The 230,686-nt window shown below is 46.1% G+C and carries 239 protein-coding genes and 1 riboswitch (1 of these 240 cut by a window edge); of the genes, 207 read left to right on the forward strand and 32 right to left on the reverse strand.

The window, feature by feature from the left end; translation table 11 throughout:
• Positions 1 to 149: 149 nt before the first annotated feature.
• The 3 genes from C3B52_RS09575 to C3B52_RS09585 form a co-directional block, all read right to left on the reverse strand.
• Positions 150 to 674, reverse strand: coding sequence for an isoprenylcysteine carboxyl methyltransferase family protein (locus tag C3B52_RS09575; RefSeq protein WP_103105865.1), 525 nt, complete (start codon positions 672 to 674; stop codon positions 150 to 152).
• A 6-nt stretch (positions 675 to 680) separates the two neighbouring features.
• On the reverse strand, positions 681 to 1,751 hold the full coding sequence (locus C3B52_RS09580; protein WP_103105866.1) for a type III polyketide synthase: 1,071 nt from the start codon (positions 1,749 to 1,751) through the stop codon (positions 681 to 683).
• 130 nt (positions 1,752 to 1,881) lie between these two features.
• Complete coding sequence (locus C3B52_RS09585; RefSeq protein WP_103105867.1) at positions 1,882 to 3,147, reverse strand: MDR family MFS transporter; 1,266 nt, start codon at positions 3,145 to 3,147, stop codon at positions 1,882 to 1,884.
• 268 nt (positions 3,148 to 3,415) lie between these two features.
• On the opposite strand from C3B52_RS09585, the gene C3B52_RS09595 reads away from it, so the two are divergent.
• The 3 genes from C3B52_RS09595 (at position 3,416) to C3B52_RS09605 (ending at position 5,913) form a co-directional block, all read left to right on the forward strand.
• Positions 3,416 to 4,081: a GGDEF domain-containing protein gene (locus C3B52_RS09595; protein ID WP_235615655.1), complete on the forward strand. Its 666-nt coding sequence runs from the start codon at positions 3,416 to 3,418 to the stop codon at positions 4,079 to 4,081.
• A gap of 202 nt (positions 4,082 to 4,283) precedes the next feature.
• Positions 4,284 to 4,901, forward strand: coding sequence for a DUF47 domain-containing protein (locus C3B52_RS09600; protein ID WP_103105870.1), 618 nt, complete (start codon positions 4,284 to 4,286; stop codon positions 4,899 to 4,901).
• The gene (locus C3B52_RS09605) at positions 4,894 to 5,913 is read left to right on the forward strand and encodes an inorganic phosphate transporter (RefSeq protein ID WP_103105871.1); all 1,020 of its coding nucleotides are present in this window, start codon (positions 4,894 to 4,896) and stop codon (positions 5,911 to 5,913) included. The genes C3B52_RS09600 and C3B52_RS09605 overlap by 8 nt, the downstream gene beginning before the upstream one ends.
• 95 nt (positions 5,914 to 6,008) lie before the next feature.
• Here C3B52_RS09605 and C3B52_RS09610 read toward each other — a convergent pair whose 3' ends face one another.
• The 3 genes from C3B52_RS09610 to ligD all read right to left on the reverse strand — a co-directional run bounded on the left by C3B52_RS09610 (position 6,009) and on the right by ligD (position 8,150).
• Positions 6,009 to 6,248, reverse strand: coding sequence for a hypothetical protein (locus C3B52_RS09610; RefSeq protein ID WP_103105872.1), 240 nt, complete (start codon positions 6,246 to 6,248; stop codon positions 6,009 to 6,011).
• Positions 6,249 to 6,375: 127 nt separating this feature from the next.
• The gene (lgt, locus tag C3B52_RS09615) at positions 6,376 to 7,173 is read right to left on the reverse strand and encodes a prolipoprotein diacylglyceryl transferase (RefSeq protein ID WP_103105873.1); all 798 of its coding nucleotides are present in this window, start codon (positions 7,171 to 7,173) and stop codon (positions 6,376 to 6,378) included.
• A gap of 74 nt (positions 7,174 to 7,247) precedes the next feature.
• Entirely contained in the window at positions 7,248 to 8,150 is a 903-nt protein-coding gene (ligD, locus tag C3B52_RS09620) for a non-homologous end-joining DNA ligase (RefSeq protein ID WP_103105874.1), read from the reverse strand.
• A 135-nt stretch (positions 8,151 to 8,285) separates the two neighbouring features.
• Between ligD and C3B52_RS09625 the strand changes: the two genes are divergently transcribed.
• From C3B52_RS09625 to C3B52_RS09640, 4 genes are read left to right on the forward strand one after another with little or no spacing between them, the layout of a single operon-like run.
• Positions 8,286 to 9,890, forward strand: a complete 1,605-nt coding sequence (locus C3B52_RS09625; protein WP_103105875.1) for a spore germination protein — start codon at positions 8,286 to 8,288, stop codon at positions 9,888 to 9,890.
• Positions 9,890 to 11,044, forward strand: a complete 1,155-nt coding sequence (locus C3B52_RS09630; RefSeq protein ID WP_103105876.1) for a Ger(x)C family spore germination protein — start codon at positions 9,890 to 9,892, stop codon at positions 11,042 to 11,044. Before C3B52_RS09625 ends, C3B52_RS09630 begins: the two co-directional genes overlap by 1 nt.
• A complete protein-coding gene (locus tag C3B52_RS09635) occupies positions 11,041 to 11,274 on the forward strand; it encodes a hypothetical protein (protein WP_103105877.1) in 234 nt (77 codons plus the stop codon). Before C3B52_RS09630 ends, C3B52_RS09635 begins: the two co-directional genes overlap by 4 nt.
• A 13-nt stretch (positions 11,275 to 11,287) precedes the next feature.
• Positions 11,288 to 12,646 (forward strand): GerAB/ArcD/ProY family transporter, encoded by a 1,359-nt coding sequence (locus C3B52_RS09640; RefSeq protein ID WP_103105878.1) that lies wholly within the window; start codon positions 11,288 to 11,290, stop codon positions 12,644 to 12,646.
• A gap of 17 nt (positions 12,647 to 12,663) precedes the next feature.
• On the opposite strand, the gene C3B52_RS09645 is transcribed toward C3B52_RS09640, so the two are convergent.
• The gene (locus C3B52_RS09645; RefSeq protein WP_103105879.1) at positions 12,664 to 12,936 is read right to left on the reverse strand and encodes a hypothetical protein; all 273 of its coding nucleotides are present in this window, start codon (positions 12,934 to 12,936) and stop codon (positions 12,664 to 12,666) included.
• Positions 12,937 to 12,965: 29 nt separating this feature from the next.
• Positions 12,966 to 13,277: a hypothetical protein gene (locus C3B52_RS09650; RefSeq protein WP_164684736.1), complete on the reverse strand. Its 312-nt coding sequence runs from the start codon at positions 13,275 to 13,277 to the stop codon at positions 12,966 to 12,968.
• Between the two features lie 291 nt (positions 13,278 to 13,568).
• Between C3B52_RS09650 and C3B52_RS09655 the strand changes: the two genes are divergently transcribed.
• The 8 genes from C3B52_RS09655 (at position 13,569) to C3B52_RS09690 (ending at position 23,875) form a co-directional block, all read left to right on the forward strand.
• Positions 13,569 to 14,234: a TetR/AcrR family transcriptional regulator gene (locus tag C3B52_RS09655; protein WP_103105881.1), complete on the forward strand. Its 666-nt coding sequence runs from the start codon at positions 13,569 to 13,571 to the stop codon at positions 14,232 to 14,234.
• A gap of 243 nt (positions 14,235 to 14,477) precedes the next feature.
• Positions 14,478 to 16,034, forward strand: coding sequence for a BCCT family transporter (locus tag C3B52_RS09660; RefSeq protein ID WP_103105882.1), 1,557 nt, complete (start codon positions 14,478 to 14,480; stop codon positions 16,032 to 16,034).
• Positions 16,035 to 16,126: 92 nt separating this feature from the next.
• Positions 16,127 to 17,260, forward strand: a complete 1,134-nt coding sequence (locus C3B52_RS09665; protein ID WP_103105883.1) for an amidohydrolase family protein — start codon at positions 16,127 to 16,129, stop codon at positions 17,258 to 17,260.
• A gap of 18 nt (positions 17,261 to 17,278) precedes the next feature.
• Positions 17,279 to 17,701 carry a Rieske (2Fe-2S) protein gene (locus C3B52_RS09670; RefSeq protein ID WP_103105884.1) on the forward strand — a complete coding sequence of 141 codons (423 nt, stop codon included), beginning with the start codon at positions 17,279 to 17,281 and terminating at the stop codon, positions 17,699 to 17,701.
• A gap of 314 nt (positions 17,702 to 18,015) precedes the next feature.
• A complete protein-coding gene (locus C3B52_RS09675; RefSeq protein WP_103105885.1) occupies positions 18,016 to 19,644 on the forward strand; it encodes a peptide ABC transporter substrate-binding protein in 1,629 nt (542 codons plus the stop codon).
• A gap of 43 nt (positions 19,645 to 19,687) precedes the next feature.
• Positions 19,688 to 22,045 carry a M14 family zinc carboxypeptidase gene (locus C3B52_RS09680; protein ID WP_103105886.1) on the forward strand — a complete coding sequence of 786 codons (2,358 nt, stop codon included), beginning with the start codon at positions 19,688 to 19,690 and terminating at the stop codon, positions 22,043 to 22,045.
• Positions 22,046 to 22,142: 97 nt separating this feature from the next.
• Positions 22,143 to 23,078: an ATP-dependent DNA ligase gene (locus tag C3B52_RS09685; RefSeq protein ID WP_103105887.1), complete on the forward strand. Its 936-nt coding sequence runs from the start codon at positions 22,143 to 22,145 to the stop codon at positions 23,076 to 23,078.
• Between the two features lie 458 nt (positions 23,079 to 23,536).
• The gene (locus C3B52_RS09690; RefSeq protein ID WP_103106183.1) at positions 23,537 to 23,875 is read left to right on the forward strand and encodes a DUF1904 family protein; all 339 of its coding nucleotides are present in this window, start codon (positions 23,537 to 23,539) and stop codon (positions 23,873 to 23,875) included.
• A 90-nt stretch (positions 23,876 to 23,965) separates the two neighbouring features.
• Here C3B52_RS09690 and C3B52_RS36365 read toward each other — a convergent pair whose 3' ends face one another.
• Positions 23,966 to 24,136: a hypothetical protein gene (locus tag C3B52_RS36365; protein ID WP_164684737.1), complete on the reverse strand. Its 171-nt coding sequence runs from the start codon at positions 24,134 to 24,136 to the stop codon at positions 23,966 to 23,968.
• A gap of 19 nt (positions 24,137 to 24,155) precedes the next feature.
• Positions 24,156 to 25,904: a phosphomethylpyrimidine synthase ThiC gene (gene thiC / locus C3B52_RS09695; RefSeq protein WP_103105888.1), complete on the reverse strand. Its 1,749-nt coding sequence runs from the start codon at positions 25,902 to 25,904 to the stop codon at positions 24,156 to 24,158.
• A gap of 155 nt (positions 25,905 to 26,059) precedes the next feature.
• Positions 26,060 to 26,172: riboswitch (TPP riboswitch) on the reverse strand.
• A 246-nt stretch (positions 26,173 to 26,418) separates the two neighbouring features.
• On the opposite strand from thiC, the gene C3B52_RS09700 reads away from it, so the two are divergent.
• Complete coding sequence (locus tag C3B52_RS09700; protein ID WP_103105889.1) at positions 26,419 to 27,300, forward strand: cation diffusion facilitator family transporter; 882 nt, start codon at positions 26,419 to 26,421, stop codon at positions 27,298 to 27,300.
• 53 nt (positions 27,301 to 27,353) lie between these two features.
• Here C3B52_RS09700 and ku read toward each other — a convergent pair whose 3' ends face one another.
• Positions 27,354 to 28,304: a non-homologous end joining protein Ku gene (gene ku, locus C3B52_RS09705; RefSeq protein WP_103105890.1), complete on the reverse strand. Its 951-nt coding sequence runs from the start codon at positions 28,302 to 28,304 to the stop codon at positions 27,354 to 27,356.
• A gap of 196 nt (positions 28,305 to 28,500) precedes the next feature.
• A complete protein-coding gene (locus C3B52_RS36370) occupies positions 28,501 to 28,644 on the reverse strand; it encodes a hypothetical protein (protein WP_164684738.1) in 144 nt (47 codons plus the stop codon).
• Between the two features lie 432 nt (positions 28,645 to 29,076).
• Here C3B52_RS36370 and rsmD point away from each other — a divergent pair, with 432 nt between their 5' ends.
• Both rsmD and coaD read left to right on the forward strand, forming a co-directional pair.
• Positions 29,077 to 29,667, forward strand: coding sequence for a 16S rRNA (guanine(966)-N(2))-methyltransferase RsmD (rsmD, locus tag C3B52_RS09715; protein ID WP_103105892.1), 591 nt, complete (start codon positions 29,077 to 29,079; stop codon positions 29,665 to 29,667).
• 39 nt (positions 29,668 to 29,706) lie between these two features.
• The gene (gene coaD, locus C3B52_RS09720) at positions 29,707 to 30,207 is read left to right on the forward strand and encodes a pantetheine-phosphate adenylyltransferase (protein ID WP_103105893.1); all 501 of its coding nucleotides are present in this window, start codon (positions 29,707 to 29,709) and stop codon (positions 30,205 to 30,207) included.
• On the opposite strand, the gene ylbJ is transcribed toward coaD, so the two are convergent.
• Positions 30,191 to 31,420, reverse strand: coding sequence for a sporulation integral membrane protein YlbJ (gene ylbJ, locus C3B52_RS09725; protein WP_103105894.1), 1,230 nt, complete (start codon positions 31,418 to 31,420; stop codon positions 30,191 to 30,193). The two genes, coaD and ylbJ, sit on opposite strands and share 17 nt — an antisense overlap.
• 139 nt (positions 31,421 to 31,559) lie before the next feature.
• On the opposite strand from ylbJ, the gene C3B52_RS09730 reads away from it, so the two are divergent.
• The 35 genes from C3B52_RS09730 to C3B52_RS09900 all read left to right on the forward strand — a co-directional run bounded on the left by C3B52_RS09730 (position 31,560) and on the right by C3B52_RS09900 (position 63,417).
• Positions 31,560 to 32,357, forward strand: coding sequence for a patatin-like phospholipase family protein (locus C3B52_RS09730; protein ID WP_103105895.1), 798 nt, complete (start codon positions 31,560 to 31,562; stop codon positions 32,355 to 32,357).
• Entirely contained in the window at positions 32,350 to 33,417 is a 1,068-nt protein-coding gene (locus C3B52_RS09735; protein WP_103105896.1) for a SepM family pheromone-processing serine protease, read from the forward strand. The genes C3B52_RS09730 and C3B52_RS09735 overlap by 8 nt, the downstream gene beginning before the upstream one ends.
• 85 nt (positions 33,418 to 33,502) lie before the next feature.
• On the forward strand, positions 33,503 to 34,021 hold the full coding sequence (locus tag C3B52_RS09740; protein ID WP_103105897.1) for a YceD family protein: 519 nt from the start codon (positions 33,503 to 33,505) through the stop codon (positions 34,019 to 34,021).
• Between the two features lie 138 nt (positions 34,022 to 34,159).
• Positions 34,160 to 34,330 carry a 50S ribosomal protein L32 gene (rpmF, locus tag C3B52_RS09745; protein ID WP_005834357.1) on the forward strand — a complete coding sequence of 57 codons (171 nt, stop codon included), beginning with the start codon at positions 34,160 to 34,162 and terminating at the stop codon, positions 34,328 to 34,330.
• Between the two features lie 151 nt (positions 34,331 to 34,481).
• Positions 34,482 to 35,252 (forward strand): DeoR/GlpR family DNA-binding transcription regulator, encoded by a 771-nt coding sequence (locus tag C3B52_RS09750; protein ID WP_103105898.1) that lies wholly within the window; start codon positions 34,482 to 34,484, stop codon positions 35,250 to 35,252.
• A gap of 194 nt (positions 35,253 to 35,446) precedes the next feature.
• Positions 35,447 to 36,226: an ABC transporter permease gene (locus C3B52_RS09755; protein WP_103106184.1), complete on the forward strand. Its 780-nt coding sequence runs from the start codon at positions 35,447 to 35,449 to the stop codon at positions 36,224 to 36,226.
• Positions 36,227 to 36,230: 4 nt separating this feature from the next.
• Positions 36,231 to 37,019 carry an ABC transporter permease gene (locus C3B52_RS09760; protein WP_103105899.1) on the forward strand — a complete coding sequence of 263 codons (789 nt, stop codon included), beginning with the start codon at positions 36,231 to 36,233 and terminating at the stop codon, positions 37,017 to 37,019.
• 12 nt (positions 37,020 to 37,031) lie between these two features.
• Entirely contained in the window at positions 37,032 to 38,006 is a 975-nt protein-coding gene (locus C3B52_RS09765) for an ABC transporter ATP-binding protein (protein WP_103105900.1), read from the forward strand.
• Positions 38,007 to 38,142: 136 nt separating this feature from the next.
• Positions 38,143 to 38,736, forward strand: a complete 594-nt coding sequence (gene fapR / locus C3B52_RS09770) for a transcription factor FapR (protein ID WP_103105901.1) — start codon at positions 38,143 to 38,145, stop codon at positions 38,734 to 38,736.
• 12 nt (positions 38,737 to 38,748) lie between these two features.
• The gene (gene plsX / locus C3B52_RS09775; RefSeq protein ID WP_103105902.1) at positions 38,749 to 39,753 is read left to right on the forward strand and encodes a phosphate acyltransferase PlsX; all 1,005 of its coding nucleotides are present in this window, start codon (positions 38,749 to 38,751) and stop codon (positions 39,751 to 39,753) included.
• A gap of 5 nt (positions 39,754 to 39,758) precedes the next feature.
• Positions 39,759 to 40,778 (forward strand): beta-ketoacyl-ACP synthase III, encoded by a 1,020-nt coding sequence (locus C3B52_RS09780; RefSeq protein ID WP_103106185.1) that lies wholly within the window; start codon positions 39,759 to 39,761, stop codon positions 40,776 to 40,778.
• Entirely contained in the window at positions 40,778 to 41,728 is a 951-nt protein-coding gene (gene fabD, locus C3B52_RS09785; RefSeq protein WP_103105903.1) for an ACP S-malonyltransferase, read from the forward strand. The genes C3B52_RS09780 and fabD overlap by 1 nt, the downstream gene beginning before the upstream one ends.
• Entirely contained in the window at positions 41,722 to 42,462 is a 741-nt protein-coding gene (gene fabG, locus C3B52_RS09790; protein WP_103105904.1) for a 3-oxoacyl-[acyl-carrier-protein] reductase, read from the forward strand. The genes fabD and fabG overlap by 7 nt, the downstream gene beginning before the upstream one ends.
• An 81-nt stretch (positions 42,463 to 42,543) precedes the next feature.
• Positions 42,544 to 42,777 carry an acyl carrier protein gene (gene acpP, locus C3B52_RS09795; RefSeq protein WP_049738730.1) on the forward strand — a complete coding sequence of 78 codons (234 nt, stop codon included), beginning with the start codon at positions 42,544 to 42,546 and terminating at the stop codon, positions 42,775 to 42,777.
• A 137-nt stretch (positions 42,778 to 42,914) separates the two neighbouring features.
• Positions 42,915 to 44,156, forward strand: coding sequence for a beta-ketoacyl-ACP synthase II (fabF, locus tag C3B52_RS09800; protein ID WP_103105905.1), 1,242 nt, complete (start codon positions 42,915 to 42,917; stop codon positions 44,154 to 44,156).
• A 54-nt stretch (positions 44,157 to 44,210) separates the two neighbouring features.
• Positions 44,211 to 44,900 carry a ribonuclease III gene (gene rnc, locus C3B52_RS09805; protein WP_235615656.1) on the forward strand — a complete coding sequence of 230 codons (690 nt, stop codon included), beginning with the start codon at positions 44,211 to 44,213 and terminating at the stop codon, positions 44,898 to 44,900.
• Between the two features lie 321 nt (positions 44,901 to 45,221).
• Positions 45,222 to 48,794 (forward strand): chromosome segregation protein SMC, encoded by a 3,573-nt coding sequence (gene smc, locus C3B52_RS09810; protein ID WP_103105907.1) that lies wholly within the window; start codon positions 45,222 to 45,224, stop codon positions 48,792 to 48,794.
• 45 nt (positions 48,795 to 48,839) lie between these two features.
• Positions 48,840 to 49,847, forward strand: coding sequence for a signal recognition particle-docking protein FtsY (gene ftsY, locus C3B52_RS09815; protein WP_103105908.1), 1,008 nt, complete (start codon positions 48,840 to 48,842; stop codon positions 49,845 to 49,847).
• Between the two features lie 143 nt (positions 49,848 to 49,990).
• Positions 49,991 to 50,329 carry a putative DNA-binding protein gene (locus C3B52_RS09820; protein WP_103105909.1) on the forward strand — a complete coding sequence of 113 codons (339 nt, stop codon included), beginning with the start codon at positions 49,991 to 49,993 and terminating at the stop codon, positions 50,327 to 50,329.
• Between the two features lie 10 nt (positions 50,330 to 50,339).
• The gene (gene ffh, locus C3B52_RS09825; RefSeq protein ID WP_103105910.1) at positions 50,340 to 51,755 is read left to right on the forward strand and encodes a signal recognition particle protein; all 1,416 of its coding nucleotides are present in this window, start codon (positions 50,340 to 50,342) and stop codon (positions 51,753 to 51,755) included.
• Between the two features lie 111 nt (positions 51,756 to 51,866).
• Positions 51,867 to 52,139 carry a 30S ribosomal protein S16 gene (rpsP, locus tag C3B52_RS09830; protein WP_047067992.1) on the forward strand — a complete coding sequence of 91 codons (273 nt, stop codon included), beginning with the start codon at positions 51,867 to 51,869 and terminating at the stop codon, positions 52,137 to 52,139.
• Positions 52,140 to 52,162: 23 nt separating this feature from the next.
• Complete coding sequence (locus C3B52_RS09835; protein ID WP_049738737.1) at positions 52,163 to 52,390, forward strand: KH domain-containing protein; 228 nt, start codon at positions 52,163 to 52,165, stop codon at positions 52,388 to 52,390.
• A gap of 196 nt (positions 52,391 to 52,586) precedes the next feature.
• Positions 52,587 to 52,997 carry a YlqD family protein gene (locus C3B52_RS09840; protein WP_103105911.1) on the forward strand — a complete coding sequence of 137 codons (411 nt, stop codon included), beginning with the start codon at positions 52,587 to 52,589 and terminating at the stop codon, positions 52,995 to 52,997.
• 37 nt (positions 52,998 to 53,034) lie between these two features.
• Positions 53,035 to 53,553 carry a ribosome maturation factor RimM gene (gene rimM, locus C3B52_RS09845; RefSeq protein ID WP_235615657.1) on the forward strand — a complete coding sequence of 173 codons (519 nt, stop codon included), beginning with the start codon at positions 53,035 to 53,037 and terminating at the stop codon, positions 53,551 to 53,553.
• Between the two features lie 15 nt (positions 53,554 to 53,568).
• The gene (trmD, locus tag C3B52_RS09850; RefSeq protein ID WP_103105913.1) at positions 53,569 to 54,315 is read left to right on the forward strand and encodes a tRNA (guanosine(37)-N1)-methyltransferase TrmD; all 747 of its coding nucleotides are present in this window, start codon (positions 53,569 to 53,571) and stop codon (positions 54,313 to 54,315) included.
• A 154-nt stretch (positions 54,316 to 54,469) separates the two neighbouring features.
• Positions 54,470 to 54,817 carry a 50S ribosomal protein L19 gene (rplS, locus tag C3B52_RS09855; protein ID WP_049738740.1) on the forward strand — a complete coding sequence of 116 codons (348 nt, stop codon included), beginning with the start codon at positions 54,470 to 54,472 and terminating at the stop codon, positions 54,815 to 54,817.
• Positions 54,818 to 54,957: 140 nt separating this feature from the next.
• Positions 54,958 to 55,521, forward strand: coding sequence for a signal peptidase I (lepB, locus tag C3B52_RS09860; RefSeq protein ID WP_103105914.1), 564 nt, complete (start codon positions 54,958 to 54,960; stop codon positions 55,519 to 55,521).
• Between the two features lie 35 nt (positions 55,522 to 55,556).
• Positions 55,557 to 56,450, forward strand: coding sequence for a ribosome biogenesis GTPase YlqF (ylqF, locus tag C3B52_RS09865; protein WP_103105915.1), 894 nt, complete (start codon positions 55,557 to 55,559; stop codon positions 56,448 to 56,450).
• Between the two features lie 80 nt (positions 56,451 to 56,530).
• The gene (locus C3B52_RS09870) at positions 56,531 to 57,307 is read left to right on the forward strand and encodes a ribonuclease HII (RefSeq protein WP_103105916.1); all 777 of its coding nucleotides are present in this window, start codon (positions 56,531 to 56,533) and stop codon (positions 57,305 to 57,307) included.
• 41 nt (positions 57,308 to 57,348) lie between these two features.
• Positions 57,349 to 59,235, forward strand: a complete 1,887-nt coding sequence (locus C3B52_RS09875; RefSeq protein ID WP_103105917.1) for a hypothetical protein — start codon at positions 57,349 to 57,351, stop codon at positions 59,233 to 59,235.
• A complete protein-coding gene (locus C3B52_RS09880; RefSeq protein WP_103105918.1) occupies positions 59,232 to 59,522 on the forward strand; it encodes an EscU/YscU/HrcU family type III secretion system export apparatus switch protein in 291 nt (96 codons plus the stop codon). Before C3B52_RS09875 ends, C3B52_RS09880 begins: the two co-directional genes overlap by 4 nt.
• Positions 59,519 to 59,890: a YraN family protein gene (locus C3B52_RS09885; protein ID WP_103105919.1), complete on the forward strand. Its 372-nt coding sequence runs from the start codon at positions 59,519 to 59,521 to the stop codon at positions 59,888 to 59,890. The genes C3B52_RS09880 and C3B52_RS09885 overlap by 4 nt, the downstream gene beginning before the upstream one ends.
• Before the next feature lie 425 nt (positions 59,891 to 60,315).
• A complete protein-coding gene (locus C3B52_RS09890) occupies positions 60,316 to 62,169 on the forward strand; it encodes an Ig-like domain-containing protein (RefSeq protein WP_103105920.1) in 1,854 nt (617 codons plus the stop codon).
• 162 nt (positions 62,170 to 62,331) lie between these two features.
• Entirely contained in the window at positions 62,332 to 62,787 is a 456-nt protein-coding gene (gene lspA / locus C3B52_RS09895) for a signal peptidase II (protein ID WP_103105921.1), read from the forward strand.
• A gap of 60 nt (positions 62,788 to 62,847) precedes the next feature.
• Complete coding sequence (locus C3B52_RS09900) at positions 62,848 to 63,417, forward strand: GNAT family N-acetyltransferase (protein WP_103105922.1); 570 nt, start codon at positions 62,848 to 62,850, stop codon at positions 63,415 to 63,417.
• Between the two features lie 186 nt (positions 63,418 to 63,603).
• Here the strand turns inward: C3B52_RS09900 and C3B52_RS09905 are convergent, their stop codons facing one another.
• Positions 63,604 to 64,173 (reverse strand): chromate transporter, encoded by a 570-nt coding sequence (locus tag C3B52_RS09905; RefSeq protein WP_103105923.1) that lies wholly within the window; start codon positions 64,171 to 64,173, stop codon positions 63,604 to 63,606.
• The gene (locus C3B52_RS09910; RefSeq protein WP_103105924.1) at positions 64,166 to 64,735 is read right to left on the reverse strand and encodes a chromate transporter; all 570 of its coding nucleotides are present in this window, start codon (positions 64,733 to 64,735) and stop codon (positions 64,166 to 64,168) included. Before C3B52_RS09910 ends, C3B52_RS09905 begins: the two co-directional genes overlap by 8 nt.
• Before the next feature lie 107 nt (positions 64,736 to 64,842).
• On the opposite strand from C3B52_RS09910, the gene C3B52_RS09915 reads away from it, so the two are divergent.
• On the forward strand, positions 64,843 to 65,709 hold the full coding sequence (locus C3B52_RS09915; protein WP_201264865.1) for a LysR family transcriptional regulator: 867 nt from the start codon (positions 64,843 to 64,845) through the stop codon (positions 65,707 to 65,709).
• Between the two features lie 319 nt (positions 65,710 to 66,028).
• On the opposite strand, the gene C3B52_RS09920 is transcribed toward C3B52_RS09915, so the two are convergent.
• On the reverse strand, positions 66,029 to 66,268 hold the full coding sequence (locus C3B52_RS09920) for a DUF7660 family protein (protein WP_103105925.1): 240 nt from the start codon (positions 66,266 to 66,268) through the stop codon (positions 66,029 to 66,031).
• A gap of 155 nt (positions 66,269 to 66,423) precedes the next feature.
• Here C3B52_RS09920 and C3B52_RS09925 point away from each other — a divergent pair, with 155 nt between their 5' ends.
• On the forward strand, positions 66,424 to 67,965 hold the full coding sequence (locus tag C3B52_RS09925) for a YifB family Mg chelatase-like AAA ATPase (protein ID WP_103105926.1): 1,542 nt from the start codon (positions 66,424 to 66,426) through the stop codon (positions 67,963 to 67,965).
• A gap of 25 nt (positions 67,966 to 67,990) precedes the next feature.
• On the opposite strand, the gene C3B52_RS09930 is transcribed toward C3B52_RS09925, so the two are convergent.
• Positions 67,991 to 68,299 carry a protease inhibitor I42 family protein gene (locus tag C3B52_RS09930; RefSeq protein ID WP_103105927.1) on the reverse strand — a complete coding sequence of 103 codons (309 nt, stop codon included), beginning with the start codon at positions 68,297 to 68,299 and terminating at the stop codon, positions 67,991 to 67,993.
• Positions 68,300 to 68,769: 470 nt separating this feature from the next.
• Between C3B52_RS09930 and C3B52_RS09935 the strand changes: the two genes are divergently transcribed.
• From C3B52_RS09935 to C3B52_RS10350, 84 genes are all read left to right on the forward strand, one after another.
• Complete coding sequence (locus tag C3B52_RS09935; RefSeq protein WP_103105928.1) at positions 68,770 to 69,492, forward strand: EAL domain-containing protein; 723 nt, start codon at positions 68,770 to 68,772, stop codon at positions 69,490 to 69,492.
• Between the two features lie 30 nt (positions 69,493 to 69,522).
• Positions 69,523 to 69,879 (forward strand): hypothetical protein, encoded by a 357-nt coding sequence (locus C3B52_RS09940; protein WP_049738752.1) that lies wholly within the window; start codon positions 69,523 to 69,525, stop codon positions 69,877 to 69,879.
• On the forward strand, positions 69,876 to 70,688 hold the full coding sequence (locus tag C3B52_RS09945) for a diguanylate cyclase domain-containing protein (protein ID WP_103105929.1): 813 nt from the start codon (positions 69,876 to 69,878) through the stop codon (positions 70,686 to 70,688). Before C3B52_RS09940 ends, C3B52_RS09945 begins: the two co-directional genes overlap by 4 nt.
• Before the next feature lie 156 nt (positions 70,689 to 70,844).
• Positions 70,845 to 71,159: a YbjQ family protein gene (locus tag C3B52_RS09950; protein ID WP_103105930.1), complete on the forward strand. Its 315-nt coding sequence runs from the start codon at positions 70,845 to 70,847 to the stop codon at positions 71,157 to 71,159.
• A 242-nt stretch (positions 71,160 to 71,401) separates the two neighbouring features.
• Complete coding sequence (locus C3B52_RS09955) at positions 71,402 to 71,728, forward strand: SCP2 sterol-binding domain-containing protein (protein ID WP_103106187.1); 327 nt, start codon at positions 71,402 to 71,404, stop codon at positions 71,726 to 71,728.
• Between the two features lie 174 nt (positions 71,729 to 71,902).
• Positions 71,903 to 72,796, forward strand: coding sequence for an AlbA family DNA-binding domain-containing protein (locus C3B52_RS09960; protein ID WP_103105931.1), 894 nt, complete (start codon positions 71,903 to 71,905; stop codon positions 72,794 to 72,796).
• A 41-nt stretch (positions 72,797 to 72,837) separates the two neighbouring features.
• Complete coding sequence (locus C3B52_RS09965) at positions 72,838 to 73,896, forward strand: hypothetical protein (RefSeq protein WP_103105932.1); 1,059 nt, start codon at positions 72,838 to 72,840, stop codon at positions 73,894 to 73,896.
• Between the two features lie 188 nt (positions 73,897 to 74,084).
• On the forward strand, positions 74,085 to 75,245 hold the full coding sequence (gene sucC / locus C3B52_RS09970) for an ADP-forming succinate--CoA ligase subunit beta (protein ID WP_016743310.1): 1,161 nt from the start codon (positions 74,085 to 74,087) through the stop codon (positions 75,243 to 75,245).
• Between the two features lie 44 nt (positions 75,246 to 75,289).
• Entirely contained in the window at positions 75,290 to 76,192 is a 903-nt protein-coding gene (gene sucD, locus C3B52_RS09975) for a succinate--CoA ligase subunit alpha (RefSeq protein WP_103105933.1), read from the forward strand.
• A gap of 135 nt (positions 76,193 to 76,327) precedes the next feature.
• Positions 76,328 to 77,437, forward strand: a complete 1,110-nt coding sequence (dprA, locus tag C3B52_RS09980; RefSeq protein WP_103105934.1) for a DNA-processing protein DprA — start codon at positions 76,328 to 76,330, stop codon at positions 77,435 to 77,437.
• A gap of 110 nt (positions 77,438 to 77,547) precedes the next feature.
• A complete protein-coding gene (topA, locus tag C3B52_RS09985; RefSeq protein WP_103105935.1) occupies positions 77,548 to 79,626 on the forward strand; it encodes a type I DNA topoisomerase in 2,079 nt (692 codons plus the stop codon).
• 41 nt (positions 79,627 to 79,667) lie between these two features.
• Positions 79,668 to 80,969, forward strand: coding sequence for an FADH(2)-oxidizing methylenetetrahydrofolate--tRNA-(uracil(54)-C(5))-methyltransferase TrmFO (trmFO, locus tag C3B52_RS09990; RefSeq protein ID WP_103105936.1), 1,302 nt, complete (start codon positions 79,668 to 79,670; stop codon positions 80,967 to 80,969).
• Positions 80,970 to 81,042: 73 nt separating this feature from the next.
• Positions 81,043 to 81,984 (forward strand): tyrosine recombinase XerC, encoded by a 942-nt coding sequence (gene xerC / locus C3B52_RS09995; protein ID WP_103105937.1) that lies wholly within the window; start codon positions 81,043 to 81,045, stop codon positions 81,982 to 81,984.
• Positions 81,985 to 82,000: 16 nt separating this feature from the next.
• Positions 82,001 to 82,543, forward strand: coding sequence for an ATP-dependent protease subunit HslV (gene hslV / locus C3B52_RS10000; protein WP_049738763.1), 543 nt, complete (start codon positions 82,001 to 82,003; stop codon positions 82,541 to 82,543).
• A gap of 19 nt (positions 82,544 to 82,562) precedes the next feature.
• Positions 82,563 to 83,960 (forward strand): ATP-dependent protease ATPase subunit HslU, encoded by a 1,398-nt coding sequence (gene hslU / locus C3B52_RS10005; RefSeq protein ID WP_103105938.1) that lies wholly within the window; start codon positions 82,563 to 82,565, stop codon positions 83,958 to 83,960.
• A gap of 45 nt (positions 83,961 to 84,005) precedes the next feature.
• Positions 84,006 to 84,785, forward strand: a complete 780-nt coding sequence (gene codY / locus C3B52_RS10010) for a GTP-sensing pleiotropic transcriptional regulator CodY (protein WP_103105939.1) — start codon at positions 84,006 to 84,008, stop codon at positions 84,783 to 84,785.
• A gap of 373 nt (positions 84,786 to 85,158) precedes the next feature.
• Positions 85,159 to 85,572: a flagellar basal body rod protein FlgB gene (gene flgB, locus C3B52_RS10015; RefSeq protein WP_103105940.1), complete on the forward strand. Its 414-nt coding sequence runs from the start codon at positions 85,159 to 85,161 to the stop codon at positions 85,570 to 85,572.
• Between the two features lie 2 nt (positions 85,573 to 85,574).
• Complete coding sequence (flgC, locus tag C3B52_RS10020; protein ID WP_103105941.1) at positions 85,575 to 86,036, forward strand: flagellar basal body rod protein FlgC; 462 nt, start codon at positions 85,575 to 85,577, stop codon at positions 86,034 to 86,036.
• A 19-nt stretch (positions 86,037 to 86,055) separates the two neighbouring features.
• The gene (gene fliE, locus C3B52_RS10025; protein WP_103105942.1) at positions 86,056 to 86,355 is read left to right on the forward strand and encodes a flagellar hook-basal body complex protein FliE; all 300 of its coding nucleotides are present in this window, start codon (positions 86,056 to 86,058) and stop codon (positions 86,353 to 86,355) included.
• Between the two features lie 31 nt (positions 86,356 to 86,386).
• Positions 86,387 to 87,976, forward strand: a complete 1,590-nt coding sequence (gene fliF, locus C3B52_RS10030; RefSeq protein ID WP_103105943.1) for a flagellar basal-body MS-ring/collar protein FliF — start codon at positions 86,387 to 86,389, stop codon at positions 87,974 to 87,976.
• A 12-nt stretch (positions 87,977 to 87,988) separates the two neighbouring features.
• Positions 87,989 to 89,002, forward strand: a complete 1,014-nt coding sequence (fliG, locus tag C3B52_RS10035; RefSeq protein ID WP_103105944.1) for a flagellar motor switch protein FliG — start codon at positions 87,989 to 87,991, stop codon at positions 89,000 to 89,002.
• Positions 88,986 to 89,804, forward strand: a complete 819-nt coding sequence (gene fliH, locus C3B52_RS10040) for a flagellar assembly protein FliH (RefSeq protein WP_103105945.1) — start codon at positions 88,986 to 88,988, stop codon at positions 89,802 to 89,804. The genes fliG and fliH overlap by 17 nt, the downstream gene beginning before the upstream one ends.
• Positions 89,801 to 91,120, forward strand: a complete 1,320-nt coding sequence (gene fliI / locus C3B52_RS10045; protein WP_103105946.1) for a flagellar protein export ATPase FliI — start codon at positions 89,801 to 89,803, stop codon at positions 91,118 to 91,120. The genes fliH and fliI overlap by 4 nt, the downstream gene beginning before the upstream one ends.
• A 1-nt stretch (position 91,121) precedes the next feature.
• Complete coding sequence (fliJ, locus tag C3B52_RS10050; RefSeq protein ID WP_103105947.1) at positions 91,122 to 91,568, forward strand: flagellar export protein FliJ; 447 nt, start codon at positions 91,122 to 91,124, stop codon at positions 91,566 to 91,568.
• Positions 91,569 to 91,580: 12 nt separating this feature from the next.
• Positions 91,581 to 92,498, forward strand: coding sequence for a MotE family protein (locus C3B52_RS10055; protein WP_103105948.1), 918 nt, complete (start codon positions 91,581 to 91,583; stop codon positions 92,496 to 92,498).
• A 66-nt stretch (positions 92,499 to 92,564) separates the two neighbouring features.
• Positions 92,565 to 93,785, forward strand: coding sequence for a flagellar hook-length control protein FliK (locus tag C3B52_RS10060; protein WP_103105949.1), 1,221 nt, complete (start codon positions 92,565 to 92,567; stop codon positions 93,783 to 93,785).
• Between the two features lie 24 nt (positions 93,786 to 93,809).
• On the forward strand, positions 93,810 to 94,205 hold the full coding sequence (locus C3B52_RS10065; RefSeq protein ID WP_103105950.1) for a TIGR02530 family flagellar biosynthesis protein: 396 nt from the start codon (positions 93,810 to 93,812) through the stop codon (positions 94,203 to 94,205).
• Positions 94,206 to 94,305: 100 nt separating this feature from the next.
• Positions 94,306 to 95,121, forward strand: coding sequence for a flagellar basal body rod protein FlgG (flgG, locus tag C3B52_RS10070; RefSeq protein WP_103105951.1), 816 nt, complete (start codon positions 94,306 to 94,308; stop codon positions 95,119 to 95,121).
• 69 nt (positions 95,122 to 95,190) lie between these two features.
• Positions 95,191 to 95,412, forward strand: a complete 222-nt coding sequence (locus C3B52_RS10075; RefSeq protein WP_049738778.1) for a flagellar FlbD family protein — start codon at positions 95,191 to 95,193, stop codon at positions 95,410 to 95,412.
• 14 nt (positions 95,413 to 95,426) lie between these two features.
• The gene (locus tag C3B52_RS10080; protein WP_103105952.1) at positions 95,427 to 95,882 is read left to right on the forward strand and encodes a flagellar basal body-associated FliL family protein; all 456 of its coding nucleotides are present in this window, start codon (positions 95,427 to 95,429) and stop codon (positions 95,880 to 95,882) included.
• Between the two features lie 40 nt (positions 95,883 to 95,922).
• Positions 95,923 to 96,918, forward strand: coding sequence for a flagellar motor switch protein FliM (fliM, locus tag C3B52_RS10085; RefSeq protein WP_103105953.1), 996 nt, complete (start codon positions 95,923 to 95,925; stop codon positions 96,916 to 96,918).
• Positions 96,911 to 98,293, forward strand: coding sequence for a flagellar motor switch phosphatase FliY (fliY, locus tag C3B52_RS10090; protein WP_103105954.1), 1,383 nt, complete (start codon positions 96,911 to 96,913; stop codon positions 98,291 to 98,293). Before fliM ends, fliY begins: the two co-directional genes overlap by 8 nt.
• A 36-nt stretch (positions 98,294 to 98,329) precedes the next feature.
• Positions 98,330 to 98,692 carry a response regulator gene (locus C3B52_RS10095; RefSeq protein ID WP_103105955.1) on the forward strand — a complete coding sequence of 121 codons (363 nt, stop codon included), beginning with the start codon at positions 98,330 to 98,332 and terminating at the stop codon, positions 98,690 to 98,692.
• A 2-nt stretch (positions 98,693 to 98,694) separates the two neighbouring features.
• Entirely contained in the window at positions 98,695 to 99,366 is a 672-nt protein-coding gene (locus C3B52_RS10100) for a flagellar biosynthetic protein FliO (RefSeq protein ID WP_235615658.1), read from the forward strand.
• Complete coding sequence (fliP, locus tag C3B52_RS10105) at positions 99,363 to 100,124, forward strand: flagellar type III secretion system pore protein FliP (RefSeq protein ID WP_103105957.1); 762 nt, start codon at positions 99,363 to 99,365, stop codon at positions 100,122 to 100,124. Before C3B52_RS10100 ends, fliP begins: the two co-directional genes overlap by 4 nt.
• Positions 100,125 to 100,157: 33 nt before the next feature.
• Positions 100,158 to 100,427 carry a flagellar biosynthesis protein FliQ gene (gene fliQ, locus C3B52_RS10110; protein ID WP_103105958.1) on the forward strand — a complete coding sequence of 90 codons (270 nt, stop codon included), beginning with the start codon at positions 100,158 to 100,160 and terminating at the stop codon, positions 100,425 to 100,427.
• 3 nt (positions 100,428 to 100,430) lie between these two features.
• Entirely contained in the window at positions 100,431 to 101,213 is a 783-nt protein-coding gene (gene fliR / locus C3B52_RS10115; protein ID WP_103105959.1) for a flagellar biosynthetic protein FliR, read from the forward strand.
• Positions 101,210 to 102,307, forward strand: coding sequence for a flagellar biosynthesis protein FlhB (flhB, locus tag C3B52_RS10120; protein WP_103105960.1), 1,098 nt, complete (start codon positions 101,210 to 101,212; stop codon positions 102,305 to 102,307). The genes fliR and flhB overlap by 4 nt, the downstream gene beginning before the upstream one ends.
• 18 nt (positions 102,308 to 102,325) lie before the next feature.
• Positions 102,326 to 104,368 carry a flagellar biosynthesis protein FlhA gene (flhA, locus tag C3B52_RS10125; protein ID WP_103105961.1) on the forward strand — a complete coding sequence of 681 codons (2,043 nt, stop codon included), beginning with the start codon at positions 102,326 to 102,328 and terminating at the stop codon, positions 104,366 to 104,368.
• Positions 104,365 to 105,708 carry a flagellar biosynthesis protein FlhF gene (gene flhF / locus C3B52_RS10130; RefSeq protein WP_103105962.1) on the forward strand — a complete coding sequence of 448 codons (1,344 nt, stop codon included), beginning with the start codon at positions 104,365 to 104,367 and terminating at the stop codon, positions 105,706 to 105,708. The genes flhA and flhF overlap by 4 nt, the downstream gene beginning before the upstream one ends.
• 2 nt (positions 105,709 to 105,710) lie before the next feature.
• Positions 105,711 to 106,574, forward strand: a complete 864-nt coding sequence (locus C3B52_RS10135; protein WP_103105963.1) for a MinD/ParA family protein — start codon at positions 105,711 to 105,713, stop codon at positions 106,572 to 106,574.
• 32 nt (positions 106,575 to 106,606) lie between these two features.
• Positions 106,607 to 107,710, forward strand: coding sequence for a protein-glutamate methylesterase/protein-glutamine glutaminase (locus tag C3B52_RS10140; RefSeq protein ID WP_103105964.1), 1,104 nt, complete (start codon positions 106,607 to 106,609; stop codon positions 107,708 to 107,710).
• A 20-nt stretch (positions 107,711 to 107,730) separates the two neighbouring features.
• A complete protein-coding gene (locus C3B52_RS10145; RefSeq protein ID WP_103105965.1) occupies positions 107,731 to 109,764 on the forward strand; it encodes a chemotaxis protein CheA in 2,034 nt (677 codons plus the stop codon).
• A gap of 15 nt (positions 109,765 to 109,779) precedes the next feature.
• Positions 109,780 to 110,256, forward strand: coding sequence for a chemotaxis protein CheW (locus C3B52_RS10150; RefSeq protein WP_103105966.1), 477 nt, complete (start codon positions 109,780 to 109,782; stop codon positions 110,254 to 110,256).
• A 4-nt stretch (positions 110,257 to 110,260) separates the two neighbouring features.
• Positions 110,261 to 110,887 (forward strand): chemotaxis protein CheC, encoded by a 627-nt coding sequence (locus C3B52_RS10155; RefSeq protein ID WP_103105967.1) that lies wholly within the window; start codon positions 110,261 to 110,263, stop codon positions 110,885 to 110,887.
• Positions 110,874 to 111,359, forward strand: coding sequence for a chemotaxis protein CheD (locus C3B52_RS10160; protein WP_103105968.1), 486 nt, complete (start codon positions 110,874 to 110,876; stop codon positions 111,357 to 111,359). The genes C3B52_RS10155 and C3B52_RS10160 overlap by 14 nt, the downstream gene beginning before the upstream one ends.
• A 2-nt stretch (positions 111,360 to 111,361) precedes the next feature.
• Complete coding sequence (locus C3B52_RS10165; RefSeq protein WP_103105969.1) at positions 111,362 to 111,742, forward strand: hypothetical protein; 381 nt, start codon at positions 111,362 to 111,364, stop codon at positions 111,740 to 111,742.
• Between the two features lie 16 nt (positions 111,743 to 111,758).
• On the forward strand, positions 111,759 to 112,547 hold the full coding sequence (locus tag C3B52_RS10170; protein WP_103105970.1) for a FliA/WhiG family RNA polymerase sigma factor: 789 nt from the start codon (positions 111,759 to 111,761) through the stop codon (positions 112,545 to 112,547).
• Between the two features lie 32 nt (positions 112,548 to 112,579).
• On the forward strand, positions 112,580 to 113,998 hold the full coding sequence (locus C3B52_RS10175; RefSeq protein WP_103105971.1) for a DUF342 domain-containing protein: 1,419 nt from the start codon (positions 112,580 to 112,582) through the stop codon (positions 113,996 to 113,998).
• A 45-nt stretch (positions 113,999 to 114,043) separates the two neighbouring features.
• Positions 114,044 to 114,388, forward strand: coding sequence for a hypothetical protein (locus C3B52_RS10180; protein WP_103105972.1), 345 nt, complete (start codon positions 114,044 to 114,046; stop codon positions 114,386 to 114,388).
• A gap of 42 nt (positions 114,389 to 114,430) precedes the next feature.
• On the forward strand, positions 114,431 to 114,943 hold the full coding sequence (locus C3B52_RS10185; protein ID WP_103105973.1) for a DUF6115 domain-containing protein: 513 nt from the start codon (positions 114,431 to 114,433) through the stop codon (positions 114,941 to 114,943).
• Positions 114,936 to 115,604, forward strand: coding sequence for a DNA polymerase III subunit gamma/tau (locus C3B52_RS10190; protein WP_235615659.1), 669 nt, complete (start codon positions 114,936 to 114,938; stop codon positions 115,602 to 115,604). The genes C3B52_RS10185 and C3B52_RS10190 overlap by 8 nt, the downstream gene beginning before the upstream one ends.
• A 194-nt stretch (positions 115,605 to 115,798) precedes the next feature.
• Positions 115,799 to 116,515: a 30S ribosomal protein S2 gene (gene rpsB, locus C3B52_RS10195; RefSeq protein ID WP_103105975.1), complete on the forward strand. Its 717-nt coding sequence runs from the start codon at positions 115,799 to 115,801 to the stop codon at positions 116,513 to 116,515.
• Between the two features lie 260 nt (positions 116,516 to 116,775).
• Entirely contained in the window at positions 116,776 to 117,663 is an 888-nt protein-coding gene (tsf, locus tag C3B52_RS10200; protein ID WP_103105976.1) for a translation elongation factor Ts, read from the forward strand.
• Positions 117,664 to 117,821: 158 nt separating this feature from the next.
• Positions 117,822 to 118,544, forward strand: a complete 723-nt coding sequence (pyrH, locus tag C3B52_RS10205) for a UMP kinase (protein ID WP_103105977.1) — start codon at positions 117,822 to 117,824, stop codon at positions 118,542 to 118,544.
• 2 nt (positions 118,545 to 118,546) lie between these two features.
• Positions 118,547 to 119,104 (forward strand): ribosome recycling factor, encoded by a 558-nt coding sequence (gene frr, locus C3B52_RS10210; protein ID WP_103105978.1) that lies wholly within the window; start codon positions 118,547 to 118,549, stop codon positions 119,102 to 119,104.
• Positions 119,105 to 119,170: 66 nt separating this feature from the next.
• Complete coding sequence (locus C3B52_RS10215) at positions 119,171 to 119,941, forward strand: isoprenyl transferase (protein ID WP_103105979.1); 771 nt, start codon at positions 119,171 to 119,173, stop codon at positions 119,939 to 119,941.
• Between the two features lie 17 nt (positions 119,942 to 119,958).
• Positions 119,959 to 120,744 carry a phosphatidate cytidylyltransferase gene (locus C3B52_RS10220; protein ID WP_103105980.1) on the forward strand — a complete coding sequence of 262 codons (786 nt, stop codon included), beginning with the start codon at positions 119,959 to 119,961 and terminating at the stop codon, positions 120,742 to 120,744.
• Positions 120,745 to 120,786: 42 nt separating this feature from the next.
• The gene (locus C3B52_RS10225) at positions 120,787 to 121,935 is read left to right on the forward strand and encodes a 1-deoxy-D-xylulose-5-phosphate reductoisomerase (protein WP_103106188.1); all 1,149 of its coding nucleotides are present in this window, start codon (positions 120,787 to 120,789) and stop codon (positions 121,933 to 121,935) included.
• 47 nt (positions 121,936 to 121,982) lie between these two features.
• Positions 121,983 to 123,251: an RIP metalloprotease RseP gene (gene rseP / locus C3B52_RS10230; protein ID WP_103105981.1), complete on the forward strand. Its 1,269-nt coding sequence runs from the start codon at positions 121,983 to 121,985 to the stop codon at positions 123,249 to 123,251.
• Positions 123,252 to 123,302: 51 nt separating this feature from the next.
• Positions 123,303 to 124,385 carry a flavodoxin-dependent (E)-4-hydroxy-3-methylbut-2-enyl-diphosphate synthase gene (gene ispG, locus C3B52_RS10235; protein ID WP_103105982.1) on the forward strand — a complete coding sequence of 361 codons (1,083 nt, stop codon included), beginning with the start codon at positions 123,303 to 123,305 and terminating at the stop codon, positions 124,383 to 124,385.
• Positions 124,386 to 124,428: 43 nt separating this feature from the next.
• On the forward strand, positions 124,429 to 126,174 hold the full coding sequence (locus tag C3B52_RS10240; protein WP_164684753.1) for a proline--tRNA ligase: 1,746 nt from the start codon (positions 124,429 to 124,431) through the stop codon (positions 126,172 to 126,174).
• Between the two features lie 171 nt (positions 126,175 to 126,345).
• A complete protein-coding gene (locus C3B52_RS10245; RefSeq protein WP_103105984.1) occupies positions 126,346 to 130,653 on the forward strand; it encodes a PolC-type DNA polymerase III in 4,308 nt (1,435 codons plus the stop codon).
• A gap of 167 nt (positions 130,654 to 130,820) precedes the next feature.
• Positions 130,821 to 131,279 (forward strand): ribosome maturation factor RimP, encoded by a 459-nt coding sequence (rimP, locus tag C3B52_RS10250; protein WP_103105985.1) that lies wholly within the window; start codon positions 130,821 to 130,823, stop codon positions 131,277 to 131,279.
• A 150-nt stretch (positions 131,280 to 131,429) separates the two neighbouring features.
• Positions 131,430 to 132,521: a transcription termination factor NusA gene (gene nusA, locus C3B52_RS10255; RefSeq protein ID WP_103105986.1), complete on the forward strand. Its 1,092-nt coding sequence runs from the start codon at positions 131,430 to 131,432 to the stop codon at positions 132,519 to 132,521.
• 2 nt (positions 132,522 to 132,523) lie between these two features.
• Positions 132,524 to 132,814, forward strand: coding sequence for an RNase P modulator RnpM (gene rnpM / locus C3B52_RS10260; protein WP_103105987.1), 291 nt, complete (start codon positions 132,524 to 132,526; stop codon positions 132,812 to 132,814).
• Positions 132,811 to 133,110 carry a YlxQ family RNA-binding protein gene (locus tag C3B52_RS10265; protein WP_103105988.1) on the forward strand — a complete coding sequence of 100 codons (300 nt, stop codon included), beginning with the start codon at positions 132,811 to 132,813 and terminating at the stop codon, positions 133,108 to 133,110. Before rnpM ends, C3B52_RS10265 begins: the two co-directional genes overlap by 4 nt.
• Before the next feature lie 22 nt (positions 133,111 to 133,132).
• Positions 133,133 to 135,712, forward strand: a complete 2,580-nt coding sequence (gene infB / locus C3B52_RS10270) for a translation initiation factor IF-2 (RefSeq protein WP_103105989.1) — start codon at positions 133,133 to 133,135, stop codon at positions 135,710 to 135,712.
• Complete coding sequence (locus C3B52_RS10275; protein ID WP_103105990.1) at positions 135,712 to 135,993, forward strand: DUF503 domain-containing protein; 282 nt, start codon at positions 135,712 to 135,714, stop codon at positions 135,991 to 135,993. The genes infB and C3B52_RS10275 overlap by 1 nt, the downstream gene beginning before the upstream one ends.
• Before the next feature lie 24 nt (positions 135,994 to 136,017).
• Positions 136,018 to 136,383, forward strand: coding sequence for a 30S ribosome-binding factor RbfA (gene rbfA / locus C3B52_RS10280; RefSeq protein WP_049738817.1), 366 nt, complete (start codon positions 136,018 to 136,020; stop codon positions 136,381 to 136,383).
• Complete coding sequence (locus C3B52_RS10285) at positions 136,373 to 137,368, forward strand: DHH family phosphoesterase (RefSeq protein WP_103105991.1); 996 nt, start codon at positions 136,373 to 136,375, stop codon at positions 137,366 to 137,368. Before rbfA ends, C3B52_RS10285 begins: the two co-directional genes overlap by 11 nt.
• Positions 137,361 to 138,287, forward strand: coding sequence for a tRNA pseudouridine(55) synthase TruB (gene truB, locus C3B52_RS10290; RefSeq protein ID WP_103105992.1), 927 nt, complete (start codon positions 137,361 to 137,363; stop codon positions 138,285 to 138,287). The genes C3B52_RS10285 and truB overlap by 8 nt, the downstream gene beginning before the upstream one ends.
• Before the next feature lie 2 nt (positions 138,288 to 138,289).
• Complete coding sequence (locus tag C3B52_RS10295) at positions 138,290 to 139,222, forward strand: bifunctional riboflavin kinase/FAD synthetase (protein WP_103105993.1); 933 nt, start codon at positions 138,290 to 138,292, stop codon at positions 139,220 to 139,222.
• Positions 139,223 to 139,364: 142 nt separating this feature from the next.
• Positions 139,365 to 139,634 carry a 30S ribosomal protein S15 gene (gene rpsO, locus C3B52_RS10300; RefSeq protein WP_049738821.1) on the forward strand — a complete coding sequence of 90 codons (270 nt, stop codon included), beginning with the start codon at positions 139,365 to 139,367 and terminating at the stop codon, positions 139,632 to 139,634.
• Positions 139,635 to 139,898: 264 nt separating this feature from the next.
• A complete protein-coding gene (gene pnp / locus C3B52_RS10305) occupies positions 139,899 to 142,046 on the forward strand; it encodes a polyribonucleotide nucleotidyltransferase (protein ID WP_103105994.1) in 2,148 nt (715 codons plus the stop codon).
• A gap of 134 nt (positions 142,047 to 142,180) precedes the next feature.
• Positions 142,181 to 143,152, forward strand: a complete 972-nt coding sequence (locus tag C3B52_RS10310; RefSeq protein ID WP_103105995.1) for a polysaccharide deacetylase family protein — start codon at positions 142,181 to 142,183, stop codon at positions 143,150 to 143,152.
• Positions 143,153 to 143,267: 115 nt separating this feature from the next.
• Positions 143,268 to 144,521: a M16 family metallopeptidase gene (locus tag C3B52_RS10315; RefSeq protein ID WP_103105996.1), complete on the forward strand. Its 1,254-nt coding sequence runs from the start codon at positions 143,268 to 143,270 to the stop codon at positions 144,519 to 144,521.
• 88 nt (positions 144,522 to 144,609) lie between these two features.
• On the forward strand, positions 144,610 to 144,870 hold the full coding sequence (locus C3B52_RS10320; protein WP_103105997.1) for a YlmC/YmxH family sporulation protein: 261 nt from the start codon (positions 144,610 to 144,612) through the stop codon (positions 144,868 to 144,870).
• A gap of 137 nt (positions 144,871 to 145,007) precedes the next feature.
• Positions 145,008 to 145,907: a dipicolinate synthase subunit DpsA gene (dpsA, locus tag C3B52_RS10325; RefSeq protein WP_103105998.1), complete on the forward strand. Its 900-nt coding sequence runs from the start codon at positions 145,008 to 145,010 to the stop codon at positions 145,905 to 145,907.
• Complete coding sequence (locus C3B52_RS10330) at positions 145,904 to 146,500, forward strand: dipicolinate synthase subunit B (RefSeq protein WP_103105999.1); 597 nt, start codon at positions 145,904 to 145,906, stop codon at positions 146,498 to 146,500. Before dpsA ends, C3B52_RS10330 begins: the two co-directional genes overlap by 4 nt.
• Positions 146,501 to 146,557: 57 nt before the next feature.
• Positions 146,558 to 147,598 (forward strand): aspartate-semialdehyde dehydrogenase, encoded by a 1,041-nt coding sequence (locus C3B52_RS10335; RefSeq protein WP_103106000.1) that lies wholly within the window; start codon positions 146,558 to 146,560, stop codon positions 147,596 to 147,598.
• Positions 147,599 to 147,609: 11 nt separating this feature from the next.
• Positions 147,610 to 148,836, forward strand: a complete 1,227-nt coding sequence (dapG, locus tag C3B52_RS10340; protein WP_103106001.1) for an aspartate kinase — start codon at positions 147,610 to 147,612, stop codon at positions 148,834 to 148,836.
• A gap of 60 nt (positions 148,837 to 148,896) precedes the next feature.
• Positions 148,897 to 149,763, forward strand: coding sequence for a 4-hydroxy-tetrahydrodipicolinate synthase (gene dapA / locus C3B52_RS10345; protein WP_103106002.1), 867 nt, complete (start codon positions 148,897 to 148,899; stop codon positions 149,761 to 149,763).
• A 115-nt stretch (positions 149,764 to 149,878) separates the two neighbouring features.
• On the forward strand, positions 149,879 to 151,585 hold the full coding sequence (locus C3B52_RS10350; protein ID WP_235615661.1) for a ribonuclease J: 1,707 nt from the start codon (positions 149,879 to 149,881) through the stop codon (positions 151,583 to 151,585).
• A 110-nt stretch (positions 151,586 to 151,695) separates the two neighbouring features.
• Here the strand turns inward: C3B52_RS10350 and C3B52_RS10355 are convergent, their stop codons facing one another.
• Entirely contained in the window at positions 151,696 to 151,923 is a 228-nt protein-coding gene (locus tag C3B52_RS10355) for a DUF7660 family protein (protein ID WP_103106004.1), read from the reverse strand.
• A 316-nt stretch (positions 151,924 to 152,239) separates the two neighbouring features.
• On the opposite strand from C3B52_RS10355, the gene C3B52_RS10360 reads away from it, so the two are divergent.
• The 28 genes from C3B52_RS10360 to C3B52_RS10490 all read left to right on the forward strand — a co-directional run bounded on the left by C3B52_RS10360 (position 152,240) and on the right by C3B52_RS10490 (position 182,681).
• Complete coding sequence (locus C3B52_RS10360) at positions 152,240 to 153,073, forward strand: ClpP family protease (protein ID WP_103106005.1); 834 nt, start codon at positions 152,240 to 152,242, stop codon at positions 153,071 to 153,073.
• Complete coding sequence (locus tag C3B52_RS10365) at positions 153,070 to 153,300, forward strand: YlzJ-like family protein (RefSeq protein WP_103106006.1); 231 nt, start codon at positions 153,070 to 153,072, stop codon at positions 153,298 to 153,300. Before C3B52_RS10360 ends, C3B52_RS10365 begins: the two co-directional genes overlap by 4 nt.
• 122 nt (positions 153,301 to 153,422) lie before the next feature.
• On the forward strand, positions 153,423 to 155,804 hold the full coding sequence (locus C3B52_RS10370; protein WP_103106007.1) for an FtsK/SpoIIIE family DNA translocase: 2,382 nt from the start codon (positions 153,423 to 153,425) through the stop codon (positions 155,802 to 155,804).
• A gap of 223 nt (positions 155,805 to 156,027) precedes the next feature.
• Positions 156,028 to 156,753 carry a GntR family transcriptional regulator gene (locus C3B52_RS10375; protein WP_103106008.1) on the forward strand — a complete coding sequence of 242 codons (726 nt, stop codon included), beginning with the start codon at positions 156,028 to 156,030 and terminating at the stop codon, positions 156,751 to 156,753.
• A 58-nt stretch (positions 156,754 to 156,811) separates the two neighbouring features.
• Complete coding sequence (locus C3B52_RS10380) at positions 156,812 to 157,861, forward strand: BMP family lipoprotein (RefSeq protein ID WP_103106009.1); 1,050 nt, start codon at positions 156,812 to 156,814, stop codon at positions 157,859 to 157,861.
• Between the two features lie 121 nt (positions 157,862 to 157,982).
• Entirely contained in the window at positions 157,983 to 159,494 is a 1,512-nt protein-coding gene (locus C3B52_RS10385; protein WP_201264872.1) for an ABC transporter ATP-binding protein, read from the forward strand.
• Positions 159,491 to 160,564: an ABC transporter permease gene (locus C3B52_RS10390; protein ID WP_103106011.1), complete on the forward strand. Its 1,074-nt coding sequence runs from the start codon at positions 159,491 to 159,493 to the stop codon at positions 160,562 to 160,564. The genes C3B52_RS10385 and C3B52_RS10390 overlap by 4 nt, the downstream gene beginning before the upstream one ends.
• On the forward strand, positions 160,564 to 161,523 hold the full coding sequence (locus C3B52_RS10395) for an ABC transporter permease (protein ID WP_103106012.1): 960 nt from the start codon (positions 160,564 to 160,566) through the stop codon (positions 161,521 to 161,523). Before C3B52_RS10390 ends, C3B52_RS10395 begins: the two co-directional genes overlap by 1 nt.
• An 81-nt stretch (positions 161,524 to 161,604) precedes the next feature.
• Positions 161,605 to 162,798 carry a stalk domain-containing protein gene (locus C3B52_RS10400; protein WP_103106013.1) on the forward strand — a complete coding sequence of 398 codons (1,194 nt, stop codon included), beginning with the start codon at positions 161,605 to 161,607 and terminating at the stop codon, positions 162,796 to 162,798.
• A gap of 49 nt (positions 162,799 to 162,847) precedes the next feature.
• On the forward strand, positions 162,848 to 163,003 hold the full coding sequence (locus C3B52_RS36375; RefSeq protein ID WP_164684740.1) for a hypothetical protein: 156 nt from the start codon (positions 162,848 to 162,850) through the stop codon (positions 163,001 to 163,003).
• Positions 163,004 to 163,257: 254 nt separating this feature from the next.
• Positions 163,258 to 164,556 (forward strand): EF-P 5-aminopentanol modification-associated protein YfmF, encoded by a 1,299-nt coding sequence (gene yfmF, locus C3B52_RS10405; protein WP_103106189.1) that lies wholly within the window; start codon positions 163,258 to 163,260, stop codon positions 164,554 to 164,556.
• Positions 164,556 to 165,848 carry an EF-P 5-aminopentanol modification-associated protein YfmH gene (gene yfmH / locus C3B52_RS10410; protein WP_103106014.1) on the forward strand — a complete coding sequence of 431 codons (1,293 nt, stop codon included), beginning with the start codon at positions 164,556 to 164,558 and terminating at the stop codon, positions 165,846 to 165,848. The genes yfmF and yfmH overlap by 1 nt, the downstream gene beginning before the upstream one ends.
• Before the next feature lie 9 nt (positions 165,849 to 165,857).
• Positions 165,858 to 166,592, forward strand: coding sequence for an elongation factor P 5-aminopentanone reductase (gene ymfI, locus C3B52_RS10415; protein ID WP_201264866.1), 735 nt, complete (start codon positions 165,858 to 165,860; stop codon positions 166,590 to 166,592).
• A gap of 97 nt (positions 166,593 to 166,689) precedes the next feature.
• Positions 166,690 to 166,959 carry a DUF3243 domain-containing protein gene (locus C3B52_RS10420; protein WP_103106016.1) on the forward strand — a complete coding sequence of 90 codons (270 nt, stop codon included), beginning with the start codon at positions 166,690 to 166,692 and terminating at the stop codon, positions 166,957 to 166,959.
• Between the two features lie 108 nt (positions 166,960 to 167,067).
• Entirely contained in the window at positions 167,068 to 167,847 is a 780-nt protein-coding gene (locus C3B52_RS10425; protein WP_103106017.1) for a YmfK family protein, read from the forward strand.
• Between the two features lie 12 nt (positions 167,848 to 167,859).
• The gene (locus C3B52_RS10430; RefSeq protein ID WP_103106018.1) at positions 167,860 to 168,765 is read left to right on the forward strand and encodes a helix-turn-helix domain-containing protein; all 906 of its coding nucleotides are present in this window, start codon (positions 167,860 to 167,862) and stop codon (positions 168,763 to 168,765) included.
• Between the two features lie 112 nt (positions 168,766 to 168,877).
• Positions 168,878 to 170,224, forward strand: a complete 1,347-nt coding sequence (gene rimO / locus C3B52_RS10435; RefSeq protein ID WP_103106019.1) for a 30S ribosomal protein S12 methylthiotransferase RimO — start codon at positions 168,878 to 168,880, stop codon at positions 170,222 to 170,224.
• Positions 170,225 to 170,800 (forward strand): CDP-diacylglycerol--glycerol-3-phosphate 3-phosphatidyltransferase, encoded by a 576-nt coding sequence (gene pgsA, locus C3B52_RS10440; RefSeq protein ID WP_103106020.1) that lies wholly within the window; start codon positions 170,225 to 170,227, stop codon positions 170,798 to 170,800. It abuts the gene before it with no gap.
• Between the two features lie 108 nt (positions 170,801 to 170,908).
• A complete protein-coding gene (locus C3B52_RS10445) occupies positions 170,909 to 172,153 on the forward strand; it encodes a competence/damage-inducible protein A (RefSeq protein WP_103106021.1) in 1,245 nt (414 codons plus the stop codon).
• Positions 172,154 to 172,159: 6 nt separating this feature from the next.
• The gene (locus tag C3B52_RS10450; protein ID WP_103106022.1) at positions 172,160 to 173,749 is read left to right on the forward strand and encodes a DEAD/DEAH box helicase; all 1,590 of its coding nucleotides are present in this window, start codon (positions 172,160 to 172,162) and stop codon (positions 173,747 to 173,749) included.
• 175 nt (positions 173,750 to 173,924) lie between these two features.
• Positions 173,925 to 174,983, forward strand: a complete 1,059-nt coding sequence (gene recA / locus C3B52_RS10455; RefSeq protein WP_103106023.1) for a recombinase RecA — start codon at positions 173,925 to 173,927, stop codon at positions 174,981 to 174,983.
• A 90-nt stretch (positions 174,984 to 175,073) separates the two neighbouring features.
• Positions 175,074 to 175,721: a RecX family transcriptional regulator gene (locus C3B52_RS10460; RefSeq protein ID WP_103106024.1), complete on the forward strand. Its 648-nt coding sequence runs from the start codon at positions 175,074 to 175,076 to the stop codon at positions 175,719 to 175,721.
• Positions 175,722 to 176,002: 281 nt separating this feature from the next.
• The gene (gene rny / locus C3B52_RS10465) at positions 176,003 to 177,544 is read left to right on the forward strand and encodes a ribonuclease Y (protein WP_103106025.1); all 1,542 of its coding nucleotides are present in this window, start codon (positions 176,003 to 176,005) and stop codon (positions 177,542 to 177,544) included.
• 116 nt (positions 177,545 to 177,660) lie between these two features.
• The gene (locus tag C3B52_RS10470) at positions 177,661 to 178,455 is read left to right on the forward strand and encodes a TIGR00282 family metallophosphoesterase (RefSeq protein ID WP_103106026.1); all 795 of its coding nucleotides are present in this window, start codon (positions 177,661 to 177,663) and stop codon (positions 178,453 to 178,455) included.
• 111 nt (positions 178,456 to 178,566) lie between these two features.
• Entirely contained in the window at positions 178,567 to 178,827 is a 261-nt protein-coding gene (spoVS, locus tag C3B52_RS10475) for a stage V sporulation protein SpoVS (protein ID WP_003385776.1), read from the forward strand.
• 105 nt (positions 178,828 to 178,932) lie between these two features.
• Positions 178,933 to 179,871 (forward strand): dipeptidase, encoded by a 939-nt coding sequence (locus C3B52_RS10480; protein ID WP_103106027.1) that lies wholly within the window; start codon positions 178,933 to 178,935, stop codon positions 179,869 to 179,871.
• Between the two features lie 193 nt (positions 179,872 to 180,064).
• Positions 180,065 to 181,843, forward strand: a complete 1,779-nt coding sequence (locus tag C3B52_RS10485; RefSeq protein WP_103106028.1) for a 2-oxoacid:acceptor oxidoreductase subunit alpha — start codon at positions 180,065 to 180,067, stop codon at positions 181,841 to 181,843.
• Complete coding sequence (locus tag C3B52_RS10490) at positions 181,815 to 182,681, forward strand: 2-oxoacid:ferredoxin oxidoreductase subunit beta (protein WP_103106029.1); 867 nt, start codon at positions 181,815 to 181,817, stop codon at positions 182,679 to 182,681. Before C3B52_RS10485 ends, C3B52_RS10490 begins: the two co-directional genes overlap by 29 nt.
• A 60-nt stretch (positions 182,682 to 182,741) precedes the next feature.
• Here the strand turns inward: C3B52_RS10490 and C3B52_RS10495 are convergent, their stop codons facing one another.
• On the reverse strand, positions 182,742 to 183,779 hold the full coding sequence (locus C3B52_RS10495; protein WP_103106030.1) for a YkvI family membrane protein: 1,038 nt from the start codon (positions 183,777 to 183,779) through the stop codon (positions 182,742 to 182,744).
• Positions 183,780 to 183,832: 53 nt separating this feature from the next.
• On the opposite strand from C3B52_RS10495, the gene C3B52_RS10500 reads away from it, so the two are divergent.
• The 4 genes from C3B52_RS10500 to C3B52_RS10515 all read left to right on the forward strand — a co-directional run bounded on the left by C3B52_RS10500 (position 183,833) and on the right by C3B52_RS10515 (position 186,943).
• The gene (locus C3B52_RS10500; RefSeq protein WP_103106031.1) at positions 183,833 to 184,597 is read left to right on the forward strand and encodes an MBL fold metallo-hydrolase; all 765 of its coding nucleotides are present in this window, start codon (positions 183,833 to 183,835) and stop codon (positions 184,595 to 184,597) included.
• A gap of 17 nt (positions 184,598 to 184,614) precedes the next feature.
• Positions 184,615 to 185,175, forward strand: coding sequence for a tRNA (mnm(5)s(2)U34)-methyltransferase (locus C3B52_RS10505; protein WP_103106032.1), 561 nt, complete (start codon positions 184,615 to 184,617; stop codon positions 185,173 to 185,175).
• Positions 185,176 to 185,299: 124 nt separating this feature from the next.
• Complete coding sequence (locus C3B52_RS10510) at positions 185,300 to 186,382, forward strand: YheC/YheD family endospore coat-associated protein (protein WP_103106033.1); 1,083 nt, start codon at positions 185,300 to 185,302, stop codon at positions 186,380 to 186,382.
• Between the two features lie 201 nt (positions 186,383 to 186,583).
• Positions 186,584 to 186,943, forward strand: coding sequence for a DUF3139 domain-containing protein (locus C3B52_RS10515; RefSeq protein ID WP_103106190.1), 360 nt, complete (start codon positions 186,584 to 186,586; stop codon positions 186,941 to 186,943).
• A gap of 64 nt (positions 186,944 to 187,007) precedes the next feature.
• Here the strand turns inward: C3B52_RS10515 and cbpB are convergent, their stop codons facing one another.
• The 4 genes from cbpB to C3B52_RS10535 all read right to left on the reverse strand — a co-directional run bounded on the left by cbpB (position 187,008) and on the right by C3B52_RS10535 (position 191,197).
• Complete coding sequence (cbpB, locus tag C3B52_RS10520; RefSeq protein ID WP_103106034.1) at positions 187,008 to 187,472, reverse strand: cyclic-di-AMP-binding protein CbpB; 465 nt, start codon at positions 187,470 to 187,472, stop codon at positions 187,008 to 187,010.
• A 273-nt stretch (positions 187,473 to 187,745) separates the two neighbouring features.
• A complete protein-coding gene (locus C3B52_RS10525; protein ID WP_103106035.1) occupies positions 187,746 to 188,882 on the reverse strand; it encodes an acyltransferase in 1,137 nt (378 codons plus the stop codon).
• Between the two features lie 69 nt (positions 188,883 to 188,951).
• The gene (locus C3B52_RS10530) at positions 188,952 to 189,794 is read right to left on the reverse strand and encodes a lipoate--protein ligase family protein (protein ID WP_103106036.1); all 843 of its coding nucleotides are present in this window, start codon (positions 189,792 to 189,794) and stop codon (positions 188,952 to 188,954) included.
• 173 nt (positions 189,795 to 189,967) lie between these two features.
• Positions 189,968 to 191,197 carry an S-layer homology domain-containing protein gene (locus C3B52_RS10535; RefSeq protein WP_103106037.1) on the reverse strand — a complete coding sequence of 410 codons (1,230 nt, stop codon included), beginning with the start codon at positions 191,195 to 191,197 and terminating at the stop codon, positions 189,968 to 189,970.
• Positions 191,198 to 191,397: 200 nt separating this feature from the next.
• On the opposite strand from C3B52_RS10535, the gene C3B52_RS10540 reads away from it, so the two are divergent.
• The 7 genes from C3B52_RS10540 to mutL all read left to right on the forward strand — a co-directional run bounded on the left by C3B52_RS10540 (position 191,398) and on the right by mutL (position 201,281).
• Complete coding sequence (locus C3B52_RS10540; RefSeq protein ID WP_103106038.1) at positions 191,398 to 192,090, forward strand: HAD family hydrolase; 693 nt, start codon at positions 191,398 to 191,400, stop codon at positions 192,088 to 192,090.
• A gap of 286 nt (positions 192,091 to 192,376) precedes the next feature.
• Positions 192,377 to 193,888, forward strand: coding sequence for a tRNA (N6-isopentenyl adenosine(37)-C2)-methylthiotransferase MiaB (gene miaB, locus C3B52_RS10545; protein WP_103106039.1), 1,512 nt, complete (start codon positions 192,377 to 192,379; stop codon positions 193,886 to 193,888).
• Between the two features lie 6 nt (positions 193,889 to 193,894).
• Complete coding sequence (locus C3B52_RS10550) at positions 193,895 to 194,338, forward strand: RicAFT regulatory complex protein RicA family protein (protein ID WP_103106040.1); 444 nt, start codon at positions 193,895 to 193,897, stop codon at positions 194,336 to 194,338.
• Between the two features lie 145 nt (positions 194,339 to 194,483).
• Positions 194,484 to 195,044 (forward strand): outer spore coat protein CotE, encoded by a 561-nt coding sequence (gene cotE, locus C3B52_RS10555; RefSeq protein WP_103106041.1) that lies wholly within the window; start codon positions 194,484 to 194,486, stop codon positions 195,042 to 195,044.
• A gap of 141 nt (positions 195,045 to 195,185) precedes the next feature.
• Positions 195,186 to 196,475: a putative amidoligase domain-containing protein gene (locus C3B52_RS10560; protein WP_235615662.1), complete on the forward strand. Its 1,290-nt coding sequence runs from the start codon at positions 195,186 to 195,188 to the stop codon at positions 196,473 to 196,475.
• Positions 196,476 to 196,562: 87 nt separating this feature from the next.
• Complete coding sequence (mutS, locus tag C3B52_RS10565; RefSeq protein WP_103106042.1) at positions 196,563 to 199,139, forward strand: DNA mismatch repair protein MutS; 2,577 nt, start codon at positions 196,563 to 196,565, stop codon at positions 199,137 to 199,139.
• Positions 199,140 to 199,163: 24 nt separating this feature from the next.
• On the forward strand, positions 199,164 to 201,281 hold the full coding sequence (gene mutL / locus C3B52_RS10570; protein ID WP_103106043.1) for a DNA mismatch repair endonuclease MutL: 2,118 nt from the start codon (positions 199,164 to 199,166) through the stop codon (positions 201,279 to 201,281).
• 64 nt (positions 201,282 to 201,345) lie between these two features.
• Here the strand turns inward: mutL and C3B52_RS10575 are convergent, their stop codons facing one another.
• Positions 201,346 to 201,963, reverse strand: a complete 618-nt coding sequence (locus C3B52_RS10575) for a class I SAM-dependent methyltransferase (RefSeq protein ID WP_103106044.1) — start codon at positions 201,961 to 201,963, stop codon at positions 201,346 to 201,348.
• A 272-nt stretch (positions 201,964 to 202,235) separates the two neighbouring features.
• The gene (locus tag C3B52_RS10580) at positions 202,236 to 202,592 is read right to left on the reverse strand and encodes a group I truncated hemoglobin (protein WP_103106045.1); all 357 of its coding nucleotides are present in this window, start codon (positions 202,590 to 202,592) and stop codon (positions 202,236 to 202,238) included.
• Between the two features lie 435 nt (positions 202,593 to 203,027).
• Here C3B52_RS10580 and C3B52_RS10590 point away from each other — a divergent pair, with 435 nt between their 5' ends.
• The 6 genes from C3B52_RS10590 to hfq all read left to right on the forward strand — a co-directional run bounded on the left by C3B52_RS10590 (position 203,028) and on the right by hfq (position 207,098).
• Positions 203,028 to 203,633 (forward strand): TetR/AcrR family transcriptional regulator, encoded by a 606-nt coding sequence (locus C3B52_RS10590; RefSeq protein ID WP_103106047.1) that lies wholly within the window; start codon positions 203,028 to 203,030, stop codon positions 203,631 to 203,633.
• Between the two features lie 87 nt (positions 203,634 to 203,720).
• The gene (locus C3B52_RS10595; RefSeq protein WP_103106048.1) at positions 203,721 to 204,218 is read left to right on the forward strand and encodes an immunoglobulin-like domain-containing protein; all 498 of its coding nucleotides are present in this window, start codon (positions 203,721 to 203,723) and stop codon (positions 204,216 to 204,218) included.
• Between the two features lie 138 nt (positions 204,219 to 204,356).
• Positions 204,357 to 204,866 carry a GNAT family N-acetyltransferase gene (locus C3B52_RS10600; protein WP_103106049.1) on the forward strand — a complete coding sequence of 170 codons (510 nt, stop codon included), beginning with the start codon at positions 204,357 to 204,359 and terminating at the stop codon, positions 204,864 to 204,866.
• A 221-nt stretch (positions 204,867 to 205,087) separates the two neighbouring features.
• Positions 205,088 to 205,873 carry a class I SAM-dependent methyltransferase gene (locus tag C3B52_RS10605; RefSeq protein WP_103106050.1) on the forward strand — a complete coding sequence of 262 codons (786 nt, stop codon included), beginning with the start codon at positions 205,088 to 205,090 and terminating at the stop codon, positions 205,871 to 205,873.
• Positions 205,870 to 206,829 (forward strand): tRNA (adenosine(37)-N6)-dimethylallyltransferase MiaA, encoded by a 960-nt coding sequence (gene miaA, locus C3B52_RS10610; RefSeq protein WP_103106051.1) that lies wholly within the window; start codon positions 205,870 to 205,872, stop codon positions 206,827 to 206,829. The genes C3B52_RS10605 and miaA overlap by 4 nt, the downstream gene beginning before the upstream one ends.
• A gap of 29 nt (positions 206,830 to 206,858) precedes the next feature.
• Positions 206,859 to 207,098: an RNA chaperone Hfq gene (gene hfq / locus C3B52_RS10615; protein WP_007719110.1), complete on the forward strand. Its 240-nt coding sequence runs from the start codon at positions 206,859 to 206,861 to the stop codon at positions 207,096 to 207,098.
• Between the two features lie 119 nt (positions 207,099 to 207,217).
• Here hfq and C3B52_RS10620 read toward each other — a convergent pair whose 3' ends face one another.
• Together C3B52_RS10620 and C3B52_RS10625 are read right to left on the reverse strand one after the other, a co-directional pair.
• Entirely contained in the window at positions 207,218 to 208,384 is a 1,167-nt protein-coding gene (locus tag C3B52_RS10620; protein ID WP_373419717.1) for a multidrug effflux MFS transporter, read from the reverse strand.
• Between the two features lie 106 nt (positions 208,385 to 208,490).
• Positions 208,491 to 208,961: a MarR family winged helix-turn-helix transcriptional regulator gene (locus tag C3B52_RS10625; RefSeq protein ID WP_103106053.1), complete on the reverse strand. Its 471-nt coding sequence runs from the start codon at positions 208,959 to 208,961 to the stop codon at positions 208,491 to 208,493.
• A 179-nt stretch (positions 208,962 to 209,140) separates the two neighbouring features.
• Here C3B52_RS10625 and infC point away from each other — a divergent pair, with 179 nt between their 5' ends.
• Together infC and C3B52_RS10635 are read left to right on the forward strand one after the other, a co-directional pair.
• On the forward strand, positions 209,141 to 209,626 hold the full coding sequence (gene infC, locus C3B52_RS10630; RefSeq protein WP_103106054.1) for a translation initiation factor IF-3: 486 nt from the start codon (positions 209,141 to 209,143) through the stop codon (positions 209,624 to 209,626).
• A 45-nt stretch (positions 209,627 to 209,671) separates the two neighbouring features.
• The gene (locus tag C3B52_RS10635; RefSeq protein ID WP_103106055.1) at positions 209,672 to 210,433 is read left to right on the forward strand and encodes a DUF4184 family protein; all 762 of its coding nucleotides are present in this window, start codon (positions 209,672 to 209,674) and stop codon (positions 210,431 to 210,433) included.
• 32 nt (positions 210,434 to 210,465) lie between these two features.
• Here C3B52_RS10635 and C3B52_RS10640 read toward each other — a convergent pair whose 3' ends face one another.
• Positions 210,466 to 211,401, reverse strand: coding sequence for an AAA family ATPase (locus C3B52_RS10640; RefSeq protein ID WP_103106192.1), 936 nt, complete (start codon positions 211,399 to 211,401; stop codon positions 210,466 to 210,468).
• Positions 211,402 to 211,592: 191 nt separating this feature from the next.
• Between C3B52_RS10640 and C3B52_RS10645 the strand changes: the two genes are divergently transcribed.
• The 10 genes from C3B52_RS10645 (at position 211,593) to glnA (ending at position 219,474) form a co-directional block, all read left to right on the forward strand.
• Positions 211,593 to 212,273 (forward strand): hypothetical protein, encoded by a 681-nt coding sequence (locus C3B52_RS10645; protein WP_103106056.1) that lies wholly within the window; start codon positions 211,593 to 211,595, stop codon positions 212,271 to 212,273.
• A complete protein-coding gene (locus C3B52_RS10650) occupies positions 212,266 to 212,811 on the forward strand; it encodes an accessory gene regulator ArgB-like protein (protein ID WP_164684741.1) in 546 nt (181 codons plus the stop codon). Before C3B52_RS10645 ends, C3B52_RS10650 begins: the two co-directional genes overlap by 8 nt.
• Positions 212,795 to 212,935, forward strand: coding sequence for an AgrD family cyclic lactone autoinducer peptide (locus C3B52_RS36215; RefSeq protein WP_123058854.1), 141 nt, complete (start codon positions 212,795 to 212,797; stop codon positions 212,933 to 212,935). The genes C3B52_RS10650 and C3B52_RS36215 overlap by 17 nt, the downstream gene beginning before the upstream one ends.
• Positions 212,936 to 212,961: 26 nt before the next feature.
• Positions 212,962 to 213,312, forward strand: a complete 351-nt coding sequence (locus C3B52_RS10655; RefSeq protein ID WP_103106058.1) for a LytTR family transcriptional regulator DNA-binding domain-containing protein — start codon at positions 212,962 to 212,964, stop codon at positions 213,310 to 213,312.
• Between the two features lie 274 nt (positions 213,313 to 213,586).
• The gene (locus C3B52_RS10660) at positions 213,587 to 214,210 is read left to right on the forward strand and encodes a hypothetical protein (protein ID WP_164684742.1); all 624 of its coding nucleotides are present in this window, start codon (positions 213,587 to 213,589) and stop codon (positions 214,208 to 214,210) included.
• 168 nt (positions 214,211 to 214,378) lie between these two features.
• On the forward strand, positions 214,379 to 214,636 hold the full coding sequence (locus C3B52_RS10665; protein ID WP_103106060.1) for a hypothetical protein: 258 nt from the start codon (positions 214,379 to 214,381) through the stop codon (positions 214,634 to 214,636).
• Positions 214,637 to 214,878: 242 nt separating this feature from the next.
• A complete protein-coding gene (hflX, locus tag C3B52_RS10670; protein ID WP_103106061.1) occupies positions 214,879 to 216,171 on the forward strand; it encodes a GTPase HflX in 1,293 nt (430 codons plus the stop codon).
• Between the two features lie 8 nt (positions 216,172 to 216,179).
• A complete protein-coding gene (locus C3B52_RS10675; RefSeq protein WP_103106062.1) occupies positions 216,180 to 217,460 on the forward strand; it encodes a methionine gamma-lyase family protein in 1,281 nt (426 codons plus the stop codon).
• A gap of 234 nt (positions 217,461 to 217,694) precedes the next feature.
• Positions 217,695 to 218,105, forward strand: coding sequence for a MerR family transcriptional regulator (locus tag C3B52_RS10680; RefSeq protein WP_103106063.1), 411 nt, complete (start codon positions 217,695 to 217,697; stop codon positions 218,103 to 218,105).
• Positions 218,106 to 218,139: 34 nt separating this feature from the next.
• Entirely contained in the window at positions 218,140 to 219,474 is a 1,335-nt protein-coding gene (glnA, locus tag C3B52_RS10685) for a type I glutamate--ammonia ligase (RefSeq protein ID WP_103106064.1), read from the forward strand.
• A 159-nt stretch (positions 219,475 to 219,633) separates the two neighbouring features.
• Here glnA and C3B52_RS10690 read toward each other — a convergent pair whose 3' ends face one another.
• Entirely contained in the window at positions 219,634 to 221,058 is a 1,425-nt protein-coding gene (locus C3B52_RS10690; protein WP_103106065.1) for a PQQ-dependent sugar dehydrogenase, read from the reverse strand.
• Positions 221,059 to 221,444: 386 nt separating this feature from the next.
• On the opposite strand from C3B52_RS10690, the gene C3B52_RS10695 reads away from it, so the two are divergent.
• The 3 genes from C3B52_RS10695 (at position 221,445) to C3B52_RS36380 (ending at position 223,007) form a co-directional block, all read left to right on the forward strand.
• Positions 221,445 to 221,753, forward strand: a complete 309-nt coding sequence (locus tag C3B52_RS10695; RefSeq protein WP_103106066.1) for a hypothetical protein — start codon at positions 221,445 to 221,447, stop codon at positions 221,751 to 221,753.
• A gap of 295 nt (positions 221,754 to 222,048) precedes the next feature.
• Positions 222,049 to 222,336, forward strand: a complete 288-nt coding sequence (locus C3B52_RS10700; protein WP_103106067.1) for a hemoblobin-interacting domain-containing protein — start codon at positions 222,049 to 222,051, stop codon at positions 222,334 to 222,336.
• A 425-nt stretch (positions 222,337 to 222,761) separates the two neighbouring features.
• A complete protein-coding gene (locus C3B52_RS36380; protein WP_164684743.1) occupies positions 222,762 to 223,007 on the forward strand; it encodes a hypothetical protein in 246 nt (81 codons plus the stop codon).
• A 513-nt stretch (positions 223,008 to 223,520) separates the two neighbouring features.
• On the opposite strand, the gene C3B52_RS10705 is transcribed toward C3B52_RS36380, so the two are convergent.
• A complete protein-coding gene (locus C3B52_RS10705; protein WP_103106068.1) occupies positions 223,521 to 223,742 on the reverse strand; it encodes a hypothetical protein in 222 nt (73 codons plus the stop codon).
• Positions 223,743 to 223,965: 223 nt separating this feature from the next.
• Here C3B52_RS10705 and tatC point away from each other — a divergent pair, with 223 nt between their 5' ends.
• The 3 genes from tatC to C3B52_RS10725 all read left to right on the forward strand — a co-directional run bounded on the left by tatC (position 223,966) and on the right by C3B52_RS10725 (position 226,222).
• On the forward strand, positions 223,966 to 224,727 hold the full coding sequence (tatC, locus tag C3B52_RS10710) for a twin-arginine translocase subunit TatC (RefSeq protein WP_103106069.1): 762 nt from the start codon (positions 223,966 to 223,968) through the stop codon (positions 224,725 to 224,727).
• Positions 224,728 to 225,115: 388 nt separating this feature from the next.
• On the forward strand, positions 225,116 to 225,772 hold the full coding sequence (locus C3B52_RS10720) for a hypothetical protein (RefSeq protein ID WP_164684744.1): 657 nt from the start codon (positions 225,116 to 225,118) through the stop codon (positions 225,770 to 225,772).
• Positions 225,773 to 225,823: 51 nt separating this feature from the next.
• Positions 225,824 to 226,222 (forward strand): NUDIX hydrolase, encoded by a 399-nt coding sequence (locus tag C3B52_RS10725; protein WP_103106072.1) that lies wholly within the window; start codon positions 225,824 to 225,826, stop codon positions 226,220 to 226,222.
• Between the two features lie 48 nt (positions 226,223 to 226,270).
• On the opposite strand, the gene C3B52_RS10730 is transcribed toward C3B52_RS10725, so the two are convergent.
• Positions 226,271 to 226,846, reverse strand: a complete 576-nt coding sequence (locus C3B52_RS10730) for a DUF4269 domain-containing protein (RefSeq protein ID WP_103106073.1) — start codon at positions 226,844 to 226,846, stop codon at positions 226,271 to 226,273.
• Positions 226,847 to 226,987: 141 nt separating this feature from the next.
• On the opposite strand from C3B52_RS10730, the gene C3B52_RS10735 reads away from it, so the two are divergent.
• Complete coding sequence (locus C3B52_RS10735) at positions 226,988 to 227,473, forward strand: DUF456 domain-containing protein (RefSeq protein ID WP_103106074.1); 486 nt, start codon at positions 226,988 to 226,990, stop codon at positions 227,471 to 227,473.
• A gap of 84 nt (positions 227,474 to 227,557) precedes the next feature.
• Here the strand turns inward: C3B52_RS10735 and lexA are convergent, their stop codons facing one another.
• The gene (gene lexA / locus C3B52_RS10740; RefSeq protein WP_103106075.1) at positions 227,558 to 228,181 is read right to left on the reverse strand and encodes a transcriptional repressor LexA; all 624 of its coding nucleotides are present in this window, start codon (positions 228,179 to 228,181) and stop codon (positions 227,558 to 227,560) included.
• A 159-nt stretch (positions 228,182 to 228,340) separates the two neighbouring features.
• Between lexA and yneA the strand changes: the two genes are divergently transcribed.
• The 4 genes from yneA to C3B52_RS10760 all read left to right on the forward strand — a co-directional run.
• Positions 228,341 to 228,679 carry a cell division suppressor protein YneA gene (gene yneA / locus C3B52_RS10745; protein ID WP_103106076.1) on the forward strand — a complete coding sequence of 113 codons (339 nt, stop codon included), beginning with the start codon at positions 228,341 to 228,343 and terminating at the stop codon, positions 228,677 to 228,679.
• A 74-nt stretch (positions 228,680 to 228,753) separates the two neighbouring features.
• Positions 228,754 to 228,951 carry a DUF896 domain-containing protein gene (locus tag C3B52_RS10750; RefSeq protein ID WP_103106077.1) on the forward strand — a complete coding sequence of 66 codons (198 nt, stop codon included), beginning with the start codon at positions 228,754 to 228,756 and terminating at the stop codon, positions 228,949 to 228,951.
• A gap of 92 nt (positions 228,952 to 229,043) precedes the next feature.
• The gene (gene crcB / locus C3B52_RS10755; protein ID WP_103106078.1) at positions 229,044 to 229,409 is read left to right on the forward strand and encodes a fluoride efflux transporter CrcB; all 366 of its coding nucleotides are present in this window, start codon (positions 229,044 to 229,046) and stop codon (positions 229,407 to 229,409) included.
• A 42-nt stretch (positions 229,410 to 229,451) separates the two neighbouring features.
• Positions 229,452 to 230,686, forward strand: partial view of a HelD family protein gene (locus tag C3B52_RS10760; RefSeq protein ID WP_103106079.1) — the 5' portion only. The gene runs 1,009 nt beyond the window's last position; only the first 1,235 of its 2,244 coding nucleotides appear in the window; it begins with the start codon at positions 229,452 to 229,454; its stop codon lies beyond the right edge, outside the window.

A 230,686-nucleotide genomic window follows, 5' to 3' on the forward strand; every position in this document is an offset into this window, starting at 1 on the left:
CGAAGGTCTTAAGAGTCTTAAGGATAGGTATTTTCTTTTACGTCAAACTTAGATGAACCGCCGTATACCGAACGGTACGTACGGTGGTGTGAGAGGTCGGGGGTTAGTCACCCCCTCCTACTCGATTCAATTGCAGAGATTTCGTGGGGTTACTGCTGCTTGTTTGCTGCATACACGCTTTTCTCTTCCAATGGTATTCGTATGTGCAAAAGAAGCCATGCGTTGAGCAAGGTAAAAAGGATAGCGGTTACGTACGCGGAAAATGTCAGGGGCAGGCAGCAAAGCTCGATCGCCACGACCATATAATTTGGATGACGCAAAAAGCGATACGGCCCGCGAATGACTGGCTTTATGCCCGGGACAATCAAAATTCGCGTATTCCAATGCTTGCCGAGACTTCGTATGCACCAGTAACGAAGTAGCTGGGCAATAAGGAAAAAGCAAAACGGGTACATCCACCAGGAAGGCAGGGCGAATGGAGAGGCGTCGGTGCTCACCTCAAGCACCAGGCTGATAAAGAATAGGAAGTGAAGCCCTACGATGTATTTATAGTGCCCAGCTCCGATCTCATAGCCACCACGTGACCGGATGTATTTTGCGTTACGAGCTGCTAAATGGAGTTCAAAGACTCGTTGCAGGAGCACTACACCGATCACAATTGCAAAGAACATCATGCACTCCTACCTCGCCTCTAATAATAGTAGCTCTGAGCTAAAGCCCGGGCCAAGTGCAGCCAAAAGCCCGCGTTCCCCTGTCTCCCACGCTTGCTCCATACTTTTTTCAAGCACGAATAAGACGGTAGGCGACGACATGTTGCCAAAGTCATGCAGTACCTCTTCTGATAGACGAGTGGCATCGGAGGAGATACCGAGCGACTCCTGGTAGGCAGATAACACTTTTGTTCCACCAGGATGAAGAATAAAGTGACGGAGTCTCTCAACCGTAGTGTCAAAGGGTGACAAGAAGCTCTCTACATTGTCTTTCATCGCTTGATGGATGATGGTTGGAATATCTCGTGAAAAAATGACCTTCAATCCTGGCTCGGTCACTTCCCACCCCATCACATCGAGGGTGTCTGGCCATGTCGTCGTGCGTGCACCGCAAAACTGAAGTCTAGGTGCCCCGGAAGTGCGAAGAGCTTCTACCTGATCTCCTTCTACGAGGACAGCAGCTGCACCATCACCAAAGAGGCAGGTAGCAACCAGATTGCTTTTGGACATGTCTTGACGGATAAAAGTCAATCCGCATAACTCCACGCTGACCAGCAGTACACGCTTCGCAGGGTAGGCCGCCGTATACTCACACGCGCGTGACAGCCCCATAGCCCCTCCTGCACAGCCGAGGCCCCATAAAGGCAAGCGCGTAATATCTGAACGCAGACCGAGGCGGTTCACAAGCCGAGAGTCGAGGCTGGGTGTAGCAATTCCTGTACTGGAGACAAAAATCAGACAATCGACCGCCATAGCGGAAACCCCTGCTTTTTCCAGGCAGCGTAGTGCTGCTTCTGTGGCAAGCGTTTCAGCATGCTCGATATAAAGTCGATTCTTTTCGGTAAAAAGACGGTTGTCCGAAAACCAGTCCATTGGCATGCAAAAATGACGTTTCCTGATCTTACTGTGAGCAAAAACATGCAGGAGGCGATCGATATCAGGAAAAGCGTCCTGAAAAAAGTGGCGGGCGAGCCTAACGGAATCTTCTTGTGTAACTTGATGAGAAGGCACAGCAGTAGCAACAGCTTCAATCCGGGGCATACAAGCAATCACTCCCGTTTCGTAATAAGTATGGCTAGCTTTCCCTTTCCAGTTGATTCCAATTCAGAGGAATTCGCGCATAAAAAAACTGACCGTCGCGAAGCGAGCAGCCAGTTCATAGAGTAAGCATTTACGATTGAACAGCGTGAGATGGCTCTGATTGAGCTTCTGGAGGCAGCACAGTAGTTTGTTGAGAGCGCTGCATGGCACGTTTCACTAGCTGTGTTTGGAGGAGTCCTCCTACGAACAGGAGCAGACCTACGATCGAAAACCAGAGTGCCCCACCGATACCGCGGAATGCTACTGCACCGACTGAGGGTCCGATCGTACCGGTAATTCCCCAGTTAGCTCCAAAGATGGCGAAGTAACGACCGCGATACTCTTCGGGAGCCATGACGGAAATCGCTTTTTGAATTTGCGGTCCATAGAGCATCTCACCGATGGTAAACAAGATTTCTGCGAGAATTAATAAGAAGAAGCCCGGAGCCCATCCGTAGCCAAAGCCGACACAGGCGAGAAACAGATAGGCAAGCAAAATCACACGATGGGTGGCAAAGCGCTCTGCGAATTTTGCGATTGCAATTTGACAGCAGACTACGAGAATTCCATTAATCGTTAAGAGTGTGGCGAATACGGTCAGAAAATCATCGTATTGTGCTCGCAAATGTTGAGGCAGAATGATTTCTACTTGAGAGTACAAAAGCGACACAGGTACTGCTGCCAAAGTGATCCAGATCAAGGTAGTATGGTCGGTAAGCTTCATACGGGCGATGGCCTGCTTATCGGTTGTTTGTTTGGCTCGCTCACGCATTTCTACCGGCAAAGTTTCTGGTACCTTCCAAACGATGAGTAAACAGTAAACGAACAGCATACAAGAACAGATAGCAAAGGCGATTGCAGGATTAATTTTGTAAAGCGCAACGCCGATTAATGGACCTGCGGCAGCACCCAGATTCAATGCGGTATGCAGCAGGGCAAAAACCTCACTACGCTTTTCCTCAGGAACCACATCTGTTACCTGTGCGCTTGCAGCTGGCCAGAACAGAGAAGCGCCAATCCCGTTCAAGACAGTTAGGGCAGCAAAGGCCAAAAGAGATTCCGCCCAGATGTAGCCTGCCATGGATATGGCTTCAATGAAGAGAGCAGCTACCATCAAAGGCTTGCGTCCGTAGCGATCAGATAGACTTCCTGCAAAATACCCGGAGATGATACTTGTCAGTGGTTGAAGGCTCGTGACCATGGCAGCCACCAGCAGATTTCCATCCATTTTGTCGTACAGATAAAAAGCGAGGAAGGGTCGAAGCATAAAGCCAGCAAATGTTGTAAGAATGGTCCCGATGACACGAATCCAAATGGTACTGTCATAGCGGGAGATGATATTTTGCAACCAGGCCATGAAGGACAATTCCTCCCTATCGATAAAGAATATTTTGTAATTATATCTGAGAGTATCAAGATAAGAAAGAGGGTTGCCATTAGTCTGAAAATTTTAATAAATGATGTCGATTTGATGAAGAATAGATGGTTCAGCGAGTTATGTATCGTATTAGTTATTGATCTCGGGTCAAAAGATAGGTAAAATATTCCTAACATTACGATTAAAGTCCTATTTTTCTCATGTAAGTTAGGTCTTATGAATCATTTGAATTTGAGGTGCTACTAGCATGGACCGGAGGGAATTTGTTGTGGACTCGCGCTGGATTGGCATGGGGGCTTCCTGTCTAATGATTTTGATTTGGCTTGGGGTGTATGGATTCCCTAAGGATGGAACTATGGCAGCGCTGGTTTCCGCCATAGTCATGATCCAGACAGTCGCAGGATACATGCTCGGAACCTATGTAAATAAATTGCGGCGGATGGCTTATCACGATTCACTAACGGGCGTATTGGTCAACCGACGCTTTATCGACAAACTTGAGCAAGAAGTGCAGCTGGCAAAGCGCAATCAATATCCTGTCACCTTACTGTTTATTGATTTGGATAACTTCAAGGATTTTAATGACCGACATGGACATATCAGAGGAGACCAGCTTTTGTGCCAGTTTGCCGATTTGCTCCAGGTCAATGTCCGCAGACAGGATGCTGTAGGGCGTTGGGGCGGTGAAGAGTTTGTGGTGCTGCTGCCACAGACTGAAACGAGAGTAGGTCTTGGTGTAGGAGAACGCATCCAGAAGCAGGCCCGCAGCTTGCTTTCCGGTGTGACCGTCAGTATCGGCGTAGCGTCTTATCCACTCCATGCCGCGAGTGCCAAGGAGTTGACTGAAAAAGCAGATACCTTGATGTACGAAGCCAAGAAAAAGAAGGATTGTATGCTGGCAGCTACGAATTAAATATGGGATTGGCTGGTAGACTAACACTCATACCCTAGTGGGAATGAGTGTTTTTTTGTCGATTGTAAAGATGATTTACAAAAACTTAATAAATTATTAAAAAAAAATACACATACTTGACCTTGTTTTTAAATTTACGTCAACATTAATGTTCGATATAATCGTCTAGTGTGATTTTTCCTAAGGAGTGAAGAAGGAACGTATGTTGAAATCAAACAAGTATATCTTCTTTGATCTGTTCGAACAGCAAATTGCTACAGTGCACAAAGGGACTCATCTCTTTTATGAAATGATAGGGAACTATCACGATTTAGAGGCGAAAGTAAAAGCAATCAAAGCTGTTGAAAAAGAAGGGGATGAAATCGTTCGCCGCATTATGAACGAATTGAACTCTACCTTTATCACTCCACTTGAGCGTGAAGATATTCACCAACTCGCTCATACTATGGACTCGATGATTGACTACATCGACGGCGTAGCGGATCGTATGTATCTGTATCAAGTACGCCAGCCAGACCCGCGAGTTCTTGCTCAGGCCAACATTTTGGTTAAATGCTCGGCAAAGCTCATTGAGCTGATTCGCACACTTCGCAAGCTGGATCATAAGGTAGTTTCCAAGATTGCAAGAGAGATTAAAGATCTCGAACACGAATCCGATTCCAACTACCGCAAAATGGTATCAGACCTGCTTAACGCACCTGACGCCAATCCGATCGAAGCGATCAAGCTCAAAGAAATCTATGACAAGCTTGAGGACTGTGCTGACTTTGCGGAGGATGTTTCCAACCTGGTAGAAGGGATCGTGTTAAAGAATGCCTGATCTATCGCCAGAGGTGATTATTCTCGTACTCGTCGTCATCATGGCGCTTAGCTTTGACTTTATTAACGGCTTTCATGACACAGCAAACGCGATTGCCACATCGGTATCCACCCGGGCGCTAAGTCCACGTACTGCTATCGTAATTGCTTCTGTTTTTAACCTCGTTGGTGCGCTGACCTATACGGGTGTAGCAAAAACGATCGGTGGACAAATAACGGATCCGTTTAAGCTGCCTAATGGACTATTGGTTGTTCTTGCAGCTTTGACTGCAGCGATCTTGTGGAACCTCATCACATGGTGGTTCGGAATTCCGAGCTCTTCTTCACACGCAATCATCGGTGGTGTTGCTGGTGCAGCTGTGGGAGCAGCAGGTCTTGGAGCGATCAACATGGAAGGCTTTATTGAGATCGTAAAGGCGTTAATTATTTCGCCGATTGTGGCCTTTGTTATCGGTTTTATCGTCATTAAGATTGTATCCAAAATTGTAGCCAATAAAGCTTACCATAAGACCAATCGGACCTTCCGTGCTCTTCAAGTGTTGTCTGCGTCCTGGCAGTCATTTAGCCATGGAGCAAACGATGCACAGAAGACAATGGGTGTTATCACCCTCGCACTGATTTCAGGTGGATTTTTGGTACAAGAGCCAGGGGAATTCACGATTCCACTCTGGGTTAAGTTCTCTGCTGCGATTGCTATGGCACTTGGAACATCCTTTGGTGGCTGGCGAATTATCAAAACAATGGGCGGTAAGATCATGAAGATCAAGCCGATTAGCGGCTTTTCAGCTGATTTGTCTTCGGCCTTGATCATCACTATTTTTACAACATTGAAGCTTCCGGTAAGTACGACACACGTAATTACCTCCTCGATCCTAGGGGTAGGGGCATCTCAAAAGCTCAATGCAGTAAAATGGGGGTTAGCAGGACGAATTTTAATTACTTGGGTAATTACACTTCCTGTTTCTGCTTTGCTTGCCGCAGCCTGTTATGTCGTTTTCGATGTGTTTTTATAAAATCAGTTCAGAATTATTCTTTCTAAGGTAGTGAAAAAAGACACCTTCGTACCGGAAGATTGTATACCCGGAAAAGGTGTCTTTTTATCTTTTTATTATCCAGATCCTGTTAGTCGCTCCCATAGCCCAGCCTTTGGCCGAATCTGAATGAGTCTGACCGAGGCAAAGGGAATATAATCAAGTGACCCGTCACTCTCCTGCAGTAGGATACCGTTCAAGCTGTAATCGTACAGCTTGCCTTCGGTATAGGGAGATAATCCGGAACCGATCATAGCGGGAGCAAAATGCACGCGCACATTACGGTCTAGATAGTCTTCTAAAATACCATCCTCCATGCTTGTCACCCCATCACATATCGTTATCTACCAGTTATTCCCTCGTTTACGATTATTCAGACAGGACAAACAAAAAAGCCACCCGGTTCCGCTATGGAAGGGGTGGCTTGGAAGCTTTGAGTGACATTTACTCCATGGAGTTTTGCGAATGTCCTGACTGTTTGCTTTTTCGGGCAAACACGAGCATCAAAATGATTCCGATGGCAATGAGGCTTAAACTGACCAGCTGCGCAACTCGGAGCGTGTCCGCGATGAGTAGGCTGTCCGTACGCATTCCTTCAATGAAGAAGCGTCCGATTGAATAAAGAATCATGTAGCTGAACAGTATTTGTCCATCGAACTTTTTGAAGCGATACAGCATGAAGATAAGTATGGCAAAGACTACGAGATTCCACATCGACTCATAGAGGAATGTGGGGTGGTAGTATTGGCCCCCAATGTACATCTGATCACGGATAAAGGCGGGGAATTTCTCCATGAATTCGGCTGAGGCCACGTCCCCATGTGCTTCCTGGTTGATGAAATTGCCCCAACGGCCAATTGCTTGCCCGAGAATCACGCTGGGCATAAAGATGTCGGCCAAACGAAGGAAAGGCAGCTTGTGCTTGCGGATATACCACGTTCCCGCTAACACCCCGCCGATAAGTCCTCCGTGAATCGCGAGCCCTCCATTCCACACTTTAATGATGTCGATCGGGTTGTCTTTGTACTGACCCCATTCAAACACCACGTAGTACAAACGAGCGCAGATAATCGCTGCCGGAATGATCAGTACAACCATATTCAGGACGTGATCAGGATCAATGCCAGAACGTTTGGAATTGTACCGGGCTAAATAGGTCCCAAGAAAAAAAGCGAGCCCCATAATGATGCCGTACCAGTGAATCTTTAAAGGTCCGATTGCAATTGCAATTGGATCGATCATGAAAAATGCCTCCTTGCCAGAAAACGTCTGTGCACAGTATAGCACAAACAGGTAGGGGGATTCCAATTACACACTTAGCGTGACTGTAAAAAGGAAAGAACGGAATCAAGGGAAGCTCTGCTATTTGGAGAGGAGACTGGGGAAAAGAGGTCACCCAGCGTCTGCAAACGTTCGGGTACAGTATGAATCGTAAAGGCAGTAGGGTGAATATGCGGCACCTCTTCCCAGTTTAGGGGTGTTGAGACAGTCGCTTTCTCTTTTGCACGTGGGGAGTAGGGAGCAGGCAGTGTTTTGCCGCGCCAATGCTGTAAATAATCGATATAGAGCTTACTCCCTCTGTTTTTAACCATTCTTTCGATAGTGAGCAACTCGGGATGCTTGCTCACTAAATAAGAAGCCAAAAAATAGCCTACCTGACGGGTTTGCTCAAATGTATAACGAAGCTCGATTGGTACATAAATTTGCAAGCCACTTGAGCCTGATGTTTTGACGTGCGAGGGGAGATGGAGCTCATCTAACAATTCTTTTACAAGCATAGCGCTTTGGATCACTACCGAAAAGTCATCCGTAGATGGGTCCAAATCAAAAACCAGCTCGGTCGGTATCTCATTTTTCGCTAGATGAAACGAAACATGCCACTCCAGTGCAGCCTGATTTGCCATCCAGATGAGGGTCGCCTCATTATTGCATAAAGCATAGCGAACATTTTCCCAGGTATGGGTTTGAATCCAGGCTGGGGCATAATCGGGCGTGTTTTTTTGGTAAAAATGCTTGTCGGTTATCCCATGAGGATAACGGATAACGGTCAAAAGGCGATCTTTTGCATAAGCGAGCATTGGCTTAGCCACGATTAACAAGTAGCGGATATAGTCCAGTTTTGTTACTTCTGCATCTGGCCATAACGGTTTATATGGATTTGTAATCGACAAGGTGTGCCCGTCTATAGTTAGCTCGTACTCTTTTGTTGGTGCTACCAAACAAGCCCCTTCTTTCTAATTGACTTGTCCCTACTTTGTCCAGACAAGCGAAGATTATGTGAGCTTGAGCTTTCTTGCATAGCTCTTACCTTAATCATCCATAATACGTATAGCTTTCCAGTGGCAGGTGAAGACATGGATTTTAAGCGTAAAGACACAACAAAAGAGCTGATCGAGTCTATAAATGCCTGTAGCTTAATGGATCTGGAGGGCATTCCGGTTTTTTCTAAACTCGCAGATAACATCGCCCTTTTGAAAAAACTGTTTGCGGATTGCTCGGATTTTGTCATACGGGAATTCAAACAAAAAAACAGTGTGATCGCGATCGCTGTATTTGTTGATGGGTTGATCGATACCCATGAGGTAAATCAAGCATTAAAGACTCTAATGGTGCTCGAGGATGGCGATGAGCATGTTCGAGTTATTGAAGAAGTGCTTTTGCCAGTCTCCCAAATTACGAGAGTCAATGATTATAAACAACTTCTGCAGGCTGTACTCTCTGGTGATACTGCGCTCATCGTTGAGGGAAATCAAGAGGCGCTCACTCTCGGGATACGCGGAGCGGAAAAACGATCCGTCAATGAGCCAGAGGGTGAAGCCGTAGTTCGTGGACCACGTGAGGGCTTTATTGAGAATATCCGCACGAACACCTCCATGCTTCGACGCAAGCTGAAAACGCCACGTTTAAAAATGAAGTCGGCTGTTGTTGGGCGTGAGACGAATACCAATCTGGTTATCGCCTATCTAGACGGGATAGCTGATCCTCAAGTCGTCGAGGAAGTATCTAGGCGTATCGACAGGATAGATATTGACGCGGTACTGGAAAGTGGCTATATCGAGGAGCTGATCCAAGACAGTACGTATTCTCCTTTTCCGCAAGTCATGTATTCGGAGCGCCCCGATACCGTCGCGGGTGCGCTTCTCGAAGGGCGAGTCGCGATTTTTGTGGATGGGACACCGATGGTGCTGATTGTACCCACCACCTTTTGGATGCTGATGCAAGCCAATGAAGACTACTTTGAGCGATTTCAAATGGCTACCTTGGTACGATGGCTGCGATATTTGTTCGTGATCATTTCATTGGTGACGCCAGCGATTTATGTTGCCATCACGACTTATCATCAACAGATGCTGCCAACAACGCTGTTGCTGAGTATTGCTGCTGCGAGGGAAGCCATTCCATTTCCGGCGATTGTGGAGGCGTTGATCATGGAGGTAGCGTTTGAAGCGTTGCGCGAAGCAGGGATACGTCTTCCGAAAACGGTTGGTCAAGCTGTCAGTATTTTGGGGGCGCTCGTAGTTGGACAAGCAGCTGTCCAAGCTGGGATCGTTTCCGCGCCTATGGTCATCGTCGTATCCATCACAGGGATTGCCTCTTTTACGATTCCTCATTTTAATGCGGCGATTGCCTTGCGCATGCTTCGATTTCCGTTGATGATTATTGCTTCGATTCTCGGTATTTACGGGATTTTAGTCATGGCTTTGATCATTTTGGGACATATGGCCAACCTTCGCTCCTTTGGAGTACCTTATCTCTCCCCGTTGGCACCGATGTCTGTTGGCGACTTGAAAGACACGCTGATTCGAGCTCCGTGGTCCAATAATGAAAAGCGGCCAAGCTTTTTGGGAGTACAAAATGCAAGGCGAATGGATTCCGGGTTTGCCGATCAGATCCAGAGCAGGGGAGGGGGAAAAGGGGTATCGGGTCGCAGCAGCACGAACGAGGAGGGGAAGACGTGATGCGTACTCTCTGGAAGATTGGATTGGCACTTAGTCTGGTAGTCGTTACAGGCTGTTGGGATCGCCGAGAAGTCAATGACATGGCGATTGTCATTGCGATGGCGATGGATAAAGAACCAGGCGGGCTGTATCGGTTGTCCGTTCAGGTGCCGCTAGTCAGCAATTTGGGTGGACCTTCGGGCGGTGGGGGAGGAACCAGTGGAGATAAAAGCTATTATGTTGATTCAGCCGTTGGGAAAACGATCCGCGAAGCAAATAGTACCATTCAGGCGAGAATGTCCAGGCACCTCTACTATGCTCACCATCGGATTGTCGTGATAGGGGAACGGCTGGCGAAAGAGGGCTTCAGCGATGCACTTGATATCGTTTCCCGTTTCCCCGAGAATCGCTTGACCGCTTTCATCGTGATGACCAAGGGGAAAGGAATGGATTTGCTGGTTGCCCAGCCGCAATTTGAGCGTTTTTCCGGCGAAGCCATTCGTGAATTGGTGAAGTCTGAGGCCATCCCGGTCACCATCAAGGATATTTCCCAAATGCTAAATACGCCCGGCGTGGATGCGTTTTTACCAATTTTTGAAGATGTCAATTCACATCCAAAGGGAAAGTCCAAGGAAATTCAGGCGGTCGGAATAGGGACATTTCGGGGTGACAGGCTAATTGCTACCTATACAAACTATGAGATAGCTGGACTTCGATGGTTTCACCGAACGACACCTCTCAATCTAAACGTGAACTTGGGACAAAAGGAAATGCTAAGTATTGCCTTTCAAAATGCGAAGGCCAATATTCAGCCTAGCATCAAGGGTGGGCATGTTCATTTCAATATCGAGCTGCACGGCTCTGCTTACGTTACGGAAAATCATAGCTCATTGGATCTGAGTCAGCAAAAGAACTCCAAGCTTGTTGAAGCCAAGCTGACTCAAAAGGTTACGGATGATGTAAAAAAAGTGATGGAGCAAACAAAGCAAACCCGCTCAGATATGATTGGGCTAGGAATTGTACTGGCGCGCAACTTTCCGAAGGAGTGGAAGGACAAGTATCGCAACACGTGGGACAAGGAAATACCCAGAATTACGTATGAAATAAAAAGCAAGGTGCAAGTCGTCGACATCGGCCAGACAACGAAAAACATTATGAAGGAAGAGCGTTTATGAATCGGATTTTTATGCTGTTTTTTTGTTTATTGCTCGTCATATCCATCATCACCTTTTTGGTTAATCGAAAAAATATGCCTCCAAGGCAGCAGGCGATCATATTCACTCTATACGGATTAACGATCGGGCTTATGGTGTGTCTACAGCTTCAGTACAATCAAATTTTACCGTTCGATCATCTATCAACGTACATATCCCCTTTAAAAAACTGGATTGAACGGTGGATGTAGAGGAGGGAAGGGAATGATTCATAAGCAGGTCATCAACCATCGTCAGACTGCCTGGTTGGTAGGAAGTGTTCTGATGACGGCCATGATGATTTCTTCCTTGCACAAAATCGTAGCGATAAGCAAGATGGATGCGTGGTTCTCGCAAATTTTGCCTGTTGGCTATGCGATCGTAGTTGCTTTTGTACTGGCTGAATTGTCTAGAGCCTATCCGGGTAAGAATTTGTTTGAAATATTGTTCATCGTGTGTGGCAAGTGGATTGGTGGATTTATCAACCTCATTCTGCTGGGGTATATATGGATCATTCTCACTTTAGATATCAAGGGGGCATCTGAGTTTTTTCGACAGACACTATTACCCCGAACTCCGGTTGAAATCATTCTGATTGTGTTTGTCCTCTTGATGATGTACTACGGCAGGACGAGCCTGGAGGTAGCTGCACGGGTAAATGAAATATATTTTCCCGCTTACTTTGTCTTGTCGATGATGCTTTATTTTTTGTTAGGAAATGAATACAACGTGGAACGGCTTGAGCCTATTTTAAGTACCGATCTGGAGAAAATATTTGCTAGCAATCTTTTGCCGATCGGTATCTATGGAGATATTTTGTTGTTTGGAGCCTTCTTGCATGCCTCCACACACCCACGATTATTTTTTGCCGCCATGAAGCACGGAATCATAATCGTAGGTTTTACCGTTTCCATGCTGCTGTTGATTCTGCTTGGTGTTATGGGCTTTACGATTGCGAGCAGGCTTAATTTCCCAATCTTTATTTTGGTGCAACAGATACATGTTACAGATTTTTTAGATCGAATCGAGATCATACTGTTCAGTTTATGGTTCCCTGCTTTTACGATTAAGGTAATCGTAGCGTACCTTGCATTTCTTGTATGTCTGGGCTCCTTTGGCGGTCAGCAGCATTATAATGCGTTCAATTTGCCGAGTGGGTGGTTTTTGGTTGTCACCTCAATGCTTGCATTCCCGCGTGTCTATGACTTTGACACGTTTCTCAGCTACACGCTGCCAGTCATAGTCTTAGTCATACAGATTCCCCTACTCTTGTTTTTGTATATTCACGCAAGGATGAACCGCACGATGGATACCCAAGTAAGTATTCCAAAAGGGACGAAGCTGTATCGGTTTTATCGATTCATGGTCTGGATGGGGGGAATTGCTTTGGGTGGCTGCCTTGTAACGCTCGTAGCTGGAGATTTATTTGTGGATAAGTCAGTGTTTGCCGGGTTTTTTACTGCCGGCCTGTATCTCGTGTTCTTTTTTATAGCGCTCATTGCAAGCTACGGGGAAATGCAGGCTTTGAACCACGGGAAGCAAAAGCTGGGGCAAGGCAAGCGAGCAGGAACGTTTCGTCAGTAAAAGGATCGGAGCGCAGCTTACTTTTTCTGTTTGTCCAAAAGCGTATTTAGTTGAGCAAGCTCCTGCTGCATTTGAATCAATTGAATTTGAATCTGCTGTTTCTGCAGAAGCTTGTTTTGCATTGAAAGCTGCTTGCTCAGGTCATCAGAGCCGTTTTTTGCAGAGGAGGATGAATTGCCAGCATCAGGTTCAACTTGTCCTGTAGAGCCAATGGCTGCCAAAAATGCACCGAGAACGGCAATCCATCCACCTACTGCTACCAATTCGTTTGCAAGATCTTTATCTATCATAGAAATCACCCTAATATGGCATCGTGAAATCACTTTTTATCGTTTTTCTGTAAATCCTTTTGCATATCTTGAATGCCAGAACGAAGCTGCTCCAGCTGTGACAAAATATCTTTGTACTGCTGCTCATCTGTAGCGGACTGATCACCGTTTTGCAGTGTCTTTGACTGATTGATTTCGATATTCATGCAGGGCTTCGGTTCACAGCTCGGCTTGTTACTCAGTTTGGTCGTCTTTTCGATCGCCAAAATCACGAATCCAATGGCAATAATCCACAATGCAATGGCTACAACATCACTATCGCAATCAATAATCGTCAATTTGATAACCTCCACAGCAGCCAAACATGAATCGCTTTAGTGAAATCCAGCTCTACCCAAAAATATGCGATGACCTAGGCAGATGTGAATGCTTCGGTGGGACGATCAGGTAAATCAACACTTGACGGTTTCTGAATGAGACAGGTAGTGTTTATTTTTATTCCTTTTTCATGAAGGAATTACCTTGTACTCCTGTTTTGCTAATGATAAATTTACATTTAGTATCAGTTATCCCTAATGTGACCATTCAAATGATTCTACTTATTCACTCATCAAGATAGGCGAAAAGATGATGATGTAAAGAAAGGTGATTCTGTGAGCAGAAAAGAAATTAAAACGACTCGGATGTGGCATTATTTCGTAGATGCTACGTTTTCTATTATTGAACAGGATGGCTTGGAGAATGTGACAGCAAGAAAAATTGCAGATAAGGCTGGCTTTACCGTTTCCACTATCTATAACTACTATGGAGAGCTATCCCATCTCATTTTCTTTGCGGCAATGAGGTATCTGCAAGAGTATACGGATGAAATTCCTTTATATATGAATAAAGGACGCAATTATCTGGAAAAGTACCTTCTCACATGGGAGTGTTTTTGTAAGCATTCTTTTATGAAACCAAAAATCTACCATGCTATTTTTGTCGCTAACCTGGGAGAGCAACCAGATGTACTGTTAAAGCATTACTATTCTCAGTATCCGAAAGATCTGATCGGGATTCCAGAAGACGTCAAGCACTTATTGTTTGAACAAGATTTATCCAAGAGAAATAAACCTTTTCTTGAGCTGGCGCTGCAGGAGGGGTCTATCAGTCAAGGGAATATTGAAGAAGTAACGGAGTTAACTGTTCTCGCTTGGATAGCAATGATCACCCTTTTGCTGAATAATCGACGCAGCTATTCACCAGAAGAGGCTGCTGAAATTACGATGAGCCATATTCGAACACTCACAACACGTCTTCTTAAGATCCCAAATGAGTAGGAAAATACTACATAGATAGAAGCATCTTCTTAGCAGGGAAGGGGACATTCCCTTTTCTAAAGAGGATGCTTTTTATTATGGTGCAATAAGAGTCAGAAAAGACAAAAAATATTGACGGGGCATAGGGAGGTAATTATAATAACTTTACAAGAACACGTTCATAAAATGAATTTGTTTCTTTTTGGGGGGTGAATAATCGAGAGTCGCGAAATTTAGCTATTGACTTGTGAAGGGGGCAGGGCATTGGAAAGATCAGGCTTTAACAATAGTGTAGTTCTTATTTCTTTCCTTATTATCTCCATCTTTATCGTTTGGGGAATCGTTTTCAACGAACAATTAGCCTCGATCACAAGTTCCATCTTGAAGACGACATTAGTTGGATTCGACTGGTTTTATGTAAGTGCTGTATTTTTGTTTCTCCTGTTGGTCATGATCTTGCCATTTACGAAGTTTGGCAAAGTACGTTTAGGGCGTGAGGATCAAAGGCCTGAATTTAAAACTGGCTCATGGATTGCGATGCTTTTTAGTGCGGGTATGGGAATAGGGATCATGTTTTATGGCGTAGCTGAACCTGTTATCCATTACACCTCACCGCCTGTAGGTGAACCTTATACGGAGAACGCAGCAAAAATTGCCATGAAGTATAGCTTTTTTCATTGGGGAGTTCATGCATGGGCAATCTACGCCGTCATCGGTTTGGCACTCGCTTACTTTCAGTACAATAAACAGTTACCTGCGTTAATGAGCTCCTCCTTTTATCCAGTATTAAAGGAAAAAATTCATGGACCGATTGGGAAAGCAATTGATGTATTTGCTGTAACAGCTACTGTGTTTGGAGTTGCTACTTCTTTTGGATTGGGTGCGCTTCAAATTACTAGTGGCATGGAGTCTATATTCTCCGTTCCGAAATCAACGACTGTTTCAGTCATAGTCATTACGGTTACTACTGTTTTGTTTATGATCTCAACAAGCACAGGTTTAAAACGAGGCATACAGTTTTTATCCAATTCGACAGTGCTACTGTCTCTGTTGCTAATGATCATCGTTCTCCTGGCAGGTCCAACTGTAACTATCTTGCGAGTCATCTTCTCCACAACAGGTAGTTATATAAATGATTTTTGGACCATGAGTTTACGTTTGGAACCTTTTCACGAAGATACATGGATTTCGAGCTGGACGGTATTTTATTGGGCAGTTTGGATCTCTTGGGGACCGGCAGTTGGCATGTTTATCGCAAGGATTTCCAGAGGACGTACAATACGAGAATTTATATTTGGTGTATTGGTAGTACCTAGTTTAGGATGCTTCGCTTGGTTTTCTGTATTTGGAGGGACTGCTCTTAATCTGATTCATCAGGCTGGCAAAAACGAACTGGCATTAGCCATTACAAAAGATGTCAGTCTAGCGTTATTTGAACTATTTAAGTATATGCCATTCAGTACGGTGCTGAGTGTTTTAGGTTTTATCGTGATCTCTTTTTATTATATTACGCTTGCAGATACTTCTACGTATGTGCTGGGGATGATCAGTGAAAGAGGTGTCGAGAACCCCTCCGTATTAATGAAAATAACGTGGGGTGTCATTCAAGCGTTAGTCGCCATTGCGCTTTTAATTTCAGGAGGCTTGGAGACGATTCAAACTATTGCTGTTGTTGCGGCCCTGCCGTTTACCGCTATTATCATTTTGATGTGTGTATCTTTTTTGAAAGGGCTTAGCGAAAATCAAAAAAGGGAAGAGCAGTATGTTACAGAGCATACACCTACGGAGATTGTGAAAAACAAAGGGACAATAAAGATGTAATCTTAGTTGACAAAACTAAGGAAATTCGTTATTTTTCAATTAGAACATGTTCATAAAATGAACAAGTTCACAATCAAACAGAGGTGATAAGCATGAGTGCAGATCAGACTCGGACAAAAATGAAAAGTATCGGTGCCAATGGATTAATTGACTGTGACATTCATCCGTTTTTAAGTGATTTTAATGAATTAGTTCCTTATTTGGATGAAGGTGTGCAGCGGTATATGAATATTGGCCGCTTTAGCAAGGGGGCAATGTCTAAGCAAAATGGCGGTTCATTTGTTTTCCCGACATCACCTTATGGGAACCCATTACCAGTAGCATTGCGAGCAGACGCATTTCCTCCAAATGGAGATCTGCCGGGGACGGACCCTCGTTTTCTGGCGACAGATTTACTTGATCGCTTTGATACGACCTACGGCATCTTAAATGTAGGACATGGGACAATGGCTGCTTATCACAATTTGGAGATTGCAGGTAAATACACATCTGCTGTGAATGATTGGCTCTATGATAAATGGATGAAAAGTGATCCCAGATACAAAATGACAATGGAAATTACGCCATTAGATCCTGAGCAGTCTGTGAAGGAGATCGAAAGAATTGGCAAACGCCCTGAGATAGTTGGGATTAACATGCATTGTACCAATATCCCATTGGGCAAGAAGCATTATTGGCCCATTTATGAAGTAGCAGAAGCGTATGGTTTGCCTATCGTTTTACATCCTGATACGGAAGGAAATGGCGAATACGCTCCGCCGCTTGGGGTTGGTCCTGCTTCTACTTATATGGAGTGGCATACTTCACTTGGGCTCGTGGGTCAGCGTAACACGATAAGCCTCGTATGCGAGGGAGTTTTCGAAAGATTCCCGAAACTGAAAGTGATATTCATTGAGTACGGTGTTTCATGGATTGGACCGGTTATGTGGCGGTTGGATAAGAACTGGAAGTCGCTTCGCCAAGAAATACCATGGGTTAAAAATTTGCCGAGTGAATATATACGAAACAATATCAGATTAGGCACGCAGCCAATAGAAGAACCGTTCCGGCCGAAAGACTTAGTGGAAATCATTCAAATGTGCGGGGCAGAAGACATGCTCGTGTATTGCAGTGATTATCCGCATTGGGATGGGGATGATCCGACACGCGCCTTTCTCCATTTTCCAAAAGAAATGCGCGATAAAGTCTTTTTCAACAATGCTCGTGCATCCTACAGGTTTCTTTAATTAAGGAGGTGAATTGCCATGAAGCCGACTTTTGCGCTTGAATTATTTCACAGGGATGAATTACAGGATGGCCAGCGTCAGTTAATTGAAGTAGATGGCGTGGAGATTGCCATTTTGAATATTGATGGCGAATACTACGGGATATGGAATAAATGCCCGCATCAAGGAGTGCCAATGATATATGGGAGTGTCGGTGGAACCCAGCTCCCGTCTACCCCTCATCAATACAACTACGGCCGTATGAATGAGATCATCAGCTGTCCATTACATGGCTGGGAGTTTGATCTGAAGACAGGGAAAACCTTGTTTGATCCGGTTAAGGTTTCACTCAAAACTTTCGAAGTAACGGAAGAGCGGGGGATGATTGTCTTGAAACTTGAGAAACAGCCAAAAAACTATATCCGAAAAGAATTTGCGTGCAGATTGCATTTGCAAGTATAAGATGATGGATGTCCCTTTTAGGTACGGTAGCCTAGCAAAGTGCAAAGCCGTTTACCTAAAGGGGATCGTTGTGTTTTGGGGATTCTGGTGTTTGGAATTTCACCATTACGATTTGAATTATCAGAATAAATAGAATGGATTGACTATTAAAAACGATGGTGTTAAAATTTCGAAAAGAACACGTTCATAAAATTTATGCTGTTTTTTCCGAAGGGACACGTCAGTAATGAGAGGGGAAATTGCGCAAAGGGAACGCGTTCATCTAATTAATGCGTTGATTTCTGCTTTTGCACCATAAGAAAAAGGGGGCCATCATGAAAAGGAAATTATCCATTCTCTTAAGTGGAATTCTCTTCATCGCAGCTGTATTGACGGGGTGTTCGAACTCAGAGCAAGGAAGAGGCGGGAATGACAAGACATCCGAAGCCCAGAAAACGGACGTTAAACAAATGGTTCGGCTAAACATTCCTAGTGAGCCAACATCGTTGGACCCCGGATTGGCAGCGGATTCAGTCTCATTGAACCTGACCCTAAACTTGTTTGAAGGGCTGACGCGTATAAGCGACGGGAAGCCGGAAAATGCGCTAGCTCAAGATATTAAAGTTTCGGAAGATATGAAAACGTATACATTTACTTTGCGTGAAGCGGAATGGTCAAACGGAGAACCCGTAACTGCACACGATTTTGAATTCGCTTGGAAAAGAGTGCTCGATCCTAAGACTGCCTCTATTTACGCCTATATCATGTACTACCTCAAGAATGCTGAGAAGTTTAATCATGGGGAAGGTACAGCAGATGATGTGGGGGTAAAGGCATTAGATAACAAGACATTAGAGGTAACCCTAGAGAATCCTACTCCGTATTTCAAAGAACTTGTCTCTATCGGTGCGTACTATCCGGTAAATAAAAAACTCGTATCATCAACGCCTTCATGGGCGGCAAATGCTGATACATTTGTGAGTAACGGACCTTTTAAACTCGATGTATGGGAGCATAAAAGCAAGCTCACGTTTCGAAAAAACGATAACTACTGGGACAAATCTGCCGTTCACTTAGAGAAAATTGACTTTTCTATGGTAGAAGACGTAAACACAGAGCTTTCTATGTACGAAAATGATGACATTGATTGGGCAGGAAGACCGTTCAGCTACTTCTCGAATGATGCGATTTCAGCTCTCAAAGATTCCGGCCAGCTACAAACAGAACCCGCTTCAGGAACGTATTACTACACGTTTAACACAGAGCGTCCTCCTTTTACCAACGCGAAAATCCGTAAAGCCTTCACGTATGCGATAGACAGACAAGTGATCATTGATAATATCACACAGGCTGGTGAGGCGCCTGCATTAGGATTGGTAGCAAGGACAATGAGTCCAAAACCGGATGGTTACTTCCTTGATCATGACGAGGATACGGCGAAGACCCTTTTGAAAGAAGGCATGCAAGAGCTTGGTATCACTGAGCTACCACCCATCGCACTGATTTACGACACATCAAGTGCCCATAGCAAAATTGCAGAGGCGATACAATCGCAGTGGAAAAAAGTACTGAACGTCGAAGTTAAATTGGAGAACAAGGAGTACAAAGTATACTTGGATCATTTGCAACAGGGGAATTTCCAGATTGCTAAATCGAGCTGGTATGCAGATTTTAGCGATCCGATAAACTTCCTCCAATCATACAAAACCAAATCAGACTCACTTAACTTTGCCCGATGGGAGAATGAGCGATACAAGGAATTGTTAAACAGCTCGGTAAGCGAGACGGATGCTTCCAAACGCCAAGAAGAGTTAAAACAAGCAGAAACGATCTTGATGGATGAAATGCCTGTCTTACCGATTTATCATTTTCTAGCTGTCTATATCAAAAAAGACAAGTTAAAAGACGTAAAGCTAGAAGCGCCTGCATATGTAGACTTCAAAAGGGCAAAAGTCGAACAGTAATTGCAAACGTACAAATAGAGGAATTGTATAAGGAGCGAATCACATGACTAGAACTTCCGCATTTTGGGATCGTGAAGAATTTCCACTGCCACGCAACATGATTCTTTATTCTGAATTAAAAGAGGAGCTCGAGCGACTACAGGCTATCAATCCAGGCATGATGAAGATTGAAGTTGTAGGGCGGTCCGCTCGTGGACGTGATCTCTACCTCGTCATCATCGCGAATGAACAAACGATGGCAGATATCGAAAACTATCGTCATGCCATTCGAAATGCAGTAAATGACCCGAAGGCAGCTATCACCTCCCTACAAAACGGAATCGACTACAAAGCCCCTTTCTTGGTGAACTCCGGAATCCACGGAAATGAAGGTGGGGGAGTAGACGCTAGTTTACGAATCATTGAAAAAATGCTGTTAAATCCAGCTGCGCCCGAGACTGCTCAAATACTCGATAACCTCATCGTCCTGTTCAATCTTGCAATGAATCCAGACGGACGTGTGAATCATACACGTGACAATGCGGAATTCGTTGATTTGAATCGCGATGCCATGACGCAAAGCCAACCGGAAACACAAGCGCTGATTCAAAATGTGGGTCTGAAATGGTTTCCTACAGCTAGTCTGGATATGCATGGCTGGGTCGGAGGGATTGTCGATTTTATGATTGAGCCTTCAACACCACCCTATAATCCGAATGTCGAACATGATCTGTTTACCCATAAATTGCAAACTGGTCGAAGCATGGCTGTGGCTTTAAAGAAAGAGACAGGGCTGCCTGCGCTGATTCCGCTTGAACATTGGAAGGAAGGCTGGGATGAATATACGACGGTCATGCCGCTTCGTTACTTGCAATTGGTCGGCACGGCAGGGCTTGTAATCGAAGACCGTTTTCCTACCGAACAGGGTTTAAAAGCAACAGTAGCAGTGACCTGGGCAAATCTCCTCTATGTAGCAGTGAATAAAGAAGACATGCTGCTCAAGCAATTTGAGTTTTACCTCAGAGGGGTTGAGGGCAGAAATGAACGTACCGATATTCAGTTTCCGTTTGCGTATATCATTCCACTGGAACCATCCCTACAAAAAAATGCGAAAGAAGCCAAAGAAATGGTCGCGCATCTTCAAAAGAATTGCATTGAAGTAAAGCAAGTGACAAGAGAGTTTGTGGCCGGAAAGGTAACGTATCCGGAAGGCACAATCATTGTCCCCATGCAGCAGGGCTTAAGGGGTTTAGCGAACGCTTTGCTCTGGTCTGGTGAAGACCTGCGTAAATTGAATGTGCAGATGATGTACGATGTAGCGGTTTATTCCTTTCCTTTATTTGCAGGCTTCGATGCCATACCGGCTTGGGAAGAGTTTCTGTTTAATGGGTCGGATGAGGTAGCGGTGGAAGCTTTCCCAGGCATCTTCAAAGAAGCCTTGCATGGTGATTTCGTAATCGCATGTGACCATAACGATGCCATCACAGCAGCAAATCATTTGGTGCAGGAAGGATATGACGTATCACGATTTTCGAAAGAACACGGGTATGTGCCTGCAGGAAGCTTTCTGATCAAAAAACAAGAAGGATTATCTGAGCTGTTATTGACGCTGTGTGAAACTTTATCGATTCGAGTTGAACAACTTGGTGACATTCAAGACGTGACCTTGCTTCCCGTAAAACTGAGAAAAATTGCTGTCATAACAGGCGACAACAATGGTGCCTATTTCTCCATGAAGAAAATGGGCTTTGATGTAACTCCAGTATCTTACCATCTATTAAATATGGACTATGATTTAGAGGCAGGGGGATTTGACGCGATTGTGGTCGCGGGTTCTAAGCGAGGGCTTTGGGAGGACACTGGTGAATATGTGCATGCATACTCAGTATTTTGGGGTTTGACGGAGCGCGGAAGGCAGAAAATCATTGACTTCATTGCAAAGGGCCGTGATTTTATCGGGATTGGATTTGCTGGCATACAAATCAATAAGACACTCGGCTTGCTAGATGTTGATTTTGCCTACCCCAATGATGCCGTATCCTCAAGTGGTTGGACACCTGATGATGGGCCAGACCCAGACGCTCAAACGACGGAAAATGGAATAATCAAAATCGATGCCGACACCAATCATCCACTTAGCTTTTCGTTTGGCAAGAATGAAACCGTTTATGCTTATGGTCCGGTATGGTTTCCGCGTGTTTCAGAGGAAGTAGGGGTGGCGTCCAGTTTTGCACAAGGCGACACGCTGATTTCAGGATTTTGGTTAGCACCAGAAAAGGCAGGCGGTCAGCCGATGATTATATACAACAAGGAAGGCAAGCAAAAGGTCGTCCTGATGGGTATTGACCCGACCTTCCGCAATTACACCCCAGCCACCTTCCGTCTGATGGCAAATGCATTTTATTGGTTGGGATACGAATAAGCTCGTTTATTGAGATGCATTTCGTAGGAAGTACAACAAAACCTCTTATAAAGAGAAGGATAAGATGATACTACATTTCTCTTTTCTGAGGTGAACAATGAACCCAATCATTCCGATGGAACCGATTAGCTGTGAGGTTATCCCAAAAGGGGCGGACTGGATCGCTCAAGTGAAATGGGATGGCGTACGAATGTTAACCTACTTTGATGGTAGCAAGACTCGATTATACAACCGGAGAATAAATGAGCGGACTCACCAATATCCCGAGTTAGCAAACATACAAACATTTTGTAATGCTCACTCCGTGATCCTGGATGGGGAAGTGGTTGCACTCGGAGCGGACGGAAAGCCGTCCTTTCACGAAGTGATGCGACGTGATGGGATCAGGCGATTGGAAAAAGTCGGCCAGGCACAAAAGCTTGTCCCCATTACCTACATGGTATTTGATGTCTTATTCGCGAACAATGAGTGGACAATCGATCGTACATTGAGAGAACGTGCCAACTTACTGTCGGAAATAATTATTCCAAACGACCATGTACAATTGGTGGACCATCATAATAATGGACAGGCCTTGTATGAGGTCATCGAACAGCACGGGATGGAAGGCATCGTCATGAAGGATTTAAACAGTAAATATGTAATTGGCGGGAAAGAGAAGCATTGGCAAAAGAAGAAATATTATCGCGACACGATTGCTGTAGTTGGAGGGGTTACGCTGCGTGATAACATTGTGAATTCTCTTTTGCTCGGACTGTACGATTCGGAAGGGCACCTCTTTTATATTGGCCATGCTGGAACCGGTAAGTTAACGCGAGATGACTGGATAGCACTGACGGAGGTGATTGTACCTCTCATCCAAAGTGATATGCCTTTTGCATATACACCAGCAAGGTTCAAGGGAGCTGTGTGGCTCAAACCAAAGGTCGCGGTTAAGGTTCAATTCGCAGAATGGACAGAAGGCTATACATTACGGCAGCCAAGTATTCATGCGGTTGTAGATATACCTGTTGATCACTGTTTATTGGAGTAAATTTGCATAGCAGATAGAGCTTATCAAAGAAAACATCCCTCATCAATGTGGGATGTTTTCTTTCTGAATGGAGAAGGGGAAAAAGTTTAGGGACCATTAGCAACTTTTTTGTTGCAAATGTATCAATATTCGTTATATACTAAAATTGTTACTTCCTATACATGCATTTTATAGGAAGTAGTAGACATACTTCTTGATATCTCATGGGCTATATCTGGTTGAATGAGTTCCGTCTGGAGTGGTACGTCCACCACACCTCAGAAGTCGGGCTCGATTCTCGGATATGGCCTTCTTTTTTGAAGGACAATTCTGACTTTGTTCACGATCATTACTTATTATTTCAATTGATCTATAAATATTTTTATGACTATAATTACTAGGGTAACTAATGTTTGAATGGTGTATTGGTATGCTCTCAGATATTTTCAGATCATTGGAACAGGAAAGTAGGGATCACCTTGCCTTTTCTACGATTTAAAGGTATTGATAAAGATAAAGTAAAAGCAATGTCTCCCATCGTGGTCGAGCAGTTTGCGAGGATTGCGGAGGTTTCGGAAGAGAAAGTTAAAATTGAGCTTTTAGTTGTGGAGCAAATTACGAATAGTCCGTCTTCCTTGGAAATTCTCATGTTTGAACGAGAGCAGGAGAAGCACGATGCCATTGCCGCTACGATGAATGCCATCCTGGAAGAGCACGGCTATGGACAGGTTCATATTTTCTTTGTGCTATTATCACCGACTCTGTACTATAAAGAAGGGGTTCCATTGAAACGGGGACAGGTCGAGTTGGTTCGGTAAAAAATTTTTTCTTCTATAATAAAATGGTCGAGTCCTCTGTGTGAGGATATCGACCATTTTTAATGTGTGCGTATGTTTATTTATTCTTCCCTAATAATAGAGGCTTTCGGTTAGCGAGCACTTTGTGCATGTACGGGTAAGTGATGTCTCTTGGAAGTCATGCTGACAATGCTTTTGCAATTGAATTAATTGCTTTTGACGCTTTTCCAGCTCTGACTGCAAACGGATAATTTCTTCGCGCAATTGACTAGACTCGCTCATCTTATTTCCTCCAGTCATGCTATGAATATAGTTTGCTTCCTTGTTCACGAAATTCCTGAGCTTTTTCCTGTAGTCCTGTCTTGATGGAGGCATCCGGGCTAACTTGCTTTTCCCGAGCGTAGTTACGAATATCCTGTGTGATTTTCATGCTGCAAAACTTGGGACCGCACATCGAGCAGAAGTGAGCTGATTTGGCGCCCTCAGCAGGCAGTGTCTCATCGTGGTATTCACGTGCTCGCTCGGGATCTAGAGACAGATTGAATTGATCCTTCCAGCGAAATTCGAATCTGGCTTTGGACAGTGCGTTGTCACGCTCTTTTGCACGAGGATGTCCTTTTGCCAGATCGGCAGCGTGTGCCGCGATTTTATAGGCGATCAATCCATTGCGCACGTCTTCTTTATTCGGCAGCCCCAAGTGCTCCTTGGGTGTCACGTAGCAAAGCATTGCGGTGCCAAACCAGCCGATCATTGCCGCACCAATCGCGGAGGTGATATGGTCGTAGCCGGGGGCGATATCTGTTGTCAAAGGTCCTAACGTATAAAAAGGAGCCTCGTGACAAATCTCCAGCTGCTTCTCCATATTTTCGCGAATGAGGTGCATCGGTACGTGACCAGGTCCTTCGATCATTACCTGGACGTCGTGCTTCCAGGCGATTCGCGTCAATTCCCCCAATGTTTCCAACTCCGCAAATTGTGCTTCGTCATTGGCGTCCGCAATCGAGCCAGGACGCAGTCCATCTCCTAGGGAGACAGAAATATCGTAGGCTTTGAGGATTTCACATATTTCTTCAAAGTGCGTGTAAAGAAAGTTTTCCTCATGATGAGCCAGGCACCAGGCAGCTAAAATAGAGCCCCCTCGGGAAACGATCCCTGTAACACGCGTGGCTGTCATTGGGATGTAGTGAAGCAATACGCCTGCGTGGATCGTGAAATAATCTACTCCCTGCTCTGCTTGTTCGATCAAGGTGTCACGGTAAACCTCCCATGTCAAATCTTCCGCTTTGCCATTCACTTTCTCCAATGCCTGATAAATAGGGACAGTTCCGACTGGTACAGGGCTATTGCGAATGATCCACTCGCGGGTAGTATGAATATGTTTTCCAGTCGACAAATCCATGATCGTATCGGCCCCCCAGCGCACAGACCACATCATTTTTTCTACTTCTTCCTCCATGGAGGAGCTGACAGCAGAAGTACCGATGTTGGCGTTGATTTTGACATGAAAATGACGTCCGATAATCATCGGCTCACTCTCAGGATGATTGATGTTTGCAGGTATTATTGCACGTCCGCTTGCTACCTCTGATCTGACAAATTCAGCAGACACGCCTTCTCGAATAGCGATGTACTCCATTTCAGGAGTAATGATGTTCTGTCTGGCATAGTGAAGCTGGGTGACGTTTTTACCTTGTTTTGCCCGAATTGGCTGATATCCAGGGCGCACGAATGCAGGTACAGCCCGGCTGTCTTCTGTATGAAGTCCATCGTCTCGGAGCTGAGGCTCCCGTCCACTGTACGCTTCCGTGTCAGCTCGTTCAGCAATCCATTGCTTTCGCAGTAACGGAAGTCCGGTTTCGATGTTTATAGAGTAGTCATCAGAAGTGTATTCGCCACTTGTGTCATAGACACGGAGCGGAGGGTTAGGGGTTGTGCCATAAGGGCCTTCTGTGGGATGAAGGATGATTTCTCGCATGGGTACGCGAATGTCTGGACGACTGCCTGTTTCATAAACTTTGCGGCTACCTGGAAACGCTGGAATCGAGAACATCAAAAAACCTCCTTGGAATGGTTGCACGTAGCGAGAACCTTTTGGGGAGGCGAAAGAATCTATCGCGCCATTAAAAAACGCCGCATGGGGGCATGCGACGCCAGACGCGAGAGTGGAGAAGAAAACGGGTATTCAAAAGAATACACGCCTCTTTTCGTGTCGTATATGACAATTCCTCCGCTGGCATTACCCAGTTCAGGTTCAACGGTCGATGACAACGTAGTCATCCTCTCAGCCTGGTCACTCCCAAGCTCCCGTGCTTTTTATGATTATGTCTTGCATGAATAGCATACCGATTTACCTTTCCAATTTCAAGCAATTTTTAAAAATAATATTTGCCGGTGTGCAACACATTTTCCTCCCCTCTATAGTCATGTCTCGGACTAAAACTGTTTCTGTAGACCCACACGAATTGGGTCTGTTACGATGAAGTTCGGAAAATGAAAACCAGCAAGAAACGGTTCATTTCCGCTCCTATCAAAAGGATATAGAGATTTTTTTGAGGTGATGTAGTGTGGATGTTTATTCCAATCTTAAGCAAGGAGAAAGAGGAGCATGGGTAAGCATTATTGCCTATATTTTCTGTGCTACTTTAAAGATAGGAGTTGCCCTACTATCAGGTTCTGAAGCATTGATGGCAGATGGTTTGAACAACTCAACCGACGTGGTGGCGTCCATTGCTGTATTAATTGGACTACGAATCGCAAGCAAGCCACCCGATCAAGACCATCCCTACGGTCATTTTCGTGCAGAGACGATTTCTTCGCTGGTTGCGTCCTTTATCATGCTTTTTGTGGGCATACAGGTTGTTACAGATGCGGTATCATCCTTATTTCATTCGAAGCAGTCTGCACCTGGAATGCTTGCGGGGTGGACAGCGCTTGCTACAGCAGTCGTGATGCTTTTTGTCTATCGTTACAACCGAGATCTTGCAAAGAGAACGAATAGCCAGGCACTGATGGCTGCAGCAGCAGATAATCGCTCAGATGCTCTCGTCAGTATCGGTACGTTTGTAGGGGTAGCAGGAGCACAATTTCAAATGTACTGGCTTGACCCGTTGGCTGCATTTGTCGTGGGTTTCATTATTTTGAAGACAGCGTGGGATATTTTCCGTAATGCAACTCATCAATTGACAGATGGTTTTGACCAGACACAATTGGAGGATTTGCGGGCAACTATTGGGGATATTGCAGGGGTTCGTGACATTAGTGATATCAAAGCTCGCTATCATGGCAGCAGTGTATTGGTGGATGTCGTTATTCATGTTGACCCAGAGCTGAATGTTGTGGAAAGCCACACCATCACCGAGAAAATTGAAGCTCGAATGAGAAAGGTGCATAAAATAAGCGCAATTCATATCCACATCGAACCAGAGCAGAGAATTGCGGAGAGATAAATCTGAAAACCTGTCCAGATGAGGACAGGTTTTTTGCGTTTCGCAGCTTTTTCCTAGACTGGCGTTGCTTTTTTGCGGCGCAATGTTTTCGTTGTGGAAGTCGATGCGCCTGCTTTGGAAGCCTCTTGCGGAGAGGGGGCCTTTTTTGCAGAAGCTGCCCGTTTTTTGTTGGGCTTTGATTTTGCCCCGGAAGGCGTTGGCTCGGGTTCTATTTTTATTGGACCGGCTGCCTGTCCAGCAGTAGTGGCCAGACTTTCCTTCAAGGCTTGCATCAAGTCTATGACATTGGCACGTGCTACAGTTGGAGCTGTAGTGATTTCTTGACCTTCCAGCTTCTTCTCAATCAAGCTTTGTAGCTGTGCTCGATATTCATCCGTATATTTTGCCGGATCAAAGGCGACTGTCATATTCCCAATGAGCTCTGTCGCCATTTTTAACTCATTTTCGGACAGGGTGATCGTTGCCTCTGGCAGGGCAGGTACTTGGCTGACAGGTCGAACCTCGTCAGGATAATAAATGGTTTCCAGCATGATGCAATGCTCATACAGCCTTATGACCGCCAAACTTTGCCGATTCCGCATCGTCACTTGGGCAACGGCTATTTTTCCAGACTGCTCCATTGCGGCTCGAAGCAATGCATATGCTTTTTCTCCTGTTTCCTGAGGAGAGAGGAAATAGCTTTTGTCAAAGTAAATCGGATCAATTTCCTTCAAATCGACGAAATCGAGAATCTCGATGGCTCTTCGGGTTTCCGGAGTTATCGCTTCCAAATCAGAGTCGTCGATCATTACGAAGTGCCCTTTTTCGTATTCGTATCCACGAACAATTTCGCTCGCATCTACTTCACGCTCGCAATGCGGACACATTTTGGTGTATTTAATCGGGGTATGGCATTCCTTATGCAACTGGCGAAAACGAATGTCTCGCTCTTCCGTTGCCGTAAACATCCGTATAGGAATGTTCACAAGACCAAAGCTGATCGAGCCTTTCCAAACCGTGTGCATGTGATCCCTCCTGTCCATGCTTTTGCCTTAGTATCTGCCATCTCTCTACAAAAAGGCGAGGGAAATGAAGGTCATTACAGAAGGGCATAAAAAAGCCAACCGGTAACTTATTTTCGGCTGGCTTGTTGTGCGACCAAATACGAATGTCCTGCGGCATTGCCAATCCATAGCTAGCCAGGGTTTTTAACAGTAACGGCTATTGACCGTGCTTGACGATGTCAGATTGGTCAGCCCGTGATTGCATTTCTCGAGCCATCTCTACCCCTGTACCTGTGCGATCCGCGATAGATTGGGCTTTTGCTGCTTTCAATTTTTGCTCGGATGGTCGTTTTTCAGCCATAATCGTAACTTCCCCCTTTACGCAATGTGTAGGTAGTATGCTTCGTTTTAGCGGAAAAAATCGCAAAAAAATACCCCATCGCCAAAAGACGAAGGGGCAGCGGTTCAACTCCTCCCGTCAATGGGAGCGGTGGCACGGAATGCTCCTATCAGACACGCCGTGCGCGAAAAGTGAACTGCCTTTCAATTATGGGAGAGGAGAAACCGGAGGAAGAGCTTATGGGGAAACGTAAGTCTTCTCCGCGGTTGTCAGCGACACCGTTACGTCGCTATCCATCATCCTTTCCAATTTTTTGGTCAGGTATACGGAGTTTGCACAAAAAATTTCCATCCGACAATTTTACGGCTCTATGCAGTTGTGATAGTATGAAATCATTCTTTGATCGAAGAGATAAAAAGCATCATACATAAATGAATTGACAGGTGAGAATGTATGCGAGTCATCGCTGGAGAACACAGAGGAAGAAGACTGACGGCTGTCCCAGGTAAGGGGACTCGTCCCACTACAGATAAAGTAAAAGAGTCGATATTTAACATGATCGGCCCGTATTTTGACGGTGGCTGGGCCCTGGATTTGTACGCGGGAACAGGCAGTCTTGGTATTGAAGCACTTAGCCGGGGGGCAGAGCGCGCTGTTTTTGTTGAAAGAGATACGAAGGCTTTTGCTGTGGTGAAGCAAAATGTGACGACATGCAGATTGGATGCCTATGCAGAGCTCTACCGCATGGACGCTGATAAAGCTATTCGCACACTCGCCAAGCGTAATCAATCTTTTGATTTGGTATTTCTTGACCCGCCTTACGCCAATCAGAGGATTGTAGAAGAAATCAGTCTGCTGCAAGAATTTGGGATGATCACTGATGGAGCCTGGATTGTGGCTGAGCATGATGTTGGTGACAAGTTCCCAGATGAAATCGGGAAATGCGTAAAAACGCGTGAAGCGACTTATGGGGACACTGCCGTGACATTGTACTATTATGAAACGGAACTCAAAGCTGATCACGAGGCTAATCCTGTGATGTAGGACGCAATTCACAAGGAACTAACGAGCGGAGGATGAACGATGGCTATTGCTGTTTGCTCAGGAAGTTTTGATCCGGTAACCTACGGGCATCTCGATATTATTTCCCGTAGTTCCAAAGTATTTGACAAAGTGATTGTCGCGGTCCTGATTAATTCCAAAAAAAATTCCATGTTCAGCGTAGAAGAGCGCGTAGAGCTTTTGCGCCAAGCTACAGCTGACATGGGCAATGTAGAAATTGACTCGTTTGATGGTTTATTGATTGATTACATGAATAAACGTGGGGCACACGTCATCGTTCGCGGTTTGCGGGCTGTTTCCGATTTTGAATACGAAATGCAGGTTGCTTCCATTAACAAGAAGCTCGACGAAAAGATCGAAACCTTTTTCATGATGACCAATAACCAATATTCGTATTTGAGCTCGAGTATTGTGAAAGAAGTAGCTAAATACAAGGCGAGTGTGACCGATTTAGTACCACCTGTTGTTGAGGAAGCCTTGAAAAAGAAAGTAAGCGAGCAGGCCATCAGGAACGGCGGCTAATCAGCTGTCGTGTTAAAATGCTGGCAACAAATAGCAGGACAGCAATACCAACAGCGACAATACCAGAAAAAGCAAAGGTTTCCCACCAGCTTGTTTGCGGGATGCCTGATGTAACAGGAATAAAAACAGGTACGCTTTTTTCAGTAAACCAGCTGCTAGCGCTGGAAAGCGGCTCCCAGACAATAAAGGTGAGAATCGCTGCAATAACAGCGTGTACAGAGCGGGCGATCAAATAAGGGGCTACTCGTATATCTGTTTCACTCAAAATACTGGCGACCTGAGCATGGACGCTGAGTCCGCCCCAGGAGAGGATTGCACTTGCGATGGCTGCCTTCCAAACGAGAGAAAAGCTGTCTGGAACGACACTGGCTGCTTGAGCTCCCAAGGTTACTTCAAACAAGCCGGAGATAATGGCTTGGGAAAAAGCAGGCGGAAAGCCTAAGGGACCGAGAAAAATAGTCAAAATGGAACTGATAAAAGGTGTCAGGTGAATGGCAGCGAAAATCTGGATCAAAACTGAAAAAACAATGATGAAGCCGCCGATCATAAAAAGTGTGTTGAGTGCCGATTGTACGGCGTCCCCCATAAGCTTGCCAAAGGCACGACCATCACGTAAACGAGCGCGGTGCATCGCTTGCAGTGCGCGAAGTGGTAAAGGAAGGCTTGTTTTGTCCAAAGGCTTGGTAACAGTGGCAAACGGTGCGTGAAAACGATACAAGAGGCCCATGATGATCGCGGAAACATAATGGGTAGTAGCCAGTACGACGCCCATTTGCTCGCTGTGAAAAAAGCCAATAGCAACCGCGCCGATTACGAACAATGGATCGCCAGTGGTTGTAAAGGAGACGAGACGTTCCCCCTCTGCCTTCGTTATGTTTCCTTGTTGTCTGAGGCGAGTAGTTAGTTTGGCAGCAACGGGATACCCGGAGGAAAAACCCATTGCAAGCACGAATCCGCCTGTTCCGGGGACGTTAAAAAGTGGTCGCATAAATGGCTCCAGCAAGACCCCCATAAAGTGAACAACACCAAGGCCCATTAATACCTCAGAGAGGACGATAAAGGGAAGGGTAGAGGGAAACACGACCTCCCACCAAATTTTTAAGCCTCGGACCGCTGCTTCAAATGACAATTGCGAAAAAACAACCAGCGAAAAGACAAGAGCAATGGCTGAAATGGCAAACAACAGGGTAAGAATCGGAGAGTGGCGTGACATGGACTCCTCCTGAACGAACGACAAGATAGATAGTACATGTCTACGTGACGGACAAGGAAACTATGCGTGAGCTTGTATCTTGTTCTTGTGAAAGGATTCGTAATTCTTCACATACGCTGTTTACAGGGGGGATGTTGCCATGGCAGTGAAACGTAAGCCAATCGTGGGGGTTGCCCTCGGCTCGGGTGGTGCTCGCGGGTTTGCTCATATTGGTGTGCTCAAAGCATTAGAAGCAAAAGGAATCGAGATCGACATGCTCGCAGGGAGCAGTATGGGCAGTCTGATTGCAGCTGTTTACGCCAATGGAATCGAACCTCATATGATGGGGAAGCTCGCTCTCAATTTAAAGCGGAAGCATTGGCTTGACCTTACTGTACCGACACTCGGCTTTGTGGCGGGAGATAAGATCAAGCAGCTGATCCGTCTTCTCACGCATGGCAAGCGAATAGAGGAGCTCAAAAAGCCGCTTGCCATTGTTGCTACCGATATCGAATCGGGAGAACGAGTAGTATTTCGTGAAGGACCTGTGGATCAAGCCGTGAGAGCGAGCATTTCCATCCCAGGTATTTTTGTGCCGGAAAAAGTCGGTAACCGTTTGCTTGTCGATGGAGGGGTAATTGACAGAGTCCCTGTTACGGTTATTCGTGAAATGGGAGCGGATATCGTGATTGCTGTTGATGTTGCCCAAGTAGATACGCCGATGAAGGTGAGCTCCATCTTTGATGTCATTGCCCAAACAATTGATGTGATGGAACGAGAGATACTGCGACACAGGATCATTGCGGCCGATCTCGTAATTAGGCCAGCTGTTGGACACTATAGCAGTATCGCATACTCTGGTGTTGAGGAGATTATGGAGCTGGGAGAACGTGCCGGCGAAGCGCATGCAGAGCAAATTCAGGAATTGATTGCGAATTGGGAGGTAGAACATGGGTGAGGATCAGCTGTACGCTACAAATCGGAGGCCAAAGAGTAGAAGAGGCTTTAGCTGGACGCTTGCTCTGATTTCGGTATTGCTCGGACTTTCTTTTTTTATACCCACAAATTATTATGTAACACGCCCTGGCTCAGCGATTGAGCTTGGGCCAATGATAGAGGTTGAGGGCGGGAAAAAAGACGAGACAGGCTCATTCATGCTGACAACCGTGCGGATGGGTGAAGCAAATCTAGCGTGGTACGTCTATGCACAGGTAGCATCTGATGCAGAATTAATGCCGAAGGAACTGGTTGTCAGTAAAGGTGAGAATAGCGAAGATTTTGTTCGACGGGAACAGGCGGTTATGGACAACTCGCAAAAAATCGCCGAAGCTGTAGCTTTTCGCCTTGCCGGCTATGATGTCAAGGTAGAGAAGCAGGGTGTGTGGGTAATGGGCACACTCGAGGGGCTGCCAGCAAAGCAGGTCTTGAAGATCGGTGATGTCATTACCTCCGTAGATGGAGTACGCACAGCAGAAGCAAAAGACTTACTCCAGGCTCTCGCGAAGAAAAGTGCAGGAGACAAGGTTGAAATTACATACATCAGAGATGGACAAGAAGCAAAAACGATGTTAACCTTGGTACCACTACCAGAGTCAAAGGCTGTTGGCATCGGAGTGCGCCCTGACAACAAGCAGAACATCAGTATTCCGAAAACAGTAGCGATCGCGTCCCAAGGAATTGGAGGACCGTCTGCTGGTCTAATGATGACGCTGGAGATTTATGATCAGCTAAACACCAGCCTCGATTTGACGAAGGGCTACAAAATAGCGGGGACAGGCACCATTTCGCTGGATGGAACGGTTGGTAGGATTGGCGGAATCAATCATAAGGTAATTGCGGCCGATAAGGCTGGGGCTGAGATATTCTTTGCTCCTCAGGATACGCCAGACGCAAACTCCAATTACGAGGAGGCGCTGGCTACGGCTAAACGCATCAAAACCAATATGAAAGTGGTTCCCGTCAAAACTGTGGGAGACGCTGTAACCTACCTGAATGGCCAAAAACCAAAAAATTCCTGAGCGAATTAGCTGTCAAGGAAAAATGGTTGACAAAGCTTTGGGCAGGGTCTATAATCATCTTTGTTGTGCATGAGGTGAAATGACAATGAATATTAAGCTAGCAGATTTGGAACGTAGAAATGGAGAGCCGTTGCCGTTTAAAGCCACTTTAGACGAGGTGGATCTGAAAAGCCGCCATCATGAGATTCGCAGCATGACGCCTGTAGAGGCTGAAGGCGAGGCAGTGCAGCTCGGTAATCTTTACTACGTATCTGGCAAGATGAAAGCCGACGTCAATTTCATTTGCGCAAGATGCCTGAATCCGTTTACTCACCATGCGGCTGTTTCGTTTTCCGAGACATTCGCTCCGGAAGATGATCCGGTGTTAGGTGAGGACGAAGACAGCGACATTCTGCCGCTTGAAGGCGATGAAATCGAGTTGGACGCGCTATTGCAGGAGGACTTCCTTCTGGCGATGCCGACATTCCCGCTTTGCGAGGATGATTGCAAAGGTCTGTGCCCAACATGTGGTGTAAACCGCAATGAAGTAGCTTGCAGCTGCAAGAATGAACGAATCGACCCCCGCTTGGCAGGGTTGGCTGATTTCTTCAAAGACAGCAAGTAGTTTCCTACGTTTTCAAGATGAGGCGCCTTTCCTTAAATGGCTGCGTCTCATTTTTGAAGGATGGCATAAGCTTATCGCCTATACTATCCACCCTATAGAGCATCTTAGCATTTGTCAGTTGAAGGAGGTGTAAGGAAGATGGCAGTACCTCAACGGAGAACTTCCAAAACCCGTAAAAGAATGCGTCGTACGCACTTCAAATTAGAGATTCCAGGCATGATCAAATGCGATAATTGCAGCGAATACAAGCTTGCGCATCGTGTTTGCCCAAGCTGCGGTCACTACAAAGGCGTGAAAGTAGCGAAGTAAGATCCGCTGCTAAAAGTAAGGTGAGCAATCACCTTACTTTTTTTGTGTTTTTCTTCGGCTTGTAATTACTTATTAATACTTATTAACACTTGCGAAGAAGGTGCAAATCACTTACAATCAAGGTGAAAGATAAGGATGGGGTTGAATCGTTATGTACCAAGAGGAGCGGTTGGCCGCTATCCTGCAATACTTGCAAAAGCATCAACGAATCAGTGTCCAAGATGTCGTTGAGAAGTTTGGTGTTTCGCGGGATACAGCTAGACGGGATATCGTCAAGCTGGAGGAGTCGGGTGAGATCCTTCGTACACGAGGAGGAGCGATCCTTCCTAGCCTTAACAAGAAAAGCTATTCGTATCAAGAGCGTATGCAGCTTGACCTGACTGGCAAGCGCAGGATTGCACAAGCAGCAGCCCGTTTGATTAAAAACGGGGATTATCTTCTGCTGGATGCATCGACGACAGTCCAAATGGCAGTAGAGGCTGGGGAAACGACCGATCTTGTGATTATTACCAATTCACTCGGGACGGCATCTAGTATGGCACGTAAACAAGGTGTGCTCGTAAAGCTTTTGGGTGGAGACGTGCATGGAGAAGATCAGTGTGTACATGGCACCCGAGCCCTGGAGAATTTGGCAGATTATCACGTCGACAAAGTGCTTGTAGGTGCTTGTGGATTGACTGCTGATGGCTTGGTTTCCCCTTCTGAGGAGCATGGACATTTGATCCGAGAAATGATGAAAAAAGCGGATCAAGTGATTATTTTGGCTGATCAGTCCAAGTTTGGGAAAAGCATGCTGTATCGGGTTGCCAGCCTTAATAAAATTGATATCATCGTTACCGACCAGGAGCCTAATGAAGAAATGGCTAAGGCGCTTCGAGAAAACGAAGTCGAAGTGATGGTGGCAACCGATGAAACGACGTAAACTTTGAAAAAGGATAGATTTCAGCTGGCTGGCGTGATCGCTTGTAGCAGCGTGACAGCAGCCTGAATTTATCAGGGAAGGCCCTTCGCAGAGAAGGGCTTTCTTTTTTTCAATTTACGTACCAGGAAGGAATTGCAATGCCATCCGGTATCTGCTATTCTATGATTCCTGACTTTTTCCAAAAGGAGGATCATATGGTCTACTGGCGGATTATCCGCAAAAGCTATCGTCGTAATCTTCAGTATCGTCTGTCACATTTGATTAACAACCTTGCAAGCTCGATTTTTGGGCTTGTTTTTATTGCCATTTGGGCTGGGGTGCTTAAAGGCAAAGAATTGCCCGACCCTTACGATCTGCAGACTATGGGACAGTACATCGCCGTTTGCCAAAGTGTTTTATGGATGACAACCTTTCTATCTCCAGGACTTGCCATTCCGGTTGGAGTGAGAAGCGGAGCGGTGAGTCTGGATTTGATCAAACCTGTTCACTATCTTTGGTACATGCTCAGCCAAGAATTTGGCCGGATTCTCTACAATGCTCTCTATCGCAGCTTGCCCATCGCTTTGCTTTTAAGTCTTGCTGTAGGCTTCCAATTCCCATCTAGCTTCTATACCTTCCTCTTGTTTGCTCTCTCTCTGCTACTTGGGACGTATGTGGGTCTATTGCTTTTTTACCTGACGGGTCTTGCTTCCTTTTGGACGACGGAAATTCGCTGGGTTCACTACATTTTGCTGTCACTTGTGTTTGGTCTCGGAGGACAAATGATTCCTTTGGATTTATTGCCGGGTGTGATGGGGAATATCGCGCCTTATTTGCCGTTTTCCTGCATGATTTATTATCCGGTCATGACTTTCCTGGAGCTGGCAGGTCCTGAAGCTCTTATTGTTCAGTGCAGCTGGGCACTCGTACTGACGGGGATCGCTCTTGCAGTAACTACGCTAGCAAGGCGTAAGGTTGAGATTCAAGGAGGGTAGGGAAATGCTGGTACTTTATCGAAAGCTGCTCGTCGCTAGCATTCGTGCGCAAATGCAGTACAAGCTCAATTTTATTACAAGTGCTGCGACTACAGGGATGATCATGGTTCTGGACTTTTTGATTTTGTCTGCCATTCTTTATCGGTTTCATGATGTCAGTGGCTGGAATATTTACGAGGTTGGACTCTTGTATGGTATTTCCTCCGTCGCAGTTTCTGTCTATCGATTCTTTGCGCCCGAAATTAATGACTTTGAGAAATACGTTATCCATGGCGAGTTGGATCAACTGCTGATTCGCCCTGTTTCCCCGTTGCTTCTGCTTTTAACGCGGAATCTCGACCTGTCGCGAATAGGTGGCATGGTGCAGGGCATCTCAGTTTTGATCTTGTCCATGGTCGGGTTGTATACCCAAGGGAAGGAAATCGGGCTTTTGCTGTTATTCACTCCTGTAGCGATTGTGTCTGGCGGTGTCATTTACTTCTCAATCGCTCTTACCACAGCAGCTCTTGGGTTTTGGACGCATCAAGTCAAAGACCTGCAAACCTTTACAATCTATGCACCAGCCAACGCTTCGAATTATCCGATCAGCTTGTACCCGGGCTGGTTAAAATGGATGTTTTACACAGTGCTGCCCATCGCCTTTATGAATTATGTACCGATGCTCACGCTGCTCGGGAAAGCCGAGAGCTGGTACTTGCCTTTGCTGACTCCGGTGGTGGCGGCGCTCGCTCTAGTATTATCATTGCGGTTTTGGGCCTATGGAATACGACATTATCACAGTACAGGGAGCTAAGGAGGGATTGCGATGATAAAAGCGGACCGGGTCGGGAAAACATTTTTTCTGACACAAGCAAAAGAAGGGAGGTTCTCCTCCTTGCGCACGCTGTTTTCCCGCGAAAAACGAGAAGTAAAGGCGGTTGAGGATGTTTCCTTTTCGATCGAGGAAGGAGAATTCGTTGGCTATATAGGGCCGAATGGAGCGGGGAAGTCGACGACAATTAAAATGCTTTCCGGGATTCTCCACCCAACCGAAGGAGAAATCGTAGTAGGAGGCTATAGCCCGCAAAAAGATCGTGCTCGGGTAGCTTCCCGGATCGGTGTCGTATTTGGACAAAGAACTCAGCTATGGTGGGACTTGCCTGTTCGCGATTCATTTGAGATATTGCAAGCGATGTACAAAATCGATCGCCAATCATATGTGCGAGCGATGGAGATGTACAAGGAGCTTTTGGATTTGAATGATTTTCTGGATACTCCCGTTCGCAAGCTGTCGCTCGGACAACGGATGAGAGCTGACCTTGCTGCAGCTCTTTTGCACAATCCACCGATTTTATTCTTGGATGAACCGACGATTGGGCTGGATGTAGTCGCCAAAACACGAATACGGGCATTTCTCAGAGAAGTGAACAGAACGCAAAAAAAGACAATTCTTTTGACGACGCACGACATGGATGATATTGAACAGCTGTGCAGTCGAATCATTGTGATCAATCACGGGAAAAAAATGGTTGATACGAGTATCCAGGAACTGCGCAATCGTATTGGACTGGCGAGTATGATTCAAATTGACTATCAAAAGCCCCCTAAGCTGCCCGAGGCTTACGCAATTGAAGGCGTAGAGAGAATAGAGCTTGCGGAGAATGAGTTGACGATTTACTATGACAAAGGGAAAATTCCTTCGCCGCGGATTTTGTCAGAGGTGGCACAATGGGGGGAGCCTTTAGACATTAGAATGAAGGAACCGGGAATTGAGGAGATCATTAAACGCTTGTATCGCTAGGGACGGATACCCATTTTCACCAACTTTACTTGTAATTCAGAGCCTTCTCCCTTATACTGATTTTTGGTACCAGGTATTAAAAACTGATCGCAATCATACATATGAAAAGCGTTACCTACCATGACATTGCCAGGGGGTGTCGAGCATCGCCCGCTTGCCGAAAAAAGATCGCCAGTCCCGTTTAGTACAGTCGCTGGCGGATAACCCATTTGCGACGGACGAGGATCTTGCAGAGTTATTTAAAGTCAGTATTCAAACAATACGATTAGACCGTTTGGAGTTAGGTATTCCGGAGCTTAGAGAACGGATCAAGTCTGTAGCGGAAAAAAGCCTGGACCCAGTAAAATCATTAGGCATCGATGAAGTCATTGGTGAAATCATTGACCTGCAGCTGGATTCACAGGCGATCTCTGTTTTGGAAATTAAAGAAGAGCACGTTTTTTCACGAACGCAAATTGCTCGTGGACATTACATATTTGCCCAAGCCAATTCGCTTGCGGTGGCAGTAATAAATGCGGATGTTGCTCTGACCGCTACAGCTCGGATTCGTTTTGTCCGTCCGGTGCGTGCCGGCGAAAAACTCGTAGCAAAAGCACTGGTCAGAAGCCGCAGCGGCGATGAATGCAAAGTGCGTGTAGAGACAAAGGTACAAGGAGAACTGGTCTTTACTGCTACTTTCCGTGTTGTCGGGATGTCGGGGGCACAAACTCGGCATGGCCTGAGAAGTTAGGAGGAATTACGGTTGCGAATTGCAATAGATGCGATGGGCGGCGATAATGCACCGCGTAGCACAGTGCTCGGCGCGTTAGCTGCCGTCAAGGAAAACCCATCAATAACAGTTGTATTGGTGGGGGATGAACAAGCTATTCGGAGCCATTTGCCGCAGGATAGGCCGGAAAACATTGAAATAGTGCCTACAACAGAGGTCATTCAAACAGATGATGAGCCTGTGCGAGCAGTGCGTCGGAAGAAAAATTCGTCGCTTGTTGTAGCAGTGGAGATGGCGCGCGAGAAAATTGTCGATGCTGCCATCTCAGCAGGAAATACAGGTGCATTGATGACGGCTGGACTGTTGTACGCAGGGCGCATGGAAGGGATCGAACGACCAGCGCTGGCTGCATACATCCCAAACGTAAAAGGGAGAGTTACACTGACGCTAGATGTCGGTGCGAATATGGATGCCAAACCGCATCACCTCGTTCAATACGCAGTGATGGGAAGCTTGTATGCAGAAAAGGTTCTTGGATTTGAAAATCCAAGAGTAGGCTTGCTCAACGTAGGGACAGAGGAAGGAAAAGGCAATGAGTTGACGAAGGCCGTCTTTCCGCTGTTAGCCGAAGCGGACTTGAATTTTGTCGGCAATGTCGAGGCGCGTGATGTCATGCAAGGTGAGTGTGATGTACTCGTCTGCGACGGATTTGTCGGGAATGTTTTGCTCAAATCAGTGGAGGGAGCAGCTTCTACAATCTTTTCACTACTCAAGCAGGAGTTTACTTCCAGCCTGATTAATAAGGTAGGAGCGGCTATTTTAAAACCCGGATTGATGCGTTTCAAAAAACGGATGGATTATGCGGAGTACGGTGGTGCTCCATTGCTCGGCTTGCGTAGTCCGGTGATCAAAGCCCACGGGTCTTCAGATGAAAAGGCCATTAAAAATGCGATTGCCAGCGCCGCTCGTTTCGTAAAACAGGACGTGAACGACATTATTCAGGAAGAGCTACAAAAAAATCGGACAGAGAGCGAGTGAAGCAGATGAATGCAAAACGTTCCGTAGGAATTTTGGCTACAGGCTCCTACACACCTGACCGGGTGTTGACTAACTTTGATCTGGAAAAAATGGTGGATACCTCGGATGAGTGGATTGTCTCCCGTACTGGTATTCGGGAAAGACGGATCAGTTCATCTGAACAAGCTTCTTCTGACCTTGCTTTCGAGGCAGCCAAAAGAGCGCTGGAAAAAGCAAATATTAGTGCCGAACAACTGGATATGATTATTGTCGCAACCGTGACACCAGACATGATGTTTCCTTCGACTGCCTGCATTTTGCAGGAAAAACTAGGGGCGAAGCGCGCGGCCGCATTGGACGTGTCGGCAGCTTGCACTGGCTTCTTGTATGGAATCACGACAGCGACTCAGTTTATTACTACAGGCATGTACAAATACGTTCTGGTTGTCGGTGTAGAAACCCTCTCTAAGATCACTAACTACAAAGATCGCAATACATGCGTATTGTTCGGTGATGGTGCAGGAGCTGCCCTGATTGGTGAAGTAAACGAGGGCTTTGGCTTCCAGTCGTTTGAATTGGGTGCAGATGGTTCGGGCGGTCCTCTTCTTTGTCAGCCAGCAGGTGGTTCAAGAATTCCGGCTTCGAGCGAGTCTGTTGAAAACAACCTGCATTATCTTTCGATGGCAGGCGGAGAGGTCTTTAAATTTGCTGTTCGCGTCATGAACTCCGCGACTGAAGCGGTATTGACGAAAGCAGGTATCACAAAAGAAGAGATCGATCTGTTGGTACCTCATCAAGCGAACAAGCGTATTATTGATGCCGCTGTTCAACGTTTTGGATTGTCAGAAGAGAAAGTAGCCATCAATCTGGATCGCTATGGCAACATGTCCTCTGCTTCCATTCCGGTAGCTTTGGATGAAGCTGTGCAAGCTGGCCGCGTAAAAGAAGGCGATCATATCGTCCTCGTCGGCTTTGGTGGCGGACTGACTTGGGGAGCATCGCTCTTAAAATGGTCGACTACTCCTGTAGAAGGGAGCGAGCAATAATGGGTAAAATCGCCTTTGTGTTTCCAGGCCAAGGCTCACAATTCGTGGGAATGGGTCAAGCGCTCTCTGAGCAATCACCAGCAGCACGTCAGATTTTTGAAGAAGCGGATGCTGCACTCGGCTTTCCGCTTTCGCAGCTTTGCTTCGAAGGTCCAGAAGACGAGCTAAAGCTCACAGCAAACACACAGCCGGCAATCCTGACAGCGAGCATTGCTGTGCTTGCAGCCTTGAAGGAAAAACAGCCCGATTTCTCCCCAGCGTTTGTTGCAGGGCACAGTCTGGGTGAATATTCCGCCTTGGTAGCAGCAGGAGCTTTGTCTTTTGCTGATGCAGTGAAAACAGTGCGTTCCCGTGGTCAATTCATGGAGGAGGCAGTACCAGCGGGACAGGGCGCGATGGCTGCGGTTCTGAATATGGATCGCGCTGCACTTCATGCCGTATGTGAAGAAGTGACGGCATCCGGTCATCCGGTTCAGCTTGCGAACCTTAACTCTCCTGGTCAAATCGTCATTTCTGGATCTGCCGAGGGAGTTAAGCTGGCTGGTGAACAGGCAAAAACAGCGGGTGCGAAGAGAGTGCTTCCACTCAATGTGAGCGGTCCATTCCACTCTTCTCTCATGCAGCCGGCAGCTGATAAGCTGCAAGCGGTTCTCGCCGATATTTCCGTACAAGACGCAGCTGTTCAGGTCGTTGCCAACGTAACAGCAAGACCGGTAACAGAAGCGGCAACGATTGTAGATAGTTTGATTCAACAAGTGAGTGCTCCAGTATTGTGGGAGGACTCTGTGCAGTGGATGGTAGAACAAGGTGTGACGACTTTTGTTGAGATTGGACCAGGAAAAGTACTGGCTGGCTTGATCAAAAAGATCGCTCCTGCAGACACAACCATTATTTCTGTACAAGATATGGATTCACTTAGCGAGCTTTTGGATGGAGGGGTACTATGCTAGCAGGAAAAACAGCACTGGTTACGGGTGCATCGCGAGGGATCGGTCGTGCGATTGCGCTGAAACTGGCAGAAGCAGGCGCAAATGTCGTGGTGAACTACGCAGGCAGCGAAGCGGCAGCGGGTGAAACAGTAGCGCTCATCAAAGAGATGGGGCGTGATGCGATCGCGGTTCGCGCAAACGTATCTTCCACTGAAGATGTAAACGAAATGTTCAAGGCAGCCCTCGAGCATTTTGGAACAATTGACATCCTCGTAAACAATGCGGGTATTACCCGTGACAATTTGCTCATGCGCATGAAGGAAGACGAGTGGGATGATGTGATTGCTACGAATCTCAAAGGCGTATTCAACTGCGTAAAAGCAGCTACTCGTCCGATGATGAAGCAGCGTTCTGGCAAAATTATTAACATTACATCCGTCGTTGGTGTGCTGGGGAATGCCGGTCAGGCAAACTACGTAGCAGCCAAAGCGGGCGTAATCGGCCTCACGAAAACGGCAGCACGTGAGCTCGCTTCGCGCGGAATCACTGTGAATGCGGTAGCACCTGGCTTTATCGATACAGAAATGACGGCCGTTTTGCCTGAGGATGTAAAAGCAGGCTTGGTAGGTCAAATCCCATTGGCACGTTTGGGACAGACCGAGGATATCGCTTCTGTTGTATTGTTCCTTGCGTCAGATGCAGCTAACTACATGACTGGCCAAACCCTCCATGTAGACGGCGGCATGTACATGTAATAGCTTCTCTAAGACTTGTTTTATACAAACTGGTTTTTTGAAAGCTCATCCACTATAATACGGGAGAGGGGGTGAAGCAAGATGGCAGATACATTGGAGCGTGTGAAGAAAATCATCGTCGATCGACTGGGTGTAGATGAGTCCAAAATTACTTTGGAAGCTTCTTTCAAAGAAGACCTGGGCGCTGACTCCCTGGATGTAGTAGAACTCGTAATGGAACTTGAAGACGAGTTTGATTTGGAGATTTCAGACGAAGATGCTGAAAAGATCACTTCTGTTGGTGAGGTTGTAAAATACATAGAATCTCAGAAGTAGAGAAATCAGTTGGAAGTCCCGTACTTTACGGGACTTCTCCTTCAATTACCGCTTAGTACATACCATCCACTTTTACGAATTAGTGTAACTTGTGAAGTAAGAAGCTTACTGCTGACTTTCATATAGAGGTGATCGTAATGAAACGAAGAGTGGTGATTACTGGCGTTGGTGTGGTTTCCCCAGTGGGAAATGACGCGCAGACCTTCTGGAACAGCTTGTTGGAAGGCAAATCAGGCGTTGATCGTCTGACTGCGTTTGACGCCTCTGATTATCCGACGCAGATTGCGGGAGAAGTAAAAGAATTCAATCCCGAGCTGTACATGGACAAGAAAGAAATACGACGTACAGACCGATTCGTTCAGTTTGGTTTGGCAGCTGCTAAAATGGCAGTCGAAGATGCGAAACTGGAAATCACGCCAGAAAATGCGGAACGAGTGGGTGTATACATCGGGTCCGGAATTGGCGGGCTGTCCACATGGGAAGAGCAGCATTCCGTACTTTTGGAAAAAGGTCCACGCCGCGTGAGTCCGTTCTTTATTCCGATGCTGATTGCGAACATGGCATCAGGTGCCGTTTCCATTCAGTACGGTGCAAAAGGACCTACCTCCAGTGCGATTACGGCATGTGCTACTGGTACCAATGCTATTGGCGACGCACTTCGCCTGATTCAGTTTGATCATGCTGATGTCATGATCGCAGGTGGTGCAGAGGCAACCGTTCGCCCGATGGCATTTGCAGGATTTTGCTCAGCGAAGGCAATGTCTACACGCAATGACGAACCACAAAAAGCGAGCCGTCCGTTTGACAAAGACCGTGACGGATTCGTAATGGGTGAGGGAGCAGGTGTAGTTATTCTAGAAGAGCTGGAGCATGCGAAAAAGCGTGGTGCAACCATCATCGCAGAGGTGATTGGTTACGGAATGAGCGCGGATGCGCATCATATTACTTCTCCATCTCCAGGTGGCGAAGGTGCAGCTCGCTGCATGACAAACGCTCTGAAAGACGCTGGAATCCAACCAGGTGAGGTTGATTACATCAATGCTCACGGCACCTCTACGGATCAAGGTGACATCGCTGAGACACAAGCTATTAAAGCCGTATTCGGCGAGCATGCTTACAAGCTGGCTGTCAGTTCGACAAAATCGATGACAGGTCATCTGCTCGGAGCAACTGGTGGTATCGAAGCGATTGCATCCGCATATGCACTGCGTGATCAAATTTTGCCGCCGACAATCAATCTGGAGAACCCTGATCCAGAATGTGATCTTGACTATGTTCCTAACCATGCGCGGAAGGCGACCGTCAATGTAGCTGTCTCCAATACGTTTGGATTCGGCGGTCATAATGCAACGGTGGTCCTCAAGCGTTACGAAGCATAAATGAGTCCTACTGCGAGAAAAAGTAGGCAGTCTCCTGGAACGGTGGTGAGGGTGATGAGTTTTGCACAGCTGCAAGAAAAGATTGGAGTACGCTTTCACGATGAGAGCGTTTTGCGGCAAGCATTCACCCATTCTTCCTACGTGAACGAGCAACGAGGCAAACGGATATCCGACAACGAGCGGCTTGAGTTTTTGGGCGATGCCGTACTGGAGCTGACCGTTTCTCAGTTTTTGTACAAAACCTTCCCGAAAATGAGTGAAGGGGAAATGACAAAGCTGCGGGCGGCAATCGTCTGTGAACCGTCTTTAGTCAAGTTTGCCGAACTGCTGAATTTTGGCGATCTCGTTTTGCTGGGAAAAGGGGAAGAGCTGACGGGTGGCCGACAGCGACCAGCCTTGCTAGCGGACGTTTTTGAAGCATTTGTAGGTGCACTCTATTTAGACCAAGGGGTGGACGCAGTTTTCTCCTTCATGGAAAAATACGTCTATCCTCGTGTAGATAAGGGAGAGTTTGCCCAGGTAACCGACTTCAAGAGCCAGTTGCAGGAATTTGTTCAACAGGACAATCTGGGAGACATCCAGTATCGAATTGTAGAAGAAAAAGGACCGGCTCATAACCGAGAATTTGTGTCCGAGGTTCTCTTAAATAATCGTTCCCTAGGTGTTGGTTCAGGTCGCTCCAAAAAAGAAGCTGAACAGCAAGCAGCAGCACGGGCATTGGTGATTTTAGGAGATAAAGCATAGCTAGAAAAGATGAGGCTGCATCGTCTGAGAGTAGATGATGCAGCTTTCTCTAACCCTACCTCTATTGCGTGGCAGCTCATGTGAGCAAGCCCGATAGAGGTTTTTTGCTCATCCTGCTCATCCGTAAAACCTGCAACGATAAAGGTTTTCTTCCTGTAAACAAAGGGAAATTACTGCGTGAGCAAGCCTTCTATGTTACACTTATTTGGATAAGATCAAGTAAGCTCGTAGTGGAGTAGCTCCTGTCCGAAGCAGGGGCTTCTTTTCGGGTGACATCTGCTCTTTGATAAAGCGGATGCGTTGTTAAGGAGGACCGTCAGTATGTATTTAAAACGCCTGGAACTGGCAGGATTCAAGTCCTTTGCCGACCGGACGGAGCTGGAGTTTGTGCCAGGAGTAACAGCAGTTGTTGGTCCAAATGGAAGCGGAAAAAGCAATGTCTCCGATTCAATCCGCTGGGTCCTGGGTGAACAAAGCGCTAAGTCGCTCCGTGGGGCGAAAATGGAAGATATCATTTTTGCGGGAAGCGATACACGCAAGCCGGTTAATTTTGCGGAAGTCACGCTTACCTTGGATAATACGGATCGCTCTCTCGACATGGAATATTCGGAAGTCTCTGTGACGCGACGTGTTTATCGTTCCGGGGATAGTGAGTACTACATAAACAATCGATCATGTCGTCTAAAAGATATTATGGAGCTGTTTATGGATACGGGCCTCGGAAAAGAAGCGTATTCCATTATCGGCCAAGGGAAAATCGAGGAAATCCTAAGCACCAAATCCGAAGATCGTCGTGGCATCTTTGAAGAAGCCGCTGGTATCGTGAAGTACAAGACACGCAAGCGCGAAGCGGAAAAGAAGCTGGACGACACGGAGCAAAATCTTGTTCGAATTCACGATATCGTCAGTGAAATTACAGAACAGATTGGCCCGTTAGAGGAGCAAGCACAAACAGCGAAAACTTACAAGGAGCTGCATCGCAAGCTGGTAGAGCATGAGGTGGCACTCTATGTTCAGCAAATTGAAGCGGCCCATGTGAAATGGGAGGCTGCATCCAAACGGGTTGTGGAGCTGCAGGAGCAGCTTGTTGAGCAATCGACACAAGCATCCAAGCAGGAAGCAGACCTGGAACAGGCGCGTTTTCATGTGACGCAAATCGATCAGTCCATCGAAGAGCTCCAGCACGTCCTCCTTACAGTCAGTGAGGAGACGGAAAAGGTGGAAGGGCAACGGGAAGTATTGCGCGAGCGCATGCGAAATCTCCATGCCAATCGCCAGCAGACAATGGAGCAAATGCATCGCATCACAGAAAAGCAGCATACGATCGAGACAGAGCTTGCGGATGAGCAAGAGCGTGCAGAGGAAGCAAAACGTCGGATGACGGAAGCACATAAGTCGCTGCAAGCAGCAGAAGGTCAGTTTTTCTCTATGGTGCAATCACTGACTGATGATGTTGAACGATTGAAGAGCGACTACTTCGAAAAGCTGAACGAGATGGCAAACCAGCGTAATGAAATTCGCCATCAAGAGCAGCTCTTGCAGACCAGTAAGGCCCGCTTGGATCGTCAGCAATCGGGAAAAGAGCAGCTCGATTTGGAAGAAGCACAGCGTCAAGCTAAGCTTGCTAGCCTACAAGAGCAGCTGGAGAGCATAGATCAAAAAATCCAGGAGACGGTTACTCGCTATAAAGAGCTGATGGAGGGCTTGCGTAACGGACAAGCTCGATTAGAGTCAGAGCGCCGAGACCTGCGACAGTGGGAGCAAAAAAGGGAAGCAGCCAAATCTCGCTTAGACTTGCTCAAAGAGATGCAGTCCGAGTTTGCTGGCTTCCAACAAGGCGTTAAAGAGATTCTCAAGGCTCGGGAGCGTGGCTTTAAGGGAATTCACGGAGCCGTAGCAGAGCTCGTAGTCGTGCCGCAGCAATATGAAACTGCCTTGGAGGTCGCACTTGGTGGTGCCCTGCAAAACGTCGTAGTGGAAAACGAAGCAGCTGGACGTGCGGCGATTACGCACCTGAAGCAGCATAATGCTGGTCGTGCTACCTTTTTACCGCTTGATGTCATACGTCCGCGCAGCTTGGCTGCTGATGACAAAAGGCAGCTTGCAAAAGAGTCCGGCGTGATTGGAATTGCCAGTGAGCTCGTGTCATATGAAGCGACCTACCGTCCGATTCTGGAAGCACTTCTGGGCAATGTAATCGTGACTGAGACGCTGGAGCAGGCGAATAAAGTCGCTCGTACACTGGGCTATCGCTATCGCGTAGTTACACTGGAAGGCGATATCGTAAATGCAGGCGGATCGATGACAGGGGGGGCGCTCAAGAAAAACAGCACCAACCTGTTGGGAAGAAACCGGCAAGCAGAAGAGCTGGAAGCGCAAATGGGCGATATCTACCAGACAATTTCTGGGCATACTACCCGTATTGAGCAGCTGACGAAAGAGCTGCACCAGCTGGAGCAGGAACAGGAAGCACTCCGTACTGAAGGCGAGAACTTGCGCCTGAAGGAGCAGGAAGTCAAAGGTCTTTTGCAGCAAACGGAAGCAGAAGGACGCTCACTGGGCGAACGAGCAAAGCTGGTCGAGCAGGATATTGAGGGCTATCGTAGGGAAATGGAAGAGGCGATCCGCAAGCAAGAAAAGCTTCAGGAATCGCTCGCGGCGATGGAGGCGGAGGAAAAGGAGCTGTCTTCCCTTGTCACTGCTGCCGAAGCCAAGCGCCAGGAGCAACTGGAATCCAAAGAAGAGATGAATGAAAAGATCACGAGTCTCAAGGTGCTGAATGCACAGGTCAAGCAGGAGTACCAATCCCGCCTGGAGCAGACGGAGCGTTTGGTCGAGCAAAAAAGCTTGCTGCAGCGTGAATGGGAAGAGCAAAATGAAAATTTGGCATCCTATGATGAGCTGGAGCGTACGAATGAATCGTCGGGAGCTGAGCTAGACCAGCGCATTGCCGAGCTGCGTCAGGACAAGGATCGAGTAGCTGGATTGATCGCAGAGCGTCGCAATGAAAGAGCTACACTCTTCTATAAACAGGAGCAGCTGGAGCAGCAGGTCAAAGAAATTCGCCGAGAGGTCAAAACTCTTGAGGAAAAACTGCATCAAGAGGAAGTGAAGGTAAACCGCAATGAGGTTGAACTGGACCATCTGTTGAACAAACTCTCGGAAGAATACGAAATGAGCTACGATCTCGCCAAGCAAAAGTATCCGGCACGCGGGGAAATTGCAGACGAGGTACAAATCGTTAATCGTCTCAAAAAGCAGATCGCAGCCCTGGGAACAGTGAATCTGGGGGCAATCGAGGAGTTCGAGCGCTTGTCAGAGCGTCAGCAATTCCTCAGCTCACAGGAAGCTGACTTGAATGAAGCGAAAGACATGCTGTATCAAGTGATTCAGGAAATGGATACGGAAATGTCGCGTCGATTCAAAGAGACTTTTGATGCGATTTCCTTGCAATTCCGCGACGTATTTGTGCAGCTGTTCGGTGGAGGGCGTGCCGACCTCGTTCTTTCCAATCCAGATAATTTGCTGGAGACGGGGATCGATATCGTGGCCCAACCGCCAGGCAAAAAACTGCAAAATCTGGCACTTCTCTCAGGGGGGGAGCGTGCCCTTACCGCGATGGCTTTGCTGTTTGCCATTCTGCGTGTCAAGCCGGTTCCTTTCTGCGTGCTGGATGAGGTAGAGGCGGCTTTAGACGAGGCCAATGTGAACCGCTTTGCCGAGTACATGCACCATTTTAGCAGTCAGACGCAGTTTATTTGTGTAACCCATCGCAAAGGAACGATGGAGAGCGCTGACGTATTATACGGGATTACGATGCAAGAAGGCGGTGTCTCCAAGCTGGTGTCCGTGAAGCTGGAGGACAGTGAAAAGTTTATTGAGTCGGCATCCTAGCAAGCTCTCCCAAAAACATGACAATACCCGCAAAGGAAGATGGATATGAGCTTTTTCAAGCGCCTTCGTGACGCCATTGTACAAAAATCGGAGGAAGTTACACAGAAGTTTACGGATGGATTGTCCAAGACGAGAGACCTTTTGGTTGAAAAAGTAGAGGATTTGGTTCGTCGCTATAAAAAAATCGATGATGATTTCTTTGATGAACTGGAAGAAATCTTGATTACTTCTGACGTCGGGGTCAACACCGTTATGGAATTGATTGACGATTTGCGTTCAGAAGTCCGCAAGCAAAAGATTGAGAATGCGGTCGATTTGCAGCCAATTCTTTCAGAAAAGCTGGTTGCTCTTTTGAAAAATGATGAGGCAGCCGATACTTCCCTCAATGTACAGGATGGTCGTGTAAACGTCATTTTGTTCGTTGGGGTAAATGGGGTAGGGAAGACCACCACGATCGGAAAAATGGCGCATATGTTCAAGCAGCAAGGAAAAAAAGTGCTCTTGGCAGCAGGCGATACTTTCCGTGCAGCAGCGATTGAGCAGCTCGAGGTTTGGGGCGGCCGTGTAGGCGTCGAAGTCATCAAGCAGCAGCAAGGCTCCGATCCGGCAGCAGTCATCTACGATGCCATTCAGGCAGCGAAGTCCAGACAGGTAGATGTTTTGCTGTGTGACACGGCAGGCCGTCTGCAAAACAAGGTGAGTCTCATGGAGGAGCTGGCAAAGGTTCATCGCGTATTGCAGCGTGAACTTCCGGGCGCCCCGCATGAGGTACTGCTTGTGCTAGATGCAACAACCGGGCAGAACGCGCTGTCCCAGGCGAAAACGTTTGGGCAATCAGCGGGTGTCAGCGGTCTTGTGCTGACCAAGTTGGACGGTACGGCAAAAGGTGGTATTGTCATCGCGATTCGCAATGAGCTGAACATCCCTGTAAAATATGTAGGACTGGGCGAGGGCATGGATGATTTGCAGCAGTTCGATCCGGAGCAATTTGTGCATGCTTTGTTTGCTGGATTGATTCAAAAAGAAGAGGCAGAAGCCCAGGAAAACGCATAAAATCAAGTAGAAACTGCGAAACAAAAATGATGTCAATAAAAAACCTTGACACTAGGTGTGGAATTAGGTACTATAATCTACGTGCTGTAAAGAAAAAGTCTTTACAGTTTGAAACGAGTACCTCATAGCAAAGGATTGGTTCCATGTTAGAAAAGACCAATCAAGTCAATCTCTTGTTTGACTTCTACGCGCCTCTACTTAAGGGCAAGCAACGCGAATATCTAGAGCTATACTACCTCGACGATCTGTCCTTGGGAGAAATAGCCGAGATGCACGAGGTCAGTCGACAAGCTGTTTATGATCACATCAAGCGGGCTGAGAAGCAGCTGTTTGAATATGATCAAAAGCTTCATCTTGCAGAGCGTCATGAAAAGCGGATGACTGTGCTGAATCGAATGAGCGAGCTTGTAAGTGAGCTTGCGGAGAGCGGGACAAGAGACGAGCTGAATACTTTGCTCCACCAACTGTCAGAGATGGATTAGGAGGGCTCGCATGGCGTTTGAGAGCTTAGCCAATCGGCTGCAAAACGCGTTTGACAAACTGCGCGGCAGAGGAAAGATAGACGAGACCATCGTGAATGAAGCGATGCGTGAGGTACGTCTGGCTCTACTCGAAGCAGATGTTAACTTTAAAGTAGTAAAAGACTTCGTAGCTCGTGTCAAAGAGCGCGCAGTTGGTCAGGAAGTCATGAAAAGCCTGACGCCTGGTCAAATGGTGATCAAGATCGTGAATGAAGAGCTCGTCGCTCTCATGGGCGGCAATGCAGTCGGACTCACGATGGCACACCGACCTCCGACTGTCATTATGATGGCAGGTCTGCAAGGGGCAGGTAAGACAACCACGACCGGTAAACTAGCAAAGTATTTGCAAAAGCAAAACCGCAAGCCGCTGTTAGTGGCGGGGGACATTTATCGTCCGGCTGCGATCAAGCAGCTGCAGGTTTTGGGGGAGCAGCTCGGTGTTCCCGTCTTTACACTCGGAGATCAAGTTAGTCCTGTAGACATCGCACGCCAAGCGATTGAACATGCGAAGACAAACCATCTCGATGTCGTTTTGATCGATACCGCAGGTCGACTGCATATTGACGAAGCGTTGATGGACGAGTTGAAGCAGATTCGCGAAGTGACGAAGCCAGATGAAATTTTGCTGGTTGTCGATGCGATGACAGGTCAAGATGCCGTCAACGTAGCAGAGAGCTTCAATAGTCAGCTGGAGCTGACTGGGGTGGTTCTTACCAAGCTCGACGGTGATACCCGAGGCGGTGCAGCGCTTTCCGTAAAAGCAGTCACTGGCAAGCCGATCAAATTTGCGGCGATGGGTGAAAAGCTGGATGCGTTAGAACCGTTTCATCCGGATCGCATGGCCTCCCGTATTCTCGGTATGGGGGACGTCCTCAGCCTGATCGAAAAAGCACAGGCATCCGTCGATGAAGAAAAAGCACGCGATATGGAACGCCAAATGCGTCAAGGGGAGTTTTCCTTCGACATGTTCCTGGATTCCATGCAGCAGCTTCGTAACCTGGGTCCTTTTGAAGACATTCTCGGCATGCTGCCAGGAATGAACAAGATGAAGGGCAAAATGAACGTGGATGAAAAGCAGATTGCCCGTGTAGAAGCAATCGCGAAATCCATGACCAAAGCGGAGCGCGCCAATCCTGATCTGCTAAACGCAAACCGTCGAAAGCGCATTGCAAACGGTAGCGGAACGAGCATTCAGGAAGTGAATCGTTTCCTCAAGCAATTCGAGGAAATGAAGAAAATGATGAAGCAATTCTCAGGCGCTGCAGACAAGATGGTCAAGAAGTCCAAGAAAAAGGGCTTCGCTGGATTACCATTCATGGGTAAAGGCGGAGGAAACAACCAAGGCGGTATGAACTTCCCCTTTAACTTCAAACCACCGTTCAAGTAAAATAGGCATGATCTCTTCGCGACACTGACTTGTCAGCTGACGCGATGGTTCAGATATAGTAGCACCAACGCGAGTGTAACTTGCGTTGATCCATACAGGAGGTGACACAACATGGCAGTTAAAATCCGTCTGAAGCGTATGGGTTCTAAGAAAGCTCCTTTCTACCGTGTAGTAGTAGCTGACTCCCGTTCCCCTCGCGATGGCCGTTTCATTGAAGAAATCGGTTACTACAATCCGGTTGCACAACCGGCAGTGGTGAAAATTGATACCGACAAAGCGGTACAATGGATCCTGAATGGTGCAGCTCCAACTGATACCGTTCGTAACCTTCTCTCCAAAGAAGGCGTACTCGCAAAAGTACACGAAACCAAATACGGCAAATAAGTCGATCATCTGGAGGTCTGATGATGAAAGCGCTAGTTGAAACGATCGCTAAAGCTCTCGTCGATCATCCGAATGAGGTTCGTGTTAACGCAGTGGATAAAGAACGCATTCTCGTCTTTGAATTGTCGGTTCATCCTGATGATATGGGGAAGATTATCGGCAAGCAAGGACGAATTGCCAAAGCACTGCGCACGGTCGTGATGGCTGCTTCCGTGGAAACGGACAAGCGTGTCACGGTTGAGATTGTTTGAGAAAAGGCTGGGAGCTTTCCCAGTCTTTTTTCTACTATCAGAGTGTATAAACATTCTAGTGAAGATAGTATAAGCGCAACTAAGGCCCTGCCTGCGCCAAAAGGCTTGTCAAAGCCTAGTTTTCTAATACTATCACGATGTACATGCTGTTTTGCCTGTTTGGGATAGCTCTTGCGTCGAAGGGAGTGCTTTGAACTTGGTCACTATTTTTCGTACGGTACAGGTAAAAATCATCATCACTGAAGCGTCTCGGGCTGTTCTCATCGAGCAGTATCGAACTCAGCTGAACAAGCGCAATGAAGAATGGCAGCAATGGCAGTTTCAAGCGAAGAAAATACTTGCGGATGCGAAGAAAAAATCTGCGGATACATATACAGTGGCGCAAGAAAAAATTGCTCGGGAAGAACGCTTGCGCAAAGAAAAAATAGAGCAGCTGACATGGCAGTTGGAACAGGCTGCAAACCTGCCTGTAGGCAGTGAGCTGGATTATCAGACCGTACAAAGCCCGGTAACAGTGAAAGTCGGCGATGTTTGGGATGAAATCATAGCAGGAACGGAAATCATGATAAAAGATGGCTGTGTGCACGAGATTCGTCAGAAGACTTAGCACACACGGATGGCAAGAAATAAGGAGGTATGATTCCTTGGAACAGAAAAATTACTATGGTGTGGGTAGACTTGTAAACACTCATGGTTTGCGCGGAGAAGTTCGTGTTACTCCAACAACGGATTTCCCTGACCAACGCTTTCGCAAAGGGAATGAGCTGTTATTGTTTCACCCAACACTAGCAGAGCCACTAAAGCTGAAAATCGCAACACGCCGCGCACACAAAGGCTTTGAGATTTTGAGCTTTCATGGATACAGCAATATTAATGACATCGAAAAGTATAAGGGCGGCGAACTGAAAATTCCGGAAGAAGCACTGATGGAGCTGGAAGAGGATGAGTTCTACATCCACCAGCTTGTAGGTTGTCTGGTTGTAACAGACGAAGGAGAAGAGCTGGGCAAGATCACAGATGTGATGCAACCAGGTGCAAACGACGTTTGGGTCGTCAAAGGAAAACGCGGCGAAATTTTGCTACCGTACATTGATGAGTGTATTAAAGAAGTGGATATTGAAAACAAGCGTGTCGTCTGCCATCTGATGGAAGGCTTGTTGTAGGGAGGATTTTATCGGATGCGGATTGATATTCTCACGCTTTTTCCCGAGATGTTTACCGGTGTCTTATCCAGCAGTATTTTGGGAAAAGCGAGTGAAAAGGAGATTGTGGAATTTCACGTCAGCAACTTCCGGGATTTCTCTGAAAGCAAGCATGGAACGGTGGACGATACCCCATATGGTGGCGGCGGGGGAATGGTACTCAAGCCAGAACCATTGTTTCGTGCCGTTGAATCCATGTCGACAGACAAAAAGCCTCGTGTTATCCTCATGTGTCCACAGGGGGTGCCTTACAATCAAAAGCTGGCTGAAGAGCTGGCGCAAGAAGAACATCTGGTTTTTATTTGTGGACACTATGAGGGATACGATGAGCGAATTCGTGAGCATCTCGTCACCGATGAAATTTCCATCGGAGATTACGTGCTGACGGGTGGTGAACTAGCAGCAATGGTCGTAATCGACAGTGTCGTCCGTTTGCAGCCGGGAGCACTTGGAAACCAGACATCAGCTGTGGAGGATTCTTTTTCAACTGGACTCTTGGAATACCCACACTACACGAGGCCAGCTGAATTTCGTGGCTGGAAGGTTCCAGATATATTGCTCTCTGGACATCATGCGAACATTGAGAAATGGCGCCTGAAGGAATCGCTCCGACGTACGAGCATGCGCAGGCCGGATCTATTGGACAAGCTGGAGCAGACGCCAGAAATGAAGAAGCTGTTGGCAGAAATCGAGCAAGAGAAAAAAATGGAGGACCAATCATAATACCTCCTTGTAGTTTTTCGCCTACTGTGTTAATATACTTCTTGTGGCAATTTTGCCCGCTGACTAAGGCGGTCCGCTACTCGTATCTCAGTCACTTGCACTGAGCCTATTGGATAGACGAGTAAGAACGTCTGATCGGAAGGAGGGAATTCAAATGAACCAAGTAATCCGTGAATTGGAAAAAGAGCAATTGAAACAGGACATTCCTGCGTTCCGACCTGGTGACACTGTACGTGTACACGTAAAAGTTATCGAGGGTCAGCGTGAGCGTATTCAGCTGTTCGAAGGCGTTGTTATTCGCCGTCGCGGTACAGGTGTTAGCGAAACATTTACTGCTCGTAAGATTTCTTATGGCGTAGGTGTTGAGCGTACATTCCCAGTGCACACGCCTAAGATCGACAAGATCGAAATCGTGCGTCATGGTAAAGTACGTCGTGCGAAACTGTACTATCTGCGCGATCGCGTAGGTAAAGCTGCTCGCATTAAAGAAATTCGTCGATAAGCGTTTCATAACGCATGAGAAAGGGGACTGGTCTGCTAGCCAGGCCTCTTTTTTCCATTTTCTCCCGTTTTATAAAATGACAAGAATAGCAGATAGTATCAATACAGGATGGACGAGCTTGCATTAGGAGGATCGGAAACATGAGCGAAGAAGTAACCTCCAGCCGCGCCAAGAAGAATGAGCTTTGGGAATGGTTAAAGGCGCTCGGAATAGCGATTATACTAGCGTTTCTCATCCGTACCTTCCTGTTCGCTCCTTTTATCGTCGAGGGCGAATCCATGGAAACGACATTACATAACAGTGAAAAATTAGTCGTGAATAAAGCGATTTATTATTTGCAAGATCCGAAGCCAGGGGATATCATCGTTTTTCATGCCGAACAAAAACGCGATTATATTAAAAGAGTAATCGCTGTTGCTGGAGATACAGTGGAAGTAAAGAACGACGAGCTGTATGTGAACGGCAAACTGGTAGAAGAGCCTTATCTTGCACAACATAAAGAACAAGCGAAAGCACAGGGTGAGCCTTTTTTCACCAATGATTTTCCGCCAGTTCAAATTCCAGCGGAACACATCTTCGTCATGGGGGATAATCGCCTAAACAGTCATGACAGCCGTGCCATCGGGCCAGTTGCGGTCAGTACGGTTGTTGGACGGGCTGAGTTCACATTTTGGCCTCTGGGTGATATCCGCGTAACGAAATAAATAGCAAAGCATAGCTTCAAGGTAGGTGAGACATCATGGCGATCCAATGGTTTCCTGGCCATATGGCAAAGGCACGCCGACAAGTAACGGAGAAGCTGAAACTGATCGACGTGGTCATCGAGCTTTTGGATGCACGTCTACCGTTGTCCAGCCGAAATCCAATGATTGATGAGATTGTCAGCGAAAAACCGAGATTGATATTGTTAAACAAAGCCGACTTGGCTGATGAAAAAGCGACAGAAGAATGGATGGCGTATTTCCGCAAGCTCGGAATTCGTACGCTGCCGATTGATGCTCTCAGTGGCAAGGGCGTAGGCAAGCTTCCAGAGCTGTGCCGTGAGCTGGCTGCTGAGATGCTGGCAAAGCGCAGTGAAAAAGGCATGCAAGGCCGAGCCATTCGCATCATGATTTTGGGGATTCCAAACGTAGGGAAATCCTCATTGATTAACAGACTTTCCAAGCGTGCTGTAGCACAAACGGGTGACAGACCGGCAGTGACGAAGGCCCAGCAATGGGTGAAGATGGGCGATACACTTGAGCTTCTGGATACACCAGGTATTCTATGGCCCAAATTTGAAGATCAGATGGTGGGACTCAGACTTGCCGCGAGTGGAGCGATCAAGGACGAACTAATCGATTTCACCGAGGTAGCCTTGTTTGTGATCACTTATATGATGCATTACTACCCAGAACGCTTGCTGGATCGCTTCAAGCTCAAAGCACTTCCTGAGGATCGCGTCGAGATGCTCGAAGAAATTGGCAAGAAGCGAGGATGCCTCATTTCAGGCGGAAATATCGATTACGATAAGGCAGCAGAAATATTCCTGCGTGAACTGCGCTCTGGCAAGCTGGGGACAGTTTCCTTGGAACGTCCAATCGATTGGGAGATGGATGAGCCGATTGGTAAGCCGGTATCCTTTCCTGAATGAGATGAAGTACGTCAGTTAAAAACCTGTCTATCGACAATCCGGTAGGCGGGTTTTTTACATAGCAAAGGAGAAAGATGTCAATGAATCTGGCCGACATGTCGATAAAAGAAATACGGTTAACAATCGAAAAAATGGACGAAGTGCCCAAAGATTTTTTACAATTGTTAAAAGAGGATCAGCGAGCAGGCGTACAGGCGATGGCTCGTCAGCAGGAAGCGGCAATCGCTCGTCAAGAAAAGCTGGCCTCCATGTGGAAGGAAATGACTCTCTATGAGAGAGCATTACGTGAGAAAGGCCATGTCCATTTAATTGGTGTAGACGAGGTCGGCAGAGGCCCTTTGGCTGGACCAGTTGTAGCGTGCGCTGTATGCCTTCCTGAGGATTTTTATTTGCCAGGCTTAAATGATTCTAAAAAAATTCCGGTGGCGACTCGCGAGGCGTTTTACGAGGTAATTGTACGTGATGCACTGGCTGTTGGAATCGGAATTGTTGATGCTGCACGAATTGATGAAATTAACATTTTGCAAGCAACGAAAGAAGCGATGAAAAATGCAATCGATAATTGTGGCTTGAACCCGGATGCTTGTTTGATTGACGCTGTGCAGCTCACCGGCCTTAGCTGTGTGCAAGTACCCATCATAGGCGGTGATGCTAAAAGCGTCTCGATTGCAGCCGCATCGATTGTAGCAAAGGTCACAAGAGACCGTATGATGGCAAATTACGCCAAAGAGTATCCAGAGTATGGCTTCGAGAAGCACGCAGGCTATGGCACTGCAGAGCATTTGTCAGCGATCGCACGATTTGGATCAACGTCGATTCATCGAAGAACATTTACAGGTGTAAAGGAACAGGCATAATGCCACATGCATTTTTTACGTCGTAAAGGAGGAGGTTTCCCATGTTTTCCCCTTCGCAATTGATTCAATCTGTCATGCAGCGATCTTCTATTCAAACGCCAAAGCCAGTGGAGCTTACCCCAGGTCAAGTATTTAAAGGGACTGTCATTAAGCAGTATCCGGACAATATGGCTCTTGTTCAAATTGGCGGGCTGCAGGTTCAGGCAAAAATGGAAGCAAATCTTGAGCCTGGACAAAAAGCGTGGTTGCAGGTGCAGCCATCGTCTGATGTTGTGACCTTAAAGGTTTTGGAAACAACACCAGAAGGGGCTGGCAAAGAGGCAACGCTGGAGGGCTTAATGCGGTCATTAGGGCTTCCGGAGACAAAAGAGAGAGAAGCAATCGTTTCTGCTCTATTGAATGCCAATTTGCCTGTAAACAAGGAAACGGTACAAGCATTTACGGCGGTAGCGCAGCGTCTGGGGATGGACGATGCTACGATAGAGGCATTCATGCTCGCTGCAAAGCGAAATCTTCCTCTCACGCCAGATACAGTGGCAGGACTCAAAACATTTATGTCTGCGAAGCCGATCGACCAAGTGATTCAACATTTTCAGCAGCAAGCCTCTCTCTTTTTGGATAATGACGGTCCAGCTACGCCACTCCCTGGTGGATCTATCCGAAATGATCAGGCAACGGTCATGAACAATAATCTTCGGCAGGTCGTTAGTCAGTTAAAAGAGAGACTGGCTGCGCTCCCAGTACTGGTTTCAGGACAGAGTGAGACCAACGTAGCAGAGCAAACGCAGCTGATCAACAGGCCAAATGCGCCAACCCCTCCTGGTCAGAATGCAGTCACAACGGGAACGGGAAACACACTGCCTGCTTCGAGCAATCAAGCGACAGCAGGAGTTGTTACCGGAAATCCAGTGTCAGGGGTAGCGAAGGAGTCAGTATCCGGCAATCAACAAATCCAGGCGAAAGCAAATGATTCTCTGCAGCAAAATGTGAACCTACAAAATAATGTAAACCAAGCTGGAGCTTCTGCCAGTACGCCTGCTCCTGGAAGTGCGCTTGGCCAAGGAATGGCAGGGAGAGGGCCTACAGGGTTTGAACAGGCGAATCAGCCGCTGACAAATGCTAGCGGTACGCGTCAGAGCCCGGAGCTACAGCAGGCGTTAGGTTTGGGGAATGCTGAATCGATAAAGCCGGTTATCACTGAAACGGTGAAAGCAAATTTGCCTGTTCAAGGAAATGGTCAATCAGCAGCGCCACCAGCTTCTGTAGCAGGGACGCCCTCAAATCCGATTGCCGAGCTGTTTCGCCAGCTGGGGTTGGGACATGAGCGAGGCATCATGGGACAGACACTTTCTGGGGGGGCTCTAGAAGCTGGAGTTCACAAGCAGCTAGAATCAGTAAAGTCCTTATTGCTGCAAATCTCCCAGGCACCACCGCAAAGCGTTCCGCATGCATTGAGAGAAGCAGCGGATCAAATGCTGCAGCAGGTCACTGGACAGCAGCTCATGATGCTTCAACCATCAAACCAGGCCTTGTCTCAAATCGTTTTGCAGATCCCAATACGCACAGATCAAGGCGATGATACAGCCTTTGTACAGATTGAATCCAAGAAAAAAGATGGTGGCCAAGTAGACGCTGAGAATTGTCGCTTGTTTTTCCATCTGGAGCTGAAATCGATGGGGACAACGATGATTGATGTAAGCATCGTCAATCGGATCGTCAATCTCCAGATTTTCAATGATGCTCCGTGGGTGGAGCCTTTGATCTCGGGGATGAAAGACAGCTTTGCGGTGCAGCTACAAGACGTGGGATATCATCTGTCTGCCATGCGCGTGCAGCCTGTCCCGGATGAGCGTAGCCGAATCGCCAGTCAATCTGGGGCGAAACGGACAGCACTCACCGACTATAAAGGAGTGGACCTGCGCGTATGAGTCACTCAACCACTCCGGAAGGGAAGCGAATACAGGCCGTTGCCCTCAAGTATCAGGCTGGTACGATGGATGCTCCCAAAGTTGTAGCCAAAGGAAAAGGATACGTTGCTGAAAACATGCTCAAAACTGCGAAGGAACATGCAATTCCGATCCAGGAAGATCCATCGCTGGTGGAAGTACTGGGTAAGCTCGATTTGGACCAGCAAATTCCACCAGAGCTCTATCAGGTAGTCGCCGAGATTCTTGCCTTTGTGTATCGTTTGGACAAAGGAGGCGGCAAAGGGTGACTGACCAACGACGCGCTCTCGGTCAAAAAGGCGAGCAAATGGCTGAAGAATTTTTGGAGCAAAAGGGCTATGAAATCATCAGTCGCAATGCACGCACGAGGCGAGGAGAAATCGATTTGATTGCGATGGATGGCTCCACACTTGTATTTGTAGAGGTTCGGACTAGAGCGAGTCATGCATATGGAACTGCGCTTGAATCAGTGACATGGCGAAAGAGGCAAAAATTGCGTGAGCTAGCCTTGGAATATTTGCAGTCATGGGAAGGGTATGTACCTTCCTTTCGCTTTGATGTCATTGCTGTCGAGCGTGCGGATCGAGGCAAAAGCGAGGCAGCGTATCACATCCAGCATGTTGAACATGCTTTTTAGCCAGCTTTTTCTATACGTTACAAAGGATGTTTTCCTTAAAAAAGGGCGCAGGAGTATTTGTTTATTGGGGATATGTCTACAGCAACCGCCTTGCAAGCGGCGTATGATGTACTGTACTCGACGCGATGAAACTCCTCCAAGCATCAACATTCGCCTTCTGGCAGTTGCCAGGAGGCTTTTTTTTGTTTGACGTATAGAAATTTATAAGAGTGACGCTTATGATTTCCGGAACGCATGGAAACTTTCCGCTAAAACGCGGTCGCTCTCGTTGAGAGTGCCTCGATAGATGTTTTCTTATCGCTAACCTGATTCAAAACATTTGCCGATAATAAAAACAAATGTTTTTCAAAAAAACTTGGATTTTCATGTGACATTTTTCCATTTCGTTCGTCAAAGTAAGTATAGGAATCCATTTGGAGGTAATTATGAAGAAAAATACGTTAATGAAAAACGTGACCTTGGCGGTTGCGACTATTTTCACTGTACAGTTTTCTGCCACAGGATTTGCGTCTGCACAGACTGTGAATCCGATCACAGTGGGAGCTTCTGGCATTGTTGCAAAAGCTTATTCAGAAGGACTTCAAACAGAGTATTCAGAGATAAAGCTATCGTCAGGAGATTCTGAGACAATCAAGCTGACGTATGACGGTCGGACTCTCGACAACTCGCGAGCAGATTGGGATACCACTGATTCTTCTATTGCTCATGTAAGGAACGGTGTGATTACAGGGAAGAACGCAGGTACTGCCTATGTCATCGCGTCCTATGACGATGACTTTGTCTATATTATTGTCAATGTTTCAAAAGACGGAAGCCTCAAGGCAGATATCGATAGCATCTCGCTGAAAAAAGGCGATGACAAAACAATTACGTTGAAATATAACAACAAAACGATTTCTGGCTACGATGCAACATGGACGACGTCCAATACAGCTGTAGCAACCGTCAGGAATGGTGTCATTACAGCTAATGCTTCCGGAACAGCAACCATTACTGCCAAGTACAACGGGCAATCTGTGAAGATTACAGTAAAAGTGAATGCCGATTCCACAGACGGCTTGAAAGCAAGTGATACAAAACTCTCGTTAAGCTCTGGTGATAAAGAAACCATTACCTTAACGTATGACGGAGATAAGATTGCCGGGTCAAAAGCAACATGGAAAACGTTCAATACGGCAGTTGCTACTGTAAACGATGGAGTAATTACTGCTAATAATAAAGGAACAACCAAGATCAGAGCTGAGTACAAAGGCTCCAAGGTTGATATTGAAGTAACCGTTGATGGCTCTGATACCAAGAGTAAGCTTAAAGCGGATGAAACCAAAGTCAGCTTGAAAAAAGGCAAAAAAGAAACAATCTATCTAACCTATGACGGCAGCAGCATCTCCGGATCAAAAGCGACATGGAAAACGTCTAATTCATCCGTTGCAACAGTAGATGATGGAGTAATTACAGCTAAAGGTAAAGGGACAGCAACAATCACTGCAACGTATAAATCAGAATCCGTAAAAATTGAGGTAAAAGTCGATACGACAGACTCCTCTGACGGGCTCGAAGCAGATGAGACCAAGATCAACTTGAAAAAAGGGAAAAAAGAAACGATCCGTCTCACCTATAATGGCAGCAGCATCTCTGGATCAAAAGCGACATGGAAAACGTCCAAGTCTTCAGTTGCAACAGTAGATGACGGAGTAATTACAGCCAAAGACAAAGGTACAGCAACAATCACTGCATCGTATAAATCTGAAACGGTAAAAATTGAGGTCAGAGTCGATTCAACTGGTTCTTCCGACTCTCTTGAGGCATCTAAGAGCAAGCTGAACATGAGCAAGGGCGATAAAGAAACAATCAAACTGACCTACGATGGCCGCTCTATTTCTAATTCAAAAGCTTCCTGGAGCACATCTAAATCTTCTGTTGCAAATGTTAATGATGACGGAGTAATTACAGCAAAAGCGAAAGGTACAGCGACTATTACGGCCAAGTACAAAGGCGAAGAGGTTGAAATTGAGGTCAATGTAGATGGCAAAGGTTCGAGCTCAGATGGTCTGGAAGCTGATGTGACCAGCCTGACGCTCAGTAAAGGGGACAGAGAAACGATCGAGCTCCTCTACAACAACAAATCAGTCCCAGGTTCCAAGGCTGAATGGAGCTCTTCCAAAACCTCTGTTGCAACTGTAAATGAAAATGGTCGTGTAACTGCCAAAGGTAAAGGTACAGCGCAGATCACTGCTGAGTACAAGGGTGAAAAAGTAAAAATTAAAGTAACGGTAGAATAACACACTCATCAAGAGCGAGAAGCCCATCAAATCATGACCAAGTGATTCGAAGGGCTTCTTTTTTCATGATGTAGTCCAGAGAGTTACGATATGGTCAAAATGGGAGCTTCACGATAAAGTAGGGGAGGTAAAGGTGAATCCTCGCAAGGAAGAAGGCAGCCTATGGTTTTTTATCTCATCTCCATTTTGGTGATCATCGCAGACCAGCTATCTAAATATTTGATCCGTCTATACCTCCCTGTTGGAGAGACCATGTATGTATGGGGCATTTTGCTTGAGCACTACGAAAATGCAGGAATGGCATTCAGCTTGTTCCAGGGTTATGCTCGTTTGTTCGCCGTAGCCGCTGTGCTTTTCGTAACAGCCGTAATTTACTATCGGAAGAAGACAGAAGAGAAGCACTTTGTAATGGAATTGGGTCTTGGTTTTTTGGTAGGAGGTGCAGTAGGGAATGCGATCGATCGGATTTTATTTGGACGAGTTACCGATTTTATAGTGTCTTCCTCCGGCAATGGCATCCTGAACTTTGCGGATCATGCGATTAATATTGGAATTGTGTTCCTGTTTTTAAATGCGGGAGTTGGTTACGTAAAACGTTTTAAGAATAAGAGAACGTAAATATGGATTTCGCCAGGCAAGCATCGTGATTAATGCCTAAAACGATAGGAGGGGGCTTGGGTGGAGAACCAAGTACTATTTGAGACTTTCCCGATTTTAGAAACAGACAGATTAATCCTGCGACAGCCTGAGACAATTGACCTGCCGCTCATTTTAGACATGCTGTCAAATGAAGAAGTTGCTAGGTATATCGGCTTTCCAACCTTTCAAACGATGGCTGAAGCAGAAAACGAATTGGGCTGGTACCAAGCACTTTTTAGAGAAAAGCAGGGAATTAGGTGGGCCATAACAGATAGGCAATCGGGTAAATTCATTGGTAGCTGCGGCTTCAAAAATTATCAAGCAGTCCACAATAAAGCCGAGATCGGATACGATTTAATGTATTCGTGGTGGAACAAAGGAATCATGACTGAAGCAATTCGCCCGATCATTGAGTATGGCTTCACGCACATGAAACTAAATCGAATAGAGGCAGAAGCAGACACGAGAAATACAGCTTCGATACATTTACTTCAAAAAGTCGGCTTCCAGGTAGAGGGCATTTCTCGGGAGTCTGAATTTGAAAACGGTATGTATATTGATCTAGTGAAATTGGGGCTTTTGCGCAGGGAATATGCAGGTTATGTATAAGCTCAAATAGTGTCGATTCATAACGCTCCTTTAGAAACAATAACTAACTGGAAAAAGGACAGACCGTGTAATTGCTGGCTGTCCTTCCTCTATTTGTCATGATGATTCCTAGAATGGTAATATACCTCGCCAGCAAAATGACCATGTCAGGATCAGGCGCCGCGGCACTATTTCGATACATTCCTTTTACCAGTTCGAGTTTATTTGAGTAATTCCTCCGAGAATACCCGTCAGAACCATGAGCAGGATCGGGTTCATCTTCCATTTTCTCAAAACAAACAAAGAGCCTGCAAAGACTGCTATCGCAATCCAGTCCACATCAGCAACCATGCTTATTGTAGATGTCCCAAAAAACGTCAATAACAATATCGTTGCAGCAGCGGAAATAATAAGCCCAAGAGAAGCCGATCTCAGGCCATTCAAAGCTTCTATCACATAGATCGATTCATTGTGTCTTTGGAAAAAGCGATACAGCAATATAGAAATGCCGACACCTGAAATTACACAGCCGAACGTTGCGATTATGGCACCGGGAATCCCTGCAATCTGAAAGCCAACAAAAGTGGAGGCGCTTACCGCTAGCGGGCCAGGCGTCATTTGCGAAATGGTGATGATATCGGTAAATATCTGTTGTGATACCCAAGCATTTTTTTCAACTGCCATTTCCTGAATGAGCGGGATGATTGCATATCCTCCGCCGATACTGAACAAACCGATCTGAAAAAAGACCAATAACAGTTTCAATAGTTCACTCATTTCTGTCACCTTTTGTCAGCCATACTCGCGCAATGCATATAAAGCAGGACACTGCAAGGATAATAGCCACATTGATTTCAAATAGAAAGTTTGCCAAAAATGCCGTCGGAATAATTAAAGTAAGGAGTAAAGAACGTTCCTTGATCATCATACTGCACATATCAACAACGAAATTAATGATAAGGGCTGCTACGCCCGCCTGCATTCCTTTCAATACCGCGGAGATCAATGGATTCGCCGCAAAACTAATATAAAACTTGGAGATTAACACCAGTATAACAAGCGATGGAATGACAGCGGCGATACAACTGATTACAGCCCCTATCCTCCCAGCTACCCGAAACCCTGCGAGCGTTGACAAGTTGATTGCAATTGCTCCAGGTGAAGACTGTGCAATAGCAGCCATATCTACCAACTCATCTTCACTGAATAGTTTTTTGGAGGATATAAAATACTTCCGAATCATCGGAACAACAACATATCCACCACCAAATGTAAATGTGCTGATAAACAAATTTATGCCCAGAAGCCAGACACATAGTTTGGTTCTTTGGTTTATCATAAAATCGCCTCCTCGTTACCTGATTATTATGGAGGTTGTTGATCGATCAGTAAAATGATATTATTTTGCAATAATGATTAGTTCTATTCATGTCAGGGGGACCATCTATGATGACGCTTCGGCATTTTGAAATACTGAAGGCAGTAGCTGAAACGAGAAACTTTACAAGGGCTGCGGAAAAGTTATATATCACGCAATCGGCAGTTTCTCATGCAATACGAGAACTGGAAGAAAGGGTAGGGACTGCATTATTTGATCGATTGTCAAAAAGTGTGCAGCTTACAAAAAGCGGTCGGTTACTGCTGGATGAAATTTTACCGATCTTGTCTTCGTGCGAAGCTTTGAATGCGCGTATCAATTGTTTGGAAAAACGAGCCCCCCTGCACATTGTTTCCAGTATTACAATTGCAGCGTTCTGGTTGCCGAAAATATTGCAAACCTTTCATAAAGATTGGCCCGATATACCGAGCAAGGTCGATGTGGTCAGAGCAGCAAATGCGGTTGAAATATTGCGGGAAGGAAAAGCTGACATCGCTTTGATTGAAGGTGCGGCTCCTCAAGGTCCTTTTATATGTACCCCCTTTGCTTCGTATCCGTTACATATTGTGTGCGCACCCGACTATCCCATCAAGAAGAGAGAATTGACTTTACATGAATTTTGCTCAGAAAAACTATTGTTGCGCGAACAGGGCAGCGCAATCCGCGATACGTTAGACAGCGTTCTTTATTTGTTAGGATTTACCGCGCAACCTGTGTGGACAAGCGTGAATTCTCTGGCTCTGATAGAAGCAGCTAAGGCTGGAATCGGCATAACGATTTTGCCGGATGTTCTTGTACGCGAGCCGCTAACGCAGGGGAAGTTGATTTCGCTGTCTGTTCAAGACCTATTATTGAAAAATGAATTGATAGTAGTTCACCATCGAGATAAATATCTGACAGAACCGTTGAAATCCTTTCTAATGCTCTTACAATAAACCTACGGATGAAGAATCCATTCAGGCAGTTCGTCGAACTCTGGATCTTGGAGTAACGTCTCTTGATACCGCTGAACGTTTGCCAACGGTTCTGAGTTGATATGTTGTTGTAAATAACAAAGAGAAATGGATAGAGATCCAGATATTTTCTGAGACCTCTATCCATTTTTTTACTCACAAAATGTATAACATCATATTCAATTACTTATTGATATTTGCATTAGGGGAGTTTCTCTAGCTATTAATAAAACGAATTGAGGATGTCTCGATGTCGTTTCTTATTCTCCTACCATGCAAGGTAGTAGAAATACCTTCTCATCTACTCATAAATCTTCCCCATGTATAAAATGGCTGCGAGCGACTTCCACTCGGCCTGATCTGGTAAATATCCTCTATCTATAGTATCTTCCATCCAAGATTCCATTGCCTCCAGAAAGCCATCTAGGGTTTGGTTTTCCCATTCATCGGGATTAACTAGCAGATCGTGTCGTAATGCCTTTATGAATTGGATAAGCTCATCTTTGGAATCAACATGAATGCATTTCTCAAATAGGTCCATTGTTTAGCTTTCTCCTCCGTTAAAAAAAATTAACCTGAATTTCGTACAAATTCTAAAAGTGCCTTATCTTTGTTATCGGAAGCCTATCCTATCCCCAACAAAACTTGCCCACCACCACTATCTTTTCCTACCCTATGAAAAAAGGGGGAAGAGATATGTACGCATCCAGCTACTCCGGAACGGTATTTGGCATAGATGGCATGGTCGTTACGGTAGAAACAGATATCGCCAACGGACTGCCCCAGTTTGATTTGGTCGGTCTCGGTGGTTCGGCAGTAAAGGAAGCGAGAGACCGTGTCCGTGCAGCCCTACGCAATGCAGGCTTTGATTACCCTATGCAACGCATTACGGTAAACCTGGCTCCCGCAGATCAACGCAAGGAAGGCTCGGGCTTTGACCTCGCAATTGCTTTTGGCATTCTCCTCGCATCCAAGCAAATTCCCCCACGATCAGAAAGAGTACTAATCTTAGGTGAGCTCGCATTGGATGGCAGCTTACGACCAGTTACCGGCGTGCTACCAATCCTGCTGGAAGCAAAAGCTGCTGGATTTTCCCATGTGATCCTTCCTGCGCAAAACGCTGCCGAAGCTAGACTCGTGGACCTACTTGTGTTACCAGCCTCCTCCGTGAAAGAAGCTGTATTGTATTGGACAAACGGACTAGTGCCTCACAATGAGGAAGAACTTAGCGCGGTAAACCTGCCCCGATCCCAAAAACAAAGCAACACCGCAGATTTCGCGGATGTATACGGACAGCATTTTGTAAAACGCGGGTTAGAAATTGCTGCCGCCGGCTTTCACAACGTATTATTAGTCGGTCCTCCAGGCTCTGGAAAAACGCTGCTGGCCACATGCTTGCCGGGCATCATGCCACAGATGACAACAGAAGAGTCCTATGAAGTGACGAAAATATACAGCATTGCGGGGCATTTAACTAGAGCAGGCGGACTCATCGAGGAACGCCCATTCCGCTCTCCACACCACACGATAACAGCGACGGCACTGATCGGCGGCGGCCCTCAAATCCCACGACCAGGAGAGTGCAGCTTGTCCCACGGCGGAATTCTCTTTTTGGACGAGATGCCAGAGTTTTCGCGTCATGTGCTCGAGGTATTGCGTCAGCCGATCGAGGCAGGGATCGTTACGATTGGGCGAGCCAAGCAAGTGTTCACCTTTCCAGCTCGCTTTCTCCTTATTGGATCGTGCAACCCTTGTCCCTGTGGATTTTTCGCTACCAGAGATCAGCAAGCGTGCTCATGCACTCCACAACAAATCCACAAATACCGCTCCAAACTCTCAGGCCCACTTCTCGACCGTATCGACCTGCACCTCGAAGTACCGCGGGTCCCAGTAAATCTGTTGCACAAGCGTATTGCCGAGGAATCCTCCGAAATCATTCGGGGACGTGTAGAACAAGCTAGGAACATCCAGTGGCAGCGGTATCGATACCGAACCAGTTGTCCGTTTAACAGTGTGATGAATGGCGATGAGCTGCGCCGGTATGCCCGTTTAGATAAAGAAGGGCAGGAAATGCTGCAGCTTGCATTTGAGACTTTGGGCTTAAGTGCACGAGCGTACGATAGAATCGTAAAGGTAGCGAGAACGATCGCTGATTTGGAGGGGGCGGATACTATTGCTGCTGAGCATGTCGCAGAAGCTATTCGCTATCGAGCTTTGGATAGGGCGCTCACCTTTTAGAGCAAGCCTACTTAGATAAACAGTATCACGCTATTGTTACCGTGTAAAAATGTACATTGGCGCAATCACTCTCATCCCAAGGGCGACAATACTTCAGCGCGATAGAGGTAACGCCTGACCGTAATGGCTGAAAAGTAAAGATCTGCTGACCACTTTGGCCGATTCGAGGTAAGGGAGAGGCTGGAGTGTAGTGAGTCGAAACAAACTCCAAAAATTTGGCATCTAGTGGATTCGATAAAAGCCATTGATATCCGGTAGATGGATTTGCCTCAAGTGACAAGGAAAAAGAATGGCCGGGTGATACATGTATAGAAGAGGTAGAAACATTCGGCATAGATCATCGTCCTTTTTTCGTAAAAGTTATTCGCCCACCAAGTTTCTTCTAGAATTACGATACGTCAATGCAGGTAATTTGGTTCTTATTGTGAACGAGTAAACAGGAAATAATCGTAAGATACTTTTGAATTTTCAACCAATTACTGGAAGTGAAAATCAATTGTCAAACTTCCAATTTTTTATGATGAATTAGTATGATATGGAAAGGAATTTGCAAAAAATTAGCGAATGAATAGGGATAAAGGCATAAAATGTCGACAAAGAATCACTAAAGAGTAATCAATTTTACCTAAAAAACCAATGAGAAAAAACAATTAGTACGTCTCATATGGTAATTTTTTATCAGACACGCGTGTTGGTTTTTTCCAGCACTCTCCATGGGGCAGGCAGCGATAAGTTGCTCCTCATGAATTGGGAGAAGCTTTTTCTTTGTGTTCATCAATCGCTAGGAAAGGGAAAGGAAAACTGATGGAGAGCATTGCGGAGCTATTTGAAAAAAGAGAATACTATCACGCATTTCAGCCCATTTGCCATCTCCCCGAAAGACAGAGAATCGGGTATGAGGTATTGCTGAGAAGTAAGGCAGGGATTAATCCCGAGTCCTTATTTCAGGCGGCAAAGGAAAGCAGGAAATTACCAGAACTCGACACGCAATCGCTGCACTATGCCCTCTCTACCTTTTTTCATCAGTCAACAAATAATGAAAGGGATCTGTTGTTCGTCAATATATTTCCATCGACGATTACAGATGCTTCCTTTCCACTCTTTATTGAAGAAGTCAGCCGCGAGTATTATCCCTTCCTTGGCCAGATCGTTTTGGAAATTAACGAATCGATCATGGAAGGCGAAGTCTGGCACGATCCCATCTTCAAAGAGAGAATTTCTGACTTAAAAGAAAGAGGCTTTTTGATTGCGTTAGACGATGTCGGTGAAGGAATGAACACGTTTCGCAAAATTGTTGATATATCCCCTGATTACATTAAAATTGATCGTTTTTTCTCTCACGAGTTGTCCACTTCTACGGATAAACAGGAAACAGTGAAACTATTTGTGGAGTTTTGCCAAAATGATTCACAGCTTATTCTTGAAGGCGTAGAAGAGGAAGAGGATTTTGTTTGTGCTTCTTTACTTGGTGTCGTAATCGGTCAGGGATACCTGTTTGGGAAGCCAGGTAGCTTGTTGGACGATTAAGAAGCAAGTGTTGAATGTGGAGGTATACATATGAGCAGTGAAAAAAATGTTTATTCTAGGAAGGCAACCCTTTCTCTTAAAATATCCGAATTTGAAGTTCCACCTATGCAAGACATGCTTATTATCGGAAGAAAAGCTCCAATCGGGCCGGAAGCGGTCAGAAGAATGGCCGAAGCCCTGTCACCGGAGCAATTTACGCTAATTAAAATGGATCATCCAAAGATTGAGGCCGTATTGCTTCGAAATACGCTTTTGCAGATGCTAGATGAGAAATTGCTCATGAAAATTGTGCTTGAGGAATCTGAGCGCATGATTAGTGACTCAATGGTTCTTCGATCTGAGCTGAAAATAGCAGTCTCGATTCAACGTGAGGTGGATCTGCTATGACAATCTCCGAAATCATGACAACATCCGTTAGCACGATTACCTCTGGCAAAAGTGTTTCTTATGCAGCGGAGCAAATGAATGAATGTAATACGCGATGGTTGGTTGTCATAGATCACGGAGTCGTTATGGGAGTAGTTACCTCCCGCGATGTCTTGTCCGCGCATCCGAATCGAATTGTAGCAGATGCGATGAGTGGGTATCCGAGTCGTTTTTCAGCAGATCTAAATGTATGGGAGGCGCATTCCTATTTACAGGAGGACAATGGCGAGGTTGCTCTCATCATGGATGGAGAGCGTTTAATAGGAGTGCTTACCAAAGATGCTGTTCGGATGAAAATTGCTGAATTCATTGATCCGTTAACAGGTCTATACGAAGCGCCATATATTCAGTATGTCGGTGAGCAGTTTTTAAAGGAAAACATCCCATTTCATTTGCTTTTCATCGACCTAAATGATTTTGGTCAGATCAACAAAAAGCATGGACACCCTTTTGGTGATGATGTGATTCGAAGGTACTCCTCCGTGCTTGCTTCATTCGCATCTGAGAAAGGTGACCATTTATGTCGATATGCGGGGGATGAATTCGTCATGATTTCAACAGCTGAAGAGGACCAGGTCCAAAAAGGGATTGCATTACTGACAAAACCCACCCATATACGAAACGTCAGCATTTCCGCTGCTGTCGGCCATGTGAATGGGTATGAAGAGCCAGATTTTTTTTCATACTCCCTGAGAGATTTGATGGAAAAAGCGAGTCTGGAATCCTCAGCGGCAAAATTACAAAATGATTATCCTACATTTGCTACATAAATAACATCATCGCCTCGGACAGGAATAGGCGCATGTCTTCATGCATACACTGATTGCTGAGTATTCGTGATGTGTGTAAAAGTCTAGTGCAACCTGTAGCTTCTTCAGTCGTAATATTTATTGAAAAGAACAACTTGAAGTTCGGGAGGCTAACTAATGATCGTTACAACAACTAGCACATTGCAAGGCAAAGAGATTGAAGAGTATCTGGATATTGTCAGTGGAGAAGTCATTATGGGCGCAAACGTTGTCCGTGACTTCCTCGCAGGAATTACGGACATTATCGGAGGTAGAAGTGGAACGTACGAGAGCAAGCTAGCAGAAGGGCGCGAGATGGCTATTCGTGAAATGAAAGAAAAAGCCCGTTCCATTGGAGCAAATGCCATTGTAGGTGTAGATTTGGATTTTGAAACCTTGCGTGAGGGCATGATGATGGTCATTGCGACGGGTACAGCTGTACGTGTAAAGTAAGCCGGGCATATCCGGCTTTCTTTTTTTACTATCGGAAAGTTTAAAATTCTAAGGAAGATAGTATAAGCGCAAATAAAGCCCTGCCTGCGCCAAAAGGCCTGGCGAAGCCAAGTTTTCTAATGTACAGGCAGAAAATAATGATAATATATGTATAGTGAACCATATGTAAAGTGAACCTGATCAAGCAACTTTTGCTCTGATTGTTCGCGAGTGCATGAAAGCAGGGTGTTCTGGTGTCCGAGGTGGAAATTGCTTTATCAAAATTTATTGCAAATACAAATTCAAAGCCTTGTGAAATTGCTGGATTTAATGCCGTATACCACATTACTCTTCAAGGCAAAGAGGCTGGTGAATATGAAGTTATATTCGCTAATGATCGTGCTTCTTATCAAAGGGGTTTTACTCTTGATGCAGGATGCAGAGTCGAGTTGTCAGAAGCTGATCTCCTAAAATGGTTGAACGGGCAATTAAATCCGGCTGCTTCTATCATTACAGGAAAATTAAAAATACAAGGGGATATGTTATTTTCAATCAAGCTCCAGACGCTTCTGCATACCTTTCAAATATAGACTTTTTGGGAGGAGGCAATCGAAAATGTAGACGGAATATATGGCTGAGTAGGAATGGCTACATATTCCATTAGACCCATCATTATTTAGAAATAACTAGTCAATCCCTTCAGGGTTGCGTTAAAATATGACCAATGAATGACAAGTGACTAAATCAAAAGAACGAGGGGAATCATGCGCCATATTTGTTCGTTTGTAGCTATCGTAACTCACCTGGAAGAACAATCTGTGCGTTTTGACTTTTACCAAGAGAGCCGAAGGTCTAAAACCGTACGAGAGCTTTTAAAACAGCGGGCAACCTTACCGCGCCATTATTTTGATTATTTATTTCATTCAGGGGTATTAGAAGTTGAGAGTGATCCGCCGTATCAACCGATCGCGGCCAAGCCTGCAGCGATTGGGATGAACATCCGATCCTTAGGAACAAACATGGTTTTTGATATGTGCTTTGCCCCGCAAACGTATAAGCTATGGCAAAATACAGATGCAGTTCTAGAAGATATTTCCTTGCCGGCAGACCTTTTCGAAGAGTACGTCTATCGATTAGGGGCCATTAGCCGATTTCGTTATCTTGGACGTGTCGATGATCCACTTGTAGCCACGCAGCTGGGCGAAAATGACATGATTGAATTCAAGCGTGATTTCTTGTTATCCAAAACGGGCATTATCAAGTCGATTGTGGCATTTGCCAATTCCAATAATGGAAATTTGTTTCTCGGTATAACCGACGAAGGAAGTATTTGCGGTGTAGACCATGAAGTTGAACATTACGGCGATCCTGATAAGTATATCCTGGCTATCACTCAATACATACAGGATAAAACGCTGCCATTCCTTACGCCATTTCCTAAAATATCCTTGCAAAAAGTACAAGGGAAATATGTTGTCGCCATCTTTGTAGAGGTTGCATCCGAATTGATTTGCGGATTGGACAAGAACGGGGAAAAGTACGTGGTTATTCGCACGAACAATCGCTCGGTCGTGGTCAAGGACCCTCATCAAATAGGAGAAATCTACGTAAAACGAAAGCTGGGCAGTGAAATCAGCCGTCGATTGGGGCTTCTGTAGCATAATCGTGATTGGATTGCATACACGAAGGAGGTTGCTGCATGAAATCGTCTTTACGTGCCTATCTGCTTAGTATTTTGGTGGCAAGCATGGTAATGACTGGATGCGCGCAAGGAAGCAAAGTTACTGAAAGTGACATGAGAGATCGGATGGAAACTGAGCTGGGAGGAGTTGAAAAAGTAACGGTCATGTCCACGGACGGACAGGAGGTTGCACTCGATCTGCCTGTTTTCCTCAAGGAACTGCCCACACAGGGACAGGATCTGCAGCTATCGACAGAGCCACTCAAGCAAGAGGATGTTCGATTTACTCTTGTATTATATCGCAAGCAACTGGCCCCACTGGTTGTGACGGTGGGAGAAAAAGCAAGCCAGTTTGGAGAAAGTACATATCGCGGGAATGGTGCCATTTATTTTTATCAGTGGGTTCATAAGCAAACGGGAAAAGGGCTGCTCGCTCAAAAGTTCGATAACGCGCTCCTGTCGGCTGATGACCTTTCCAAAACGATTGTGCTTGCAGGAACCGAGCTTGATCAAATCAGAAACGTTTTACATACCGCGGTTCCCGAAACTGAAAAAAATCCAAAGCAGTATCCGCTATTTCCGACTTACAAAATTCACGTTGGTTCGACACAAAAACCACTTGAGGTAACTGTACTGACACCCACACTGATCTCGGTACCTTTTGGCAGAGAAAAACATCTTTTTCATGTAGATGGCCAATTGTTTTCGCGTATGACGACATGGCTCCCGCCTAGCGAGACAGAGGAGCAATCGCTGGAGAGACTGTTTAAGACAACGCGTATACGCTTGACTGCAACAGGCGAAATGGTGGGAGAAAACCGCGAGCTGGATGTCACGCAAACCACCGTTGAGCAAGGAATCGCTCATCAAACCGTGCGTTTGCTGCAAAAAGGAACATTACTGGAAAAGACGCCGGAAGTTCCTGGAAAGGAACAATTTCAACTGCAATTTTTGGTAAATGGTTCAGAGCGGTCGGTTGTCTTTTATCCTAGCTATTTTAAGCTGGATCAATCGTGGTATGCTCACAATGAACTAGCGCAAAATGTGTGGAAATTGTTTGAAAACCTTCGAAAGTAAGTGTTTTCATTGATGAACTTTGTCGTTATTGGTCAGGATAAAGACAACATATCACTACCACTTTTGCATTTTTTGTCGTAGAATAGTAACGTTGCACTGATAGTGGTGCTTTAAGACTGGGGGAGACGATGAGTCTTCATACCGGTCTAAAAGCCTGCCGATCTTTATCTGCCATAGGAGGATGGAGAATGAACATTCATGAGTATCAAGGTAAAGAGATACTTAAGCAGTACGGTGTAAAAGTTCCTGAAGGACGCGTAGCTTTCACAGTTGAAGAAGCTGTAGAAGCAGCAAAAGAACTGGGCACCCAAGTAAACGTAGTAAAAGCGCAAATTCACGCTGGTGGCCGTGGTAAGGCTGGCGGGGTAAAAGTCGCAAAAAATCTGGATGAAGTTCGTACATATGCCAGTGAAATTCTTGGCAAAGTACTCGTTACTCATCAAACAGGACCAGAAGGTAAAGAAGTAAAACGCCTTCTGATCGAGCAAGGCTGCGACATCAAAAAAGAATACTACGTAGGTGTAGTAGTTGACCGTGCAACTGGAAGCGTCGTTATGATGGCTTCTGAAGAAGGCGGTATGGACATCGAGGAAGTAGCAGCTAATACTCCAGAAAAAATCTTCAAAGAAGTAGTTGATCCAGTAACTGGTCTGAACGGCTTCCAAGCTCGTCGCTTGGCTTATGCGATCAACATTCCAAAAGAGCTGATTAACAAAGCTGCCAAGTTCATGATGAGCCTGTACCAAGCTTTTGTTGATAAAGACGCTTCTATCGCTGAAATCAACCCATTGGTTGTAACTGGCGACGGAGAAGTAATGGCACTCGATGCTAAATTGAACTTCGACAGCAACGCACTCTACCGTCACCCTGACATCGTAGCTCTGCGCGATCTGGATGAAGAAGACGAAAAAGAAATCGAAGCTTCCAAATTCGACCTGTCCTACATCGCTCTCGATGGAAACATCGGTTGCATGGTAAACGGTGCTGGTCTGGCGATGGCTACGATGGACATCGTGAAATTCTACGGTGGAGACCCTGCTAACTTCCTTGACGTTGGTGGCGGAGCTACTGAAGAAAAAGTAACAGAAGCGTTCAAAATTATTCTCCGTGACGAAAAAGTAAAAGGTATTTTCGTCAACATTTTCGGCGGCATCATGAAGTGCGACGTTATCGCAAACGGCGTAGTGAATGCAGCAAAACAAATCAAACTGGACAAACCTCTCGTAGTTCGTCTCGAAGGTACTAACGTTGACCTGGGTAAGAAAATCCTCAACGAGTCCGGCTTGAATATCGTTGCTGCTGAATCTATGGCAGATGGCGCTGAAAAAATCGTATCCTTGGTGAAGTAAGAATAAGCGAGTAGATACGTCAAAAAAGGTGGGAAAATTACGCGATGAGTATTCTCGTTAATAAAAATACAAAAGTAATTACGCAAGGGATTACGGGTGCAACTGGTCTGTTCCACACTCGCGGAGCCGTTGAATACGGTACACAAATGGTGGGCGGTGTAACACCTGGTAAGGGTGGCACTGAAGTTGACGGTATTCCAATTTTCAACACAGTGGCAGAAGCTGTAGCTAAAACGGGCGCAACTGCTTCCGTAATCTACGTTGCTCCTCCATTCGCTGCTGACGCGATCATGGAAGCAGTAGATGCAGAGCTGGACCTGGTTATTTGCATCACGGAAGGTATTCCTGTTCTGGACATGGTAAAAGTAAAACGTTACATGGAAGGCAAGAAAACCCTTCTCGTAGGTCCTAACTGCCCTGGCGTTATCACTCCAGGTGAGTGCAAAATCGGTATCATGCCTGGCTACATCCACGTTCCAGGTAAAGTGGGTATCGTATCCCGCTCTGGTACCTTGACTTATGAAGCAGTACACCAAACTTCTACTCGCGGCATTGGCCAATCCACTGCAGTAGGTATCGGTGGAGACCCTGTTAAAGGCATGGAGTTCATCGATGTACTGAAAATGTTCAACGAAGACCCTGACACTGAAGCAGTTATCATGCTGGGTGAAATCGGCGGAACTGCAGAAGAAGAAGCAGCTGAATGGATCGCTGCTAACATGAAAAAACCAGTAGTAGGCTTCATTGGCGGACAAACTGCACCTCCAGGAAAACGCATGGGCCACGCTGGTGCGATCATTTCCGGTGGTAAAGGTACAGCTGCTGAGAAAATCGCGAAGCTCGAAGAATGTGGTATTCGTGTAGCAAAAACGCCTGCAGTTATCGGTGAAACTTTGGTTCAACTGTTGACTGAGCGCGGTATGCTCGACAAAGTAATGAGCAAATAAGCTTGTGAATAGCTAAAAGCGGACAGGTTATAGGCCTGTCCGTTTTTATTTTTGAGTCAGACCACTGTCTTTCGATAAAATAGCACTCAATACCAACGATATTTGTAAAACGGTAGGTATGGAGGAGGGGAAAACATGTTTATGGACCAGGTGAGTGAGCGAGATTGGCTTTACTTGTTGTCAAGTGTTCCTGGGCTGGGGAGAGTGAAGCTGAGAGCGATGTATGAAGTAGCGGGCTCGTTTAAAGAAGCGATGAAAAAATGGGATTCACTCAGCCACGAGCTGAAGCTGTCAGCATCTATTATGAGGGAAGGAAACCAACTGCGAAATGAAACAGTTGCGTTGAAAATACTGCGCGAGCGTATATCAAATGGTATACAGTATGTATGCTTTTTAGATGAGGATTTTCCCGATCAGCTACGCCATATTCCTGATCCTCCACTTGTATTATTTTATCGAGGAGAGCTACAGCTATTGCAAAGGCCAGCGATTGGGGTGGTCGGCTCGCGAAAGCCTACTCCTTATGGTAGAGCAAGCTGCTCTTATTTAGTGAAGGAATTGGTGCAAGCAGGACTCGTGATTATTTCAGGTTTGGCTTATGGGATTGATGGGGAAGCGCACGAAACCACACTGAAGAATAATGGAAAAACAGTAGGTGTTCTCGGATGTGGAATCGATCAGGTTTATCCGCCTCGTCATCGCGCACTCTATGAAAAAATTGCAACGTTTGGCCTACTTCTATCTGAATATCCCCCTGGAACACCACCTGTGCCAGGGCTGTTTCCCGAGCGAAATCGAATTATTAGCGGACTTAGTATGGGGATTTTAGTGGTAGAAGCGGCAGAAAAAAGCGGGTCACTAATTACAGCAGATTGCGCATTAGAGCAAGGGAAGGATGTTTTTGCAATTCCTGGTCCGATTTTTTCATCGTTGAGTATGGGGCCGCATAACTTGATCAAACAAGGTGCAAAGCTAGTAACAGGTAGCTCTGATGTTCTGGATGAGCTCGGATATCCGCTAGTTCCTGAAACCGAGCCTCGTCATCGCGATTATTTGGACCAAAACTTATTGGATAAAGAAGAGCTGGCAATCATAGATATCGTTACACACGAAGGTATTCATGTTGATGACCTGCTGACTCAATTGGACGCAGATATGCGCAAAAGTCTCCATCAGGTTTTGTTTCGTTTAGAAGCAAAAGGGGCACTTGTTGCTCTGGCTGGGGGGTATTTCGCGAAGCGTTAGGCTGGGTTCTTCTGTACCCGGAATCCCCCTAAAGTCTTGCAAGTGTTTGACAAATCGGATGAGCATATTTAATAATAGGGAAGATTCCTTACTAAAAGGGGAGGAAAAAAATGGCTGACACGCTCGTAATCGTAGAATCCCCTGCGAAAGCGAAAACCATTGGAAAATATCTGGGTAGCAAATATATTGTCAAAGCATCTATGGGACACGTGAGGGACCTCCCGAAAAGTCAGACGGGTGTGGACGTGACACGTGGCTTTGAACCCAAATACATAACCATTCGCGGCAAAGGGGACGTACTGAAGACCCTCAAAGATGCCGCCAAAAAAGTGAAGAAAGTATACCTCGCGGCCGACCCGGATCGCGAAGGGGAAGCGATTGCTTGGCATTTGGCTCAATACTTGGGGTTGGATCTAAGCCAGCCGCTTCGGGTCGTGTTTAATGAAATCACGAAGGACGCCATCAAAGAAGCTTTCAAACACCCACGTCACATCAACATGGATTTGGTGAATGCGCAGCAGGCTCGTCGTATTCTCGACAGATTGGTTGGATACAATATCAGTCCGATCCTGTGGAAAAAAGTACGCAAAGGCCTTAGTGCTGGTCGTGTACAATCCGTTACTGTAAAAATGATTCTTGATCGGGAACGGGAAATTCAGCAATTCATTCCGGAAGAATACTGGACGATAGCAAGCAAGCTCAACAGCAACGGAAAAGACTTTGAAGCCAAATTTTATGGCTATGGAGACGAAAAAGTTGAACTGAAGTCAGAGGCGGATGTTCAGGAAGTCTATAAAAGGATGGCGGATCAGTCGTACGTCGTTCGGAAAGTGACGAAGCGGGAGCGCAAGCGGAATCCTGCGCCTCCATTCATCACCAGCTCCTTGCAGCAAGAGGCGGCGCGAAAGCTGAATTTCCGTACAGCAAAAACCATGCGGATTGCTCAGGAGCTGTACGAAGGTATTGACGTCGGTAGCAAAGAAGGGGCAGTCGGTTTGATTACCTACATGCGTACTGACTCGACACGCATATCAGCTACCGCACAAGAAGAAGCAAAAGCATACATACTGGAAAAGTTTGGATCGGAGTATGTCTTATCAGAGCCGCGCACCGCTGCCAAAAACGAGAATGCACAGGATGCTCACGAAGCAATCCGCCCTACGGCGGTTATGCGTACGCCAGATGAGATCAAGGAGTTTTTGTCCCGAGATCAACTGCGACTGTATCGGTTGATTTGGGAACGGTTCCTGGCAAGTCAAATGTCTTCGGCAGTATTGGATACGATGAGCGTAGACATCGCCATCGGAGATGTCATCTTTCGGGCAACAGGCTCTAAGGTAAAATTTCCTGGCTTCATGAAGGTATATATTGAAGGAGACGATGACGGAACAGAAGAAGAGAGCTTTTTGCCACCGATCGAAGAGGGACAGACACTTGAGCAGAAAAGCATCGAACCTTCGCAGCATTTTACACAGCCACCTCCTCGATACTCTGAAGCACGTTTAGTAAAGACGTTGGAGGAACAAGGCATTGGTCGTCCTTCTACATACGCTCCTACTTTGGAAACCGTTCAAAAACGCGGCTATGTAGCACTCGAGGAAAAACGATTTGTTCCCACTGAATTAGGAGAAATCGTTATCACCCTGATGGAGGAGTTCTTTCCTGAGATCCTTGACGTGGAGTTTACGGCACATATGGAAAGTGACCTGGATGGTATTGAAGATGGGATCGCCAACTGGGTAAATGTACTCGATGCGTTTTACGGAGGCTTTGCAAAACGGGTTGCCTTCGCGGAAGAAGAGATGAAGGAAGTCGAACTAAAAGACGAAGAATCTGATGAAATGTGCGAGCTTTGCGGACGCGTCATGGTATATAAGCTCGGACGTTTTGGGAAATTCCTCGCTTGTTCCGGATTCCCGGATTGTCGGAACACGAAGCCAATCGTAAAAGAAACTGGTGTAAAGTGCCCGCAATGTGAAACCGGAGAGATTATCGAACGTAAATCTAAGAAGAGCCGAATTTTTTATGGTTGCAATCAATATCCTGAGTGCGATTTTGTTTCTTGGGACAAACCGATTGCAAGACCATGCCCGAAATGCTCTAGCATGTTAATAGAGAAAAAACGGAAGAAGCAAGGCGTAAGCATCGTTTGTACCAAATGCGATTATCAGGAAGAAGCAGATTCCTAATGCGATTCTTGAGATTTTTGTAGGTTTGGAGGATTAACAGCATGACATTGCCAACTATCACTGTTGTGGGCGCCGGTTTGGCTGGAAGTGAAGCCGCATGGCAAATTGCACAGGCCGGAGTACCCGTGAAATTGTACGAAATGAGACCAAAAACACAGACACCTGCACATCATACAGACAAGTTCGCTGAATTGGTCTGCAGTAACTCGCTACGAGCGAATACCTTGACGAATGCAGTTGGAGTTTTAAAGGAAGAAATGCGTCGTCTGGGATCTGTTATCATCAGTGCTGCGGACCGTTGTGCTGTTCCAGCTGGAGGAGCGCTTGCGGTAGACCGTCATGAGTTTGCTGATTATGTGACTGAGGCAGTGCGAAACCATCCTCTGGTAGAGGTGGTAACGGATGAAATTACAGAAATTCCTGAAGGGATCGTTGTGATCGCAACAGGACCGTTGACATCTCCTGCACTGTCCCAGCAGCTCAAGGACCTAACCGGTGAGGAGTACCTGTACTTCTACGACGCAGCAGCACCGATTCTTGAGAAAGAATCAATTGATATGAACAAGGTATTTGTGGCTTCCCGCTACGATAAAGGTGAGGCAGCGTACTTGAATTGTCCGATGTCAGAAGAAGAGTTCAATCGCTTTTATGATGAGCTGATTGCTGCTGAAGCAGTTCCTTTGAAGGAATTTGAAAAAGAAATTTTCTTTGAAGGCTGCATGCCGATCGAAGTCATGGCAAAGCGCGGGCGTCAAACCATGGTGTTTGGTCCGTTAAAGCCAGTAGGACTCATTGATCCGCGAACAGGTAAAAAGCCTTATGCAGTTGTCCAGCTCAGACAGGATAATGGTGCTGCAACCCTATATAACATCGTAGGGTTTCAAACCCATTTGAAATGGCCAGAGCAAAAGCGTGTTTTCTCTATGATTCCTGGTTTGGAGAACTGTGAGATTGTTCGTTACGGCGTTATGCACCGTAATACCTTCATTAACTCTCCTAAGCTGTTGAAGCCTACATACCAGTATAAAGAGCGTGAAACACTCTTTTTTGCTGGACAAATGACAGGTGTTGAAGGCTATGTGGAATCAGCTGCGTCTGGTTTGTTGGCGGGTATAAATGCAGCAAGACTGGCAAAGGGCGATGAGCTGCTTGTATTGCCACCAGAAACAGTAATCGGCAGTATGGCGCGTTATATAACTACAGCTGACTCCAAGCATTTTCAACCGATGAACGCGAATTTCGGCTTGGTTCCTGAGTTGCCAGAGCGAATTCGAAACAAACGAGAGAAAAACGAAAAGCTTGCTGAGCGGGCGCTAGATACAATTCAGAATTTTACACAATAACGACACAATAAACGTTGATATCCGAATTTCGACTGTGTTACTATATAGGTGCTTCGAGGAGGGTGCATCCCGTATGGACATTTCGCAACAGAATTCTGCGGATCTTGCGATGTTTACCCGTTATTTGCGAGTCGAAAAAAACGCCTCTCCTCATACGGTAAAGCAGTATGTGGCAGATATCAGCGAATTTGTCTCCTTTATGGAACAGCACCAAATCACCGTATTTGCTGCTGTTTCTTATTTGCATGGTCGCTCCTTCCTTGCGCAATTAGTGGGTAGGGGGCTTTCTCGGCGAAGTATCGCACGCAAGCTCTCCAGCTTGAGAAGCTTGTATCGTTTTTTATTGCGTGAAGGTAAGCTGGAACAAAATCCATTCCAACTCGTCTCCACTCCGAAAATGGAGAAGAAACTTCCTTCCTTTCTGTATCCACAAGAGGTTCAGGCGTTTTTTGATCTGCCAGACACTTCCACTCCACTAGGAATTCGAGATCGGCTGATTTTTGAACTACTGTACGCAAGTGGCATACGCGTCATGGAGCTTGTCACACTTTCTGTGGGCGCGGTTAACCCGGACGTGGGGGTGGCTCTTGTATATGGAAAAGGAGCAAAAGAAAGGTATGTGCCAGTTGGGAGTTATGCTTGTGAGATTCTTCGGCAATACCTAGAGTATGGAAGAGAAAAGCTGCTGGCAGGAAAAGAAGACCACGGCAATCTGCTGGTCAATTACCGTGGAGAGCCACTTTCCGACCGCAGTGTTCGCCGGATTGTAGACAAATACGTTGATACGTACGCTCTGCATTTGCGTGTATCGCCTCATACGTTTCGGCATACATTTGCAACCCATATGTTAAACGGTGGAGCTGATCTGCGTGTTGTTCAGGAGCTGCTGGGGCATGTGAATGTCTCTACAACTCAAGTGTATACGCACGTGACCAAAGAGCGCTTACGCCATGTATATGATACCGCACATCCGCGTGCAAATTCGCGCGATACCGGTTCCGCCAAACGGCCATAAACGGGAGGAATCAGTGATGGAACAGTTTCACGCAACAACAATCTTTGCTATACAGCATAATGGATCTGTAGCGATGGCTGGAGATGGTCAGGTAACCTTTGGCAACAGCATGGTGATGAAGCACGGAGCCAAAAAAGTAAGACGTCTCTATCGCGGAGAGGTTCTGGCAGGTTTTGCTGGATCAGTAGCAGACGCGATCACCCTTTTTGAAAAGTTCGAAGGTAAGCTGGAGGAGTACCATGGAAATCTGCAGCGAGCTGCCGTCGAGCTGGCCAAGGAGTGGCGTATGGACAAAATTTTGCGTCGCTTGGAAGCAATGATGATTGTACTGAACAAGGATCATTTACTGCTCATATCGGGTAATGGTGAAATCATCGAACCAGATGATGGGATATTGGCAATCGGATCTGGAGGCAGCTTTGCACTTGCTGCTGGAAGAGCATTAAAGACGTATGCACCCCACCTTAGCGCAAGAGAAATTGCGGAAGCATCACTGCGTACTGCTGCTGAGATTTGCGTATTCACGAATAACAATCTTGTTGTGGATGAGTTGAATTGAGCAAAAGGGAGGACTTTCTGTGCTGAATTTTGAGCAATTAACCCCGCGTAAGATCGTAGAGCATTTGGATAAATACATCGTCGGGCAGGCACAAGCCAAGAAAGCCATCGCTGTGGCGCTTCGAAATCGCTACCGTCGAAGCCGTTTGCCAGAACAAATAATTGACGAAGTCGTACCGAAAAATATCTTGATGATTGGACCAACTGGTGTTGGGAAGACGGAGATTGCTCGGCGGATTGCCAAGCTTACCGGAGCTCCATTTATTAAGGTAGAAGCAACCAAGTTCACAGAAGTTGGTTATGTAGGACGAGATGTTGAGTCCATGGTTCGCGATTTGGTGGAAGCCTCCATTCGGACTGTTAAGCAAGAAAAAATGGAATCAGTCAAGGAAAAAGCCGAGAAGCTTGCGAATGAAGCGATCGTAGAGGTTTTGGTTCCTTCACGTAAACAGCAGAGCTCTTTTAAAAATCCACTGGAGATGTTCTTCGGAGGGCAGCAGCAGTCGCAACAGCCAGCAAATGATCCAGAAGAGGCTTCGGTAGAGCAAGGGCGTAGACAGGTGGCTTGGCAGCTGGCAAATGGTCAATTGGAAGAGCAAATCATTGAGATAGATGTAGAAGATCAGTCCCCAACGATGTTTGACATGTTCCAGGTTCCGGGTACAGAACAAATGGGGATGCAAATGCAAGATATGCTCGGCAGCCTGATGCCAAAACGAACCAAGAAGCGAAAATTGCGAATTAAAGATGCGCGAAAGGTATTAATTCAACAAGAAGCGCAAAAACTGGTGGATATGGATGAAGTAACGCAGGAATCGATTCGCAGGGCTGAGAATCACGGGATTATTTTTATCGACGAGATCGATAAGATCGCCGGAAAAGATGGTCGAGGTCCCGATGTATCCCGTGAAGGAGTTCAGCGTGATATTTTGCCGATCGTCGAAGGCTCAACCATTATGACCAAATACGGACCAGTCAAGACAGATTACGTATTGTTCATAGCGGCAGGAGCATTCCACATGGCAAAGCCATCCGATCTCATACCGGAGCTGCAGGGACGTTTTCCCATCAGAGTAGAGCTGACCAGCCTTAGCGCCCCGGATTTTGTCCGGATTTTAACTGAGCCTAAAAACGCGCTTCTGAAGCAGTATGTTGCCCTTTTGGAAACGGAAGGCGTGCAGGTTGAATTCACACCAGACGCCATTCAAGAGCTTGCTCGCTTGGCTGCTGAAGTGAATCAAAGCACGGATAATATCGGTGCCAGACGTTTGCACACCATATTGGAAAAGCTGCTAGAGGATCTTTCCTTTGAAGCCCCGGACATTCACCTGGAGGTTGTGCAGATCACGCCGGATTATGTGAAACAAAAACTAGGCAACATCGTAGGAAACAAAGACTTAAGTCAGTATATTTTGTAACGAACATTGGGTAGGAATCACACAGACATTGGGAGGAAATTTAAGATGGATCTACTGTCGAAAACAAGAAGAATTAACCGCATGCTGCAAAAATCTGCAGGTCATGCCGTTAATTTCAATGAAATGGCGCAAGTATTGAGTGATGTAATTGAAGCGAATACCTTTGTTGTAAGCCGCAAAGGTAAACTACTTGGCTTTGCTATCCACCAAGAGATGGACAACGCGCGTATCCGCAAAATGCTGGAAGAGCGCCGTTTCCCTGAAGAATACAGCATGGGCCTCTTGAAAGTAGAAGAAACATCTGCAAACCTGGATGTAGATAGCCCATACACCATTTTCCCTGAGGAAATGAAAGAAGTATTCCGTTCGGGTTGGACAACATTGGTACCGATCATCGGTGGCGGTGACCGACTTGGTACACTCATTTTGGGAAGAATCAACGATCAATTCGTAGATGACGATTTGATCTTGGCTGAAGTAGGGGCAACCGTAGTAGGAATGGAAATCTTGCGTGAACGCTCTGAGGCAATTGAAGAAGAAGCACGCAGCAAGGCTGTCGTCCAAATGGCGATTGGTTCTCTTTCCTATAGCGAGTTGGAAGCGGTTGAGCATATTTTTGAAGAGCTGGAAGGAAAAGAAGGACTCCTCGTTGCCTCGAAAATCGCAGACCGTGTCGGTATTACCCGTTCGGTGATTGTCAATGCTCTGCGTAAACTGGAGAGTGCAGGTGTAATCGAGTCTCGTTCCCTTGGAATGAAAGGTACATTTATTAAAGTGTTGAATGAGAAGCTGTTACCTGAGCTGGAGAAGCTGAAAACCTCTTAATCCAACGTAGACTAAAGTTACACGAGGTTAAACAAAAGGCGTAGCAACTTATGTTGCTGCGCCTTTTTTCGTGGGTACAAATGCCTAAAATCAACAAAACCCGACACAACTTAGCAAATTTTCATCCATAAATTCGTCAAAGTCTACATGCAAAAATATGGCAATATCAGTCGTATAATTGTAAAATGCAGTAAAAAATCAGGGCAAATAAGTGATTTAGTGCGATTGAATCATTTTGAAAATCTTCATGAAAAGGGGCTTTTTTCACTATTACAGTTTTGCTATGATTGAAGCGTATCTTAAATGTCGAAAATACAGGAATTTTAGGTAGATTTGAGGAAGCTTTGACGACAAATATAGGGGGATTAGGAACATGCTGGATAGCTATCATCTTCAGGTCCTAGAACGATCGATGGACGCAGCCTCTATGCGGCACAGAGCGATCACAAACAATCTTGCCAATATAAATACCCCTTATTTCAAGAGTCAACAAGTCAACTTCGAGGAGTACTTGCAAGATGAACTGAATGGGGTTATTGGCAAGAAAAACTTGGAAGCCTACAGAACGAATGAGCGGCATATTCCCTTCAAAAATAGTGGGGGCTTTGCAGTGCCGCAACTCGTATCCAATCCAACAGCTTATGTACAAAACAACGGAAACAACGTAGACATGGAAGCAGAAAGCGCGGAGCTAGCAAAAAACCAAATTTGGTATAGTGGTTTGACACAACTGACCGCAGGATCCTTCCAAAAGCTACGAAGCGTAATTGAGGGCGGAGGTAAATAAGGATGAGTTTGTTTCAAGGAATGAACGCAAGCACTTCTGCACTGACTGCTAATCGATTGATGCTGGACACGATTTCTGCCAATATTGCGAACCAAGAGGTTACGAGAGCTACTTATGTAAATGGCGCATGGCAGCCGTACAAACGGAAAATGCTTGAGATGGCTCCTAGATCGAGCAGCTCTTTCGACAATATGCTGCAGATGGCTGTCGGAAATGTTTTTAACAACAACGGTGGTGAGCTTGGGGTTCGGGTAACAGGTATTCGTGAGGATAATACACCGTTTAAACGAATGTATGATCCATCTCATCCGGATGCAGATGCGGACGGATACGTACTGATGCCAAATGTGGATCCGATGAAGGAATTTGTAGATCTCATTGCAGCATCAAGAGCTTATGAAGCGAATATCACTGCGTTTAACGCTTCGAAATCGATGATGATGAAAGCTTTAGAAATAAGATAAAGCGGGTGATCTTTAACAAATGGATATTAACGCTCTTTCTCAAGTAAGCGCTATTCGTACGCCTAGCGTGAACAAGCTGCAAACCCCAGCCGAAGTAACAAAGGAATTTTCCTCCTTTTTGTCTGATGCAATCACCGAAGTGAATCAAGCGCAAATTGAGTCCGCCATTCTCAGCGACAAATTTGCATCCAAGGAGATTGAAGACATCCATCAAGTAACAGCAGCTGGACAAAAATCATCGATCATGCTTCAAATGACCCTGCAAGTGCGTAACAAGATGATCGAGTCTTATCAAGAAATTATGCGTATGTCTGTATGATTTGTTGTTGGTATCCTGTGAGAGGTGAATCATGAACGAGCGTCTGGCATTATTCAGAGAACAGCTTACGTCAAAATGGAACCAGTTATCTAAAAAACAAAGATGGATGATTGTTGGAATTTCTCTATTTCTCCTCATCTCACTTGGCTTATACATATACATAGCTTCTCAACCGGTATACAAGCCGCTATATAATCAACAACTGAGTGAGCAAGAGATTGGGGCAATTAAGAAAGAGCTGGAAGGCTCTCAAACTCCTTATCGAATTACGGGAAATGGAACTAGCATTGAAGTACCGGAAAAAGTAGCCCAAGATGTTATTGTGGATCTGGCTGCCAAAGGAATTCCAAGTCAGGCAGGAATCAACTCAGAAATCTTTTCAAACACACTTGGAGTTACGGATCGCCAATTCGATGTGATGAAAAAAGAAGCATTGCAGCAGGAATTGCGCAAAATGCTGGAGCGGGTTAAAGGGGTGCGAAGTGCACAGGTCATGATCACTCTGCCACAAGAAAGCTTGTGGGTAACAGAAACACCTGATACAGCTACCGCTTCTGTCATCGTTGATGTAGAACCTGGAACAACACTTGATCAGAAACAGATCAATTCCCTTTACTTGCTAGTATCACGAAGTGTTCCGAAGCTGCCGATGGAAGCAATTGCGATTACGGACCAGTACTCCAATTCGCTGGATCGCACGGATGGGAATGAAAGTGAAGGTTCTTTGAGCAGCTTTAAACAACAAGAAGATATCAAAGCTGAAGTAGAAAAGAAAATACAGCAGAATTTGTACAATCTTCTGGGAACCATCATGGGACGGGACAAAGTCATTGTTCATACTTTTGTTAAAATGAATTTTGATAAAGAAAACCGTGTGGAAAATCTCGTAGAGGCACCTGATAAAGAAAATAACGAAGGTCTTATCATTTCATCGCAAAAATTATCTAAAGCATTTTCGGGACAGGGTGTACCGCCTGGTGGAATTACCGGTACGGGTGATAATGCATCTCCCCAGTACCAAGCAAATACTCCAAACGGCAACAACAGTCAATATGAAGAATTAAATGACACGATTAACCGAGAAGTAAATCGAATTACACGAAATGTCGTGAAGAGTCCATATGAGATCGAAGACTTGACGATTAACGTAGGTGTTGAACCACCAGCTGGCGCTCAGTTAGATCCAGCTACTATCGACAGCATCAAACAAGTACTCCGAAATGTGGTACGTGTTACCTTGAGTAATCAAGCGATTGATTTGTCCCAAGACGAGCTGGATAAACATATTTCTGTCTTCCCGCGCGAGTTCTCTGGAAAAGTGGCTTTAGAAGAAAGTAATTCTCTTAGCCCTGCTGTACTTTGGACTGTTGGTGGTATTGCAGCATTGGCGCTTGCAGCAGTTGCATTCCTTTTGGTTCGCAGACGTAGCCAAGCCAAACAGCAGCAAGAAAATGAAGAAGTTCAAGATTTGCTAACTCCATCCCAATCGCTGGATGTTCCCGATTTGATTTATCAGGAGGATGGCGATCAGGTTATGGTCAGGAAGCAGCTTGAAAAATTGGCGCGAAGCAAGCCAGATGAATTTGTAGTTCTGCTTCGTACATGGCTAGCAGAAGATTAAGGAGTGAAAGGTATGGCTCGCGGCGCTAAAGAGTTGACAGGACGTCAAAAAGCTGCAATTCTTCTTATCTCACTCGGGCCGGAAATCTCTGCCCAGGTGTTCAAACACTTGCGTGAAGATGAAATCGAGCAACTAACATTGGAAATTGCCAATGTTCGTAAAGTCGATACGGATGAAAAAGATAAAATTCTTGCAGAGTTTCATCAGATCGCGGTAGCAAAAGAAGTCATCGCGCAAGGTGGTATTACTTACGCAAAAGATATTTTGCAAAAGGCATTGGGTGAAACCAAAGCCATGGATATTATTAACCGACTGACAGCCAACCTGCAGGTGAGGCCATTTGACTTTGCTAGGAAAGCTGATCCCGGTCAAATTCTGAACTTTATCCAAAACGAACATCCACAAACGATTGCGCTTGTATTGTCCTATCTGGAAGCGCAGCAAGCAGCTATGATCTTGTCAGCTCTTCCTCAGGAGAGTCAGGCAGAGGTAGCCAAGCGCATCGCCATGATGGACAGTACGTCTCCAGAGGTTATTGCGCAGGTTGAGCAAGTTCTTGAACAAAAGCTCTCTGCTACAGTTACACAGGATTACACGCAAGCTGGTGGCATCGAAGCGATCGTGGCTGTACTCAACGGTGTGGATCGCGGTACCGAGCGTACGATCTTGGATTCTCTTGAGATTCAAGACCCCGAGCTGGCAGAAGAAATCAAGAAACGCATGTTTGTTTTCGAAGATATCGCTACTTTGGACAACCGCTCCATCCAACGCGTTATCCGCGATGTGGAGAATGCAGATCTGCAGCTCTCGCTCAAAGTATCCAGCGAGGAAGTGCGGGAAGTTATTTTCCGGAACATGTCCAAACGGATGGCAGATACATTCAAAGAAGAAATGGAGTTTATGGGACCCGTCCGTTTGCGCGATGTAGAAGAAGCACAATCACGTATCGTTGCCATTATCCGTCGCTTAGAGGAGGCTGGTGAGATCATCATCGCTCGCGGTGGAGGAGATGATATCATTGTCTAGGATCATCAAGATGGCCAATTATCGGCCTGTAGAGGACACTGTGCTCCTCTCGGTGACGCCTGTACCATTAAAGACGGAAGAAAGTTCCGAAAGGTTGCAAGAAAATATACAAATTATTAATCAAGCGGAAATAGAAGCAAAAACAATCATAGAAGACGCGGAAGAAACCGCTCAAAAGATCTTGCAGCAGGCGACAGAGCAGGCTGAGTTGTTAAGGGAACAAGTACAAGAAGAAATCAATCAGTGGTGGGAACAAAAGCGTGTGGAAGCAGCTTCTCTTTTTCAACAAATACAGGAAGAAGCTGCACGTGAAGGCTACGAGGCTGGATATGAAGATGGCAAGCGACATGCTTATGAAGAAAAAGTAGAGGCCATTACCAAGGCTAGAGCGCTATTGGAAGAAGCCTACAAAGAAAAGCAGCAAATCATTGCCGAGGCAGAGCCGTTTTTAGTTGATCTAAGTATAGAGGTAGCTAGAAAGGTAATTGGTGGAGAGCTGAAGCAATCACCAGAGCAGGTCCTCCAAATGTCCAAAAAAGTGCTGAGCCGTTCCCGTGTTCACGGTCAAATTACGGTGTGTGTCAATCATAATTACTTTGATTACATCCAAGAGCATCGCTTCCAGCTACTTGAATTGCTCGATGGACAAGCTGAGCTGTCGATTTATCCGGATCACACCGTTCAAGATGGCGGGTGTGTCATTCGTACCCAGTTGGGTAGTGTAGATGCACGTGTGGATACGCAACTAAGCGAAATTAAGCAGGCGCTGCTGGAAATTGCGCGAGGAAGTGAGACGACATGAGCATCCTCGATCTTTCAAAGTACAAACAGGTGCTGCATGGCTTGGACCCGATGCGTGTAAACGGAAAAGTAACACAGGTAGTAGGACTTACCATTGAATCACAAGGCCCGGAGGTAAAGCTCGGCGAGATTTGCCATCTGTATCCTACGAATAGCAAAGAGCCGATCATTGCTGAAGTGGTTGGATTTCGTGAAAACAAAGTGCTCTTGATGCCACTTGGCGAGCTGACATCCATCGGACCAGGATGTGATGTCGTGGCAACTGGTCAATCACTTGAGGTGAAAGTGGGACCGGAGATTCTCGGCTCGATCTTAGATGGATTGGGACGTCCGTATCAAGGCACTCTCCCATTTGGATTATCTTCTTATCCAACAAACAATCTTCCGCCGAATCCTATTCTTCGCCCTCGCATTAAAGAGGCGCTGAGTGTCGGAGTTCGGGCTATCGATGGACTTTTAACGATTGGAAAAGGACAACGTGTCGGTATTTTTGCGGGGTCTGGTGTAGGAAAGAGTACGCTGATGGGAATGATTGCCCGCAATACGACAGCTGATATCAATGTCATCGGGCTGATCGGTGAGCGTGGGCGTGAGGTTATGGAGTTTATTGAGCGTGATCTGGGGGAAGAAGGACTAAAGAGGTCGGTTGTCGTTGTAGCTACATCGGACCAACCTGCGATGATTCGTATTAAGGGTGCGTTGATTGCCACTTCCATTGCAGAGTACTTCCGGGACCGAGGATTGAATGTCATGCTCATGATGGATTCCGTCACTCGTTTTGCGATGGCACAGCGTGAAGTTGGCCTGGCTATTGGTGAGCCACCTGCCACAAGAGGCTATACGCCTTCTGTATTCGCGCTTCTTCCAAAGCTGATGGAAAGAGCAGGGACCGCAGACCGCGGCAGCATTACAGCCTTTTACACCGTGTTGGTAGACTCTGATGACATGAATGATCCCATCGCAGACGCGGTACGGGGGATATTGGACGGACATATTGTACTCGACCGAAAAATCGCCCAAAAAGGACATTTTCCAGCAATTGATGTGATGGCGAGTGTCAGTAGGGTAATGAGCGAGATCGTAAGTGATGCACATGGAGAAGCAGCGAGACAGCTTAAAAGACATTTGGCCACTTTCCGTGAAGCAGAAGATCTCATTAATATTGGGGCGTATAAGCAAGGTACTAACCGAGAAATTGACGCGGCAATTCGTTATCGGGATGTTATACGTGAATTTACGGCACAAGGGACGCACGAGCCCTCTACGTTGCAAAGTGCTATAAAAGCGTTGACGACCCATTTCGGAGGAGTGAACTAGTGTGAAGGTGTTTCAGTTTCATCTTCAAAAGGTTTTGGATCTGAAGGAAAAAGAAAAAGAGCAGGCAGAGTGGGCATTCGGCAAATCCATTCAACGAAAAAATGAAGAAGAGTGGAAGCTGTACCAATTGAATGAGCAGCATGACCAAATGACCAATCTATTGCAGGAGGTCCAAGAGCAGACATGCAGCGCTGCAGAGCTCATTTCAATTACTCAGTATCAACAATCTGTCGCCAGATCTATCAAAAACCAGCGAAGAACACTGCACGGATGTGAGCAAGACGTTGAGCGCTGCCAAACTCACCTGACGGAACGAATGAAAGAGTCTCAATTATGGAATCGACTGCGTGAACGATCTCTCCATCAATTTCTAGACGCAGAAAAACTGAGAGAGCAAAAAGAGTTGGACGAGATTGGCACTCAGCTCTATCTTCGTCGAAGCAACTGAGGGAGGTACACGATGGAAGAAATCCAAGAAGAACGGGAGTACGGCAGGTGGGAATGGTTTTTTTACATGATTGTCATTCCCGCGCTATTCGCTTGTATCCTTGGTGGCGTGCTTCTGAGCTTACTGGGGATCAATGTGCTCGGCAATGTTCTAACCTGGGCTAACTCCATACCGTACGTGGAAAAATTGGTCCCGGACGATTATGTGACGGCTCCCGAAAAGGATGAAAAACCTGAGCTTGAGAAACAGGTAAAGGGCCTGCAGAACGATCAAGCGAAGAATCAACAGGCTTTGGCAACACTGCAAACTGAATCCGCCAAAAAGGACTCTACGATTCAGGCGCTTGAGAAGCAGATAGAAGATCTCGGTAAGATGATGGAAGAAAAGCGGACAACAGAGGCTGAGCGTCAGCAGCAATATGCGGACTTGGCAAAGGTTTATACAACGATGTCAGCCAAAAACGCCGCTGCGATCATTGAGAATCTCAAATTGACAGAATCAGTGACAGTTATGAGCAAGATGAAGCCTGCTCAAAGAGCTGACATCCTAGCCAAAATGGATCCGAAAACCGCTGCTGACATTTCCATCTTACTAAAAGATTCTGTTGTAGCTAAAGATGATGACATCGCTGCCCTGCAAGATCGCGTAAAAGTATTGACGGAAGCTTTAAGCGAACAGCGAAATGGGCAGGATCAGCTTCCGGCAGGCGATATCAGCAATTCTTTAGCAAAGTCTTTTGCTGCGATGTCCCCTGATGATTCAGCTGCACTCATCCGTTCACTTATGGAGACAAACAAGGCGAAGGCATTAAAGCTCATGACTGAAATGCCCGAGGATAAACGGGCTCAAACTCTCGCTGCGATTGCCAAAGCAGACAAGAAGAATAGCGACAACCTGGCGGCACGCATCACTGAAGAGTTGCTTCGATAAAAGACAGTAAATACTGCTCTTCTATCGTTTTACATAGCAACAATAAAAAACAAGGAGGTGAACGAAATGATTGCAAACAACGTAGTTGGAGCTTCTACCAGTGCAACAATGGCTCAGGGCGTGCCTGCATCCAAGGAAGGTACGGGATTGGGTGAGCTTTTTTCTCTGCAAATGCTGTCGGCCTTTCAAAACATGTCAGCAACAGATGAACTTGGTGTAGCACCTGAAGGCTTTAGCGAAGAAGAACTAAAAGCACTGGAAGAAATGATGGCGCTGCTATCTCAGCTGCTTTCATCTGGTCAACGTGTCCCAGAAGAGCTCATGCCCCAAATTGAGGAAAAGACAGCAGCTATTGAGCAATTTTTGGGTAAGACACAAGGGAATGTCGATAAGCTCAGTGAAGAGTGGAAACAACTGCTTGCGAAGCTTCCTCAAGAGGAGCCTGCCTCAGCAAAACTGGAAAAACTGGCAGCTCTGCTTGAAGCACTGAAAAATCAAAAAGCGAATGGGGAAACTGGGAAGCCAAGTACAAGTGCAAGTGCAGTACATCTTCGTTCCGAGGTCATGGCTGGGACAAACACAACACAGCAGGATGCTTTTAAAGCCATTCAGCCAATGCGTGTGAATGCCGGACTCGCCGCTTATAAACAAGAGGCAGGAATTCAGGCTCAAACAGTCCAGCCAACTTTGCAAGCAGGCTTACTCAATCAGGATAAGCCTGGTGACGAAGGCTTAACGTTTACAAATGCACCTGTAGTGACAACAACGAGTCAATCGCAACCGAGCCAGACGTTCCAACAGCCAGGCGTACAAACACATCAGGTTCATGCAAATCAATTGCCTGAACAGGTGACACAGCTTTTTGTGAACAAGATGAACATCAAGCATGTAAATGGCGTCCATGAAGCGAAGCTGGTACTCAACCCGCAATCGCTTGGTCAAGTCGACGTTACGATCAAGTCTCACAACGGCGTGATTACCGCCCAGTTCCATGCTGAAACTCAAGCCGCCAAAGACATGCTGGACAACCAGTTGCCGCAGCTTCGAGCTGCACTGACTCAACAAGGCTTGCAAGTCGATCGCTTAGAAGTGAACCAGCAGCAGGAAACGGCTTTCAGCTTCCAGCAGCAACGAGAGCAGGCAAGACAGCAAGGAAAAGAGCAAGAACAACAGAAGCAATCGGAACAAGAATTTGCTCTTGATGCATTGGTAGACAATACCGAATCTACGGAAGACTTATGGAATCGTCTCCGAGAAACGACTAGCGGCATTAACGATATCGTTTAGGAATGGAATAAAGGAGGAAGCACCATGAACCATTTTCGTGTGGCGCAGCCCTATTTTCCTCCGAAAACGAATCACGTTACTAGAGCTACAGCACAGACTGCTCCAGCTAGCGGTAAACCGTTTCAACAATTTTTGACTGAATCGCTTGGCCAAACTGCGAAAACATCGCCTCTGAGCTTTAGCCAACATGCAGTCAATCGTCTGCAACAGAGGGGGATTTCGCTAGAGGCCCCACAGCTGGAACGGTTAGAATCCGCCGTACAAAAAGCAGCGGCAAAGGGAGCACAAGAGTCTCTCATCCTGATGGATAATGTGGCTTACGTCGTGAGCATCGTGAATCGGAAAATTATTACCGCCGTAGACGATGGTAGCTTGAAAGACAATGTATTTACGAATATTGATAGCGCCATAATCGTATAGCGCCATAAATGAAGGGCTGGACCTCGTTGAGGAAGCCCAGGTGGTTACCGACCGACAGAGGTAACCCTTGCGTGTGACATAGAAGAGGAGGAAACAAAAAATGCTTCGTTCCATGTACTCGGGTATTTCAGGTATGCGTGGTTTCCAAACAAAGCTTGATGTGATTGGAAACAACATCGCAAACGTGAATACGGTTGGTTTCAAAAAAGGTCGCGTCATGTTTCAAGATATTTTGAGCCAAAACGTTCAGGGGGCTGGCGCTCCTACAGACGGTGGCAAGGGCGGTACAAACCCGCTGCAAATTGGTCTAGGCTCATCTATTGCTGCCGTTGACACAGTATTCTCGGCTGGTAGCCCGATGACTACAAACCTGCCAACAGATTTATCCATTGAAGGCGATGCTTTCTTCATGGTTTCACCTGACGATGGAGAAACCATTTACTACACGCGCGCAGGAAATTTCACACGTGATTCTGTAGGTAACCTTGTTAACTCACAAGGGTTGAAGCTGCTGAACTCCGACGGTGCAGTAATTACGATCGACCAAGCAACAGCCGTTTCCTACTCGATTGGCAAAGATGGTGTAATCACAACGGTAGATGAAGCTGGGGAACTTGCGTCAGACAATACAGTAGGTGTCATGACCTTTAACAATCCAGGCGGTTTGAAAAAAATCGGAAACTCCTTGTATGAAAACACTGTGAACGCTGGACCTAGAGATGAGGATGCAGCAACTCCAGTAGCACCGGGTGAAGCGAATGTCAGCATCATCGCTGGTCAACTCGAGATGTCTAACGTAGACCTTTCCGAAGAGTTTACTGAGATGATCGTGGCACAGCGTGGATTCCAAGCGAATTCCCGTATCATCACTACATCCGACTCTGTTCTGGAAGAACTGGTAAACCTGAAGCGATAAATAGGTAAAGGGTAAATGCGGGGGAAGCATAAAAGTCCTTCCCCCCATTCATCCAGAAAGGAGCAGCCGATGATCAAATTGACCCGATTTAACGGCGCCACGTTTTATCTGAATATCACTCATATTGAGACGGTAGAGGCTACTCCCGATTGCGTTATTACTTTGTTCAACGACAGAAAGTACATCGTCAAAGATTCGGCAGAATCGATCGCTGAGCGTGTACAGGCTTTTTACCAAAACGCTCATCCGGCAACCGTAACACCCAAAATGCCGGACGATTCAAATGAATAGCGGGAGGCAGTGCGATGTTTCAAAATCGTTTGTTTAACATGGCTCTAATCATCATTATTGCAATTTCGCTTTTAGGTGTGATTTCGTTTGTGCTCTGGCAGACTTATCTTGCTCCGGGGGCGCAGACAGCTTCTACAGAAGAAAAGCAGATGAAACCGTTGACTGCCAAGGAAATGAAAGAGTACTCCGTTGACACTGGTGAGATTACGACCAACCTGCTCACGAATAATTACATGATTGTTCGTTTTAACATTACCGCCGAGAATTCTTCTGCAAAAGAGGAGCTTGAGCAGCGTTTGCCGCAGGTCAATCAAGTGATTATTAAAACACTTGCTGGGTTGACACCAGAAGATATCAAAGGGACAGAAGGCGTCAACAAGCTGGAAGCGAAGATCATGAATGAAATCAGCTCCCTCATGCAAGAAGGTAAGATCGTTCAAGTGGTAACTACAAAGCGAGTCTTGTCGTAAGGAAGCGATGAGTGGATACATAGCAAGGAGGTGACGACATATGGCCGAGGTTCTCTCACAAAGTGAGATTGATGCGTTGTTGGCTGCCCTCTCTTCAGGTGAGATGGATGCCAACGAGCTGAAAAAGGAAGAGACTGAGCGTAAAGTCAAAGTGTACGATTTTAAGCGTGCTCTTCGGTTCTCCAAAGACCAGATCCGTGGATTGACACGCATTCATGAAAACTACGCACGGTTGTTGACGACGTATTTTTCCGCTCAGCTCCGTACCTTCGTGCAAATTACGGTTGCCTCCGTCGATCAATTACCGTATGACGAGTTTATTCGCTCCATTCCCAAGATGACGATCCTAAACATCTTTGAAGCCCCTCCATTAGAAGGTCGTATGGTCTTGGAAGTGAACCCAAACATCGCCTACACCATGCTCGATCGGCTTCTTGGTGGACAGGGTGCTCTCCCGGAAAAAATGGGCGCACTTACGGAAATTGAAACAACGGTGATGGAGCGTGTATTCGGCAAAGCGCTGGATACATTCCACGAGGCATGGAAGCAAATTATTGAGTTGGATCCATATCAAGAAGGCCTGGAGATGAATCCGCAATTTATGCAGATTGTTTCTCCGAACGAAATTGTGGTCGTAATCTCGTTCAGTACGAAGATTGGCGATACAACCGGGATGATTAACCTTTGCCTACCTCACGTCGTGATGGAGCCAATCATGACAAAACTGTCAGGACAGTATTGGTTCTCCAAGCAGAAAAAAACGCGTGATGAAGACGAGCGCCTGCGTGTAGAAGAACGAGTTAAGACGGCAAACCTGCCGATTATCGCTGAAATGGGAACAGCAACGATTTCGGTAGGAGATTTTTTGCAGCTGCAAAAAGGCGATGTGATTCAGCTTGATCAAGCAATCGATAACAAGCTGAAAATTAAAGTGGGTAACCACTTGAAATTCTTGGGTCAGCCAGGAACGCTTAAAGGGCGCGTTGCTGTTCAGATTGATGAAGTCATAGAGGAGGGGGAGGAACAAAATGAGTAGAGACATGCTTTCTCAAGACGAGATTGACGCGCTGCTTCGCGCAAACAACTTGGTTGAGGATGAAGAGGAAGCTGATTCGGTAGAAAATCAGGATGTCGCCGAATATCTATCCCCGTTTGAACAAGATGCCCTCGGAGAAATTGGGAACATTTCATTCGGTAGTGCAGCTACTGCGTTATCAACCCTGTTGAGCCAAAAGGTAGACATTACAACGCCTACTGTAACTGTTGTAAATGTAAACGAGTTGGAAAGCGAATTTCCAATTCCTCACGTGGCAGTTCATGTAGAGTACACAGACGGATTCAAGGGTATCAATCTGCTCGTAATCCGAATGGAAGACGCTGCCGTTATTGCTGATTTGATGATGGGTGGCGACGGACGACCGGAGAGTACCGAGATGTCCGAGCTACATATTAGTGCTGTTCAAGAAGCTATGAATCAAATGATGGGCTCGGCAGCTACGTCCATGTCCACGATCTTCAATCAATTTATCAACATTACTCCGCCAGGCATTGATGTGATGGACCTCGCACAAGGCAAGGGTGGAGACAGCTTTTCTGACGATGATAGCCCACTCGTAAAAGTATCCTTCCGATTGAAGGTAGGAGAACATGGAGAACTGATTGATTCAAACATTATGCAGCTGCTCCCTCTTTCTTTTGCGAAGAAAATGATTGATAGACTGGTTGGGGGTTCTGAGGACGAAGCAGCAGCCGCTGTGGAAGCCGTGGAAATGCCAGCTATACCTGCAATCACTCATTCGGCACCACCTGCTCAAACGGCGCAACCAGAGCCTGTACAGACGCCTCAAATGGCGCCGCCAGTGGCACCTCCTATTGAAGCACCTGCTGCACCGCAGCAAATGTATCAACAGCAGCCACAGGTCGGTTACGCACCGCCACCGATGGGGTATCCGCCACAACCGATGTATCCGGATTATTATGCACAGCATGCGATGCCGCCTGGTTATGCACCGTACCCGCCAGCATATCAACAACAGCCACCAATGGCACCACCGGCGCCCCAGCATTATGGCAGTCCAGTTGCGAACCAAGCAAATGTACAGCCGGCACAATTTGCTCCACTTGGCGGGGCTCCGATGTACACTGGAGACGAACAAAATCTTAACCTACTTCTCGACATTCCACTCCAAGTGACAGTCGAACTAGGACGCACCAAGAAGTTAATCAGAGATATCCTTGACTTGTCTGCTGGCTCTATCATACAGTTGGACAAGCTGGCTGGTGAGCACGTAGACATTTTGGTGAACAACAAGTTGATTGCCAAAGGGGAAGTTGTCGTTATCGATGAGAATTTCGGTGTACGTGTTACAGATATCATCAGTCAGATCGATCGTGTTCAAAAATTACAATAAACCAATCAACACTCATGCATTGGGGAGGAGCTATTCATGTCTAACAAAGTATTAATCGTAGATGATGCAGCATTCATGCGTATGATGATCAAGGAGATCCTGTCGAAAAACGGTTACAGTGTCGTAGGGGAAGCAAGCGATGGTGCCCAAGCTGTTGAAAAATACAAGGAATTGGGCCCTGATCTGGTAACGATGGATATCACGATGCCAGAAATGGACGGCATCTCTGCACTGAAAGAAATTAAAAAGATGGACCCTAACGCGCGAGTTATTATGTGCTCTGCGATGGGACAACAAGCAATGGTTATTGATGCGATTCAGGCAGGCGCAAAAGATTTCATCGTGAAGCCATTCCAGGCCGATCGCGTTTTGGAAGCGATCAAGAAGACCTTGAGCTAATGATGAAGATCCGGAATGCAGGAACAGGGATCATCTGGGTCTTGAGTCTACTCCTGTTGCTGCTTGTTTTCCCAGGTGCGACCCTCGCAGAAGGCACTGTGGCAGATTCGTACAATCAAGGGAATGTACCAAAAAGCAATGCGCCTGCCGGCGGCGAACAGCCGGCGGCCATTCCGGGCAGCGGAACAGGAAGTATGATTGGCTATTTCGTTCAGGTTATTTTCTCACTCGGTTTTATCGTTCTGCTCATCTATCTATTACTACGATTTCTTGGTAAGCGACAAACTGCTCAAAGTCATGGGCCAATTAAAATTATTAGCGCCGCTGCACTTGGGAATGGAAAGACTTTGCAGGTTGTGATGATCGGAGAGTCTTTGTACGTCATTGGTGTCGGTGACAACGTTCAACTGCTTAGGCAGATTGAACCAGGAGATGAAGTCGATCTGATCCTGTCCGATGCAGAGATAAAGCCGTTGAAAAACCCGTTCACCTTCAGCTGGTTGCCTTTTGGAAAGAAAAAGCAGGCTGATGAAGAGCTGTTATTCTCTTCTGATGTGGATGGACAAACCTTTCAAGAGCTGCTAAAGGGACAATGGAAAGATGTGAATAAAGGGCAAGTTCAAATGGACGCTTGGACCAAAGAGGAAGCTCAGGACAGAGGGGACCGAAAATGAAATATGTTTTGCAGGTGCTCGTGCTTGCTATCGTGCTGTTAGCCGTACCAAACATGGTGCTGGCAGCTCCTGTGGGAACACCACTCGTTCCGAGCATTGATTTGAAAATAGGCGGCGGGAATGGAACACCTCAGGAAACATCCTCGGCGATTCAAATTCTGCTGATCTTAACAGTACTGTCTGTTGCTCCAGCCATTTTGCTCTTGATGACCAGCTTTACAAGAATCGTCATTGTGTTGTCATTTGTTCGAAATGCATTGGCAACGCAGCAGATGCCTCCTAACCAGGTCATTATCGCACTTGCTTTATTCATGACGTTTTTTATTATGGCTCCCACGATTGGTAAAGTGAATGAAACGGCAGTGCAGCCTTTTATGAAGGGGCAAATGACACAAGAACAAGCATTTAATGCGGCGGTCATCCCGTTTAAGGAGTTTATGGCGAAACAGACTCGGGAAAAAGATTTGGCGCTGTTTCTTGAGTTTACGAAAGCAGAAAGACCGAAGACGATTCAAGATATTCCGCTGAATGCATTAATACCGGCATATGCGATTAGTGAATTAAAAACAGCCTTTCAAATCGGCTTTATGATTTTTATCCCATTTCTTGTGATTGATATGATCGTCTCTAGTATTTTAATGGGGATGGGGATGATGATGTTGCCACCTGTGATGATTTCCTTGCCATTTAAAATTTTGTTGTTCATCATGGTGGACGGTTGGTATCTCGTAGTGAAATCACTACTAACCAGTTTTTAGCGATTATCCGAAGGGGCCTAGGAGGTATAGAGCATGACACAAGAATTACTGATGCAGATTGCCCAAAATGCTGTTTACACGATCTTGATCGTTGCGGCACCTGCTCTCGGGATCGCCTTACTGGTTGGATTGCTTGTAAGTGTATTCCAAGCAACGACTCAAATTCAGGAGCAGACACTTGCCTTTATCCCAAAGATTGTAGCTGTTTTTATTACGATCCTGGCAGTGGGGCCTTGGATGCTGCGAGTCATGCTTGATTTTACGATGGATATATTCGGGAATCTCCATCGTTTCGTTGGGTAGCGTATGGATCTTTTTTTGATGTACCTGCCTATATTTTTGCTGACGTTTGTTAGAATGAGTGCTTTTGTTGTATCTGCGCCTTTTTTCTCCATTAAAGGCGTGCCAAATCAGTTTAAAATTGCGCTCGCTTTTTTAATGGCACTGATCAGTTTTCAATATCTGCCTGTTCAATCCCAGATTCCCATGGATTTGACCTTTGTCGTTTACGTGATTAAGGAAGCGCTTGTAGGTCTCATTCTTGGATACATATGCGAAATGATGTTTATCGCCGTTCAAGTAGCAGGCGGAATGATGGATATGCAAATGGGACTAGCCATGGCAAACGTAGTCGATCCAAAAACAGGTGCTTACATTCCGGTTACGGGTAACTTTAAAAGCATGCTGGCTGTTCTTTATTTTTTCAGCATTAACGGACATCACATGCTCATTCGCGGGATTATGAGCAGCTATCAAGTGATTCCGGTCGATAAAATGTGGGCTGCTATTGGCAGTGAGAATGTCATGATGCTTGCGGTAAAAGTGTTTATGAACATGTTCCTGAGTGCGTTTATGATGGCAGCACCCATTGTGGTGGCGTTATTTCTGGTAGACCTCTCTCTAGGTATTATCGCCAAATCCGTCCCTCAATTTAATATCTTTGTTGTCGGATTGCCACTAAAATTACTCGCCAGCTTTTCACTGCTGATTGTCGTAATGCCTGCGTTTTTACTTACATTAAATGGATTGTTTGAAAAAATGTTCCGGGCATTTGCCGAAATGATCAAAGCACTCGGAGGCTCACCATGAAGCAAATAAGGTTTGCCTATCCGATCGACCTTCAATTCTTCAACGGTGAAAAGACGGAGAAAGCGACGCCGAAGAAAAAGCAAGACGCTCGCAAAAAAGGACAAGTTGCGAAAAGTCAGGATTTGTCCGCAAGCATTGCCTTGACAGCATTCTTCTTTTTACTAATGATGCTCGGATCAACAATGCTAGGTACATTCGAAAGTATGATGAGAGAATCTTTGATTACCTATACGAGCTGGCAGGTAAATGAAGAGAATTTGAAACTGATCGTCACTCAAATTGCTTTTGAAGCGGTAAAAATTGTGGGACCTGTACTTGCCCTGTCTTACCTGGTAGCATTTGGAGTCAATTACATGCAAGTAGGCTGGCATATCAGCACAGAAGCAATCCAAATGAAACTAGATAAACTAGATCCCATAAAAGGGGCGAAAAGAATCTTCTCCATGCGTTCGATTGTGGAATTGCTCAAGTCGATCCTGAAAATCAGCGCTGGAATTTATGTTGCTTATACCATCTTATGGAACGAAATCGAACAAATCTTGCAGCTTTCTTTAAAATCGCTAGGAAATGTTCTTTCCTTTACGGCAACAGAGGTTGCCAAGCTAGGAATTTATCTCGGGTTGCTGCTATTTATTCTGGCAATCCTCGATTACGCTTACCAGCGATATGAACATGAAAAGAACTTGCGGATGTCAAAGCAAGACCTCAAGGACGAGCACAAGCAGGCTGAGGGGGACCCGCTCATAAAAGGGAAGATTCGCGAAAGGCAGCGAAGCATGGCGATACGCAGGATGATGCAAGAGTTGCCTAAAGCGGATGTAATCATTACGAACCCGACGCACTTTGCTGTGGCGATCCGCTATGATTCGAGTGCGATGAGTGCTCCTACAGTAGTGGCCAAAGGACAAGACTACCTTGCATTAAAAATTAGAGAGGTGGCCAAAAAGCACCGAATCATTACGATGGAAAACAAGCCCTTGGCCCGGGCTCTCTATAGTCAGGTTGAAATCGGACAACAAATTCCCGAAGAGTTGTTTAAAGCGGTCGCGGAAGTTCTCGCGTACGTATACAAGCTGCAGGGGAAAGTGAAATAAGAGGAAGGAGGATAAACAGTGGGATTCAGATTCAAGGAAGTAGGCACGATCCTATTCGTCATAAGCATTGTGGTCATGATGGTAATCCCACTCCCTTCGGAGCTGCTCGATTTACTGTTGATTCTGAACATCTCCCTTGCATTAACCATTTTGCTTGTGTCCATGTATACAAAGGAAACATTAGAATTCTCCATTTTTCCGACGGTCTTGCTCATAACGACACTTTTTCGCCTGGCACTGAATGTATCGACGACGAGAAATATTTTGTCGCACGGTGAAGGCGGGAAGGTAATTGAAACGTTCGGAAGCTTTGTTGTAGGTGGGAATCAAGTAGTTGGTTTCGTCGTGTTCCTGATTCTGATCATCATCCAGTTCATTGTTATTACGAAAGGTTCCGAACGTGTGGCAGAGGTAGCAGCACGCTTTACCTTGGATGCTATGCCCGGTAAGCAAATGAGTATTGACGCTGATTTGAATGCAGGGATGATTACAGAAGCAGACGCGAGGGCTAGACGGAAAAAGATCGAAAATGAAGCGGACTTTTACGGGGCAATGGATGGTGCCAGTAAATTCGTAAAAGGGGACGCTATTGCTGGTATTATCATCTTCATTATCAATATTATTGGCGGCTTCATCATCGGGATGCTCATTCATGGATTTAGCTTTGCCGAGTCGGCTTCGCGCTTTACTACTATGTCGGTCGGAGATGCTCTCGTCAGCCAAATCCCTGCCCTGTTGATTTCTACAGCAGCAGGTATTATCGTGACCCGTTCTACATCAGGCGAAGGTCTGGGTGAAGATATCGCCCGTCAAATGTTCAATGTTCCACGACTTTTGTATATCGTTGCTGGTTGCATGTTCTTCCTTGGTCTGTTTACTCCGATCGGATTGTTACCGGTTGCTCCTGTTGCGGGGATTATGAGTTTTGCAGCATGGAAGCTTGATCGGAAGAAGCGTATGGAGATTCAAAAATCTGAAAATGAAGTGGAAGAACAACAAATTGAAGAAGTCCGAAGTCCAGAAAGTGTGGTCAATCTCTTACAAGTTGACCCAATCGAATTTGAGTTCGGATACGGGCTGATTCCTTTGGCTGATGTGAAGCAAGGCGGCGATTTGCTTGACCGGGTAATCATGATCCGCAGACAAATTGCCCTAGAGATGGGTATCGTTGTTCCAGTCATTCGGATCCGCGACAATATTCAGCTCAGACCAAATGAATACATGATTAAAATTAAGGGCAATCAGGTAGCAAAAGGCGAGATCATGCTCGATCACTATTTGGCAATGAGCCCTGGCATCGAAGACGATTCGATTGTTGGGATTGAAACAGTTGAACCTGCGTTTGGATTGCCTGCTTTATGGGTAACAGAAGAGAATAAGGAGATTGCTGAACTCTCCGGTTATACAGTTGTCGACCCGCCGTCTGTCGTCGCTACTCACCTGACAGAAGTCATCAAGCGTCATGCACACGAGCTGTTGGGACGTCAGGAGACGAGAGCACTTGTAGACAACGTAAGAGAAACGGCGCCTGTTTTGGTGGACGAGCTGATTCCTGGATTGCTCTCAATCGGCGATGTCCAAAAGGTATTGCAAAAATTGCTGCGTGAAAAAGTATCTGTTCGTAATCTCCAGGTCATTCTCGAAGCTTTGGCAGACCACGCTATGTTTACAAAAGATACGGATGTACTCACTGAGTACGTCAGACAAGCGATGGCGAGACAGATCACGTTGCAATTTACCGAGCCTGGACAGCCACTTCGCGTATTGACGGCAGGCGCAGGCTTGGAAAAGGCCATTTCAGAACGAGTCGAGCAGTCAGAGCAAGGCAGCTATCTGGCAATGGACCCGGAAACATCTCAGAGAATTTTCCAAATCATGTCGACAGAAGTTGGAAAAATGATTAATTCAGGGCAACAACCTATCATTCTTTCCTCTCCGGCTATTCGGATGTATTTACGACAGCTGCTTGACCGGATGATGCCAGATGTACCTGTTTTGTCGTACAGCGAGTTGGAGCCACATGTTGAAGTGCAAAGCGTAGGGATGGTGAACATTTCGTGAGAGTAAAACGTTACATAGTCGATACGATGCCAGAAGCGATGGAAAAAATCAGAGCGGATTTAGGGATGGATGCAGTCATATTAAACTCAAAACCTTTTAAATCCGGTGGCTTTTTCGGGATGTTCAGCAAACAGCAAATCGAAGTCATCGCGGCGGTGGATGAAAAGGCATCCCAACGTGAGAACATAGACTTCACGGCAACCGATCGACAAAAGGACGTTTCCTCGAGACAACAGACGGGTACGTATACAGCACAGCAAGCCTATCGCAGACCAACCGTACCCAGAACGCCAGCGGATAAGCCGAATTCCAATACGAGGGAGCAGGAGCCACTCCTTGAACAGCCAGTTGCCATTGCACAAGCAAATCAACTTGTACGAGAAGAGACGGCTGTAGCAACGGAGCTACCGTTAACGAAGCAACGAGCAGCTGCTGTAGTCCCTTTGAAAGAGGAGGCACAACCGCTCGGGCAAAATGAGGTGCTTGCCAACGAAGTACGAGGTATGCGGCAAATGTTTCAAAAGCTGTTGGTCAACGATTTGAGTCATCAACTCCCGCAGGCAATTCAAGATGTACGAAAACGATTGGTTGATCAAGAAGTAACTGAAGAGCTAACGGCCCAGATTATTCGTCAATTGATGGAGAGCCAGGTAGCAGGCAAGGAGTGGACCAAAGAAGAAGCACATACGGCATGCCGACAGATCATCTCCGAGCTGGTTAAGCCCAGATCGAAAGGATCAGCCAAACTAGATCGGAGTGTAGAATACGCCTTCTTTTTTGGACCGACTGGGGTTGGTAAAACGACCACGATTGCAAAGCTTGCAGCGAACAGTATGCTAAAGGAAAAACGAAAAATTGGCTTCATTACAGCGGATACGTATCGGATGGCCGCTGTCGAGCAATTGAAGACATACGCTAACATTTTAAACGTTCCCATGGAAGTTGTCTTTTCACCAAAGGAAATGAAGCAAGCGATGGAACGATTAAGTGATTGCGACCTAATTTTTGTCGATACAGCTGGACGTAATTTTCGTAATGATGAATATGTACAAGGAATTCGCGAGCTTGTCGAGCAAGGGACAAACAGCATGAATTATTTAGTGCTCAGCTTATCGACCAAGTACAACGACATGAAGACGATCATTGACAACTTTGGGGATGTACCAGTGAAGCATGTGATTTTTACTAAGGCGGACGAAACACAAAGCTTTGGTTCGATAGTGAATGTTTGCCAAAATACAAGCCTCGATCTCTCCTACGTGACGACAGGACAAAATGTTCCAGATGATATCGCTCTCGCTACTCCTGAAATGGTAGCAGCGATGGTCTTGGGAGAATGAGGATGCGGGATCAGGCAGAACGACTTCGAGAACGTATGCAACAAAGCAAACAAGACCGAAAAACGAAGCTCATCACTGTTACGAGTGGAAAAGGCGGCGTAGGAAAGTCAAACTTCAGTCTCAACTTTGGTCTCGGACTAAACCAGCAGGGACACAAAACAGTCCTGTTTGATGTGGATTTGGGTCTTGCCAATCTGGATGTGCTGATGGGAATTACACCCAAAAAGCATTTGTTCCATCTGCTGGAGCCGAATACGACGGTATGGGACATCATTGAGCAAGGACCAGGGGGACTAGAGTTTATAGCTGGTGGCTCAGGATTCACGCAGATTATGCAGCTGGATGAGGACAAGCTGGATCGGTTGTTCACCCAATTGAATCCGTTGCAAGGGTACGCGGAAACGATCATTTTTGATACTGGAGCTGGCTTTTCCAACGAGTCGATACGCTTTATGCTCTCTTCTGATGAAGTGATTCTGGTGACTACTCCAGAGCCGCCAGCCATAACGGATGCGTATGCAGTGATCAAGCTGCTGCATTCGCGTAATCCGGCCATCACTATCAGATTGGTCATCAATCGGGTAACCTCAGATCGCGAGGGAAAAATGACCGCGGATAAACTGGCGATGGTAGCCAAACGATTTTTGAATATGGACCTTCATTCGCTCGGATATGTATCAGATGATCCTCAAGTATCCAAAGCAGTGAAGCAGCAACGTCCTTTTCTACTTACATATCCGCAAGCGCAAGCCTCAAAGAGCATTCGTAATCTGGTTGGCCGTTATCTGGAGAGTTCAACCATGACTGATGTTTCAACGAATGGACTAAAAGGATTTCTTGCGAAGCTGAAAAACTTCATTCGATAAGGCAACAGGTTGTAGGAAGGGAGCGACATTCGATGAGTAAAATTCGAGTACTGGTTACGGACGATTCTGCATTCATGCGTAAAGTAATTACTGATATTTTATCTACTGATTCGGAGATCGAAGTTATTGAGCGAGCCAAGAACGGTCTCGAATGCATTGAGAAATGCAAACAGCTCACCCCGGATGTCCTTACGCTTGATATTGAAATGCCGATTATGAACGGCCTCGACGCATTGGAAAAGCTGATGAACGAGTATCCAATCCCAGTGGTTATGCTGAGCAGTCTGACGCGTGAGGGAGCGGAGGCAACCATTCAGGCTCTTGAGCTGGGCGCTTTTGACTTTGTGACGAAACCATCTGGGCCAATCTCACTAGATATTCATAAAGTGGGAGATCGATTGATTGAAAGGGTGAAGGCTGCTGCTTCTGCAAGAGGTAGAATCCGCAGAACGGATGGCAAAGCGAGCAAGCCAACATTTACAAGCCCAGTTGCTGCTCAGCCTGTTGTTCGCCCTGTTGTTACAAGTACGCCGCCGATCTTAACTAGGCTGCCCAATACAACCAAAGCAAGGCTCGTTGTATTAGGTACTTCGACGGGTGGACCAAAAGCGTTGCAAACGGTATTGACACAGCTCCCAGCCAAATTTCCAGCTCCGATTGCAATCGTTCAACATATGCCCGCTGGGTTTACAAAGTCACTGGCACAGCGTTTAGATTCACTGTGTCAAATAAAAGTCACCGAAGTCACAGACGGTGAAATTCTGCACCCGGCAACCGCGTATATTGCGCCAGGGGGTTATCATTTTGAAGTGCATTCCGTAAATGGTCGATTGCAAGCCCATTTGCATCAACAAGAGCCCCGAGGCGGACATAGACCTTCTGTAGATGTTCTTTTTGAGTCAGTTAGTCGATTGACAAATGTAGACAAATGGGCAATTATCATGACAGGCATGGGAAATGATGGGACAAAAGGTCTGAAATTGATGAAAGAAATCGGACCAGTTGCGAGTATTATCGAAGATGAGTCGAGCTGTATCGTGTACGGAATGCCGCGCGCTGCTATCCAAGCTGGACTCGCAGATCATATAGCCCCATTGGATAAGATTCCAGAGGTACTGTGCAAGCTCTTGCACTGATTTTGGGAGGTGGATCACCTATGGATATGAATCAGTATTTGGACATGTTTATTGAAGAATCAAAAGAACACTTGCAAGCAATTAACGCCAACTTATTGCTGCTCGAAAACGATCCGGGCAATATTGCTCATGTGAAAGAAATTTTCCGTTCTGCACATACGTTAAAAGGAATGTCGGCAACGATGGGATTCGAGGACATGGCTAGTCTGACCCATGAAGCTGAGAATGTGCTTGATCTCATCCGAAATGATAAATTGACGATCAACAGCGATATTATGGACGTCATTTTTCAAAGCATCGATTTGATTGAGGGTATGGTCATTGATATTACCGAAGGCGGAGACGGATCAGCAGATGTTTCTATTCCAGTGAAAAAGCTTCGCGCGATTGTGGCTGGAGATTTTTCGGTAGAACAAGAAATTGCAGCTACTGCCGTAGCGCTGGAAGACGCTCCTTCGGTGGAAGAGACAGCTCAACAGACTCAAGAGTATGACCTCGATGATTTTGCACTCATGGTCATGGAGCAGTCCAAGGAATTGGGCAATCAGGCTTTGTGGATAAAAGTGACGTTGAACGAGAATTGCTTGTTGAAAGCTGCTCGTGCATACATGGTTTTTGACCAGCTGGAATCTCTTGGCGAAGTGATTAAAACAAAACCAACCGTTGAAGATATCGAAAACGAGCGCTTTGAACAATCCTTTGAAATCGCATATGTCACCATGCACCCGATCGAAAAAATTCGCAGTGCAATTCTTAACATTTCCGAGATTCAGGATGTCACTGCTGAGCCTATTGTGATCAAAGCAAAGGTTGAGGAAGCACCTGTCGTGAAAGAACAGGCAGCTTCGACCCCTCAAAAAGCGCAAGAGGCGCAGCCAGCTGCTGCTAGAAAGACAGGAGCAGGCGGAAAAACGATTCGTGTAGATATCGATCGCCTCGATATTCTCATGAACCTGTTCAGTGAGCTGGTCATTGACCGTGGTCGCCTAGAGCAATTGGCACGTGAGATTGGCAAGAGCGAGCTCCAGGAAACAGTTGAGCATATGAGTCGAATCAGTGGCGATTTGCAAAACATCATTCTGACTATGCGAATGGTTCCAGTTGAACAAGTATTTAATCGTTTCCCGCGTATGATTCGAGATTTACAAAAAGACTTGAGCAAAAAAGTCAATTTAGAAATTTTCGGTGCGGAAACAGAGCTGGATCGTACGGTGATTGATGAGATTGGAGACCCGCTGAATCACTTACTGCGCAATTCTCTCGACCACGGAATTGAGTCTCCTGCGGATCGGAAAAAGGCAGGCAAGCCCGAAGAAGGGACGATCGAGCTTCGCGCGTTCCACAGCGGAAATCACGTATTTATTGAAGTAAAAGATGATGGTGCCGGAATTAATAAAGAAAAAGTATTGAAAAAGGCACTGGAGCACGGCATCGTTACACAAGCCATTGCAGACAGCATGAGCGACAAGCAAATTCATGAATTATTGTTTGCAGCGGGCTTTAGTACGGCAGATGTGATCTCCGACATTTCTGGACGTGGAGTGGGACTCGATGTCGTGAAATCCAAGATCGAGTCACTGGGTGGTAGTGTAGGAGTCGATTCTGTGCGCGGCCAAGGGACTACCTTCTTGATTCAGCTTCCTCTGACTCTTTCTATCATTTCTGCCATGCTGGTACAGGTGCAAAATGAGAAATATGCCGTTCCTCTCAGCTCCATTATTGAAACGGCAGTCTTCAAGAAAGATCAGATCATGATGGCTCACCGCCAAAAAGTGATCGACTTCAGGGGCCGTGTAGTACCGCTTGTCTCTCTCCAGGATATTTTCCAGGTTCCGAGTAGTGGGAACCAGAACGATGACGAAGTAGCTGTGGTCATCGTTCGCAAAGGAGAAAAAATGGCTGGTCTCGTCGTAGATTCATTCATTGGACAACAGGAAATTGTCTTGAAATCTTTCGGTAAATATCTGGTCAATGTATTTGCGATTTCTGGTGCTACCATCCTGGGTGATGGACAAGTCGCACTCATTATTGACTGCAATGCATTGATTAAGTAGAGGAGGGGCAGCCAGATGCTCGATCAAAAAGAAATCGTAAGCGAAGTCAAAGTGATCGTGTTTCGATTGAAGGATGAAGAGTACGGAGTAGAGGTGCACCAAGTAAAATCAATCGAAAAGCTGGAGCATATCACAAGAGTTCCGCGCACACCGAAGTTTGTCAAAGGGGTTATCAATCTGCGGGGTGTGGTCACTCCAATTATTGATCTGCGGAATCGCTTCAGTCTGGAAGACAGCGAATACTCCGAAGCAACCCGCATCATCATCGTTGCAGTAGGTGAGCTTGAGGTTGGATTAATTGTAGATGCAGCCAATGATGTCATTGACATTCCTGTAAATGCAATCGAACCGCCTCCTGAGGTTGTTGGTGGAGTCGAAGCGGCTTATCTACGCGGTGTAGCAAAGCTAGATAGAAGATTACTGATCCTATTGAATCTTGATAAAGTTTTGAGCACTGAGGAAATAAAGCAGTTGGACGCAATCGAGGGATAATAAAATGGTCTATTTTACCAAGTTTGGCGATTTCCAATTTGACGTGCTGCGCGAAATCGGGAATATTGGTGCGGGTCATGCCGCTACAGCCCTCTCCAAGCTCATGCAAAAAGAAATCGATATGAAAGTGCCTCAGGTGAGCATTATTCCCTTCGATGAAGTAGCTGATTGTGTCGGTGGGGCGGAAACGGTAGTGGTTACAGTATTTCTCCGTGTAGAAGGAGACTGCCCGGGCAACATGTTTTTTATCCTTGACGTGGATTCTGCCAAGTATCTGTTGCTGCAAATCACAGGTATCGACAAGGACGTGTATGAATGGGGAGAGCTTGAGGTCTCCGCTCTGCACGAAATTGGAAACATTTTAACGGGGTCTTATCTCTCTTCGTTGGCAGATTTAACAAAGCTGAATCTACAGCCATCAGTTCCTGCTCTGGCTGTAGATATGGCAGGTGCCATTCTTAGCTATGGATTGATTGAGTTGGGTCAAGCGGGTGACTTTGCCCTCACGATTGACACAGCCTTTTTTGAAGGTAATGAGCAAGTGAAGGGAAACTTTTTTCTGATTCCTGATCCAGAATCGCTACCCATTCTATTTCATTCACTAGGAGTTCCGTTTGATGGAGATTATTAAGATTGGTATGGCCGATCTCGGTGTGGCAAAGCCTCCGAGTCGGCTACGTACCACCGGTTTAGGCTCATGCGTGGGGGTTGTCCTCTACGATAGCACTCATAAAATTGCTGGCATGGCACATGTGATGCTGCCCGAATCATCTCTGGCAAAAAGTGGGGAACTATCCATAGGGAAGTATGCGGACACCGCTATTCCTCACCTCATTCAACTGATGGAGCGTGCAGGCGCATCGACACGTCATATCGTGGCAAAGCTGGCAGGCGGCGCTCAAATGTTTGCATTTTTAGGAAACAATGACACGATGCGGATCGGACCAAGAAATGTGGAAGCTTGCAAGCTGGCTTTGAAGGATGCCCATATAAAGATAGTGGCGGAAGATACAGGGGGAAACTGCGGTCGGACTATAGAACTCGATGCCACAAACGGGATGCTTCAAATTCGAACAGTAAATCAAGGTGTGAAGGAAGTATAAGTATGCTGGGAACCATTTGGATTAATATAGGCTTGGGATTGCTTGCATTTGTCGTGACTTTGGTTGCAGCAGGGGCGGGTAATGTATGGCTAGTCTCCTTAGTACGAGCCGGCATCGCATTCGGCGTATTTTTCCTCGTCGCATTTCCAATCCGTTGGGTGATTGCATTAATCACGCATACATCCGCGAGTCCAGTTGGTGAAGCAGGGGAAGCCGTGTCAGGGGAGCCAGTGGCTCCTCTGGAAAATCCTCAAAAGGATCAGGAGCAGGAGGATCCGGAGGAAGCGTTTTCCCCACTTTCCTTGTCCAAGATGGAGAGGATTCAACCAATTGAGGATCCCACCACCGTTGCAGAGGTCGTTAGACGCTTATCAGATGAGTAAAGGTTGGTGACTAATCGTGGCACGGCTAACAAGTCAAGAAAAAACAAAAGAATTTGATAAATGGGTTATGTGGAAGCAAGAAGGCAGTCGCGAAGCGGAAGTCGATTTGATCACGCGCTTTTTACCACTGGTTGACAAGGTAGCGAATCGATTGGCGATTAACTTACCTGCAAATGTAGATAAGGATGACTTGATTAGCTACGGCCGTTTTGGTCTCTTAGATGCTTTAGCCAAGTTTGACCATACAAGGGGTCTACAATTCGAAACATATGCGATGTGGCGCATCCGGGGGGCAATGATTGACGGGCTGCGTGAGAATGACTGGATTCCTCGGACAGTGCGGGACAAGGCTAAAAAAATCGAAGAAGCGTACACCACTTTGGAACAGCAAATGCTACGCATGCCAACCGATCGAGAAGTTTCCGATTATCTCGGGATAAGCGAGAAAGATCTGCAGCAAGTATTTTTGGAAACGTCCCTAGCTTCCATGGTCTCTATCGATGAAGCAGTTGGTGACGAAGATGAACAAAAGACGGCACGACACTCCTATATTGTCGATGATGTAACACCGCGTCCTGAAACGGTTGCGGAGGTAACCAGTTTAAAGGAAGTGCTGGTTACGGTTATTGATAAGCTTCCTGAAAAAGAACGTCTTGTCGTTTCCTTATTTTATTTTGAAGAAATGACATTATCGGAAATCGCTGAAATCATGAGCCTGTCGCCATCACGTATTTCACAACTTCATTCCAAGGCTCTATTCCGTCTGCGTTCTGCGTTATCTAGATGGAAGACGCAATTGATGTAGGTACGACAATACCCAAGTTTGAGAGGGGTAGAATGATGGAAGGGATCGGTAATTATCGTTTTGAGGTCAAAATGTCCGCTGATAAGCTGGAAGCAGGAATCATTCTAAAAGTGGATGAAACTGAGCTTGATCAGATCGTAATTATGGAAAGTGACGTGCTTCAAGCACTTCAAACACAGAAAGTGAATTTTGGCATTAAAAACGAAATCGTTCAAGCGCTATGTACGACACCGGCGAAGTTTGCCAATGCCTATGTAACGGTTGCTACTGGTACGCCTCCAGTGGTTGGAGAAGATGGATACATTGAGTACCCATATTTAAAAACCATACAGGAAGGGCAAGGGCCAAAAGAGCTGGAAGATGGACGTGTTGATTTTTACAATGTGACAAGCATTCCGAACGTGATCAAAGGACAGTTGTTGGCGAAAAAAATTCCGGCTGGACAAGGTCAACCAGGAAAAGCAGTTACCGGAGAGCCCATCGCTCCCAAAGCCGGCAAGGAAGCTATCTTAAAGCCTGGAAAAAATGTGGTGCAAAATCAAGAACGAACCATGATCTATGCTGCAATAGATGGGCAGGTTTCATTTACTGACCAGGAAAAGATGAATGTATTTCCCGTGTTTGAAGTAAACGGGGATGTGGATTTTGGTGTCGGTAATATCGATTTTGTGGGAACGGTGGTCATTCGCGGGAACGTATTAAATGGATTTCGTGTAAAAGCATCTGGGGATATCCGTGTCCTGGGAAGTGTGGAAGGCGCAGAACTAGATGCTGCAGGGTCCATTGAGATTAAGAGTGGAATCGTAGCTCAAGATAAGGGCTCTATTATTGCTGGGCAGGACATTCGTACGTCCTTTATCCAAAACGCAAATGTAACCGCAGGAAATCAAGTGTTGGTTTCTCAAAGCATTATGTTCTCATCCGTGCGCGCAGGTAAGCAAATTATATGCAAGGGCGCAAAGGGCATTATTATTGGTGGTGTATTGCAAGCCGGGGAGAAAATAGGAGCGCGAATTTTTGGCAACAACAGTGCTACTCCAACAGTACTGGAGGTTGGGGTCAAGCCGGAGCTGCGTCAAGAACTGGCATCCCTGCAAAAAGAATTGCAAGACGTATATGAAAATTTGCGTAAAACCGATCAGGGCTTAGGCGTGCTCAATCAAATGATGCAAGTTGCGGGAGAGCTGCCACCTGATAAACGAGTCATGCAAATTAAGTTAACAAACACACGTTTGGTACTTGAAAAAGAGAGCAAGGCACTGGAATCCCGAAAAAAAGATGTGGAAGCCGAATTATTAGGAGAAGGTCCCGCAGCGATTGACGCTTATCACGTCATGTATCCCGGGATCAAAATGACGTTTGGCAGGCTTGTCCACTTTATCAAGCATGAGTATGCGCGTACACGTTTCATGGTGATTGACGGAGAAATTAGCAGCACTACCCTCCTTTGATAAGCAATCTAGTGATAGAATTGTTGGGAAGAGAGGTGTAGCCTGATGAGCTTGAAAACGGTCGAATTACAGGTTGCTTTGCCACGCACGCTAGAAGTTACGCGTGTACAAGAGCAACAACAGCAGCGCACCATGCATGAGCAGCAATCCATGATTAACCAGCGAAGAGAACTGGATGAGCATTTGCGTCAGCGGCCACATGATGTGGAACATACACAGAAAAATCAGATTCGCGAGCGGGAGCAAAGACAAGGCAAGGATGCTTTCGAACAATCTGCCTCTTCTTCAGAGGAGGAGAAGGAAGCTGGTTCAGGTGAAAGCACATCCTCAGCTACAGCCGTCTCGATGAGAGATCCGTTGCGCGGACGTTTTATTGATATATCGTTATAATGAAGGATAGGAAATGATAAGCCAGAAATAAAGGTGACCAACATGGACGTAGTGTACCCAATCCTAATCGGAGCTGGAGTCATTAGCATGATACTTGCCTTGTTTATCAAGAGGAAGTCACCTATTGATTCCGATTCTGCCACACAAACTGTTCGCACAACTGACAAAGCAGAGCTGGAAAAGAGCATGCAAAAGATCAGCAGGCAACTAAAACAGGAAAATGAGCGGTTGTCTGCTGATGTTCAAGATACCCGGGCAGATTTGCTGCAAGAAGTACAGCAGCTCCGAAGACGGGTCGAGCAGCTAGAAAACCAAGCGAAAGAGCGACTACCAATCGTAGAAACAACAGAAGTAAAAGTAACGTCCTTGCCCAAGGAGTCAGTCACGGAGGTAGACATGCTCGCACTTCGGGAACGCTACCGACGTGCCTTTGAGCTCGCCAAAGAGGGTCTTACCTATGATGAAATCGCCAAACGCCTTGGAGCGGGACGCGGTGAAATCGAACTGATATTCTCATTGGCAGCCAAGAATGAAAGAGGTCAAGCAGATGCGTAAAAAAGAACTGTTGTTCGGTTTTGGTGCTGGTCTGCTAGTCGCAACCTCCGTTCTTGGTATGCTTGCATCGCGAGAAGTAGAGCCACACCCTGTTATCACAAAGGAACAAATCAAGAAATCTGCAGAAGAAATGCAGATGGTCATCCTTACGCCTGAGGAGTATGAGCAATGGCAGCAGGAAAAGAAAGTAAATGTAAAGCCAGCCCCTACAGCTCCAAAAGCGCCGCAGCCGCCTGCGCCCGGGCAAACAACGAAGCCGGAGACAAATGCTCCGAATGCTCCGCAAAAGACGATTGTAGGCCAAACAGCGACGCCTGAGGCTCCTGGTGCTGTTGAAAAGGCTACGACACAGCCGCCTGCTCAGTCTACTTCTGTGACGGGTGCTTCTGTTCCTACGCCAACACAATCTCCTGCTGCTCCAGTTGTAGAAGTTCCCAAAACGGAAAAAAAGGTTTCGTTTACTGTTCCGTATAAGGCAACTGCCGAGCAGGTAGGTCGTATACTCGTGGAGGAAGGAATTCTCCCTGCAGACAATAAATTCGTTGATCAGCTGCGGTCCCAAAACAAGCTGAATCGAATTCGTGTAGGTACATACGAAGTGAGCGAATCGGCAACGGAAGCGGATATCGCAAAGCTGATAACGACTCCGCCAAAGAAATAAGGCGGAGTTTTTTTACGAAAAAAATGGTATTTGTTTGTTGCAATTGAAAGTCCCGTATGATATATTCAATAACGGTGTTGAAATCGCACGTCCACCAATTCCGGCAACGGTGCTGCCAATGGCAGAATTGCTTGGAACATGCGGTGTGACGGAGGTAGGCATCAAAAAAACCATTTTTGAAGGAGGTGTGAAATATGGCAGTAATTTCGATGAAACAGTTGCTCGAAGCTGGTGTACACTTTGGTCACCAAACTCGTCGCTGGAACCCGAAAATGGCTCGCTATATCTTCACCGAACGTAACGGAATCTACATTATCGACCTGCAAAAAACCGTTAAAAAAGTAGAGGAAGCGTACAACTTCGTGCGTGAACTCGCTCAAGACGGCGGTAAAGTGCTCTTCGTAGGTACGAAGAAACAAGCACAAGAATCCGTTAAAGAAGAAGCAGAACGTACAGGTCACTACTACATCAACCAACGTTGGTTGGGTGGTACTTTGACTAACTTCAGCACCATCAAAAAACGTACAGGTCGCTTGGCTGATCTGAAACGTATGGAACAAGACGGTACTTTCGAAGTATTGCCGAAGAAAGAAGTTATCGTTCTTCGCAAAGAAATGGATCGCTTGGAGAAATTCTTGGGCGGTATCGCTCATATGGATAAACTTCCAGATGCTCTGTTCATCATCGATCCTCGTAAAGAGCGCATCGCTGTTGCAGAAGCTCGTAAATTGGGTATCCCAATCGTTGCAATTGTTGACACGAACTGCGATCCAGATGAGATCGATTACGTGATCCCAGGTAACGATGACGCTATCCGCGCAGTTAAGCTTTTGACTGCGAAAATGGCAGATGCTCTGCAAGAAGGCAACCAAGGTACAGAGCAACAAGCAACTACAACAACAACTGCGTAAGCAAGTGTAAAAGGGTGGACTGAGGGTGTCAGAACCCCTGTCCACCCTTTTTTGTACAGATAAGAATTTACAATTTCTTATCTAGTATAAGCACAGGCTAGCCTTTACCATAGTCATGGTGAAGCTAGAATTCTAACTGAGCACAAGGAGAATCCTTCTTCGTATTCAGCAAAGAATAAGGTTGCAGAAACGTTATCTTAACAGATGGCTTCCAAGTACATTATAATGAGATCGTAACTTTCCTTAGGAGGTTTAACCAAATGGCAATTAGTGCACAATCGGTTAAAGAACTGCGTGAGCGTACAGGCGCAGGAATGATGGATTGCAAACGCGCGCTGGAGGAAACTGGCGGAGACATGGAAAAAGCAATTGACTTGCTCCGTGAACGCGGAATTGCAAAGGCAGCGAAAAAATCCGGTCGTATTGCGGCTGAAGGTCTGACAGCAACAGCAGTTACTGGTAACGTAGCAGCTGTAGTAGAAGTTAACTGCGAGACTGACTTCGTTGCGAAAAACCCTGAGTTCCAAACACTTGTTAAAGACATCGCTGAGCACGTAGTTTCCCAGCGTCCTGCAACTGTAGAGGAAGCTCTGGAGCAACCGTTCAAAGGTGCTGGCGAGACTCTCGCTCATGTCATCAACGAAAAAATCTCCACAATCGGAGAAAACATCTCCTTCCGTCGTTTCGCTCTTTCTGAAAAATCGGATGCAGGCGTATTCGGTGCTTACCTGCACATGGGTGGAAGAATTGGTGTTCTCGTAACATTGGAAGGTACGCAGGACGAATCTTTGGCTAGAGACTTGGGAATGCACGCAGCAGCGTCCAACCCACGCTTCGCTAACCGTGAAGAAGTTTCTGCTGATGAGATTGAGCGCGAGCGCGAAGTTCTGAAAAACCAAGCACTGGCTGAAGGCAAGCCTGCAAACATCGTTGAAAAAATGGTGGAAGGCCGTCTCTCCAAATTCTTCGAAGAATACGTACTGGTTGAGCAACCATTTGTAAAAGATCCAGACAAAAAAGTATCCGCTCTGTTGAAAGAAGCGGGTGCGTCCTTGAAAGAATTCGCTCGCTTCCAAGTAGGCGAAGGTATCGAGAAGAAGCAAGAAGACTTCGCAGCTGAAGTTATGGCGCAAGTAAATAAGCAATAATATTGACTTATAGGGAACACCTCCGTGTTCCCTATTTTCAAAACGAGAGTTTCACACCATGTGAAACTCTCTGCATGTAAAAAGCAAGTGTGCGTATACGAGTAAGAAGGATTGCACACAGGTAATAGAGAATGATTCATGAATGGAGGCCGTTTCACATGCCACTTCCTGCCTATAAACGGGTTGTGTTAAAGTTGAGTGGGGAAGCACTGGCGGGAGAGCTCGGGTATGGTATTGACCCAAAAGTTATTTCTTCCGTTGCGAACCAGATCAAGGAAATCGTAGAGTTGGGAGTACAAGTCGCAGTAGTCGTCGGAGGAGGTAATATCTGGCGCGGACTTTCCGGCAGCTCCAAAGGGATGGATCGGGCAACAGCCGATTACATGGGCATGCTGGCAACGATTATGAACTCACTCGCCATGCAGGATGGGTTGGAAAAGGTGAACGTTCCTACACGTGTTCAAACTTCGATTGAAATGAGACAGGTAGCGGAACCATACATACGCCGTAGAGCGATTCGTCATTTGGAAAAAATGCGTGTCGTTATCTTTGCAGCGGGTACAGGCAATCCTTACTTCTCCACGGATACTACTGCAGCCCTGCGCGCAGCGGAGATCGAAGCAGAAGTGATCCTGATGGCAAAAAATAAGGTAGATGGGGTTTATTCAGCAGACCCGAGTCTCGATCCGACCGCGGAAAAGTACGAACAGCTGACTTTCCTGGAAGTATTGAACAAAGGTTTGGGTGTGATGGATTCCACCGCATCTAGCTTGTGCATGGACAACAGTATTCCACTCATCGTCTTTAACATTTCCGAAGAAGGCAACATTCGCCGTGCTGTAATGGGCGACAAAATCGGTACTTTAGTTAAGGGGGAATAATCATGCCACAATCCGTGCTAAAAGACATGGAAGATCGTATGAACAAAGCGATCGCTACATTGAAAAAAGATCTTTCCAGCCTCCGTGCTGGTCGTGCAAATCCAGCAATGCTGGATCGTGTACTGGTTGACTACTATGGTTCACCAACGCCTATTAGCCAATTAGCTAACATCAGCGTTCCTGAGCCAAGGATGTTGATTATACAGCCATGGGATAAAGCAGCGCTGAAAGAAATTGATCGTGCGCTTCAACAATCTGATCTTGGCATCTCTCCTTCTAATGATGGCGTGGTCATCCGTTTGGTAATCCCGCCGCTGACAGAAGAACGCCGTAAGGATTTGGTTAAATTAGCAGGTAAGAGCGGAGAAGACAGTAAGGTTGCCATTCGCAACATCCGCCGCGATGCTAACGACGACATTAAGAAGTTGGAAAAGGCTGCGACCATTTCCGAGGACGAATCTCGCCGTCATCAAGAAAGCATCCAAAAGACAACAGATAAATTCATCGCAGAAGTCGATAAGATTGTCAAGGATAAAGAGAAAGACATCTTGGAAGTGTAACACAAGGTTATCCCCCTCTGGTGAGGGGGATGTACGTCTATATCTCTCATTACGGGGGAACACTTTATGTTAGAACATCTGGCGCGCAAATGGGCCCGCAAAGAGAATCAACCAATACCAGAGGAATTGGATCGTACCGGAAAAATTCCGCAACACGTTGCGATTATTATGGACGGGAACGGTCGTTGGGCCAATATGCGCAATTTACCCCGGGTTGCCGGGCATCGGGCAGGAATGAAAACAGTAAAAGAAGTGGTCAAGGTTGCAGACGATCTAGGAGTAGGTTATGTGACCATGTATGCTTTTTCTACCGAAAACTGGAAGCGCCCAAGAGACGAAGTTGATTTTCTCATGAAGCTTCCGCAGGAATTTCTGTCGACAGAATTAAAAGAATTAATTGAACGAAACGTGCGAATTCGTATGTTAGGGAGCAAGGACGAATTACCGAAGCACACGTTAAAAGCGTTAACTGAAGCAGAAGAGCGTACAGTAAGCAATACTGGTCTGCAACTAAATTTTGCCTTGAACTACGGAGGCCGCGACGAAATAGTTAAAGCATTTTCGATGATGGCGTCCCAAGTAAAAGCGGGCGAACTCGACCCTGAGAAATTGGATGAAGAAGTCATTTCCCGCTACCTGTACACAAGCGATATTCCCGACCCTGACCTCTTGATTCGCACGAGTGGAGAGATTCGCTTAAGCAACTTCATGCTATGGCAATTGGCCTACACGGAATTGTGGTTTACGGACGTTCTTTGGCCTGATTTTACCCGTGAACACTTTTATCAAGCGATTGTGGAGTACCAAGGCCGAGCTCGTCGTTACGGGGCGGTATAGCCGAGAGGTGGAATCAGTTGAAGCAACGAATAATTACTGGCCTGATTGGTGGGGCGGGTTTTATTCTCTTGATTTATGCAGGAGGAGCCTGGTACTCACTATTGGTTTTTTTACTGGCCGTCATTGGCCTGTTTGAATTTATGAGGATGGCTGGCTTACAGCCATTACATGCGGCAGGGATACTTGGATATGTGTTGATGGTAAGTATTTTGTGGCCATCCCTTGCATTTTCGAGTTGGCTGAACATCAGTATGCCGGATCTGATGTTACCAGTGCTCCTTCTTTTGTTGATTTACTCCGTACTGCGGAAAAATCAGTTTCACATTGAACACATCGCCCTTACATTAGTGGGGGCGTTATACATAGGCTATGGATTTACGTATATGGCCGCTGCCCGCAATCTTCCGGACGGGTTTATGCTAACTGTGCTCGTCATTCTGGCAATCTGGTCGACTGACTCTGGCGCCTATTTTGTAGGTAAAGCCATCGGTAAGCGAAAGCTTTGGCCAGAGATCAGCCCAAATAAAACGATCGAGGGCTCCATTGGTGGTTTGCTCGCAGCAATCATCGTTGTTCTTGGCGTAAATGCTCTACTGGGCAACCTGACATTGGCACAGGCACTGACCATCGCTTTTGTGGCAGGGATTGTAGGTCAATTGGGAGATTTGGTGGAATCAGCGTTTAAGCGCCATTTTCACGTAAAGGATTCTGGACAGCTCATTCCTGGTCATGGGGGCGTGCTGGATCGTTTTGATAGTTTTCTACTTGTTTTTCCGGTTTTGCATCTACTAGGTATCGTCTGAAACCTGTTGCATATATAGAAAGAGATATAGAAGGTGAAGGCAGTGAAAAAAATAGCACTCTTAGGTTCTACGGGTTCGATCGGAACAAGTACACTTGATGTAGTTGAAGAGCACCCGCAGGAGTTTTCTGTGGTAGCGATGGCTGCAGGAACAAACGTGGACTTGCTGGCAAAGCAGGTTGTGCAGTTTGGACCAGAGCTTGTTTCGGTAGGGAGTGAACAAGCAGCATTTGAACTGAGAGAACGCCTTGGTAGTCAGGTAAAACCAGAAATTGTATACGGCGCCGAAGGCCTTGAGCAAGTGGCTCGATATGAGGCTGCCAATTTTGTGATGACGGCTGTTGTCGGGAGTGTAGGTGTTGCCCCGACTCTGGCTGCCATTGAAGCGGGGAAAACAATCGGACTTGCTAATAAGGAAACATTGGTTTGCGCTGGATCGGTCGTCATGAAAAAAGCAAGAGAAAAAGGGGTCCAAATCATCCCGGTCGATAGCGAGCACGCTGCCGTGTTCCAATGCATGCAGGGAGAGAGGCGTCAGGACGTAGAGAGAGTCATGCTGACTGCATCCGGAGGCTCCTTTCGACATTTGACTCGTGAAGACTTAAAGCAAGTAACGGTAACCGAGGCATTGGCACACCCGAATTGGAGTATGGGTGCCAAAATTACGATTGATTCTGCTACGATGATGAACAAGGGCTTTGAAGTAATTGAGGCGCATTGGTTGTTTGATCTGCCTTATGAGCAAATTGAATGCGTACTCCATTATGAAAGCATCATACACTCTATGGTAGAATATAAAGACAGAGCGGTAATGGCTCAGCTGGGGACACCGGACATGAAGGTTCCAATCCAGTACGCAATGAGTTACCCGGGCAGAATAGCCTTGCCAACAGAGCCACTTGATTTAGTCAAAGTGGGTACTCTTCACTTTGCTGCCATGGATTTTGACCGTTACCCTCTGTTAAAATTGGCTTATGAGTGTGGAAAAGCTGGTGGGACTTACACGGCTGTACTAAATGCAGCCAATGAAGTAGCTGTTGATTTGTTTCTGAAGGGCTCGATTGGGTTTCTTGATATCGAAACGATCGTGAGCAAAACATGCGAAGCCCATCAAGGCATACAAGACCCTACGCTGGAGGAGATTTTTGCTGCAGATAAGTGGGCACGCTCGCAGGCGCTCATATTCGCATAAAAGCAGGATATGAGCTTTAGATACTCGAAAGAAAGGTGGCTGTTCACTTGCCTTTTCCCAATCTGGATTCCGTTGAATCAATTCTCGCGATAGTAGTTGTTTTTGGGGCACTCGTATTCGTGCATGAACTGGGTCACTTCCTTCTGGCCAAAAGGGCTGGGATACTTTGTCGGGAATTTGCGCTTGGAATGGGTCCCAAGATTTTTCGCGTGAAGCGTGGTGAAACGGAATATACCCTTCGCCTTCTGCCTATTGGTGGGTTAGTCCGTATGGCGGGTGAAGATCCGGAAATGGATATGCTCAAGCCGCACATGGAAGTAAGTATCGAACGTGATGCGCTTGGAAAGGTAACGCATATCCTGTTAGATGGGCCGAATGCAGGCTCTCAGCGAGCTATATCGGGTACTGTCGTACGTTTTGACCTGGAACAAGCATTGAGCTTGACCCTCGAAATTGATGGAGAACAGCATACTTACTCGGTACATCCTCAGGCACAATTAGTGAGTGATGGACAAGAGGTTCAGATTGCTCCATTAAATAGACAGTTCAAAGGCAAAACCGTTTCGCAGCGTTTCTGGGCTATTTTTGCAGGACCTTTTGCCAACTTCCTGCTGGCATTCCTGTTGTTTGTGATGATCGGTCTTTTGTACGGTGTTCCTAATGGGACATACCTTGGAGAAGTGAGGGCAGGTGGACCTGCTGCCCAAGCGGGACTCATGGAAGGCGACAAAGTGATTGCGATTCAAGGACAATCGGTTTCCACCTGGAAAGATGTCGTTCAAATTATTAGCCAAGCACCTGACAAGGAATTGACTTTTCAGTATGAGCGAAATGGACAGGTAAACACGGTTCCTGTAAAAGTAGGAAAAGACGAAAACAACATCGGCAAAATCATGGTAACGAATTCACTCACATATGCGCCCGGAGAAGTGCTAAAATACGGGGTATCGTCCACCTACGAATTTACCGTGATGATTTTGAAAAGCTTAGGCATGCTGTTTACCGGTGCTGTAGGACTGAATGATTTGAGCGGTCCTGTGGGTATTTTCAAGATGACAGGTGAATTTGCACAGCAAGGTATGGCGATTTTGATGAAATGGGCTGCCGTTCTAAGCATTAACCTAGGATTGTTCAATCTGTTGCCACTCCCTGCACTTGATGGTGGACGTTTAGCCTTTTTGGCAGTAGAAGCATTGCGAGGACGTCCCATTGACCCACATAAGGAAGGGATGGTTCACTTTTTGGGCTTTGCATTTTTGATGCTGCTCATTTTAGTAGTAACCTGGAATGATGTGCAACGGTTGTTCTTCCAATAACGTACTAACCCGGTAGAAAGAAAACAGAAAAAGCTTAAAGGATGGTGCAAAATGTACAAGCGCGAGGAGACGAAACCGGTTTTTGTAGGAGGCGTGCAAATCGGGGGCCAAAAAAGCGTAGTGATTCAGTCTATGACGACAGCGGATACGCGTGATGTAGAAAAGACACTGGCCGAGATTCAAAGACTGCACGATGTCGGTTGCCAAATTGTCCGCCTGGCCGTCATCAACGAAGATGCAGCACGCGCCATCAAGAAGATCAAGGAGCGTTCACCGCTGCCGCTTGTTGCCGACATCCATTTCGACCACAAGCTGGCCCTAATTGCCTTGGAGAGTGGAATTGATAAAATCCGCATTAACCCAGGGAATATTGGCTCCAAAGAAAAAACCCAAAGAGTCGTTGAAGCGTGCCGTGAGCGCAATGTCCCTATTCGCATCGGCGTAAACTCTGGTTCTGTGGAAAAACGACTGCTTGAAAAATACGGTTATCCATCGCCTGAAGCGATTGTAGAGAGTGCAATTGATCACGTGCAAATTTTGGAGGACCTCAATTACGACAACATCGTGATCTCCTTGAAATCCTCTGACGTACCAACAATGATCCAGACGTATTCCTTGATGGCAGAAAAGCGTAATTATCCGTTGCATGTAGGAGTAACGGAAGCAGGTACTCAATTCTCCGGAAGTATTAAATCAGCAGTGGGGATCGGTACGGTTCTATCGATGGGTATTGGCGATACCATCCGTGTATCCCTTACTGCTGATCCAGTGGAGGAAATCAAGGTAGCTAAGCAAATTCTTCGCAGCCTGGATATTGTCAACAACGATCCTGTAGTTATTGCGTGCCCTTCTTGCGGACGTTGCGCGATCGATTTGATTGGTCTTGCTACGAAAGTAGAGGATGCGATCTCTACTCTGAAAGTGCCACTGAAAGTCGCCGTTATGGGTTGTGCTGTAAATGGCCCTGGTGAAGCACGAGAAGCAGACGTAGGTGTGGCAGGTGGAAACGGGGAAGGCCTTATTTTCCGTAATGGTGAGATTGTTCGGAAGGTAAAGGAAACAGAACTGTTCGAAGAATTAATGAAAGAAATTAACGAAATGGTCGGCGAGCAAAAACCTACTACAGTAGGGTAATGAGCGCCACTTGCTGATGAGGCATAAGGAGGACACGCACGTGTTGAAGCAAAGTCAAATGTTGATTCCTACCTTGCGAGAAGTACCTGCTGACGCGGAGATTGCCAGCCACAAGCTGCTGCTCCGCGCTGGTATGGCTCGCCAATTGGCTTCCGGGATCTATACGTATTTGCCATTGGCAATCCGCTCGCTGCATAAAATCCAAGCCATTGTGCGTGAAGAAATGAACAACGCGGGAGCCCAGGAGCTTTTGATGCCTGCGATGCAGCCAGCAGAGCTGTGGCACCAAACGGGCCGTTGGGATGTATACGGCCCGGAGCTGGTTCGTCTGCGCGATCGTCATGATCGTCCTTTTGCTTTAGGACCAACTCACGAGGAAGTAATTACGAGCTTGGTGCGTGATGAAATCAACTCTTATAAAAAGCTGCCGATCAATCTGTACCAAATTCAAACCAAATTCCGTGATGAAGTTCGCCCTCGTTTCGGTTTGATTCGTTGCCGCGAATTCATTATGAAAGATGCATACTCGTTTGATACGACACAAGAAGGTCTGGATCGTAATTTCCAAGCAATGTACGATGCCTACACCAATATTTTCACTCGCGTAGGGCTGAACTTCCGTGCAGTAGAAGCAGATGCAGGAGCGATTGGTGGTAAAGGTACGTACGAGTTCATGGCATTGTGTGAGATCGGGGAAGATACGATTGCCTACTCCGAAGATGGCGATTATGCTGCGAATTTGGAAAAGGCAGAGGTTGTTTACAAGCCTTCTGAAAAACCTGCTTCCGAAGCACCAGCACGCGAAAAGCTACATACGCCTGGTGTCAGAACCATCGAGCAATTAGTACAAGCCCTGCAAATGGAAGCGAAACATATCATCAAGAGTCTGTTATATCGTGTAGATGACAAGCTCGTTATGGTTTTGATTCGCGGAGATCATGAGCTCAATGACGTGAAGCTGAAAAATCTGTATGATGCTACCCAAGTTGGTCTGGCGTCGGAAGCTGATATTCTCGCGGTAACTGGAGCACCAGCTGGGTTTGTTGGACCAGTCGGCATTGATCCGGAAAAAGTGGAAATCATCGCCGATAACTACGTACAAGACGTTTACGATGGAGTCGCGGGTGCGAATGAAGCAGATTACCACCTGACGCACGTAGTTCCTGGTCGTGACTTTGAAGTATCACGTTATACTGATTTGCGCAACATTACAGAGGGTGACGAATGCCCTCGTACTGGCAGTACCATCAAATTTGCCCGTGGTGTTGAAGTGGGTCACGTATTCAAGCTGGGAACAAAATACTCCAAAGCGATCGGTGCTACGTTCTTGGATGAAAATGGCCGCAGTCAACCAATGATCATGGGATGCTACGGTATTGGGGTATCCAGAACGATCGCAGCTGTGATCGAACAGAACAACGATGAAAATGGTATCATTTGGCCAGTGGCTGTAGCCCCTTTCCATGTGCATGTGATCCCAGTCAATGTTAAAGTAGAAGAACAGCGTCAAGCAAGCGAACAAATTACAGAAGCACTTCGTCGTGCAGGCGTAGAAGTACTGTTTGATGATCGACCAGAACGCGCTGGCGTCAAGTTCAAAGATGCTGACCTGATTGGTCTGCCACTCCGGATTACTGTTTCGGACAAGGCTGCACAAGAAGGTACTGTAGAAGTACGTGTTCGCAAAAACGGGGAAACACAAGATGTTAAACTGGAAGATCTGGTTACCGAAGTAAAAGCGATGCTGGCACGTGTTGATCGCACAGGAGCAGAACTCTTCGGCAAATAATATCTAGCAGGAATGTAGAAGGATTTTGTCGAAATTTACCGGGGTACTCCCCTGATCTAAGGGAGTGCCTCTTTTTCGTTTCTAGGTAGGGATTTTCCGCTAAAAAGCGGAAGTACCTCCATGCGTAGGCATCGATAGAGGTTTTTTTATCTTTGGGAGGGTGGGAAAACCGTGGACCGTTTACAAGAGCAAAAACATCGTTTCTCCCTGCTGGTGAAGCAAATGGACTTACCAGATGAGTGGGTGGAGCGTTTTTTTCTTGATGGGCAAATCGACAAGCTGGAGCTTTACAAGCAAAACAAAGAGTGGGTTTTTCACTTCACGCTGCAAAGATTAGTTCCAGCTGATGTCTTTGCAGCATTTAACATGCGACTGACACAAACCTTTTCACATCTAGCCAAGGTCGATGCTCATTATCGGTACCTGCAAAAGCCGCAGCTGGATCTGGTTGTGAATGAATATTGGGATCTTTTGGTTGCGGGGCTGGAGCCAAGCTTGAACTCTTTGGCAGTTACCCTTCGTTCCGCTCGAAAACAGGTCGACCAGAATGAAGTGAAAGTCTACCTGCCAACGGAGATGACAGTAGAAGTAGCAAAGCGAAAAAGAGCTGACAATGAATTGATCGCTGCCTTTCAAAAAGCGACGGATTGTACGATGCGTTTTTCGTTCCATGGTGAAGAAAGCGACGAAGCGTACAAGGCATTCGTAGAGCAGCGGGCTGAGGAAGAACGAGCACTGGTGGAAGTTGTAATGACTACAGCGCAGCAGGACAGCAAGGGCTCAGATAAAGCCGAAGCAATCACAACACTCATGATGGGCTACGAAATCAAAGACGCTCCTATTCCGATTATTGAAATTCAGGAAGAGGAACGCCGTGTTGTTATCCAAGGTACCGTGTTCAATGTAGAAGTGAAGGAGCTGCGTAGCGGACGTCATCTGCTCACGTTCAACATAACAGATTACACAGACTCTCTGACTGTAAAGATGTTCTCACGTGACAAGGAAGACGTCAAAATGCTGGAAGCCCTCAAGGATGGAATGTGGGTAAAAGCGCGCGGTAGTGTCCAACACGATACGTTTATTCGTGAATTGGTCATGAACGCAAACGATCTCAATCAAATCGAGCAGCAAGTCGTACGCAAGGATACAGCCGAAGAAAAACGGGTAGAGCTCCATTGCCATACTCCGATGAGTGCGCTGGACGCGGTTGCCTCGGTAAAATCGCTTGTCTCTACTGCAGCAAAATGGGGTCACAAGGCAATTGCTGTCACCGACCATGGAGTTGTACAGGCATTCCCAGAAGCGTATTCTGTGGCGAAGAAGAATAATATCAAGTGCATTCTTGGGATGGAAGCGTACGTCATTGAGGACGGCATTGATGTCGTCTACAATTTGAATGCCGAAAACAATTATGCGATTGATGAAAATACTGAATATGTTGTATTCGATACAGAGACGACTGGTCTGAACGCCGCTGAGCATACGATTATCGAGGTAGCAGCCGTTAAGATGAAGGGCGCAGAAATTGTCGACCAATGGACAGAGCTGATCGATCCACAACTGGAGATTGGTCCCAAGACAACTGAGATTACGGGTATTACGAATGAAATGCTGCGGGGACAAGAAACGCTGGATGTCGTTCTGCGCAAGTTTAAAGAGTTTACGGGTGATGCCGTTCTTGTCGCGCATAATGCGGAATTCGATAAAGCTTTTATCAATGCATGTGCCAAAAGAATCGGAATGGAACCTTGGAATAATGCCTTTTTGGACACATTGCCTTTAGCTCGCATGATGTACAAGGGCATGCGCAACTATCGATTAGGGACACTTGCGAAGAAGTTTAACGTGGAGCTGATTAATGCTCACCGAGCCTTGGACGATACTGTCGCGCTGGCTCACGTCTTCCAGCAAATGCTGAAGGATATCAAAGAAGCGCAGATCAAAACGATGGCAGAGCTTAACGAGAGAAGTAATGCAGAAGCGGACTACAAAAGTGGACGACCTTTCCACGCTACGATTTTGGTCCAAAACAAAGAAGGCTTGAAAAATCTGTACAAGCTGGTAAGTCGTTCACATGTGGAAACCTTTTATCGCTGGCCCCGCATTCAGCGAAGTCAGCTGATCAAGTATCGGGAAGGGCTGTTAATTGGAACTGCCTGCAAAGATGGCGAGTTGATGCAAGCGATTTTGCGCGGTAAATCTATCGACGAACTGAAAGAAGTGGCTGCATTTTATGACTATCTGGAAATACAGCCAGTCGCGCAGTACTCGCCGCTTTTACGTAATGAAGAGATTCCTTCATTGGAAACGATGAAAGGCTACCATAAAATGATTGTGGATATGGGAAAAGAACTGGACAAGCTGGTCGTTGCGACTGGTGATGTACACTTCCTTAATCCGCAGGATGAAATTTTCCGTGACGTCTTCTTGCTTTCAAAAGGGGACCCTGTAGCCGGGAACCAACCGCCCCTTTACCTACACACGACAGATGAAATGCTGGAGTCGTTTTCATTCCTGGGAGAAGAGCTGGCACATGAAATCGTCGTAAAAAATACGAACGCCATCGCTGACATGATCGAAGATGTCAGTCCGATTCCAGACAAGCTGTACACACCAATCATCGAAGGTGCCGATGACGAGCTAAGGCAAATGTGCTATGACAAGGCTCGACATCTTTATGGTGATCCTTTGCCTGAAATTGTAGAGAGCCGTTTGGAAAAAGAGCTGACAAGTATTATCAAGCACGGCTTCGGCGTTATTTACCTGATTTCACAGCGGCTCGTAACAAAATCCCTGAATGATGGTTATCTCGTAGGATCACGGGGTTCCGTTGGCTCGTCCTTCGTTGCAACGATGTCCGAAATTACCGAGGTAAACCCGTTGCCACCACATTATCGGTGCCCGAATTGCAAGCATAACGAATTCATCACGGACGGCTCGATCGCTTCGGGATTTGACTTGCCTGATAAAGAATGTCCTTCGTGCGGTACTAGCTATGCGAAGGATGGGCAGGATATCCCATTCGAAACGTTCCTTGGATTTAAAGGGGATAAAGTTCCCGATATCGACTTGAACTTCTCTGGTGACTATCAGCCGAGAGCACATAAATATACCCAAGAGTTGTTCGGTGTCGACTACGTCTATCGCGCTGGAACAATTGGTACGGTAGCTGAGAAGACAGCTTACGGTTATGTTCGCAAATATGCGGATGAGCGCGGAATGACGCTGCGCAATGCGGAGATATCGCGGATTGTAAATGGCTGCACTGGTGTGAAAAGAACGACAGGGCAGCATCCGGGGGGAATTATTGTTGTTCCTTCCTACATGGAAATTGAAGATTTTTGTCCAATCCAGTTTCCAGCAGACGACAATGAATCAGAATGGCGCACGACACATTTCGACTTTCACTCCATTCACGATAATTTGTTGAAGCTCGATATTCTCGGTCACGACGATCCGACCGTTATCCGCATGCTTCAGGACTTGACCGGCATGGACCCGAAAACCATTCCGCTCGATGACAAAAAGACGATGTCCATTTTCAGTACAACCGAGGCGCTCGGCGTGACACCTGAGCAAATCGGAACCAATATGGGAACGCTGGGGATTCCGGAGTTCGGTACCAAATTCGTTCGTCAAATGCTAGAGGATACAAAGCCTACAACGTTTGCGGAGCTTGTTCAGATTTCTGGTCTGTCCCACGGTACTGACGTATGGCTTAACAATGCACAAGACTTGATTCGTAACGGAACTTGCAAGCTGCCTGAAGTAATTGGTTGTCGTGACGATATCATGGTGTACTTGATTTACAAAGGTCTCGATCCGTCTCGTGCTTTCAAAATCATGGAGTCGGTTCGTAAAGGGAAGGGCGTTCCGGAAGAGGATCAGGAAGAAATGCGTAATAACAACGTGCCGGATTGGTACATCCAGTCCTGCCAGCGGATTAAATACATGTTCCCGAAAGCCCACGCCACTGCTTACGTGATGATGGCTGTTCGGATTGCATATTTCAAAGTGCATCGTCCGCTTGAATTTTACGCTACGTATTTTACTGTTCGCGCCGATGACTTCGACATTCCACTCATGGTAAAAGGTTCAGCAGCCATCAAACAGAAAATCGAGGAGATCGAAGGTAAAGGTCACGACGCACAACCAAAGGAGAAAGCGTTGCTCACTGTTTTGGAGATGGCGCTGGAGATGGTCGAGCGTGGCTTCCGCTTTGCCAATGTAGACTTGTATGCATCTGATGCTACACGTTTCTTAATTGACGGGGATTCCCTGATCGCTCCTTTCAATGCACTGCCTGGACTCGGGACAAACGCCGCGATCAGCATAGTGAATGCGAGAAAAGAAGGCGAGTTCCTCTCCAAGGAGGATCTTTTGTCACGTTCCCGGATTTCCAAGACGATTTTGGAGTATTTAGAGGAGCAGGGCGCTTTGAAAGGATTGCCAGAGTCCAATCAGCTATCCTTGTTCTGATGCGGGTTCTGGAAGCGTGCAACCATCCAAAGGTTGTCAGCGGAGGGCTGTTATGCTATAATTTTTTTGGAAATACTGGTTTTATACGCATGGCAGATCGAGAGTGGGGAAACCCACTCTTTCTTTCTGGCTACACCTCATGGTTCAAACGATAAGGAGGTACTTGCTTGAGCAAGGTAACGGACATCGTCACCGAACTGGTCACGCCCATTGTTGACGAATTGGGTCTGGAACTGGTTGACATCGAGTACAAAAAGGAAGGCAGCAACTGGTTTCTGCGCGTGTTTATCGACAATGAAACTGGCAACATCGATATTGATGACTGCGGCCTTGTCAGCGAGAAGCTGAGCCAAAAACTAGACGAAGTAGATCCGATTCCTACTGCGTACTTCTTGGAAGTATCGTCTCCGGGTGCAGAGCGCCCGTTGCGCAAGGATAAGGATTTTACAAAGGCTGTCGGCAGGCACGTACACATTACAACCAAAGAGCCGATAGAAGGAGCTAGCGTGTTCGAGGGCGAACTGATATCCTTCGAGGACGGCAAATTGACTGTAAAAGAACCAAAGAAAACGTATGTCATTTCCCTCGAGCAAATTGACACAGCCCGCATGGCAATCGTTTTTTAACCGTATCGGAAACAGATAAGCATCTGGTTAGAACCGATACACAAGACTCACTTTCCGCTAAAAAGCGGACGCTCATTCATGAGCAGGCCTCGATAGAGGTTTTCTTTTAGTCTAGGCCGGTGGTATGTAAAGGAGGAGGCAACGAAAGTCATGAACGGCGATTTTATCGAGGCTTTAGAAGCCATTGAGAGAGAGAAAGGCATCACCAAAGACGTACTGATCGAGGCCATCGAAGCGGCTCTTATCTCAGGATACAAACGTAACTTCAACTCGGCCCAAAATGTGCGGGTGGATGTAAATCGTCATTCTGGTATGGTACGCGTGTACGCACGGAAAAACGTAGTAGAGGAAGTACTTGATCCAAGGCTCGAGATTTCTCAAGATGCAGCGCAGGAGATTGATCCTAACTTCCGTTTAGATGATATCGTGGAAATCGAAGTAACACCTCGTGACTTCGGACGTATTGCCGCCCAAACAGCGAAGCAAGTCGTTACCCAACGCATTCGTGAAGCGGAGCGCGGATTGATCTACAGTGAGTTCATCGAGCGTGAAGACGATATCGTGACCGGGGTCGTTCAGCGTATGGATGCTCGCAACTACTACATTGATTTGGGCAAGGCAGAAGCAGTCATGCCGATCACTGAAAAAATGCCTTCCGAAGAATTCAAATCACAAGACCGTGTGAAGGCATATATCATCAAGGTAGAAAAAACCACAAAGGGACCGCAAATTGTCGTATCCCGTACCCATCCAGGACTTTTGAAGCGCCTCTTTGAATTAGAAGTGCCAGAAATCTACGATGGCGTGGTAGAAATCAAATCGGTTGCTCGCGAAGCCGGAGACCGTTCGAAAATTGCGGTTCATTCGATCAATGAGGATGTAGATCCTGTAGGTGCATGTGTAGGTCCAAAAGGAATGCGTGTACAAACAATCGTCACCGAGCTAAAAGGTGAGAAGATCGACATCGTACGCTGGTCTGAAGATCCGGCAGAATATGTAGCGAATGCACTTAGCCCTGCAAAGGTCCTTCATGTAGAAGTAAATGCGAGTGAAAAAGTGACGCGTGTCATCGTGCCGGATTATCAACTGTCCTTGGCAATTGGCAAACGCGGTCAAAACGCTCGTCTGGCTGCCAAGCTGACTGGCTGGAAGATTGATATCAAGAGCGAGTCTCAGGCAGATCAAGAAGGCATCGCCTATCCAAAGGCTGTAGAGGGCGATGAAGGGGCGGACAACGAATAATCATGAAGCAAAAAAAAATCCCTTTGCGTAAATGCATTGTTTGCCAAGGAATGTTCCCAAAAAAGGAATTAATCCGCGTGGTCCGGACGCCAGACGAAGAGATCGTCATTGATCTGACGGGAAAGGCGGCAGGACGCGGTACCTATGTGTGTCGGCAGGATAGCTGTCTGAAGCCGGATACGTTCGCATCGGGAAAATGGAAAAAAGTGCTGGAACGTGCCCTCAATATGTCCATCTCCCAAGAGAAATATGATGCCTTCCGGGACAAATGGCTGGAGATGATGGGACAATGATCCCTAAAGCAGCTCAATTACTCGGATTGGCTATGCGAGCGAGAAAGGTCGTTACTGGAGAAGAACAAGTCATCACAGCTGTTCGGAACGGTCAGGCTCATCTCGTATTGCTCGCAGGCGATGCATCTGAGAATACCGCTAAAAAAGTAAAGGATAAATGTTCCTATTACGGTGTTTCGTGTGTAACCACTGGCGACCGACATTCACTGGGACACGCAATCGGAAAAGATGGGCGCGTTACTGTGGCGGTAACCGATGGGAAATTGGCCGAAAGCATTCAGCGTCTGCTCACCTAACTTTCGAAAGGGTGAAGATCTATTGAAGACACGTGTGTATGAATATGCCAAACAGCACAACATGAGCAGTAAGGAAATCCTCAATTTGCTAAAGCGTTTGAACATAGAAGTAGCGAATCATATGAGTATCATGGAAGAAGGGACGATCAAGCGGATCGAGGATCACATGGCCAAATTGCGATCCGGTGCGAAGCCGGAAAATCGCAGTACGCCTGTTGATACAAGACCAAAGCAAACGGACGATCAACGACGCCCCAACGACTCCAGAGGACAACAGGTACGACCCCAGCAGCAATCGGGTCAAGGTCTTGCATCAGCGCAGTCTAGAACTGAACGACCGGCAGATCGTGATCGTGGAGGAAATAGCCCGAGTAACAATCGTCCTGCTGGAAACAGCACCAGTGGCAACCGACCCGATCATCAAAGTCCTCACAATGGAAAAAATCAGGGGAAGAATCAGGAGAGAAAACCAAACAATATGAGAAGTCAACCCGCAAAACCGACTGACCGTAAGCCGCAGACGAATAGCCAACAAAGACCACAGAATCAACAAAGACCAAACAACAACCAACAACGCCCACAAAATCAACAGCGCCCTGCTAATCAGCAAAGCACTCCTCCGAGCCAAACAGAGGGACGTACAGGCGAAGATTTTGAAGATAAAGTAAAACTTCCTGCAAACGTTGGCACGGAAAAGCGTGAGAAAATCAAAAAAGCTCCACAAACCCAAAAAACGTTTGAAGATAACAAAAAGAACCAGCCTTTCCGCGGTGGAAACAACCGTAATCAAAACAATCGCCGTGGAAACAATTCACGTGGACAACAAAAAGCTCCACGCCCTGTATTGGAGCCACCAACAAAGATTACTTTCACTGATTCTTTGACGGTTAATGAACTCGCACTTAAACTGCGCAAAGAACCGGCGGAAGTCATCAAAAAGTTGTTTAATTTGGGGATTATGGCTACGATCAATCAATATTTGGATCGCGATGCCATCGAACTGGTGTGTACAGAATACAACATCGAAGTAGAAGAAAAAATCGTTATTGACGAAACCAATTTTGAGACGCTGGAAGAAGTCGATGCACCTGAGACTTTGGTTGAGCGCCCACCAGTTGTTACAATCATGGGTCACGTTGACCACGGTAAAACCACTTTGCTTGACGCGATCCGTTCGACGAATGTCGTTTCTGGAGAAGCGGGCGGTATCACACAGCATATCGGTGCATACCAAGTAGAAATCAAAGGAAAGAAAATCACGTTCCTGGATACACCAGGTCACGCAGCGTTCACTACTATGCGTGCTCGCGGTGCACAAATTACAGACGTGACCATCCTGGTTGTTGCAGCGGATGACGGCGTAATGCCACAAACCGTAGAAGCAATCAGCCATGCGAAGGCTGCCAATGTTCCGATTATCGTAGCTGTGAACAAGGTAGATAAGCCAGAAGCAAACATTGATCGCATCAAACAAGAATTGACTGAGTATGAATTGGTTGCAGAGGAATGGGGCGGCGACACAATCTTCTCTCCTTTGTCTGCAAAACAACGTACAGGTATCGAGGAACTGTTGGAATACATCCTGCTCGTTTCCGAAGTTCAGGAACTCAAAGCAAACCCTGACAAGCGCGCTCGTGGTACTGTAATCGAGGCTGAGCTGGACAAAGGTCGTGGACCGGTTGCAACTATTCTGGTTCAACAAGGTACACTGCGTGTTGGAGATCCAATCGTAGTAGGTTCTGCTTTTGGTCGTGTTCGTGCGATGGTGAATGACAAAGGTCGTCGTCTGAAAGAAGCGGGTCCGTCTACTCCTGTAGAAATTACAGGCTTGAACGATGTACCACAAGCAGGCGATCAGTTCCGGGTCTTTGAAGATGAGAAAAAGGCACGTGCGATTGGGGAAGCGCGCGCATCCAAGCAGCGTGAATCCGAGCGTCGCGAAAATACACGCGTATCACTGGATGATCTGTTCCAGCACATTCAGGAAGGCGATATTAAAGAGCTGAACCTGATTGTAAAAGCAGACGTACAAGGTTCTGTAGAAGCACTGCGTGGTTCCTTGGAAAAAATCGATGTCAATGGTACTCGTGTGAAAATTATTCACACTGGTGCAGGTGCGATTACCGAGTCCGATGTAACCTTGGCAAACGCGTCCAATGCGATTATCATTGGCTTCAACGTACGTCCTGAGCCAAACGCTCGCAGCATGGCTGAGCAAGAGAAGATCGATATTCGTCTGCACCGTGTTATTTACACTGTTATTGAAGAGATCGAGCAAGCACTCAAAGGTATGCTGGATCCTGTTTATAAAGAGAACATCATCGGTCAAGCAGAAATTCGTGAAGTGTTCAAAGTATCCAAAATCGGTAACATTGCAGGCTGCTATGTAACCGAAGGCAAATTGAGCCGCGATGCTGGTGCTCGTTTGATTCGTGAAGGCATCGTGATTTACGAAGGCAAGCTCGATACGTTGAAACGCTTCAAAGATGATGCCAAAGACGTAGCTGCGGGTTACGAGTGCGGCTTGACCCTGGAACGCTTCCAGGACCTCAAGGTAGGCGACGTAGTCGAAGCATTCGTCATGGTTGAAGTGAAGCAATAATGGTAGCAGGGGTGCAGATCGAACTTCTTCTGCCCGCTTGCCAAAACTTGAAAGAGAAACGGGCCATCGTCAAAAGTCTGATCGGTAAGCTGCGGAGCCGCTTTAATGTCTCCGCGGCAGAGGTGGCTTACAATGAGCAATGGCAGCGTACCGTTTTAGGTATCGCTGCCGTTGCTAATGAAATATCCTTTTTACAAGAAGAGCTAGCGGCTGTGATCCGATTAGTGGAAATTCATCCCGGCGTGGAGTTGATTCACGTGGATACGGAATACTACGACTAATGCAGCCAGTGGAGGTGGAAAGAAATGAATAAAACACGGATTAGCCGCGTAGGTGAAGAGATCAAAAAAGAACTGAGCCTCGTTTTGCAACGCGGATTGAAGGACCCTCGCGTAGGCTTTGTCACAGTAACGGACGTAGAAGTAAGCAGCGACCTGCAACTGGCAAAAGTATATGTGAGCATTTTTGGTAGTGAAGAGCAGCGTAAGGCATCTTTGTCTGGTTTGACAAAAGCGAAGGGATATCTTCGTACAGAGATCGGTAAGCGAGTAAAACTGCGCCATATTCCTGATTTTGTATTTAAGCTGGACGAGTCGATCGACTACGGCAGCAAGATTGAGTCAATCCTACGGGAAATCTCTACGGATGAGGAAAAGCAGAATGAATCCTAATCGACAATTTGTTCGGGAAGCGGCCCAATTCATGCGAGAGCATGACCGCTTCCTGGTTCTTTCTCATATTAACCCAGATGGCGATGCAACAGGCTCCGCTTTGGGTGTAGTGTTAATGCTGGAACAATTGGGTAAAGAGTATGTAGTAGTCAATGAAGGAGAAACACCCATCAAGTTTGCATTCTTGCCTCGTTTCGATCACCTTCGTAATCTCCGAAAACAACCGCTGGAAGAAAGGTTCGGGGCCGTAATCGCTGTAGACTGCGCAGATGAGTCGCGGATGGGCGATGTACGGTCTTTATTTGATTCTGGCGCTCGCTTGTTAAATATTGACCACCATCCGACGAATGATGGCTTTGGTGATGTCAATTTGATTCAAACAGATGCGGCGGCGACTGCTCAAATCTTGTTTGAGGTTGCGGAGGAATTGGGAGTAACATTTAACGAGGAGCTTGCTCTCTGCATCTATACAGGCTTGCTCACAGATACTGGTGGATTCCGCTATTCCAACACTTCACCACGCGTAATGGAGATCGCCTCCAGGCTGCTTGGCTTCGGTGTTAAGCCAGGTGAGGTTGCCGAGCGCTGCTTGGAGGAGATTACCTTTGCCCATGTGAAAATCTTGCGTCGCGCGCTTCAAACATTGGAGCTCTCTCATCAAAACCTAATTGCTTCCATTACAGTTTCTCTGGCTGACTTTGCAGAAACGAATGCGGAGCGAGAGGATGCAGGTGGCTTGGTGAATTATTGCCGTAATATCGAGGGAGTAGAGGTAGGCGTCTCCTTTGTGGAATCCGAGCCGGGTGTAGTAAAAGTCAGTATGCGTGCACGTGATCGCGTGGATGTATCCCTCGTGGCGAAACAGCTTGGCGGCGGAGGCCATGCCAAAGCGGCTGGCTGCACAATCCGCGGCTCTCTGGCTGATGTAAAACAAAAAGTAAGCCACGTCCTGGAAGAAGCAGTAGGAGTGAAAAGTGATGAGTAACATAAACGGCGTGCTGGTCATCGACAAGCCGGCAGGTATGACTTCACACGATTGTGTTGCACGTATCCGTCGATTGTATGGAACCAAAAAGGTAGGGCATACAGGCACACTTGATCCTGATGTGACTGGAGTACTGCCGATTTGTGTAGGGAACGCGACGAGGCTTGTAGAGTACCTGCAGGAGCTGCCAAAGCGTTACGAGGTTGTCATGAGAATCGGCTCTACGACAACAACAGAGGATGCATCTGGTGAGATCCTCGAACAGGCGGCAGTTGATCCAACTACGATAACAAAAGAGCGTATGGAAGAATTGTTCGGTTCGTTCCTGGGAGAAATGGAGCAAGTGCCACCGATGTATTCTGCGGTTAAGGTCAACGGAAAAAGACTGTATGATCTGGCCAGAGAAGGAACCGTAATTGAGCGACAGGCGCGGAAGGTAACACTGTACGAGTTGACCCTGCATGACATTCGGGTGGAAGGCGATGCGGTAGATGTATCATTTACCTGCACCTGCTCAAAAGGAACCTATATGCGCACCTTATGTGTTGACCTTGGGCGTGCGCTGGGTTATCCTGCCCATATGAAGCTGTTGCGGCGAATTAAAAGTGGCCCGTTCGTAGAAGGAGAATCCATCCCGCTCGAACAATTGGAACAACAGGCTGCAGAGGGAAAAGACATTACCCAAAAATTGGTCTCAATCCCACAAGCAATTTCGTTTTTACCATCCTTTCAAGTAAAACCGGAGCGCACAAAAGCAGTGCGAAATGGATTAGCTACTGCACTTCCGGGGGTCACTGCCGAAGAAGGAAGTCTGATCTGCCTCTTCTCCGGAGACGAGTTGCTCGGTATCCATCGTGTATGCCGTGGGGATAAAGGCTTGTTCGCCAAAGCAGAAAAAGTCTTTCCAGCAGAGGTGTAACCGTGAAAACGATCTGGCTTACCTATCCATTACCAAATGATTTGCAAGCAAGTCCTTGTGCGATTGCATTGGGGTACTTTGATGGCGTACATATTGGTCATCGCCGGGTCATTCAAAAGGCGATCGATACCGCAAAGTCAAATGGTTGGCAAAGCACGGTGTTGACCTTTGATCCTCATCCACGTGAAGTTCTGGGTCAAAGCGGATATACGCGTTATCTTACTCCCCTAGCCGACAAACTGGAGCAATTCGAAAAAATGGGCGTAGATACTACCTACGTGATGAAATTCGATATTGGCTTTGCAGCGGTCTATCCTGAAGACTTCATTGCGGAGTGTATGCTCCCTCTGGAGTGTCGTCATGTTGTCGTCGGATTTGACTATACGTTTGGCCATCGAGGTATGGGTACAGCTCATACATTGCAGGAGATGAGTCAAGGACGCTACGGATTGGACATTATTGGTCCGGTAAATCGTCTGGGTGAAAAAGTGAGCAGTACCATTATTCGTGAGTATTTGCATCATGGGGATGTAGAGCAGGTGCGTCACTTGCTAGGACGTCCTTATAAGGTGCGCGGCACAGTGGTGCATGGAGATAAGCGGGGACGGACAATTGGTTTCCCAACGGCCAATGTACGAGTAAACGAGCCTTACCTGATCGGCAAGAATGGCGTTTACGGCGTTCGCTTTACCGTAGATAAAAAAAGCTATTATGGTGTGATGAATGTAGGTATCAAGCCTACATTTGAGCTGGAGAAGAAAGAAAAATCACTAGAAGTGCACATTTTTGAGTTCTCTGGTGAAATCTACGACAAAGAAGTAGAAGTAGAATTCCTCTTCTACATTCGAGAGGAACAGAAATTTGCTGGAGTCGATGCGTTAATTGCGCAAATCGGACGCGACGTACAGACTGCCAAGCAAAAATTTGCAGAATGAATCTCTTAAAGGATTCTCTTTGCTTTTCATATTTCCGTATGCTATAATTCATAACGTTGTACAGATAACCGTAGCTTGGCTGTCCGATACTCACCGACGGCAGACTCGGCGAACGGTATACAAAATAAGGAGGTGAGTCATGATGGCATTGACTCAAGAACGTAAAACTCAATTAATCCAAGAGTTCCGTACTCATGAGAACGACACCGGTTCGCCGGAAGTGCAAATCGCTATCTTGACCGAAAACATTAACAATCTGAACGGACACCTGCGTACGCACAAAAAAGATCACCACAGCCGTCGTGGTCTTTTGAAAATGGTTGGTCAACGTCGTAACCTGTTGACATACCTGCGTGAATCCGATGTTCAACGCTACCGTTCTGTTGTAGACCGTCTGGGTCTGCGTCGCTAATCAGCGTCTTGTAAAAAGCGGGTCTTTCCCGCTTTTTCTAGCGTGTAGGAGGGCTTAGCACAGTATTGTGCTAAGCTTTCCGAAACGTTTACACAAACAGGTGAATCAACGCGATGGTGATAGCTTCAAAAGAAGCTTTTTTTATTATCTAGAGCGACTGCCAATGGTACCCATTTAATTTTTATCGTGGCAGGAAATAATACATACAGGTAGAAAACAAAGTGTAGATAATGCACATTGTAGTGAAGGAGGACTGCTAGCATCATGGAGCAACAATACCGTACATATGATTTCGAACTGGCAGGCCGTAAACTGACCCTTGAGTTTGGCAAAATGGCCAAACAGGCGCATGGTTCGGTCTTGGTTCGGTACGGCGATACAGCAATCCTGTCTGCAGTGACAGTCTCCAAAGAGCCAAAAGCTCTTGATTTCTTCCCGTTGACTGTCAACTATGAGGAACGTCTCTATGCGGTTGGGAAAATTCCTGGCGGCTTTATTAAAAGAGAGGGACGCCCAAGTGAAAAGGCGATCCTGGCTAGCCGTTTGATTGACCGGCCAGTTCGACCACTTTTCGCAGAAGGATTTCGAAACGACGTACAAATTGTAAATACTGTTCTTTCCGTTGATCAAGACTGCTCGCCAGAAATCGCTGCGATGATTGGTACTTCTGCTGCGCTTTGCGTGTCAGAAATTCCTTTCGAAGGGCCGATTGCAGGTGTAATTGTAGGACGTATTGACGGTCAGTTCATCATCAATCCTACCGTGGAGCAAGCTGAGAAAAGCGATATCCACTTAGTTGTAGCAGGTACTCACAAAGCGATCAACATGGTAGAAGCAGCTGCAAACCAAGTACCTGAATCCATCATGCTGGAAGCGATTATGACTGGTCATGATGTGATCAAGCAATTAATCGAATTCCAAAACCAGATCGTAGCCGAAATCGGTAAGGAAAAAATGCAGGTGATTCTGCACGAGGTTGATCCTGAAATTGATCAGGCAGTGCGCGGATATGCGGAAGCACGCTTGAAGGAAGCTGTCCGTATCGAAGAAAAGCAAGCACGCTACGATGCGATTGATGATATCAAGGCGGAAACCAAAGAGCATTTCGCTACTCTAAATCCGGAAACCTATCCAGATCAGGAAAAAATGATCGCGGAGGTTCTTGGAAATATTGTAAAAGACGAAGTTCGTCGACTCATTACGGAAGAAAAAATTCGCCCGGATGGACGAGCTTTGGGTGAAATTCGCCCACTTTCCAGTGAAGTAAACATTCTTTCCCGTACACATGGCTCGGGTATGTTTACACGTGGACAAACCCAAGCACTTAGCATTTGTACGTTGGGTGCACTGGGTGATGTTCAGATACTGGATGGATTGGGTCTGGAAGAATCCAAGCGCTTTATGCACCATTACAACTTCCCGCCGTACAGCGTGGGGGAAGCGCGTCCTTTGCGTCCACCAGGACGTCGTGAAATTGGTCACGGGGCATTGGGTGAGCGTGCGATTGAGCCAATCATTCCTTCTGAAACAGAATTCCCTTACACGATCCGATTGGTATCTGAGGTTATCGAATCCAACGGTTCTACTTCACAAGCATCGATTTGCGCGAGCGTACTTGCTTTGATGGATGCAGGTGTACCAATTAAAGCACCAGTTGCTGGTATTGCCATGGGATTGATTATGAGTCAAGACGAGAAATCCTTCTCAATTCTGACTGATATTCAAGGCATGGAAGACCACTTGGGTGATATGGACTTCAAGGTTGCAGGTACCGAAGCTGGTGTAACCGCAATCCAGATGGATATCAAGATTTCCGGGATCAATCGAGAAATTTTGGAGATCGCATTGGAGCAGGCCCGCGAAGGACGTTTGCACATCTTAAAGCACATGATGAGCACCATTTCCGAGCCGCGTAAAGACCTCTCGCCATATGCGCCAAAAATCATGACGATGACCATCAATCCGGAGAAAATTCGTGATGTCATTGGTCCACAAGGTCGCGTGATTAATAAAATTATCGAAGAAACCGGCGTTAAGATTGATATCGAGCAAGATGGCCGTGTCTTCATTGCATCTATTAACCAAGAAGCAAACCTTCGTGCGAAACAAATTATCGAAGACCTGGTACGTGAAGTTGCTGTCGGCCAAACTTATTTGGGAACAGTAAAACGCGTTGAGAAGTACGGGGCATTCATCGAATTGTTCGCGGGTAAAGAAGGTCTGTGCCATATTTCGCAACTGGCTGAAGAGCGCGTAGCGAAAACAGAAGATGTTGTCGCAGTCGGCGATAAAGTACAAGTGAAGGTTACCGAAATCGACGACCAAGGCCGCATTAATCTTTCTCGCAAAGCAGTATTGAAGGAACAAGCAGCTGCAGCTCAAGCAGATGCGGCTCCAACACAAGCTGAATAAGATAGAGCAAAAGGCTTCGTCACTCGAAGAAATTCGCGTACGGAAGCTTTTTCTTTTTTCGTCTAAGATAGCCACCCCGTTCATACATTGGACAAAGAGAGGACTTGTACGTTCGGGAGGTGGCGAGCGCTCCAATGGCAGCCCAAAAAAGAAGAGTATGGTTTACGATCATCTGCGCGGCATTGTTTATTCTTTTGTTAAATTATCAGCCGATCCAACATTATATAAGTGTGGTAAAAAATAAACAGGCAGTGACTGCGGATGGTGCCCTTGATGAGAGGGCGCGACTTCTGACTCTGATAGAACAGTGGAAGGAAGGCAAAGAGGATCTGCCTGTTGACGCGGTAGTAGATCCTACTTGGAAAGCAATACCTGGATACAACGGGCGTATTGTAGATGTAGAGGCTTCCGTAAACAAAATGTTGGCAGCGGGAGCGGCGAGTCCCGAAATGATGGTATATAAAGAAATTCCTCCAGCGGTAACGCTAAAGGATCTCGGAGCACAACCAATCTTTCGGGGAAATCCGAAAAAGCCAGCCATCTCTTTTATGATTAATGTAGCTTGGGGGAACGAGTACCTCGATTCCATGCTGGATACATTAGACAAACATAAAGTCAAAACCACCTTTTTCTTGGACGGCTCATGGGTAAAAAGATACCCAGAGGATGCGAAAAAGATTGCAGCACGTGGACATGAAATTGGGAATCATGCTTATTCGCACCCCGATATGAAAACATTGGGCACCCAGCGCATTCATCAAGAAATGAATCGAACGCAAGAGGTTATAGGCAAAACATTAGGAATAAAGCCTACCTTGTTTGCCCCTCCTTCAGGTTCCTTTAATCAAAGAGTTGTGCAAATTGCCCATGATCCTTTTCAAATGCAAACCATCATGTGGACTGCTGACACAGTAGATTGGCAAAAACCATCTCCTGCTTACGTCATCAAGAAAATTACCGGTCTAATGGGCAATGGGGTTTTGGTCCTTATGCATCCAACAGCAACATCAGAAAAAAGTCTCGATCAGCTGCTTACAAATGCGAAGCAAAAAGGGCTAGTGCCAACGACAGTTTCGGAAGTGATCTCGAGTAGCCGTCTCCCGTAGCCTCAATTTGCTTCATTTGTTGTGGAGACAAGGGAAGTTTGCTATAGTTAAACGTGTTTACTACAATTTCCCTGAAGTTAGGATAGAGACAGATGATCAACTGAGGAGGATTTGCGTGATACTACGTCATACATGTGATAACGGTCTTAGAATCGTAACAGAGAGAATTCCATCTGTTCGATCTGTAGCACTCGGTATCTGGGTCGGGACCGGTTCCAAATATGAAAACGAAATCAATAATGGGATTTCCCACTTTCTGGAGCATATGTTTTTCAAGGGTACAAAGACTCGTTCTGCGAAGGAAATTGCAGAAAGCTTTGATGAGATCGGTGGAAACGTCAATGCGTTTACTTCCAAAGAGTACACATGCTACTACGCACGGGTGCTTGATCAACATGCTCCGATTGCATTAGAAGTACTTTCGGATATGTACTTCAACTCCGTTTTTGATTCCGAGGAATTGGAAAAGGAAAAAAATGTAGTCATCGAAGAAATAAGCATGTACGAAGATACACCGGATGATCTTGTGCACGATTTGATCGCCCAAGCGTCCTATGGCAAGCATCCGCTAGGCTACTCCATTTTGGGTACAGAGGAAGTCTTGAAGAGCCTGAAACGTGATGATTTGTTAAGCTATATCGATCAGCGTTATTTGCCGACGAATACAGTGATTACGGTTGCAGGGAACTTCGAAGAGAGTCTGATCGAAGATATTAAAAAGCGTTTTTCTGGATTCAACCGCAAATCCAATGATGCTACCTTGACTACACCTGATTTTACCGCAAACGTTATTTCACAGCATAAAGCTACTGAACAAGCGCATTTGTGCATTTCTCTCCCTGGATTTCAGGTAGGACATCCAGATGTGTACTCCCTCATCTTGTTGAACAACGTGCTAGGTGGAAGCATGAGCTCGCGCCTCTTCCAGGAAATTCGTGAAGAAAGAGGATTAGCGTACTCGGTTTACTCTTACCACTCTTCGTACAAAGAAGCGGGAACCTTTACGATTTACACGGGCACGGCATCGGAGCATGTAGGCCAAGTGTTCGATATCGTTTCTCATGTACTTCGTGATGTGGCTGATCACGGGATTACAGACAAAGAGCTGAACAAAGGCAAGGAGCAATTAAAAGGAAGCTTAATGCTAAGCCTGGAGAGTACAAACAGCCGTATGAGCCGTCTTGGTAAAAATGAGCTGTTGGTAGAACGCCATCTCACATTGGATGAGATGATCGCGAAAATTGACAAAGTAACCCATGAGTCCGTACATGATGTTGCTAAGCAGCTGTTCCGTTCCAAGCTGGCTATGGCAATGGTTAGTCCACTGGATGGCTTCCCTGATAATGTGAAAAATGACATCCTCCTGTAGGAGCGATGAGAACCCCTGAAAAATCCGGCATAGCCCGGATTTTTTTGCGTATATCAACAGTAAAACGATGGACAAAGGGGGTAGCTTTATGCGTCTTAGCGAGCTGGGAGGGAAAGAAATCATTGGGCTTGATACCGGAGAGCGTATGGGGGTCATTAGCGACTCTGATTTGGTCATTCACGCGGAAAATGGAAGCATTCAATCCATCATATTGCCCGGAAGCAGTTTTTTCGGATTTGGCAAGAAACGCGAGGATTTGGTTATTCCGTGGAATTCCATTGTGAAAATTGGGCCTGATATGGTAATCATCCAATTAAATCAGCAGGAGACACAAGCTTCTCAAAAGTAGGCGCCACTGTCACCTAACGATTAGGGAGCGAATAGGATGGGGGTAGACCGTATGAATACCAGTCAACTTTTTCAAATGGAAAACCTTTGCGTTTCGATCATTTAATGCAGTAAAATGTGTGGAAAGGGGAACGCAGCATGCTAACGGGCATACATGTTGCCTTCATCGGCGGAGACGCTCGCCAGTTGGAAGTAATCAAGCGTTGCATACAACTGGATGCCAGCGTCACGTTAGTTGGCTTCGACAACCTGGAAAGTAATTTTACAGGGGCAACGAAGAGACCATTAACATGCGATGTGTTGAAAGACGTTGACGCCCTCATCCTTCCTATCGTAGGGACTGATGATCAAGGCTTTGTGGAAAGCATCTTTTGCTCCAAACAGCTGCAATTGCAGGATGCACACGTAGCCAGCTTGCCTAAGCATTGCGTTGTATATACCGGAATGGCAAAACCGTACCTGAAGAACCTAATAGCTCCACACCAGATTCCTCTAGTGGAACTGCTGGATCGTGATGACGTAGCTATCTATAACTCCATCCCCACTGTGGAGGGAGCCCTTATGATGGCGATTCAAAATACGGATATTACGATTCATGGGTCTTCTTCCATTGTTCTGGGGTTAGGTCGTACAGGTTTGTCCATGGCCCGGGCGCTGCACGCTTTGGGAGCAAAAGTCAGGGTAGGGGCTAGGCGTCAGGAACACTTGGCACGCATTTATGAGATGGGATTGACTCCCTTCCATATAAGCGAAGTAAGGCAGCAGGTGACAAATGCTGATTTCATTTTTAATACTGTCCCACAGCTTATACTCACAGCAGAAGTAATCGCTCAGATGCCACAATCGGCGTTTATCCTTGACCTCGCATCCAAGCCAGGGGGCACTGATTTTCGTTATGCCGAAAGACGAGGCATCAAAGCGCTTCTCGCTCCCGGATTACCTGGAATCGTTGCGCCAAAAACCGCAGGACAAATCTTGGCTCAAACCTTGTCTCGTCTTATTGCGGAGCAAAGGATAACCAGGGGGGATAAGGCATGAGTATGCTTCAGGGAAAGACCGTTGGTTTTGGATTATCAGGATCGCACTGCACATTTGAGGAAACCATGCCACAAATTAAGCGATTTGTGGATGCGGGAGCACGAGTGGTTCCAATCGTATCCAATACGATAATGACTACGGATACCCGATTTGGTACTTCTCAGAGCTGGCAGCAACAGATCAAGGACCTGACAGGTGAAGAGCTGATCTCAACGATTCCTCAAGCGGAGCCGCTGGGACCTTCAAAGCTGTTGGATGTCATGCTGATTGCGCCCTGCACAGGTAGTACGACCAGTCGTCTGGCGAATGCAATAACGGATAGTGCCGTTCTCATGGCCGCCAAAGCGACTATGCGTAACCTGCGACCACTTGTAATCGCAATCTCTACCAATGATGGTCTGGGACTAAATGCAGCGAATATTGCCAAGCTATTGGCAGCGAAAAACATTTATTTCGTGCCATTCGGGCAAGATGCTCCTGACAAAAAGCCGAATTCGCTTGTTGCACGCATGGATCTATTGCTGGAGACATGCGCAGCTGCCATGGAAGGTCGACAACTGCAACCCTTGCTCATCGAGAGATTCAACTACTAAAAACACTACAGAAAAAAACAATTAACCTGCTTTTCGCGATTAGGAGGAGAGTAAGAGATGGCTAACCAACTGACTTATAATGTCGCTGTAGTAGGCGCTACTGGCGCTGTCGGACAGCAAATGATTCGAATTCTTGAAGAGCGCAATTTTCCGATCAAACAACTCAAGCTGCTTGCATCTGGACGTTCTGCTGGTAAGACAGTGACGTTTAAAGGACAAGAAATTGTACTGGAGGAAGCGACGCCTGAGAGCTTTGCCGGAGTTGATTATGCCCTGTTTAGTGCTGGTGGGTCCATCAGTAAGGAACTTGCTCACCACGCTGTACGTCACGGTGCAGTCGTCATCGACAACACCAGTGCATTCCGTATGGACCCTGAGGTTCCATTGGTGGTTCCGGAAGTAAACATGGATGCTGCGCTTGCAAATAAAGGAATCATTGCGAATCCGAATTGCTCGACAATTCAGATGGTAGCCGCTCTGAAACCCTTGTATGATCGTTTTGGTATAGACCGAATTATCGTTTCCACCTATCAGGCAGTATCAGGGGCAGGTCAATCTGCGATTAATGAGCTGTTGACTCAAAGCCGTGACGTCCTGGATGGCAAAGAAGCAGAATGCAAGATCCTTCCTGTCGGATCACAGCCTGTTCATCATCAAATTGCCTTTAACGCGATTCCGCAAATTGATGTATTTACTGAAAACGGATTTACTTATGAAGAAATGAAAATGATTAACGAAACGAAAAAAATCTTCAATGATGATAACGTGTTGGTTTCTGCTACATGTGTGCGCATTCCGGTCGTCTATGGACACAGCGAATCCGTTTATGTTGAATTGAAACAGGACTATGATTTGGCAGAAGTAAAAGCTCTGCTGGAAAATGCTCCGGGTGTCGTATTGGTAGACGTGCCCGAAGAGCAACGCTATCCGCTTGCTACTGACGCAACCGGCAAGCTCGACATATTTGTAGGCCGGGTGCGACGCGATCTCCACCATCCTCGCGGGCTGCATATGTGGATCGTTTCTGACAACCTTCTCAAAGGTGCGGCATGGAATACGGTGCAAATCGCAGAAGAACTCATCAAAGCAAGAGCATAGGGGAGAGGTTTGTGAAGATTCTCGTCCAGAAGTTCGGTGGTTCTTCCTTGACGACGGAAGATTGCCGGATGAGGGCAATCTACCATATGGAAAAAGCGATCGATGAAGGCTACGCCCTAGTCGTTGTCGTATCGGCAATGGGACGGAAAGGCGATCCCTATGCCACCGATACACTCTTACAGTTAGTACGCAGTAACGGACATCAACTGCCAAGTCGAGAAACGGATATGCTCATGCATACCGGTGAAATCATTTCAGCGACTGTCATGTGCAGCATGTTGCATGCACGCGGGATCAAAGCGACGATCTTAACAGGTGGTCAGGCAAATATTATCACGAGTGATGATTTTTCCAACGCGCAAATCACTTCGATTGATCCAAGCCGCATTCTACAGGACTTAGAAGCGGGCCATGTCGTAATCGTTCCAGGCTTTCAGGGCAGAACAGCCGAATGGGAGATTACGACTCTGGGCCGCGGTGGCAGTGATACAACTGCAACCGCTCTAGGGGTTGCCCTGCAAGCTGAAATGGTTGATATTTTCACCGACGTTGAGGGCATTATGACTGCTGACCCGAGAATTGTGGAGGAAGCGCAGCCTCTTTCCATGGTAACGTACACGGAGATTTGCAATATGGCACATCTGGGGGCGAAGGTAATTCACCCCAGGGCCGTGGAAATTGCGATGCAGGCTAACGTACCAATTCGCGTTCGTTCCACGTTTTCGGACGACCCCGGTACTCTGGTTACCACGATGCACGAAATCGGAAAACTAGAGTATTCGGTTCATGATCGCGTTGTTATGGGGATTGCCCATGTACCTAATATCACCCAGATTAAAGTCGCTAACAAGGAAGGGTACTACGATACACAGCTGCAAGTTTTTAAAACCATGGCGACGAATAATATCAGTGTTGATTTTATCAATGTGAATCCACTGGGTGTCGCTTATACTGTACATGATGAAATGGCCTCCAAAGCAGCAGGGCTTTTGACTGAGCTGGATTATGAGCCTCAGTTATTGCCTCATTGTGCAAAAGTATCGGTGATTGGAGCAGGGATGACGGGTGTGCCAGGTGTAATGGCACAAATCGTAGAGGCTTTAACACAAGAAGATATCCAAATTCTTCAATCGGCAGACTCCCATACGACCATTTGGGTACTTGTGCATGAGATGGACATGGTCAAGGCGGTTCGAGCGCTTCACCATCAGTTTAAGCTGCATGTACACCATATGTGATCGAAAAGCATAGTCTAGAGATCATGCTTACTGATCACGATAAGAGGAGTTGTAGAGGCAGTGGCACGATTTGGCCGACTGGTTACCGCTATGGTAACGCCATTTGATGATCAATTACAGATTGATTATGATAAAACAGAGCGCCTCATTGATCATTTGGTGGCGACGGGCAGCGAAGGGATTGTCATCTCTGGAACAACAGGTGAATCACCAACCCTGTCAGGCGCCGAAAAGCTAGCACTGTTCAAGCATGTGGTCTCCTATGCAAAAGGAAAATGCCATATTATCGCTGGAACAGGCAGCAATGACACAGCTTCGAGTATTGAATTTTCGAAGGCAGCGCAGGAAACAGGCGTAGATGCCATAATGGTCGTGGCACCATACTACAGTCGACCATCGCAAGAAGGTCTTTACGCGCATTTTAAAGGAATTGCTGCGTCGACTGATTTGCCAGTCATGCTGTACAACGTTCCAGGACGTTCTGCGGTAAATATCACTGCGCAAACGACCCTGAGACTCGCTGAGCTGCCGAACGTGGTATGCGTCAAGGAAGCTTCTGGTAACCTGTCTCAGATGGCTCAGATCATCGAGTATGCTCCAGAGGGCTTTGAACTGTACAGTGGGGATGACAGCTTGACTTTGCCAGCTCTGGCGATTGGTGGAGTAGGGATCGTCAGTGTAGCGAGCCATGTAGTTGGCCGTGATATGACCGAAATGATACATTCATTCCTAGCTGGAAACCACGCCGCAGCTGCGAGCCTGCACCGCAAGCTGATGCCCGTATTTGAAGGACTTTTCGCTTATCCGAGCCCTGGTCCTACAAAAGTGGCTTTGCAAAAGCTGGGCATCGAAACAGGCGGTGTTCGCCTGCCGCTGGTTGAACTAAACGACGAAGAAAAAGCGTTTGTTCATTCCTTGCTTGTTTAACTGGATAGAAAGAAAAAGAGCCATTCCTGCGGGGATGGCTCTTTTTCCTTGTGTTAAGGTTTTCACTTCGGGTATAATGATAGTAAGTGATTTGGGGCGGTTTATTTGAGTGGACATGACAACTAAATATAGGAGGTTACACGTTTTGGCAAAATCGAATCACTCTGTTCTCATTTTTGCCCTGGGCGGAGTTGGCGAAATTGGGAAAAATATGTACGTGGTGCAATGCGACGATGACATCGTCGTTATTGATGCCGGATTGAAATTCCCGGAGGAGGAAATGCTGGGAATTGATATGGTGATTCCAGATATTACCTATCTGGAGGAGCATCGGGACAAGGTTCGGGGTATTATTATTACGCATGGACACGAAGACCACATCGGTGGACTAAGTTATGTGCTGAAGCACTTGAACGTTCCTGTTTATGCAACAAAACTCACCCTTGGTTTGATTGATGCAAAATTAAAGGAAGCGGGCATTCTAAACGATACCAAGCGCGTGTTGATCAACAGTGATTCGGAGATCGTTCTCGGCAAAATGAAAGCGACGTTTTTCCGCGTGAATCATAGCATCCCTGATTGTGTAGGGGTTTGTGTTGAAACAGCGGAAGGCTACGTTGTTCATACGGGTGACTTCAAGTTTGATCAGACGCCGGTAAACAATCAAGTAGCTGATTTGGCTAAAATGGCGATGATTGGCGACCGTGGTGTATTATGCCTACTTTCGGACAGTACCAATGCTGAGCGTCCCGGATTTACGGGATCTGAGCGTTCTGTAGGCATTGCCATCAAGGATGTCTTCTCGAAGGCGACTGGACGCATTGTCGTTTCTACCTTCGCATCCAACGTTCATCGGATTCAGCAGGTAGTAGATGCAGCAGCTCAGTTTAACCGGAAACTGACTGTGGTCGGAAGAAGTATGCAAAATGTCATCAACATCAGCCGCGATCTTGGCTATCTTTTAGTCCCAGAAGGGCTGATTGTGGAAATCGATGAAATCAATAAGCTGCCTGCAGAGCAGGTAGTCATTCTGTCTACTGGAAGCCAAGGAGAGCCAATGTCTGCGCTCACTCGTATGGCCCGATCCGCCCATCGGAAAATTGACATCCTTCCAGGCGACACTGTTATTATTGCGGCTACCCCTATTCCAGGGAATGAAAAATACGTAGCCCGTACGATTGACCAATTATCACGAATTGGCGCTGACGTCATTTATGGCGGCCATGGACCAAACGGAACCGTCCACGTCTCCGGTCATGGCAGCCAGGAAGAACTGCGTCTCATGCTGAATCTCATGAAGCCTAAATACTTTATCCCCATCCATGGCGAATATCGTATGCTGAAAACACATTCGCTGCTTGGTGAACAAGTGGGTATTCCTGAAGAGAACATCTTCTTGCTGGACAACGGCGATACGGTGGAAATCGCAGGAGGCAAAGCCCGTTATGGTCCCAAGGTTCATGCAGGCAATGTCTTGATTGATGGCCTGGGTGTTGGGGATGTAGGAAATATCGTGCTTCGAGATCGTAAATTACTATCTCAAGATGGAATTCTGGTAGTTGTTGTTACACTCAGCAAACAAAATGGCACGATTTTGTCTGGTCCAGACATCATTTCCCGCGGTTTCGTTTATGTGCGTGAATCGGAGGAACTGTTGGACGAGGCGAATCGCATAGTGACCCAAACACTTGTCAAATGCATGGAAGAAAATGTGAATGAATGGTCCTCTCTGAAAAATAATGTAAAAGAGGCGCTGGGTCGTTATCTGTACGAACAGACGCGTCGTCGTCCAATGATCCTTCCTATCATCATGGAAGTATAAGCGTAAGCGAATTGAAAAGGAGTCGTTAAACCTTGCTTAAAGGTTTGCGACTCCTTTTTTAATGTGATGCACCTGTATGGTTTTGGCTAAAAGGGGTACTCATAAAGAGACTATTTAAAATAGTTAGAAGCGTGCAAAATCCTGGAAAAGTCAACGTGAGAAGGAGTCTCGGCTACATTTGATTTTTCAAGCCAGGCAGCCATGGAGTTGAGCAAGGCAAACAAGCTCTCGTTTTTTTGCTTCTCAGGATCTTGCTTGAGCTCCAAAATCATATTTTCAATAAAAGCAAGTAAATCGTCACGTGTATGTGAATGGTCCAATTGTTTTTCAAATTCCATCTGAGTTCCTCCAAAACTATGTTTAGTTATAATTAAATATAATTAGTTATAATTAGATTATAGTAACTATACCTAAATAATCAATTAGGAGTTAAATGTGAAAAGGAAAGACCACGTGACGCGGAAGGAGTTTATTTCCTGCTGTAGAAAAGAAAAGAGTCGTAAGCTTTATATGAATACATCCATGGAATAGTCGGATTGCTCAAGCTGCTGAGATTTGCGCAACCTGCTTTTTCACTTAACTCTTGTGATAGATCGGTGCATTTTTTCCCTTTTCCTTAACCATACTACAGAGGAAAGCGAGGGAGGATCATCCATGTCCAAGCAACAATTTACCGATTTCTTAAATCGGCCGCCTTTTGCGAGTTCGCAATTGAATAATAGGAAAAGCTCTACACCGCTGCTTTCTGCGGCAGAAGAGCAGGAGCCGGCAGCAGAACCGCCTGCGGAAGCCCCTGCTTCGGAGGATTCTAAGAAGAAACTGTTAGACTCTATTACCCAATTGGGTCAAACAAACGTACCACAGCTGGAGAGCAATATTTATTGCATGAGCATCATTGGGCAAGTAGAAGGTCATATTCAACTACCGCCACAAAACAAAACAACCAAATACGAGCATCTCATCCCCCAACTCGTAGCTGCTGAGCAAAATAGCAAAATTGAAGGGGTTCTCGTGATACTAAACACGGTGGGAGGGGATGTAGAAGCAGGTTTGGCAATTGCTGAAATGGTTGCTTCGCTATCCAAGCCGGTTGTTACTCTGGTACTTGGCGGAGGGCATAGTATAGGGGTTCCAATCGCAGTATCAGGAAATTTTTCGTTTATTGCAGAAACAGCAACGATGACGATCCATCCGATACGATTGACAGGACTTGTCATTGGAGTTCCGCAGACATTTGAGTATTTGGATAAAATGCAGGACCGGGTAGTCAGCTTTATCGCTCGCCACTCCGACATTACCGAGGAGAAATTCCGTGAATTGATGACACGCACTGGAGAATTAACGCGCGATATCGGTACGAATGTCATCGGGGTAGATGCGGTGAAATACGGCTTGATAGATGAAGTTGGCGGCTTGGGCAAAGCGCTGAAAAAGCTGAATGAGTTGATCGAGAAAGCCAGAAAAGGGGAAGAGGAGGTCTTGCAATGATCTTGTATTCCATCATCCCCACAGAAACTGTGTTTGAGGGTATGGAGCAGGTCGAAAAACAGGAGCTGAAAGAGATCGTAAACGGCCATGCCACTATGCTTGTTGAACAGACTGGACCGTTTGAGGGACGGATCGTACGACTCATTAGTCCTGACCCGCAAGACTATTTAAAGCCGCACTATGCTCCGGGACAAAAAGTTCGTTTTCAGCCGGAATGGCTAGTCTAAGAAGTCCTGTATTTCTATGAATTTCCTGTGTTATACTAGATGGGTACGAACAGCAGCCGAACAGCAGACGGCTGCCTTTTTACCATTTTGGGTACATAAGTGTGTTAACACAAGGAGGAGGCGTGCCATTGAGTAGGAGAAAACGAGAGAAGTCGCAAGCGGCATTGGCCTCAGTTGTCAAAATAGAGCTGCTGGGACTTCTGATTATTGTCTTATCCTTAATCGGCCTGTTGGAGAGTGGGTGGCTGGGCAAAAATGTCCTAGCCTTTGTATTCCGCTTTATCGCCGGGTCCTGGGACTTTATCATTCCTGTGCTCTTGATCGGAATGGCCGTACATATGATGTTTACCCGTAAAGCACCGCGCCTTACGTATCGCGTACTCGGAATCGTATTAATTGCTGTTGGTATTTTTACGTGGGATCATATGATGCTCTTCAAGCAAATTACTGCTGACGGGAAATTTGCTGAGCAAAGTATTGTCCGAGTGACGTGGGATCGACTTTGGCTTGACCACAGTCAGAAAGTATCGACCACGGGTGTTGGCGGTGGCATGCTTGGTGCCCTCGTGTTTGCTGTTTGTAACGGATTGGTAGGGACGATCGGTACTGGTCTGATCATCGTATTCCTGTTCTTGGTCGGTCTGATGTTTATGTTCAATCTGTCCTATGTGAACATCCTAATGTTCCTAAGAGACAAAATAGCGCAAATGTACGGTAAGGCAAAGGATACGGTAAAAGATTCTGTTCAGCTGCTGCAAGAGGAAAGTGAGAAACGGAAGCAGGAGCAGAAGGACACGCAGGAAGCCCGCAAGCAAAAACAGGAGGAAGAAAAACGTGCGATGCCAGTCAAGGCATTAAAAGACCCCCCATCCCAGCATGCTTACTCAGATGAGGACGACTCTTCGCAAACTCCTGTCATACCAGTGATCCGCGATTTTGCTGACAGGATAGCGATGGATGAGGAGGAACCGTCCGTTGAGAATGAGCAAAAGTCAGTATCAACCCCGACAGCTCCAAAAGCAAGTCAGGAAATCGTGTTTGCTTTGGAGGGGGATGAGGAGATATTAGGCACACTCGAGACGGATCCAGGACAGCCAGTTATTCCTTACGAGCTACCTAGCCTGCAAATGCTTTCGCGTCCTCGGGGAGGAAACACGGGAAAAGATGTGGACCATACGTCCAACGCTGCGAAGCTGGTGCAAACATTAAAAAGCTTTGGAGTGAATGCCACGGTGTCCGAGGTTCATCGAGGACCAGCGGTTACCCGTTACGAGGTGCAGCCTGCTACAGGTGTCAAAGTAAGTCGGATTGTAAGCTTGACCGATGACCTGGCACTCGCTCTGGCAGCCAAAGACATCCGGATCGAAGCACCGATTCCAGGAAAATCGGCGATCGGGATTGAGGTACCGAATTCAGAGGTGGCAGTTGTTTCTTTGCGTGAAGTTTTGGAGGCTCCTGAGTATCAGGATGCACCGGGAAAGCTGACGGTAGCACTTGGACGAGATATCTCGGGCGAGCCGATTGTGGCTGATTTGACGAAAATGCCTCACCTTTTAGTAGCGGGAGCAACGGGTAGCGGGAAGTCTGTTTGTATTAATGGACTCATCATGAGTATCCTGTTCAAAGCCAAGCCCGAAGAAGTCAAGCTAATGATGGTTGACCCGAAAATGGTTGAGTTGAATGTGTATAACGGGATCCCTCATTTGCTGGCTCCGGTCGTGACTGATCCTCGGCGTGCCTCTGTCGCACTGAAAAAAGTTGTGGCCGAGATGGAGCGCAGATATAATTTATTTGCCAAAACCGGTAGCCGTAATATTGAAATGTACAACTCCCAGGTCGAAGGTACACCTTTGCCTTATATTGTAGTCATTGTCGATGAGCTTGCCGACTTGATGATGGTAGCACCTGGCGAGGTTGAAGACGCGATCTGCCGTCTCGCCCAAATGGCTCGCGCATCTGGTATCCATTTGATTATTGCGACACAACGTCCGTCGGTTGATGTCATCACAGGTGTCATCAAAGCCAACATTCCATCCCGTATCGCATTTGGCGTGTCCTCGATGGCGGATTCCCGGACCATTTTGGATATGGGCGGAGCAGAAAAATTGTTAGGTCGAGGGGATATGCTCTCGCTGCCAATGGGTGCTTCCAAACCAGTTCGTGTCCAAGGGGCATTTGTATCCGACAAGGAAGTTGAAGAAGTAGTTCGTTTTGTAAAAGAACAGCAGGAAGCCCGCTACAACGAAGAAATGATTCCAGGAGAAGTACAGGAAGAACAGCCTCAAGCAGTTGACGATGAGTTGTACGACCAGGCTGTACAGATTGTTTCCGAAGCGCAGACAGCGTCTGCATCACTTTTGCAGCGGCGTTTGCGTGTAGGGTATACTCGTGCGGCAAGATTGATTGACATGATGGAAGCAAGAGGGGTAGTGGGCCCTTATGAGGGCAGCAAGCCACGGGAGGTTCGCTTGCCACGACCGTCTATCGAAAGCAATATTTCGTAGTGAAAGAAGCGGTTAAGTAAAATTTTTTTTCTAGTAGGCGAGTAGTCATGCATCTTTTTATGAATGTGCACTTTTATTCATAAATATTTGGCTTGCATGATACTCGCCCCTAGGTTAAAATTCTTAGAGATTGAAGGAAATTGTTGTTATCACGTCTCATACGAATCAGAGGTCTGACGTCCTACCTGTTGGGATGGCTAAAGGACAGCAGGAGTGAATGACAATGAGCATCAAAGGGAATGTTCGATCACTTTGCCTTTTGGTTATGGATAAAATCAAAAGTGATATCGAATCGGGGCAGCTACGTTCAGGAGAACGCCTCCCTTCCGAAGCCGAGCTGTCCAAGCAGTTAGGGGTAAGCAGGGCAACACTTCGCGAGGCACTTCGTCTTCTTGAAGAGGAGAAAATTGTCATTCGTAGACACGGAGTAGGCACCTTTATCAATTCCAAGCCTGTTTTTTCCGGGGGAATTGGGGAACTCTTTAGTGTGACGGATGCAATTGAGCGTCAAGGATATACGGCGGGAACGATGATCCTGAAGACATCCTTTGGCGAGTCTGCAGAAGAAGAGAGAAAACGACTTTCTTTAAATCCGGGCGAAGGCGTACTGATGGTAGAACGCATTCGGACGGCAGATGGAGAGCCAGTGGTTTATTGTGTTGACCGTATCCCTGCTCATCTGGTACCTAAAGGCTATGCCGCAGGTGGAGAGTCTATCTTCAAGTGGCTGGAGAGTGTGACTGGTGTAAGAATCGCTTATGCTATCGCAGAGATTGAACCCATGGGCTACAATGAAAAGGTTTCCAATCTGCTACACTGTGATAAATCTACACCTCTGCTCTTGCTGAAGCAGATTCATTATGACGAAAGTGAACGGCCGGTGCTTTACTCCCACAATTACTTCAGGGCTGACAAATTTCACTTCCACGTCATGCGAAGACGGTTGTAACCGTGGGGGCAACCTCACTCAACAATTTCATTCTACAATAAACAGGGGGTATTCTCAGATGAAGAAAGTTCTATCCGTGCTTTCTGTAGCAACTCTTAGCCTGTCTCTCGTTTTGGCTGGTTGCGGTAGCAAAGAAGCACAACCTCAAGGTCAAACTGGTGCAAACGGAGGAGCAACTGGTTCCGCTCCAACTATTAAAGTCGGTATGGTTACTGACGTTGGTGGGGTAAACGATAACTCCTTCAACCAGAGTGCTTGGGAAGGTCTGCAAAAACTGCAAAAAGATCTGAATCTCCCACAAGACAATGTAAACTACCTGCAATCCACAAGTGATGCTGAGTACGTACCAAACCTGACTCAATTTGTAAAAGACAAATGGGATCTGACTTGGGGTATCGGTTTCTTGATGGGTGACCACCTGAAAAAAGTGGCTACTGAAAATCCAGATTCTAAACTTGCGATCATCGACGCAGAAGTTGACGCACCTAACGTTGAATCCGTTCTCTTCAAAGAGCACGAAGGTTCTTTCCTCGCTGGAGTAGTAGCTGCGAAAATGTCCAAATCGAAAAAAGTTGGTTTCGTGGGTGGTGTTGAAATCCCTGTAATCAAACGTTTCGAATTGGGCTTTGAAGCTGGTGTGAAAGCAGTAGATCCTAGCGTTCAAGTAATCAAAGTATACACAGGTGCATTTGACAAACCAGATGTTGGTAAATCCACTGCATCCTCAATTTATGGCCAAGGTGCTGACATCATCTTCCACGCTTCCGGCGGAACTGGTGATGGCGTATTTAACGAAGCAAAAGACCGCAAAGCTAAAGGTCAAGATGTATGGGTAATCGGTGTTGACAAAGACCAATCCCTGACATTCGGTGATGAAATCACTTTGACTTCCATGGTAAAACGCGTTGATGAAGCAGTATACCTCGTTTCCAAAGACCTGACTGAAGGTAAATTCGAGGGCGGAAAAATCAAATGGCTCGGTCTGGCTGAAGACGGTGTAGGCTTGGCTTCCACTTCCACTAAAAACGTTCCTGAAGACGTTTTGAAACTGGCTGAAGAATACAAGCAAAAAATCGTTAAAGGCGAAATCACTGTACCAGATAAGTAAAATACGTTGAAGCTGCAAACGGACAAGGCTAGTTCGAGCAACTAGCCTTGTTCTTTACCTTCAAACTAGACCCACAAAAACGGGGGGAACATGGTTGAATCCGGTAAAGAATGTTGTTGAAATGCGTGGTATTACCAAGCGTTTCCCAGGGATCATTGCAAATGACAATATTACCTTGTCCGTGAAGCATGGGGAAATTCATGCGCTTCTCGGCGAAAATGGCGCTGGCAAGTCTACCTTAATGAACGTTTTATTTGGTTTGTATCAGCCTGAAGAAGGCGAAATTCTCATTAACGAAAAGTCTGTAAAAATTACAAGTCCGAATGTCGCGAATGAGCTTGGCATTGGGATGGTGCATCAGCACTTTATGCTAGTTGAAACGTTTACCGTAACTGAAAATATTGTTCTTGGAAACGAACCGAAAAACGGGTTGCAGATAGATATTCGACACGCTGAGAAAGAAGTAGAGAAGCTTTCTGACCGCTACGGATTGAAAGTAGATCCACGAGCAAAGATTCAAGATATCTCTGTCGGTATGCAGCAGCGTGTAGAGATTTTGAAAACGCTTTACCGCGGAGCGGATATCCTGATTTTTGACGAGCCTACCGCCGTATTGACCCCTCAGGAGATCCATGAACTTATTGAAATTATGCATAATTTGGTTAAAGAAGGTAAAACGATTATCCTGATCACACACAAGCTAAAGGAAATTATGGCGGTATGTGATGCAGTTACGATTATTCGCAGAGGAAGAGTGATCGATTCTGTATTGATCAAAGACACGAATCCGGATGATTTGGCGGCGAAAATGGTGGGCCGTGAAGTAAACTTCCGCGTCGACAAGATTGAAGCTTCGCCGAAGCAAACAATTTTGGCTGTAGAAAATGTGACTGCGATGGGCAATCGTGGAGTTAATGCACTCAATAACCTGAGCTTAGAAGTACGTGCTGGCGAAATCCTAGGGATTGCTGGTGTAGATGGAAATGGTCAGAGTGAGCTGATTGAAGTATTGACAGGGTTACGTAAAGCAACAAGTGGGCGTGTCCTTCTTAATGGCAAAGAAATCACCAACCAACCTCCGCGCAACATCTCGGAGTCCGGATTGTCCCATATCCCGGAAGACAGACATAAGCGTGGTTTGATTCTTGATTTCACCATGAGTGAAAATATGGTATTGGAAACGTATTTCCATCCTACGTTTAATAAGAACGGTTTTCTCGATTATGGCGCTATTGACAAGCATGCGGCTAAGCTCATCGAAGAGTTTGACGTCCGTACACCGAGTATTTATACTCCGGCTCGCGCTCTATCCGGCGGTAATCAGCAGAAGGCGATTATTGCCCGTGAAGTGGACAAAAATCCAGATCTCTTGATCGCCGCACAGCCAACGCGTGGCTTGGACGTTGGTGCGATTGAGTTTATCCATCGCCGTTTGATTGAACAACGGGATAATGGCAAAGCAGTACTCTTGCTGTCTTTGGAGCTGGATGAGGTTATCAATGTATCTGACCGGATTGCTGTCATTTATGAAGGTCAAATTGTAGGGATTGTCGATGCCAAATCTACAACCGAGCAAGAACTTGGCTTGATGATGTCTGGCGGAAAAGGGCTAGATGGAGGGGAGAAACGATGAATAAAGTGATTGCCGTCTTTACAAAAGAATCGTTCCTCGTTCCTCTCGTTGCAATCATTCTCGGTCTCTTAACCGGGGCTGTGGCCATGCTTGCAGGTGGTTTCAATCCTGTTAAAGCATATGTGGCTCTTTTAGAGAAGGTATTTGGCAGCGCCTATAACTTTGGGGAAACGATACGGCAGATTACACCGCTCATTTTTACGGGTCTGGCTGTGGCATTTGCCTTTCGGACAGGCTTGTTTAACATCGGTGCAGAAGGGCAATTTATCGTTGGGATGGTTGCTTCTACTGCGGTAGGTGTATCATTTGATTTGCCAGCGTATATTCATGCGCCACTCGCAGTCATTGCAGGGGCAGTAGCTGGTGGCTTGTGGGGCTCCATTGCTGGTTATTTAAAAGCAGCTAGGGGAGTAAACGAGGTTATTACAAGTATCATGCTGAACTGGGTAGCGCTCTACTTTGCTAACTGGGTAATGAATGCATTCTATATCCCAGCCGGTCAGCAGCGCTCTGAAATGATCCAGGATTCGGCTGTGATTACGATCAGCTGGCTTTCCGCAATGTTTGACAGTGCTCGTTTGCACTGGGGAACTCTCATTGCAATTCTTGCAGCTATTTTCTTCTACGTCATTCTTTGGAAGACGAAATCCGGTTATGAATTGCGTGCGGTAGGGTTGAATCCGCATGCGTCTGAATACGCGGGGATGAACGTAAATCGCAATGTCGTGAAAGCGATGTTCATTGGCGGTATGTTTGCTGGTATCGGGGGAGCTTGCGAAATCTTGGGCGTCTTCCATTACCAAGCAATTATGACCTCACAGCCTGGCTATGGCTTTGATGGAATTGCGGTTGCGCTGATCGGTGGAAATAGTCCACTTGGTGTTGTTCTCGCAGCGATTTTGTTTGGTATTTTGACGTTCGGTTCCGCAGGTATGAAATTCGGCGCTGGTGTTCCTGTTGAGTTGATTCGGGTGGTAATCGCTTCCGTTATTTTCTTCGTGGCAGCTCACGGAATTGTGAAGATTTTTGTGAAACCAATCTTGAAGAAGAAAAAGGAAGGTGGAAACTGATGGATTGGGGAATAATTCTTAGCAACCTCGTTCATGATACCATCGTGTTTTCCACTGCCTTGATTTTTGCGTCATTGGGTGGACTTTTTTCAGAGCGTTCTGGTGTGGTGAACATCGCACTAGAGGGCATGATGATCATTGGGGCTTTTACTGGTGCGGTCATGACCTTTGCCTTCCAGGATTCACTTGGAAGCTTGGCGCCATGGGTAGGGTTTATAGCTGCGGGTATTGGTGGGGCCATTTTTGCCTTGCCACATGCGGTAGCTTCCGTATCTTTTAAGGCAGACCAGACAGTAAGTGGGGTTGCTTTGAACTTCTTGGCAGCAGGTTTATCCGTTTACTTGACCAAAATCATTTTCAATGGTGCTGGTCAAACAACGACATTGAGCCAAGTATTCGGCAAATGGAGCATCCCAGGTTTGCACGATATTCCTTACTTGGGTCATGCTATTTTTGAAGCGTATCCTACAAGCTACATCGCATTTATTCTGGTGTTTTTGACATGGTTTTTGGTGTTCAAGACTCCGTTTGGCTTGCGACTGCGTGCAGTAGGGGAACATCCACGTGCAGCTGACGCTGTAGGGATCAACGTAAAGAAAATGCGTTATACAGCCGTCATGATCAGTGGTGCTCTTGCTGCATTAGGTGGAGCAACCATTTCTTTGACGACAACAAGTAACTTTTCGCATAATACGGTTTCGGGACAAGGCTTTATTGCGATTGCAGCTTTGATCTTCGGAAAATGGCATCCAGCTGGTGCGATGGGAGCAGCACTGTTCTTTGGTGTCGCTCAAGCGATTAAATCGCTGGTTCAAATCTTCGGATTGACCCAATATGTACCAACGGAGTTTATCTTCATGCTTCCGTACGTATTGACGATTCTTGTTATGGCTGGTTTGGTTGGTCGTTCAAGTGCTCCAGCAGCATTGGGCAAACCATACGATACCGGCTCTCGATAGTTGACATAATTTAGCGTCTAGAACCTGGCTCTTTCTCTGTGCGATAATTTTTATGGTGAAATCGTGCGGGGAGGGAATGAAATGAACCGCTGTCTACATAAGAGCAGCAGACTTCATCGGCCCAGACTTCTAGGCGCTTTTTTTATTTGTCTGAGCCTATATTTTGGGATGCTTGGTGCGAGCGAGGAAGCTGTGGCAGAAGAGCAAGGCCCTACGGTATCTCTGATGGTAAATGGAAAAGGTGTGTTTTCCGACGTACAGCCGCAAAATGAAAACGGACGCATGCTTGTGCCCATTCGCTTTATTGCTGAAGCAACAGGCGCGAAAGTAAGTTATGACGCTGAGAGCAAACAGGTTACGCTCGAACAAAAGGGAAGACGTGTATCGTTAATCGTGGAGAAAAATATCGCTTATGTGAATGGAAAGCACTATACACTTGATGTGCCGCCGAAAATTGTTAGCAATCGTACACTGATTCCCATCCGCTTTGTCAGTGAGGCGCTTGGTTATCGGGTCTATTGGGATCAAATCGCACGGGTCGCACAGATCGAGTCACAGGAGCCAGACGATTCAGTAGCAGTCGTGGGGACAGCAACGAACCCATACGTTGTGCAAGCTGGAGATACCTTGAGTGAAATTGCCAGCCAACATGGCACTACGATGAGTGCGATTAAAAAGAATAACTACTTGTCCTCGGACAACCTGACGATTGATCAGATTTTGTTTCTACCGGATGGATCGAGAAAAGCATTAAACCCGCTTTCCAAAAATGTGGGAGATAGTAAACTACTCGAGAGCAGCTATCACTTTCCATTTAATAATCGCAGCTGGTATGAGCCTTATGGCGACAGCTTTGGCTCTGATCGTGAATGGACCGAAAGTAACAGTGGAAGTGTTCGCAGTCATGAAGGCATTGATATTATGGCGCCAAAAGGTACCCCCGTTTATTCCGTATCGACAGGGACAATTAATCGCATCGGGTGGAACACGTATGGAGGCTGGCGTGTCAATATTACAGACGCATCGGGACAATATCGCATGTATTATGCGCATTTGAGTGCCTATGCTCCTGGATTGCTCATTGGCGATACTATACAGGCAGGACAATTGATCGGGTTTGTAGGTGATACGGGCTACGGTGGGGCAGGAACGGTTGGGATGTTTGCTCCTCATCTACATTTCGGGCTTTACCGGAACGACAACGATCGTGCCATCGATGCTTATGATTACTTGCGATTTTGGGAACAAAATAAAATTGCAAGCCCTTTTTCCTGATGGGACAAACTAGATGAAGAACATCCTTTTTAGAGAGGTGTGACTTCGTATGTGGACATGTCCTTATTGTGGGGGAACTCACGGCTTGCCGTTTCATGACGAGCAGTTGGACGGCATGCTTTGTCTGACTTCCGACTGTGGGCGCTTTGTTGAAGAAAATGTTATGCAGGAAGACGCGAGAGAATGGGACTATACGGATTTGTAAATTTTGGGGGACAAGTCGTGCTGGATTGAAGCAGCGTGACTTGTTCTTTTTTTCTCTTATACATGATCGTTCCTCCTTGATGAGACCTCGATAGAGGTTTTTTATCAGCATATTTGAGCGTGTGATGAGGGGTAGCGTCAGCTCTGCACGCATACGCTGATAAAAGGAAGAAGACATTGGAAGATTCTGATGCTTGATGGCCTGCCAATTGGTTACAATAGAGGGGTAAGCTGATGGAGAAGGGAGAATGGGATATGAGTGGGCAAACAACCGAAATTGCGTTTCAAAGCTCCCAGGTAAACGGGATGAACGTACATATCCTGCCGACCGCCAAGTTCAAAACAACCACCATTGTGACAATGATTGAACAGGCGCTGTCGGAGGAACACGTGACAAAAACGGCGTTACTCGCCATGGTAATGAAACGGGCTACTGCCAGGTTCCCCGAAACGAAACGATTGCGTGCGCATCTTGATTTCCTGTATGGTGCGATCTTTGACGTAGATGTGATGAAAAAAGGGGAGCGTCAAGTCCTGCAAATCTATATGGAGGTGCCGAACGAGAAGTATCTCTCAAAGGATGCGACTCTGTTGGAAGCCGCTATTCAGTTTGTCGGAGACATGCTGACCAGGCCACATGTTGAAAACGGTGCCTTTCTGGAGAAATACGTGACGCAGGAAAAAGAGACTCTCCGCAAGCGAATGGAGAGCCTGATTGACGACAAAATGAAGTATGCCAATCAAAGAGTGACGGAAGAAATGTGCAAGGGAGAGCCATTTTCTCTGCTTGCGCAAGGTAGGGTAGAAGACTTGCCGAATATAACAGGTGAGGATCTCTATACGTATTTCCAAGAACTCACAGCATCCAATCCGATTAATATGTTCGTAGTGGGCGATGTGGAGCCGCAAAATGTGTCTGAAATCATACGCGCCCAGGTTCCTCTTGAGCGCACGAATGTAAAAGCGCTCCAGTTACCCAATACACCAAAACAAGTTTCAGCAGAGCGTGAAGTGATCGATCGATTGGATGTCAATCAAGCGAAGCTCAACATCGGGTGCCGTACGCAAATTACGTACAAAGACGATGATTATCCAGCATTGCTTATGTACAACGGAGTATTGGGTGGATTTCCCCACTCAAAGCTGTTTGTGAACGTGCGTGAAAAAGAAAGCCTCGCTTATTATGCTGTTTCCCGGTTAGAAAGCCACAAGGGCATCCTGATGATGATGTCCGGCATTGATGTCAACAAGTATCAAAGAGCTGTCGAGATTATCAAAGAGCAGCTCGATTTGATGGGAAAAGGAAGCATTTCTGAAGAAGAAATGGGGCTGACGCGCGCTACCTTGAGCAACCAGTTCAGAGAGCTGACAGATAGTGCTCGCGGCATGATTGACTTTACCTACAATGGGGTTATTAGTGGTCGGAAGCGCCAATTAACTGAGCTGCTGCAAGCGATCAACGACGTGACAATTGATGAGATCAAGCAAGTCGCAGATAAAGTGAACATCGACACCATCTATCTCCTGCGGGACAAGAAGGGAGAGGCACAATAATGCAGACGACCGTTTTTGAGCAAGTAAACGAAACCGTATATCACGAAAAGCTGGAGAATGGACTGCAAGTCTATTTAGTTCCAAAGCAAGGGTTCAGTAAGACCTATGCCGTCTTTACTACTCGTTATGGTTCCATCGACAGCCATTTCCGCACGAGGAGCGGGGAAGAAATCAATGTCCCTGACGGCATCGCCCATTTTCTTGAGCACAAGATGTTTGAGAAAAAAGATCGAGATGTCATGCATGAGTTTAGTAAAAATGGCGCGTCCTGCAATGCGTTTACGAGCTTTAATCGGACCGCGTATCTTTTTTCGTGCACGGATAAACTCGATGACAACTTGAATCTTCTCCTCGACTATGTACAGGAACCTTATTTTACGGATGCCAGCGTAGAAAAGGAAAAGGGGATCATTGGTCAGGAAATCACAATGTACGATGATAATCCGGACTGGAAAGTATACATGAACCTGCTCAAGGCCATGTATCAAAAGTATCCGATCAATATCGAGATTGCGGGTACGATTGAAACCATCTCGCATATCACCAAAGAATATCTATATCAATGCTACGAAACGTTTTATCACCCTGCCAATATGCTTCTGCTCGTGGTCGGTTCCTTTGAGCCGGAAGCGATGATGAATTTGATCCGCGAGAACCAGTCGGCAAAGGAGTTTCCGCCTGCACCGCAAATTACAAGAGTATTTCCGGAAGAACCAGCTGCACCTGCTCAGGCAAAAGTAGAAGCGTTTCTGACAGTCGGGCTCCCGAAATGCATGATTGGGATTAAAGAAAGAGAAAATGGAATTACCAAGGAAGCCTTGTTAAAACGTGAGCTGACTACTAAACTGATATTGGACCTTGCGTTTGGCACCAGCTCCGCTGTTTATGAGCGTCTGTACGACAGTGGGTTGATAACGGAAAGCTTTGATTTTGACTACAGCAGCGAGCAGGATTATGCGTATACCATCATTGGCGGCGATACACCTGATCCGGAACGGCTGGTTGAGACCATCAAAGCGGAGATTGAACAATTGAAGCAAGCAGGTATCGATCAGGATGATTTCGAGCGGGCAAAGAGAAAGAAAATCGGTAACTTCTTGCGTTCGCTAAATTCTGTTGAATTTATTGCCAACCAGTTTACCAGCTTCAAGTTTAATGGTAACGATCTGTTTTCCGTGGTGCCGACTCTCGAGTCGATCACCCGCGAAGATGCCTACGAGCGATTGAAAGAACATTTTGTTCCCGAGCAAATAGCTGTTTCGATCGTGCGTTCTGCTTCGCCACAGGAGTAGTGAGCAATTATGCAGCAAAATGCGCCATGGGCGTTGATTACGGGAGCTTCCGGCGAGATCGGGCAGGCGATTGCCTCCTGCCTGGCTGAGGTGGGAGTTCCCCTCTATCTTCATTATCATCAAGCCGAATCAAAACTGGATTCCCTCCTACATAAGTGTCACTCGTTAGGGGTGCCTTCTTGCAAGCTGCAAGCGGATTTACGAGATCCGCAGCAGATTGCAGTCATGTTCGAGGCTATGCCAATAGCACCTCTGTTGATCGTGAACAACGCTTCGGTCGACCACGTCGGACTTTTTTCCGATGTTTCCGTAGACATGTTTGACGAAATGATCAATCTCAATGTGCGCTCTTCATTTTTGGTGAGTCAGGCAGCGTTGCCAGCAATGCTGCGTGAGAGGTACGGGCGTATTGTCAATATTTCTTCGATTTGGGGTATGACAGGCGGCTCTTGTGAAGTGCTTTATTCCTTGTCCAAAGGAGCGATAAATACATTTACCAAAGCCTTGGCCAAAGAGCTTGCACCGAATGGCATCACGGTAAATGCTGTAGCTCCGGGCGCTATTGAAGGCGGGATGATGCAAAAATTTTCGTCTGAAGAGCTGGCCATGATCGCCGAAGAAATCCCTGCCAATCGTTTGGGACGACCAGAAGAAGTTGCAGCCGTCGTGCGATTCCTTTTGACACGAGAAGCGAGCTATGTAACCGGCCAAATTATTAGTCCAAATGGCGGTTGGTACACGTAAGAGCAAAAGCATGAATAATTTAGGTGAAAAGATGGAAATCTACCTTTTGTGTGGGCAGCAAACCTGTTCGCAACGTACAAAAGGAGGGATTTTCGCTATGTCGATTCTTGACAATTTTCGCGACTGGAAAGAATTTCTCGGAGATCGCGTAGAACAAGCGAAACAGGCTGGGATGGAAAGTGAAACATTACAAAACGTTGCCTACCAAATTGGCGGCTATCTGGCTGAGCAAGTGGACCCGAAAAACGATCAAGAGCGTCTGTTGAAGCAGCTCTGGGACGCGGGCGATCAACAGCAGCAGCAAGCTTTGGCTTCGCTCATGGTCAAGCTTGTTCAGAACCCCGGTGAAGTAAGCCGTGGCAATTAGGCTTTGAAATCCCCTTCTTTTGGGGATTTTTCTTTTCGCGATTGTCGATTGTTCGGAACATGTTATACTACATAAGAAGAGAATTTTGGGTGGCGGAGAGGATTGCATATGGAAGCAAAAAAAGAATGGTATATGGAGTACGAAATTGCCCGTAACCGTCCTGGTCTTTTAGGGGACGTAGCTTCTATTCTGGGTATGTTGAACATTAACATCGTCACGATTAACGGTGTAGATACGATGCGCCGGGGCATGCTGCTTTTAACGGATGATGATGAAAAAGTTGAGGTTTTGCGCAACGTTGTGCAAAAAATGGACAACATAACCATAACGAGGCTGCGTCCGCCCACGATGCTCGATCGATTGGCAGTTCGCCATGGTCGTTACATCGAACGCGATAGCGAAGACAAGAAAACGTTTCGCTTCGTTCGTGATGAGTTGGGCTTGCTCGTTGACTTTATGGCGGAAATTCTCAAAAAAGAAGGGCACCAGCTGATCGGAATCCGGGGAATGCCTCGTGTAGGAAAAACGGAATCCATGATTGCTGCCAGTGTTTCGGCCAATAAAAGGTGGACGTTTATTTCGTCGACGCTGTTGCGTCAGACGGTCCGCAGTTCATTAGCCATTGATGAATTGTCCGATGATCATGTATATTTGATTGATGGAATTGTTTCTACTATGCGGTCAACCGAGAAGCACTACACCTTACTTCGGGAGATCATGAACTTTCCTGCCGCGAAAATTATTGAGCATCCCGATATTTTTGTAAGGGAATCAGAGTATGAGTTATCTGATTTTCATTACATTATCGAGCTGCGCCATCATCCAGACGAAGAAATTACATACGAGTTAATCAACAACCGCGGCTTTGATAATTTTGACATGAATTAAGGAGGGGCAGCTGTGTCTGAGCTAGGCCAAGTGCTACAAAGAGCCCGCGAGGAAAAAGGAATCTCGCTCGACGACATCCAACGAATCACCAAGATACAGCGGCGATATTTGGAAGCCATTGAAAGGGGGCATTTTCATGTACTTCCTGGCCACTTTTATGCGCGTGCATTTATAAAAAGCTATGCAGAGGCGGTAGGTCTCGATCCGAATCACATCATGAGTCATTTTCAGTCGGATCTGCCATCACAGCCACCTACTGAGCAAGTGGAGAGACTGCGCAGACGTCGAGTAGCTTCGGCTAATAATCCGCTGCAAGGAGGCCGGTGGGTAACCAAAACCTTGCTGGTACTTTTTATTGCATTGATTATTGGCGTAATTTACATCGCTTTTGTAAATAGCAACGGAGAAATGACCGCACCAACTGTGCCAGGTGGAACCGTGAACCCAGGAGCCGAAATCACTACACCTGGTCAAGCTGGCAGTGGTGCGACTCCGGCTCCGCCTGTCCAAACTCCACCGCCAACTGGCACACCAACAACTCCAGATCCGGGAATAGCACCACCGGAAACCACTCCTGAAACTCCTCAGGCAGCTATCACTTTTGAGTCCCAGCAAGGCTCGATCTACAACTACTCTGTGCAAGGCGGAGACAAGGTGACTGTTTATCTCAAGGTGAAATCGGACCGAAGCTGGTATGGCGTATCGGAAGGTAAAGGTAAGAAGTACGTGGCAGAAGGCGAATTAAAGTCCGGAGCTACGGAAGAAAAAACGATTGAGCTTGGTAAAACGGCGTATGTGCGTCTCGGTAATCCAACCGTTTTGGAAATGACCGTTAATGGTGTGGCGATCGATATGACGAAATTAAAGTTCAAACCGTCCAATATCAACTTCAAAATAAAAGAAACGGCAACACAGTAGGCAAGCGCTAAGCTTGCCTTTCATACTTTTGTCACTTTTGACACTTCCTTTAGGCTTATATTATACTGAGTAGGTGTAATATGGGCTGGTGTGACCAATTGGAGGAAAAAAGATGGCAGAGAAGGTAGGCACGCGAGAAAAAGTAGCGATTGTTACGCTGGGCTGTGAAAAGAATCTGGTCGATTCTGACATGATGGCCCATCTGATAGATGAAAAAGGCTATGAACTGGTTGACAATCCAGACGAAGCAACCGTGGTCATTGTCAATACCTGTGGATTCATCGACGCTGCTAAAGAAGAATCGGTAAACAAGATTCTCGATATGGCTGAACTAAAAGAATCCGGAAAGCTAAAATCGCTAGTGGTGGCAGGCTGTCTCACCCAACGTTACAAAGAGGACATCTTGAATGAGATTCCTGAGGTGGATGGTATTGTCGGAACGGGCGATTTTATGTCCATTACAGGGATCATTGAGGAATCGCTAGAAGGAAAGCGTCCGATTTTTGTAGGGAATCCTATTTTTACGTACGAAGATGTAGTGAAACGGAAAGTAAAATCTGGCACGTACTCAGCGTACATTAAAATTGCTGAGGGCTGTGACAATGCATGTACGTTTTGCAGTATTCCGCTTATGCGTGGAGGCTTCCGCAGCCGTACAATCGAATCAATTGTGGAAGAAGCCCGTCACCTGGCCGAGCAAGGGATTGTGGAAATCAGCTTGATCGCACAGGATTCGACAAATTATGGTACGGACATTTATGATGGCAAACTGATGCTTCCTGAGCTGTTGAATCGTTTGGCTGAGGTTGAGGGCATTCAATGGATACGCTTGCATTATGCTTATCCAGGCTTCTTTACTGACGAACTGATCCATACATTTGCGACGAATCCAAAAGTCTGCAAGTACATCGATATGCCTCTGCAGCACTCAGAGGATCAGATTTTGAAAAGAATGCGCCGCCCAGGTCGCCAAACAGATATCCGTGAGCTAGTGGCGAAAATTCGTGCACAAGTGCCTGATGTTGCATTGCGTACCTCTTTGATAGTAGGCTTCCCAGGTGAAACCGACGAAGATTTTGAGCGTCTTTCCGAGTTTGTCAAAGATATTCGCTTCGACCGCTTGGGTGTATTTACGTATTCCAACGAAGATGACACTCCGGCATCCCGTCTGCCAGATCACGTAGATGAGGAACTGAAGGAGAAGCGTGCGAATATCTTGATGGAAATTCAGCGCGAGATTGCTGATGAGCGCAATAGCCGATTTGTCGGTCAGGTTTTGGAAGTACTGATTGAGCGATACGAAGGTCGTAATGATATTTACGTAGGGCGTACACAGTACGATGCACCTGAAATCGATGGCGAAGTGTTTGTCTCGGGCTTCAAAGGAGAATTAGGCTCCATTGTGAAAGTAAAGATTACGCACTCCTATGAGTACGATTTAGCTGGGGAGGTAGTCTAGGTGAATCTCGCCAACCGTATCACCCTCGCTAGGATTTTCCTGGTGCCAGTAGTTATGTTTTTTCTGCTGGTGAAATACAACATCGGGACGTTTTCCATTGGCAGCCTGACGATGACCTATAACGAGCTGATTGCGGCTTTGGTGTTTATCCTGGCAGCCAGTACGGACGGACTCGACGGTTATATCGCGCGCAAAAGGAAAATCGTAACGAACTTGGGCAAGTTTCTCGATCCGCTCGCGGATAAGCTATTGATTTCTGCGGCTCTGATTTCGTTGGTGGAAATGCAGCGTTTGGAAGCATGGATTGCCATCGTCATCATCAGCAGGGAGTTTGCGGTGACAGGTCTACGGTTGGTTGCAGCGGCAGAAGGACAGGTTATTGCCGCTAGCGCACTGGGTAAACTGAAGACATGGGTACAGATTGTTGCCGTTACAGCCGTAATGATTCGCAACTTTCCATTTGCCTTCTTCGGTATCCCATTTGACGAGGTTGCCATTTGGGCAATGGTCCTCATCACGCTTTACTCCGGATACGACTATTTTTCGAAGAACCGCAACGTTATCCAATACTCGTAAATGCGGGTATTGGTCTCTTTTTTCACAAGAGGCTTCTCTAGAACGGTTATCGATGGTAAACTGTTAGTTTAGAGGCTTTTCTACTCTCTAAGAGAATGGATGAGGAAGATGAGAGCGGAGATTATTGCGGTGGGGACCGAGCTTTTGTTAGGTCAAATCGCCAATACAAACGCCCAGTTTCTTTCACAGAAGCTGGCGGATATTGGCGTGGGAGTTTATTTTCATACCGTTGTAGGAGATAACACGGAGCGGTTACTCCAAGTCATTCGTCTCGCGGCAAGTCGATCCGATCTCGTCATTTTTACTGGCGGACTTGGACCAACACAAGATGATTTGACAAAGGAATCGGTAGCAGAGCACGTAGGAGTTGGCTTGGAAACGAATCCTGAGGCAATGAAGCGGATTGAGGATTTCTTTTTGCAACGTGGGATTGTCATGACGGAGAACAACCGGAAGCAGGCATTAGTGCTTGCTGGCAGTCATGTCTTCTCCAATGATTTCGGGATGGCGCCTGGCATGGCGATCCGTCATGACAGTAGTACGTTCGTGCTTTTGCCTGGACCGCCAAGTGAACTCTACCCGATGGTTGAGACTCACGTCATGCCGTATTTGATTGGTTTATTGCCAAAGAAGCAGGTGTTTCATTCTCATGTGCTTCGCTTTTACGGTATCGGAGAATCAGCCTTGGAAGAACGATTGCTCGACTTGATCGAGAAGCAAGACAATCCAACGATTGCTCCTTACGCAAAGGAATTTGAGGTAACACTGCGAATCACTGCACGGGCGTCGTCGGCAGAAGAAGGGGAAGCCTTGATTTTGCCTGTTGAAAAGGAAATAAGAGATCGGGTTGGGCAGTATGTGTACGGCATGGGTGAAAACTCATCGCTGCACGAGGTATTGGTAAACGAGCTCAAACAGCGCGGGGAAACAATCGCTTGTGCGGAAAGCTGTACAGGTGGAACCGTTGCTTCTCTCATCACCTCGGTATCGGGAAGCTCTGCCGTTTTTGGCGGCGGAATCGTTTGCTATACAAATGCAGTCAAGCATCAGGTGTTGGATGTGCCAGAACAGGTGTTACATACGGTTGGCGCGATTAGCGAAGAAACAGCTAGGCTGCTTGCCGAAAACGTAAGAGAAAAGCTGGGAACAACGTACGGTGTATCCGTAACGGGTGTGGCTGGACCCGATTCATCAGAAGGCAAGCCTGTTGGTTTGGTCTATGTAGGAATTGCGGCACAAGGAAAGCCGACAGTCGTGAAGGAACTACGCCTCGCGGGAAGACGGCATGCGATTGTTGGGCGTGCTGCTAAATTTGCGCTATTTTATGCGCTGCAAATGCAAAAAGAAAGGTGACATTTTATGACGATTTTTTCTGATTTTCCTTTACATAAATCTATTCTTCAAGCCATCCACGACATGGGCTTCGAAGAACCATCGCCGATTCAGGCAGCGTGCATTCCAAAAGTACTGGATGGCGGAGACCTGATTGGACAAGCGCAAACCGGTACAGGTAAAACGGCTGCCTTTGGGATTCCACTTATTGAAAAAGTTACCCCGGCTAACCGTGTGCAAGCCATCGTATTGACGCCTACTCGCGAGCTGGCTATTCAGGTGGCTGGAGAGCTTTTGCGTATTTCCAAATACAACAAAGTGCGTACACTGCCGATTTACGGCGGACAATCCATCGGGCACCAAATCCGTGCGCTTCGCCAAGGCGTGCAAGTAGTAGTAGGTACACCAGGACGTGTTATGGACCATCTGCGTCGTAAAACGCTGAAGCTGGAGCATGTACATACTCTGGTACTTGATGAAGCGGATGAAATGCTCGATATGGGCTTCATTGAGGATATTGAAACAATCATTCAGCATATGCCAGAAGAGCGTCAAACCTTGCTCTTCTCCGCGACGATGCCGCCTGAAATCAAGCGCCTTGCTGTTCGTTACATGAAGCAGCCACAAACAGTTGCTGTAAGCCGTGAAGAAGTTACTGCACCGTTGATTGAACAAGTCTATTACAAAGTATTTGACCGCAATAAAGTGGAGAGCCTCTGCCGCATCCTGGACAGTGAAGATGTTGAGCTGGGAATCATTTTCTGCCGCACCAAGCGCGGTGTGGATGAGCTGTCCGAGGTATTGCAATCTCGCGGATATCTCGCAGACGGCTTGCATGGTGACCTCTCTCAGGCACAGCGCGACAAGGTAATGAATGCATTCCGTGAAGGCTCCATCGAGTTTTTGATCGCGACAGACGTAGCAGCACGTGGTATTGACGTAGGGAACGTTTCTCACGTAATTAACTACGACATTCCACAGGACTCTGAGAGCTATGTTCACCGCATTGGACGTACAGGTCGTGCAGGCCGCAAAGGTATTGCGATGACACTTGTTACGCCGCGCGAAGTAAGACAAATGATGTTCATTCAAAAGCAAACAAAAGCACAAGTGCTGTCCAGAAACGTACCTTCTCTGGAAGAGGTTGCAGAACGCAAGCAGGAGCAACTGCGTGAGCAATTGACCAGCTTGCTTGAAACAGATTCCATTGCAGATATGTATCAAAAGGTAGCAGATGCCCTGGTTGGACAATATCCGGCTGAAAAAGTAGCGGCAGCTGCCCTGCATCTGGCATTCCATAGTGAAGTTGGCCAGGCGCAGGAAACAGAAGCGTACAACTTCGGAGAGACTGGTGCTGCTAAAGGCATGGTTCGTTTCTTCCTCAACGTTGGTCGCAACGCAAACATGAAGCCGCAAGATCTGGTTCGGGAAATTTCTGAATCAGTAGGGATCCCAGGGAAGTCTGTCGGACGCATTGACATTTTCGAGAACTTTACCTTCGTGGAGGTTCCAGAAGAAGTGGCAGCGTTCGTTTATGAGTCCTTGCGTCAAACACGCATCAATGGAAAACGGATCAATTTGGAGCCAGCTAAGCCACGTGGAGCGAAGCGTTCCTAATCAGGTAGTCTTTGAATCGACAACTGCAGCCATTTTTCTGGGGAAAAACCCAGGAAATGGCTGTTTTTCTTATATGCGAATATTTGTTCGTAAAAAATACTTGGCAAACCCTTCTGTCTCGATGTATGATGAAGACAAGCAAAACAGAAGCGAATGTTGAAAGGGTGTGTACCATTTGTCAGATCGTCGCGCAGCTTTAGAAAGTGCATTGCGTCAGATAGAAAAGCAGTTCGGTAAAGGTTCCATTATGAAGTTGGGGGAAGTATCCAACGTTTCGATTTCAACCGTCTCCAGCGGTGCGTTAGCTCTTGATATCGCACTTGGTGTAGGTGGATTCCCACGTGGACGCATTATTGAAATTTATGGACCAGAATCTTCGGGTAAAACAACCGTTGCTCTCCACGCTATTGCAGAAGTTCAAAGACAGGGCGGACAAGCTGCCTTTATCGATGCAGAGCACGCACTCGACCCAGTCTATGCTGCTAAGCTCGGTGTAAATATTGATGAGTTGCTTTTGTCTCAGCCTGACACAGGTGAGCAAGCACTGGAAATCGCAGAAGCATTGGTTCGCTCCGGTGCAGTAGATATTATCGTAATTGACTCGGTAGCGGCATTGGTTCCAAAAGCCGAGATCGAAGGCGAGATGGGAGATTCCCACGTAGGTTTGCAAGCTCGCTTGATGTCTCAAGCGCTGCGCAAGCTTTCCGGAGCGATTAACAAGTCCAAAACAATCGCCATCTTCATTAACCAGCTTCGTGAAAAAGTTGGCGTAATGTTCGGTAATCCAGAAACTACACCGGGTGGACGCGCTCTGAAGTTCTACGCGAGCGTACGACTCGATGTACGTAAGGCAGAGTCCATCAAGGTCGGTAACGACATTCTTGGTAGCAAGACGAAGATCAAGGTTGTCAAAAACAAAGTGGCTCCTCCGTTCAAGGTCGCAGAAGTGGACATCATGTACGGCGAGGGAATTTCCAGAGAAGGTAGCATCCTCGATATCGGTTCCGAAATCGACGTCGTACAAAAGAGTGGTGCTTGGTACTCCTTTAACGAAGAGCGCCTCGGTCAGGGTCGTGAGAATTCGAAAGTGTTCCTGAAAGAGAATCCTCACATTGCTACGCAAATTGAAACAAAGGTTCGCGAATACTTCAGCCTCAATCCTGGATCCGTTCCAGAAGCAGAACCAGTGAATGATCCGGAGCAAGACGAAGAGCCAACATTTGATCTGGAATAATCCAGATGAATGGTAGAATTCATATTAACAGCCTGTCGATGAGACAGGCTGTTTTGTTCACGTAAATAGAAGGGAAGGGAGGGAAAAGAGATGAAGAGTGGTCAGATTACGTCCGTGCACCGCGACATGAAGCAAAAACAAAGATATCATATTGAGATAAATGATGAGTATGCGTTTACGGTTCATGAAGACATACTGGTAAAGTACAACCTTTTTAAGGGAACCGAAGTGGATGAAGCCTTTTATCATGAAGTACTAGTGGCTGAAGAGAAGCACAAGGCATATTTAGGAGCGCTTCGCTATCTCGGTATTCGACCAAGAACGAGCAGCCAGCTGCAGTCCTATTTGCTAGAGAAAGGGTTTGAACCAAAAGTAGCAGAAGAGGTTTGTCAGCGATGTGTGGAACTAGGATACATAGATGACAAGGTATTCGCGAAGCAATGGGTGGATGAACGGCTACGCTTGAAGCAGCGAAGCCCCTATATGCTGCGTATGGAGCTGCAGCAGAGAGGCGTGGACAGATCGATCGTGGAGGATGCTGTCAGTGGTGTTTCCAAAGAGGCTGAGCTAGAGGCCGCCAGATCATTGATAGAGAAAAAAGCACGTCGCCTGCAAGGCCCACCTAATCCTGACGAAGAGCGCAAACTATTATCTATGCTCATGCGCAAAGGCTTCTCTCATTCCATTGTTCAACAAATTAGAGGAGAATTGCGTCAGAGAGAGGATGAACAAGGGTGACTCTATTTGCATGATCTTGACAATTCTTGTTCACAAATAATAAAATAGGTTTGTATTTACTTGGTGTATCATAACTTTTTTCGATTTGCTCACTCGTTGCCTACAGAACAACTGAAAAACCGTGCATGACATGTGCGGATTCAGCGGACCGAGTATAGTCGGTCTTGTTTTTTAGTCGAATGTTCGAAAGTGAGAGCAAAACGACAGCGGCACTCCATGAAAAACAAATGCTTGGAAAGCGGGGAGATGTCTTACAATAAGGAGGTGAAACGAAAAAGCCTATGGAACCTATACTCACAGTAGTTATTGTGCTCGTCGCCCTGCTTATCGGTTTGGGTGCTGGCTACTTCATTCGCAGATCCATTGCGGAAGCGAAGATCTCTAGTGCAGAAGAAGCTGCACGTCAGATCGTTGAAGAAGCGAAACGGGACGCCGAAGCCGTTAAAAAGGAAAAGGTGCTGGAAGCTAAGGATGAAGTGTTCAAGCTTCGTTCCGAAGCAGAAAACGAGTTGCGTGACAGACGTAACGAGATCCAGCGTCAGGAACGACGAATCCTCCAAAAAGAAGAATCGTTGGACCGCAAGATGGAGCAGTTGGAGCGTAAAGAAGAAGAATTATCAGAGCGCGACCGTTCCATCGCAGAATTGCAAAGCAAGGTAGAGCACTTATATAAAGAACAAGTATCCGAGTTGGAACGCATTTCCGGCTTGACGCAGGATGAAGCGAAAAATATCATTCTGACGGACGTGGAAAACACGGTTCGCCATGAAATGGCTGTGATGATCAAAGAGATCGAAACACAAGCCAAGGAAGAAGCGGACAAGCGTGCTCGCGAGATTATCACGACCTCCATCCAGCGTTGTGCAGCGGATCACGTAGCAGAAACCACTGTTTCTGTTGTAACCCTGCCAAATGACGAAATGAAGGGACGGATTATCGGACGTGAGGGACGAAACATTCGAGCACTGGAGACGCTGACTGGTATCGATCTGATTATTGACGATACTCCTGAAGCAGTTATCCTGTCTGGCTTCGATCCAGTTCGTCGAGAAATTGCCAAAACGGCTTTGGATAAACTAGTCGCTGACGGACGCATTCACCCAGCCCGTATTGAGGAAATGGTAGAGAAGGCACGTCGCGAGGTAGATGAACGAATCCGTGAATACGGTGAACAAGCAACGTTTGAAACCGGTGTACATGGACTGCACCCGGATCTGATCAAGATTTTGGGACGCTTGCGCTATCGTACAAGCTACGGTCAAAACGTGTTGAAGCACTCCATGGAGGTTGCCCATTTAGCAGGTTTGATGGCGGCAGAATTAAAAGAAGACGTCAAGCTGGCTAAGCGAGCAGGTCTCCTGCACGATATCGGAAAAGCAATCGACCATGAAGTGGAAGGTTCTCACGTAGAAATCGGTGTGGAACTGGCTAAGAAGTACAATGAGCATCATGTGGTTGTTAACAGTATTGCTTCTCATCACGGTGATACCGAACCAACATCCGTCATTGCCATGCTCGTGGGAGCTGCGGACGCTCTGTCTGCTGCACGCCCAGGTGCACGCCGTGAGACATTGGAAACTTATATCAGACGTTTGGAGAAACTGGAAGAAATCTCTGAGTCGTTCGATGGCGTAGAAAAGTCTTATGCGATTCAAGCAGGACGCGAAATTCGCGTGATGGTACAACCTGAAAAGATTGACGATGCGGAAGCTACCCGTCTGGCACGGGAGATCACCAAACGAATTGAAAATGAACTCGACTACCCAGGTCATATTAAGGTAACGGTTATCCGTGAAACGAGGGCAGTTGAGTATGCAAAGTAAAGTGGCTAACAGCCACTTTACTTTTTTTCTACAGGGATGAAGAATGGGGAGCCAGACTGGACAATGTTTGGGGAATCCCATTTCGTTGTGTATACTAGCAATGAGGTGATAGTAAGATGAAGCTTTTGTTTATTGGAGATATTATGGGGTCACCAGGCAGGGAAATTGTAAAAACATATCTGCCCCTTTTAAAAAGAAAATATCAGCCGACCTTTATCGTGGCCAATGGTGAGAATGCAGCCCATGGCAGAGGGATTACGGAAAAAATCGCCAAGGAGCTTTTTGAAGGTGGCGTACAAGCGATCACGCTAGGCAATCACACATGGGACCAAAAAGAAATTTTTGATTTCATTGATGACGAACCACGTATGATTCGTCCAGCGAATTATCCGCAAGGGGCACCTGGAAAAGGGATTACATACATTAAACAATCCGAAGGGGAGCTCGCCGTAATTAATCTCATGGGCAGAACGTTTTTACCTCCATTGGATTGCCCGTTTCAAATGGCAGACAAACTCGTAGAACAAGCACGAAAGCGGACCAAGCTGATTTTCGTTGATTTTCATGCAGAAGCGACGTCTGAGAAGCAAGCGATGGCTTGGTATTTGGATGGCAGAGTTAGCGCGGTAGTAGGAACTCATACGCATGTGCAAACCGCTGACGAGCGAGTGCTTCCAGGGGGAACCGGATTTTTATGTGATGTTGGCATGTGTGGACCGAGTAACGGGATTTTAGGGATGGAGCGCGAAGCAGTCATTAAAAAGTTTTTGACACAGTTGCCGGTTCGATTTGAAGTAGCTCCCGATCCTGCTCAGTTAAATGCTGTTTTGATCACATTGGACAAGAATACAGGGAATGCGAAAAAATTGGAACGAATCAGAATTGACGTCGACCATCCATTTATGGAATAATAAGATTAGAATTTTTTGAATCTTTCATGCGAGTTAGCAGGAATTTTTAGGGGTTATGCGAATATCATTCTAATGATGACAGGATTCCTATCAGACGGGAGGTTCAAAAGGATGGAAGTATTAAAAGTTTCAGCAAAGTCTAACCCCAATTCCGTTGCTGGTGCCCTTGCCGGCGTTCTTCGTGAACGCGGTGCTGCCGAGATTCAAGCGATAGGCGCTGGGGCGCTTAATCAAGCTGTGAAGGCCGTAGCTATCGCACGAGGGTTCGTAGCGCCGAGTGGAGTTGACCTCATTTGTATTCCAGCCTTTACCGACATCGTAATTGATGGAGAAGAGCGAACCGCTATCAAGCTAATCGTAGAGCCCAGATAATAAAATGATTGTTGTTTCGTCTGCCTGTTTGTTCGAAGAATGAACAGGTTTTTTCGTTTGTTTACATAATCTCGTACGAAAAAAAACACAGAGGGAGTAGGGAACATGAAAATTTTTGACGCGCATTGCGATGTATTGTGCAAGCTCTGGGACAAGCCAGAGCTTGATTTCTATAAAGAGGACGAGAGACTTCAGGCAGGTTTTCCCGAGCTCGTAAAAGGGAATGTAGACATACAGGTGCTCGCGTGCTTTGTACCTACCCATGTGCCATACGGACGAAGATTTCATACGGTACTAGAAATGCTCGATATTTTTCATGAGCAGGTAGCAAGCGAGCAGTTTCTTCCGATCTATACGAAGGCTGATTTGGATGAGCGCGTATTAAAGGGACAGAAAGGGGCTATTCTGTTTGTAGAAGGAGCACATGCTTTGGAAGAAAGCTTGGTTCAGCTGCGTACTTGGTACCGTCTGGGTGTACGCGGGATGACTTTGACCTGGAATCACGGGAATGCACTGGCAGATGGAAGCGGTGAACCGAATCCGGGTGGACTGACGTCATTCGGTCGTACAGTAATAGAAGAAATGAATCGGCTAGGCATGATCATTGATGTTTCGCATTTAGCAGACCCCGGCTTCTGGGATGTACTGGAGCTGTCTACGGCACCGATCATTGCCTCTCACTCCAATGCGAGAGAAATATGCAACCATCCTCGCAATCTTACAGATGAACAAATCCGGGCACTGATTGCCAATAATGGAGTCATGGGTCTTACGTTTGTAGACTTCTTTACAGTGAATGAAGAGAGAACGGTGTGGATCGATGACCTGCTACGCCATTTAGATCATGTTTGCGCGCTTGGTGGTGCTGATCATGTGGCTTTTGGCTCTGATTTTGACGGGATTCCAAGAACGTATGGTGACCTTACTTCGGCGGCTGGCTACACCCAATTACTGGAGGCAATGCTCAAGCGGTACAAAGAGGCGGAAGTAATGAAATTTGTGCACGGAAATTGGTTGCGTGTTTTCGGAAACGTGCTACAATAATACATGAGGATATTAATGTACCAAGTTCAACATTAAAATTCAGGTCAAAAGTAAGTTGAGTAAAAGCACTTGCAATTTCACATGGACAGGACTACAATTGTTACTGTCTATGCACAGAATTGTCACATCTTATCAATCTTTTTCAGATAGGATGCGCGCTTTTTCTCACAGTCACTGAAAGGGTGGAATCTGAATGATTAGTCAACTTTCTTGGAAAGTTGGAGGACAGCAAGGGGAGGGCATCGAGAGTACTGGTGAGATTTTCTCGATGGCGATGAACCGGATGGGATATCATCTGTATAGCTATCGTCACTTCTCTTCCCGTATTAAGGGTGGACACACAAACAACAAAATTCGCGTGAGTACACAACCTATGCGCGCGATCTCCGACGATCTGGACATTCTCGTAGCGTTCGATCAGGAGACGATCGATTTTAACGGTCATGAATTGCGTGAAGGCGGTATCATCATCGCCGACGCCAAATTCAACCCAAAGCTGCCGGACGGCTTGAAGCCAGTTCGCTTCTTCACTGTACCACTTTCTGAAATTGCAGATGAGCTGGGTACTTCCCTGATGAAGAACATGGTGTCGATCGGTGCGTCCAGCGCGATCCTCGGCATCCCAGTGGAAAGCTACCGAGTCATTGTTGAAGATATGTTCCTCCGTAAAGGCGAAAAAGTGGTTGAAAAGAACATGGATGCCATTCGCCGCGGATTTGAATTTGTTAATGAATTGACAGGTGGTCAACTGCCAGAGTTCCAATTGGACAAAGCAGACCCACAAAAACAATTGTTCCTGATCGGTAACGATGCAATCGCTCTTGGTGCTGTAGCAGCAGGCTGCCGCTTCATGCCAGCTTACCCGATTACACCTGCATCTGAGGTAATGGAATATCTGATCAAAAAGCTGCCTAAATTGGGCGGTACGGTTATCCAAACAGAAGATGAGATCGCTGCGATCACAATGGCAATCGGTGCAAACTTTGCTGGTGCTCGTTCCTTGACTGCATCTGCAGGTCCTGGTCTGTCCTTGATGATGGAAGCAATCGGTCTGGCTGGTATTACAGAAACACCAGTAGTAATCGTAAACACCCAGCGTGGTGGTCCTTCTACAGGTATGCCAACCAAAATTGAGCAATCCGACGTGAATGCTATGATTTATGGTACTCATGGTGACATTCCTAAAGTAGTAATCACTCCTAGCACAGTAGAAGAGTGCTTCTATGATGCAGTGGAAGCGTTTAACATTGCGGAAGAATACCAACTTCCAGTAATCCTGATGACAGACCTCACTCTGTCCCTGGGTAAACAAACCGTTACTCCTTTTGATTACAGCCAAGTAGAAATCCGTCGTGGTAAACTGCTTGCTGGACAAGAATTGCCTGAGAAAGAGCAAAACGACCTGTTCAAGCGTTATGAAGTAACAGAAGACGGCGTTTCTCCTCGTGTAATTCCTGGTCAAAAATATGGTCTGCACCATGTAACTGGTGTTGAGCATGATCAAACAGGTCGTCCATCCGAGAATGCTGCAAACCGTGTCCAACAAATGGATAAACGTATGCGCAAACTGGAAGGCGTACTGAAAACCTTCAAAAACCCTGTAACTGCAGACGCTCCTCACGATGATGCGGATGTTCTTGTTGTGGGTATTAACTCCACAATCGGTACAATCCAAGAGGCAAAAAGCCGTCTGGAGAAAGAGGGCATGAAAGTAAACCATGCTCAAATTCGTTTGCTGCATCCATTCCCTGCTGAAGAAATGAAAGCACTCGTGGATAAAGCGAAAAAAGTGGTTGTCGTTGAGCACAACATCCAAGCACAAGTAACTAACTTGCTCAAACAAAACATCGGAAACGCAGAGAAGATCGAATCTGTGTTGAAATATGACGGTAACCCATTCCTGCCGAAGGAAATCTATGCTGAAGTGAAGGAGCTGGTAAAACATGGCGACTATGAAAGAGTTTCGAAATAACGTTAAGCCAAACTGGTGCCCAGGCTGTGGAGACTTCTCCATCCAAGCAGCGATTCAACGCGCTGCAGCAAACGTAGGTCTGGAACCTGAAAATCTGGCAGTTATTTCCGGTATCGGTTGTTCCGGTCGTATTTCCGGCTACATCAACTGCTATGGTTTCCACGGTATCCATGGTCGTTCCTTGCCAATCGCACAAGGTGTGAAAATGGCTAACCGCGAACTGACAGTTATCGCAGCTGGTGGAGACGGTGATGGATTTGCAATCGGTATGGGTCATACTGTACACGCAATCCGTCGTAACATGAATGTAACTTACATCGTAATGGATAACCAAATCTACGGTCTGACAAAAGGTCAAACCTCTCCGCGTTCCGCGACTGGTTTCGTGACCAAGTCTACACCGGCAGGTTCCATCGAGTCTTCCATTTCACCTGTTGAATTGGCGCTGTCTGTTGGTGCAACATTCGTTGCTCAATCCTTCTCCAGCGATCTGAAAGGCTTGACTGAGCTGATCGAAAAAGGTATCCAGCACGAAGGCTTCTCTTTGATCAACGTATTCAGCCCTTGTGTAACCTACAACAAGGTAAACACATACGACTGGTTCAAAGAAAACATCGTTCCACTTGATACAATCGAAGGCTACGATCCACATGACCGTATCAAGGCTATGTCTACTTCCATGCAGTACAAAGGTCTGATCACAGGTCTGATCTATCAAAATACAGAACAAAAACCTTACGAAGCACTCGTTAACGGATTCAAAGCAGAAGGCTTGGCTAACCAAGACGTCCGCCTGTCCGAAGAAGACTTCGCAAAACTGGTTGCAGAATTTGCGTAAGGTTTCGAAGAAAAACCTCTCCTCTTGTGGAGAGGTTTTTTTGTTGCGAGAGAGTCTTTTTTATGACTCTCTGCCACGCCATTGTCGGTACACTAGCATGACAAGGAAAAAAACGACGAGCTGTCCAAACAGAGGGTACAAAAACCGAAGCAGCGAACTAAAGCCGACAAAGCTGATGAAATAACTGATAGCCAGGATACCTAAAAGAATGGTGGGTCCCCGTAACCGGGTGACCTGACGAATTTGTTCCGAGAGACCAAACACATTCGCGACGAGTGTTGAAAAAATTTCCGCGTACACAAGCAAGGAAAATAACAAAGGAATTCCTTTTCCCGCTCCTTGCAACAGAGCAATCATCGGCATTTCCGCTTGCTGAATACCGGGCATATTTGCCGACAGGGAAGAGTATGCGAGTAATAGCAACAAACCAATGCCTAAACCTCCGATTATCCCTCCTGCAATCAAAGGCTTCTCGCTTTTACTATGTCTGCCGATAGGAATAAGAACTGCTTGTGTAAGTGACACGTTTAAGGCAACATAGTAGAGAGGAGAACTCAGCCATGCCAAGGGTCGCAGAGACTCTACAGTGACAGATGTATCTTCCCAGGGCTTTGTATAAATAAAGACGAGGAAAGTAAAGGCAATGAGAGCCGGAACAAAAATACTGTTTACATGATGGATTGCAAACAAGCCTTTTCTCGTGACGAAAAAAATCATGATCATACTTATCCAAATGCCAAGCTGAGGAGACAGTTGAAACGACTCCATGAAAATGGCCCCTGTCGCTGCTAGCATCACTGAGGTTGTGCCCAGCAATACGGTAAGCAATAGCGTATTGAATACCGTTCCAAAGGGATGTCCAAAAAGATACGTGCTTACTTCTTGATAGGAATTGGCCTGAGTACGATAGGAAATAAGCATGATTTGTATGCCTGCCCATGCAAAAAGAGCTGTAGCCAATAGAATTCCAACCAAGCCCTGGGTTCCATATTGTACAAAAAATTCAACAATCTCTTTTCCAGAGGCAAAACCGGCTCCAACGACTGTTCCAATATACGTAAAAGCGATTTGCCAAGCGGCTCTCCATGATCCTTGCATCTCCTACCTCCTGTCCCACCTTATTCCATCCTATGAGAAGGAGTGAATCGAATATGCGCTTTACTGTGTTAGGCTATCAATCTCCTTATCCAGGTCCAGATGGAGCAACTCCTGGATATTTAGTTGAGACCGATGAAGTACGACTCCTGATTGATTGTGGCAGCGGTGTGCTCGCTCAAGCAGGGAAGCATCTGCCCATCTATGAATTGGATGTCTTGCTTTTGTCTCACTATCATCACGACCACATAGCAGATATCGGAGTCCTGCAATACGGTCTTATGGTACATCAATTGTTTGGTCAACGCCCGGCAGACCGCCCACTTCCCATCTACGCACCAGAAGCACCAGCCCAGAATGTGCAGGCACTTACATACCGAGATGCGACTTGTTTTTACCCGATCAACGAGCAAACAAGTCTGACCATTGGTGACGTGACGGTCACGTTTTTACGAACAGATCATGGAGACGGTGATCCTTGCTTCGCGATGAGGCTGGAGTCAAAGGGACGCGTTATCGTATACGGAGCGGATAGCGGTCCAGGAACGAATTGGGCAGCATTTGCACAGGGGGCCGATTTATTCATTTGTGAAGGCACCTACCTTGATCACAACAAGCCTCAAAAACCAAATGGCCATTTGTCTGTAAGAGATGCTGCTGAGCTTGCAGAATCGCTCTCCTGTGGCTCTCTGTTGATTACGCATCTTTTCCACGGTTATGAGGAGGCTGACGTCGTGGCGCAAGCAGAGGCCTATCAGAGCGGCACCTGCTATGTCGCAAGAATCGGGCTTCAAATTGATTTAACTACGCAAAAAGGATGATAGAGAGGAGATGCGTAATGTTTCCAAACGTATTGGAAGTAGCACGAAAGTTGATTCGGGAACGTGTCCGTGAAGGGGAAACCGTCGTAGATGCAACGATGGGAAATGGAAATGACACCTTGTTCCTCGCTCAGTTGGTTAAGGAGAACGGAAAGGTCATCGCCTTTGATATCCAGCCGCTCGCCATTGAGAAGACGAAAGAGCGTTTGGAGCGAGAAGGAGTCGCTGACTGGGTAGAAATGAAATTGGCGAGTCATGAAGAGATTGAAAAGCTGGAGGGAAGCGCCGGCGCCATCATGTTTAATCTGGGCTATCTGCCCGGTGGCGATAAAGAGATTACCACACAAGCGGCGAGTACCATTCGTGCGATTCAATCGGGCTTGAATGTGCTGCGTCCTGGTGGCATTATGACGGTCATGATTTACTGGGGGCACTCTGCGGGAGAAGTCGAGAAGGATGCTGTAGAATCCTTTTGTCATGAGCTGAGCCAATTGGAGTTTCTCGTCCTGAAGTATCAGTATATCAATCAGCAGAACCAGGCTCCTTTTTTATTGGCGATTGAGCGTCGCTCTTTATAAGTAGAAAAGGAAATAATCTTTCCCGGGCAAGCGCAGGTTACGACATCACTTGCGAAAAATAGGCACGCCCTTGTCGATTACGGCACATACCCTATGGTGAGGAATGGAGCAAGGGGGATCTTTTGTGGACAGAATCGGCATTATGTTAGATTGGGGCATTATGCAGAGAGGGATTAAAGGAGACAAGTCTTACGAGCGCCTACCTTATTATGTGGAAATCGGAAAAGAGCTTGGACTCGAGCCGGTATTCTTTCACCCCCGCCATGTATTTCCTGGCGATGAGAAGGTGAAGGGTTTTTTTTGGAACGGCAACAGGTTAATTCCACGTTTGGTCCATATCCCGCGCGTGATTCACAATCGAGTGCTGACTGGCGATGGAAGATCACGAAGTACCATCCAGCGTCTAAGTAGAAAAAAGACGGTTTTCAATGGATTGGTGGTGCGGGATAAACGGAAAGTGCATCAGATGCTTTGGAAGAACGAGCAGATTCGTCAGCATTTGCCACACACAGTACCTTATTCGGGTGAACAGCTAAGGCAGTTCCTCGATAAATACCGGATTGTGTATGTCAAACCATCAATCGGTTCAGTAGGGATTGGTGTCGCGCGCATTGAGCGGCACGGAAATGAATACCGTTTTATTTCATCCAAAAAGCAACGAAGCATGACTCGTAATCAGCTGCTTGCGGTTGTTCGCAAATGGGTGGGCAATAAACGCTTTTTAATTCAGCAAGGAATCCCGCTGGCTCGTTATCGGGGCAAGACGTTTGATATTCGCGTGTCTGTACAGAGGAATGGAGAACGGGAGTGGACGGTAAGCGGTTTGGTCGCCAAAGTAGCCAATCAGCAAAATAAGCTGAGCAATCTGTCTCGAGGCGGGAGAGCCGTTCCCTTGACGGAGGCGATCGCAGAAACCTTTCCGACTGAGGCACATCCGCAGATAGTGGAGAAAATCAGTGAGGCGGCCGTGAAGATCGCGAAGCAATATGGCAACCATTTTCCATCGTTAGCGGATTTGGGCATGGATATGGGGATTGATGATCAAGGGAATCCCTATCTAATTGAAGTGAACGTGCGAGATCAACGTTACTCCTTTTTTAAAGCGGGAGAAAAGGCTATGTTTAAACAAACATACCGCCATCCAATGGAATATGCTCACACCTTGATCTATGAACAAAGGGCTCGCAAGAAACGGCAGCTGGCTTAATAATCGAATAACAGGCTCACACGAAAAGCAGACAAACAAAATAGGGGTCTGCTTTTTTCGTGCTGTTTTGAATGCTACAGAAAGAGTGGAAGTTATTTATTGAACAAATTGAGTGCGGAATCTATACTGATGGAAATCATTGCCTCTAGGATTCACAGATTGAGCATCGCAAACAAAGATAGGGGAGAGAAGGAGAAAATCATGCTGAAAGGAAAGCGGGTTATCTGGCTAGTCATCGTGCTAGTCGTCGTTCTGACGCCTTTTGTTTATGTACAGGCTAATAAGCTGATCTACGCAAATAGAGTGACGGAGCATTTGCTAATAAAAGAAAAAATTCAACCAGAGCAAGTACAGTCAGTGAAAGGGGAATGGAGCAAAAAGCTTCCGCCGTTTTGCGCGATTGTCATATTTGCGGATGAACCAGAAGTGGAGTATGTATACTTCGCGCACAATGAAGTGATTCAGTTCGGATATCGCTTGACAGAAGAAGGGAAAAAGCAAGGATTGGAGGAAGGGGATTTAAAGCATCGGAAAACCTTGGAGGAACAACAAAATGGGTAGTCAATAAGAAAAGGACGGTGGGCACTTGTGCTTGCCCCCGTCTTGGGTGTGTTAGGTTTCTATTTTATTGCGGTTGATGAGTATCTGATGATGGGAATGGCAAATTCCGAAAATGCCGATACGCCAATGCCAAAATCGATTTTCGCGTAAGAATTCCTTGGAAGTATTGATTATCATCTACGATACACACGAAAGGGTGATTGATCGACACCTCGAGTGCCTTCATGAATTCGTCACTGTCCTTTAGACGAGGCATTTTGGTATCCATGACTTCATCGACGGTATGTTCAGACATCTGTTCCAATTCAAATCGTTCCAGGCCAAGCGTCTTGTTCATAATCATATTGGTGCTGATCAATCCATGCAAGTGGTACTGATGATCCAAAACAGGTATAGCGGAGTAGCCGGATTTGATGAGTACGAGCAGAGCATGTTCCAGTGAATTGCCTAATTGCACATGAGCTACTTTTGTCGAGCTAATAATCAAATCTTTGATAGGCGTATGTAACAACGGATTATCTTGATTCATTAGATCAACCACCTTTTCTGTCATCTATGGAAGCCGAGCAGGCTGCCTGTGGTTCTCTTCTATGATACCGTATGCCGGGAGTAAACGATAGGTCTACATAAAAAAACCATCCAAGTAAAGAGCCAAATAGAAGCCGCAGAAGACCGAAAAAAAGCCCGGCTCAAAGGCCAGGCAAGTAATCGAGGTGTGGAACATTTGTTGTCCCTACCTTTAGTATGCAAGATACGCATGTACTTTACATTAGGATTTTGAAGGAAACAAGGCAGTGAATCCTTACGCTTTGTGCGTTTCTGTCTGCAAGACCCGCTTCGGCTTTTGGCTTAAGCGGCTTGTCCAGTACGAGACGAGCGTATGCTTATACAAAAAGATACAGAGTGGCGGTGTAATCACAAACATCGCGACCATCAGAACAGGCGTTGACCAATCCAAACGGAAAATTACATAGCTTTCCAATAAAAACAGGATAAGTGGATGGACGAGGTAGATCGCCATGTTTTGCTTTGCCAGAGTAGACAACCAGTGAGCCAGCGCCGGCAGCTTCCCGAGGTAGCGAGACAGCGAATAGAAGCTGACAAGGAAGCTCAAGGTATACACCAGATACAACGGATCAAAAATATTTAGGCTTTCCAAATAGGTCTTGGACCCAGTCAAATAGTTAAGCATAATCCATCCGCCAGAAACGAGTGTAAGGAAATGGGCAAGATAACGCAGCTTATGTGTCCACGTACGCCATTTTTCCAGGTTTAATCCGGCATATGCACCTAGCGAAAATGTAAACAGGTACATGTGCACATAATTCTGTCCCGCAATATACGTGTGCTGGACGAGCGTGAGAAACGAATTGGCTGACCAGTCAATGCTCCAGAGCGGATTGATAAATAGGCAGTAGTACAGCACATACAGCCCCATCTGACCGAAGAAAATCAAAGTTACAATACGAAAGCTCAAATATTTCTCAAACAACGGCTTGACGAGGCAAAACAGCAAATTGAGCTGCAAATATAACGGGATGTAGTACAAGTGATAAAAAGCGCTTCCAGTAAACAAGCTATGAAAAAAAGGATAAGCCAGTTCAACCGGGTCAATGCTTTGCAATTTAAATCCGGTAAATATGGCCGTCCAGATCACGTAAGGAAGCACGATAACACGCCAGCGCTTTGTCCAGAAGGCTCTCCAGTCCATTTGCCGGTTTTGATGCCAATAAAACAACAGCATTCCGGTTGCAAAAATGAACAAGGAGCGTCCAAATCTGAGTAAAATCAACAATATGGCTTCGATGTCTTCGTTCCACGGATAGTCCTTTTGGTTGGCAATAAAAAAGCCGAGAATATGAATTGCCAACACAGTACATGCCCCAAAAACAAAAAGGGCATTCAGATCCTGAAACGTCCCCTTTCGATCGCTATTCATATGTCCTCCAAGATTTTTGCCAATCGCGGACAAACAGTGTTCTAAATTGGCTTTTGATCCCATGAGCCCTTATTCCGGCAAACGCCAGTCTGATGCCGCCAGTTCTTTTGCTGTATAGGCGAACAGGCGAAGGCGATTTGCCAAGTGGTGACGAGACTCATCGACGAGCTCCTCTTGCACCGTAAAAGGAATTGGTGTTACGGGCCATTGCGTGCGAATGGCAGCAAGTAAGCGCTCTTTTACATCATTTACAGAGACGGTTTGATGCGTCAAGCTGGCAATGCTGCCAATCGTAGATGCATCAATATGAGGAATCGGCTTATGGTTGTCCATTTCATGAAGGCCAGCCAGCTCGTAGAAGCGTTCCATCCATTCCCCACGAGGTCTGTCGTCCACGTTGATGCAGAGCTGTAGAATGGACCCGAATCGTGTGCGACGCTGTGCCATTCCTCCGATTTTTTTTCCGAGAATCGAAAAGTCATATTCCCCTGCACAGTAAGAGCCAGCTACCTCTCCAAACTGCAGAGTTCCATAGTCGCGCAATCCGACGCGCAGCAGATCCGCAACAAAAGCAAAAAACGAATCAATTGAAAGTGCCGTATCCGGCAACAAACAGGCCAGATTGAGAACTCCCGCATCGAGCGGTACACAGGCGCCCCCAGACGATCTCAAGACACATCCAAAGCCATCCAAGCCAAACTGGTGCAAAGCCTTCTCCAGATGAGGAAGCTTGGCGTCTCTGCGCCCCAGATAGAGGGCTTGATCGTAGACCCATAGATGGATGACAGGTGAGCCGGAAGCGTTTTGCATGCTTGCTGTCAGTGCTTCATCTCGGATCAATGGCTCGAGCGGACTTTCCTGATAAGTACCCGAGTCCATCCAACGAAAAGGCTGATTGACAGAAAATGACATAAATAAGCTCCTTCACAGGACAAGAATAGCTACCATTATACATCTGAAGTGTGTTCATTTCTAGGCTTTTGCGTTCCTTTTTTCTGGATGGAAGAACATACTTAAGGTGAGAGGGGGAAAAAAGAACGCCCGACACATCATTTTTGAATGTGTCGGGCGTTGCTTCCTGTGAGCTACTTCACTTCTTTAAAGGAGAAATTATCCAGGTACGTCATTTTTCGAGGAGCATCCTCAGTCGCGCCATATTGCAAGTAAAGACCCAGCTTCGTACCTTCTTGCTTCACCTGCTGCTGACCGAACAAATATTGGTCGTTGATATAAATGGAGACTGTGCTTCCTTTAACAACAACCTTCAAGCGGTTGGAAGACTTCAGTTTGTAAGAGCCAGAAGCGATTACATCGATGTCATCTTTTTCTACGTCTTTCACCTTGCCGAGGTAGACGCGATCTTTGGTAAGGTATACGACATTTGCTTTGCCGTCCTTGCCATTGAAAAAGAGCCCGCCAAGACCATTCGTACCAACTACGTTTACATCAACAGACAATTCGTAGTTCTCAGGGTTTGCAGATTCTTCCCAGATAAGTGGCAGCAAGAAATGATCCAAATCATCGTCAGTGGAAACAGCCGTGACTTGTTTGTTGATTACTCCCCAGTTGCCATCTGCATTTTTGGTATCCCAATTTTTCAGGTTGCTGTCAGAAAACGAGTCGGAGATGCTGATTGGTTGTGGCTTCGGTTGTTCTGGATTCGGGAAAACCACTTTCGTTTCATCACCATCACGGTTGACAAGAGCGCGATAGAGAAGCGACGCCGCTTCGGCACGAGTGATCGGGTCTTGTGGACGGAAGTAGTTGTTATTTCCTTTCATCAGATCCGTTTGGATAGCGATTGCGATATAGGAACGCAATGCTGGCGAAATGTCATCTGAATCACGGAACTTTTTCAATTGATCCATATCGGCTTTGTATTTTTTATCATAGCCGAGCAGTCGGACCAGAGCGACAGCGATGTCTTCGCGTACGGCAGAGTTATCAGGCTTGTAAGTATAGGTAGAGCCTGATTTGTAGCCAGTCAAGTAAGGCTTGGCGTATTCCACATAGTAGAATGCCCAATGAGATTTGGGTACATCTTTAAACGTTTGGCTAACAGATCTTTTGTCCATATCAACGTCCGCTGCCGCAATCATGATCTTCGCAAATTCTGCGCGTGTCACTTCATTGTTTGGGCGGAAAGTTCTGTTGTCGTATCCTTTGATGATCCCTTTTTCGGCCATTTCGGTGATCTCTTTATACGCCCAGTGATTTCGTGGGACGTCCGAGAACGACGGAGAAGCGGCACCTGCGAATGGGATGACAGTCAGGAACATTAACACCGATAGAAATAGGGTTAGTGCTCTTTTCATGTTAACCTCCTCATATTTGCTGGTTGATTTCTGTCTCGCAGTTATTCAGACGCTGGGTGGGATTGGAATGTTGCAGGGGACAAGTTCATTTTGTAAAAAATAGGAGAAAAGACGGAGGAAGTTGCCCTGAAAGCAGGAGTTGCATCCAGTTCTAAGGAAGAAGTACTCACTGGTGAGACTAAGGAAGGGTGAGGAAAACGATGCTAAAGGCTTGTATTTTTGACTTGGATGGAACCTTGCTGGATCGGGACGGGTCATTACCCGCTTTTTTGGAGCGACAACACGAACGGTATTTTGATGCGCTTGGATCTATCCCGCTGGAAGTCTATCAGCAGCGATTTATCGAATTGGATCAGCGTGGATATCTGTGGAAGGATGTCGTTTACCAGCAGCTGCTTGAACAGTTTCAGATAGAGAAAATCGATGCTGATACATTGCTTCACGACTATGTCGAGCATTTTCATTTGGACTGTCGAGCATTTCCAGGGGTGCATGAGACGCTGCAGCAATTGCAGGACAAAGGGATTCTGCTCGGAATGATTACCAACGGACGGACACAGTTTCAACGAAAAAACTTTCAAGCAATCGGTATTGAAAAGTACTTCCAAGTGATACTTATTTCAGAGCAGGAGGGAATCGCTAAACCTGCAGCAGAAATATTCGAAAAAGCGCTCCGATTGCTTAACGTGAAGGCGCATGAGACGATTTTCGTGGGGGATCACCCGGCAAACGACGTACAAGCAGCACGAGCGATCGGGATGAAGGGAATCTGGAAACGAGACGATTACTGGCCTGAGCCCGCCGAGTCAGACGGGATCATCGTTCAAATTCAAGAGCTGCTCGCACACATAGACAAGATAGAAAAAAGCATCCGACTTTCGAACGAAAAATAATGAGATAGTCAACTGCAAACGTACAGACGAGCTACAGATGTCCGTGGGCGATGATTACTTATGTCTGCACAACTGTAAAGTCTCGATGGCAAATAACCTTTATATAGTAGAACTACCGTAGCAGGTATGAATGAATAAGCTTCCAAAAAGAGCACTTCCACGAGGGCTCTTTTGCTTGTATATCTGTACATATTTTGTCTCATTATGCATTAGCTTTTGTATGGCCCAAAATGATATAATGATTTATTGGTAATGAATGATGATAATTCTACTGAGGTGATACATGATGAAGGAAACAAAAGAGGCGACTCCGGACTTAAAATCCGCTAAGTCTCCGAAAACAACGGCGGACTTTGCAAAATACTTCCAGCCACCTTCCTTGAAGGATGCAAAAAAGCGCGGAAAAGAAGAAATCCAGGTCCACTACGATTTCATGATCCCAGAGGATATGCAAGGGATTGGAAAAGGGAAGCGTTATCATGTTCGCACATACGGCTGTCAGATGAATGAGCATGACTCAGAGACGATCTCCGGCATTTTGCAGCAAATGGGCTACACGTCTACGGATGATGTAGAGGATGCAGACGTCATTCTGTTTAATACCTGTGCGATCCGCGAGAACGCAGAAGATAAAGTGTTTGGTGAGCTGGGACACATGAAGCGGCTCAAAAACAATAACCCAAACTTGATTCTCGGCGTTTGCGGCTGTATGTCACAGGAAGAAAAGGTTGTTAATAAAATCCTGAAAAGCTACACACAGGTCGACCTGATTTTTGGTACGCATAACATTCACCGTCTGCCGGAATTGCTGAAAGATGCGATGTTCAGTAAAGAAATGGTGATTGAGGTATGGTCCAAGGAAGGCGATATCGTCGAAAATATGCCCAAATTGCGTGAAGGAAATACAAAGGGCTGGGTTAATATTATGTATGGCTGTGACAAGTTCTGTACGTACTGCATCGTGCCATATACCCGTGGAAAAGAGCGTAGTCGTCGACCAGAAGACGTGATTGCCGAAGTTCGCGATCTTGCTCGCCAAGGGTTTAAGGAAATTATGCTGCTCGGACAAAATGTCAATGCCTACGGAAAAGATTTTGAAGATATTCAGTATGGCTTTGGCGATCTCTTGGATGAAATCCGTAAGATTGATATTCCGCGTATCCGCTTTACCACTAGCCATCCAAGAGATTTTGACGACCACCTGATCGAAGTTCTTGCTCATGGCGGTAATTTGGTAGAGCAAATTCACTTGCCAGTGCAATCGGGCTCCACTGAAATTCTAAAGCGCATGGCTCGCAAATACTCCCGTGAGCATTACTTGGAGCTGGTTCGTAAAATTAAGGCGGCGATACCGAACGTCTCGTTATCTTCCGACATTATTGTTGGCTTCCCTGGCGAAACCGACGAGCAATTTGAAGAGACGATTTCGTTAGTGGAGGAAGTGCGCTACGATTTTGCCTACACCTTTATTTACTCTCCTCGTGAAGGTACGCCCGCAGCAATAATGGAAGACAATGTACCGATGGAAGTGAAAAAACAGCGCCTGTATCGTTTGAACGAGGTGCTGGGACGCATCAGCCTGGAGCAAAATAAAAAACTTCAGGATCAAGTGCTAGAGGTACTCGTGGAAGGCGAATCGAAGAACAATCCGGATGTGCTTGCTGGTCGTACGCGCACGAACAAGCTGGTCCATTTCACTGGCGATAAGTCTTTGATCGGGCAGTACGTACACGTAAAAATTAACGATGCAAAAACGTGGACACTCCACGGCGAAATTGTTACTAAAGTTGAGGTGTAACCTGAGATGGAACAAACAAACCTGTATACTCAAAAAGAAATTCTCGACAAGGCACGCGAATTGGCTGCCATGATCTCGCGCACGAACGAAGTAGATTTCTTCAAGCGCGCAGAGCTGCAAATCAAACACAACGAACGCGTCCAAGATTTAATTGATAAGCTGAAACAAAAGCAGAAGCAAATGGTCATGTTTGAATCCATCAACAAAACTGAACTGGTGAAAAAGGTGGAAGGCGAATACAACCAGCTCCACGAAGAATTGGATTCTATTCCGATTGTTAACGAGTTCAAGCAATCTCAAGTAGACGTGAACGATCTCTTGCAGATGGTTACCAATGTGATCACCAATACCGTGTCAGAACGTATCATCTTAGATACTGGCGGAAACCCGTTAACAGGTGAAACGGGCGGCGGACCGGAGAAGAAAAATAATGGGGGCTGCTGCTCCTAAAAAACGCCTATACAATAGAAGAGTGTGACTATAGCGGTCGTGATGAGTTCCCAAACAAGTTTCCCAAAATAAGGTGGGTGTTTGCACCCTAGCCGAATGCCCTGCATACAAATGTACAGAAACGTTGTATGGAGGAGGTAACGAAATGTCGGGTACAGACAAAGATCTGCAATGCCGGGAACTCATCGCGAAAGCTGTCTGCGGTAAAGGCCATAAATTCTCTACTACCACCCACACCATCATACCGTCGCAAACTCCTTCGACGATCCTCGGATGCTGGATTATAAACACGAACTTCCAGGCAGAGAAAGTCGGAGACGCGGTTGAAGTATCTGGTACGTGTGACGTCAACCTGTGGTTCTCGTTTGCAAATAACACGCAAACCGAAGTCAAGCGGGAAACTGTCAAGTTCTCCGTACTCGTTCCGCTAACGTTCTTCGACAAAAACTGCAGAGGCGATCTTGAAATTGTCGCTCGCGCCGTGGAACAGCCGAAGTGCGTAAAAGCCGAGTTGAGTGGAGGCGGCACAATCACAGTCAAGGTTGAAAGCGAATTTGCGGTAGAAATCATTGGAGAAACAAAAGTATGCGTTGTTGTCTGCAATAGTTGTGATGAAAAGGATCTTCATATGATAGGCGACTTTGAAGATAACAGTGACGAATTTGATGACTTTGATTCAGCCACAATGCTCGACGAGCTTGACTAAAGAGGAGAGTTACATCTCCTCTTTTTCTTTTGTCTTTTATAAGGTAAATCCTCCAATTGAGCACGGTGGGTTATCCTGCCTCACTCTTTTTTGGGCGCAAACATAGGATAACGAAAGGATGAGAGAGGGAGAGTGAAAGCCATGTTTGCGCGTGTGAAAGGGAAGCGGCTTGTCTTGCATCCAGGAGCGAAAATGGCAGAGTCCATGACGGCAAATGCAAAAGAAGCGCAGAGCTTTTTGCAGCGGCCAGAAATTGGGCGTTGGCTGCTTAGACAAAGTGGCATACCCGTGACGACAGGAAAACAAGCACAGCCAGGCTGGCGGACGTACAAAGTCTCTCTGTATCAGGAGCATGTGCTGCACATGGAAAGGAGCGTGGAGAGTCCACAATGGCTTCTCCATCGCATGGAAGAGCCGTCTTATCAACAGGTAGCTCTGACGGTACCCGATCCAGAGATTCAGGTAGTAAAAAGCTTGGCGGCACGAAGTCTGTATGCTGCTGGGATCGATGCTGGTGAGGTGACCATTATGGCAGCATCACCACATCGCCAAAAGGTGCTCCAGGTCGAGCCGGAATGGCCACAACCAGAAAAAGATAGATGTATGCAACAGGCAAAAGAGTGGTGGGAATCGCGGCTACGGCAGCATCCACAAGAAATCGAGAAATTGGGTGCTGACCCCGAATTTGCCTTGCGCAAGCCAACAGGGGAGATGGCACTCGCTTCCGATTATTTAAAGGTCGGGGGAAAGGTCGGCTGTGATACGACGAGATATCGTGAAGAATTAGCGATGCATCAACACCCCATTGCAGAACTGAGACCCGAGCCTTCAGAAGACCCAGACGAGTTGTTCTTTCACATTTTAGAAGGGCTACAGCTAGCCCATAAAAAGTTGGGAAATGCCAAGCTGGAATGGATTGCTGGAGGTATGCCCTTTGCGGGTTATCCGATTGGAGGACATATTCATTTTAGCGGGATGACAGCGACCTTTGCCCTACGTCGCAAACTGGATGCCTACCTTGCGCTCCCTCTGGTGCTCATTGAGGATATCGGATGTCGTGACCGTAGACAGAGATATGGATTTTTAGGTGATTGCCGGGAAAAGTCATATGGATTTGAATACCGTACATTGCCGAGCTGGCTCGTGCATCCTGACATTACCCGGGGAGTATTGCACTTGGCGAAACTGATCGCCACAAGCCACACGCAATTGCGAGCAACCCCCCATTTGCAGCTGCCCTTGATCAAAGCGTACTATACGGGTGACAAAACAGCTATGATCCCGTACGTCGAGCAAATATGGGAGGAGCTAAAAGGTTTGCCTGGATATGTGCTCTCGCGTGTCTATCTGGATCGCTACTTTTCTTATCTGCAAAATGGTCATACATGGCCAGCAGAAATGGATTTGCGCACCACGTGGAGCTTGAGCTGAGCCACTCCTAATGTCAGCTGCACGTTCAACAATAATCTCAATCATGGTATAATAGCGTCGAGATTTCTAGGCTAGGAGAAGAAACTAATGGAGCAATATACCCCGATGATTCAACAGTATCTGGCAATCAAAAAAGATTATCCGGATACTTTCTTATTTTTTCGGTTAGGCGATTTTTATGAATTGTTTTTTGACGATGCGATTCTCGCGTCCAGGGAGCTGGAAATTACACTCACTGGTCGTGGTGGCGGAGGTGATGAGAAAATTCCGATGTGCGGAGTTCCTCATCACGCTGCAGATGGATACATTGCAGAGCTATTGAAAAAAGGTCACAAGGTAGCCGTCTGCGAGCAGGTGGAAGACCCGAAGGAAGCCAAGGGCGTAGTACGGCGCGAAGTAACCCGTGTCATTACACCAGGAACCATGATGGAAGGCAAGTGGCTCACAGACAAGGAAAACAACTACATGACTGCACTGGCCAGCCTGGATGGACGGACCGGGATTGCTGCTTGCGATATGAGTACAGGTGAGTTGTATGTAACATCACTTCTTGGGGAGGCAGAGGGTGTTCTGGACGAGGCACTGCAATATCGTCCAAAAGAACTGGTTTTTGTCGGTCTTTCTATCGTACCGAAGACTGTACTCCCTTACACGGTTGTGGATAGCAATCAACTGGATGTTTTCGCTGTGGATGGTCAATATGGTGAGCAGGCAAAGGAACTTGATCTTGCGATGCGAGCGGCGATCAATGGGCTGTTGTATTACATAGGGACGACGCAAAAGCGTAGTTTGTCTCACATGCGCCTGCTGAAACGATATGATGCTAAGCAATATTTGCAAATGGACGGCTTTTCCAGACGTAATCTTGAGCTGACGGAGACGATCCGAGACAAGACAAAAAAGGGATCGCTCCTATGGCTCCTGGATCGTACTCAGACGGCAATGGGTGGTCGACTGCTGCGTAGATGGATTGAGCGGCCGCTGCTCAGACAAGAAGATCTGGATGCCCGATTGGAAGCTGTGGAGGCACTAAAAGGTGACCTTCTACTTCGCGCAGACGTGCGAGAGAGCCTGGACCGCGTATATGACCTCGAACGGCTGGCGGGACGGATTTCGTATGGGAACGCAAATGCGCGCGATTTGATCCAGCTTCGCCATTCATTAGAAGCTGTCCCGGTATTAAAGCAGCTATTAATGAGGACCGAATCTCGCGTACTGGCGGAAATTGCCCAAGGCATGGATGAGTGCGCAGACATCGTAGGTCTACTAAGTGCTGCACTCGTAGAAGATCCGCCGATTTCTGTAAGAGAAGGCGGCATGATTCGTACCGGCTACGATGAATATTTGGACAAGCTACACTCTGCGAGCCGCGACGGAAAGACGTGGATTGCCCAACTGGAACAAGCAGAGCGTGAAGCTACGGGTATTCGCTCGCTCAAAGTTGGCTTTAATAAAGTGTTTGGCTATTACATTGAAGTATCCAAAGCCAACATCGCCAATGTGCCGCCGGGTAGATACGAGCGCAAGCAAACCTTAACCAATGCCGAGCGTTATATAACTCCTGAGCTGAAAGAGCGTGAAGCGCTGATTTTGGAAGCTGAAGAAAAAATGACGGAGCTGGAATATCAGCTTTTTGTGGCTGTACGCAGTGAAATCGCCTTGCATATTCCTCGTCTGCAAAGCCTGGCAGAGCGAATTTCTTCAGTAGACGTCCTCCAAGCGTTTGCGACTGTCAGTGATGAGCGTGGCTTTATTCGTCCACAATTCACGACTACGGGGGAGTATGTCATCACCGAAGGACGACATCCTGTTGTCGAGGCTGTGCTCGATCGGGAGAAGTACGTAGCCAATGACGTGCAGATGGATCAGTCAAATCGTCGCGTACTGCTCATTACAGGACCGAATATGGCGGGTAAGAGTACGTATATGAGACAAATTGCACTGATCACGGTGATGGCGCAAATTGGTTGCTTTGTGCCAGCAAAAGAAGCAAAGCTTTCGTTGGTCGATCAAATCTTTACGCGAATTGGGGCAGCAGATGATCTGGTTGGCGGCCACAGTACGTTCATGGTAGAGATGCTTGAAACCAGACATGCCTTGCAAAAAGCGACTGAACGCAGCCTGATTTTGCTCGACGAAATCGGGAGAGGCACGTCCACTTATGATGGCATGGCTCTCGCACAAGCCGTGATTGAATACATTTGCCAAAAAATTGGTGCCAAAACGCTGTTCTCCACGCATTATCACGAGCTGACAGGTCTAACCGATACGCTGAGTGGCGTGGTAAACGTCAATGCTCGTTGTGAGGAACGGAATGGCAAGCTTCTCTTTTTGCACAAGATCGAAGAAGGCAGAGCGGATAAAAGCTATGGTATCCATGTTGCTGAATTGGCGGAAATGCCGGTCTGGGTCATTGAACGTGCACGCAGTATTTTGTCTGGCTTGGAAGCTGGCGGCGCTGCAACCGCAAATGATACGCAGATGTCACTTGAGGCACTATGGGCAGCGCCCGTTGCTGCTGTACGAGAAGAGCCCGTCTCGCTTTTGTCGGCGGAGGAAGAAGCGATCTTGGCTGATCTTCGCGAGCTGGATCTGAATTCAACTACACCAATGGATGCCATGATGAAGCTGTTCGCATGGAAGCAACAGCTAAAAAAGAACTAGCATTCGTCAAAAGAGGAGGAGCCTATGGGTAACATTCAATTGCTGGATGAGCATCTCTCCAACATGATCGCTGCCGGTGAAGTAGTAGAGCGTCCTGCATCGGTAGTAAAAGAGTTGGTAGAAAATGCGATTGATGCCTCTGCTACGACGATTGAGATTCATGTCGAGGAAGGCGGGCTAGAGCTGATTCGAATCGTAGATAATGGACAAGGAATGGACAGAGAAGATTGCTCGCTTGCCTTTGAGCGTCATGCTACGAGTAAAATCAGAAATGCCCGCGACCTATTTCGCATTCGTACACTTGGCTTTCGTGGAGAGGCTCTCCCGAGTATTGCCGCCGTATCACGAATGGAGCTTACTAGCAGTCAGTCCAGCAGTCAAATCGGGACGCGCATTACGATTGAAGGCGGGCAGCTTGGGGAGGTAAAAGATGTTGCGGCAGTAAAGGGGACCGAGATTTGTGTACGCAGCCTGTTTTTTAATACCCCAGCACGGCTGAAATATATGAAGTCCATTGCTACAGAGGTGGGGCACATCTCTGATTACGTCAACCGTCTCGCACTCACCCATCCGTCGATTGCATTTACATTGACTCATAATGGAAAATCGCTGCTGCAAACCTCTGGGGACGGTAAGCTGCTTCATGTTATGGCTGCCATTTACGGGGTTCAGGTAGCCAAGCTGTTATTGCCGATCTCTGGTGAAACGCTTGATTTTCGGTGGAGCGGATTTTTATCCAAGACAGAAGTCACGCGTGCCAACAGATCATATCTTTCGACGCTCGTTAATGGAAGATATGTTCGCAGCTATTCGCTGAATAACGCGATTATGAAGGGCTACCATACCCTTTTACCGATAGGGCGTTATCCGATTGTTGCTCTGCAGATAGAAATGGACCCTACCCTCGTGGATGTGAACGTCCATCCAGCCAAGCTGGAAGCAAAATTTAGTAAAGAAGATGAACTTTGCAGTGCGATTGAACAATCCGTCAAAGAAACGTTGCGACAGGGATTGGGCATCGTTCGCCCCATGGTCAGTGCTCCTCGGGCAAAGGTCGTCAATCAGATCGTCCAGCCGCAGTTTGATTTGCAATTGCCAAAATCTACGCCGCCGGTTTCATCCAGAATCGAAGCGAGTCCACGGTTGCGGGAGTGGATGGCGAAGCAGGAGTATTCGCGAAAAGAGTCCGACGTCATTACGACCCAGTTGGCAATGGATCAAGCAACCGAACGCCCCGCGATCATGGAGACACAAGTGCGATATGAAAGCGAAAGTGAAAGCCCGCGTACGGTACAGATGCCAAGGGAAGGGATGCAGCCTGCTCTCGGAGACGAATGGGCTAGTGAACGCCACGCTTGGAATGCTAGGCAGGATGTAAGTGACCCGGTAAAGGTGGATGAAGGCGAATTCCCGGCACCTGGAGAAGGTCTGCAGACAGATGCGTTATGGACACAAACAGAGATTTCAGAAAGTCAGGAAGAAGTTGTCCAGACACAGGAACCTCCCAAACAAGCCAAATTAGATGTAGTTCAAGCACAAGATGAGGATTCTGCAGTTCCAGTCATGTACCCGGTAGGTCAGGTCCACGGTACGTACATCGTTGCGCAAAATGATAATGGGATGTATTTGATCGATCAGCACGCTGCGCAAGAACGCATTTTCTACGAATTTTTCATGCAAAAGCTGGCAAGTGAGGATGTGACAAGCCAGATGATGCTATTTCCACACACGGTGGAGTATACGACTGCAGAAGCTTCCAAGTTGGAAAAGAGACTTTCCCAGCTGCAAGAATTCGGGCTGGAGGTAGAGTCCTTTGGGGGCCGGACATTCATCGTACGAGCACATCCGCATTGGTTCCCGGAAGGTGCGGAGCTGGAGGTCATTGAGGAATTGATCCAGTTTGTTTTAGAAGCAGGAGAGAACAGTCAAGCAAACGTGGTACAAATGCGTGAAAAAGCAGCCATCATGATGTCCTGCAAAGCCTCGATTAAAGCAAACCGCTTTTTAACACACGCCGAGATGGAGAGCCTTTTGAATCAGCTGCGCGCGACGAGCAGTCCGTTTACTTGCCCGCATGGCAGACCGATCGTAATTCATTTTACCGGGTATGATCTGGAGAAAATGTTTAAGCGGGTTATGTAAGTCTTACAACGTCATTTGAATAAGTGAGCGCCCCAGACCGTTTCGAAACGATTTGGGGTGCTTTTTATTTCTTACGAAGCACAATTTTTCGGTACATACCGTCGAATAGGACAGGTGAGTTTTCCTCTATTACCACGCTTTCCGCATAGGGCATCACGATATGTTCAAAACGACGTCCTATATCCGTCCCCATCATTCCAATGACAGGACGCATGATTTTTTTGATGATAGACAGCTTTTGATTTGGAGGCACAAATTTATCAAAAATTACGATCAGACCACCAGTACGGGTAACACGTATCGTTTCTCGTAAACATTGATCTGGATCTGGAACTACCGACAAGATAAGATTGGCAATGACAAAATCAAACGATCCACTTGGGAACTTCAGGTCTTGCGCATCCATAATCATGAACGTTATCGATGGAGAATCATATTTGTTCTTGGCTTTGTCGAGCATTTCGGGTGACAAGTCGATTGCCGTTACAGAAATATCTTCTCCATGAATGAACGGCAAGTCTGTCCCCGTCCCGACGCCCACCAAAAGAATCTGACTGTCAGCTGTGATTTTGAGGTTCTCAAATATCACTTTCCGTGCTTTTAGAAAAGGCCCAGAATTAAAGAAATAATCGTAGATCGGTGCCCACACCCGATAAATTAATTTATTCCAATGGTTATTCATAAGCGAATTTTATCCTTTCCCTTTTCAAAATTAACTAAAATCGTTCGCCAGAAAAAATCCACGCTTTTTAAACAGGGCGTGGAAAAATAAAGACTTATTAATTTGGGTGTAAGCATTTCCAATTGAATCACCATATCGTTTTTTCTAATTTTATCCAATTGTTGCAAAAAAGAAAAGCTGCTTCGGCAAAGAGCAAAAGGTGTTTCTAAGATTCTCCAAAGCGTTATTGAAAAAAGGCCCCAGATACGAGGGCCTGTAAAATGACAGAAAACCTATTTATACAGAATATCATCTCTCAGCGACCCGACTTTGGTTAATGCATCGTCAATGTCTCTTTCACTTACACCAAAGTGGGTGAGGGCAGCATGAAGGTGTTTAACAATGGCATCGAAGTGAACGGGTTGCAGATTCATTCCTGCGTGTACCTTTGCCATGGACTGACCCGTGTATTGATTTGGACCACCAAGTGCATAGCTGATGAATTTGGTTTGATGTTTTCTCTGTTTCTCCATATCAGTATCTTTGAAAAACTGGTTTACAGTATCGTCAGCTAAAACCAAATCATAGAAGTAGTCAACGACCTTAGATATTGTTTCTTCGCCACCATACTTCTCATAAAACGTTTCCATCATTGACCTCCTCGATAATTAACATCAACATAGATATTCCACTAATGCTGGACACTTATGTTAGGCGTTGACTTTTTACACAACTGTCATTTTTTCAGTCTATGTTATTTATACATCCTTCTAATTTTTTTGTTCAATTTATCGCAAATAACCTTTTTCGGATTTTTCACGATATCCCATCCCCGTAAAAGCTTTATCCTGGCAATTTGAATGAAAAAGCTGGTTTGAAAGTATATCCGTTTCATCAGGCTAGGCTTTCGCTTACCTAGCTTCACTTTTCCCATCCTTTCCACCTCGTCAAGACGTTTTCTGATGCGATTACTAGCATATATTATCATACTATTTTTGGAGATCCTTTTGCTGATAAGGTTGATTCTTCCAACGAGGCATATTACTATAAAGTAATATTTATTACAGATGCTGGAGATGTTTTATATGGCGCAAAGAGGTCGGAAAAAGGGAGCCATAGGAACCCAAAGTCGGGCTTTGTTGCTTGCGATCGCTACTGAAGAATTTGCCTTAAACGGCTTTCATGACACTAAAATAAGTACGATTGTCAATCGAGCAGGATTAACCCAGCCTACTTTTTACTTATACTTTCGAAACAAAGAGGCTATTTTTCAAGAGCTGGTAGATTCGTTTCAAGCCAATCTGTTTAGGCTGGTAAAAAGCAGCAGACTAGACCCGGGTATAGAAAAAGAATACGTATCAGATCGAATTAAACTGGGATTGTCGGCCATTTTGCATTTTTTTAATGAGAATCCGCACCTGACGCGAATTGGACTGATTGTTTCCCCGAAGTCAGAGGAAATAAAGAAGGAGCTTGCTGCCTTGTTAGAAGTGAACCTGACAGCAGAGCAGCAGGACGGGTATTTTACAAATGAAATGGACATGAGCATTGTTGCAGAAAGCTTGGTAGGGATTATCGAACGTGTAACGATTATTCATTTATTCGAGAGACGAAGACATCCTGAGGAACTCGCTGCTGAAATTGTGCGGTTGCTATTGTATGGAATGCAGGTACGTTCTGAGAAAAAATAGGAAGGATACAGTATTTCAGGAAATATTTCGGGTTGATCTTGAAACAGAAATCATTCATTTTCGTCCTTATAAACAGGGGGGAAATGAATGAACATTCGCAAATGGATGATACTGACCGTATTGTCACTCGTCATGATATCAGGCTGTTCTTCTAGCGAGCAACAGATTCAAACCAAGCTATCCAAACAATCGATCCATAAAGATGTACCGAGCACCATTATTGAACAGGATCGGCATATAGAAATGCATGCGGATAAAGCAGCGTATTCATCTGCAAATGAGGAAGTAACGATAGAAATCAAAAATAACGGGACAGCTACATTTAACTTTGGGCTTCCTTACACGCTTGAAAAACGGGAACAAGGTACCTGGTATGAAATCCCGTTCAGATCGGACATCGCATTTGCAGAAATAGGGTTGGTGCTTGCGCCGAATCAAACACATGAACAGAAAATCAACTGGAGTGATTTTGACTATGTCATATCACCCGGAGAATACAGAGTAATCAAATCTTTTTATGCGGATGGAAACGAGCGTATTTTAGCAAGTTACTTTACCATCGAAGAAGCGAATGGAAATAAATAAGTTTCATCATTCTTCAACTTACTGATTTATGGAGAGTGCCCACACCACGGAGTTGTTCTGTGGTGTTTTCATTTCTTATAAAGGGAGACGAAAATTGGGCTATGAGAAAATCATCAAGCTGAGGAGGGACAAAAGAAGATGTACATTATGGAGACGGATCGTTTAGCGTTCAGGCAAATGAATGAGAATGATGAAGATCATCTCATGCAGATTTTTTCTGACCCGGTGGCGATGCAGTATTACCCTTCGACCAAGACGCGTGAGCAAGCAAGAAGCTGGATTCAATGGAACCTAGGTAATTATGAGAAGCATGGTACTGGTTTATGGATTTGTGAGTTAAAGGAAGAGGGGACGTTTGTCGGACAGTGTGGGATTGTTCCACAGACAGTTGATGAGAGAAGTGAAATGGAAATTGGTTATTTGTTTGTGCGAGCGCACTGGGGAAAAGGATTGGCAACAGAGGCTGCAATGGCGGTTAAAGAGTATGGCTTCACCACCATGAAGCGAAGCAGGCTCATCTCCATGATTTACAAGCCGAATCTGCCATCCAAGGGGGTAGCTAAGCGAATCGGAATGTCCTTTGAAAAAGAAACACGGATAAACAACCGAGAAACGCTGATTTACTCCGTTCATGCCAAAAAGGATTAACCTGTAAGGCTCTCGATTCCAGGGGGTCTTTTTCGCGTAGGCCAATTGGCGTCAATGGGAAATCCTTCTTGAGCCCGACGCGTGGGAATGAAAACATGATATGATAAGGAAGTGGAAGGAAACAGTTTGGCTCAGATTCTATTTGACCGCCAAAATAATCCTGCTTACAATAAAAGAGTTTCCGTCTGACGTGGACGAAACGTAAGAAAGGGACCGAGTACGTGATTGTTACGACAGGACTTGAGCCTGCTCAAGAAACCTTGCGCCATGCAGCAAAATTAGCTGAAACCTTTGGCCTGCAAGTCGTGAAGCGCGGCGATCTTTCCCTTGGCGAGCTTAGAAAACGACAGAATGACCAAGAAGTATTGGTTGTTTCCGCGCAAGGTGCACGACTGGAAGTACCGGGGAAAAAGCCGTTCTTTTTTCATCCGAACACATCTGCTTTTCGTATAAAGCGGCTTATGCGCGGCGATACTGATACTATGCTTGCTGTTTGCCAAATTCAACCAGGAGACACTGTGCTGGATGCGACTTTGGGTTTAGGGGCTGACGCCATCGTCTTTTCACATGCGACTGGAGTGCATGGAAAAGTAGTTGGCATCGAATCTGAGCGAGTGCTTGCCATCCTAGTAGAAGATGGACTGCGGCATTGGTCTTCTGACTCAGATGCTCTGGTGGAGGCGATGCGTCGCATTGAGGTGCGACATGCAAACCATCTGGAGGAGCTGAAAAGACTTCCTGATCGATCCTTTGATGTCGTTTATTTTGACCCCATGTTTGAAATAACGGTGCAGAGCTCTTCAGGAATTGCTGGGGTTCGTGAGTTTGCCAATCAACAGTCGCTTCATGAGGAGGCTGTGACGGAAGCTTTGCGAGTGGCCAGAAAACGCGTAGTATGTAAAGAAGGCAAGACAGGCAGGATGTATGAGCGTTTTGGTTTTACCCCATATCGCTCTGGCGGCCAACAGGTCGTGTACAGCTACAAAGAGATAGGTGGAGGGGAGTGACCTTGCAGCAAAGAGAAAAGCTTGTTGTCATCGTTGGACCAACAGCCGTAGGTAAAACCAATCTGAGCCTAGAGCTGGCTGATCAGTTCGACGGTGAGATCATTTCCGGAGATTCTATGCAGGTCTACCGTGGAATGGACATTGGGACAGCAAAAGCGAGTCCCAGCGAGCTGGCTACGGTGCCGCATCATCTCATTGATATTAAAGATCCCGATGAGGAGTACTCGGTTGCTATTTTTCAAGAGAGTACAACCCGCCTCATTACGGATATTAACCAACGTGGACGTCTTCCGTTCATAGTAGGTGGAACGGGTCTCTACATAGAATCGGTAACGCATCGTTTCCAATTTTCGACGACCTCACAAGATCCAGAACTAAGGGAACAATTACAGCGTATGGCTGATACAGAAGGAGCAGAAGCTCTTCATGCCAGGCTGGCTGCCATTGATCCCATCACTGCGGAACGATTGCATCCGAATGATGTAAAACGAGTGATTCGCGCGATCGAAATTTACGAGAGCAGCGGATATAAAATGTCCGATTTTCAGCTCCGGGCTCAGCATTCCCCATACGATGTGGTCATTGTCGGCCTAACCATGGACCGTGCCAAATTGTATGAGCGGATCAATCATCGTGTAGAGTTGATGATCGAAGCTGGCTTGATCGAGGAAGTGAGGGGCTTGCTTGACCGCGGGTATGATCCTTCGCTAGTCTCCATGCAAGGACTCGGATACAAGGAACTGATTCCCTACCTGTACGGGGAGATCACGCTTGAGAAGGCGATCAACGATATCCAAAAGCGTACAAGAAATTTTGCAAAACGGCAGCTTTCGTGGTTCCGCCGTATGCCCGAAATCCAGTGGTTTGACATGACAGATCCGGCAGAACAGCCGAATAACGTGCAAACTATCAAGCAGATATTGGCAGGAAAGTTTCAACAATTGCCGAATATATAACATACAAGTCCTTTTAGGGGGTAGTGTACATGAAACAGACGATCAACATTCAAGATACGTTCTTGAACCATTTGCGGAAAGAAAATATCGCGGTCACCATTTACCTGGTGAACGGTTTTCAATTGCGCGGGTATATTAAAGCGTTCGATAATTTCACTATCGTGATTGATAGCGAAGGTAAGCAACAGTTGGTATACAAGCACGCGATCTCCACTTTCACTCCGCAACGTCCAGTGTCTTTGATGTCACAGGAAAACAACCAACAGTAGTACGTGCACTGCACCCAGCCAGGATACTCGTGATCCTGGCTCTTTTCTTTTTGTGCAAATGCCAAAAAGGATAAGGAGTAGTTCCTTATCCCAGGTATCGTGCTATGGTGAGGCCGGTTTTACGAAACAGTTTTTTTCGCACGAATCATGAACGTATAGCAGAGAATTGAACCGATAGTAGCAGCAGTAATAACAATGCCCATGGGAACCGCTGTCTGGTTTCCGGCGATCCCGACGAGCGGTGCCACAATTCCTCCACTAATAAAGGAAAGCAAGCCTTGAAGAGCGGAGGCACTTCCTGCTGCTTTGCTTTGATTTTGCATAGCCAATGAAAAGCCAGTCGCCCCGACAATCCCGACACTTGATACAACAAAAAAGAGAGGGATCAGGACTGCGACGAGTCCAGCGTCCAAAAGAATCATGGTAAGAAGTGTGATACCTCCAATGGCGGCCATGGAAATCCCAAACACAAACAGAGTCGTTTCCTTTACTTTCCCTGCAAGCTTGCCTGTTATTTGACTGGCAAGGATAATACCGACCCCATTTGTAGCAAAAATCAAACTAAAGCCCTGTGGGGACACGCCGAAGATTTGCTGAAAGACAAAGGGAGAGCCGGAAATATAGGCGAACATGGCAGCGGTTACGAGACCTTGAGAAAGCGCGTAGCCCATAAACACGCGATCCTTGAACAGATTGGAAAAGGTTGCGAGCGTATTGCCAAATCCTGCCTTGGAGCGTCTATCTGACGGCAGTGTTTCGGGCAGACCCAATAAAACCGTAAAAAACATAATGACACCGATTAAACCCAGCACGACAAAGACACCGTGCCAAGTCGTTACCTGCAACAGCTGCCCTCCTGCAATGGGGGCGGCAATCGGTGCAATACCATTAATCAACATCAATAGAGCAAAGAACTTGGTTAACTCCGTTCCTGAATACAAGTCCCTGACAGTAGCACGGGCAATTACGATTCCTGCTGATCCCGCCATCCCTTGAACAAACCGTAGGAGTACGAAGGTCCAAATGGAGGGGGCGATCGCGCATAAAAAGGATGATATGGCGTACAGAATCAGCCCGATGAGCAGAGGCAGACGCCTTCCTCGAACATCGCTTAGTGGTCCAGCGAACAATTGACCGACTGACAGGCCGATCAGACAGGCAGTTAAACTCAGCTGGGCCATGGAGGTCGTCGTTTGCAAATCGCCTTCCAGCATCGGCAGGGCTGGCAAGTACATATCGAGTGAAAGTGGTCCAAAAGCTGAAAGAGAGCCCAAGATAACGGCCATCCAGAGCCTACGTGATTTATTCCCCGCAAGTGACGTTGAATCTAATTCTCTGGCAAGATTACTCAAATGGTTCTTCCATCCTTTCTTTCAAGAACCAAAGAATCGACTATTTCTTTGGTTCGGGTGGTTGCGGGTTGTTTTCCAAATAAAACGTCTGCATATTCGTATGCATTCGATCCAGCATCCCGGCAAGTACTTGTTTTTCCTCGGAGGTGAAACCTTCGTAACATTGAATTTCCAATACGCGCAGGGCTTCCTTCACTGCTTGACTGGCAATACGACCCTTGTCTGTCAAAAACACACGAGAAATTCGTTGATCTCGCTCATCAGGCTTGCGAACGACGAGACCGGACTTTTCCATGCGGTTAATCATTACGGTCAAAGTCGCAGGCTTTACTGAGATGCGCCGGGCAAGCTCTTTTTGAATTAACCCATCTGTATTTGCCAAACGCATAAGCAAGATAGGCTGACCAGGATAGACGTCGTATTCTTGAATCAGAAATTCAACATTTGCGCGATGAAGCTTCATGACGTGACCCATCGTATGAGTCAAGGCTTGAGAGTAATCAAATTCCACAGCAGTACCTCCGGTTTGTTAGCTGGCTAACTAAGCGTTAATGTAAATGATTCTCAATCGAGTGTCAATACTTTCGAATGTACTCCATTGTGTAAAAAGGGAGGAGATTCGCAGCATTATGTAGAAGATCTTCTGATCTCCCAGACAAAACTGGTGAAAGGCTTTAGGTGATAATGATGATGATCATGAATGAAAAAATAAAGGCTGAAGAGGTTCAGCTCACAGGTATAGATGGAGAAGACCTAGGCATTGTTGCAACGAAAAAAGCATTGCAGATGGCAAAGGAGCTCCGAGTGGATCTGGTATGTACCTCGCTTCTTAGCAGTCCTCCTTTGTGCCAATTAGTAGGTCGCTCCGATTATAAACAACAAGTCGAAAAAGAAAGCTCGAAAAATAGAAAAGCAGAAAAGGGTGCAAAGGTAAAAGAGATCCGTCTAAGTGCGTTTATCGAGGATCATGATTATGATACCAAAAAACGACAAGCGGAGCGTATACTTTCCTCAGGAGATTGTGTTCATTTACTCGTTCGGTTGGAAAAAAAGGAAAGCAAGGAAGCGAAGGCGCTGGTAGAACAGCTTGTGCGTGATTTGGCCCATTGTTCAAAACAGGATAAGGGTATCCAGGTAAGCGGCAAGCAGGTCATGGCTGTACTACTGCCGAACTAGAGGGGCTAACGATGATAAGCCGACCGGAGAAAAGAGAGTGAATTCATGCCGTTTACATTTGCCCATCCTGCCATTGTGCTTCCTTTGCGAAGGAGTAAGTGGTTTTCTTTTACGGCACTCGTCTTTGGCAGTATGGCTCCTGATTTTGAGTACTTTTTCCGTATGCAGCCCTTCAGTGCGTATAGCCACACGATGTGGGGACTGCTTTGGTTTGATGTGCCGCTCGTGTTGCTGCTAGCTCTGCTCTATCATGGAATCGTGAAAAGGCCGTTAATTGCTTGCTTGCCCACATGGGTCGGCAGGGGATTGTCCGCAACATATTCGATGGATTGGAACTGGCGTACGTGGAGATCTATTTTCGTTTATGGATACTCTGGGCTTATCGGGAGCTTCAGCCACGTTCTTTGGGATGCTTTCACACATCAGGGTGCTTATTTTGTTGAAAGAATTTGGTTTTTACAGCTGCCCATTACGCTCGGTGGGGTAGTAATCCCGGTGTTCAAGCTGTTACAGCACGGGAGTACGAGTCTTGGGTTTTTGGCGATTGGGTATGTATTATGGAAAGAAGGACGAGCTTTACCGATATCCGCCTGGAAGCCACTAGTGAATACAAAGACGAAATGGCTATTTTGGATAGGGGTAGCTCTCATCGGTATTTTTGGAGCAGCGTTATACTCGGCAATTGCCAAAGGCACGTTATTACTTACGCAGCCTCTCATACACGTCGTCCCCTTTTTATCAGGAAGCCTGGCCGGACTCGTCATCATGAGCTGGTGGCTACATACAACAAAAATCCCTCCAAAGTGAGGGATTTTATCGTTTGTGGCTCAGCTTTCTCATTAAAGAGCGAAGTCCTCGTATTTTAACGTAACCAGATCATCACGGGTCGGTTCCGTGATCCTGAGCATTCTTACCGCCTGTACACGAATTGCTTTTTCTATACTGTTCCTCACAAACCTGGCATTACTGAAATTTTCACGAAAAGGATCATGCAGGGCAGCGACAAGTCTTCTTCGTAATTTTTCGATTGCTTCTTTGGAGAGTTCGTATTCTTTGTTTTTTGCCATGATGTTTGCGATTTCCAGCAGCTCATCAACGTCGTAATCCGTAAATGTGATGTGTACGGGGAAGCGGGACGGCATCCCGGGATTCAGATCAAGAAAGGAATCCATTTCATCATTGTACCCTGCAATAATGCAAACGAATTCGTTGCCTAAATCTTCAAGGGATTTCGTCAAACAGTCAATCGCTTCCTTTCCGAAATCTTTTTCCCCGCCACGTGCGAGCGAGTACGCTTCATCAATGAACAAAATACCGCCTAGCGCTTTTTTGACCAGATCACGTGTTTTTTGTGCTGTGTGTCCGATAAACTCTCCAACTAAATCCGCTCGCTCAACCTCGATCATGTGACCTTTCGACAAGATGCCCATTTCGCGGAGTATTTTCCCAAATAAACGGGCTACAGTAGTCTTTCCTGTGCCCGGATTCCCTTTAAAGACCATATGAAAAACTTGTTTTTCCATCTTCAAACCATGCTTCTCACGCTCTTGATTCATTTTCATTAACGCGTAGATTTCGTAAATCGTTTTTTTCGCTTCGTGTAAACCGATCAAGCCCTCTAACTCATCAAAGACAGTCGCCAAGTTGGCATTAGCTGTAGCGCGCACTATTTCAGCCAAAGTATGCGGTTGCTTCACGCTAGGAGGGCGATTGAAGACGACTTGAATTCGATTCGGGCTGTTTGAGGATTCATTTACATCGGCTGCAGAGCTCATCCCTGTTTGCTTCACATGCGTCACCTGCCTTGACCATCATACAAAAGTATACTCAAACAAGAATGAAAACCTGCCTATTTTTCAAAATCAGATGACGTCGTTTCTTGGTGAAATATGGCATTATGTATATAGAGAATCGTCACAGTAAGTGATACAATTGTCCTATAAATATCATCTATCAGGAGAGACATATGAAACTGTTACTATTTTTCTTTTTTTCATCTTTAGAGTACGTGTCCATCTTTTTACTGATGCTTGTACTCTTCAGACAGAAAATTCGGATTCATTTAGGGAAAATTGCGTTTTTATGCTTTTTTCTAGGCCTAGTCTCGCATTTTATTCGTTATACCCTTCAATTAAATGAATTTGCGATTATTGTACAAATTATTACGATGGTTGCCAGTTTACGATTCTTATGGAACATTCAATGGTTTTATTCCATCGTCATGGCAGTGATCTCATATTGTGCGTTTTTAGCAATTAATTTACTTACCTTTATTCTCATGAACACTTTTGGTCTAATCCAATTGGATCAGCTACAGGAAGCAGATGGCACCGGATTAGCGTATATGGGCTATGTGCTACAAATTGTCACGGTTTGTATGTGTGCAATCGTTATTGGAATTATCCGATACTTAAATCGAGGGTGGGCATTTATTCCTGACGGCGAAAAGGAAGTCGAATACAGAAAAAAGGAAAATCAACAATTACTGATCGCTTCCTTTATTGCATTCGTTTCATTCGGAAGTATTTTGTTTATTGGCAACATGTGGGGTAACAAAACTTTTACCATTTCGTTTTTTGTTCTAGCGTGTATTTTGGCGACCCTTTTTTATCTAGCAACGAAAAAGGATGAGGCAGAGCATGATTGAGAGAATGGCCTTGCATATCGCTAAATCGATAAAAGGAGCAAACCCGGCACAAACGGCAAGCGTCGAGGTCATGCAATATTCCTTGATTGCGATCATAGGAACAGGATCAGCGATTTTTTTGTCCATTCTTTTTGCTGCTATACTCGGGACAGCCTTCCAAACAATTGTTGTACTGCTTTCCTTTATGACATTGAGAGCATTTTCTGGAGGCTATCACTTTGACTCGGCTGAAAAGTGTACGCTAGTTAGTATCTTTGGTGCCGTAGTTATCCCATTGATTCCGTTGAATGACACGCCAAATGACATTTTGCTGGCAGCAGCATTTGTCTTGATCCTTCTGTTTGCACCTAAGGGGAAAAATCAGTCCAGAATCTTTTCCAGGAAACATTATCCACTATTGAAGTTGATATCACTTGTTATCGTCACGACGAATTATTGGATTGGCTTGCCGGAAGTAACGCTGGCGTTTTTGGTACAAGCACTGAGCTTACTACCGTTTATTTGGAAAGGAGGTGAAATAAATGAAGAAACTCGTTAATAAAGCCACGTTGGCATACTATTCGTCCACGGTTCTGGCTGCGCTTGCTACAATCATCGTCACGCCATTTTCAGCAGGTCTTTCACATCAACCTGATGCTCCAAAGGAGCTCTATAAAAAATAAACTTTGGGTTGTATTGTGGAGGAACCATGAAAATTCCACTATTCCGTAAGGGATTTGAGGAAGAGGGAATTTACTGGGTAGATTTACCTCAAGACATCACATACCTTTCTCATTCAAAAAACAAAATAGAGATTCATACGCAAGATGATGTTTATTACATGTTGACCACACTAGAGGATTGGAGAAAGGTTTTGAAGCCCTATGGCTTTGAGAAATTAGATGTGGGAAACATCGTGAATATGAACAAAGTCGTATCATTTGATGAAAAAGCACAAAAGGTGTACTTTGAAGAAACGCCTAACAAGCAGTCAAAGTTTGCTGACGTTGCTCGCGTTCATATTTCAAAACTAAATTACGTTAAGCGATTAAAAAAGTAACATGCTACGTATAGTCGGCATGTTGCTTTTTATTTTCATAGAGATATCAATTTGTCAAGAAAAATCGAAAATGTTCAATTTGTAAAGAAAGGAAATCTTTAGGATGTTATGATGGATGTACGAGAAGATAGAGGCAGGGAGGTATTGATTAAAGCGTTTGCATGGAGGAAGATGCAGTCAATGGCTCGTTATCTTTAAAACGCAAAATAGCCATTCGTAAATCATCCTGTGAATCCAAGAGAGGATGATTCGGGGATGGCGTTAAGGAAGATGAGTGAACAGATTGAAATACATGCCTAATTCACTAGAACGATTCTATTTCATACTTATTTGTTTAGCAGCAATCATAGAACTATTTTTAATGATTATCGGTGTCATTCAAATCAATTTTCAGATTGAGTTTCTTCATGGTGTGCAAAATGTTAACTTTTTGATGCTGCTATTTTTTCTCGTCATCGTGCTTTTGGTATTCAAATATGTCATGCTGATTCATCAAGAGGATCAGGGAAATGAATTCATTGACAAAGGACAAGATTGCAAGGGAAAAACTGCGCAGGTAGAAGGTACCTCTAAAAGGAATGTGAGCGGGGTGCTGAATCCTGCAGTAGCAAGTTACTTGCGTTCAAAAATACAGGAGCTGCTTGGAGCGTCGATTGATCATGAAGCTCATGTCATTAAAATCTCTTTAATCCAGAATGATGGGCAAGAGATAATGACAATGGAAAATATAAATAGTAATGACCAAAATAATGATACACAACACTTATTTTATTTGGGTGTACCAACAGAACCGGGAGAACGAAGTGGAAGCACCATACCTATATTGATGAAATTTATTGAAAAGAATGTGGGTCAAGTCCAAATCGTGATTGATAAAGACTTCCGTCAATCGCAATGAAATAAGTAAGTAAGAGCCCTAATGATTAGGGCTTTTTTTGTTTGTGAGGAACGTGAGGTAGAAATGAGACAAAATTGAGACTTTTAAAAGGGGTGCCAATGCTACTATAAGGTTGTAGGAAAAAGGAAACGGGTGTCGAAAAAAGGGCGATTAGGGGGAGGGGCCACGATGTATCGTTTATTTAAGTATAAGCCTCTGATAGATGACATGATGTATAACTGGCATGAAGTGTGTACATCACACGACATCGCCTACATTTCGCAGCTTGCAGAAGGTATGAGCAGAGTAGATGGACGCGGCAGGTACAGATACAACGTCGAGGATATTATTTTTGAGGTCATTCGGCTTGGGAACGGGAAATATAAACATGTCATCATTAAAGAAAGGTTGAATACATGGCCTGAAAGAAGCAGTCTGTCAAAATGACAGGGCTGCTTTATTTTGTGAAAGAGGATTCTTAATTCTTTTGCAAAAAACGAACAATATAAATCTGTACATAGGATAAGAATGCCACGAATGTGGTTACTCATTTTCACGAAACACGGCTATCATATTACAGCATCCTGATCAGCATTTTTAAGCCTCTACCTGAAATTGTCTGACAGAGTGGGAAGCGATATCGAAATGGGGAAAATGTGGTATGATAAGGGAAGAAAGGGCGTGAATCGGTGAACGATCTGATCAAAACAACAGAAACAGCGATATTGGTCGGTTGTTTTTTGGATAACCGGGATGAAGAGCGAACACGTCTGTCTATGGAAGAACTACACGAATTGGCAGCAACAGCCGGCGTAGAGGTTCTCGATGTGATTACACAGAACAGGGACAGAGTCGACTCTGCGTGGTACTTAGGAACAGGAAAAATCGATGAAATTGAGAAGCGTGCAGAAGAGCTGGATGTAGACGTCATTATCTTCAACGACGAGCTATCGCCTAGTCAGACACGCAATCTGGATAAAGTATTCGATTGCAAAGTAATTGACAGAACACAACTCATTCTGGATATTTTTGCTGGCCGTGCACAATCGCGTGAAGGGAAAATCCAAGTTGAGCTGGCTCAGTATAACTATTTGCTGCCACGTCTTGCGGGACAAGGAAAGCAGCTCTCACGACTGGGTGGGGGAATCGGGACGCGTGGTCCAGGGGAATCCAAGCTGGAGAGCGATCGCCGTCATATCCGCAAACGAATCAGCGAACTGAAGCAGCAATTGAATGATACGGTAAGAACCAGACAGCTTCATCGAGAGCGTCGGAAGAAAAACAATGTCTTCCAGGTTGCACTGGTAGGCTACACGAACGCCGGAAAGTCTACGATCTTGAATCAGCTGACCGGAGCAAACACACTTCAAGAAGACAAATTGTTTGCGACTCTGGACCCAACAACACGTCAGCTTTCCTTGCCGAGTGGATTGGAAGTGCTTCTGACTGATACGGTAGGCTTTATTCAAGATCTGCCTACAAGCTTGGTTGCGGCATTCCGTTCGACGCTTGAAGGTGTAAAGGAAGCGGATTTAATTCTTCATGTCGTGGATAGCCATCATCCAGACTTGCAAGTTCATATGGAAGTCGTGGACAGGATTTTACGTGAGTTGAAAGCGGAGGAAATTCCGCAGCTCGTTGTATTCAACAAAGAAGATATTTTGCCCGAAGGAACATACCTGCCGCGGACAGAAGAATCGATCTTGATTTCAGCCATGCGACAGGATGACCTGAGGAAGCTTATGGAGCGGATCGAATCTTTTGCACTGGCTTCTTTCAACGAAATGACGCTGAAGGTTCCTGTGGAGCGGGGAGACATTCTGTCGCTATTGCATCGCGAGGGCGTAGAAATCGATCAACAATTTAATGAAGAGGAAGAATCCTACCGGGTTACGGTACGTGTGAATCGGGATCATCCGATTTATGGGCGGATTGCTCCTTTCCTCCTGGATAAACCAGAGACTGTTGAAGAGAGTTGGTAAGATAACTGATGTTTTCCTTTTTTTCTCATGGTGAAAAGCTTCGTCCACTTGTTATGGAAGTGGAAGCAACCATATCAGAACGACACAGACAAATTGCAGCGATGGTGGACACGAGCCAACTAAAAGTGCTGCGTTCCTTTCAAAAGCATGAAGTAAATGAATTCCATTTTTCTCCATCTACCGGTTACGGTTATGATGACTCTGGACGCTCCACACTGGAGTCCATTTATGCAGATGTTTTTGGCGGAGAAGCTGCTCTGGTCAGACCGCACATTATTTCTGGGACACATGCGATTGCAATATCGTTGTTCGGAATTCTGCGTCCTGGTGACGATCTGCTCTACATTACGGGCAAACCGTATGATACGTTGGAAGAAGTTGTTGGCGTTCGTGGCGAAGGTCAAGGATCGCTCAAGGATTACGGGATTGGCTACAGCTATGTACCGCTTACACCAGAAGGTGATATTGATTTTGTCGCAGTAGCAGAAGCCATCACGGATAAGACAAAGGTCATCGGGATTCAGCGTTCGCGCGGTTATGCGGATCGCCCGTCCTTTACCATCCAGAAGATCCAAGAAATGATTCGGGTGGTCAAAGAAATGAAGCCTGAACTGATCGTGTTTGTTGACAACTGCTACGGCGAATTTACGGAGGAGTACGAACCTCTGCATGTGGGCGCCGATATTATGGCAGGCTCATTAATTAAAAACCCGGGCGGCGGACTAGTAAAAACGGGTGGGTATATCGTCGGTCGTCAAGATTTAGTTCAACTTGCATCTTATCGAATGGCAGCACCTGGGATTGGGGCAGAGGGCGGAGCTTCCCTATACTCACTTCTAGAAATGTTCCAAGGCTTTTTCCTCGCTCCTCACGTAGTGGGCGAAGCATTAAAGGGAGCAGTATTTTCTTCAGCGCTACTGGAGCGTCTAGGCTTCCGAACCAACCCGCTTTGGCATGAACCGCGTACCGATTTGATTCAATCAGTTGAATTCGGTTCGGCTGAACGACTGATTGCCTTTTGCCAGGGGATTCAAAAATCAGCACCAGTGGACTCCCACGTAACTCCGTATCCTAGTGAAATGCCAGGATATGCGGACCCTGTCATCATGGCTGCGGGAACCTTCATCCAAGGGGCAAGCATCGAGTTTTCGGCAGATGGTCCCATTCGTCCGCCTTACTTGGGATTTGTCCAAGGCGGTTTAACCTACTCGCACGTAAAAGTGGGTATCATAACTGCTCTTAATGGCATGCTTGAAAAAGGATTGCTGCACTTGCCAGGTGAGCAGTAAAAAAGCACATCAAACAGTGATTTCCCGCGGTTGAAAGGGATAGTCACTGTTTTTTTGTGCAGATTGAACTGGAAGAAGAGGAGTACAGCCTCGGATTCCGCCAAAAGGCATGGCGAAATTGTAGTTTCTAGTTTGAAGGTACATTTTCATGTAATATTTTATAACATCCGTTGACAGGGATTTAAGTTTTGAATAGAATAAGGCATGAGGAACACGATAGAGGAGGGACGAGTCATGGGTGATGATACTCGCCGTAATATGGCCCTCTTTCCCATTGGGATCGTCATGAAATTGACGGATCTAACTGCGAGGCAGATACGCTACTACGAACAAAACGACCTCATTCAACCAGCCCGCACCGAAGGGAAGCAGAGGCTTTTTTCCTTCAATGATGTAGATCGTTTGCTGGAGATTAAGGCACTGATTGAAAAAGGGCTGAATATTGCAGGCATCAAGCAAGTACTGCAATTGAACGACCCTACACCGGTACAGACAGAGATTACAACCACGTCTGAGACCAAACGAAAAGAGATGTCTGATAAGGACCTACATCAGCTCCTAAGGCAACAGATCATGTATCGCAATGCTTCTCGTCATGGCGAGGGTGCATTGATACGTGGAGAGCTTTCGCGCTTCTTCCACTGATATAAAGCCGTTATAGAGACAGGAGGAGAGAAATTTGAGCAAGTTTACAAGAGAAGACATTATGCGTTTGGCACAAGAAGAGGACGTAAGGTACATCCGACTTCAGTTTACCGATTTGCTCGGTGTGATTAAGAACGTTGAGATTCCTTCTTCCCAGCTTCCTAAAGCACTCGACAACAAGATGATGTTCGACGGCTCTTCCATTGAAGGTTTCGTACGCATCGAGGAATCCGATATGTATTTGGTGCCGGATCTGGATACGTGGGTTGTCTTCCCTTGGGGTAATGAGCATGGCAAGGTTGCGCGCCTGATCTGTGATATCTACAATCCAGACGGCACACCTTTCGAGGGAGACCCGCGCTATATTTTGAAGCGTGCGTTGAAAGAAGCGGAAGAAATGGGCTATACAGCGTTTAACGTAGGTCCAGAGCCTGAGTTCTTCCTGTTCAAGCTGGATGAAAAAGGCGAACCAACTCTTGATCTGAATGACCAAGGTGGTTACTTCGACTTCGCACCACTCGACCTCGGTGAAAACTGCCGTCGCGATATCGTTTTGACTCTGGAGAAAATGGGCTTTGAAATCGAAGCTTCCCACCATGAAGTAGCTCCAGGTCAACACGAGATCGATTTCAAGTACGCTAACGCTTTGCATGCTGCTGACCAGATCTTGACTTTCAAGCTGGTTGTAAAAACAATTGCTCATAAACATGGTTTGCACGCGACATTCATGCCAAAACCACTGTACGGTGTAGCTGGCTCCGGAATGCACGCGAACCAATCTCTCTTCCGTGGTAACCAAAACGTATTTTTCGACGAGTCTGATGAACTCGGCTTGAGCGAGACAGCGAAGCACTACCTGGCTGGTATTTTGCTGCACGCACGTGGATTCACTGCGATCACGAATCCATTGGTAAACTCGTACAAGCGTCTCGTTCCTGGTTACGAAGCACCTTGCTATGTAGCTTGGTCTGCTAAAAACCGTTCTCCATTGATTCGTATTCCGTCTTCTCGCGGTGTAAGCACGCGTATTGAAGTGCGTAGCCCAGACCCGGCTACAAACCCATACCTCGCTTTGGCGGTTATGCTGAAAGCGGGCTTGGACGGAATCAAAAACAAATTGGCAGCGCCACCTGCAATTGATCGCAACATCTACGTGATGAACGAAGAAGAACGTGAAGAAAACGGAATTTCCAGCTTGCCAGCTACCTTGAAGGAAGCAATTGAATGCCTCAAGGCAGACTCTGTCATTTGCGAAGCTCTGGGTGAACACGCTCTGATCCACTTCATCGAAGCAAAAGAAATTGAGTGGGATATGTTCCGTACTCGCGTCCATGCTTGGGAGCGCGAGCAGTACATGAGCACTTACTAATAGGCTTTACCCCTTGTGCCACTCGGTGCGAGGGGTTTTTTCTTTTTGTGGGTAGACATTCATTTTTTCACATTGATTTGACCGCTAGAGATTGTTGGAATCTCGAGTAGGGCAGTAGGGGGCTAAGTGCGGAACTAAAAGCGATGTCCTGTTTATGAGTTACTGGACAATTTCAAAAACGGTACCTTGGTTAAAATCAGCCACCTTCGTAGATCCATAGACCCCTAAATATAGTTTGGTTTGATCCTGATTCGTTCCCAAACTAACATAATAAGCTGATCGAGATCCAAAATTATAGTCGGTTTCAATGACACTAAAATCATTTTGTTTACAATCTGTTTGTACCCTGGTATAAGCTAAAACCCCTCTAATTGGAGGGTGAGATCCTTCATTCCTGGCAAGATCAGTAAACACAACACTTCCTGTTAAATCGGGTATTCCATTCCCCATATAGGGCTGGACTCCAGTAAGCGCAGTTCCGCCAAATTTATCGGGCCTTGGATCTTTATGAAAATAACTCGTTAAAGGCAGAGGATACCTTACTGAAGTTTTTATTGCTTCATCGTAATAAGCGATTGTTTTCTCATCCAAAGTTGGATTTGCAGGGCAGCTCCTCATTATCGAAGTAGGAAAAGTACCTTCCCATCCTCGCCAACCGAAGTTAATGAATCCTTCTTGGTCAGGTTCAGAATTGATTAAAGACGCTTGAACAAGCTGGGGAACCGGTATAGGAATATAGTGAATAAATGCAAAAATCGACTCTACCAGATCCTGTCCGACTATCCCCACATATTTCATATACTGATTATAGAACCTTTGAAATGAAATGCCTGGAATATTACGAACCCCTTTGGCAATTACCGTAAGCGTCTCCTGAATAGGTGCGGGAAGCTCATCAAAACGTGTGACTACAGGTGGATTATTAATAAATGTATTCTTAGCTACATCAATTTCAATAATTTTTCCGGCGATTTCCATATCGTTCTGACTTAAATTAAATGGATCGTAGCCTGATCCACCATCTCCGGTTGTTAAAACAAGTTTTCCTGTTTCAGGTGAAAAGTTTAAGCTATTGACACCGTTATGATTTAAAAATGGTCTTCTTACGTTCAGTATTGTCCGCCGCTTTTGAAGTTGGCCATTCGATTGTAGAATCCATTCTTCAACTGTATCAATATGATCGTATTGAATTTCTCTATTTATCCACTTCAGGTTTAAGGTTTTAGAATCACACGGATTAGGCTTAAAAGATTCAAAAGCACCTGGAAGAGCACCTGGACCTTGTGTACCAACTACTGAAAAATGAAGATAGAAAAGACCGTTATAATAAAAATAAGGATGAAACGCCAGCCCTAGCAACCCCCGTTCATCATATCCACCACTAGAGATACCTAATTTTATGATTCGCGGGCTAATATCTAAAAAGGTTCTAATCACTCCGTCTCGTATGTAAAAGATCTCTCCTACCTGCGTGACAACAAATAAACTTTCAATTGAATCACCTGGAAGTACAGCTGTTTTCAAAACAGTGGGCATATTTATCTTACTCACAATGGGCTGTAAACTAACCTTAACTTTTCTCAACTTTGTATAGCACTCCCTCCTCATGTTTCCTTTTTTAAGGATATGATAAGAACAGTGCCCTAAGTACCCGTCAAGGTAAACGACTTCTGATGCCTTTTTCCCCACTAAAGTCCATAGGTAAACGTGTAATAACCCTTGTGTTACTTGGTGCGAGGTTTTTTTCTGGCGAAGAAAGACATTTATGAAAGCTGAATGTAAAAAGTATTAACTTTGGATAGGTTTACAACTCGTGCAGCTGGGTTAACTTGAAATTGCCCATTGTAAAAATCTTTTTATCCGTTGATGGAACGCCGTGTGCGATGAAAGTCGCCTGCACGGTGTAGGCTCGAATGAAAACCCTCATAAAGAGAAGGGAATAAGTCGAGAATAGCCAAAATGACGATATCATGATTGACCCTATAACAGTAGATGAAGGCGAATACACTACCTATGGTCATCTACTAATTTTTACTCTGACTTTACATGCAGACTCATTAATTGATCGGATGGAGCTGGACTCAATCACCTTAGCTGATGACTTTGCAGATATGCAAATTGCGCAAATAAGGTACGAGCCTGGGGAAAAATTTATTCTTCTAACGCTTTACGGGAAAGTAATTCGAAATGCGAAGATAGGAACGATTACTGTAAAAGGCGAGGTGCTTAAGAAAGGCAATGACCTCTCTGTTAAGGTACCTGTAAGGTCTGCAAATTAACTATACAACCATCAACGGCCCTCGGGAGATCTTGAGGGTATTTTTTCATCCTGACAGTGAGCCAGCCTCAAACCGATCAAAGCTGTTGATCGACCCAACTTTAGTTAGGTTACAAGCTGAGAGAGAATTGGTACGATATAAGCGCCCATTGTAAAACAATCATTTTTACCGTTGATAGAACGCCGTGTGCGATGAAAATCGCCCGCACGGTGTAGGCTCGTTATAAAACCGATAAAGAGAAAGGTTATAAGACGAGAATAGCGGACCACTGGTACCACCAACAGTAGCGCCAGATTTGACTGATAATTTTATGGGAATGCCACTGGAATTTACATTTGTTGAGAATCTGGATTGGCGATTAAAAATCCAAAGTGTTGAGTGGAGTTCCGATAATGGAGCGAATTATAATCAAATGCTTTTTACTCCAATGCCAGGTAAAATTAGCACGATATCATTCCTACCTCTTGGACTCAACAAAATAAGGATTAAGGCCGCTGGATACGCGGATGTAGAATTTGATCAGCTAATTACATTTCCAGGACCACCATTACCGCCAGTTCCGCCAGTATTTCCAACTCCATAACTTGATTTGACCTCACTCTTAGAGTGGGGTTTTTTCCTATTCAAATGCTTGTAGATACTCGGTTCCTAATATTCATCCAAATAAGGAGTTACCTGCTGGCATTTTATCAAAAATGAGTCAATGTAGATTTAGCTTCGCCTAGCCGTATAATCATCTGCGCTTATTCTTAGATAAATTACTGGGGAGAAATTAAAGCAATTGACTAGTAATAAGTACCAGTCTGGAATGAAATATGTTAACTTTGGATAGGTTTCCAGTGAGAGAAGCTTGGTTAACATGGAGTTGCCCGTTGTGATTTTCCTTCTTACCGTTGATGGAACGCCGTGTGCGATGAAAGTCGCCCGCACGGTGTAGGCTCGAATGAAACTCTTATGAATAGTAAGGGATAAGTCGAGAATAGCGTTGTCCCAATTTCAGACTTGAAGGTGGATGGAGCATCCCCATCAGCAGTTGTACTCAGCTTTAGTAAAGCTGAGGGTGCAACAAACGTAGTTTTGATGCAGTCAATTGATGGCGGAAATAACTGGTCGCCCGCGAATGTGCGTGTAAACAAAGACTCTCTACTTGCAATGGTGTTTGGCTTAAAAGGAGGTACGACATACCATTTTCAACTAGTTGTTACAGGTGGAAGTCGAGCCGGGGAGTCGAACGTTGTTTCTGTGTCCATTTAATGGGAATCCATCAATAGCCCTCAGGAGATCCTGAGGGTATTTTTATCACCAAGGTAGTTATGGTATCTCGAGGAAAAGGAATGCGATCGTGTAAATCTGTTTTTTTTATTCTTTGTTTACTGTTGAATGAGATGATCAAATTGCCCATTGTAAGATGAAAGTTGCCTGCACGGTGGAATAAGGTGAGATTAGCGAAGTTACTCCACCGACATTGACACCATTACGATAAGGCAGGGCAAAAAATTGTAGTGACGACTAATGTACCAGTTGCGAATAAAAAAAGTAAGTGGCATACTAGTTTTCGAGTAAAAAATTCCCTAGGCATTGCTCATTGAGATCAGAGTAGATGGAGATAAGGAACTTATCCAAATTTTTCATTTCTCTTTCAAGCGGTTGAGCAGACGAATAAGCTAAACCATTTAGGAATAAATCAATTCTAATACCCAAAGACTGTTCCCTTAGAAAACCTAGGGGATTTTTTACGGCTTTACTCTCGAACTTAGTACATTTCATTTATTTGTTGAAGTGGGCAATATACTGGAAAATGCCGATGATAGCAATGAAAAAAAAGATGGCACACACAATACGTACCATATCAAAATGAAATTTAGATGGTTCTCCTCGATCGTAAAAAAGAGTACCAAACTTATTCCAAAGCGCGCGAGGATATAAGTCAAGGAAACCAGTAAAAGATAGCCAAATAAAATAAAAAAAGAACTCTAAAAACACCCCCATATTTCCCCTCCTTACTGTAATTCTACTGAATAAATGGAGGATTTTTCAAACGTAAAAAGAAGAATTGACCGCTCATCACAATTTTGTGACGAAAATAGGTTTTTTTTCCCATGACTCTCTACAGTTCGGATCGAACGGTGTAGTATGGACAGGAGCAAAACGAAAATAGGTAGGTCGATGAAAGAAAACACAACTCGCAGAGTAAATGACAAGGGAGTTCTATATGAAGGGAAATAATCAGATAGCAGTTGTCAATCATCTAGTAGAGCTACGAAACCGAATCATCTGGGTAATCATCGCATTTGTTCTTATATTTGGGGTCGGACTATTTATTGCTGGCCCAATCATCGAGTACTTGAAACGCAATCCGATTGCTGAGGGCGTGCCAATCATTTCCTTACATCCATCAGATGCATTGCGGGTGTATATGCAGTTTGCAGCTTTAGTTGGTGGGGTAGGTGCTTTGCCTGTTGCTCTGTATCATATATGGCGATTTGTTTCTGTACGCTTAAGTGCACGAGAACGAAGGGCGACGCTTTACTTTATTCCTGCAGCATTTTTGCTGTTTGTGATCGGAATTTTGTTCGGGTATTTTATTATTTTTTCGATGATGATGCAGTTTTTGGCTGATCTCTCAAATAGTATGGGAATTACGACAAAATACGGAATCGGGTCATACTTTGATTTTATGTTTCAATTGGTCGTTCCGATTGGAGCATTGTTCGAGCTTCCGATTGTTGTTATCTTTCTGACGCGGTTGCGTATATTAAATCCGAAAATACTCTCGAAGATGCGCCGCTTTGCCTATTTTGGTATTGTGGTTGTTACCTTCATTTTGACACCCCCTGAGCTATTAACGGAAATACTTGTGACGATTCCCCTGTTGCTATTGTACGAGGTAAGCGTATGGCTATCGAAGGTCATTTATCGGAAGCAACAAAGTGATGATGCAAAACAAGAGCAAGAACAGGCTGTTACATCGTAATAGAAAGCAAGGAGTATTATGGAGCTGCCTTTGCAGCTTCTTTTTTGTTACTAGTAAAGCATGTATCATTTGAAATGATTGTGAAACTCGCGTGATTATCTGTTAAAATATGGTTATTCCATTTAAGAAGGTGAAGCAATCTGAGCACAGTAACGCTGCCCGCATGGTTTTGGATTACGTATTACTTGATTCTGCTGCTTACCATTGTTGCTTCGATTGGTTGCCTTTTTCACAGAAGAATGATTCGCTTTTCTCTCCTCACTGCTATGTTTGCTATTACAGTTCCTGTCGTTAGTCTGTTGAATAGTATCGGGAGACCAGAAGGGAAAAATGAATTTGAGCACCTGATACAACAGTTGGCGAACATGGAAATATGGTCGCTTTATGTATGGATCGGCTATGCATGTATTCTGCTCTGGTGGATTTACCTTTTCAAAAATTACAAAAATGGGAAGCCAATAAAAAGCAGCTAAGAGAGACTGGAGGATATAAAATGAAGTACAAACGAACCACGCTTACTCTCTTATTGCTGATCGGTGCACTGCCTTTTTTCATTTCTGAATACCAAGCCTCTTATTCTCATCCAATCGATGCACTCATGAATTCAAGCATTAAACAAACAGATGAGATCTATCAGGTAAAGCAAGTGATTGTATCATCGAAAAGAAATGATGAGGTCATTTTCTTTTATCTAAATAATGATGAATCAATTACAGCTGCTTTCGTTTCCAAAGGCTTGTTCGGTTGGAAGAACGGACTTCAGGTCACTGGATCATCGAGCAAAATCTCTGAAGTAGAAGCAGACCAATATGCGAAAAGTCATATATCTGTTTCAAATCGTATAAAATTTGGTTTGATTGCTTCATCCGACATTGCAGATATTCGTGTGGATGAGGAGCAAGCTACTATTTTACCACTTGATTTCTATGTCAACAGCAGCTTACCTAAGAAAAAAATCAAATTGTGGTATGCCATCTCCGATGAATTTAGCCAGAATAGCAAGCTGGAATTTATTAACGCGCAGGGCGAAATTATGGTCGAATAAGAAGACTAAATGCGTAGCATTGCCGATTGGGAATCGAGAGGAAATGATTAAATGCTTATTCATGTCGATGTGGTTTATGTCCTACTCTATGATCAGGAAACAGACAAAGTCCTAGCAGTGCACAATGAACAGTTTTGGAGTCTTCCAGGTGGCAAGAGAGAGCACGGTGAGATGCTGAAGGATGCGGCAATTCGTGAAGTAAAAGAAGAAACAGGACTAGATGCTCATGTTTTTGATATTGTCCATGTCAGTGAAAAAGTGATCAACGATCATCACGTGACCTTTCTTACATTTCGAGGTGAGATAACAGGGGGAGTAATAGGGACAACAGATTCAGAGATTCGAGAGATAAAATGGCTGTCATTGGATGAGGCAGAGGAACTGATGCCGTATTTGGGCAAGGTTCGTGAACTGTTGGAAAACCATGCGAATTACGAAGTGGAAATGTAGGTAAGCATTCAAGAACCAGCACTAAAAACCTCGTAACCCGATTAAAGTCTACGAGGTTTTTGTTTTTCCAAAACGCGCAAACAACTCAGAATCGGAAAGGGCTTCCAAGTCCAAGAGAGCCTCGTACGGATCGTCACCTGGTATTTGAAAATAACGGGCAAAGGCTGGTTCCGTTTTCGTTCCTTTCTCTTTTAATTGTCGAATTTCACGATAAGCGTCCTGACCACCTACTGTCAATAAACGTGCTTCCATATCCATGTGGCGATAAGCATTTTGCTTGAGAACGGGAACAGGCTGCGCGAATATTTCAAAGAAAAAGCCAGCGGCATAAAAAGAGATGACGCTTGTCTGGATGTTCGAGACGATCAGGCGCATCTCCGTGTAATCTTTATGCCCTCCGAAATTCGCACGTACTTTTGATTCCAAATGATCGAGATCATGACATTCACAAATAATATCAAGATCACTGCCTGAAACATCGATGTCTAAAGGAATCGTACCCGCGAGCACAGGTGTGTAGGGTTGAAGAAGCTCCATGATTCTCGTTTCGGCTATCGCTTGCCAAGCTTGCTGCTGGCGAACAGTACCTGTACGTAAATAAGTCAGATCATGCCAGTTTCTCAAGAGAGTACCTCCATTTCAACAATTAAAGGAATGGAATGATTCAAGGAAGTGGGGCTGCAACAGTTAATTGTAACGGTGTGAGTGATAGAGTGCAACGAATTAGCAAGTCACTCGTATATGTAACAGAGAGGAGTGCAGAGAATGGATATTGTTCTTTGGATTATTGTCATCGCGTTGTTTGTCTTGAGCATCGCAGGAATTTTCTTGCCTGTACTGCCGGATACGATTCTGCTTTGGGGAGGATTTTTGCTCTATCACTTTTTCATCGCTGACCCTGGAGCAGGCTTACCCGCTTCGTTTTGGTGGGGGATGGCCGTACTGAGTGTACTTTTGTATGGAGCGGATTTGCTGACCAATATGTTCTTCGTAAAAAAATACGGTGGCTCCAAATGGTCGTCTATGGCTGCTGTGATAGGAATTATTTTAGGCATCTTCTTATTTCCGCCATTCGGGATGTTGATCATGCCATTTGTACTGGTCGTATTGGTTGAACTACTCATACAGAAACAGTCCCTAGAAAAAGCGATCAGAGCGGGATTTGGCTCTTTAATTGGTTTTTTAGGGAGCGCCGTTGTCAAGGTCGTGCTGCAGGTTGCCATGATTATTTGGTTTTTCATTGCGAAGTAGAGATGAGCAGAGGGCTAGGGCTGGTAGTAACGGCATACTTTAATCGTTGTAAAAACAAAAAGGACAGCCTCGGCTGCCCTTTTTTTAGTGAATGAGTCTGTACACACCAATTACTTTACCCAGAATGGAAACGTTCTCCAAAATGATCGGCTCCATGGTCGCGTTTTCTGGCTGGAGACGGAAGTGATTCTTTTCTTTGAAAAATCTCTTAACGGTCGCTTCATCCTCTTCCGTCATCGCAACGACGATATCACCGTTATTCGCAACATGCTGCTGACGTACAATTACGTAATCGCCATCCAGAATACCTGCATCGATCATGCTATTCCCGGAGATGCGAAGCATGTACACCTTGTCCGATGTCACGATGTTTTCTGGCAGAGGGAAGTATTCTTCTACATCCTCGATCGCCGTAATAGGCAGACCTGCTGTAACTTTACCGATTACTGGCACACGAACAACGGAGTCTTCAAAATTGTCTTGAAAACGATCTTCTTCGGAGAGGAGCTCGATTGCACGAGGCTTGGTAGGGTCTCTGCGAATAAGTCCCTTCTTTTCAAGACGTGCCAGATGCCCGTGGACGGTAGAACTGGAAGCGAGTCCGACAGCTTCGCCAATTTCTCGTACGGAAGGCGGATATCCCTTGTCGCGAACTTCTTTTCGAATAAAATCGATTATGGCTTGCTGCCTGCTGGATAATTTCGACATATAAGACACCTCTATTTTCTCGAACATGTTTTCCTATATTATACCATGGGAGCTTGCGTTCGACAAACATAAGTTCGATTATTTTGTTGACATGAACGTATGTTCTCATTTATGATGAAAACAAGAACGAGGAACGTATGTTTGCAGGGGGGGATTATGATGAACGTAATGACCGTACATAACCATTTTGAGGAACAAGCAGCTCGCCGCGTGCGATTCGGCATAACCAGAGGACAGGCTATTTTATTCTTGGCGACTTTTGCTCTCTTTTTTTACTTATTAACCGAACTGGTGTTTGCTTCTAGCTCGGCAGCAGAGCTTCATAGTAAGGAAGTGACGGTTCAATCAGGTGATAGTCTTTGGAGTATCGCTGTTCGTCACCAAGAAGAAGCGAAAATGGATGTAAACGAACTCATCCTCGAAATTAAAAAGGCAAATGATTTGCAGGGTGTTCTCATTTATCCTGGTCAAACACTCATCATTCCAGTGTCAGAGTAGCACTCCACGCCTTGCGAGATACCCGTGATATGGTATAATAGAGCAGCATTACTATAGAGTGGGAGGAACCAGCATTGGTATCTGACGCAGAAATTAAACGTATTAACGAATTGGCTAAAAAGTCGCGCGAGGTTGGTTTATCCGACGAAGAAAAGCTGGAACAAAAAGCACTTCGCCAAAAGTACATTGATGCGGTGAAGCTCTCGCTACAATCGAATCTAGATTCAATTCGTTATGTGGAAGACCTTGAAGAAAACAATCCAAAACAGTAAGATAACAGGTATGAATACAACAGACATCCTTGCATGACGCCAGGGTGTCTTTTTGTTCCATACGCCTGTTTCGCCTGAGGGAGTGAAATTTGATGGGGTGGGTAGCGGTAGCTGTTGGTGGAGCGTTGGGGTCCCTTTTTCGTTACGGACTCTCATTACTGGCTAATCAGCCAGGTCTACCACTCGGAACATGGCTTGCCAATGTTCTCGGCTCCTTTTTGATTGGACTTCTTTCTGTCTGGGGAAAAGAAAAAGGAATCCTCTCACCAGAGCTGTATTTATTATTTGCAACTGGCGTGATGGGCGGATTCACCACCTTTTCTACATTTTCGCTGGAGGTCGTCTCTTTTTGGGGGGATGGTCAAATCTTCAGAGGAATGATTTACGTTCTTGTAAGCTTGGTGATCGGTTTATTATCTTGTGCAGCTGGAATATGGCTTGCAAGGCAGTTTCAATAATGACTTTGGTAACTCACCGATGATGTGAGAGGGGGGATGGGTATGAGTACCCAACATCGTGAATATGAGCAGGAACAGAACAAATTGGACGAAACAATCGCTGTGATTGAGATGGAAATAACGCAGCTACGAGAAGAAATTCGGGAAGCGACTGATGATTACGTAAAACAGGTCGTGAACTATAACAAAGCCAAGGATCTTCGCTATCTTGAAGATCATGGTCGTGAGAAGCCATATTTTGGACGCGTCGACTTCATGAAGGATGAGATTTACGAGGTAGATCAGGTTTATATCGGAAAACGGGGAATTGTTCGGAGCGATACGTTTGATTCGGTTGTTGTCGATTGGCGAGCACCGATTGCCAGCTTGTACTACTCGGGTGAAAGCAAGGATGCTTTTTATCGCATGGGTAGAGAAATTGTCCGCGGCGAAGTGACCTTAAAACGGAATTTTGCTATCGATGATGGAAAAATAACAGGTATCTATGACGGTGCGGTGAAAGAGACGATTAACCGTGAGATGGGAGATCCTGATGATTTTTTGCAAGAAGGCTTCATTGATGAGTTTCTGGCAGCCAACTTAAATCAAGCAAACGATAGCAGGCTAAAAGACATCGTAGCAACTATTCAGTCAGAACAAAATGATATCATTCGTGCGGAAAAGGACAGACCGCTCGTCGTTCAAGGGGTAGCAGGAAGCGGGAAAACAACAATCGCCCTTCATCGATTGTCGTATTTGATTTATAACTACCAGGATTCGATGATGTCCAAAAAGTTTATGGTATTCGCACCCAACAGGATGTTCTTGGCTTACATATCGGAGGTTTTACCTGAGCTTGGCGTAGATGATGTACAGCAAGCCACTTTTGTCGATTGGGCAGCACGCTTAGTCAAGCCGCTTTTGCCAAAAGGGTGGAGAATTATTAGCCCGGATAAACCGTTGCAACTGTTTTTTGAAGAGGGGCAGGATGAGAGGCAGCAGGAGATAGCGCGGCATCGTTTGCGCTTCAAAGGCTCACTTGCTTGTCGAATCGCTTTGGAAGGATATATTGATCACGTAATTGAAACGAGAATTCCATTTAAGAAATTAAGCTTCCTTTACAACAAAACGAAGCAAGTATTTTCTATTCCTGGTGATTTTATTCGTCAAAGCTTCTTGGAACACTTCTCCAATATGCCGTATCATCGGCGCTTGGACGCCCTACGAAAACATCTCAAGCAAGAAATGAACAAGCAGCTGTTTTCACATTTGCGTGAGAAGAAAATCGATCTCGATAA

It is taken from the genome of Brevibacillus reuszeri, from assembly GCF_002897295.1.
Classification (GTDB): domain Bacteria; phylum Bacillota; class Bacilli; order Brevibacillales; family Brevibacillaceae; genus Brevibacillus; species Brevibacillus reuszeri_A.

Bases quoted from the DNA above. Each gene is read 5' to 3' on its own strand.
- fabD (WP_103105903.1), top strand. From the start codon at position 40,778: ATGGGTAAAATCGCCTTTGTGTTTCCAGGCCAAGGCTCACAATTCGTG.
- rpmF (WP_005834357.1), top strand. From the start codon at position 34,160: ATGGCAGTACCTCAACGGAGAACTTCCAAAACCCGTAAAAGAATGCGT.
- C3B52_RS10330 (WP_103105999.1), top strand. From the start codon at position 145,904: ATGAGTATGCTTCAGGGAAAGACCGTTGGTTTTGGATTATCAGGATCG.
- C3B52_RS10505 (WP_103106032.1), top strand. From the start codon at position 184,615: ATGTTTCCAAACGTATTGGAAGTAGCACGAAAGTTGATTCGGGAACGT.
- C3B52_RS10695 (WP_103106066.1), top strand. From the start codon at position 221,445: ATGATTGACCCTATAACAGTAGATGAAGGCGAATACACTACCTATGGT.
- C3B52_RS09730 (WP_103105895.1), top strand. From the start codon at position 31,560: ATGGCAGTGAAACGTAAGCCAATCGTGGGGGTTGCCCTCGGCTCGGGT.
- sucC (WP_016743310.1), top strand. From the start codon at position 74,085: ATGAACATTCATGAGTATCAAGGTAAAGAGATACTTAAGCAGTACGGT.
- lepB (WP_103105914.1), top strand. From the start codon at position 54,958: ATGAGCGAAGAAGTAACCTCCAGCCGCGCCAAGAAGAATGAGCTTTGG.
- C3B52_RS09750 (WP_103105898.1), top strand. From the start codon at position 34,482: ATGTACCAAGAGGAGCGGTTGGCCGCTATCCTGCAATACTTGCAAAAG.
- truB (WP_103105992.1), top strand. From the start codon at position 137,361: ATGAGTAACATAAACGGCGTGCTGGTCATCGACAAGCCGGCAGGTATG.
- C3B52_RS10420 (WP_103106016.1), top strand. From the start codon at position 166,690: ATGTCGATTCTTGACAATTTTCGCGACTGGAAAGAATTTCTCGGAGAT.
- C3B52_RS09950 (WP_103105930.1), top strand. From the start codon at position 70,845: ATGATCGTTACAACAACTAGCACATTGCAAGGCAAAGAGATTGAAGAG.
- lgt (WP_103105873.1), bottom strand. From the start codon at position 7,173: ATGATCGATCCAATTGCAATTGCAATCGGACCTTTAAAGATTCACTGG.
- C3B52_RS10395 (WP_103106012.1), top strand. From the start codon at position 160,564: ATGGATTGGGGAATAATTCTTAGCAACCTCGTTCATGATACCATCGTG.
- C3B52_RS10600 (WP_103106049.1), top strand. From the start codon at position 204,357: ATGTACATTATGGAGACGGATCGTTTAGCGTTCAGGCAAATGAATGAG.
- hslV (WP_049738763.1), top strand. From the start codon at position 82,001: ATGGAACAGTTTCACGCAACAACAATCTTTGCTATACAGCATAATGGA.
- yfmH (WP_103106014.1), top strand. From the start codon at position 164,556: ATGCAGACGACCGTTTTTGAGCAAGTAAACGAAACCGTATATCACGAA.
- C3B52_RS09740 (WP_103105897.1), top strand. From the start codon at position 33,503: ATGAATATTAAGCTAGCAGATTTGGAACGTAGAAATGGAGAGCCGTTG.
- C3B52_RS10560 (WP_235615662.1), top strand. From the start codon at position 195,186: ATGTTTGCGCGTGTGAAAGGGAAGCGGCTTGTCTTGCATCCAGGAGCG.
- C3B52_RS10390 (WP_103106011.1), top strand. From the start codon at position 159,491: ATGAATAAAGTGATTGCCGTCTTTACAAAAGAATCGTTCCTCGTTCCT.
- tsf (WP_103105976.1), top strand. From the start codon at position 116,776: ATGGCAATTAGTGCACAATCGGTTAAAGAACTGCGTGAGCGTACAGGC.
- C3B52_RS10650 (WP_164684741.1), top strand. From the start codon at position 212,266: ATGATTGAGAGAATGGCCTTGCATATCGCTAAATCGATAAAAGGAGCA.
- C3B52_RS09575 (WP_103105865.1), bottom strand. From the start codon at position 674: ATGATGTTCTTTGCAATTGTGATCGGTGTAGTGCTCCTGCAACGAGTC.
- C3B52_RS10355 (WP_103106004.1), bottom strand. From the start codon at position 151,923: ATGGAATTTGAAAAACAATTGGACCATTCACATACACGTGACGATTTA.
- C3B52_RS10215 (WP_103105979.1), top strand. From the start codon at position 119,171: ATGTTAGAACATCTGGCGCGCAAATGGGCCCGCAAAGAGAATCAACCA.
- C3B52_RS09595 (WP_235615655.1), top strand. From the start codon at position 3,416: ATGGACCGGAGGGAATTTGTTGTGGACTCGCGCTGGATTGGCATGGGG.
- C3B52_RS10385 (WP_201264872.1), top strand. From the start codon at position 157,983: ATGCGTGGTATTACCAAGCGTTTCCCAGGGATCATTGCAAATGACAAT.
- C3B52_RS10060 (WP_103105949.1), top strand. From the start codon at position 92,565: ATGATTGCAAACAACGTAGTTGGAGCTTCTACCAGTGCAACAATGGCT.
- C3B52_RS10140 (WP_103105964.1), top strand. From the start codon at position 106,607: ATGAGTAAAATTCGAGTACTGGTTACGGACGATTCTGCATTCATGCGT.
- C3B52_RS09920 (WP_103105925.1), bottom strand. From the start codon at position 66,268: ATGGACCTATTTGAGAAATGCATTCATGTTGATTCCAAAGATGAGCTT.
- cbpB (WP_103106034.1), bottom strand. From the start codon at position 187,472: ATGAATCAAGATAATCCGTTGTTACATACGCCTATCAAAGATTTGATT.
- C3B52_RS09665 (WP_103105883.1), top strand. From the start codon at position 16,127: ATGAGTGCAGATCAGACTCGGACAAAAATGAAAAGTATCGGTGCCAAT.
- fliF (WP_103105943.1), top strand. From the start codon at position 86,387: ATGAACGAGCGTCTGGCATTATTCAGAGAACAGCTTACGTCAAAATGG.
- flgC (WP_103105941.1), top strand. From the start codon at position 85,575: ATGAGTTTGTTTCAAGGAATGAACGCAAGCACTTCTGCACTGACTGCT.
- C3B52_RS09960 (WP_103105931.1), top strand. From the start codon at position 71,903: ATGCGCCATATTTGTTCGTTTGTAGCTATCGTAACTCACCTGGAAGAA.
- rpsP (WP_047067992.1), top strand. From the start codon at position 51,867: ATGGCAGTTAAAATCCGTCTGAAGCGTATGGGTTCTAAGAAAGCTCCT.
- C3B52_RS09935 (WP_103105928.1), top strand. From the start codon at position 68,770: ATGGAGAGCATTGCGGAGCTATTTGAAAAAAGAGAATACTATCACGCA.
- C3B52_RS10645 (WP_103106056.1), top strand. From the start codon at position 211,593: ATGAAACTGTTACTATTTTTCTTTTTTTCATCTTTAGAGTACGTGTCC.
- C3B52_RS10145 (WP_103105965.1), top strand. From the start codon at position 107,731: ATGGATATGAATCAGTATTTGGACATGTTTATTGAAGAATCAAAAGAA.
- C3B52_RS09760 (WP_103105899.1), top strand. From the start codon at position 36,231: ATGCTGGTACTTTATCGAAAGCTGCTCGTCGCTAGCATTCGTGCGCAA.
- C3B52_RS09905 (WP_103105923.1), bottom strand. From the start codon at position 64,173: ATGAGTGAACTATTGAAACTGTTATTGGTCTTTTTTCAGATCGGTTTG.
- C3B52_RS36375 (WP_164684740.1), top strand. From the start codon at position 162,848: ATGTGGACATGTCCTTATTGTGGGGGAACTCACGGCTTGCCGTTTCAT.
- codY (WP_103105939.1), top strand. From the start codon at position 84,006: ATGGATCTACTGTCGAAAACAAGAAGAATTAACCGCATGCTGCAAAAA.
- C3B52_RS10550 (WP_103106040.1), top strand. From the start codon at position 193,895: ATGGAACAAACAAACCTGTATACTCAAAAAGAAATTCTCGACAAGGCA.
- C3B52_RS10425 (WP_103106017.1), top strand. From the start codon at position 167,068: ATGGAAGCAAAAAAAGAATGGTATATGGAGTACGAAATTGCCCGTAAC.
- lspA (WP_103105921.1), top strand. From the start codon at position 62,332: ATGGTTTTTTATCTCATCTCCATTTTGGTGATCATCGCAGACCAGCTA.
- rnpM (WP_103105987.1), top strand. From the start codon at position 132,524: ATGAAGCAAAAAAAAATCCCTTTGCGTAAATGCATTGTTTGCCAAGGA.
- fliE (WP_103105942.1), top strand. From the start codon at position 86,056: ATGGATATTAACGCTCTTTCTCAAGTAAGCGCTATTCGTACGCCTAGC.
- sucD (WP_103105933.1), top strand. From the start codon at position 75,290: ATGAGTATTCTCGTTAATAAAAATACAAAAGTAATTACGCAAGGGATT.
- C3B52_RS09965 (WP_103105932.1), top strand. From the start codon at position 72,838: ATGAAATCGTCTTTACGTGCCTATCTGCTTAGTATTTTGGTGGCAAGC.
- C3B52_RS10175 (WP_103105971.1), top strand. From the start codon at position 112,580: ATGATGGAAGGGATCGGTAATTATCGTTTTGAGGTCAAAATGTCCGCT.
- C3B52_RS09630 (WP_103105876.1), top strand. From the start codon at position 9,890: ATGCGTACTCTCTGGAAGATTGGATTGGCACTTAGTCTGGTAGTCGTT.
- C3B52_RS09600 (WP_103105870.1), top strand. From the start codon at position 4,284: ATGTTGAAATCAAACAAGTATATCTTCTTTGATCTGTTCGAACAGCAA.
- C3B52_RS09755 (WP_103106184.1), top strand. From the start codon at position 35,447: ATGGTCTACTGGCGGATTATCCGCAAAAGCTATCGTCGTAATCTTCAG.
- fliM (WP_103105953.1), top strand. From the start codon at position 95,923: ATGGCCGAGGTTCTCTCACAAAGTGAGATTGATGCGTTGTTGGCTGCC.
- fliP (WP_103105957.1), top strand. From the start codon at position 99,363: ATGAAATATGTTTTGCAGGTGCTCGTGCTTGCTATCGTGCTGTTAGCC.
- fliR (WP_103105959.1), top strand. From the start codon at position 100,431: ATGGATCTTTTTTTGATGTACCTGCCTATATTTTTGCTGACGTTTGTT.
- C3B52_RS10055 (WP_103105948.1), top strand. From the start codon at position 91,581: ATGGAAGAAATCCAAGAAGAACGGGAGTACGGCAGGTGGGAATGGTTT.
- C3B52_RS10635 (WP_103106055.1), top strand. From the start codon at position 209,672: ATGCCGTTTACATTTGCCCATCCTGCCATTGTGCTTCCTTTGCGAAGG.
- C3B52_RS10620 (WP_373419717.1), bottom strand. From the start codon at position 208,384: ATGGCCGTTATCTTGGGCTCTCTTTCAGCTTTTGGACCACTTTCACTC.
- pnp (WP_103105994.1), top strand. From the start codon at position 139,899: ATGGAGCAACAATACCGTACATATGATTTCGAACTGGCAGGCCGTAAA.
- C3B52_RS10720 (WP_164684744.1), top strand. From the start codon at position 225,116: ATGGATCGGCTATGCATGTATTCTGCTCTGGTGGATTTACCTTTTCAA.
- pyrH (WP_103105977.1), top strand. From the start codon at position 117,822: ATGCCACTTCCTGCCTATAAACGGGTTGTGTTAAAGTTGAGTGGGGAA.
- C3B52_RS09820 (WP_103105909.1), top strand. From the start codon at position 49,991: ATGTTAGAAAAGACCAATCAAGTCAATCTCTTGTTTGACTTCTACGCG.
- C3B52_RS10500 (WP_103106031.1), top strand. From the start codon at position 183,833: ATGCGCTTTACTGTGTTAGGCTATCAATCTCCTTATCCAGGTCCAGAT.
- flgG (WP_103105951.1), top strand. From the start codon at position 94,306: ATGCTTCGTTCCATGTACTCGGGTATTTCAGGTATGCGTGGTTTCCAA.
- fabF (WP_103105905.1), top strand. From the start codon at position 42,915: ATGAAACGAAGAGTGGTGATTACTGGCGTTGGTGTGGTTTCCCCAGTG.
- tatC (WP_103106069.1), top strand. From the start codon at position 223,966: ATGAAGGGAAATAATCAGATAGCAGTTGTCAATCATCTAGTAGAGCTA.
- C3B52_RS10380 (WP_103106009.1), top strand. From the start codon at position 156,812: ATGAAGAAAGTTCTATCCGTGCTTTCTGTAGCAACTCTTAGCCTGTCT.
- C3B52_RS09765 (WP_103105900.1), top strand. From the start codon at position 37,032: ATGATAAAAGCGGACCGGGTCGGGAAAACATTTTTTCTGACACAAGCA.
- C3B52_RS09875 (WP_103105917.1), top strand. From the start codon at position 57,349: ATGTTTTCCCCTTCGCAATTGATTCAATCTGTCATGCAGCGATCTTCT.
- C3B52_RS10725 (WP_103106072.1), top strand. From the start codon at position 225,824: ATGCTTATTCATGTCGATGTGGTTTATGTCCTACTCTATGATCAGGAA.
- C3B52_RS10375 (WP_103106008.1), top strand. From the start codon at position 156,028: ATGAGCATCAAAGGGAATGTTCGATCACTTTGCCTTTTGGTTATGGAT.
- C3B52_RS10095 (WP_103105955.1), top strand. From the start codon at position 98,330: ATGTCTAACAAAGTATTAATCGTAGATGATGCAGCATTCATGCGTATG.
- ffh (WP_103105910.1), top strand. From the start codon at position 50,340: ATGGCGTTTGAGAGCTTAGCCAATCGGCTGCAAAACGCGTTTGACAAA.
- C3B52_RS10595 (WP_103106048.1), top strand. From the start codon at position 203,721: ATGAACATTCGCAAATGGATGATACTGACCGTATTGTCACTCGTCATG.
- C3B52_RS09640 (WP_103105878.1), top strand. From the start codon at position 11,288: ATGATTCATAAGCAGGTCATCAACCATCGTCAGACTGCCTGGTTGGTA.
- spoVS (WP_003385776.1), top strand. From the start codon at position 178,567: ATGGAAGTATTAAAAGTTTCAGCAAAGTCTAACCCCAATTCCGTTGCT.
- mutL (WP_103106043.1), top strand. From the start codon at position 199,164: ATGGGTAACATTCAATTGCTGGATGAGCATCTCTCCAACATGATCGCT.
- C3B52_RS09940 (WP_049738752.1), top strand. From the start codon at position 69,523: ATGAGCAGTGAAAAAAATGTTTATTCTAGGAAGGCAACCCTTTCTCTT.
- C3B52_RS10275 (WP_103105990.1), top strand. From the start codon at position 135,712: ATGGTAGCAGGGGTGCAGATCGAACTTCTTCTGCCCGCTTGCCAAAAC.
- C3B52_RS09605 (WP_103105871.1), top strand. From the start codon at position 4,894: ATGCCTGATCTATCGCCAGAGGTGATTATTCTCGTACTCGTCGTCATC.
- lexA (WP_103106075.1), bottom strand. From the start codon at position 228,181: ATGTCGAAATTATCCAGCAGGCAGCAAGCCATAATCGATTTTATTCGA.
- C3B52_RS09645 (WP_103105879.1), bottom strand. From the start codon at position 12,936: ATGATAGATAAAGATCTTGCAAACGAATTGGTAGCAGTAGGTGGATGG.
- rpsO (WP_049738821.1), top strand. From the start codon at position 139,365: ATGGCATTGACTCAAGAACGTAAAACTCAATTAATCCAAGAGTTCCGT.
- C3B52_RS10470 (WP_103106026.1), top strand. From the start codon at position 177,661: ATGAAGCTTTTGTTTATTGGAGATATTATGGGGTCACCAGGCAGGGAA.
- rbfA (WP_049738817.1), top strand. From the start codon at position 136,018: ATGAATAAAACACGGATTAGCCGCGTAGGTGAAGAGATCAAAAAAGAA.
- thiC (WP_103105888.1), bottom strand. From the start codon at position 25,904: ATGTTCTCGATTCCAGCGTTTCCAGGTAGCCGCAAAGTTTATGAAACA.
- C3B52_RS09625 (WP_103105875.1), top strand. From the start codon at position 8,286: ATGGATTTTAAGCGTAAAGACACAACAAAAGAGCTGATCGAGTCTATA.
- ylqF (WP_103105915.1), top strand. From the start codon at position 55,557: ATGGCGATCCAATGGTTTCCTGGCCATATGGCAAAGGCACGCCGACAA.
- C3B52_RS10400 (WP_103106013.1), top strand. From the start codon at position 161,605: ATGAACCGCTGTCTACATAAGAGCAGCAGACTTCATCGGCCCAGACTT.
- C3B52_RS09890 (WP_103105920.1), top strand. From the start codon at position 60,316: ATGAAGAAAAATACGTTAATGAAAAACGTGACCTTGGCGGTTGCGACT.
- cotE (WP_103106041.1), top strand. From the start codon at position 194,484: ATGTCGGGTACAGACAAAGATCTGCAATGCCGGGAACTCATCGCGAAA.
- C3B52_RS09945 (WP_103105929.1), top strand. From the start codon at position 69,876: ATGACAATCTCCGAAATCATGACAACATCCGTTAGCACGATTACCTCT.
- C3B52_RS10310 (WP_103105995.1), top strand. From the start codon at position 142,181: ATGGCAGCCCAAAAAAGAAGAGTATGGTTTACGATCATCTGCGCGGCA.
- C3B52_RS10155 (WP_103105967.1), top strand. From the start codon at position 110,261: ATGGTCTATTTTACCAAGTTTGGCGATTTCCAATTTGACGTGCTGCGC.
- C3B52_RS10525 (WP_103106035.1), bottom strand. From the start codon at position 188,882: ATGAATAGCGATCGAAAGGGGACGTTTCAGGATCTGAATGCCCTTTTT.
- C3B52_RS09635 (WP_103105877.1), top strand. From the start codon at position 11,041: ATGAATCGGATTTTTATGCTGTTTTTTTGTTTATTGCTCGTCATATCC.
- rpsB (WP_103105975.1), top strand. From the start codon at position 115,799: ATGGCAGTAATTTCGATGAAACAGTTGCTCGAAGCTGGTGTACACTTT.
- C3B52_RS10460 (WP_103106024.1), top strand. From the start codon at position 175,074: ATGAAGAGTGGTCAGATTACGTCCGTGCACCGCGACATGAAGCAAAAA.
- C3B52_RS10480 (WP_103106027.1), top strand. From the start codon at position 178,933: ATGAAAATTTTTGACGCGCATTGCGATGTATTGTGCAAGCTCTGGGAC.
- miaB (WP_103106039.1), top strand. From the start codon at position 192,377: ATGAAGGAAACAAAAGAGGCGACTCCGGACTTAAAATCCGCTAAGTCT.
- C3B52_RS10150 (WP_103105966.1), top strand. From the start codon at position 109,780: ATGCTCGATCAAAAAGAAATCGTAAGCGAAGTCAAAGTGATCGTGTTT.
- C3B52_RS36370 (WP_164684738.1), bottom strand. From the start codon at position 28,644: ATGGCTGAAAAACGACCATCCGAGCAAAAATTGAAAGCAGCAAAAGCC.
- C3B52_RS10540 (WP_103106038.1), top strand. From the start codon at position 191,398: ATGCTAAAGGCTTGTATTTTTGACTTGGATGGAACCTTGCTGGATCGG.
- C3B52_RS10580 (WP_103106045.1), bottom strand. From the start codon at position 202,592: ATGGAAACGTTTTATGAGAAGTATGGTGGCGAAGAAACAATATCTAAG.
- smc (WP_103105907.1), top strand. From the start codon at position 45,222: ATGTATTTAAAACGCCTGGAACTGGCAGGATTCAAGTCCTTTGCCGAC.
- coaD (WP_103105893.1), top strand. From the start codon at position 29,707: ATGGCTATTGCTGTTTGCTCAGGAAGTTTTGATCCGGTAACCTACGGG.
- C3B52_RS09915 (WP_201264865.1), top strand. From the start codon at position 64,843: ATGATGACGCTTCGGCATTTTGAAATACTGAAGGCAGTAGCTGAAACG.
- C3B52_RS10350 (WP_235615661.1), top strand. From the start codon at position 149,879: ATGACAACTAAATATAGGAGGTTACACGTTTTGGCAAAATCGAATCAC.
- ispG (WP_103105982.1), top strand. From the start codon at position 123,303: ATGTACAAGCGCGAGGAGACGAAACCGGTTTTTGTAGGAGGCGTGCAA.
- C3B52_RS09685 (WP_103105887.1), top strand. From the start codon at position 22,143: ATGAACCCAATCATTCCGATGGAACCGATTAGCTGTGAGGTTATCCCA.
- C3B52_RS10680 (WP_103106063.1), top strand. From the start codon at position 217,695: ATGGGTGATGATACTCGCCGTAATATGGCCCTCTTTCCCATTGGGATC.
- C3B52_RS10590 (WP_103106047.1), top strand. From the start codon at position 203,028: ATGGCGCAAAGAGGTCGGAAAAAGGGAGCCATAGGAACCCAAAGTCGG.
- C3B52_RS10185 (WP_103105973.1), top strand. From the start codon at position 114,431: ATGGACGTAGTGTACCCAATCCTAATCGGAGCTGGAGTCATTAGCATG.
- C3B52_RS09880 (WP_103105918.1), top strand. From the start codon at position 59,232: ATGAGTCACTCAACCACTCCGGAAGGGAAGCGAATACAGGCCGTTGCC.
- C3B52_RS09925 (WP_103105926.1), top strand. From the start codon at position 66,424: ATGTACGCATCCAGCTACTCCGGAACGGTATTTGGCATAGATGGCATG.
- rnc (WP_235615656.1), top strand. From the start codon at position 44,211: ATGAGTTTTGCACAGCTGCAAGAAAAGATTGGAGTACGCTTTCACGAT.
- C3B52_RS10535 (WP_103106037.1), bottom strand. From the start codon at position 191,197: ATGAAAAGAGCACTAACCCTATTTCTATCGGTGTTAATGTTCCTGACT.
- fliY (WP_103105954.1), top strand. From the start codon at position 96,911: ATGAGTAGAGACATGCTTTCTCAAGACGAGATTGACGCGCTGCTTCGC.
- C3B52_RS09610 (WP_103105872.1), bottom strand. From the start codon at position 6,248: ATGGAGGATGGTATTTTAGAAGACTATCTAGACCGTAATGTGCGCGTG.
- ku (WP_103105890.1), bottom strand. From the start codon at position 28,304: ATGCACACGGTTTGGAAAGGCTCGATCAGCTTTGGTCTTGTGAACATT.
- C3B52_RS10665 (WP_103106060.1), top strand. From the start codon at position 214,379: ATGTATCGTTTATTTAAGTATAAGCCTCTGATAGATGACATGATGTAT.
- frr (WP_103105978.1), top strand. From the start codon at position 118,547: ATGCCACAATCCGTGCTAAAAGACATGGAAGATCGTATGAACAAAGCG.
- flgB (WP_103105940.1), top strand. From the start codon at position 85,159: ATGCTGGATAGCTATCATCTTCAGGTCCTAGAACGATCGATGGACGCA.
- C3B52_RS09835 (WP_049738737.1), top strand. From the start codon at position 52,163: ATGAAAGCGCTAGTTGAAACGATCGCTAAAGCTCTCGTCGATCATCCG.
- C3B52_RS10190 (WP_235615659.1), top strand. From the start codon at position 114,936: ATGCGTAAAAAAGAACTGTTGTTCGGTTTTGGTGCTGGTCTGCTAGTC.
- yneA (WP_103106076.1), top strand. From the start codon at position 228,341: ATGAACGTAATGACCGTACATAACCATTTTGAGGAACAAGCAGCTCGC.
- flhB (WP_103105960.1), top strand. From the start codon at position 101,210: ATGAAGCAAATAAGGTTTGCCTATCCGATCGACCTTCAATTCTTCAAC.
- C3B52_RS09680 (WP_103105886.1), top strand. From the start codon at position 19,688: ATGACTAGAACTTCCGCATTTTGGGATCGTGAAGAATTTCCACTGCCA.
- rplS (WP_049738740.1), top strand. From the start codon at position 54,470: ATGAACCAAGTAATCCGTGAATTGGAAAAAGAGCAATTGAAACAGGAC.
- rimO (WP_103106019.1), top strand. From the start codon at position 168,878: ATGGCAGAGAAGGTAGGCACGCGAGAAAAAGTAGCGATTGTTACGCTG.
- hfq (WP_007719110.1), top strand. From the start codon at position 206,859: ATGAAACAGACGATCAACATTCAAGATACGTTCTTGAACCATTTGCGG.
- C3B52_RS10515 (WP_103106190.1), top strand. From the start codon at position 186,584: ATGCTGAAAGGAAAGCGGGTTATCTGGCTAGTCATCGTGCTAGTCGTC.
- acpP (WP_049738730.1), top strand. From the start codon at position 42,544: ATGGCAGATACATTGGAGCGTGTGAAGAAAATCATCGTCGATCGACTG.
- C3B52_RS10735 (WP_103106074.1), top strand. From the start codon at position 226,988: ATGGATATTGTTCTTTGGATTATTGTCATCGCGTTGTTTGTCTTGAGC.
- C3B52_RS10165 (WP_103105969.1), top strand. From the start codon at position 111,362: ATGCTGGGAACCATTTGGATTAATATAGGCTTGGGATTGCTTGCATTT.
- C3B52_RS09585 (WP_103105867.1), bottom strand. From the start codon at position 3,147: ATGGCCTGGTTGCAAAATATCATCTCCCGCTATGACAGTACCATTTGG.
- C3B52_RS10265 (WP_103105988.1), top strand. From the start codon at position 132,811: ATGATCCCTAAAGCAGCTCAATTACTCGGATTGGCTATGCGAGCGAGA.
- C3B52_RS10360 (WP_103106005.1), top strand. From the start codon at position 152,240: ATGTCCAAGCAACAATTTACCGATTTCTTAAATCGGCCGCCTTTTGCG.
- yfmF (WP_103106189.1), top strand. From the start codon at position 163,258: ATGAGTGGGCAAACAACCGAAATTGCGTTTCAAAGCTCCCAGGTAAAC.
- C3B52_RS10320 (WP_103105997.1), top strand. From the start codon at position 144,610: ATGCGTCTTAGCGAGCTGGGAGGGAAAGAAATCATTGGGCTTGATACC.
- trmFO (WP_103105936.1), top strand. From the start codon at position 79,668: ATGACATTGCCAACTATCACTGTTGTGGGCGCCGGTTTGGCTGGAAGT.
- C3B52_RS09930 (WP_103105927.1), bottom strand. From the start codon at position 68,299: ATGCCGAATGTTTCTACCTCTTCTATACATGTATCACCCGGCCATTCT.
- C3B52_RS10160 (WP_103105968.1), top strand. From the start codon at position 110,874: ATGGAGATTATTAAGATTGGTATGGCCGATCTCGGTGTGGCAAAGCCT.
- fabG (WP_103105904.1), top strand. From the start codon at position 41,722: ATGCTAGCAGGAAAAACAGCACTGGTTACGGGTGCATCGCGAGGGATC.
- C3B52_RS10080 (WP_103105952.1), top strand. From the start codon at position 95,427: ATGTTTCAAAATCGTTTGTTTAACATGGCTCTAATCATCATTATTGCA.
- mutS (WP_103106042.1), top strand. From the start codon at position 196,563: ATGGAGCAATATACCCCGATGATTCAACAGTATCTGGCAATCAAAAAA.
- dpsA (WP_103105998.1), top strand. From the start codon at position 145,008: ATGCTAACGGGCATACATGTTGCCTTCATCGGCGGAGACGCTCGCCAG.
- C3B52_RS09670 (WP_103105884.1), top strand. From the start codon at position 17,279: ATGAAGCCGACTTTTGCGCTTGAATTATTTCACAGGGATGAATTACAG.
- C3B52_RS09580 (WP_103105866.1), bottom strand. From the start codon at position 1,751: ATGCCCCGGATTGAAGCTGTTGCTACTGCTGTGCCTTCTCATCAAGTT.
- fliQ (WP_103105958.1), top strand. From the start codon at position 100,158: ATGACACAAGAATTACTGATGCAGATTGCCCAAAATGCTGTTTACACG.
- C3B52_RS10640 (WP_103106192.1), bottom strand. From the start codon at position 211,401: ATGAGCTCTGCAGCCGATGTAAATGAATCCTCAAACAGCCCGAATCGA.
- C3B52_RS36215 (WP_123058854.1), top strand. From the start codon at position 212,795: ATGAAGAAACTCGTTAATAAAGCCACGTTGGCATACTATTCGTCCACG.
- ylbJ (WP_103105894.1), bottom strand. From the start codon at position 31,420: ATGTCACGCCACTCTCCGATTCTTACCCTGTTGTTTGCCATTTCAGCC.
- fliG (WP_103105944.1), top strand. From the start codon at position 87,989: ATGGCTCGCGGCGCTAAAGAGTTGACAGGACGTCAAAAAGCTGCAATT.
- C3B52_RS09675 (WP_103105885.1), top strand. From the start codon at position 18,016: ATGAAAAGGAAATTATCCATTCTCTTAAGTGGAATTCTCTTCATCGCA.
- C3B52_RS10575 (WP_103106044.1), bottom strand. From the start codon at position 201,963: ATGAATAACCATTGGAATAAATTAATTTATCGGGTGTGGGCACCGATC.
- nusA (WP_103105986.1), top strand. From the start codon at position 131,430: ATGAACGGCGATTTTATCGAGGCTTTAGAAGCCATTGAGAGAGAGAAA.
- fliH (WP_103105945.1), top strand. From the start codon at position 88,986: ATGATATCATTGTCTAGGATCATCAAGATGGCCAATTATCGGCCTGTA.
- C3B52_RS09780 (WP_103106185.1), top strand. From the start codon at position 39,759: ATGAATGCAAAACGTTCCGTAGGAATTTTGGCTACAGGCTCCTACACA.
- C3B52_RS10495 (WP_103106030.1), bottom strand. From the start codon at position 183,779: ATGCAAGGATCATGGAGAGCCGCTTGGCAAATCGCTTTTACGTATATT.
- C3B52_RS09910 (WP_103105924.1), bottom strand. From the start codon at position 64,735: ATGATAAACCAAAGAACCAAACTATGTGTCTGGCTTCTGGGCATAAAT.
- C3B52_RS09735 (WP_103105896.1), top strand. From the start codon at position 32,350: ATGGGTGAGGATCAGCTGTACGCTACAAATCGGAGGCCAAAGAGTAGA.
- C3B52_RS10285 (WP_103105991.1), top strand. From the start codon at position 136,373: ATGAATCCTAATCGACAATTTGTTCGGGAAGCGGCCCAATTCATGCGA.
- ftsY (WP_103105908.1), top strand. From the start codon at position 48,840: ATGAGCTTTTTCAAGCGCCTTCGTGACGCCATTGTACAAAAATCGGAG.
- C3B52_RS10135 (WP_103105963.1), top strand. From the start codon at position 105,711: ATGCGGGATCAGGCAGAACGACTTCGAGAACGTATGCAACAAAGCAAA.
- C3B52_RS36365 (WP_164684737.1), bottom strand. From the start codon at position 24,136: ATGAGCGAGTCTAGTCAATTGCGCGAAGAAATTATCCGTTTGCAGTCA.
- fliI (WP_103105946.1), top strand. From the start codon at position 89,801: ATGAGCATCCTCGATCTTTCAAAGTACAAACAGGTGCTGCATGGCTTG.
- crcB (WP_103106078.1), top strand. From the start codon at position 229,044: ATGGGGTGGGTAGCGGTAGCTGTTGGTGGAGCGTTGGGGTCCCTTTTT.
- C3B52_RS10065 (WP_103105950.1), top strand. From the start codon at position 93,810: ATGAACCATTTTCGTGTGGCGCAGCCCTATTTTCCTCCGAAAACGAAT.
- rny (WP_103106025.1), top strand. From the start codon at position 176,003: ATGGAACCTATACTCACAGTAGTTATTGTGCTCGTCGCCCTGCTTATC.
- C3B52_RS10675 (WP_103106062.1), top strand. From the start codon at position 216,180: ATGTTTTCCTTTTTTTCTCATGGTGAAAAGCTTCGTCCACTTGTTATG.
- C3B52_RS10445 (WP_103106021.1), top strand. From the start codon at position 170,909: ATGAGAGCGGAGATTATTGCGGTGGGGACCGAGCTTTTGTTAGGTCAA.
- C3B52_RS10530 (WP_103106036.1), bottom strand. From the start codon at position 189,794: ATGTCATTTTCTGTCAATCAGCCTTTTCGTTGGATGGACTCGGGTACT.
- ymfI (WP_201264866.1), top strand. From the start codon at position 165,858: ATGCAGCAAAATGCGCCATGGGCGTTGATTACGGGAGCTTCCGGCGAG.
- C3B52_RS10100 (WP_235615658.1), top strand. From the start codon at position 98,695: ATGAAGATCCGGAATGCAGGAACAGGGATCATCTGGGTCTTGAGTCTA.
- rsmD (WP_103105892.1), top strand. From the start codon at position 29,077: ATGCGAGTCATCGCTGGAGAACACAGAGGAAGAAGACTGACGGCTGTC.
- C3B52_RS10075 (WP_049738778.1), top strand. From the start codon at position 95,191: ATGATCAAATTGACCCGATTTAACGGCGCCACGTTTTATCTGAATATC.
- C3B52_RS10450 (WP_103106022.1), top strand. From the start codon at position 172,160: ATGACGATTTTTTCTGATTTTCCTTTACATAAATCTATTCTTCAAGCC.
- C3B52_RS10485 (WP_103106028.1), top strand. From the start codon at position 180,065: ATGATTAGTCAACTTTCTTGGAAAGTTGGAGGACAGCAAGGGGAGGGC.
- C3B52_RS10655 (WP_103106058.1), top strand. From the start codon at position 212,962: ATGAAAATTCCACTATTCCGTAAGGGATTTGAGGAAGAGGGAATTTAC.
- dprA (WP_103105934.1), top strand. From the start codon at position 76,328: ATGTTTATGGACCAGGTGAGTGAGCGAGATTGGCTTTACTTGTTGTCA.
- trmD (WP_103105913.1), top strand. From the start codon at position 53,569: ATGCGGATTGATATTCTCACGCTTTTTCCCGAGATGTTTACCGGTGTC.
- C3B52_RS09870 (WP_103105916.1), top strand. From the start codon at position 56,531: ATGAATCTGGCCGACATGTCGATAAAAGAAATACGGTTAACAATCGAA.
- C3B52_RS10365 (WP_103106006.1), top strand. From the start codon at position 153,070: ATGATCTTGTATTCCATCATCCCCACAGAAACTGTGTTTGAGGGTATG.
- C3B52_RS10335 (WP_103106000.1), top strand. From the start codon at position 146,558: ATGGCTAACCAACTGACTTATAATGTCGCTGTAGTAGGCGCTACTGGC.
- topA (WP_103105935.1), top strand. From the start codon at position 77,548: ATGGCTGACACGCTCGTAATCGTAGAATCCCCTGCGAAAGCGAAAACC.
- C3B52_RS10180 (WP_103105972.1), top strand. From the start codon at position 114,044: ATGAGCTTGAAAACGGTCGAATTACAGGTTGCTTTGCCACGCACGCTA.
- infC (WP_103106054.1), top strand. From the start codon at position 209,141: ATGATCATGAATGAAAAAATAAAGGCTGAAGAGGTTCAGCTCACAGGT.
- xerC (WP_103105937.1), top strand. From the start codon at position 81,043: ATGGACATTTCGCAACAGAATTCTGCGGATCTTGCGATGTTTACCCGT.
- C3B52_RS10705 (WP_103106068.1), bottom strand. From the start codon at position 223,742: ATGGGGGTGTTTTTAGAGTTCTTTTTTTATTTTATTTGGCTATCTTTT.
- C3B52_RS10490 (WP_103106029.1), top strand. From the start codon at position 181,815: ATGGCGACTATGAAAGAGTTTCGAAATAACGTTAAGCCAAACTGGTGC.